Raw genomic sequence first — 226,599 nt, forward strand, 5'->3', positions numbered from 1 at the left:
CCCCGCCGACGCTGCTGGTCTGCGTCAACCAGGCCAGCTACACCCACGACATCTTCCGCACCAACCGCCGGGTCGCGATCAACGTCCTCGGTCGCCGGCACGAGGAGCTCGCCCTGCACTTCGCTGGCGCGACCCGGTTGCCGATGGAGGAGCGGTTCGCGCTGCCGGTGTGGGACCACGACCGCCACGGCGTACCCGTGCTCGACGACGCCGCCGCGGTGCTCGTCGGCCAGGTCGGCGCGGAGTTCACCCAGGGCACCCACACGGTGCTGTTCGTCGAGGTCGACCACGTCAGCGTCCGCGACGAGGCCGGCGCCCTGCTCTACTTCCAGCGCGGCTTCCACCAGATCGCGCCCGCGGACCGGGTCGCGGCGAGCGCTTGAGGCGGCTGAGCGGGATGACCGAGCGCACGACCCTGATGTGTTACAACGACACCCACGGCTACGGCTGGCGGCACGTGGACCTGTTCGTCCACGACAGTGAGGGCCGCGAGCTCAACTGGGTGCACTGGCAGGTCCCCGCCGACGGCCCGGAGGCCGCCGACGACGTCACCTCCCGGGTCGAGCCCTCCCTGCGTCGTACGTCGGACTGGCGGCACGCCGTCAGCGCCGGCGGGATGGACTACTGGGAGGCCGACGCCGTGTGGGAGGACGAGGCATGACCTCGGCCCCGTGGTCCCTGCGCACCTTGGTCGAGGACCTGCGGACCGGGCGGACCACGCCCGCGGACGTGCACACCCGGTTCCGCGAGCGGGTGGCCGCCACGGATCCCGCGCTGCGTGCCTGGGTCGAGCTCGCGCCGCCACCCCCGGACGCCGGGGCGGCCGGCCCGCTCGGTGGTGTGCCGCTCGGCGTCAAGGACATCATCGACGTCGCCGGGCTGCCGACCCGGTGCGGCGCCGCCGTGCGTGCCGACGCGGGCCCGGCCCCGGCCGACGCCGCGATCGTGACGGCGTGGCGGTCCGCCGGCGCCGTACCCGCGGGCAAGACGGTCACCACGGAGTTCGCGTTCTTCGCCCCCGGCCCCACCGCCAACCCCGCGGCCCCCGGACACACGCCGGGCGGCTCGTCGAGCGGCTCGGCCGCCGCCGTCGCCGCCGGTCAGGTCCCGCTGGCGCTCGGCTCCCAGACCGCGGGCTCGGTCACCCGGCCCGCCTCCTACTGCGGCGTCGCCTCGCTCGTGATGAGCCACGGGCGGTACCCGGTGACCGGCGTCACCGGACTCAGCCCGAGCCTCGACAGCCACGGCGTGCTCGCCGCGTCGGCGTCCGACCTCGCCCTGGCCTGGGCGGCGCTGACCGGGACCCACGATGCCGGGGCCGCCCTCGGTCGCGCGCCGCGGGTCCTGGTGTGGACCGGGGCGGCACTGGGCGTCGTCGAGGACGCCATGTCGGCCGCGCTCGAGGCGGCCGTCGACCGGCTGCGTGCGGCCGGTGCCAGGGTCGACCCGTTCCCCGAGGAGCGGCTCGTCGCCGAGCTCACCTGCGCCCACCCCGTCGTGATGGCCTTCGAGGCTGCCCGCGAGCGCGCGGCCGAGCTCGCCCGCGCCGACGAGCTCAGCGAGCCCCTCGCGGCGCTGCTGCGGACCGGTGCGGCCACGTCCCACGCGGACTACCGGGCCGCGTGCGAGGTCGTGGACGCGGGGGAGCGGTCGCTCGCGGCCCACCTGTCGTCGTACGACGTCGTGCTCGGCCCCGCGGCACCCGGTCCGGCGCCTCGCGGCCTCGCCGCGACAGGAGACCCCGTCCTCAGCCGGGCCTGGCAGGCGCTGGGCCTGCCCACCGCAGCGGTCCCCGGCCTCGTCGACGAGGCGGGCCTGCCGCTCGGCGTCCAGCTCGTCGGCCGCCGCCGCGGGGAGACCGAACTGCTCGGCCACGCCACGTGGCTCGAACGACACCTGACCGGAGCGCTTCGGTCCTAGAGTGAGGGTGGTGCCCGATGAACCCGTCCGCCTCCGCAACCCCGCGTGAACCCGTGACCCCTGTGGTCCACATCGTCGACGACGACGAGGACCTCCGGCAGTCGCTGGTGTTCTTGTTCGAGAGCGTCGGGATCACCGCGTACACCTACCCCGACGCGCCGACCTTCCTCGACGAGATGGACCCCGACGAACCGAGCGTGGTGATCGTCGACGTGCGCATGCCCGGCCTGAGCGGCTTCCAGCTGCAGGAGCAGCTGGTGGCCCGCGAGTACCCCGCGCCGGTCATCTTCTGCTCGGCCCACGGCGACATCCCGATGTCCGTGCGCGCCTTGCGCCACGGTGCCGTCGACTTCCTCGAGAAGCCCTACGAGCCGCAGAAGATGCTCGAGGTCGTCCAGGAGCACCTCGAGGTCGCCGCCCAGCGCTTCGCCGACGACCACTGCCGTCGGTCCGTCTCCGCGCGCCTCGACGCCCTCACGCCGCGTGAGCGCGAGGTGCTTCGGCTCGTCATCGCGGGCCTGCCGAGCCAGCACATCGCGCGCGAGCTCGGCACCAGCGTCAAGACCGTCGACGTGCACCGGGCGCGGATCAAGGCCAAGACCGACGCGGAGAGCCTCGGCACGCTGGTGCGCGACGTGCTGCAGTACCGGGTCACGGTCTGAGCCCCGCTGTCTCAGGCCCTCGGATCCATCAGCACCGAGGCGGTCGGGTACGCCGAGGCGAACCCGACCGGCAGCGGTGCGACGAACACGTTCTCGGTGCGCGTGCGAGTGATCAGCCAGCGACCGTCGTCGCGCCGGAACGCGTTGTTGAGCCGGCTCGAGCGGAGCAGGGCGGTGCCGTCGGCGTAGAGCCACGGCTGCATGTGGATCCACTGGCCCTCGGCCCGGTCCCCGTCGACGTGGATCTGCTCCGAGGTCAGGTAGTGGGCGTTCAGCACCAGCGCCGGAGTGCGGTCGGGCGACCAGAAGCGCTCGAAGTGCTCGCGTACGGCGGCCTTGCCGACGGCGCGGCCGAACTGGCCGTCGTACTGCTCGCCGACGCCCTCCCAGACGGCGTCGGCGGCGTAGAGGTCCATGACGAGGTCGATGCGGTGGGCGTCGTCGGACACGCCCGCCTCCGGGCAGGGCGTGTCGCACAGGAACATGTAGCGGGCCTGGAGACGGCGGATCTCCGCCTCCGCCTCCAGGACCGCCACCCGGCGCCGCAGCGCCTCGAGGTCGTCGCTCATCGGCCGGTTCCGGTCCGTGCCGGCGCGGTCTCAGGGAGCAGCAGCAGGCACACCACGGTGACGGCCATGCCGGCGGCGAGGTAATAGCCGACCGACGACGCGTGCCCGGTCCACTCGATCAGCCGGTTGGCGATCGAGGGGGACAGGCCACCCCCGAGGACCGCGCCGACCTGGTAGGCCAGGCCGGCGCCGGACTGGCGCTGCTCGGCGGTGAACAGCTCGGTGAGGAAGGTGATCAGCGGGCCGAACAGGAAGCCGGTGAGGAGGAACCCGCCCGCGGTCGCCACGGCCCACATGGCCAGCGAGCCGTGTTGGGCGAGCGGGAAGAGGATGAGCACGTAGCCGAGCACGGCGACGGCGGCCGTGAGCATCACCGGCTTGCGGCCCAGGCGGTCGGAGAGGCGGGCGCCGGCGACGACGGTGACGGCGTGCACCGCGAGACCGGGCAGGGTGCACCAGAGCACGGACTTGATCTCGAGGCCGAGGCCCTTGGGGGCGGGCGAGGCGGCGTACGACAGCATGAACCCGGCCAGCACGAACATCACCGCGTTCAGGCCCATGTTGGCGCCGGCGGCGAGCAGGAGGCGGCGCCAGTTGTCGCGCAGCACGTTCCACACCGGGATCCGGGCGATCTGCTGCGCGGACCGCTCCGAGGCGAGCTCCTGGAAGACGGGCGACTCCTCGAGCGAGCGCCGGGCCCAGATGCCGAGCAGGAGCACGGCGGCACCGACCAGGAACGGGATCCGCCAGCCCCAGCTCTGCACGGTGGCAGCGGGCAGGTAGAACACGAGGACGAACGAGAGGTTCGCCAGCAGCGCGCCCAATGGTGAGCCGAGCGCCACGAACGCGCCGTACGCCGCGCGCTGGGAGACGGGTGCGTGCTCTACCGCCAGCACCGAGGCACCGCCCAGCTCGCCGCCTCGCGAGAAGCCGTGCACCATCCGCAGCGCGATCAGCAGCACCGGTGCGGCGACGCCGATCGAGGCGTACGACGGCAGCAGGCCCATCAGGACCGTTGCGCCGCCCATCAGGTAGAAGGTGATCAGCATGGCGCGCCGCCGCCCGTGGCGGTCGCCCACCCAGCCCATCACGATCGCGCCGAGCGGCGCGACGACGTACCCGAGGGTGTAGGTCGCGAGGCTCATGAACGACGCGAACCACGGGTCGGTGTCGCCGGAGAAGAACACGGCGGGGAACACCAGCGCCGACGCGACGGTGTAGATCGAGAAGTCGAAGAACTCCAGCGACGTCCCGGCACCGGCGCCGATGGCCAGCCTCCGGGTCTGGGCGGGGCTGATGCGAGGGGGTGCCGTCGTGACGGTCATGCGGTCTCCCTGGGGTGTGGTGCGGACCACAGCACCGTAGGAATCGCGCCACCTGCCCGACCATTGGAGGATCCCGCGCCCCGGTTGAGGGATTCCCCTACGTGACGCTGGCATCGTCACCACCGGCGTGCGAGTCTGGCGCCATGCCGGACACCCCCGAAGCCGCCCTGGAAGCCGATGTCGTCGTGATCGGGCTCGGGCCCGGCGGTGAGCACCTCGCCGCGTCGCTCGCCCGGGCCGGGCTCTCCGTCGTCGGGGTCGACCGCCGCCTGGTCGGCGGCGAGTGCCCGTACTTCGGGTGCATCCCCTCCAAGATGATGATCCGCGCCGCCGACGCGCTCGCCGAGGGCCGGCGGGTGCCGGCGTTGGCGGGGGAGTCCGAGGTCCGGCCCGACTGGACGGCCGTCGCCGACCGGATCCGCGACGAGGCCACCGACGACTGGGACGACAAGGTCGCCGTCGAGCGCCTGGAGAAGGCTGGGGCGCGGTTCCTGCGCGGCACCGGTCGGCTCGACGGGCCGGGCCGCGTGGTCGTCACGACAGCCGACGGCGAGGTCACGGTCGCTGCGAGCCGCGGCGTCGTGCTCAACACCGGGACGGAGCCGGCCGTGCCGCCGATCCTGGGGCTCGCCGGGACGCCGTACTGGACCAACCGCGACATCGTGCGGGTCCGGGACCTGCCGGCGAGCCTGGCCGTCCTCGGCGGCGGAGCCATCGGCTGCGAGCTCGCGCAGGCCTTCGCGCGCTTCGGCGTCGAGGTCACCGTGATCGAGGCGCTGGACCGGATCCTCGGTCCGGAGGAGCCGGAGGCCAGCGCCGTCGTGCACAAGGCCTTCGAAGCCGAGGGCATCACGGTGCGCACCGGCGTCGGCGTCACGGCGGTCTCCCACGAGGGCGCGTTCAGCATCGGCCTCGCCGACGGCACGTCGGTCGGCGCCGACGCGTTGCTGGTGGCGGCGGGGCGTCGTACCAACCTCGGCGACATCGGCCTCGACACCGTCGGTCTGGATCCCGCGGCGCGCACCCTCGCGGTGACCAAGAAGATGCGGGTCAAGGGCGCCAAGCGGCTGTGGGCGATCGGCGACATCACCGGCAAGGGCGCCTTCACGCACATGTCGATGTACCAGGCGAACGTCGCGATCCGGGACCTCACCGGCGAGGACGGACCGTGGGCCGACTACCGCGCCGTCTCCCGCGCGACCTTCACCGACCCCGAGGTCGGTTCGGTCGGGATGACCGAGGACCAGGCCCGGCGTGCGGGGATCCGGGTCGGCGTCGGTACGGCGGCGCTGCCGGAGTCGAGCCGCGGCTGGCTGCACAAGGTCGGCAACGACGGGGTCGTCAAGGTCGTGGTGGACCTCGACCGCGACGTCCTCGTCGGGGCCACCGCGGTCGGACCGTCCGGCGGGGAGATCATCGGGATGCTGGTGACGGCCGTCCACGCCGAGGTCCCGCTCGCGACCCTGCGCGGGATGCACTTCGCGTACCCGACTTTCCACAGGGCGATCGAGACCGCGCTCTCCGCCGTGTCGTGACGGCGGCGCCGAGGGTAGGTTGGCGGACGACCGCTGCCTATCTCGGAGGTACTCGTGAGTCACTCGTCGACCGATCCCTTGACCGCCCACCTGTCCGACCCGCTCAACGACCCGATCGGTGCACCGGCCGGTGAGCCGGTGACGCCTCCGCCCGCCGACGAGCACACCGCCATGCGCGGGATGCTGGCACCGCTCGGCCCGCCGCCGGTGGGCCCGCCGCCGATGAGCCCGCCCCCGAGCGTGGCCCTGCCGCCGGCCGCGCCCGCTCCGGCCGTCGAGCCGCGCCGGTTCATGAGCGCCACCGACTTCCTCGACCGCCGCGACAGCGACTCGACGTCGGGGCCCGCGACGTGGGGCTGGCGCGGTCGGGTACGCCGCTGGAGCGGTGGGCTGATCAAGCCGTCGATGGGTGCCGCCGAGCGGTCCTACGAGGCCGACCGCGCGGCGATCCAGAAGGACTTCGACGGACCGCGGACCATCGCGTTCGTCAACCCGAAGGGCGGTGCGGCGAAGACCACCGGCGTGCTGGCCGCGGGCTACACCTTCGGCACCGTCCGCGGTGGCGGCGTGATCGCGTGGGACAACAACGAGACACGAGGAACGCTGGGCATCCGCGGCACCCGCAGCGCCCACCGCAACACCACCCGCGAGCTGCTCGAGGACCTCGGCCGGTTCTCCGACGTCTACCAGTCCCGGATCGGCGACCTCGGCGCCTTCGTCCGCTCCCAGGGCGACGCCCACTTCGACGTGCTCGCCTCCGACGAGCGTCCCGACGTCACCGGCGTCATCCACGCCGACGACTTCGCTGCCGTCCACGCCCTGCTCGAGCGCTTCTACCGGATCCTCCTCGTCGACACGGGCAACAACCTCAGAGCCGAGAACTGGCTCGCCGCCGCCGGTGCCGCCGACCTCCTCGTCGTGACCAGCACGGTCCGCGAGGACACCGGCTACAGCGGCCTGTGGATGCTCGACGCGCTGCAGGACGCCGGCCACGAGAACCTCAAGTACAAGACGATCACGGTCCTCTCCGACCCCAGCCCCAAGGTCGACGAGGCGCTCGCGCGCGACCTGGTGCAGGTCTACGAGCAGCGCACCCGCGGCGTCTACCGGGTGCCGTACGACCCGGCGCTGGTCTCCGGCTCGGTCGTCCCCTACGCGCAGCTGTCCGCCGAGACGCGGCGGTCCTGGCTGCGGGCGTGCGCGGCGATGGCGACAGCACTCTGACCCGGATCGACGGCTCGATGCCGGGTACCTCCCGCAGGTCAGCAGACCGACGACGAGAGGAGCCCTCGATGGGTCTCGACGACAAGCTGAGCAACAAGACCGAGGAGATGTCCGGCAAGGCCAAGGAGGCGGTGGGCAAGGCCACCGACGACGAGGACCTCGAGAACGAGGGCAAGGTCGACAAGGCCAAGGGCAACCTCAAGCAGGCCGGCGAGAAGGTGAAGGACGCCTTCAAGTAGGGCCCGGCGAGCGTGTGGGGAGGGACCCGGTGTCAGCCGGGTCCCTCCGTCGCGTCGTGGTCAGACCAGTCTTCGATTGGGCACAGACCGCACGTCGCGGCCCCGGAATGTTGCGGTTTGGGACCAAACCGCAATGTCTGCCACGCGGATCCCGGTTGGCCGGGAGCGGCTCCCAGCCGGTAGGGTGGCCCGCAGTTCGACATCCTTTAACGAGCCGTCCAGTGAGGCGGAGAAGGAGGGCCGTTCAGCCTTGCCTGCACAGCAGACCCCCGGGGCACCCGATGGCACCGTCAGCGGTCGCGTCGTCCTCGACGCCGGCGACATCAGCCGGGCGTTGATCCGCATCTCCCACGAGATCCTCGAGCGCAACAAGGGCGCCGAGGATCTTCTTCTTCTCGGGCTCCACACCCGCGGCGTGCCGCTGGCCCGGCGCCTGGCCGACAACATCGCCCAGGTCGAGGGTACGACGGTCGCCACCGGCGAGCTCGACGTCACGATGTACCGCGACGACCTGCGGTCGAACCCGACCCGCGCGCCGCACCGCACCCAGGTGCCGGCCGGCGGGATCGACGGCAAGACCGTCGTCCTGGTCGACGACGTCCTCTACTCCGGGCGCACGATCCGCGCCGCGCTCGACGCGCTCTCGGACCTGGGCCGCCCGGCCGTCGTACGACTGGCGGTGCTGGTCGACCGGGGTCACCGCGAGCTCCCGATCCGTGCCGACCACGTCGGCAAGAACCTGCCGACCGCCCGCAGCGAGCGCGTCAGCCTGCGGCTGGTCGAGACCGACGGCGAGGACGAGGTGCGCATCTCGTGAACAAGCATCTGCTGAGCATCGACGACGTGAGCGCCGACGACATCCGGGAGATCTTCACGACCGCCGCGGAGATGCACGACGTGCAGCGCCGCCAGGTCAAGAAGCTCCCGGCGCTGCGCGGGCGCACCGTCATCAACCTGTTCTTCGAGGACTCCACCCGGACCCGGTCGAGCTTCGAGATCGCCGGCAAGTGGCTCTCCGCCGACGTGATCAACCTGTCCGCGAAGGGCAGCAGCGCGAGCAAGGGCGAGTCGCTGCGCGACACCGTGCTCACGGTCACCGCGATGGGCATCGACGGGCTGGTGGTCCGCCACGGCGCCAGCGGCGCGGCCGAGCAGATCAGCCGCTGGATCGACGTACCGGTCATCAACGCCGGCGACGGCACCCACGAGCACCCCACCCAGGCCCTGCTCGACGGCTACACGCTGACCCGCAAGCTCGGCACGCTGGAGGGCAAGCACGTCGCGATCGTCGGTGACCTGACCCACAGCCGGGTGTTCCGCAGCAACGTCAAGAGCCTCACCAAGCTCGGCGCCACCGTCACGGCCGTCGCGCCGCCGACGCTGATGCCCGCCGGTGTGGGGGACTGGTCCAAGGCGGCGGGCTTCGCGACGGCGTACGACCTCGACGAGGTGCTACCCCAACCCGACGCCGTGATGATGCTGCGCGTCCAGCGCGAGCGGATGAGCGGTGGCTTCTTCCCGACCGCACGCGAGTACACCGTCGGCTACGGCCTGACCCGTGACCGGCTGGCCGTGCTGAAGCCCGGGACGCCGATCCTGCACCCGGGCCCGATGAACCGCGGCTTGGAGATCTCCGCGGACGCCGCCGACGCCCTCGACTCGGTCGTCCTCGACCAGGTGTCCGCGGGTGTCGCGGTCCGCATGTCCGTGCTCTACCACCTGCTCGCCGGTGAGGAGACCAGCGCATGAGCATCCTGATCAAGGGCGCCACCCTGCCCGACGGTACGACGACCGACGTCCTCGTCGAGGACGGCACCGTCGCCGAGCTCGGCTCGGTGAAGACCAAGGCGGACCGGACGACCGACGCCGACGGCCTGCGGCTGCTGCCCGGCCTGGTCGACCTGCACACCCACCTGCGCGAGCCCGGCCGCGAGGACGCCGAGACGGTGCTCACCGGCTCGCGCGCCGCCGCTGTCGGCGGCTACACCGCGGTCCTGGCGATGGCCAACACCAACCCCGTCACCGACACCGCCGAGGCGGCCGAGCGCGTCTACGACCTCGGCCGGCAGGCCGGGCTGGTCGACGTCCAGCCGGTCGGCGCGGTCACCAAGGCCCTGGCGGGCGAGGAGCTCGCCGAGCTCGGCCTGATGGCCCGCAGCCGCGCCAAGGTGCGGGTCTTCTCCGACGACGGCAGGTGCGTCCACGACCCGCGTGTTATGCGCCGGGCGCTGGAGTACGTCAAGGCGTTCGGCGGCGTGGTCAGCCAGCACAGCCAGGACCCGAGCCTCGCCGGGCCGACCGCCTGCTGCCACGAGGGCGAGCTCTCCGGCCGCCTCGGCCTGCCGGGCTGGCCTGGCGTCGCCGAGGAGGTCATCGTCGCGCGCGACGTGATGCTGGCCCGCCACACCGGCAGCCGGGTCCACGTCGCGCACGTCTCGACCGCCGGCAGCGTCGAGGTCATCCGCTGGGCCAAGGCGCAGGGGATCGACGTGACCGCCGAGGTCACGCCCCACCACCTGCTGCTCACCACCGACCTGCTCACCGGCTACGACCCGACGTTCAAGGTCAACCCGCCGCTGCGTCCCGACGAGGACGTGCAGGCGCTGCGCGAGGCCCTGGCCGACGGCACCATCGACGCCGTCGCGACCGACCACGCGCCGCACGCGCGCCACGACAAGGAGCACGCCTTCGTCGACGCGGCGTTCGGCATGCTCGGCCTCGAGACCGCGCTGCCGGTGATCACCACGGTGATGGTCGAGTCCGGCCTGCTCGACTGGGCCGGTGTGGCCCGGGTGATGAGCGCCAACCCGGCCCGGATCGCCGGCCTGGACGACGCCCACGGCCGCCCGATCGCCGTCGGCGAGCCCGCCAACCTCACCCTGGTCGACCCGGCCGCGAAGGTGGTCGTCGACCGAGCCGCCAGCGTCTCGCTGAGCCGCAACAACCCCTGGCACGACCGCAAGCTGACCGGCCGCGTCCTCGCGACGCTGCTGCGCGGCACCCCCACCGTCCTGGAAGGAGCGCTCGCATGAGCACCCCCGCACTGCTCGTCCTCGAGGACGGCCGCACGTTCCACGGCGAGGCCTACGGCGCCGAGGGCGAGACCTTCGGCGAGGCCGTCTTCAACACCGGCATGACCGGCTACCAGGAGACGCTGACCGACCCGTCGTACCACCGTCAGGTCGTCGTGATGACGGCTCCCCACATCGGCAACACCGGCGTCAACGACGAGGACCCGGAGTCGAAGCGGATCTGGGTCGCCGGGTACGTCGTCCGCGAGCCCGCGCGCATCCCCAGCAACTGGCGCTCGCGCCGCAGCCTCGACGACGAGCTCAGGGAGCAGGGCGTCGTCGGCATCTCCGGCATCGACACCCGCGCGCTCACCCGCCACCTGCGCGAGCGCGGCGCGATGCGGGTCGGCATCTCCACCGTCGAGACCGACCCCGAGAAGCTGCTCGCCAAGGTCAAGGACGCCGCCGAGATGTCGGGCGCCAACCTGTCCGAGGCGGTCTCCACCGGCGAGGCGTACGTCGTGCCCGCGCAGGGGGAGAGGCGGTTCACCGTGGCCGCCCTCGACCTCGGCATCAAGGACATGACGCCGCAGCGGATGAGCGAGCGCGGCATCGAGGTCCACGTCCTGCCCGCCACCGCGACGATCGACGACGTCCTGGCCGTGAAGCCCGACGGACTCTTCTTCTCCAACGGCCCCGGCGACCCGGCAGCCACGACCGGCCAGGTCGAGCTGCTCCAGCAGTCGCTGGAGCGCGGCCTGCCGTACTTCGGCATCTGCTTCGGCAACCAGCTCTTCGGCCGCGCGCTCGGCTTCGGCACCTACAAGCTGAAGTACGGCCACCGCGGCATCAACCAGCCGGTGATGGACCTGACCACCCGCAAGGTCGAGGTCACCGCCCACAACCACGGGTTCGCGGTCGACGCCCCGGTCGGCGAGCCCACCGAGACGCCGTACGGCACCGCCACGGTCAGCCACGTGTGCCTCAACGACGACGTCGTGGAGGGACTCGAGCTCCGCGACGGTGGCGGCAGGCTCAAGGCGTTCTCCGTCCAGTACCACCCCGAGGCCGCCGCCGGCCCGCACGACGCGGCGTACCTCTTCGACCGCTTCACCACGCTCCTGGAGGAGAACGCCTGATGCCGAAGCGCGAAGACATCAAGTCCGTCCTGGTCATCGGCTCCGGGCCGATCGTCATCGGCCAGGCCTGCGAGTTCGACTACTCCGGCACCCAGGCGTGCCGGGTGCTCAAGGAGGAGGGCCTGCGGGTCATCCTGATCAACTCCAACCCGGCCACGATCATGACCGACCCGGAGTTCGCCGACGCGACGTACGTCGAGCCGATCACCCCCGAGTTCGTCGAGAAGGTGATCGCCAAGGAGCGCCCCGACGCGATCCTGCCGACCCTCGGCGGCCAGACCGCGCTGAACGCCGCGATCGCGGCCCACGAGAGCGGCGTGCTGGAGAAGTACGGCGTCGAGATGATCGGCGCCAGCTTCGAGGCGATCCACCGCGGCGAGAACCGTGAGCTGTTCAACGCGATCGTGCACAAGGTGGGCGGCGAGGTCGCGCGCTCCTTCGTGTGCCACTCGATGGACGAGGTCGAGAAGGCCGCCGCCGACCTGGGCTTCCCGATCGTGGTCCGCCCGTCCTTCACCATGGGCGGCCTCGGCTCCGGCATCGCCTACGACGAGGCCGACATGCACCGCATCGCCGGCGCCGGCCTCTCCGCGTCGCCGACCACCGAGGTCCTCATCGAGGAGTCGATCATCGGGTGGAAGGAGTACGAGCTGGAGGTGATGCGCGACAAGGCCGACAACGTCGTGATCATCTGCTCGATCGAGAACTTCGACCCGATGGGCGTGCACACCGGCGACTCGATCACGGTCGCGCCGGCGATGACGCTGACCGACCGCGAGTACCAGCACCTGCGCGACCTCGCGATCGGCATCATCCGCGAGGTCGGCGTCGACACGGGCGGCTGCAACATCCAGTACGCCGTCAACCCGGCCGACGGCCGGGTCATCGTGATCGAGATGAACCCCCGCGTGTCGCGCTCGTCCGCGCTGGCGTCGAAGGCCACCGGCTTCCCGATCGCCAAGATCGCCGCGAAGGTCGCCGTCGGCTACACCCTCGACGAGATTCCCAACGACATCACCGAGGAGACCCCGGCCTCCTTCGAGCCGACCCTCGACTACGTCGTGGTGAAGGTGCCGCGGTTCGCGTTCGAGAAGTTCCCGACCGCCGACCCGACGCTGACCACCCACATGAAGTCGGTCGGCGAGGCGATGGCCATCGGGCGCAGCTTCACCGAGGCGCTCAACAAGGCGCTGCGCTCGCTGGAGAACAAGCACGCGCCGTTCGACTGGGCCTCGCCCGTCGGCGACAAGGCCGCGCTGCTCGAGACGATCAAGGTCCCGCACGACGGCCGCCTGCAGGAGGTGATGCAGGCGATCCGCGCCGGCGCCACCCAGGCCGAGATCCACGACGCCACGAAGATCGACCCGTGGTTCGTCGACCAGGTCTTCCTGATCGACGAGGTCGCCCAGCAGGTCGCCGCCACCGAGACTCTCGACGCCGGCGCGCTGCGACTGGCCAAGCGCCACGGCCTCTCCGACGCCCAGATCGCGGCCATCCGCGGCCTGCAGGAGTCCGAGGTCCGCATCGCCCGGCAGACGCTCGGTGTCCGCCCGGTCTTCAAGACCGTCGACACCTGCGCCGCCGAGTTCGCCGCGGCCACGCCGTACTACTACTCGTCCTACGACGAGGAGACCGAGGTCCAGCCGCGCGCCGAGGGCAAGCAGGCCGTGATCATCCTCGGCTCGGGCCCGAACCGGATCGGCCAGGGCATCGAGTTCGACTACTCGTGCGTCCACGCCAGTCTCGCGCTGGCCGAGGCCGGCTACGAGACGATCATGGTCAACTGCAACCCCGAGACAGTCTCGACCGACTACGACACCTCGGACCGGCTCTACTTCGAGCCGCTCACGATGGAGGACGTGCTCGAGATCTACGAGGCCGAGAAGGCCGCCGGACCGATCGCGGGCGTGATCGCGACCCTCGGAGGCCAGACGCCGCTCGGCCTCGCGCAGGGTCTGCAGGACGCCGGGGTCCCGATCGTCGGCACCAGCCCCGAGGCGATCGACCTCGCTGAGGAGCGCGGTGCGTTCGGCCGGGTGCTCGCCGACGCAGGCCTGGTCGCGCCCAAGCACGGCACCGCGGTGTCGTACGACGACGCGCGGGCCATCGCCCACTCGATCGGGTACCCGGTGCTCGTGCGGCCGTCGTACGTCCTCGGCGGGCGTGGCATGCAGATCGTCTACAGCGACCAGGCGCTCGAGGCCTACATCAACGCCGCGACCGAGATCAGCCCGGACCGGCCGGTGCTGGTCGACCGGTTCATCGACGACGCGGTCGAGATCGACGTCGACGCGCTGTACGACGGCACCGACCTGTTCCTCGGCGGCGTGATGGAGCACATCGAGGAGGCCGGCATCCACTCCGGCGACTCGTCGTGCGCGCTGCCGCCGATCACTCTCGGCAACGCCGAGATCGCCCGGATCCGCGAGGCCACGACGGCCATCGCGAAGGGTGTCGGCGTGCGTGGCCTGATCAACATCCAGTTCGCGCTGGGCGCCGACGTGCTCTACGTCATCGAGGCCAACCCGCGCGCGTCGCGCACCGTGCCGTTCGTCTCCAAGGCGACCGGGACCCAGCTCGCCAAGGCCGCGGCCCGGCTGATGCTGGGGGAGTCGATCGCCGAGCTGCGTGCCTCCGGGGTGCTCCCGGCCGAGGGCGACGGCGGCACCCTGCCCGCCGACTCGCCGATCGCGGTCAAGGAGGCGGTGCTGCCGTTCAACCGGTTCCGCACCAAGGAGGGCCAGTTCGTCGACACCGTGCTCGGCCCGGAGATGAAGTCGACCGGCGAGGTGATGGGCTTCGACGCCGACTTCGGCACGGCGTTCAGCAAGTCGCAGGCCGCGGCGTACGGCCCGCTGCCGACGTCCGGCAAGGTGTTCATCTCCATCGCCGACCGCGACAAGCGCACGATGATCTTCCCGACCCGGGTGCTCGTCGACTACGGCTTCGAGATCCTCGCGACCCAGGGCACCGCCGAGGTGCTGCGCCGCAACGGCATCCAGGCCACCGTGGTGCGCAAGCACTTCGAGGGCAAGGGCCCCGACGGCGAGCCGACCGTCGTCGACATGATCCTGGCCGGCGACATCGACCTGATCGTCAACACTCCGCACGGCTCGACCACGTCGTCGGGTGGTGGTGGCGACTCGCGCATCGACGGCTACGAGATCCGCTCGTCGGCCGTCCTCACCGGCACGCCGTGCATCACCACCGTGCAGGGCCTCGCGGCCGCCGTGCAGGGCATCGCGGCGGTGCGGGCCGGGTCGGTCGGCGTGCGCTCGCTGCAGGAGTGGAACGCGTGAGTCTCTACGACAGGCTGTTCGAGCACGTCCTGGTCAGGATGGACGCCGAGAAGGCGCACCACCTGACCTACGACGCCCTGCGGGCCGGCGGACCGGTGCTCACCCGGGCGCCGATCCCCGGCGTCGCGCCGGTGCGCGCGATGGGCTTGACCTTCCCCAACCGGCTCGGCCTCGCGCCCGGCTTCGACAAGAACGCCCAGGTCTACGACCGGATGGGAGCCTTCGGGTTCGGGCACGTCGAGATCGGCACGGTCACCGCGCTGGCACAGCCGGGCAACCCGAAGCCGCGGCTGTTCCGGCTGCCCGAGGACCGGGCGATCGTCAACCGGATGGGCTTCAACAACGACGGCGCCACCGCCGTGGCGGCCCGGCTGGCGAAGCGGCGGCGCAAGCCCGGCGGCCTCGTGCTCGGCGTCAACATCGGCAAGTCCAAGGTCGTCCCCGACGACGACCAGGCCGCCGTCGAGGCCGACTACGAGACCTCGACCCGGCTGCTCGCGCCGCACGCCGACTACCTCGTGGTCAACGTGAGCTCGCCCAACACGCCGGGCCTGCGCAACCTGCAGGCGGTCGAGAAGCTCGCGCCGCTGTTGGCCCACGTACGCCGTACCGCCGACGAGGTGACGTCCGCGCCACTGCCGCTGCTGGTCAAGATCGCGCCGGACCTGTCCGACGAGGACGTGCTCGCCGTCGCCGACATGGCGCTCGACCTCGGCCTCGCCGGGATCATCGCGACCAACACGACGATCTCCCGCGAGGGCCTGCGCACGCCGTCGGCCAAGGTCGCCGAGATCGGTGCGGGTGGCCTCTCCGGTGCGCCGCTCACCGAACGATCGACCGAGGTGCTGCGGCTGCTGCGTGGCCGGGTCGGGCCCGACCTGACCCTGATCGGCGTCGGCGGGATCAGCACCCCGGAGCAGGCCCGGGAACGGGTGGCTGCGGGGGCGGACCTCGTGCAGGCCTACAGCGCCCTCATCTACGGTGGCCCGAGCTGGCCCCGCAGGATCCTCGAGGGCCTGTGAGAGAGGACGTGCGATGAGCTTCGGGGACTACCAGATCGAGTTGTACCTCGGTGCTCTCGGCGGGGTGCTCCCCGCGCACCCGTTCGACTACGCCGAGCTCGAGCGCGACGCCCTCGCCGCGCTGCCGCCCGAGCTGCGCACCTACGTCGCCGGCGGAGCCGGCGACGAGACGACCCAGCGTGCCAACGTGGCGGCCTTCGAGCGGTACGCCGTGGTGCCGCGGATGCTGCGGGCGCCGGCCGAGCGGGACCTGTCGGTCGAGCTGTTCGGCCGCACGCTCGCGAGCCCGCTGCTGCTCGCGCCCGTCGGCGTCGTCGGGATCTGCACGCCCGACCAGCACGGTGACGTGCACGCCGCCGAGGTGGCGGCGGCGACCGGCGTACCCCTCATCGGCTCCACACTGATGAGCGACCCGCTCGAGGACGTCGCGGCCGCGGCGGGCGAGGCCGGCAAGTGGTTCCAGCTCTACACGCCCAAGAACCGCGAGCTCGCGGCCAGCCTGGTGCAGCGCGCCGAGAAGGCCGGCTACGAGGCGATCGTGATCACCCTCGACACGTGGGTGCCCGGGTGGCGGCCGCGTGACCTCGCCAGCGGCAACTTCCCGCAGCTGCGGGGCAAGGCGCTGGCCAACTACACCTCCGACCCGGTCTTCTGCGAGATGACCGGCCCGGACCCCGACCCCGGCACGGTCGTGATGACCTGGGTCGGCACCTTCGGGCACCCGGTCACCTGGGAGGACCTGCCCTGGCTGCGGTCGCTGACCGACCTGCCGATCGTGCTCAAGGGCATCTGCCACCCCGACGACGCCCGGCGTGCGCTCGACGAGGGCGCCGACGGGATCTACTGCTCCAACCACGGCGGCCGGCAGGCCAACGGCGGGGGAGCGGCGCTCGACTGGCTGCCCGACGTCGTCACCGCCGTCGACGGCCGCGCGCCGGTCGTCTTCGACTCCGGGATCCGCACCGGCGCCGACGTGGTCAAGGCGCTCGCTCTCGGCGCCGACGCGGTCGCGATCGGCCGGCCCTACGTCTACGGCCTCGCGCTGGGCGGCGTACCCGGTGCCGTCCACCAGGTCCGGGCCCTGCAGGCCGAGGCCGACCTGATTATGGCCGTCGACGGCTATCCGTCGCTGGCCGACCTGACCCCTGATGCCCTGAGGAGGCTCTCGTGACGTTCGGTGCCCGCCTGCACGCCGCGGTCGCGGACCGCGGTCCGTTCTGCGTCGGGATCGACCCGCACGCCGCGCTCCTGCACGCCTGGGGGTACGACGACGTCGCCGGGCTCGAGCGGTTCGCGCTCGGCGCGGTCGAGGCGGTCGCGCCCCACTGCAGCATCGTCAAGCCACAGTCGGCGTTCTACGAGCGCTTCGGCAGCCGCGGCGTCGCCGTCCTGGAGCGCGTCATCGCCGACTCGCGGGCCGCCGGGGCGCTGGTGCTCCTCGACATCAAGCGCGGCGACATCGGCTCCACGTCGCAGGCCTACGCCGACGCGTACCTCGACCCCGCCTCCCCGCTGGCCTCCGACGCGGTCACCGTGAGCCCGTTCCTCGGCTTCGGCTCGCTGCAGCCGTTCGTCGACACCGCGGTCAAGCACGACGCCGGCCTGTTCGTGCTCGCCGCGACCTCCAACAAGGAGGGCCCCGAAGTGCAGGAGGCCGTCACCGACGGCCGCAGCGTCTCCGGCACGATGCTCGACCACCTGCGCCGGCTCAACGCCGGCGCGACCCCGCTCGGCTCCTTCGGTGCCGTCGTCGGCGCCACCCTCGAGGACGACCGCGGCCTGGACCTGGCCTTCAACGGCCCGATCCTCGCCCCCGGGTACGGCGAGCAGGGCGGCACCACCGCCGACCTGCGCCGGATCTTCGGGGCGAGCGCGGGCCACGTGCTCGCGAGCTCCTCGCGCGGTGTGCTGCGGCTCGGTCCGGACGCGGCGGCCATGCGCGAGGCCGTGCTGCGCACCAACGACGAGCTGCGCGCCCTTCAGGCCTGAGCGTGCGCCGCAACCTGGTGTTCGCGGTCGCCCTGGCCGCCGTGCTCGTCGTGGGCTTCCTGTTGCTGCGCGGCGGCGGCGAGGACGACCCGTTCGCGTCATACTGCGACGCGGTCACCGACCACCGCGAGGACGTCGGCGCCGCGCTCGGCGCCGGTCCGACCACCGGACTGCTGCGTGCGCTGCCCAGCTTCGAGGACCTCGCGGACAAGTCGCCGGAGGACATCCGGGCCGACTGGACGCTCGTCGTCGAGCGGATCACCGCGCTGAAGGACGCGCTCGACGCTGCCGGGGTCGACGCGGCGACGTACAGCTTCGACCAGCCGCCCGCCGACCTCCCGCCGGGCGACAAGAGGGCGATCGACGCGGCCGCGGCGCGTCTCGGTGCGCCCGAGACCGCCACCGCGCTGGCGCACGTCGAGCAGCAGGCACGCGACGTGTGCAAGACGCCGCTGAGCATGTAGGGGTGGCTGACCCCGCATTGCCCGCTGCGTCGGGCAATGGCTAGATTGACCAACGGCGGCTCCGCCCGCTTGCTGCCCCGTTGACCGAAGGACATCTCACCCGTGGCTCTGCCCCCGCTCACCCCCGAACAGCGCCAGGCTGCCCTCGAGAAGGCAGCCGCCGCCCGCCGGGAGCGGGCCGAGGTCAAGAACCGGCTCAAGAACTCCGGAGCCTCCATCCAGGACGTGCTCCAGCAGGGCCAGGTCAACGAGGTCATCGGCAAGATGAAGGTGCTCGACCTGCTGCAGTCCGTGCCCGGCCTCGGCAAGGTGCGCGCCCGCCAGGTCATGGAGCGACTCGGCATCGCCGAGTCGCGCCGGGTGCGCGGGCTCGGCGCCAAGCAGGTCGCCGCGCTCGAGCGCGAGTTCGCCCCCGAGGCATGAGGATCCTGTGACGGCGAAGCTCTTCGTCCTCGCCGGACCCACCGCGGTCGGCAAGGGCACGGTCGCTGCTGCGATGCGCGAGCAGCACCCCGAGATCTACCTGTCCGTCTCGGCCACCACGCGCGCGCCGCGACCCGGCGAGGTCGACGGCGTCCACTACCACTTCGTGTCGGCCGACGAGTTCGACCGGCTCGTCGCCACGGGCCAGATGCTGGAGTGGGCCGTAGTCCACGGCGTCAACCGCTACGGCACCCCGCGCGGTCCCGTCGACGAGGCGCTGGCCGCCGGTCGCCCCGCGCTGCTCGAGATCGACCTCCAGGGCGCCCGTCAGGTGCGGGAGTCCGCACCCGACGCCGTCTTCGTGTTCCTCAAGCCCCCGTCGTGGGAGGAGCTGGTCCGCCGGCTGGTCGGCCGCGGCACCGAGGACGAGGAGGAGCGGGAGCGCCGGCTGGCCACCGCGCGCGAGGAGCTCGCCGCCGAGGCGGAGTTCGACGTGACCATCGTCAACCGTGAAGTTCACGCTGCCGTCGAGGAGTTGGTAGCCTTGATGGTTGGTCCGCGCTGATCGCCCGGCCCGGCTTGTCTTCTGCCCGCCCATCATCTGTGAGGCTTCTCCACGTGTCTGCCCCGAACATCGCCGCCGAGGGTGTCACCAACCCTCCCATCGACGACCTGCTGTCCAAGACCGACAGCAAGTACAAGCTGGTGCTCTACAGCGCCAAGCGCGCGCGGCAGATCAACGCCTACTACTCGCAGCTCGGCGAGGGCCTGCTCGAGTACGTCGGCCCGCTCGTGGAGACCCACGTGCAGGAGAAGCCGCTCTCGATCGCGCTGCGCGAGATCAACGAGGACCTGCTGACCTGCGAGGACATCGACCCCGCCGAGCTCGCCGCCGAGCAGGCTGCCGCCGCGGCCGCCGCCGAGGCGCCGGTCTCCGACGCCGAGTGATCTGACGGTCCCCGTGTCCCGGCCCCGGGTGGTGCTCGGCGTCTCGGGCGGCATCGCCGCCTACAAGGCGTGTGAGCTGCTGCGCCGGTTCACCGAGTCCGGCCACGACGTGACCGTCGTACCGACCGCGGCGGCACTGGAGTTCGTCGGCGCGCCCACCTGGGCCGCGCTGTCGGGCAAGCCGGTGTCCGCCGAGGTCTGGGACGGCGTCCACGAGGTGCCTCACGTCCGGCTCGGGCAGACGGCGGACCTGGTCGTGGTCGCGCCGGCGACGGCCGACCTGCTGGCCAAGGCCGCCCACGGGCTGGCCGACGACCTGCTCACCAACACCCTGCTCACCGCACGGTGCCCGGTCGTGCTCGCCCCGGCGATGCACACCGAGATGTGGGAGCACCCGGCGACCACGGCCAACGTCGCCACCCTGCGCTCACGCGGCCTGCTCGTCATCGAGCCCGCCGAGGGCCGGCTCACCGGCGCCGACACCGGCAAGGGCCGGCTGCCGGAGCCTGCGGAGATCTTCGAGGTCGCCCGGGACGTGCTGGCCCGCTCGCAGGCCGGATCGTCGACCGCTGCGGCGGCCCTCGACCTCGCCGGGCGCCACGTCGTCGTGTCCGCCGGCGGCACCCGCGAGCGTCTCGACCCGGTGCGCTTCCTCGGCAACCGGTCCTCGGGCCGCCAGGGCTACGCCCTGGCTCGCGCCGCCGCCGCGCGCGGCGCCGAGGTCACCCTGGTCGCCGCCAACGTCGACCTGCCCGACCCCGCCGGCGTGAAGGTGGTCCGGGTCGAGTCGACCGCCGAGCTGCGCGACGCCGTCCTCACCGCGACCGCCGGGGCCGACGCGGTCGTGATGGCCGCCGCGCCCGCCGACTTCCGCCCGACCGTGCTGTCGGACGTGAAGATCAAGAAGGCAGACGACGGATCGGCTCCGTCGATCACGCTGCAGCAGAATCCCGACATCCTCAAGGAGATCTCGACCCATCGGGCCCGCCCGGAGGCCGTGATCGTCGGGTTCGCCGCCGAGACCGGCGACGCCACCGGCAGCGTGCTCGACCTGGCCCGCGCCAAGCTGGCCCGCAAGGGCTGCGACCTGCTCGTCGTCAACGACGTGAGCGGGGGAGCGGTCTTCGGGAGCACCGACAACGAAGCGGTGATCCTCGGGTCCGACGGCTCCGCGGTCGACGTACCGCACGGATCGAAGGCGGCGCTCGCCCACCAGATCTGGGACCAGGTCGTCTCGCGACTTTCCTGAGACTCCCCGGCATCACCTCAGCCGGTCCGTATCGTTGGACCACAGCCCATCAGCCCCCCAACCAGGAGTTCCCACCACCATGACCGGACGTCTGTTCACGTCGGAGTCGGTGACCGAGGGTCACCCGGACAAGATCGCCGACCAGATCAGCGACACCGTGCTCGACTACCTGCTCGAGCACGACCCGAAGAGCCGGGTCGCTGTCGAGACGCTGCTGACCACCGGCCTGGTCGTCGTCGCCGGCGAGGTGACCACCGAGGCGTACGCCCCGGTCGCCCAGCTGGTCCGCGAGAAGGTCCTCGAGATCGGCTACGACTCCTCCGACAAGGGCTTCGACGGCAACTCCTGCGGCGTCCAGGTCGCGATCGGCGCGCAGTCGCCCGACATCGCGCAGGGCGTCGACACCGCCGAGGACGTCCGCCTCGGCGGCTCGTCCGACGAGCTCGACCAGCAGGGCGCGGGCGACCAGGGCCTGATGTTCGGCTACGCCTGCGACGACACCCCCGAGCTCTTCCCGCTGCCGATCAAGATCGCGCAGACGCTGGCCGAGAAGCTCACCGAGGTCCGCAAGGACGGCACGCTGGCCTACCTGCGCCCCGACGGCAAGACCCAGGTCACCATCGAGTACGACGAGGACGACCGCGCGGTCCGCGTCGACACCGTCGTGCTGTCGACCCAGCACGCCGAGGACGTCAGCCAGGAGCAGATCGCCGCCGACATCAAGGCGAAGGTCATCGAGCCCGTACTCGAGCAGTTCAAGACCAGCGTCCCGTTCGACGGCTACAAGCTGCACATCAACCCCACCGGCAAGTTCGTCGTCGGTGGCCCGATGGGCGACGCCGGCCTGACCGGTCGCAAGATCATCGTCGACACCTACGGCGGCATGGCCCGCCACGGAGGCGGCGCGTTCTCCGGCAAGGACCCGTCCAAGGTCGACCGCTCGGCCGCCTACGCGATGCGCTGGGTCGCCAAGAACATCGTCGCCGCGGGCCTGGCCCGCCGTGCCGAGGTCCAGGTCGCCTACGCGATCGGTGTCGCCAAGCCCGTCGGCGTCTTCGTGGAGACCTTCGGCACCGGCGTCGTCCCGGACGAGAAGATCCAGGAGGCGGTCCTCGAGGTGTTCGACCTGCGTCCCGCCGCGATCCTGCGCGACCTCGACCTGCGCCGCCCGATCTACGCCAAGACGGCCGCCTACGGCCACTTCGGTCGCGAGCTGCCCGAGTTCACCTGGGAGCGGACCGACCGCGCCGAGGCCCTGAAGGCCGCCGCGGGCATCTGATCGCCGACCCGGCGCGAACTGTCCCGGGATTTCGGTCGACCCGGCAGAAAGTGTCCTCTCGCGAGGACTCCTTCTGCCGGGTCGGCCCGTTTTGCGTGCCACTTTCTGCCGGGTCGGTCCGTTTTGCGAGCCACTTCGTGCCGGGTCGGCGATGGGTCGGGGGCCGCTGGTAGAACTGCCGCCATGACCCCCACTCCCGACGAGCCGGCGCTGGAGCTGCCCGGCCTCGTCCGGGACCGGGCGGCCGAGGGGCGGGCCAAGGCGGCGGCGACGCGAGCGCGGAAGGTCGCCGAGGCCGAGATCGCCTCGGTCGACCCGGTCGCCCAGGTGGTGCTCGACCTGCCGCTGGCCCACCTCGACCGCACCTTCGACTACGCGGTGCCGGCCGCGATGGCCGACGGCGCGGTGGCCGGGACCCGGGTCAAGGTGCGCTTCGGCGGCCAGGACGTCGACGGCTTCGTCGTCGCCCGGGCCGCCGCCTCCGAGCACGACGGCCGGCTGGCGCCGCTGCGGCGCCTGGTCAGCCCCGAGCCGGTGCTCAGCCCCGCGGTGGCGGCGCTGTGCGCGAAGGTCGCGGAGCGGTACGCCGGCGTCAGCGCCGACGTCCGCCGCCTCGCCGTCCCCCCACGGCACGCCACCACCGAGAAGGAGCCGACGGCGCCCTCACCGGCGCTGTCCTACGACGGCGCGGCCGCCGACCGGGCCTGGGCGGCGTACCCGGCGGCGGCTCCCTTCCTCGCCCACCTGCGCGAGGGCCACCCGCCGCGAGCCGTCTGGTCGGCCGGCCCGGGCGAGGACTGGCCGGTGCTGCTCGCGCACCTCGCCGGCGCCGCGCTGGCGGCCGGGCGCGGGAGCATCGTGTGCCTGCCCGACCACCGCGACGTCGCCCGCCTCGACGCCGCCCTCACCACGCTGCTCGGCGAAGGACACCACGTCGCCCTGCACGCCGACCCCGGCCCGGCCGCCCGCTACCGCGAGTTCCTCGCCGTGGCCCGCGGCCGGCGGCGGATCGTGGTCGGCACCCGCTCGGCCGCCTTTGCGCCGGTCCGCGACCTCGGCCTGGTCGTGGTGTGGGACGACGGCGACGACCTGCACGCGGAGCCGCGGGCGCCCTACCCCCACGTACGGGAGGTCCTGCTGCTCCGCGCCGAGCAGGAGCGCACCGCCGCCCTGGTCGGCGGCTTCTCCCGCACGGTCGAGGCCCAGCACCTGCTCCACACCGGCTGGGCGCGCGAGATCGCGCTCCCGCGCGCGACCCTCCGCGAGCGCGCCCTGATCGGCGTCAGCGGCGCCAGCGACGTCGCGCTGGACCGCGACCCCACGGCCGGTGCGGCCCGGGTGCCGAAGGAGGCCCACGACGCGCTGAGGTGGGGGCTGGAGCGCGGCCCGGTGCTGGTGCAGACGCCACGAGCGGGCTACGCGCTGCGGCTGGCCTGCGAGCGCTGTCGCACGCCGGCCCGCTGCAAGGCCTGCTCCGGACCGCTCGAGCTCACCGGCCCCACCACGCCACCTCGCTGTCGCTGGTGCGCCACCGAGGCGCCCGGCTGGTCCTGCCCGGAGTGCGGCGCGACCGGGCTGCGGGCACCGGTCGTGGGCGACGCCCGGACCGCCGACGAGCTCGGCCGCAGCTTCCCCAAGGTCGCCGTGGTGTCCTCGTCGGGTGACAAGATCCGCTCCAGGGTCGGGCCCGAGCCGCGGATCGTGGTCGCGACACCGGGCGCGGAGCCGGTCGCCGAGGGTGGGTACGCCGTCGTGGTGCTGCTCGACACCTGGTGGGCGCTGGGCCGCGACAGCCTGCGCGCGCCGGAGGAGGCCCTGCGGCGCTGGTCCAACGCGGTCGGCCTGGTCGGTCCGGGCGGTCGCGCGCTGGCGGTGGGGGACCCGGCGGTCCCCGCGCTCCAGGCGCTGGTGCGCTGGGACGCCGCCGGATTCGCCGTGCGCGAGGCCGAGGAGCGGCGCGAGGCCCGGCTCCCTCCGGCGGCGCGGATCGCGACGGTCACCGGCCCACCGGGCGCCCTCGACGACCTGCGGGCCCTGCTCGAGCTGCCCGCGGCCGCCGAGGTGCTCGGCCCGGTCCCGACCCGCGACGCCGACGTGGAGCGGCTGGTGCTGCGGGTGCCGCGTGCCGACGGAGTCGCGCTGGCCCGGGCGCTGGGGGAGGCGCAGCGGCTGCGCTCGGCACGCAAGCTGGAGCCGGTGCGGATCCAGGTGGACCCGTGGGAACTCTGAGTCCGGGACGACCGACCACTAGGCTGACGCGGTGGCGATCCGACCCATCCGACTCTTCGGCGACCCCGTCCTGCGCAAGCCCGCGATCGAGGTCGTCCACTTCGACGCCGAGCTGCGCCAGCTGGTCACCGACCTGACCGACACCATGCTGGACGCCCCCGGTGCCGGCCTGGCCGCGCCCCAGATCGGCGTGGGCCTGCGGGTCTTCACCTGGTACGTCGACGGCGAGGTCGGGCACCTCGTCAACCCGAGCCTGCGGCTCTCCGACGAGACCCAGGACGGCCCCGAGGGCTGCCTGTCGCTGCCCGAGCTGACCTACGACTGCCTGCGCGCTCTGTCCGTGGTCGCGAGCGGCTTCAACATGCACGGCGACCCCGTCACCATCGAGGGCTCCGACCTGCTCGCGCGGGCGATCCAGCACGAGACCGACCACCTCGACGGGATCCTCTTCATCGACCGGCTCGACGAGGCCGGCCGCAAGGCGGCGATGCGCGAGATCCGCGAGTCCGAGTGGTTCGGCCTCGACAAGCCGACGATCAAGGTCTCGCCGCACGCAACCGGAGGCTTCGGCCGATGAGGGTGGTCTTCGCCGGCACCCCCGAGGTCGCCGTCCCGGCCCTCGACGCGATCGCCGCCTCCGGTCACGAGCTGGTCGGCGTGGTCACCCGCCCCGATGCTCCCGCCGGTCGCGGCCGCAAGCTCACACCGAGCCCCGTGGCCCAGCGCGCCGAGGAGCTCGGCGTACCCGTCCTCAAGCCGGCGCACCCGCGTGACCCGGACTTCCAGGAGGCCCTCAAGGCGCTGGAGCCCGACTGCTGCCCGGTGGTGGCGTACGGCGCCCTCATCCCGCGCGCCGCGCTCGACATCCCGGTCCACGGCTGGGTCAACCTGCACTTCTCGGTGCTGCCCGCCTGGCGCGGCGCGGCGCCGGTGCAGCACTCGATCTGGGGCGGCGACGAGTACACCGGCGCCACCACCTTCCGGATCGTCGAGGCGCTCGACGCCGGTCCGACCTTCGGCGTGATGACCGAGCGGATCCGGCCCACCGACACCGCCGGCGACCTGCTCGGCCGGCTCGCCGAGGGCGGCGCGAGCCTGCTCGTCGCGACCCTCGACGGCATCGCCGACGGCTCTCTCGAGGCCCGCGAGCAGCCGGCCGACGGGATCAGCCTGGCGCCCAAGATCAGCGTCGACGACGCCCGGGTGGACTGGACGGAGCCCGCGGTCGGCGTCGACCGGCGGATCCGCGCCTGCACGCCCGGCCCCGGCGCCTGGACCACCCTCGACGACGAGCGGGTCAAGCTCGGCCGGGTCGAGATCGTCACCGACGGTCCCTCGCTCGCGCCGGGTGCGATCCAGGTGGGCAAGAACGAGGTCCTCGTCGGTACGGCGAGCGACCCGGTCCGGCTCACCGAGGTCAAGGCGTTCGGCAAGAGGCAGATGGGCGCGGCCGACTGGGCCCGCGGCGTACGACTCCCGGAGACCGCGGCCTTTGAGTAGGCGACGGGCGGTCGACCCGGCCCGGCTGGCGGCCTTCGAGGTGCTGAAGGCGGTCCGGGTCGACGACGGCTACACCAACCTGCTGCTACCGGCTGCCCTCGCCCGCCACGGGCTGAGCGGCCGCGACGCCGCGTTCGCGACCGAGCTCGCGTCGGGGACGATCCGCCGGCAGGGCACCTACGACGCGGTCCTGGCCGCCTGCATCGACCGGCCGCTGCGCAAGGTCGAGGCCAAGGTGCTCGACGCGCTGCGCCTCGGTGCCCACCAGCTGCTCGCGATGCGGGTCCCCACCCACGCCGCGATCGACACGACCGTCACCCTGGTCCGCGACCAGGTCAACCAGGGCGCCGCGGGCTTCAGCAACGCGGTGCTCCGCAAGGTCGCCGCCCGCGACCTCGAGGGCTGGCTGGCCGACGTCGCACCTGACGATCCGGCTGTCGCGCACAGCCACCCTGCCTGGGTGGTCGACGAGCTGCGCCGCGCGCTCGGCGAGCGTGCCGACGAGCTGCCCGCTCTGCTGGCCGCCGACAACGACCCGCCCCGGGTGACGCTGGTGGCGCGACCGGGGCTGGCGACGCGCGAGGAGCTGCCCGGTACGCCGACCCCGTACTCGCCGTACGGCGTCGTGCTCGACGGCGGCGACCCGGCGGGGATCGCCGCGGTGGCCGAGGGCCGCGCGGGCGTGCAGGACGAGGGCTCCCAGCTGGTCGCGCTCGCCCTGGCGGCGGCACCGGTCGAGGGCCGTGACGAGCGCTGGGTCGACCTGTGTGCCGGCCCCGGCGGCAAGGCATCCCTGCTGGCCGCGCTGGCCGCGGCGCAGGGCGCCGCGCTGACCGGTGTGGAGCTGCACCACCACCGCGCCCGGCTGGTCGCCCGGGCCGCGTCCTCCAGCGGCGGGCTCGCGGGCGTGGTCCAGGCCGACGCCACCCGCGCGCCCTTCGCCGACGCGGGCGCCGACCGGATCCTGCTCGACGCGCCCTGCACCGGTCTGGGCGCCCTACGCCGCCGGCCCGAGGCCCGCTGGCGGCGCCGACCCGCCGACGTGACCGAGCTGGCCGGACTGCAGCGGGCGCTGCTGGCCGAGGCGGTGCGGGTGCTGCGGCCCGGGGGAGCGCTGCTGTACGCGACCTGCTCGCCGGTGATCGCCGAGACGGCCGACGTCGTCACCGCCACCCTCGCGGACCACCCGGAGGCCCGGCTCGACGACGTGCGTGCGCACCTTCCGGTCGTACCGGACGCCGAGGGGCCGCTGCCCGGCACGGTGCAGCTCTGGCCGCACCGGCACGGCACCGACGCGATGTTCCTCGCGTTGCTGCGCAAGGCTTGAGTCGCGGAATGAACCGGGAAAGTTGACGGTTCAACCAGTCATGAAGAAGATCGGGTTCCTCTCGTTCGGCCACTGGACGCCGAGCCCGCACTCCCAGACCCGGACCGCCGCCGACACGCTGCTGCAGTCCATCGACCTCGCGGTCGCGGCGGAGGAGCTGGGGGCGGACGGCGCGTACTTCCGGGTGCACCACTTCGCCCGCCAGCTCGCCAGCCCGTTCCCGTTGCTCGCCGCGATCGGCGCGCGCACCAGCCGGATCGAGATCGGCACCGGTGTCATCGACATGCGCTACGAGAACCCGATGTACATGGTCGAGGACGCGAGTGCCGCCGACCTGATCTCGGGCGGGCGACTGCAGCTCGGCATCTCGCGCGGGTCACCGGAGCAGGTCGTCGACGGCTGGCGGTACTTCGGGTACGCGCCCGCCGAGGGCGAGACCGAGGCCGACATGGCGCGCCGGCACACCGAGGTGTTCCTGGAGGCGCTGAAGGGTGAGGGGTTCGCGCAGCCGAGTCCGCGCCCGATGTTCGCCAACCCGCCGGGCCTGCTGCGCATCGAGCCGCACTCCGAGGGCCTGCGCGAGCGGATCTGGTGGGGCGCCGCCTCCAACGGAACCGCCCGTTGGGCCGCCGAGCTCGGCATGAACCTGATGAGCTCCACACTCAAGGAGGACGAGAGCGGCCAGCCGTTCCACGTCCAGCAGGCCGACCAGATCCGCGTCTTCCGCGACGCCTGGGCCTCAGCCGGCCACGCCGGCACACCGCGGGTGTCGGTGAGCCGGTCGATCTTCCCGCTGGTGTCCGAGGAGGACCGGACGTACTTCGGCGGCCGCCCTGACGACGACCAGGTCGGCCAGATCGACAACATGCGCGCGATCTTCGGTCGCTCGTACGCAGCCGAGCCGGACCGTCTCGTCGAGCAGCTGCGCGAGGACGAGGCGATCGCCGAGGCCGACACACTCCTGTTGACCGTCCCCAACCAGCTCGGCGTCGACTACAACGCCCATGTGCTCGAGTCGATCCTCACGCACGTGGCGCCGGAGCTGGGCTGGCGCTGACCTGCGCCAGGAACTGGCGGATCGTGTCCCGGCTGCGGCTGAGGCAGGCGATCCGCTTCTCGAGGCCGACCAGCTCCTCGGCGAGGAGGGAGGCGACCTCGGCCGAGCAGGTCGGCTGCTCGAGGGCGCAGGCGGCCTCGGCCTCGAGCAGGACCTTGACGAGACGGGTGGGGACGCCGGCCTGGACCAGGCCGGCGACCCGCTCGATCCGCTCGACGTGGGCCTCGGAGTAGGTCCGGTAGCCGTTGGGGAGGCGGTCCGCGCTGAGCAGGCCCTGCTGCTCGTAGTAGCGGATCAGCCGGGTCGCGACCCCGGTTCGCTCGGCGAGCTCTCCGATCCTCATGTCTGCTGCCTCACATCCTCGTCGCCGGACCTTGACATTGACATCAGTGTGAAACTCTAGCGTCGAAGGCATGACGCTCACCAGCCCCAGCCCATCCACCCGCACGGACACCGGCACCGACCGCCTGCCATGGCCCGTCCTGCTCACCCTCGGCGGTGCCACCCTCGTCATGGTCACCGGCGAGATGCTGCCGACCGCGGTCCTCGGCCCGATGAGCCGGGGCCTCGCCGTCTCGGAGTCCGCCGCGGGGCTCCTGGTCAGCATCTGGGCCGCCGTCGTGGTCGTCGCCAGCATCCCGCTCGTCCGCCTCACCCGCGGCCTGCCCCGACAGCACGTGATCGCCGGCAGCCTGGTCGCATTCGCGCTGGCGGCCGCAGCGACGGCCCTGGCGCCGTCGTACGCCGTCGTGCTGGTGGCCCGCACGCTCGGCGCCGCCGCCGTCGGGCTGCTGTGGTCGACGGTCAACGCGCACGTCGCCGACCTGGTGCCCGACCGGCTGCTCGGGCGGGCGACGTCCGTGGTCCTGGGTGGGGCGACCCTCGGCATGGTGCTCGGTACGCCGATCGGCCGGGTCATCGCCGACCTGGCCGGCTGGCGCGCCTCCTTCGTGGTGCTGGCCGGCGCGAGCCTGGTCGCGGCCGCGCTGGTGCTCCGGGTGGTCCCGGCCGCCGCAGCCGCCGGGACCACCCCGGAACCGGGCGAGCGTGGCGGGGCGCTGCGCCCCATGCTCGTCGTGACGGTGCTCGTCGCGCTGGCGCTGGTGGGTCACTACGGCGCGTACACCTTCGTCACCCGCCTCGCCGGCCCGCCGGCCGTCGCGCTGCTGGTGTTCGGCCTCGCCTCCGCCGTCGGCGTGGTGCTGGCAGGGCGGGTCGAGCGCACCGCGCTCGGCCTGGTCGTGGCCACCGTGCTCACCGCGGTCGCGGTGGTCGCGGTCGGCGCCGCGGGCAGTCTGCCTCTCGTCGCGCTGTGGGGCGTGGCGTCCGGCGCGCTGCCCCCGTTCGCGCAGACGCTGGTGCTGCGGTTGGCCGGCCCGGGACACCGGGCGCTGGCGGGCGCGCTGATCCCCGTGCTGTTCAACGGCGGGATCGCGGTCGGTGCGGCGCTGGCCTCCGGCGTCGTCGCGGCGTACGGCGTGGGTGCGCTCGGGCTGCCGGCCGCGGCCCTGGTCCTGGTGGCCGCGGCCGGGCTCGCCCGGGCCACTCGGTGAGCCTCAGTCCACCCAGGCCAGGCCCTCGCCGAGCGCGGTGATCTCGGCGTCGGTGGCGCCCTGGCCGCCCTGGACGCTGATGAAGATCCCGTCGTGCGCCTCAGTCGTGTAGACGCCGGGGTCGTCGCCCTTGTCGGGCGAGGAGAGCCACGCGTCCCGCTCGGCGGCGTCGCGGATGACGAGGCTCGCCACGCCACCGTCGGTGGAGGTGCAGGCGGCCTTGTCGTCGTTGAGGAACCACTCACAGGTCCAGCCGGCGGGGGTGGTGACCGGCGCCTGGTCGACCTTGCCGAGCATCCCGAGGGCGTCCGCGTCGGCCAGGGAGACGGCGACGGTGATGCCGGGCCAGTCCTCCAGCAGGGTGCCGAACCCGTCGGACCACCACGTGTCGATCCGGGCGGTGGGCCCGGAGACGACGGCGACGAAGCCCTCGCCGCCACCGGGCAGGGTGCTGGAGCCCAGCTCGTAGAGGCCGGCCGCATCGGTGCGGATGGTCGCGGTGAGGCCGCCGCCCAGGTCGAGCACCTGCCCAGCCCGCAGCCCGGCGGCGGGGGCGGAGGTCGGAGCCGTTGCGACCGAGCGGTCACGGGCCGCCGTACCGTCGCCGGTCACGATGTTCGCCGCCACCGAGACCGCGGCGACCGCGGCCACCCCGGCGACCGTGCCGGACACCGCGAGGCGACGCCGCCGGCGCAGCCGCCGGCCGGAGGCGAGGGAGGTCGCGGCGAGGTGCTCGAGGTCGGGGCGCTCGTCGCGCAGCCGCTCGCGTAGGGCAGGGCCGACGAGCGGATCGAGCGGATCGAGGTGGTCGAGGTCGGTCATGGGTGGGTCCTCTCGGAGATCGGGTCGATCAGCGGGCGCAGCCGCAGCAGGGCGCGGCGGGCGCGGGTGCGCACCGCCGACTCGCTGATCCCGAGGTCGGCGGCGGTGTCGGCGACGCTGCGGTCCTCCCAGTAGCGGAGGACCACGACGGCGCGGTCGAGCGAGGCGAGGCCGGCCAGGGCGGCCAGCAGGTCGACCCGGAGCGCCGGATCGACCCCGGGCGCCGGTGGGCCGACATCGGCGTCGGTGAGGTCAGCGGGCCGCTCCCCGTTGCGGCGCAGCCGGCGGTGCGACAGGAAGGTGTTGAGCAGCATCGTGCGGGCGTAGGCGACCGGGCTCTCCGCGGTCCGCACCCGACCCCAGCGCACGAACACCTTGGCGTACGTCGCCTGGGTCAGGTCCTCGGCGAGGTGGTGGTCTCCGGTCAGCAGCATCGCCGCGTGGTGGAGCTGGGTGCCGGTCTCGCGCACGAAGGCGGAGAACTCCTCGGCCTGCCGGTCTGCCTTCACACCCACCTGACGCTCCGGACCCCGGGTCGCGTGACAGGTCAGTCCAGGACGTGGCGCAGGTAGCGCCGCGGGTCGTCGAGGTAGCGGCGCCAATGCTGGACCAGCTCCAGCTCCTCCCACGTCGTACGACGCACGCCCCACTCTCCGACCTCGAGGATGGTCGCGCCCGGCATCGCCGCCAGCACGGGGGAGTGCGTCGCGCACAGCACCTGCCCGCCCTCGCCCACCACCCGGTCGAGCACCGAGATCAGTCCGAGCGAGGAGGAGAACGACAGCGCGGCCTCGGGCTCGTCGAGGCAGTAGAACCCGGGGGAGTCGAAGCGGGTGCGCAGCACCTCGAGGAAGGACTCGCCGTGGCTCATCTCGTGGTAGCTCGAGTCCGGCTGCCTGGCCCACGGGTTCTGGTGCTGCTCGACGAAGGTGTACCAGCCGTGCATGGTCTCCGCGCGCAGGAAGAACCCCCACCGCGCGGCGCCCAGCCCGCGCTGGATCCGCAGCGCCCGGTGCAGCGGCGACTCCGACTCCCGTGTCGTGTGCCGGCCCTGGTTGGTGCCGCCCTCCGGCGAGAGCCCGAACGCCACGGCGACCGCCTCGACCAGCGTGGACTTCCCCGAGCCGTTCTCGCCGACCAGGAAGGTGACCCCCTTCGCCAGGTCGAGGCCCTCGCGCACGACCTGCGCCACGGCCGGGACGGTCATCGGCCACTCCTGCGGGTCGAGCCGGTCGTCGGCACTGACCCGGACCACGGGCGGCTGGTCGAAGTCCACGCGCCCAACGCTACGGCCATCTTGGCTAGGTTGACGGGATGCAGCCCTGGCAGCGTCGGACCACCCGGATCGCCTACGAGAACCCGTGGATCCGGGTCCGCGAGGACGAGGTGGTCCGCCCGGACGGCAGCGAGGGGATCTACGGGGTCGTCGAGCTGCGCCAGCCGGCCGTGTTCGTCGTACCGCTGACCGAGGACGACGAGGTCGTGCTCGTCGAGGTCGACCGCTACACGACGGGCGAGCGGGCCTCGCTCGAGCTGCCGGCCGGCGGTGCCGACGGGCAGGACCCGCTCGTCGCGGCCCAGCGCGAGCTGCGCGAGGAGACCGGCCTGGCGGCGGCGGAATGGCAGGAGATCGGACGGATGAACGCGCTCATCGGCGTCGCCCACGCGCCGGAGGTGGTCTATCTCGCCCGCGGCCTGACGTACGTCGGCGACGACGCCATGCTCGAGGACGGCATCCGCGCCGTGCACCGGGTGCCGCTGGCCGACCTGCTGGCCCGGGTCGGGCGCGGCGAGATCGTCGACGGCGAGAGCCTCGCCTGCCTGCTGCTCGCGCTGGTCGCGCTCGGCCGCGTCGGCTGACCGGTACCCTCAGCAGCCATGGCGTCCCCCGCGGTGGAGATCGAGGTCGAGAACCGAGTCGTGCGGGTGACCAACCCGGAGCGCGTCTACTTCCCGCAGATCGGCGCCACCAAGCTCGACCTCGTGGAGTACTACCTCGCCGTCGGCGACGGCATCGTCAACGCGCTGTGGGAGCGCCCGTGCATGCTGCACCGCTTCCCCAAAGGCCTCGACGGCGACAAGGTGCACCAGAAGCGGCTCCCCGCGGGTGCGCCCGCCTGGGTCGAGACCGTGCAGCTGTACTTCCCGCGCTGGAAGCGCACCGCCGACGAGCTGTGCGTGACCGAGCTGGCCTCCGTGATCTGGGCGGTGCAGATGTCGACCGTCGAGTTCCACCCGTGGAACAGCCGCCGCGGCGCGACAGAGATGCCCGACGAGTGGCGCATCGACCTCGATCCCGGCCCCGCGTCGTCGTACGACGACATCCGCAGGGTCGCCCACGTCGCCCACGAGGTGCTCGACGAGCTCGGCGCCGTCGGCTACCCCAAGACCAGCGGCAGCAAGGGCATCCACGTCTACGTGCGGATCGAGCCCGAGCACGACCACAAGGGTGTACGGCGGGCAGCGCTCGCCTTCGCCCGCGAGGTCGAGCGGCGCGCGCCCGAGCTGGTCACCACGACCTGGTGGAAGAAGGACCGCGACCCGGCGGCGGTGTTCGTCGACTACAACCAGAACGCCCGCGACCACACCATCGCCGCGGCGTACTCGGTGCGAGGCCTGCCCGACGCCCGGGTCTCCACCCCGATCCGTTGGGACGAGATCGACGACGCCGACCCGCGCGACTTCACGATCCGCACGGTGCCGGCGCGCTTCGCCGAGCTCGGCGACCTGCACCATGACATCGACGACCACGTCTTCGACATCACGCCGTTGCTGGAGTGGGCCGAGCGGGACGACCTGCCGGCCGAGGAGCAACCGCCCGCGGAGTAGCGCCTGTCTCAGGCGCTGAGCGGCTGAGCCGGGTCCTCCAGGGCGGCCCGCAGGTCGCGGGCGTGCGCGTGCAGGATCACCGCGGCGAACCCGTTGCCGCGGGCGTCCTCGTGGTCGGCCTCCCGGTCCCACTCGTCGGCCAGCCGACGGGCCTCGGCCCGCGGGTCGGCCAGCAGCTCGCGTGCAGCGGCCCGCTTCCGGGCCTCACTGTTCATCATCGGCATCGGGTGCCTCCCCCCAAAGAGGTGCTGGTCCTTCCATGATCGGCCGATCGCGGCCGGTGCGGAGGGAATCGCCCGAACTGGTGGGACTCAGAGGTCGTCCCACACCACCGCGCTGATCCGCCATCCGCCCGTCGTCCGCACCAGCTGCAGCGACTTGGCCCCGGACCCGTGCCGCGGCTCGCCGTCCTGGTGCCAGGACTTCGCGTAGCCGCACCACACCTGCGCGATGTCGCCGAACCGGTCCACCCGCGCGGTCTCGACCCACTCGCGGAACCCGGTCATCGTGTCGCCGCCGAGGAGCGTCACCCGGGGTGCGATGAACGACTCGACGTCGTACGAGGTGGGTGCGGCTCCGGCGGCGCTGACGAGCAGCGCCTCCGGCAGCAGCACGGTGCGCAGGTCGTCGGCGCGGACGGCCGCGTCGGGGCCACTGACGAAGGCGGCGAAGAAGCGGTCCACGACCGCGCGGATCTGCAGGTCGTCGCTCTCGTCGGCAGGCACGTCCACGATCATGCCCGAACGACCCACACCTCCTAGACTGGCCGCCCGTGGGCCACATCCAGATCACCCCGTCGATCCTCAACTCCGACTTCGCGCGGCTCGGTGAGGAGGTCGCCCGGATCCCCGGCGCCGACTGGGTGCACGTCGACGTCATGGACAACCACTTCGTCCCGAACCTGACCTTCGGCCCGGCCATGGTCGAGGCGCTGGCCCGGGTCAGCCCGATCCCGCTCGACGCGCACCTGATGATCGAGAACGCCGACCGCAACGCCCCGGCGTACGTCGAGGCGGGCTGCGGCTCGGTCACCTTCCACGTCGAGGCGGCCAAGGCCCCCGTGCGGCTGGCCCGAGAGATCCGCTCGGCCGGTGCCCGGGCGTCGATGGCACTCAAGCCCGCGACGCCGATCGAGCCGTACGAGGACCTGCTGCCCGAGCTCGACATGGTGCTGATCATGACGGTCGAGCCGGGCTTCGGTGGACAGAGGTTCCTGGACCTGTGCCTGCCCAAGATCCGCCGGGCCCGCGCGATGATGGACAAGCACGGCGTCGAGACCTGGCTCCAGGTCGACGGCGGTGTCTCGCTGGAGACCATCGAGCGCTGCGCCGAGGCGGGCGCGGACGTCTTCGTCGCCGGCTCGGCGGTCTACTCGGCCGAGGACCCCGACGCGATGGTCGCTGCACTGCGGGCGAAGGCCGACGCCGCGCGCCCGGCGTAGCTCACAGGTCCGGCGGCGCCCCGACCTCGACGGGTACGTCGGGCCGGTTCTCGCCCATCCAGGCCAGCACCTGCTGCAGGGGCCCCAGCCCCTCCCTGCCGACCACGGCGCTCAGCGCCGCCGCGGGCGTCGAGATCGCGAACGCCTGCGCGAGATCGGCAGTGAGCACGGACGAGCCCTGCAGCGCCACGTCGCTGTCGTCGCGGGCGACGAAGCGCAGCACCGGCAGGTGGATCGCCTCCTCGACGTACGGCGGGACGATCTGCCACCAGCGCACCTCGACGAGCGCCACGTCGCGCCACGTGAGCAGGGCTGCGACGTCGACGCCGCGTACGGTGACGCCGACGCCGTCGAGCTCGACGTGGGTGGCGTGCTGCAGTCGCGGTCGCCTTCCGACCAGCCGGTAGCCGCCCCAGCCGAGGATCACCAGGCCGGCGAGGGCGAGCATCAGAGCGTCCAGCCGGTCCTCGGACCCGAGACCCTGGCTGGCGATCGCGGCCAGGGGTGCGACCAACAAGATGGCGCCGACGGCGGCGGCGACCACGGCGCTGAGCGGGCGGCCACCGGCGGGTGCGGGCAACCGGACGTCCATGACCGGCACCCTAGACGCATCTAGCCTTGGCGGCATGGACCACCCGCCCGTCGTCTCCGCGATCCACCTCGCCAAGGCGACCCGGCTGCCGATGCAGCCGAAGGACGAGGTCGAGGTGGAGGCCGGCCGCGGCATCGTGGGGGACCGCTACCACGGGACCAGGCACCGCCACGTCACCGTGCAGAGCCGGGAGACCCTCGACGAGGCGGCCGCGGTCTACGGGCGGCCGGTGCCCAGCGAGCTGACCCGCCGCAATCTGACGATCAGCCACGGCGTCGTACCGCGCGATCCGGGGACCCGGATCCGCGTCGGCGAGGTGCTGCTCGAGGTGGTCCGGGTCGCCGCACCCTGCAAGCTGCTCGACGACACGATCGGCGCCGGAGCGCAGGAAGCGCTCCGGCGCCGGGCCGGGACCGTGTTCCGGGTGCTCGAGGGCGGCCGGATCCGGGTCGGTGACAGCGTCGACCTGGTGCTCAGCCCTCCAGCGCCGCGTCCAGCGTGATCGGTACGGCGCTCAGCGCCTTGCTCACCGGGCAGCCGACCTTGGCCGCACCCGCGGCGGCATCGAAGCCGGCCGCGTCCAGCCCCTCGACCTCGGCCCGCACCGTCAGCGCGATCCCGGCGATCTGGAAGCCGCCCGCCGGGTCCGGGCCGAGGGTGACGTCCGCGGACACGTCGAGGGCGATCGGCGTACCGCCGGCCTTGGCGATCTCGTTCGACAGCGACATCGCGTAGCAGGCGGAGTGGGCTGCGCCGATCAGCTCCTCCGGGCTGGTGGTGCCGTCGGCGTCGTCGGCCGCCCGCTTCGGGAACGAGACATCGAAGGTGCCGGCGCCCGAGGAGGTCAGCTCGACCTGTCCGGTGCCGTCCTGGAGACCGCCGTTCCAGGCGGTGCGTCCGGTACGAGTGGGCATGCGAATCCTCCGTAGAACAGGTTTCGATTGGGCAGAGACTGCACGGTTCTGGCCCTAATTGTTGCGGTTTGGGACCAAACCGCAACGCCCGCACCCACCTCAGGCCAGCGTGAGCACGCAGTCCGCGAGGACGGGGGAGCCGTCGCGCTCGCCGCCCTCGATGCTCGCCGAGCCGATGACCGAGGAGCCCTCGCGCCAGCCGGTGACCCGGATCGTCTCGCCGGGGAACACGACGCCGGCGAACCGGCCGGTGAACCCGCCGACCCGGGTGGCGTCGCCGCCGAGCAGGCCGTCGGTGAGCTCGCGCAGCACGATGCCGTAGGAGCACAGCCCGTGCAGGATCGGCGCCGGGAAGCCCGCGGCCTTGGCGAAGCCGGGGTCGGCGTGCAGGGGGTTGCGGTCGCCGCACAGCCGGTAGAGCAGGGCCTGCTGCGGGGTGACGGTGTACGACGAGACATGGTCGGCCTCGCGCTCGGGCACCGCCACGGGAGCCGCCGATCCGCGGTCGCCGCCCCAGCCGCCCTCGCCCTTGACGAAGATCGACGAGCGGACCCGCCACAGCTCCTCGCCCGCCGGAGACGTCGCCACGCCCTCCTGCCAGATCACCGCCGCCTTGCCCTTGTCCCAGATGTCGGTGAGCGTGGTGCGCACGGTCGCCGTACCGGAGGTCGGGAGGGGACCGGAGACGGAGATCGCCTGCGAGCCGTGGACCACCTGGGCGAGGTTGATGTCGCACCCGGGCAGGTCAAGCGGCGGCGGGTCGGTCTCGTGGAAGGTCGGGGCGACGACGCCGAACGACGGCAGCACCTGCAGCGCCGCGTCGTCGAGCGTGTAGCGCAGCGCGGCAGGGGAGAGGTTGTCGCCGGCACGCGCTCCGGCGCCGATGCCGAGGTGGTAGAGCAGCACGTCGGACTCGGTCCACGAGAACGTGCGGGAGCCGAGGTCGGCCCCGATCGCGATCGATGGGTCAATCGGCATGGGCGATGTCCTCCGCAGCGAGATATCCGAACACGATGGCGGGACCGATCGTGCCACCCGGGCCCGGGTAGGTGTTGCCCATGACGGCCGACGAGACGTTGCCGGCGGCGTACAGGCCGGGGATGACCGCGCCGTCCTCGCGCAACACCCGGGCGCGCTCGTCGGTGACCAGGCCGCCCTTGGTGCCGAGGTCACCGGGCACGATCTTGACCGCGTAGAACGGGCCCTTCTCGATCGGCGCGAGGGAGCAGTTCGGCTTCACGGTCGGGTCGGAGTAGTACTTGTCGTACGCCGACTCGCCGCGGTGGAAGTCCTCGTCGACGCCCGAACGGGCGAACCCGTTGAACCGGTCCACGGTGGCGTCGAGCGAGCCCGACGGCAGGCCGACCTTCGCGGCCAGCTCCTCGAGCGTGTCGGCCCGCACGACGACGCCCTCCTTGTACCAACGCCCCGGGAACGGCTGCCGGCCGGCGACGCCGGCGAACAGGTAGCGGTTGCGGTAGGTCTGGTCGAAGACCATGTACGACGGAACGTGGTCCACGCCGGTGGCCTGGCCCTTGTAGATCTCGTGGGTGGCCTCGACGTAGGGGAGCGCCTCGTTCATGTACCGCTCGCCGGCCGAGTTAACGATGATCGAGCCGGGCAGGTTGCGCTCGGCGAGGCAGAACCAGGCCCGGCCCGGGAGCGGGATGGTCGGACCCCACCAGGCGTCGTCGAGCAGGTCGGTGGCGGCACCGGCCGCCGTACCGGCGAGCAGTCCGGCGCCGGTGTTGGACGCGGCACCCGTCGACCAGGCCGACGAGGTCGGCTGGGGCAGGAACTTCTCGCGCAGCTCCTGGCTGTGCTCGAAGCCGCCCGAGCCGAGGATCACGCCGCGCCGGGCGCGGATCTCGCGGCGCTGGCCATCCTTCTCGACCACCACGCCCACCACGCGGCCGTCCTCGACGAGCAGGTCGAGCAGCGCGGTGTCGTACTCGACGGGCACGCCCGCGTCGACCAGGCCCTTGCGCAGGCCGATCGCGATCGCGTTGCCCATCGCGAACATCCGCTTGCCGGTGAGGACCGCGAGCAGCCGCTTGACCATCACCTTGACCATGGTGAGCGGACCACGGATCGTGCGCAGGCCCAGGCTCAGCTTGCGGAAGTCGGCCTGGGTGACGATCAGGTTGGCCGGCGCCTTGGTGTATGGCGGGTGCAGCCGGTCGAGCTCGTCGCCGAGGAAGCGCGCGTCCATCGGGACCGGCTCGACGCTGCGCCCGCGCGGACGGCCGCCGGGCTGCTCGGGAAGGTAGTCGGCGTACTCGGGCACCCACGTGAACCGCAGCGGCGTCCTCTCGCGCAGGAAGTCGAGCACCTCCGGGCCGCGGTCGAGGTAGGTGTCGCGGCGCACCTTCGGCACGACGTCGCCGACGATCGAGTCGAGATAGGTCTTCGCGGCGTCGAGGTCGCCCTCGTCGACCTGTCCGGCCGCCTGCAGCGCGTAGTTGCCGGGGATCCACACCCCGCCGCCCGAGCGCGCGGTGGAGCCGCCGAAGTGGCCGCTCTTCTCGACCAGGACGGTGTCGAGGCCTTGGTGGGCCGCGGCGAGCGCGGCCGACATGCCAGCACCGCCGGCGCCGACCACGACGACGTCGTAGGAGTCGTTCATGGCGAAAACTGTAACAGGTTCTAGTTCGAGTTTGCCCGCGCCGTTGGCGGGCAGTTCCCGAGTGCAACATCCGTCACACTCCGTCATTGGGGGATCACATGAAGAAGACCAATGCAGTCGGCTGCGCGCTCGCGGCCGCTCTCGCGCTGGGTACGGCCGCTCCGGCGCTCGCGCAGGACTATGTGGGCACGCCGAAGAAGGACAAGATCATCGGCACGCCCGGCGACGACCGGATCATGGGCCTGGCCGGCAAGGACAAGCTCTGGGGCGGCGACGGCAACGACCGGATCGAGGGTGCCGACGGCAACGACAAGATCTACGGCGGCAACGGCAACGACTACCCGTTGATCGGCGGCGAGGGCAAGGACAAGATCTTCGGTGAGGCCGGCGACGACGGCATCAGCGGTGGCAACGGCAACGACAAGATCAACACCGGCGACGGTGAGGACAGCGCCTCCGGCGGTGCGGGCAACGACAAGATGAGGTCGGGCAACGGCGACCCCACCCACGCCGAGACGCGGTGGGACGAGGCGACCCAGACGTCCGTTCCCGACGGCTATGCCGGCTCCAATCTCAGCGGCGACGACGGCAGGGACAAGCTGTGGGGCGGTGCGGGCAACGACAGGCTCGACGGCGGTGACGACCGGGACAAGCTCAAGGGTGGCGACGGGTCGGACGGCCTCCTCGGCGGTGCCGACAACGACCAGCTCAAGGCCGGCAACGGTCACGACTCCCTCGACGGCGGTCCCGGTGAGGACAAGCTCGTCGGTGGCCCGGGCGACGACTACCTGTCCGGCGGCGCGGGCAAGGACAAGCTGAAGGGTGGCGCCGGGAACGACACCTTCCAGGAGTACGACTACTACAGCTACACCAACGCCGAGGACCACCTCCCGGGCGAGGGCGACCTCTACAAGGGTGGCGCCGGCAACGACTCCTTCGGCACCAAGTGGAGCCTGCTCACCGGCCTGGTCAAGGCCATCGGCGGCGCCGGTGACGACACCTACTACATCGGCGACATCGACCAGGACTCGGTGCTCAAGCCGGGCGCCGGCAACGACAAGCTCTACATCAAGAACCCCGTGAAGGGCATGAAGATCAAGTGCGGCGCTGGCGCCGACACGGTCTACTTCAACATCGCGGTCAAGAAGGTCAAGACCAAGGGCTGCGAGACCGTGCTCTACGGCAAGGACGCCTTCCACTGGGACCCGGACGGCACGCAGGTCGTGAACTGGCGCTCGCTGTTCGAGTGAGCATCGCTCCCGCACGGAGGCGATGAGTCGGTGCAACGGGGCGTCGGGCCGTCGGGCCCGGCGCCCCGTCTGCCTGCTGGGCCGGCCCGGATCCTCGGCGCCCGGCTGGGTAGGTTGACGGGACGCCGGCGCGCCTCGTCGTACCGGCCCGATCCAACACCCGCTACGTCTTGGGAGTACAGATGAAGAAGATGAAGGCGGCCAGCTGCGCGCTCGCCGCTGCCCTGGCACTCGGTACGGCCGCTCCGGCCCTGGCCCAGGACTACCTGGGCACGCCGAAGAAGGACAAGATCACCGGGACCCCCGGCGACGACCAGATCATGGGTCTGGCCGGCAAGGACAAGCTCTGGGGCGGCGACGGCAACGACCGTGTCGAGGGCGGCGCGGGCAATGACAAGGTCTTCGGCGGCAATGGCAACGACTACCCGCTCCTCGGCGGCGAGGGCAACGACAAGATCTTCGGCGAGGCCGGCAACGACGGCATCGAGGGCGGTCTCGGCAACGACAAGATCAACACCGGTGACGGCGCCGACTACGCCACCGGCGACCAGGGCAACGACAAGATGCGGGCCGGCAACGGCGACCCGACGCAGCCCGACCCCAACAAGGGCGGCTACGACGGCACCAGCCTCGAGGGCGGGGTGGGCAAGGACAAGCTGTGGGGCGGGTCCGGCAACGACTACCTCTACGGCGGCGCGGACAACGACAAGCTCAACGGCGGTGCGGGCGCCGACGTGACCTACGGCGACGACGGCGACGACAAGGTCAAGGGCGGCGACGGCGACGACTCCGCGGCCGGCGGCGCCGGAGACGACAACGTCAAGGGCGGTCCCGGCAACGACTACGTGACGGGCGAGGCCGGTCGCGACAAGGTGATCGGTGGCCCGGGCGACGACCAGTTCTGGGAGCCGGCCGGCGAGGGCGACGTGCTCAAGGGCGGTGCCGGCAACGACACCTTCGGCGGCCTGTACGGCCTGCTGTCGGGCACCTTCAAGGCCATCGGTGGCGCGGGTGACGACATCATCATGGTCGGCGACGTCGACGAGGACACGGTGATCAAGCCGGGTGCGGGCAACGACAAGGTCTACGTCAAGAACCCCTACAAGGGCATGAAGATCAAGTGCGGTGCGGGCCTCGACACGATCTACTTCAACATCAAGGTGAAGAAGGTCAAGGCCAAGGGCTGCGAGACCGTCGTCTACGGCAAGGACCCCTACCACTGGGACGCCGAGGGCGCCCAGCCGGTGTGGTGGCGCTCGCTGGTCGGCTGACTCCGACCGACTGCGTCCACGGGGCGTCGGGCCTTCGGGTCCGGCGCCCCGTGTCGTGTTGGGGCACCCCGCTTGTGCCAAAAGTAGAACCTGTTCTAATCTGGTGCAGCACACACTGTCGCAGACACAGGAGCTCCCATGAACCAGGACTTCGCCCCCGAGGTGACCGCCGTCCTCGACGGCGTGCGTGACCTCCTCCCGACCATCCGCGAGCGGGCCGAGGAGGGCGAGCGTCTGCGCGTCATCCCGGACGCCTCGATCAAGGAGCTCGAGGAGACCGGCTTCTTCCGGCTGCTCCAGCCGAAGCGGTACGGCGGCATCGAGGCCGACCCGGTTGCCTTCTACACCGCCGTGCGCGACATCGCCACCGCCGACGGCGCCACCGGCTGGGTCTCCAGCGTGGTCGGTGTCCACCCCTGGCAGGTCGCGCTGTTCGCCGACGAGGCGCAGCAGGCTGTGTGGGGGGACGACCAGACGGTGCGGCTGTCGTCGTCGTACGCCCCCACCGGCAAGGCCGTCATCACCGAGGGCGGGTTCAAGCTCTCCGGCAAGTGGAGCTTCTCCTCCGGCTCCGACCACTGCAGCTGGGTGCTGCTCGGCGGCCTCGTGTTCAACGAGGATGGTCAGGTCGTCGACTTCCGCACCTTCATGGTGCCCCGCGAGAAGTACCAGATCGTCGACGTCTGGAACGTCGTCGGCCTGCGTGGCACAGGCTCCAACGACATCGTCGTGGAGGAGACCTTCATCCCCGAGGCGTTCACGCTGTCGATGGGGGAGACCGGCGCCTGCCGCGGTCCGGGCCAGGAGGTCAACACCAGCGACCTCTACAAGCTGCCCTTCCACTCGATCTTCACCAGCACCATCGCCACCCCGATCATCGGCATGGCGAAGGGTGCGTACGCCGAGCACGTCGAGATGCAGCAGAAGCGCGTGCGTGCGGCGTACCTCGGCGAGAAGGCCTCGCTCGACCCGTTCGCCGCGGTCCGCATCGCCCGTGCCTCCTCGGAGATCGACGCCGCCTGGGCACTGCTGATCAACAACATCCGCGAGGAGCAGGCCCACGTCGCGAAGGGTGAGCAGATCCCGCTCGAGCTGCGGCTGCGGGTGCGCCGTGACCAGGTGCTCGGCACCGCCCGCTCGATCGAGGCGATCGATGCGCTGTTCGAGGCGTCGGGCGGTCGTGCGCTCGCCGAGGGCACCTACCTCCAGCGTGCCTGGCGCGACTCGCACGCCGGTCGCGTGCACGCCGCCAACGACCCCGAGCGCGCGCTGCAGATGTACGGCGCCCAGCAGTTCGGCCACAAGGTCGACCCGGGGATGTACTGATGCCCGACTTCTCCAAGGAGGGGACCCGTCGCTCGGCGAAGGCCGGCGACATCACCCTGAACTACTACGAGGCCGGCGAGTCGTCCGACGTCGGGGGAGGGCTGCCGTTCGTGCTCCTGCACGGCGGTGGGCCCGGCGCCTCGGCGTGGAGCAACTTCGGCCCGGCACTGCCGCGCTTCGCGGAGAGCTTCCGCACCCTGCTGGTCGACCAGCCCGGCTTCGGTGCCTCCGACAAGCCCGAGGTGCAGGCCAACTACTTCCGCCACTCCGCGTCGTACCTCGTCAAGCTGCTCGACGAGCTGCAGATCGAGCGGGTCCACCTGCTCGGCAACTCCCTCGGTGGAGGTACGGCGACCCGGTTCGCGCTGGAATACCCCGACCGCGTCGGCCGGCTGGTGCTGATGGGCCCCGGCGGACTGTCGACCAACCTGTTCCACGCCGACCCGACCGAGGGCGTCCAGCGGCTGATGGACTTCAGCATGAACCCCAGCCGCGAGGCACTGCGGGCGTTCATCTCCACGATGGTCGTCAACCAGGCCCTGGTCACCGACGAGCTCGTCGAGGAGCGCTTCGCCGACGCCACCGCGCCGGGCTCGCTCGAGGCCATGCGCTCGATGGGCGCGTCGTTCTGGAACCCGGAGTGGGCCGAGGACGGCATGCTCTGGCGCGAGGCGCACCGGCTGCGCAAGCACACCCTGCTGACGTGGGGCCGCGAGGACCGGGTGAACCCGCTCGACGGCGCGCTGGTCGCGCTCAAGCAGATCCCCAAGGCCCAGCTCCACGTCTTCCCCAACTGCGGCCACTGGGCACAGATCGAGGCGGCCGAGGAGTTCGCCGAGATCTGCACCGCCTTCCTGGCCCGCCACAAGGAGCGTTCGTGACGATCGACATCAAGTCCATGGGCTACATCCGGGTCGCGAGCACCGACCTGGGGGCCTGGAAGACCTTCGCCGGCAAGGTGCTCGGCCTCGCCGAGGGCCGCGGCCCCGACCCGGACCACCAGTACTGGCGCATCGACGAGGTCTCCGCGCGGGTGGTGGTGTTCCCCTCCGACGTCGACCAGCTCGACTGCACCGGTTGGGAACTCGCCGACCACCAGGCCCTGCAGGCCGCCCGTGAGCACCTGCAGAAGGCCGGCGTGGAGTTCGAGGAAGGCACCAAGGACGAGCTCGACGAGCGCCGGGTCCAGGAGCTGATCCGGTTCCGCGACCCGTGGGACAACGTGTTCGAGCTGTTCCACGGCATCACCTACGAGGCGCGACCCGTCGTGACGCCGTACGCCGCCACCTTCGTCACCGGCGACCAGGGCATGGGTCACATCGTCGTCCCGGTGCTCGACGACGTCGAGGCGCTGCGGTTCTACACCGAGGTCCTCGGCTTCCGGCTGCGTGACTCGATGAGCATGCCCGGCGAGTTCGTCGGCAAGGAGCCGGGCAGCAAGGTCTGGCTGCGCTTCCTCGGCGTCAACCCGCGCCACCACTCGCTGGCCTTCCTGCCGATGCCCAACCCGAGCAAGTGCGTCCACGTGATGCTCGAGGTCGACAAGCTCGACCACGTCGGTCGAGCGCTCGAGCGCGTCCGCAAGCACGGTGCGCCGCTGTCGGCCACCCTGGGCCGCCACATGAACGACGAGATGATCTCGTTCTACGTCAAGTCGCCCGGCGGCTTCGACGTCGAGTTCGGCACCGAGGGCATGACCGTCGACGACGCCCGCTGGGTGGCGCGCGAGTCGACCGCCGTCTCGTACTGGGGCCACGTGTTCGGCGGCCAGTGAGTGGCCACTAACGTGAGTGACGTGAGCGAGATCCCGGAGGGCATCAGCCCCGACGCGCGGGAGACCTGGCCGCACCCCGAGCTGATCCAGTCGTGGCTCGGGGACGCCGAGGTCGACTTCGAGCTGCGTCCCGGTGAGGAGGTCGCGGTCCACGACGACCCGGCGGCCCAGGCCGCCGCGCGCCGGTTCCGCGACACCCTGGGCTGCTTCGCTTCCGGGATCACCGTGATCACCACGATGAGCGGCGACGAGCCGGTCGGCATGACCTGCCAGTCCTTCGCCAGCGTCTCGCTCGACCCGCCGCTGATCACCTTCGTCCCGGCGCGCAGCTCGCGCGCCTGGCCGGCGATCCAGCGCTCGGGCCGGTTCTGCGTCAACGTCCTGGCCGCCGACCAGGAGCACGTCTCCGGGCAGATGGCGACCAAGGGGATCGACAAGTTCGCCGGGATCTCCTGGCAGCCCGCGGCGGCGACCGGGTCGCCCGTCATCGAGGGCACGCTCGCGCACCTCGACTGCACCATCCACGCGGTCTACGAGGGTGGCGACCACTTCATCGTCGTCGGCAAGGTCGAGCACCTCGAGGCGCACTCCGAGGACGCCGCAGTCGCCGAGCCACTCCTCTACTTCAAGGGCCGCTACCGCACCACCGACTCGTGACCCGGGCCCCGTCCGGGCGTTGAGCCCCTGATCGAGTACGACGAACCGGTCGGGGGGATCGATGAGGATGCGCAGGGCGCTCGGGGCGGTGGCCGTCGCAGTCCTGCTGCCCGGGCTGCCGGGGATGTCAGGACTGTCCGGGCTCGGCGCCGGCGCCGCGGCCGATCCGTCCATGCCGTCCGATCCCGGCCCGGCGACCACCCGACCCGACGTACGACTGCTGCCCCACGCCGGGGTGCGGGACTACTGGACCGCGAAGCGGATGCGCACCGCGGTCCCTCTCGACCTCGACCCGGCGGGCAATGCCACGACCGCCCCGGCGTCGACATCCGGCGTCCAGGGCCGGACCTCGGGCCGGGTGGGCGAGGGCCTGCGCAGCACGGGGAAGCTGTTCTTCTCCGACGGCGGCACCAACTACGTGTGCTCGGCGTCGTCGGTCAACACGCCGGAGAAGGACCTCGTGGTCACCGCCGGGCACTGCGTGAACTCCGGCGGCACCCGGGTGCTGCTCGGCGGCTGCCGCGCCGGCACCTATTACAGCAACTTCATGTTCGTCCCCGGCTACGACCACAACGCCCGGCCCTACGGCACCTGGGTCGGCACCGCCGCGATCGCGCAGGGCGACTGGGTCTCGCGGTGCGACGAGGTCGCGCACGACCAGGCGATGATCCGGGTCGCACCCCAGGGCGGCCTCGATCTGGTCGACGTCGTCGGCGGCAACGGACTGGCCTGGAACTACCCGGTGCGCGAGGACGGCGTCCGCGTCGTCGGCTGGCCGGCCGAGGCGCCGTACGACGGCCAGAGCCGCCAGGAGTGCACCGGATCGACCACGGTGCTCGACCAGACCGGCGACGCGCAGATCTCGTGCCCGCTGACGGGCGGGGCCAGTGGCGGGCCGTGGTTCCTGCGGATGGCCAGCGCCGACACCGGCTTCATCTTCGCGGTCACCTCCCGCCGGACGACGTCCGGGCCACCGCTGCTGCTCGCGACCCCGTTCGACGCCACCATCGAGGGCCTGCTGGCCGCGGCACGGGTCGCGGGCCGCCCGGCCGCGCGCCCCGTCGTGGGCCCGGCGTCGGGCCCCGGGGTGGGACGGCCGAAGCGGCAGCGGCTGCGCCTGTTCGCGACCAGCCCCTCGGTCGGCTTCGGTGAGGCCTACCAGCTGGTCGCCGAGACCCGCCGCGTGCGCCGGATGGTGCTCCAGGTCCGCACCGCGCCCGGCGCCCCGTGGGCCCGGGTCGCGAAGGCGCGGGTGCACCAGGGCGTCACGGTCTTCACCCAGGCGGCAGCACCGGGGACCTGGTGGTACCGGGTGAAGGTCCGCAAGGCGAGGAAGCACAGCGCGCCGGTGGCGGTGAGCGTCAGCCCCTGCCCGATGCCGCTCGACCGCACCCCCAGTGTGGTGAGCAACACGCGCTGCACCAGCCCCGTCGGCTGACCTCACTGCCCCTTGTAACTACGTGTTACGTCACCAATTTGGGGCGGAAGTGGCCCATGTGGTGGAACTGTGCTGTAACACGTAGTTACAAGTCCGGCCGCGCACGCGGCGGCGTGCTGCACCCGCGGTTCCAGCCGGTCGTCGAGCGGCGGGCGATGCCGGCGATGAAGGCCGAGCTGGTCCCCTCGCAGCTGATCGGGCTGGCGATGACCCGCTACGTGCTGAAGATCGAGCCGCTCGCCTCCGCGCCGGTCGACGACGTGGTCGCGATGGTCGCGCCGGCGGTCGCCGCGGTCCTGCAGGGGCCGGACACCTACCTGGGGTCCGGTGGCCCCGCGCGGCTCAGAGGTCCACGGCTGCCCGGTGCCGGTGCGGTGCGCCGTACAGCTGCCCGAGTGCGTGGGCGCGCTTGAACACCAGGTGGGCGTCGTGCTCCCAGGTGATCGCGATGCCGCCGTGCAGCTGGACGCACTCGCTGGCGGCCAGGGCCGCCGTCTCGAGGGCGTACGACGCCGCGGCGTGGGTCAGGAAGGCCGCCTCCGCGGCGTCGGTGTCCGTGTCGGCGAGGGCGTAGGAGGCCGCCCAGCTCGCCGAGCGGGACATCTCGACCCGCGCCAGCAGGTCGGCCATCCGGTGCTTGAGCGCCTGGAAGGACCCGATCGGGCGGCCGAACTGCACCCGCTCCTTGAGGTAGCCGACCGTCATCCGCAGCGCCCGGTCCGACAGGCCGACCGCGAGGGCGGCCACGGCCGCCGCACCGACGAGCTCGGCCCGCGCGCGGGCGGCGTTGCCGTCGCCGATCACGGTCAGCTCCGCAGCGGACAGATCGAGCCGGGCGAGCCGGACGCTCTGGTCCATCGACTCGGCCCAGGTCGCGGTCGCGCCGCTCACCTCGACCAGGTCGTCGCCGCGGACCGCGAGGAGGATCTCGGCGCGGTCGGCGTCGAGGACCGGGCCGTCGTCGAGGGCGATCGTGGCGATCTCGCCCGCGGCGATGCGGGGGAGCAGCCGCTTCCTCGCGTCGTCGGTCGCGCCCGCCAGCAGCGCCTCGGTGGCGACCGTGGTGGCCAGCAGCGGGCTCGGCGCGATGGTGCGGCCGAGCTCCTCGAGCACCACGGCGGTCTCGAAGAAGGACACCCCGACGCCGTCGTACTCCTCGGGAACGCCGAGCGCCGCCACGCCGATCTGCTCGCACAGGGTCGCCCAGAGCGCCTCGTCGTACCCCGTCTCCGAGGTCGACGCCGCGCGGACGGCGGCCGAGTCGGCACGCTTCTCCAGCAGGCCGCGGACGGTCGCCGCCAGCTCGGCCTGCTCCTCGCTGAGCTCGAACTGCATCACGCGCTCCGGAGGGTCTCGAGGATGCGGGCGCGGTGCGCGGCCGGCGTTCCCCAGGCGGTGACCAGCGCGCGGATCTTGGTGATCCACACGCTGAGGTCGAACTCCTGGGTGTAGCCGATCGCCCCGTGCACCTGCAGGCCGGTGCGGGAGGCGAGGTACGCCGCGTCCGCGCAGGCGACCTTGGCGGCCGAGACCGCGCGGGGCGTCGGGTCGAGAGCAGCGCCGAGGACCAGCGGCCGGGCGAAGTCGAGCGCGATGCGCACGTCGGCGAGCTTGTGCTTGATCGCCTGGTAGGAGCCGATCTCGCGGCCGAACTGCTTGCGCTGCTTGACGTAGGTCACCGCGTCGGCGAGCACCCTCTCGCCGGCACCCAGCAGCTGGGCGGCGGTCGCGAGCACGGCCAGGTCGTACGCCGCCGCGAGGTCGCCGTGCTCGACGGCGTCGCCGGGCGTGACGTCGAACAGGTGGCGGCTGCGGTCGACCGAGGTGTGGGCCTTCCCGGCGGTGGCGGTGTGCAGGGTGTCGCCGACGACGGCGTACACCGCGTCGGCGACGTCCGCGTCCAGCGCCCGCGGCATCGCGACGGTGGCGACGCCCTCCACCTCGGCGCCGAGCGCCACGGGCAGGTAGGCGGCAGCCTCGACCCACGGGCCGGGGACGGCGTGGCGGCCGAGCGCCTCGAACGCGACGCAGACCTCGACGGGGGAGGCCTCGGTGGCGAGCATGGTCAGGCCCTGCTCGGCCAGCCGCTCCCACAGCTTGAGGCCGGCGGCATGGTCGCCTGCCGCCCAGCCGCGGGCCGCGGCGACGGTGTCGGCTGCGGCCAGCAGGGAGTCGAGGGAGGCGGCGAAGTCCTGCTGGTCGGTGGTGAGCTCGAACTTCATTTCTGCACTCCCTTGGGCTCACGCGGCAGACCGAGAATTCTCTCCGCAACAATATTTCGTTGAATCTCGTTGGTGCCGGCGTAGATCGGGCCGGACAGCGAGAAGGTGTAGCCGTCGAGCCAGCGGGACTCGAGCTCGGCGTCGGGGCCGAGCAGGTCGAGGGCGGTCTCGTGGAGGGCGACGTCGAGCTCGCTCCACCACACCTTGTTGACCGAGCCCGCGGCTCCGATGTCGCCGCCGTCCTTGAGCTTCGTCACGGTGCCCCAGGTGTAGAGGCGGTAGGCCTCGGCCTTGAGCCACGCGTCGACGACGCGGTCGGCGACGCGCGGGTCGGGCCTCTCGTCGTACAGCGCGAGCAGGCGGTCGGCGGCGGCGGTGAACCGGCCGGGGGAGCGCAGTGAGAGGCCGCGCTCGTTCCCGGCGGTGCTCATCGCGACCCGCCAGCCGTCACCCGGCGCGCCGAGCACATCGGTGTCGGGCACGAAGACGTCGTCGAAGAAGACCTCCGCGAAGCCCTCCTCGCCGTCGAGCTGCGCGATCGGGCGCACGGTCACGCCCTCGGCGTCGAGCGGGAAGAGGAAGTAGGTGAGCCCGGCGTGCTTCTGCGCCTCCGGGTCGCTGCGGAACAGGCCGAAGCCCCACTGGGCCAGGGCCGCGCGCGAGCACCAGATCTTCTGGCCGTTGAGCACCCAGCCGCTCTCCCCGGTGGTTGAGCTTGTCGAAACCCGGCGGGCGCTCGACTTGAGGGAGGCGAGGTCGGAGCCGGCCTCGGGCTCGCTCCAGCACTGCGCCCAGACCCGCTCGCCGGTCGCCATCGAGGGCAGGAAGCGGTCCTGCTGCTCGGGGGTGCCGTGCTCGAAGATGATCGGGGCCAGCAGGAAGATCCCGTTCTGCGAGACACGCAGGGGAGCGCCGGCGCGGTAGTACTCCTCCTCGAAGATGATCCACTCCACGAGGGACGCCTCGCGACCGTGGTACTCCTTCGGCCAGGACACGACCGACCAGCGCTCGGCGGCGAGCTTCGCCTCCCAGGCCTGGTGCAGGACGAAGCCCTCGGCGGTGTCGAGGGACGGCAGCGGTTCGGCCGGCACGTTGGCCGCCAGCCAGGCGCGAGCCTCGGCCTGGAAGGCCAGCTCGGACTCGCTCAGTTCGAGATCCATGTCAGTAGGTGTTCCTCATCGGCGTGGAGGTCGTCACAGTCGAAATGTAGGCCCCGGCGCTGCCCGAACCAAGCATTTGCTTGGTAGAGTAGCAGCCATGAACCTGACCGAGGGGCCTGAGGACCGCGCATTCCGCGCAGAGGTCCGGGAATGGCTCGGCGACCACCTGACCGGCGAGTGGGCCGCGCTGCGCGGGCTCGGCGGACCCGGTCGCGAGCACGAGGCCCACGACGAGCGGCTGGCCTGGAACCGTCATCTCGCCGAGCACGGCTGGACCGCGGTCGGCTGGCCGACCGAGCACGGTGGGCGCGGCCTGTCGCTGTGGCAGCAGGTGATCTTCCACGAGGAGTACGCGCGGGCCGAGGCGCCGGCCGGTGTCAACCACCTCGGCGAGCAGCTGCTCGGTCCGACGCTGATCGCGTTCGGCACCCCCGAGCAGCAGCAGCGCTTCCTGCCGGAGATCATCGCCGTGCGCGAGCTGTGGGCGCAGGGCTACTCCGAGCCCGGCGCCGGCTCCGACCTCGCCAACGTGCAGACGCGGGCCCGCCTCGACGAGTCCACCGGCGAGTGGGTGATCGACGGCCAGAAGGTGTGGACGTCGCTGGCCCACCTCTCCGACTGGTGCTTCGTGGTCGCGCGCACCGAGGCGGGCTCGCAGCGCCACCAGGGGCTCTCCTTCCTGCTCGTGCCGCTGCGCCAGGACGGCGTCGAGGTGCGCCCGATCGAGCAGCTCACCAGCGGCTCGGAGTTCAACGAGGTCTTCTTCACCGGCGCCCGCACCTCCGCCGACCTCGTCGTCGGCGAGCGGGGCTCGGGCTGGGGTGTGGCGATGGGCCTGCTCGGCTTCGAGCGTGGCGTCTCCACGCTCGGCCAGACCGTCGGCTTCGCCCGCGAGCTCGAGACCGTCGTGGCCCGGGCCAAGGAGAACGGCTCGATCGACGACCCGGTCGTCCGCGACCGGCTTGCTGCCCTGAAGGCCGAGCTGGCCGTGATCCGCAGCTTCGCGCTGCGCGCGCTCGCCCTCGTCGAGGGCGGCCAGGACTCGGCCGCCGGTGGTGGCGCGGGGTCGATCTTCAAGCTGGCCTGGGCGACCTGGCACCGCACCCTCGGTGAGGTCGCCATGGACGTCGCCGGGCGCGGCGGCCTGGTGACCCGGGGCGGGTCGTCGTACGACCTCGACGACCACCAGCGCCTCTTCCTCTTCTCGCGTGCCGACACGATCTACGGCGGCAGCGACGAGATCCAGCGAAACATCCTCGCCGAGCGCGTGCTCGGCCTTCCGCGTGAACCGAAGGGATCCTGATGTCTGAGCTCCGTCCCGAGCAGCCCACCCCCGAGTACGTCCCCGGGCACGACCTGCTCGCCGGCAAGGTGGTCGTCGTGACCGCCGCCGCAGGTGCCGGGATCGGTGCGGCCGTCGTACGCCGGGCGCTGGAGGAGGGCGCCAAGGCGGTCGTCTTCAGCGACACCCACGAGCGTCGCCTCGCCGAGGCCGAGGAGGCCCTGGCCGCCGAGTTCGGCGCCGACCGGGTCCGCCAGCTGGTGTGCAATGTGACCAAGGAGGAGGACATCACCGCCCTCCTCGACGCGGCCGAGGAGTTCGGCGGCGTCGACGTCATGATCAACAACGCCGGCCTCGGCGGCACCGACTCGATCCTCGAGGTCACCGACGAGACCTGGAACCGGGTCATCGACATCACCCTCACCGGCACCATGCGCGCCACCCGCGCGGTCGGCCAGCGCTTCGTGGCTCGCGGCAAGAAGGGCGTCATCGTCAACAACGCCTCGGTCATCGGCTGGCGCGCGCAGGAGGGCCAGGCCCACTACGCCGCCGCCAAGGCCGGCGTGATGGCGCTGACCCGCTGCTCGGCGCTCGACCTCGCGCCCCACGGCATCCGGGTCAACGCGGTCTCGCCGTCGCTGGCCATGCACCCCTTCCTGGAGAAGGTGACCTCGCCCGAGCTGCTCGTCGAGCTCAAGCAGCGTGAGGCCTTCGGCCGCGCCGCCGCCCCGTGGGAGGTCGCCAACGTGATGGTCTTCCTCGCGAGCGACTACTCGTCGTACCTCACGGGCGAGGTTATCTCCGTCAGCAGCCAGCACGCCTGAGCTCTTCCACCCTCTACGCAAGGAGTCCTGTCATGGCTGAGGCCTATATCGTCGACGCGGTCCGCACCGCCGTGGGCAAGCGCGGCGGCGCACTCGCCGGCGTCCACTCCGCCGACCTCGGCGCCCACTCACTCGCCGCGCTCGTCGAGCGCACCGGCATCGACGCGGGTGCCGTCGACGACGTGATCCTGGGCTGCTGCGACACCATCGGCTCGCAGGCCGGCGACATCGCCCGCACCGCGTGGCTGGTCGCGGGGCTGCCCGACCACGTTCCCGGCGTCACCATCGACCGCCAGTGCGGCTCGTCCCAGCAGGCCGTGCACTTCGCGGCCCAGGGCGTCATGTCCGGCACCCAGGACCTCGTCGTTGCTGGCGGCGTGCAGAACATGAGCGCCATCCCGATCTCCGCCGCGATGATGGTCGGCCAGCAGTATGGCTTCACCACGCCGTTCGCCGAGTCGCCCGGCTGGATCAAGCGGTACGGCGGCCAGGAGGTCAGCCAGTTCCGGTCGGCCGAGATGATCGCGGAGAAGTGGGACGTGTCCCGCGAGGACATGGAGAGGTTCGCGCTGGCCTCCCACGAACGGGCCAAGGCCGCCATCGCCGAGGGCCGCTTCGCGAGCGAGATCGCGCCGTACGTACTCGAGGACGGCAGCGTCTTCGCCACCGACCAGTGCCCGCGTGACACCTCCTTGGAGAAGATGGCCGGCCTCGAGCCGCTCGCCCCCGGCGGCCGGATCACCGCCGGTGTCGCCTCACAGATCTGCGACGGCTCCGCCGCGGTGCTCGTCGCCTCCGAGCAGGCGGTCAAGGACCACGGGCTGACCCCGCGGGCGCGGATCGTGCACCTCTCGGTGCGCGGCGACGACCCGGTCTGGATGCTCACCGGGCCGATCCCCGCGACCAAGCACGCGCTTGCCAAGGCCGGTATGACGATCGACGACATCGACCTGTTCGAGTGCAACGAGGCCTTCGCGTCCGTCGTGCTGGCCTGGATGAAGGAGACCGGGGCGCCGCACGAGAAGGTCAACGTCAACGGCGGCGGCATCGCGTTGGGCCACCCCATCGGCGCCACCGGCGCCCGGCTGATGACCACCCTGCTCAACGAGCTCGAGCGCACCGGTGGCCGCTACGGCCTGCAGACCATGTGCGAGGGCGGCGGCCAGGCCAACGTCACCATCATCGAGCGTCTCTGACCCTCACGGGTGGCGCGGACCCATAACGGTTGAGTTGCCCCTTCCTCACCGTTGAGTTGCCCCTTCCTCACAGTTGAGTTGCCGGTACGGCAAGGGCGGTCGACCCGGCACTGGAAGCTCAATGGGTAGAAAGTGGCAACTCAACGATGAGAAGACGGCAACTCAACGCCTCACCCGGCGCCGGCGGCGCTCGGTCTCGAACACCAGCCGCCGGAGCCGGTCGCCGTGGAGACTCGGGTCCACGAAGGCGATCGCGACCCCGATCCCGCCGTTGGCGAACCGCACGTGGCGCACGATCCGGGCTGCCTGGACCAAGTTGTCGCCGTCGACCCGGGTGGTCGCCTCGACGCTGGTGCCGACCGGCGGGGGCTCGGTGCGCACGCTCGCCATCAGGCCGCCCTCGCTCACGTCGACGACCACGCCGAGGATCTCGACGTGTTCGGGCTGCTCGGGCTGCTCGGGCTGCTCGGGCTGCTCGGGCTGCTCGTCGACGGTGTCGTCGGCGTCCTCGGCCGCGGGCGTCCAGCGCAGCAGCACCGGCATCGAGATCCGGGCCCGGAAGTAGGCCCGCTGCTGCAGGCGCGCGGCGGGTGAGCTCGGGCGGAGCAGCCACACCTCGCCGTACGCCCGCCGACCGGGGCGGGTGCTCACCGGGCACTCCATCCGGCCGAGCGGGTAGGTCCAGGAGAGGGTGACGTCGAAGTGGTGCTCGTGCGGGTCCATCCCGTTCGGGCAGGCGACGACCAGCGTGGTCGAGCCGTCGGACTGGGGCTCGAGGTCGAGCACCCTCGTCTCGAGTGCCACCGGCTCGCCGGCGGTCGGGCGCAGCGTGAGCGCCACGGTCTGCAGCACGCCCGGATGTACGTCGGGCGGGACGTCCCTGTGCTGCATGCCGACTTGATCGGCCGCGGATCGCCGTACCTGAGGACGAGTGTCGGCGCAGGCTGGTTCGATGGGCGCATGATCGATCACCTCGGCATCAACTGCGCCGATCTCGCTGCGTCCAAGACCTTCTACGACCAGGTGCTCGCTCCGCTGGGCTACGGCCGGGTCCTCGACTACGACGTGGCCGTCGGCTACGGCCCCGAGGGCGATCCCGCCTTCTGGCTGAGCAGCTACGCCGACATGCCGCCCCAGCGCGAGGTCCACGTCGCGTTCAAGGCTGCCGACGTCGCAGCCGTCCACGCCTTCCACGAGGCCGCGGTGGCCGCGGGCGTCGAGGTGCTCCACGAGCCGCGGCCGTGGCCGGAGTACCACCCGGGCTACTACGGCGTCTTCGTGCGCGACCTCGACGGCAACAACGTCGAGGCCGTCTTCCACGGCTACGTCGCCGAGGGGTGAGCCCGGGGGTGGGCGGTGCTCAGAGCACCGTCCACCAGATGCCGACGATCGCCGGGACCAGCCCGAGCGCCAGCCACGGCGAGCGCCACGAGCGCCCGTTGATGACGAGCGTGGCCGCGATACCGCCGACCATGAAGGTGGCGGCGATGATGTTGAGGCCGATTCGGGCGTCGGTCCGGTCGGCGGCGACGTGGTCGGCCGCGATCACGAAGCCCGCCGAGAGGTGGAGGATCGTGGTGATGACCAGCACCGAGACCACCCGGCGCTGCACGCGCTGGAGTCGCTCGATGTCCTTCGGGTCCGGCGCCTTGCGGGGCGCGTTCGGGTCCATCAGGTGACGGCGGCGGGGGGCGGCTGCGCTCGGGCTCGACCCCTGCGGCGACGTCTGGTTCACCTCCTCAGGATATCCAGTGGCATCGCCGGGAGCCGCATCGGAGGCTGGGGTCATGGACATCCACCCGTTCGGTCCCGACGACCACGACGACCTCGTCGCCTGGACCGGCCTGGCCAACGCGATCAGTGCTTCCGATGCTCCGTGGACGATGCGGGACACGGTGGCGCGGGCCGGCGCCCGGTTCCGGCACGGGTGGGACGGCGAGCCCGAGTCGCCGTACCTGCTGCGAGTGGGCGGCGCGGTCGTGGCGTGGGGCTCGATCGCGACGAGTGAGTACGACAATCTCGATCTCGCGTTCCTCACCCTCGGCGTCCACCCCGAGCACCGGCGGCGTGGCCACGGCACCGCCCTGCTCGACCGGCTGCGCGCGGAGGCGCGACGGCGGGGACGCACCCTGTTGATGACCGAGGCGTGGGAGAGCGTGGCCGGCGACGCGTTCGCCGTACGGCACGGGTTCGAGCGCCGCTTGGCCGGCATCAACCGCCGCCAGCTGCTCGCCGAGCTCGACCCGTCCGACCTCGACAAGAGGTACGACGACGCGCTGCCGCACGCCGCCGACTACGCCCTCGAGCGCTGGCCGACGCCGACGCCCGAGGACCGGCTCGACGACCTCGTCGCGATGGCCAGCTCGATCAACGACGCCCCGACCGACGACCTCGACTACGAGGACGAGGTGTTCACGCCCGGGCGGATGCGTGCCTACGAGGTGGGCTGGGTGGCCCGCGGCTTCCGCCAGTACCGCCTCGTCGCCCGCCACCTGCCGACCGGCGAGCTCGCCGGCCAGACCTGCGTCGGCGTCCTCGCCGCCGACCCGACCTGGGGCGAGCAGGACGACACCACCGTCACCCGGCCGCACCGCGGTCACCGCCTGGGCCTGTTGCTCAAGATCGGCATGCTGCGCTGGCTCGCCGAGGCCGAGCCCGACCTGGTGCGGATCGACACCTGGAACGCCGAGTCGAACGCCCACATGATCGGTGTGAACGAGGTGCTCGGCTACCGCGTGATGGGCCGGGAGTGGGCCTACCAGCGCTCGCTGTGAGCGGTCAGGAGTAGCGGTGCGACTTCGCCGCGTGCCCGCGCTCGCGCGTGCAGGTGCGTCCGCTGATGTTGCGGTGACCGCACAGCGCGCTGTCGTCCGTCTCCGCTGCCGGCGCGGCCGCGGCCTTCGCAGCCTTCACGGGTGCCGCCTTGGCCGGCGCTGCCGGGGCAGGCTTCGCGGCCCGCGGGGTCGGGGCGGGGCGGCCCGCGCGGGCCTGGGCTTCCGCGTAGCGCGCCTCGCGCATCGCTCGTACTGCGTCCATCTTGCTCATCGGCGACTCACCTGATCGACCCTAGGGGAGTGGTCCGACACTTCACCGAGCGGGTCGCAAGTGGTGCGTCGCGGACGTGGCTCACCACTTCGCGCGCTCAGTGCACGCACCTCGCTACGTTGGCGATCGCTCGGAATACGCCCGGTATGCCGTCGCGACGCCGCCTTGCGATGCACGCACCCTGAGCACGCGAAGTGGCAAGCCACCTCCCCGCCACACCACTAGGCTCGGTGATCGGACGAGGCGAGGTGGTGAGATGGTCGCGAGTCGATCGGCGCGGGAGCGCAAGGCCGCGACGCAGGCCGGCCCGCTGGCGCGGGTACGGATCGAGATCGGGGCCGACGAGCAGTTCGTCTACAAGATCAGCTGCTCGGAGTGCACGGCCAAGGGGCACCGACCCTGGTCGACGTACCGTCCGGGTGCCGACAACGGGTTCATGGCGGCGATGGACCGCTGGGTCTTCCACCTCAAGGAGCAGCACCCGACCAGCGACGCGCCCTGCCTCGCGTTCCTGCCCGAGGCCGAGCAGCGCCTCCACGAGCGACGGATGGAGCGGGAAGCAGCGAGGACGCGACCGGACTGACCGGCCGCGTCCTCGGCATCACGACATCTGCACTACGTCAGCACGACGTCACACGACGTACGACGACGCCCGCTTCAGTTCCGCGGCGGCCTCGACGACGATCCGCTCGATGAGCTCCTCGCACGACGGCAGGTCGTCGATCACGCCGACGACCTGGCCGCTGGCAAGTACGCCGGCGGAGGTGTCGCCCTCGACCAGGCCCGCGCGGAGCATGGTCGGGGTGTTGGCGGCCAGCGCCATCTGGCCCAGGGTGCGGCCCTGCGCCTTCTTCATCGAGCGACCGTCCTTGAGCAGCTGGGACCACGACATCCCGGAGGACTTCTTGAACTCCAGCGTGCGCCGGGCCGTGGGGCCGAGGCGACGTACGGCGGACGTCTCCTCCAGCGACTCGACGAAGTCGGTGCGCAGGATCCGGTGCGGCATGCCGTCGACCTTGGTGGTGACGACCGTGTCGGCGAGTCCCTTGCCCAGGTACAGCTCCTTGACCGCCTGCGGGACCGCTGAGTCGCGGGTCAGCAGGAAGCGGGTGCCCATGCCGACACCCGCCGCGCCGTACGACAGCGCGGCGGCAAGGCCACGGCCGTCGAAGAAGCCACCGGCGGCGATGACCGGGATGTCGACGGCGTCGAGCACGGTCGGCAGCAGCAGCGTGGTGGGTACGGCGCCCGTGTGGCCGCCGCCCTCGCCGCCCTGGACCATGACGGCGTCGGCGCCCCAGGAGGCGACCTTGACCGCGTGCTTGGCCGCGCCGATCGAGGGCATCACGACGATGCCGTGCTCCTTGAGCTTCGCGATCAGCTCCGGCTTCGGGGCCAGCGCGAAGGACGCGACCTTCACGCCGTGGTCGATGAGCAGCTGGCAGCGGTCGGCCGCGTCACCGGCGTCGGCGCGCAGGTTGACGCCGAACGGCTTGTCGGTGCGCCCCTTGACCTCGATGATCGCGGCCTCGAGCTCGGCGAAGGTCATCGTCGCCGAGGCGAGGATGCCCAGGCCGCCGGCGTTGGCGGTGCCGGACACCAGGCGCGGGCCGGAGACCCAGCCCATCCCGGTCTGCACGACCGGATGGGGAACGCCGACCAGGTCGGTGAACGGGGTGCGGATCTGCTGATCGATCACTGTGCTGCCTCTTCCTGGGGAACCTCCTTGAAGCGAAGACCCTTCGGGTCCAGCATCTCGCGGATGAGGAGCAGCTCCTCGTACGACGGCTCGCGGGTCACCGGCACCTCGGCCGGCACCTCGAGGGCGAACCCGGTGGCGGCGACGACCTCGTCGACGCTCACGCCCGGGTGGACCGAGACGAGCCGCATCGTGTGGTCGGCGCCGCCCATGTCGAAGACGCCGAGGTTGCTGACGATCCGGTGGATGTCGTTGAACCGCGAGGCACCGGTGCCGGCGGCCTCGGCGCGAGCCGGTCCGACGCCGGAGACGATGTCGACGTTCTCGACGAAGACGCGGGTGGAGTGCTTCGGGACCCAGTACGACGTCCGGTTGTTCACCGTGTTGCCGGGGGCGCCGCGCGAGCCGAGCAGCTGGCGCTTGGGCTGGGCGAACGGGCCGATCGCGGAGATGTTCTGGTTGCCCTGGCGGTCGACCTGGGTGGCGCCCATCATCACGTGGCGCCTGCCGTAGGCGACGACGTCGAACACGCGGCGGAACGGGATCCAGCCCTCGACGACGTCCTTGCCACCCAGCGGCGGGGTGCCGCCCAGGAACACCGACTCGCCGTCGCTGATCACGAGGTCGGGGTTGGAGGTCAGGCGGGCCAGCCGGACGCCGAGCGTCGGCAGCAGACCCATCGGGCTGGCGAAGATCTCGCCGTCCTCGCTGAAGGCGTCCGCGATCGCCGCGGCGCACACGTCGGCACGGGTGCTCTGCTCATGGGTGGGGGCACTCACTTGGCGTTCTCCTCGGTGAAGGCCTGGACGGCCGCCTGGTAGGACGCCTCGTCGCCGGCAAGGAAGCGGTCGTGGAACGCCTGCCAGTCCTCGTCGGAGCCCGACGCGGCAGCGGCGTACGCGCGCTGGAACCTCTCGTCGCGCTCGTAGTCGGGCGTGCAGGTGGTGAAGTGCGCGCCGTTGGGGGTCTCGACGACGCCGCTGACCATCATCCGGCTCAGCAGCAGTCGCTGGACGGGTGTGTCGACGGTGAGACCGGCGGTGTCGACGACCTCCTCGACGCTCAGGTACGTCTTGTCGGCGGCCATGGCGAACAGGTCGTCGAAGTACGGGTCCGGCCCGAGGTACGACGCGTTGCCGTGCTGGTCGGCGCGGTTGAGGTGCACGAGCGCGGCGTCCAGCCTGAGAGCGGGGACGGCGACGAGCTCCTCGTGACCGTGGCCCTCGTCGTACGGGCTGGTGACGGTCTTGATCCACGGGTTGTTGACCAGGACGTCGGAGCCGAGGCCGGCGCGCATCGGGAGGAACGGCAGGCGCTCCGCCGCGGCCTTGAGGCCGGTCTGGAACATGCCCTCGTCGAGCTCGACGACCTCCGGGATGGACGCGGCCTGGCGGGCGCGCTGGAAGTTCGGCTCGAGCGGGACCGAGTCGAGGGAGACGAACGCGTAGACCAGCTTGCGGATCTTGCCCGCGCGAGCCAGCAGGCCCACGTCGGCGCCGCCCCAGCTGACGATGGTCAGGTCGGTGAGGTCGGAGTTGTAGATCGCGCGGACCAGCGCCATCGGCTTGCGCCGCGGGCCCCAGCCGCCGATGCCGATGGTCATGCCGCTCTCGAGGCTGCCGACGACGTCGTCGATCGACATCCGCTTGTCGCGCGGCTTGCGGTTGCTGCTCATCAGGCCCCCTTCGCCTTGCTGTCGGCCTTGTCGGTGCCGGCGAAGTCGTCGCGCAGCTCGTCGCTGACGCCCATCAGGTTGAGCTCGAAGGTGAAGCCCTGCTCCCAGCGGTACGACTTGTTGACGTCGATCGGGTCGATCCCGTTGAGCGCCTCCTTGGCGGCCCGGATGACCTTGGTGTTCTTGGCGGCGATCTCGCCCGCGACCGCGAGGGCGGCGTCGAGGAGGTCCTCGCGTGCGACGACCTCGAGCACGGAGCCGAACTGGACCAGGTCCTTGGCCGGGATCGTGCGCGCGGTGAAGTAGAGGGTGCGCATCATGTGCTGGGGGACCAGGCGCGCCATGTGGGTCGCGGCGCCGAGGGCGCCCTGGTTGACCTCGGGCACGCCGAAGAAGGCGTCGTCGCTCGCGACCACGATGTCGGCGTTGCCGACCAGGCCGACACCGCCGCCGACGCAGAAGCCGTTGACGGCCGCGACGACGGGGACCGAGCACTCGTAGACAGCCTTGAAGGCGGCGAAGCAGCCCTTGTTGGCGCCGAGCAGGGCGTCGAACCCGGTGGTGTTCTGCATCTCCTTGATGTCGACGCCCGCGTTGAAGCCCTTGCCCTCCGCGCGGAGCACGACGACCTTGGTCGCCATGTCGGCGCTGGCCTCGTCGAGGGCTGCTGCCACGTCGAACCAGCCCTGGACGGTGAGGGCGTTGACCGGGGGAGCGTTCATCGTGACGACGCGGATCCCGTCGGGCCGCAACTCGCTGGTGACTGTCATGCCGTCATGCTACCAAGCATTTGCTTGGTATTGTGCGTCCTGTCCCGAGTCCGAGTGGACGAGGAGTGGACGAACCGACGTCGTAGAGGAGACCGAAGTGAGCAGGTTGCTGGAGGGCCGGGTCGCGATCGTGACCGGTGCGGGACGAGGCATCGGACGCGCCCACGCGCTGGAGCTGGCGCGCCACGGCGCCAAGGTGGTCGTCAACGACTTCGGCGTGTCGGCCGCGGGTGAGGGCACCGACGAGTCGCCCGCCCACCAGGTCGTCGCCGAGATCGAGGCGATGGGTGGCGAGGCTGTGGTCAACGGCGCCGACGTCGCCGACTTCGCCGCTGCCGAGGCCATGGTCCGGCAGGCGATCGACACCTTCGGTGGCCTCGACATCCTGGTCAACAACGCGGGCTTCCTGCGCGACCGGATGCTGGTCAACACGAGCGAGGAGGAGTGGGACGCCGTCGTACGCGTGCACCTCAAGGGCCACTTCGCCCCGCTGCGCCACGCGGGCGCCTACTGGCGGGCCGAGGCGAAGGAGGGCCGTCAGCGCGCCGCCCGGGTGATCAACACCTCGTCGGGCGCCGGCCTCCAGGGCTCCCTCGGCCAGACGACGTACTCCGCCGCGAAGGCCGGCATCGCCGGCATGACCCTGGTCGCCGCTGTCGAGATGGGCCGGTACGGCGTCACCGTCAACGCGATCGCCCCGGTCGCCAAGACCCGGATGACCGAGGGTGCCTTCGACACCTCCGCGATGGCGCTGCCCGAGGACAACTCGCCCGTCGTGGCGTGGCTCGCCTCCGAGGAGGCCGGCGACGTGACCGGTCGCGTCATCGAGATCGACGGCTCCGTCATCACCGTCGAGAACGGCTGGACCCACGGTCCCTCGCGCGACGCCGGCGCTCGCTGGGAGGCCGAGAAGGTCGGTCCCGCTCTGCGGGACCTGCTCGGTGAGGCGCCCACGCCGGAGCCGGTGTACGGCACTGCCTGAGGTGCCAGTTTCACCGGTCGACCGGTGAAACTCGCGCCTGGACGAGGAAACTTCCTCGTCCAGGCGCGAGTTTTCTCGTCCAAGTGGGGCGGACGGGACTGGAGGGGCACTCAGGCGGCCAGCCGCATTGCGCGGAGAATGCGTGCGGCGGTGGCCTCAGGGCGGTCGAGGTCGGCCCAGGTGATCCTGATCATGACCCAGCCGGTGAGCTCGCGGAGCATGTCCTCGCGCTGCTTCTCCCGGATCACCATCTCCTCGACGGTCTCGCCGGGGCGGCGGAATCGGTGGTACTTGACCAGGCCGTCGAACTCCAGCATCACCTTGAACTCGGGCCAGGCGAAGTCGACCCGTCCTGCCAGGAGTCCACTCGGATGCTTGATCTCGTACTGGGCGATCGGTGCGGGCACGCGGGCGACGCGGAGCACGAGCCGAGTCCGCGTCTCGCCGACAGACTCGGCTCTTCCGTCCGTCAGTCCGAGGATGTGACGGAGTCGGAGTGAGTCCGGCCAGACTCGCATCCGCTGGTCGTAGAGATCGAACAGTGCGGTCAACGTGGTGAGGCCGGCTTGGACGTACCAGTCGAGAACGGCAACCGCTGGCTCGAGATCGGCCAGCGTGGCGGTGTCCAGGGCCGTGCGAGCCGGCGCTGTCAGCCAGCCGCGCTCGTCGCGCGTGAGGTCGTTGACGAGCAGCTCCCCGCGGTGATGGATGACGCGAGCCGCAGACCGCTCGCCCTTGCCGTACAGGCTCGTGAAGTGGACTGACGTGAGGTCGAGTCGCCAGTTCGGCCCGCCCTGCTCGATGCAGGCGCTGACGTGGGAAGCGGCCACGTTGTCGTCGTACAACTGGCGAGTTCCCTCGAGGAGGAGTCGGTGCCGAGCTACGGGGTCTGAGTTCTCCCAGATGCCGCGGAGCACGTAGACCCCTTGGCGGATTCGCACCAGGAAACCAGCGCGCACAGCACGCTTCAGTGCATTGTCCGTTGAGCCGGCGGCGATGGCGTCGCGACGTAGCAGGATCCCGTGAGCGTCGACGAGGTGCTCGAGCATGTCGAGGAGCCTGCCCCTTTTCCGGGCACGGTGCTGGGGTCGGTCCTCGGGCTGTGGATAGCGAGGTACGCCGCTGTGGACCTGTGAGTGACTTGTCGGCTTGGACGACGAAACTGGCGCATGGACGAGAATGCTTCCTCGTCCCGGCACCAGTTTCACCGGTCAGCCGGTGAAACTCCCGGCCTGCTTGCGGGCAGAGAGCCCACTTGCTTTGTTCGAATATCTGTTCGAACATGGACGGGTGAGTGTTCGCCCCCTCGAGATCGACGACCCGCGTGCAGTGGTCGACCAGCTGCGCGGGCGGATCGCTGCGCTCGAGGGCGGCCCGACCCGGCTGCTGGTCCCGGTGCTTCCCGTGCTCGACGGCCTGGTCCAGCTGCGCACCGGCGGGGTCTACGGCGTCGACTCGGCGACCCTCGGCATGGCCCTGGCGGCCGGCGCCTCGCAGGCCGGGGAGTGGGTCGGGTTCGCGGGCTGGGACGACTTCGGCGCCGAGGCCGCCCAGCAGCAGGGGATCGTGCTCGGGCGCACCGTCCTCGTCCCCGCGCCGGGGGAGCACTGGCTCGAGGTGACCGCGGCCCTGGTCGACGTGCTCAAGGTGGTGGTGCTGCGACCACCCGGCGGCGTCGACCCGAAGTCCGCCTCGCTCATCGAGGCCCGGCTGCGGGCCAGGTCGGCGGTGCTCGTCGTGCAGGGCGAGTGGCCGCGCTGCGAGGCCAGGATCAACGCGGAGCAGGTGGCCTGGGACGGCATCGGCCACGGCCGCGGCCGGCTCCGCGAGCGCCGGGCCACGCTCGTCGCTCGCGGTGGCGGGCGGATGCCGGTGCGGGCGGACGTGGTGCTCTGATGCGGACCATGGTGCTCTGGTGCCCGGACTGGTCGGTGACCGCGGCGCTGCTCGAGCGCGTCGACACACTGCCTGATGACGCCCCACGCCCCGAGGTCGTGGCACCGGCCGTCGTCCTGGCCAACAACGTGGTGGCGGTGTGCAACGCCGCCGCCCGCGCCGAGGGCGTACGCCGCGGCCACCGGCGCCGCGACGCCCAGGCGCGCTGCCCCGAGGTGGTGCTGCTCGACGCCAACCCCGACCGCGACGCCCGGTGGTTCGAGCCGGTGCTGGCGGCGGTCGAGGCGGTACGCCCCGGGGTGGCGCCGCTGCGGCCCGGGCTGCTCGCCGTCCCCGCTCCGGGGCGGTACTTCGCCCGCGGTGGCGCCCGCGGGCAGATCGACGGCGAGGAGGCCGCAGCGGCCGTCCTCGCCGAGCACCTCGTCCAGGCGGGGGTGTGGGACAGCCGGTTCGGTGCGGCCGACGACCTCTACACCGCCGAGCGCGCCGCCCGGGAGGCGCCCCCGCAGGCCTGTCTCTCGATCCCCTCGGGCTCCTCGGCGGAGTTCCTGCGCGGCCTGCCCGTCACCGTCCTCGCCGACGACGGCCCGGAGGGCGCCGAGCTCGCCGACCTGCTGCGCCGGCTCGGGCTGGTGCTCCTCGCCGACTTCGCCCGGCTGGGCGCGGGGGAGGTCGCCAACCGGTTCGGCGGCTACGGCACCGACGTGTGGCGGCGGGTGCAGGGCCGCGAGGTGACCCGGCTCGCCTCGCGCACCCCACCGCCCGAGCTGACCTGCGAGGTCGCCTTCGAGCCGCCGCTCGACTCCGCGGAGGCGGTCACCTTCAGCGTCCGCACCACCGCCGAGCGGTTCGTCGCCGGACTGGCCGACCGGCAGCTGGTGGCGACCTCGGTCCGGATCGAGGCCGAGTTCGAGGAGGGCGTCTCCGCCCGGACCTGGGTGCACCCGCGCTGCTTCACCTCCCGCGACCTCGTCGACCGGGTGCACTGGCAGCTCCAGGCGGGCATGGCGTCCTCCGGGCTGCGCAGCCGCAAGTCCACCGGCGAGACCATCACCTCCGCGGTCGCCCTCGTCCGCTTCCTGCCCGACGTCGTCGAGCCCGCCGGCGACCACGCCGACGGGCTGTGGGGCGGGGGAGCCGAGGAGCAGGTGGTCCGCGGCGTCGCCCGGGTGCAGGCGATGGTCGGGTACGACGCGGTCCGGGTCCCCGTGCTCCAGGGCGGACGCGGCGCCGCCGACCGCCAGGCCCTGGTGCCGTGGGGAGAGCGGCCGGTCGGGCTGCGCCCGGTCGAACGACCTTGGCCCGGGCGGATCCCCGGCCCCGCGCCGAGCCGGGTCTTCGCCACACCACTCGAGGCCGAGGTCGTCGACGAGGCCTCGGTCCCTGTCGCGGTCACCGCGCGCGGGCAGGTGACCGGCGCGCCGTGGCGGATCCGGCTCGGTCGGCACTGGTGCCCCGTCGCCTCCTGGGCCGGGCCGTGGCCGGTCGACGAGGGGTGGTGGCTCTCGGGTGCGGCGGGATCGGGGCGGGCGGCCCGGTTCCAGGTGGTCGGCGTGGACGGGCGGGCCTGGTTGCTGTGCTGGCGTGCGCCCGGCAGCTGGGAGGTGGAGGCCGCCTATGACTGACTGACGACCGGACGGCTCACAGGTAGTCCCCGGCCGCCGGGGCCGTCGGCCGCCACCCACCCTCGGCCGCCTGTGCGAGCAGCGCCTGCGTGGTCACGGCGTCCTGCGTCTCGAGCACCGTGGACCGGACCAGCTCCTTGAGGTCCGCGCCGGTCGCGCCTTCGGTGGCCCGCGCCACCGCCGGCAGGTCGAGCGGCGTGGTGCACCAGGCGAGGTAGCGCCCGAGGATCGCGAGCCGGCCCTCGACGCCCGGCGCCTCCATCCGGATGACCGTGTCGAACCGAGACGAGCGGCGGGCGGCCTTGTCGATCTTGCGATGGTCGTTCGTGGACGCGATGACCACGACGCCGCTGCGGTCGGCGAGCCCACCGTCCATCACGTTGAGGAACTCGCGCAGCCGATGCGGGTTGGTCTGCCCGCGCTCGCCCGCGATCAGGTCGAGGTCGTCCATCAGGATCAGGCACGGCGAGAGGTCCGCGGCCAGGTCGAAGAGCTCGCTCAGGTAGTGCTCGGTGACGTAGGTGCCGGGGACCAGGACGGTCGTCGTACCGTGCAGCTCGCGGGCCACGACCGTGCCGAGCTGGGTCTTGCCGGTGCCCGGTGGGCCGACGAGCAGCAGCCCGGTGCTGGTGCCGAGACCGCGCGCCGCCAGGTCGGGAGCGAGGTCGAGCACGCGGTGCACACCGCGGTCGACGGTGTGCCACACCGACGCGTCGAGCTTGAGCAGGTCGCGCGACGCGTCCGGCGGAGTCCACCGCTTGAGCACGAGGCCCCGGTTGCCGGTGGTGAGCCGGTAGGTGCCCTGGCGGTACGGCGAGTCCGAGGTGCGGCAGCGGCGCAGGAAGCCGTCGAGCACGTCGGGGAGCGCGTCGGCGTCCTGCGCGCGCCCGATCAGCTCGAACTCGCGACCGAACCGGTCCGGGACGAGCCGGACGACCAGGGGCGCGCCGGACAGCGTGCCGGCGGGCAGCGTCATCGTGACCGCGTTGAACGCGCGGACGTCACCGCGTGCGCCGGGGACGGTCTCCGTCGTCGCGGGGAGAGAGGGGTACGCGCCGACGTGCTCGGTGCTCCAGCGCAGCTGCGCCTCGAAGAGCCAGTGGCCGACGGAGTGCGCGACCGGCGCCTCGAGCACCTCGGTGAGCACGACCAGGTCGGTGACGTGGACGCCGAGCTGTCCGGCGGCGTGGTCGTAGGGCGAGGGCACGCTCTCCTCGCGGCGCTCGAACTCGCGGTCGATCGCGGTGGCGAGCAGTCGCAGGGCAGGGGCGGGCGCCTCGGCGAGGAGGTCGAGGGCGTCGATGTCGGTCATGGTCACCACCTTCGGTTCGGTCGCGGACGGGCACGGGGCACAGTCGGCCAGTGTGCGGCGGCGTACGTCCGCGACGCCACTGGATATCGAGGTGGGCGCCCGCCTACCCTGAGCGAGGGAGGCGTTCACACTGGAGGCAAGCATGGGACGCACCGGGAAGCCGGCCGACCTCGTCGGACGCAACCTGCGGGCGCTGCACGGTGCGCTCGAGCACAGCGTCACGATCCAGATGACCCGGTTGCAGGGCCTGATGGACGACCTCGTCGCCCGCGGATCGCTGACCCGAGCCGAGGCCGACAACCTGCTCGGCCAGCTGGTCAGCACCGGCAAGGCTTACTCCCAGGCGCTGCTGCAGGTGCTCGACACCGTGCGCCAGGTCCCGAAGCTGCCGACACCCAAGCTGCCGACACCCAAGCTTCCGCTGCCGACGCAGCTGGTGCCGACGCAGCTGGTGCCGACCCAGCTGATCGCGGGACGCCGTAGGTCTGATCCCGCTCCCTCGGCCGCGGGCGAGCCGGAGGTGCCGGACAACGTCGAGTCCCTCGTCCTCCCCGACCTCCAGGCCCTCACCGTCGCGCAGGTGAAGACCCGCCTCGGCGGCATCGGCCCCGACGAGCTGCGGCGGCTGCGCGAGCGGGAGGTCGCCGGCAAGAACCGCAAGGGTGTCCTCGTCGAGATCGACCGGTTGCTGAAGGACTGACCGACCAGCTCGACGGATCGACCCGTGTCCCGCGCGAAAGCGGCCTGCCTGTAACGAATCCGGGCCGCCCGCCGCTGTGAGGGAGGAAGAGCTCGGGACACCGGAGAGAGTGGGAATCGTGCGGTTCGTGTGGGACAGGTCGACGGTCGGTACGACGCGGGGACTGGTGGCGATGGCGGTGGCGGTGCTGCTCGGGGCGGCGCTGTTGGTGGCCGCGCCGGGCCGGGTGGACGCGGCGGGCGCCGACACCGTCGGCAGGACCGCGGCGAAGCGGGCGCCGGACCCGGCGTACGTCGTGGCGCCGGGGATCGTGTTCAACCACCCGTTCCGCGGCACCAAGAAGAAGACGAAGATCCAGCGCAAGATCATCAAGACCGTCAAGAACGTCCCCGCGGGGGAGTCGATCCGGCTGATGACGTGGAACTTCGACTCGCCGAGGCTGGCGAAGGTCTTCATCAACGCCCACAAGCGCGGCGTCTCGGTGCAGATCATCATGTCCCGCGGCCTGGCGAAGGGGCAGGGGCCGGGGCGGTCGTACCCGACCCTGCGCAAGGCGCTGGCCAAGGGCAGCCCGGACCGGCCCAAGGAGCTGCGCAGCTGGATCCGGACCTGCTCCTCGACCTGTCGCGGCAAGGGCGGCGCGATGCACGACAAGCTGATGCTGGTGAGCCGGTCCGGCGCGACGAGCTGGATCGCGATGCAGGGCTCGGGCAACTTCACGGGCGCCGCCGCGGTGCAGCAGTTCAACGACTGGACCACGATCACCGAGAACCAGCCGCTCTACGACGGCTGGATGACGATGTGGAAGCAGGCCAAGAAGGACAAGCCGGCGAAGGTGCTGCGGTTCACCGTGCCGAGCACCACCACCCCGGGCTCGACCATCACCTCGATGTTCGCGCCCCACAAGAAGAAGGTCGACCCGGCGCTCAAGGTCCTCAACCAGGTCCAGTGCGCGGGTGCGACGAACGTCCCGGGCGGACGGACCAAGGTGCGGATCGCGAACGCCGTGTGGGGTGACCAGCGTGGCGTCAAGGTCGCCCGCAAGGTGCGCGCGCTGGCCAACGAGGGCTGCGACGTACGCATCGTGTTCATGATGATGCCGCTGAAGATCCGCAACATCCTGCGCGGCCTGCCGGCGAAGCAGATGGTCTACATCACCGGCGCGACGGCCAACAAGTTCAAGGACCGCTACGTCCACCTGAAGGGCCTGTCGGTGCAGGGCAACGTCGCCGGGCGCACCGACGGCAACGCGGTGCTGTCCAGCAGCGAGAACTGGACCAAGCTCGGCTGGCACTCCGACGAGCAGAACGTGATCTTCTGGGACGACGCCGCGATGGCGGAGAAGTACGCCGGCTGGGTGGACCTGATCTACCGCCAGGCGCCGCGCAGCCTCAACAACTACGTCCCCTCCGCCGACCCGAACGGCCGGGTCGTGCCCGGCACCGAGTTCCTCGGTCCGAAGGACTACCCGTTCGAGGAGCTGGAGCTCTACTGACGAGCCTCACCCGCCCGGCGTCTGGCTGCTGTTGCGGCGGGTGCCGTCGGGGTCGTCGGTGCGCTCCTCGGACTCCTCGAGGATCGCCGCGGCCTGGTCGACGGGATCATCGGATCCGGCCTCCTGCTCCTCGGGCAGGAGCTCGGCGCGCTCGCTCACGCGCTCGTCGTCCCGGCGCTGGTCGTGCTGGTCGTCCTGGTCGTCGGCTGTGCCACCCATGGTGGCGACGTACCCTGTACTCCTGGGCGCACACGTCCACCTCGGTGCCGCGAGAGGCTGCTCAGTGCTCGAGCGAGTCGTCCCAGCGGTTGGCGATCAGCTTGAAGCTGGGGGTGTCGTCGAGCGAGGTCATCGCCTCGTAGATGCGCTCGTACTGCGTCGACGCGATCCGCCAGGTGCCGTCGTCGTCGCGGCGGTAGGAGTCGACGTAGTACCCGCCACCGCGGATCTGGACCTTGAAGTCGGGCACGATCACGGTGTCCTCGAACGCCCACGAGGCGGTGGCGGTGTCGCCGTCGACGTCGATCTCGGGGTGGTTGGCGATGTGGATGGTGATGATCCCCGGGCCGAGGTTCTTGGCCATGTAGTCCACGACCGCGTCGCGGCTGTCGAAGTGCAACGGCTCGCCCATCGCCTGGGTGCCGTACCTCGCATCCACGTCCTCGGCCAGGCAGTCGGCGTACTCGTCCCACTTCTTCAGGTCGAGGGTGCGGAAGTAGCGGTGCTTGAGGCGCTTGATCTCCTCGATCGCGGCAAGGTCCATGCCCGCACTGTAGAACGTGTTCTAGAAATGGTCGAGGGTGTCGGAGGGCGATGGCAACATCGGCGGGGTGGACGATGTGCGGGAGCTGCTGGTGGCCGAGCGGGACGAGGCCCGGCGGCGCCTGGCCGACCTGACCGGCAGCTTCGACGAGGTCGTCGCCGCGTCCCGTGACACCAACGCCGACGACGAGCACGACCCCGAGGGCGCCACGATCGCCTTCGAGCGCTCGCAGCTGGCGACCCTGGTGGCGCAGGTACGACGGCACCTCGCCGAGGTGGACGCCGCCCTGGTGCGGCTGGAAGCCGGCACGTACGGCGCGTGCGAGACGTGCGGCCGGCCGATCGCCGCAGGCCGGCTCGAGGTGCGCCCCACCGCCCGCACCTGCGTCGGCTGCTGATCAGCCGGACAGCTCGAACAGGGACACGACGATCCCCTCCGGCCCGCGCACGTAGGCCATCCGCACGCTGCCCTGGTAGTCCCCGATCCCGCCGACCAGGCCGTACCCGTCGGCGGCGACCGCGTCGACGGCGGCCTCGAGGTCCTCGACCTCGAAGGACACGTTGCGCAGGCCGACCTCGTTGGCCAGCGCGTCGGGCGAGCCGGGCAGGTGCTCGGGCGTCACGAAGCTCGACAGCTCCAGACGCGGCCCGCCGCCGGGCACGCGGAGCATCGCGATCCGGCAGTGTGCGCCCGGGAGGGCGCACACGGTCTCCACGAACTCACCCGCCACCTCCCCGGTGCCCTCGACCTCGAGCCCGAGGCGGACGAAGAACGCGGTGGCTGCGTCGAGGTCGGCGACGGTGATGCCGACGTGGTCGAAGCGTCGTACGTGCGTCATGGGCTACATCCTGCCGCCTACTCTGGCCCGGTGAGTGACACGCTTGACGACGGACCGTTCTTCCACGGCACGAAGGCCGACCTGCAGGTCGGCGACCTGCTCACCGCGGGCTTCCGGTCCAACTACCGGCCCGAGGTCGTGATGAACCACGTGTACTTCACCGCCCTGCCCGACGGGGCCGGCCTGGCCGCCGAGCTCGCACCCGGCCCTGCCGAGCCGCGCGTCTACGCCGTCGAACCGACCGGCGACTTCGAGAACGACCCGAACGTCACCGACAAGAAGTTCCCCGGCAACCCCACCCGGTCCTACCGCAGCCGGGAGCCGCTGCGCGTCGTCGGCGAGGTCCACGACTGGACGCGGCTGACCCCCGAGGCGCTCGCCACCTGGCGCGAGCGGTTGGCGGAGCTGCGGGACAGTGAGCGGGGCGAGATCATCAACTGAGTGGGCGACCCGTGGAGCCGCCGCGGACTCACTCCCCGTCGTACGCCGTCTGCAGTTGGGCGACGTCGATCTTGCTCATCGTCAGCATCGCCCGGCACACCCGCTGGTTCGCCTCGCTCGTGTAGTCACCGCTGAGCTCCTCGAGCTCGACGGGGACGACCTGCCAGGAGACGCCGAACTTGTCCTTGCACCAGCCGCACGGGCCGGGCTCGCCGCCGTCGGCGGTGAGCAGGTCCCAGTAGTGGTCGACCTCCTCCTGGCCCTGGACGCGCAGGTAGAACGAGAACGCCTCGTTGAGGTGGAACTCCGGGCCGGCGTTGAGGCCGATCACGTCGTGGCCGGCGACGGTGAACTCGACGACCTCGGCGACGGAGGTGCCAGGCTCGGTCCATGCCGTGACGACATCGCCGACCGACGAGCCCGGGATGTGCTCGGCGTAGAACTTCGCGGCCTCGACCGCCTTGTCGTTGCCGAACCACAGGTGGGTGCGTACCGAAACCATGGGGATCTCCTCGAGTCCGTGGGCCCCTCGGTCGAGGGCCGCTGTCAGGAACGACCCGGGCTCGGCGCAGGACTCATCGCGGTGGCTCAGTCGAGACAGAACTCGTTGCCCTCGATGTCGAGCATGTTCTGGCACGACTCGTTCTCGTCGTCGGCGAGGAGGAGCGTGCCCCGGCGGGCACCGAGGGCCTCCAGGCGGGTCGCCTCGGCTTCGAGGGCAGCCAAGCGCTCGGCGCCGGTCAGGCCGGTCCCGACGCGGACGTCGAGGTGGACCCGGTTCTTGACGACCTTGTCCTCGGGGACCCGCTGGAAGTACAGCCGCGGCCCGGCGCCGGTGGGGTCCTGGCAGGCGGCCCAGGCGTCCTCGGGGTCGGGCGGGTGAGGCGGGTCGACGTACCCGAGCGTGGCCTTCCAGAAGTCGGCGACGGCCCGCGGGCTCGCGCAGTCGAAGGTCACCTGTACCTGACGCACCGAGGTCATGCGGGCAGCCTAGGCAGGCGGCCCAGGCACGTGGCCTCGACGGCGTGCGCCGGGGCCACGTGCTGCATCGGTCACCAGGAGAACGGGCCGTAGTAGTCGGCGTGCTGGTCGCGCGACTCGTCGCCCCAGCGGTCGGCGTCGTGGTCCGGCGCCGCCTTGATCTGGTCCTTGGTCATGTTCACCATGACCGACTCGTCGTCATGGTTGACGCCGGTGATGGCGCCGGCCGGGATCAGCCGCTTCTTGCCGAAGATCCACGGGCCGGTGTCGACGACGACGTGCGCGTCGTCGACCTCGTTGGTCGCGTCGTCGATCTTGCCGATCGATCCGTCGGTCGCCTCGACGCTGTAGCCGACCAGGTCGCCACCCTCCAGCCACGAGGTCTCCCGGTAGTTCCACACATTGCTCATCTGAACTCTCCCCCCTTGTAGTCGAGTCCTGCGCGGTACCCGGACGTGCCCGCCGGAAACAGAAGGACGGGGTACGGCAGGGGAGGTCTTGAGATCGAACATGTGTTCGATTAGCCTCACTCCATGGGCTGGAACAACCCCCCGGTCCCGTGGAGCGAGCTCGAGCGGCGGCTGTCCGGGCGCGCACCCGCGCTCGAGGCGCCGGTCTCGCGCCGCAAGCGGCCGCGCGTCGAGCCGGACGAGGTGGTCCGGCCGACCGCGTCGACGCCGTACGCCGAGCTCCACTGCCACAGCCACTTCAGCTTCCTCGACGGCGCCAGCTCTCCCGGCGACCTGGTCAAGGAGGCCGTCCGGCTCGGGCTCGACGCGCTCGCGTTGACCGACCACGACGGGTTCGCGGGGGCACCACTGTTCGCGGAGGCGGGGGCGGACTACGAGCTGCGGACGGTCTACGGCGCTGAGCTGACCCTCGACGTGCACCGCTCCCAGAACGGCATCCCCGACCCCGAGGGCAGCCACCTGCTGGTGCTCGCGCGCGGGGTGGAGGGCTACCACCGGTTGTCGGGGGCGATCACCGAGGCCGGACTGCGCGCGCCGGAGAAGGGCAGTCCGGCCCACGACCTCGACGAGCTCGCCGAGCGGGGCCGCGGGCACTGGGTGGTGCTGACCGGGTGCCGCAAGGGCACGGTCCGCCAGGCGCTGGCGGCCGGGGGACCGGCCGCGGCCGCAGGAGCCCTCGACCACCTCGTCGACCGGTTCGGTCGCGAGCACGTCGTGGTCGAGCTGACCGCCAGCGACCACCCCGGCGGGGAGGAGGACAACGACCTGCTGGCCCGGATCGCCGATGACCGCGGCCTGCCGGTGCTGGCGACGGGCAACGTCCACTTCGCGGTGCCGGAGAAGCGGCGGCTGGCGGCGGCGGTGGCGGCGGTGCGTGCCCGGCGCAGCATCGCCGAGCTCGACGGCTGGCTCGACCTGTCCGGTGGGGCGCACCTGCGCAGCGGGGAGGAGATGCTGCGCCGGTTCGCGCACCGCCCCGACGCCGTACGTCGATCGGTCGCCCTCGCCGGCGAGCTCGCCTTCGACCTGCGCAAGGCCTCGCCCCGGCTGCCGAAGCAGGGCATCCCCGAGGGGCGTACGCCGGGCGAGCACCTGCGCGACCTGCTGGAGCGGGGCTTCGCGGAGAGGTACGCGCACGAGCCGCACGCCGAGGCGGCCAGGCAGCGGGTCGAGGCCGAGATGAAGGTGATCTTGGAGAAGGACTTCGCCGGCTACTTCATCATCGTGCACGACATCGTCGCGTTCGCCCGCGAGCAGAGGATCCTGTGCCAGGGCAGGGGATCGGCGGCGAGCAGCGCGGTCTGCTACGCGCTCGGGATCACCGCCATCGACTCGGTCTTCTACAACCTGCCGTTCGAGCGGTTCATCTCCCAGCACCGCGAGGAGGAGCCCGACATCGACGTCGACTTCGACTCCGACCGGCGCGAGGAGGTGATCCAGTGGGTCTACGACACCTACGGCCGCCGCAACGCCGCGCAGGTGTGCAACGTGATCAGCTATCGCCCGCGGATGGCGGTGCGCGACGCCGCGAAGGCGCTCGGCCACTCGACGGGGCAGCAGGACGCCTGGTCCAAGCAGGTCGACAGCTGGGGGAGCGACATCGAGAAGGACCTCGGCATCCCCGACCCCGTCGTCGCCCTGGCCGAGGAGCTGATCGGCGCCCCCCGCCACCTCGGCATCCACTCCGGCGGCATGGTCCTCACCGAGCGCCCGATCGGGGAGGTCTGCCCGATCGAGAAGGCGCGGATGGACAAGCGGACCGTGCTGCAGTGGGACAAGGACGGCTGCGAGTCGATGGGGCTGGTGAAGTTCGACCTGCTCGGCCTCGGCATGCTCGGCGCGCTCGACCACATGATCCGCCTCGTCGCCGAGCACCTCGGCCAGGAGTGGACGCTCGCGACGCTGCCCAAGGAGGAGCCCGAGGTCTACGAGATGCTCGGCCGCGCCGACTCGATCGGCGTCTTCCAGGTCGAGTCCCGCGCCCAGATCGGCACCCTGCCACGGCTCAAGCCGGAGAGGTTCTACGAGCTCGCCATCGAGATCGCGCTGATCCGCCCCGGCCCGATCCAGGGCGGTGCGGTCCACCCCTACATCCGCCGCAAGACCGGGCGGGAGAAGGTGACCTACCCGCACCCGCTGCTCGAGCCGATCCTGGACCGCACGCTCGGCGTCCCCCTGTTCCAGGAGCAGCTCATGCAGATGGCGGTCGCGCTGGGCGACTGCAGCCCCGACGACGCCGATCTGCTGCGCCGGGCGATGGGCTCCAAGCGGGGCATCGAGCGGATCGAGAAGGTCAAGGACAAGCTGTACTCCGGCATGGCACGCAAGGGCATCACCGGCGATGCCGCCGACGCGATCTACGTCCAGGTGCTGTCCTTCGCGGGCTTCGGGTTCGCCGAGTCCCACGCGCTCAGCTTCGCGCTGCTCGTCTACGCCTCGTCCTGGTTCAAGCTGCACTACCCGGCGGCCTTCCTGGCCGGGCTGCTGCGCAACCAGCCGATGGGCTTCTACTCCCCGCAGTCCCTGGTCGCCGACGCGCGCCGCCACGGTGTCGTCGTACTCCCGCCCGACCTGGCCACATCCGAGGTCCAGGCCGGGCTCGAGCCCAGTGGCGGCGAGTGCGACGACCCGCTGCGCTACGACGGCACGCTGGCCGTGCGTCTGGGGCTCGACGCGGTCAAGGGGATCGGCAGTGAGGTCGCGACCCGGATCGTGACGGCCCGCGCGGAGGCGCCGTACGCCGACATCCGCGACCTCTCCCGCCGCGCCGGGCTGACCCAGGCCCAGCTCGAGGCGCTCGCCACCGCCGGCGCGCTCGACGGGTTCGGGCTCGACCGACGCCAGGCGCTGTGGATGGCCGGGTACGCCGAGGACAGTGGCCAGCTGCCCGGCAGCACCCCCGCCCCCGCACCACCGACGCTGCCGGACATGACGCCGCTGGAGGTGACCCTCGCCGACCTGTGGGCGACCCGGATCTCGACCGACGTCCATCCGATCCAGCACTTCCGCGAGACCCTGGCCGCCGCCGGCATCAAGGCGGTCGGCGAGCTGCCGACCACCGAGGCGGGACGCCGCGTGCACGTCGCCGGCCTGGTCACCCACCGCCAGCGGCCGGGCACCGCCGGCGGGATCACCTTCCTCAACCTCGAGGACGAGACCGGGATGCTCAACGTGGTCTGCTCACAGGGCGTGATGCGCGCCCACCGGCAGGCCGCCCGCAACCGGGTCGCCGTCGTGATCCGCGGGATGGTCGAGCGCCAGGACGGCGTCACCAACCTCGTCGCCGACCGGGTCGAGCCGCTCGACGCCGTCCTGCCCGGTGCGGGCGACGCGCTGCAGGCGCGGCAGTCCTCACGGGACTTCCGGTGAGGCCGATTCGGGACAGGCCGAGGGCCTGCGGTAGTGTTCCGTTCGCTTCGGACGGTGATCCCGAACGGGGCTTCGGGCTGTAGCGCAGCTTGGTAGCGCACCTGACTGGGGGTCAGGGGGTCGCAGGTTCAAATCCTGTCAGCCCGACCGAGAAAAACCGGCTCCGACCTGCATCGCCGTGGGTCGGAGCCGGTTTCGCATCTCCATGCACGGATCAGCTCGCAGTCGGCCTGATGCTCGCGGGCGCCGGGTGCGGCTCGGGTGCGTGTCCGGGCACCACGAGTCCGTCGGTCGAATGCCCGGTCCGGACCGGCAGGACCGGCACGACCTGAGTGTCTGTCATGGTGGACGCGGCCTGGGTCTCGCGACGCAGGAACTCGCCGAGGTCCGCGACGGTGCTCATCAGGGGCGCGGGGAACACGACCGTGGTGTTCTTGTCGACACCGATCTCGACCAGGCTCTGAAGGTTGCGCAGCTGCAGCGCCAGGGGGTGGTCCATCATCGTGTCGGACGCGTCGCCCAGAGCGGCCGCGGCGGCAGCCTCTCCCTCGGCCGCGATGATCTTCGCCCGCTTCTCGCGCTCGGCCTCGGCCTGCCGGGCCATCGCACGCTTCATGCTGTCCGGCAGCTGGATGTCCTTGAGCTCGACGAGGGTGACCAGGACGCCCCACTCGTTGGTGGTGCGGTCCAGGATCTCGCGGATGCTCGCGTTGATCGCGTCCGTCTCCGACAGTGCCTGGTCCAAGGTGTGCTGGCCGACCACGTTGCGCAGGGTGGTCTGGGCGATCTGGTTGATCGCGGCCGCGACGTTCTCGATCGCCACCACCGACTTCACGGCGTCGACGACGCGGAAGTAGGCGACTCCAGCCACGTCGATGCTCACGTTGTCCTTGGTGATGATCCCCTGGGACTGGATCGGCATGGTGACGATGCGGAGCGAGACCTTTCGCAGCCGGTCGACGACGGGAATGATGAGACGGAGCCCGGGCTCGCGCACGTGTTGCACCCGGCCGAGCCGGAACACGACGCCCTTCTCGTACTGGTTGACGATGCGCAACGCAGCGCCGAGCACGACCGCGAGCACGGCCAGGACGGCGATGACCGTCGTGAGGAAGGCATTCATCTGGAGTCTCCTTGACTGGGGAACACCTTCCACGGTGCTCCGTCCGGCCGAGGCCGCCCAGAGGCGAAGGGCACGGCGACCGGGACCTTGTGCTCGCGCGCGGACGGGTCGACGTCGGGTACTTTGGCCCTGTGGCTCGGGCGCCGCGCGCGTCAGGGTCGGACCATGGATCTGGGGATTGTGAGCGCCGAAGGGGCGTCGATGACCACCACGACCGGGGGAACCGACCAGGGCAGTCGTGTGCCGAGCACCGGCGCCACGCGATGGCTGATGCTGGGGGTGGCCACCCTCGGGTTCGTCGTGAACTTCTGGGCGTGGGCATTGCTGAGTCCACTCGGCCCGCTGTTCCGCGACACCGGGACGCTGGGCACGCTCAGTGAGTCCGACGTGTCGCTGCTGGTGGCGGTGCCGGTGGTGGTGGGCTCGCTCGGGCGGATCGTCGTCGGAGCGCTGACCGACCGGTTCGGTGGGCGGGTGATGTTCCCGCTGGTGTCGCTGGCGACCGTCGTGCCGGTGCTGTTCGTGGCCTTCGTGGCGCTCGACTCCTACGCCCTGCTGCTCGTCGGCGGCTTCTTCCTCGGCATCGGCGGCACCGCGTTCGCGGTCGGCGTGCCGTTCGTCAACGCGTGGTTCCCGCCGGAGAAGCGGGGGCTGGCGGTCGGCATCTTCGGCGCGGGCATGGGCGGTACGGCGATCAGCGCGCTCACCACGGTGAAGCTGTACGACGGCCTCGGGCACCGCGCGCCCTTCCTGATCACCGCCGCGGCCCTGGCGGCGTACGGGATCCTGGCCTGGCTGGTGCTGCGCGACGCGCCCGGCCGGAGCATCCCCACCACCCCGCTCGGCCAGCGACTGGCGGCCACCGCCCGGCTGCCGATCACCTGGCAGGCCTGCGTCCTCTACGCCGTCGCGTTCGGCGGGTACGTCGCGTTCTCGGTCTACCTGCCGGCGTACCTCAAGACCGCGCACGGCCTCACGCCTGCCGATGCTGCCAACCGGATGGCGGGCTTCGTCGTCGTGGCCGTGGTGATGCGGCCGGTCGGGGGCTGGCTGGCGGACCGGATCGGCGCGATCCAGGTGCTCGGCGTGGGCTTCGCGGTGGTCACCGTGTGCGCGGCGATCGCGGCAGGCACCCCGCCGCTCGAGGCCGGCGGCACGGTGGCCTTCCTCGCGATGGCGGCCGCACTCGGCATGGGCAGCGGTGCCACCTTCGCTCTGGTCGCCCAGGTCACCGAGCCCAGCCGGGTCGGTGGCGTCACCGGCCTGGTCGGCGCCGCGGGCGGGCTCGGCGGCTTCGTCCCCCCGCTCGTCATGGGCTACGTCTACGGCCGCACCGACTCCTACGCCATCGGCCTGTGGCTGCTCGCCGCGGCCGCGGCCGCCACTCTCGTGCTCACCTTCACCGTCGTCAGCCGGACCGTCGCCCAGCACAAGGAGAACGCCGTATGACCGACCTCGAGTCCCGCCTGCAGCAGGTCGCGATCGGCTCCCGACGGTTCTTCACGAAGGCCGAGGTGAGTGACGACGACCGGGCCCTGTTCAAGCAAGGCGGACGCGAGGGCGACGTCTTCTACCGGGACCGCTGGAGCCACGACAAGGTCGTGCGCAGCACCCACGGCGTCAACTGCACCGGCTCGTGCTCGTGGAAGGTCTACGTCAAGGACGGGATCATCACCTGGGAGGCGCAGCAGACCGACTACCCGAGCGCCGGCCCGGACCGTCCCGAGTACGAGCCCCGCGGCTGCCCCCGGGGCGCCGCGTTCTCCTGGTACACCTACAGTCCCACGCGCGTGCGCTACCCGTACGTCCGCGGGGTGCTGCTGGAGATGTTCCGCGCCGCCAAGCAGCAGTACGGCGACCCTGTGGTCGCGTGGGGATCGATCGTCCAGGACCCCGAGAAGGCCCGTGCCTACAAGCGCGCCCGCGGCAAGGGCGGGCTGGTCCGGGCCACGTGGGAGGAGGCCGCCGAGATCGTCGCGGCCGCCCACGTCTACACGGTCAAGCGCTGGGGACCGGACCGGATCGCCGGCTTCTCGCCGATCCCCGCGATGTCGCCGGTGTCCTACACCTCGGGCGCCCGGTTCCTCGAGCTCATCGGCGCGCCGATGCTCTCCTTCTACGACTGGTACGCCGACCTGCCCAACGCCTCGCCCCAGATGTTCGGCGACCAGACCGACGTACCGGAGTCGGGGGACTGGTGGGACGCGGGCTACCTGATCATGTGGGGCTCCAACGTCCCGCTGACCCGCACGCCCGACGCGCACTGGATGACCGAGGCGCGCTACCGCGGGCAGAAGGTGCTCGCGGTGGCCCCGGACTACGCCGAGAACGTGAAGTTCGCCGACGAGTGGGTCAGCCCCGCGCCCGGCACCGACGGCGCGCTGGCGATGGCGATGGGACACGTGGTGCTCAAGGAGTACTTCGTCGAGCAGCAGGTGCCCTTCTTCACCGACTACAACAAGCGCTACACCGACCTGCCCCACCTGGTCTGCCTGGACCCGGTTCCGACAAGCTCGACCACCGGTCAGGCGGCCTACCGCCCCGGCAAGTTCCTCGTCGCCGGCGACATCGACCACCCCGAGGGCGGCACCGAGAACACGCTGTGGAAGCCGGCGGTCCTCGACGCCACCACCGGCGAGGTGCGGATCCCACGGGGCTCGATCGGCCACCGCTACGGCGAGGAGGGGTTGGGGCACTGGAACCTCGAGCTCGGCGACCTCGACCCCGCCCTGAGCCTGTACGACGTCCGCGAGGAGGTCGTCGAGGTCGAGCTGCCACGCTTCGACGCCCCCGACGGCAAGGTCCGCCACCACCGCCGTGGCGTCCCGGTCAAGCGCATCGGCGACCGGCTGGTGACCACGGTCCTCGACCTGATGCTCGCCCAGTACGGCGTCGCCCGCGACGGTCTGCCCGGCCAGTGGCCGGCGAGCGGCGACGATCCCGACGGCGTCGCCACGCCGGCGTGGCAGGAGCAGCACACCGGCGTGCCCGCGGCCCAGGTGCGCCGACTGGCACGCGAGTGGGCGCAGAACGCGATCGACACCCAGGGCCGCGGGATGATCCTGATGGGTGCGGGTGTCAACCACTGGTTCCACTCCGACCAGATCTACCGCGCGATGCTGGTCCTGACCACGATCACCGGATGCCAGGGCCGCAACGGCGGCGGCTGGGCGCACTACGTCGGGCAGGAGAAGGTGCGCCCGATCATGGGCTTCCAGCACCTCGCGTTCGCCCTCGACTGGCACCGCCCGCCGCGGCACATGAACCAGACCGCGTACTGGTACGTGAACACCAGCCAGTACCGCTACGACACGTTCAGCGCCGACGACCTCGACGCCGGCACCGGCATCTTCGAGGGCAAGACCGTGATGGACCTGCTTGCCCAGTCGGTCCGGCTGGGCTGGAGCCCGAGCTACCCGACCTTCGACCGCAGCTCACTGGCCCTGGCCGACGACGCGGCGGGTGCCGGCATGGAGGTGCCGGCGTACGTCGCCCGCGAGCTCAAGGAGGGCCGGCTGCGGTTCGCCGTCGAGGACCCCGAGCACGAGGACAACCACCCGCGGATCCTGTCGCTGTGGCGCTCCAACCTGCTGGGCTCCTCGGCCAAGGGCAACGAGTACTTCCTGCGCCACCTGCTCGGCACCGACAGCGCCGCCACCGCGAAGGAGGCGCCACCCGAGCTGCGGCCGAAGGACGTCGTGTGGGCCGAGCAGGCGGCCGAGGGCCGGCTCGACCTGCTCACCACGATCGACTTCCGGATGACGAGCAGCACGGTGCTCAGCGACGTCGTGCTGCCGGCGGCGACCTGGTACGAGAAGCACGACCTGTCGACGACCGACATGCACCCCTTCGTCCACTCGTTCAACCCGGCGATCCCGCCGCCGTGGCAGACCAAGTCGGACTGGGACACCTGGAAGCTGATCGCCCAGCGGTTCTCCGAGATGGCGGTCGACCACCTCGGCACCCGGCGTGACGTGGTCGCCAAGCCGCTGTGGCACGACACCCCCGAGGCGATGGCCAGCGAGCACGGCGTCGTCCAGGACTGGAGGGCGGGGGAGTGCGAGCCCGTGCCCGGCAAGACGATGCCGGTCATCGTGGTCGCCGAGCGCGACTACACCGCCATCCACGAGAAGATGACGACGATCGGGCCGCTGCTCGAGAAGGTCGGCATGACGACCAAGGGCGTCCTGTACGACGTACGGCGCGAGGTCGACCTGTTGCGTCAACGGCACGGCACCGCGCAGACGGGTGCGGGTGCCGGCCAGCCGAGGGTCGAGACCGACGTGCAGATGGCCGACTCGATCCTGCACCTGGCGGGCGTCTCCAACGGACACCTGGCCACCCAGGGATTCCGGTTCCTGGAGAAGCGCACCGGCACGAAGCTCGCCGACCTCGCCGCCGAGCACGAGGGCAAGCAGATCACCTTCCGCGACACCCAGGCCGCACCGGTGCCGGTGATCACCTCGCCGGAGTGGTCGGGCTCGGAGTCGGGCGGGCGGCGCTACAGCCCGTTCACCATCAACATCGAGCGGCACAAGCCGTTCCACACGCTCACCGGACGCCAGCAGTTCTACGTCGACCACGACTGGTTCCTCGGGATGGGCGAGATGCTGCCCGTCTACCGACCACCGCTCAACATGACGACGCTGTTCGGGGAGGCGCCGATCGGCGAGCGGAACGAGCTGGGCGTCTCGGTGCGCTACCTGACGCCCCACAACAAGTGGTCGATCCACAGCGAGTACCAGGACAACCTGTTCATGCTCTCCCTGTCGCGCGGCGGCCAGTCGGTGTGGGTCTCCGACCGGGACGCCGCGAAGATCGGGATCCGCGACAACGACTGGATCGAGATGGTCAACCGCAACGGCGTCGTCGCGGCCCGCGCGATCGTCAGCCACCGGATGCCGGAGGGCACGGTCTACATGCACCACGCCCAGGACCGGCTGATCGACGTACCGCTGACCGAGCGCGACCGCAAGCGCGGCGGCATCCACAACAGCCTCACCCGGATCCTGATGAAGCCCAACCACATCGTCGGGGGCTATGCCCAGCTGGCGTACTTCTTCAACTACATCGGCCCGATCGGCAACAACCGCGACGAGGTCACGATGATCCGCAAGCGGACCGCGGAGGTGGAGTACTGACATGCGCGTCATGGCTCAGATGGCGATGGTGATGAACCTCGACAAGTGCATCGGCTGCCACACCTGCTCGGTCACCTGCAAGCAGGCGTGGACCAACCGCACCGGCACGGATTACGTCTGGTTCAACAACGTGGAGACCCGCCCCGGGCTGGGCTATCCGCGCACCTACGAGGACCAGGGGGAATGGCGCGGCGGCTGGATCCGCAAGCCCAACGGGCGGCTCGCGCTGCGCGCGGGCGGCCGGTTCAAGAAGCTGCTCACCATCTTCTCCAACCCGAAGCTGCCCTCCATCGAGGACTACTACGAACCCTGGACCTACGACTACGACAACCTGCTCAGCTCGCCGCAGAGCGACAACTTCCCTGTGGCGCGGCCCAAGAGCCTGCTGTCCGGCAAGAACATGAACGTCGAGTGGTCGGCCAACTGGGATGACGACCTCGGCGGCTCCCAGGAGCACGCCGCGCGCGATGTCATGATCCGGGGCATCGAGGACAAGGTGAAGATGGAGTTCGAGCAGACCTTCATGTTCTACCTGCCCCGCATCTGCGAGCACTGCCTCAACCCGTCGTGTGCGGCGTCCTGCCCGTCCGGAGCGATCTACAAGCGCTCCGAGGACGGCATCGTGCTCGTCGACCAGGACCGCTGCCGCGGCTGGCGCATGTGCGTGTCGGGCTGTCCCTACAAGAAGGTCTACTTCAACCACAAGACCGGCAAGGCCGAGAAGTGCACCTTCTGCTACCCGCGCGTCGAGGTCGGCATCCCGACCGTCTGCTCCGAGACCTGCGTGGGCCGGCTGCGCTATCTCGGCCTGGTCCTCTACGACGCCGACAAGGTGCTCGAGGCGGCCAGCATCGAGGACGAGCACGCGCTCTACGACGCGCAGCGGGCCTGCTTCCTCGACCCGCACGACCCGGCGGTCCGCGCGGCTGCGGAGAAGGCCGGCATCCCCGGCGACTGGATCGAGGCGGCCGCCAAGTCGCCGGTGTGGCGGCTGATCAACGACTACGAGGTCGCCCTCCCGCTGCATCCGGAGTACCGCACCATGCCGATGGTCTGGTACATCCCGCCGCTCTCGCCGGTCGTCGACGCGGTCAAGGAGACCGGCGAGGACGCAGAGGACCGGGGCAACCTGTTCGCCGCGATCGACACCCTGCGCATCCCGGTCGAGTATCTCGCCAACCTGTTCACCGCCGGTGACACGGCCCCCGTCGACCGGGTGCTGCGCAAGCTCGCGGCGATGCGCTCCTACATGCGGGACATCAACCTGGGCCGCGATCCCGACGACGCGATCCCGGCCGCGGTCGGGATGACCGGGGAGCAGATCTACGAGATGTTCCGGCTGCTCGCGATCGCGAAGTACGACGAGCGCTATGTCATCCCGCCCGCGCACGCCGAGCAGGCGCACGCGCTGGAGGAGCTGGCCACCGACTGCCCGGTGTCGGAGTACGGCGGTGGGCAGCGGGACCTGTTCGGCGAGGGCTCCGGCTATCCGACGCCGGTCGCGGTGGAGAACTTCCGGATGCTCCAGGAGCGCCAGACCAGCGACACCTTCGCCGCGCCCGACGACAAGGGGGCACGGGTCAACCTGCTCAACTGGGACGGCAAGGGCGTGCCCGACGGGCTGTTCCCGCCCCGTGCCGACGGCTCCGAGGAGGAGGCCTCGTGAGGCGCCGCCACCGTGTCGACGTACGCCCGGTGTGGGCGGCCTGCGCGGCCCTGCTCGACTACCCGACCCCCGCGCTGCTGGCGACGCTGGACGACATCGAGGCGCTGGTCCCAGCCGATCCCGATCTCGCCGGGCTGTTCGCCCACCTGCGCGGCAGCGGGCTCGGAGAGCTGCAGGCCGAGTACGTCGCGACCTTCGACCACACCCGCAAGTGCGCGCTGCACCTGACCTACTTCGCCTACGGCGACACCCGTCGTCGGGGGCAGGCCCTGCTGCGGTTCAAGGAGGCCTACCGTGCCGCGGGGGTGCGCTGGGACGAGGCGACCGGCGAGCTGCCCGACCACCTGTGCGCCGTGCTCCAGCTCGGCGCGACCGTCGACGTCGCGACCGCGACAGGGCTGCTCACCGACCATCGGGCCGGCCTGGAGATGCTGCGACTCGCGCTCGCCGGGTGGCGCAACGACGACGGTTCGACCGGGTCGCCGTGGGCCGGCGCCCTGGCCGCGGTGTGCCGCACGCTGCCGGAGCTGCGCGGGGACGAGGCGGACGCCGTACGTCGCCTGGTGGAGCAGGGGCCGCCGGCCGAGGAGGTCGGCCTCGACGGGTACGGCGCCGGCCCGGCGCTGATCGCGCCCGCGACTCTCGCGGTGAGGAGCTGAGGTGGACGTCTTCCTCTGGGTGATCGTGCCCTACCTGTGCCTGGCGACCTTCGTGGTCGGCCACGTGTGGCGCTACCGCTACGACAAGTTCGGCTGGACGACCCGCTCCTCACAGCTCTACGAGAACCGGCTGCTGCGCCTCGGCTCGCCCCTGTTCCACTTCGGGATGCTGGGCGTGGTCGGCGGACACGTGATCGGGCTGCTGGTGCCGCGTGCCTGGACCGACGCGATCGGGATCGGCGACCACACCTACCACCTGGTCGCCGTCGCCGGTGGCCTCGTTGCCGGCGTGATGGCGCTGGCCGGCATGGCGATCCTGGTCTACCGCCGCCGTACCGTCGGTCCGGTCTTCTCGGCGACCACGCCGATGGACAAGGTGATGTACGCCTTCCTCGCCGCCGTGATCGTGCTGGGGATGTGGAACACGATCGCCGGGTCGATCTTCACCCTCGGCGGTGAGTACAACTACCGGGAGGGCGTCTCGGTCTGGTACCGATCGTTCCTCGCCTTCACCCCGGACGCCTCGCTCATGGCGCAGGCGCCGATCGGCTTCAAGCTGCACGCCCTCGTGGCGTTCGGCCTGTTCGCGCTGTGGCCGTTCACCCGGCTGGTGCACGTGTTCAGCGCGCCTCTCGGCTACCTCACCCGGCCCTACATCGTCTACCGCAGCCGCGACGCGCACGCCGGTCGGGCGACCCAGTGGAGCCCGCGGGCCTGACGGATCAGGCTGCGTGGTCGAGCTCGGCGACGCAGGCGGCACCGATCATCTGCCCCCAGCGCTCGGCGCGGGCGTCCTCACCAGGGCACAGTGGTCCGCGGGTTCCGTCGACGAGGAAGGCGACGGGCTTGCGGAGCAGGTGGAAGCCGCGGCGCCGCAGCAGCCGGGCCGCGGTGACGCCGGCCGCCACGGGGAGCCTGCGGACCTTCGCGACCCGGGTGTCGAAGACCGCGACCAGGCTGGTCCCGAACCGGTCCGGTACGGCGTGCGCGATCCACTCGCGGGCTCCGATCTTCGCCCGCTCGGCCGGTGCGCCCTGACGGACGGCGTCCTGACGGCTGCTCGGCCGGCTCAGCGAGAAGGCGTGGGTCGGCGCGCCGACCACGAGCAGGTCGACGTCGACGGGGCCGGTGGAGGCCAGCGAGGTGACGGGGACGTGGTGCGCCTCGAAGCCGGAGCGCTGCAGGCCCCGCACGATCGCTTGCGCCACCTGGGCCGTGTTGTCGAACAGCGACTCGTAGACCACGAGCGCGCTGGGTGCCTCGCGGCTCATGACGGCAGGACGACCGTCGGCTCGGGCACGACCGCGACGGTCGTGTGCGCCCGTTCCACGACGGCCGTCGCGATCGATCCGGTGACCAGGCGGCCGACGGTGTCGAGCGGGTGCCGGCCGACCACGACGAGGTCCCAGGCCGCGGTGCGGCCGCCGAGGACGTCGTCGACGAGCCCGTGGGTGACGCGCATGGTCACCGGGACGTCGGGGTACTTCTCGGCGAAGCCGGCGACGGTCTCGGCGAGCAGCAGGTGTGCCTCGTCCTCGGGTCCGAGGTCGACGTCCTCGACACGCACGTTGCGCAGGCCCGCCACGGCGGTGACCACGTCCCACACGACGTGGACCACCGTCAGGGCATGACCGCGCAGCGAGGCCTGCGTGAAGGCGAAGTCGAGGACGGTGAGGGAGGACTCGGTGCCGTCGACGCCGACGAGCACACCCTTGCCGCGGTGCTCCTCGGCTCGAGGACGGCACACGACGACCGGGCAGTACGAGAGCCGGCTGACCGCGGCGCTGACGGAGCCGAGCAGCATGCTGCGGACCGTGCCGCGGCCCCGGGACCCGACGACCAGGAGGTGCGCGTCGTGGGAGAGCTCGACCAGGGTGCCTCGGGGGTCGTCAGCAGCGGTCAGGCCGGTCACGTCGACGTCGGGCGCGGCCTCGCGCGCCAGCCGGACAGCCTCGGCGTTGATGCGGTGGACGGCGCCCTCGTCGGCGCTGAGGACGACGAGGGGCCGGCGCTCGAGGGCGGCCTGCTCCGCGGCCCAGGCGATGGCGCGGGCGGCGTGCTTCGAGCCGTCGGCGCCCACGACGATGCTGCCGGGCCGGATGGTGGTGGTGCTCATCGCTATCCCTCAGCTCTCGGCCGGGGCGTCGGCCTGCGGTACGACGACCACGGTGGTGTGCGAGCGTTCGACGACGGAGGTGGCGACCGCTCCGGTCACCAGACGCAGCAGGGAGTCGACCGGGTGCCGGCCGACGACGATGAGGTTCCACAGGGCACCGGTGTCGCTCAGGCAGTCCTCGGCCATCCCGCGGGCGAGGCGGAGATCCACCGACACCTCGGGGAACTTCGAGGCGATCCCGGCGACGCTCTCGCCGAGCAGGACCCGGTACTGGTCGAGGCCGGTCTCGCGCGGCGAGACCATGACAGGACCGTGCATGGCCCCGACCTCGTCCCACACGGCGTGGACGACGGTGAGGGGGAGGCCCATCAGCGACGCCTGCTGGAAGGCGAACTCGATGACGGGCAGGGACTCAGCGGTGCCGTCGGCACCGACGAGGATGCCCTGCCGGGTCCGGTCCTCGTGCCGCTCGGGGCGGCACACGACCACCGGGCAGCCGGCGTCGCGGCTGACCGCGGCGCTGACCGATCCGAGCAGCTTGCTGCGCAGGACGCCGCGGCCCCGGGAGCCGAGGACGAGCAGGGGCACATCCCGGGAGATCTCGACGAGCACGTGGCGCGGATCGCCGATCCGGGCCGCGGTCGTCACGTCCAGGCCGGGGTGCAGGTGCAGGGCGACCTCGGCGGCCTCCTGCGCCAGCGCACGGGCGCTGACGAGGGCCTGGTGGGGATCCCAGGAGTAGACGGCGCCCATGCCGCTCCAGGCCGCGGTGGGGACCTCGGGCCCGTTCACGGCGGTGACGACGGTCAATGGGCGTCGCTCGAGGAAGGCCTGCTCGGCGGCCCAGCGGACGGCGCGGTCGGCGTCGTCGGAGCCGTCGGTGGCGACGACGATGCTGTTCGCGGCGACGGGGTCGAGAGAGTCAGTGGTCATGCGTCCAGCGTGGTGCGGGCCCGCTCGCGCCGGTACGGGCCGATGCCCCGGACCGGCCGGGACCTTCGACCCGCGGCTCCATCCGGACCGTCCGGTCGACCAGGTCGAGACCCACCGCACCGTGGGTGATCCACAGCACCGATCGGTCGCGGGGCCCGGCGAGCAGCTCGCGGGCCACGGCCTCGGCCGTGGGGTGGTCGAGGTGCGCTGTCGGCTCGTCGAGCACCAGCACGGGGTGATCAGCGAGCAGCGAGCGGGCGACGCCGAGACGGGCTCGCTCGCCGCCGGAGAGACTTCCGTGCCCGGCGCCCAGCCAGGTGCCCAGGCCGTCCGGCAGGCCGTCCAGCCAGGCGCCGAGGTGAGCGCGCCGCAGTGCTTGGTCGACCTCGGCGTCGCTCGCGCCGGGCCGCGCCAGACGGACGTTCTCGGCCAGCGTGGTGGCGAAGACGTGGGGGGCGTCGTCGACGAGGCCGACCTGCCGTCGTACGTCGTCCGGGGCCAGGTGCTCCAGGCGCGCGCCGCCGAGGCGAGCGTCTCCGGACATGGGGTCGAGGAAGCGCAGCAGGACGGCGGCCAGGGTGCTCTTGCCGCAGCCGGAGGGCCCGACCACGGCGATGCGCCGGCCGGGAGCCAGATCGAGGGAGACCGGCGGGGCGAGGGGAGCGCGCAGGTCCCACCGCGCCGTGACCGCGTCGAGCGCGACCGCGTCGCCCTGCGAGGCGGTGCGGCTCGGGAAGTCGGAGACTGCCGGCGGGCTCGTCTCGAGGGCCTGCAGCCGGTCGTCGGCGGCGGCGGTGCGCGCTGCCAGGACGCCGGCGTCGGCACAGGGCAGGGTGACGTCGGCGAGGGCCAGCGGGAGGAGGACGAGAAGCGCCATGACCGGACCGGAGATGCGCCCGTCCGCGAGGGGGCCGGAGCTCACGACCGCCATGGTCGCGACGGCTGCACCGCTGCCCGTGAGGATCAGGGCGCGGGCTGCCGCCAGCCACCGTGCGGCGGAGCTCGACACGGCCCCGATCTGTGCGCTGGTGCCGGCGGCGCGTCCGGCCGCCGGGAGCGATCGCTGCCACATGCGCAGCTCACTGCCGACCTGCACCGCCTCGACCACCGTGTCGGACAGGGCGGCGCGGAGCCCGACGAGACGGCGTTCGGCTGCGCGTGCCCCGTGGCGTGCCACCACGAACGCAAGGCCCCCCAGGAGCGGGAGCGACGCCACGACGGCGCCCGCGGCGGGCAGCAGGAGTGCTGCGACCAGGGCTGCCGACAGGCCGACCAGCCCGAGCTGGGTCATCGGCATCCGGACCCGCAGCTGGCGGTCGACGACGCTGTCGACGTCGTCGACCACGCTGCTGAGGACGTCACCCCGTCGCCGGCCGATACGGCCGGGCACCAGCGGGACCAGCGCGTCGTACACCTCGACCCGGCGGCGCGCCAACAGGCGCAGCGCCGCATCGTGGGACCACAGGCGCTCGACGTAGCGCAGCACGGGCCGGGCGAGGCCGAAGGCCCGGACTCCCACGACGGCGACGAGCAGGGTCAGCACTGCAGGTCGCGTGGAGGCCTGCACGATCAGCCAGCCGGCCGTCGCGGTGAGCGCCACGCCGGAGGCCGAAGCGAGGGCACCCAGCACCGTGGCTCCCACGAGTCGGCGATTCTCGGCTCCGCCCGGCTCGGCGGAGCGTTGCGCCGCTGGGCCGATCGGTGCCGCCGGGACCACAGCCGGCCGCAGCAGAGGCGGGGCAGCGGTCGGCGGCGGTGGCAGCTCGATGCGCCGGTCGGCCAGGTCGACCAGCCTCGGGCGGTGGGCGACCACCACGACGCCGCGGTTCCGGGCGAGGGTGACGATGGTGTCGGCGATGACCTGCTCGGTGAGCTCGTCGAGGTGGGCGGTCGGCTCGTCGAGGAACACCCAGGGACGCTCGGCCAGCACGATCCGCGCCAGGGCCAGGCGCGCCCGCTCGCCCGCCGAGAGCGTCAGGCCGTCCTCGCCGAGGTCGCTGTCGAGTCCGTCGGGCAGGGCGCGGACGCGCTCCTCGAGAGCGACCTCCCGCAGCACCGCCCACAGGTGGTCGTCGGTCGCGGCGCTGGACGCGATGCGGAGGTTGTCGGCGATGCTGCCGGAGACGAACAGGGGCTGTTGCGGGAGCCATGCGACCTGGGCCTGCCAGGCGCGGCCGCCGACCTCCTGGCCGCCGGCACTGATCGTGCCGCTGTCGAGGGACACCAGTCCGGCCGCCGCAGCGAGCAGGGTGGACTTGCCGCAACCGGACGGTCCGGTGAGAGCAGTGATGCCGCGCGCCGGGATGACCGCGGAGACGTCGCGCACGGCGGGCGTCGTACGTCCGCGCCAGGTGACGGTGACGTGGTCGAGGACGAGGGGGCAACCCGTCGGCGCCGCCCGGTCGAGACCGTCGTCCGGCGTTGCCGCCAGGGCGTCGTGCGCAGCGGCGAAGGTCGCGGCGCCCTCGGCGGCGGCATGGAACTCCGCACCGACCCGGCGCAGCGGCCAGTACGCCTCGGGCGCGAGGAGCAGGACCACGAGCGCGGTGTGCAGGCCGAGCCCGCCCGAGGCGAGGCGGACCCCGACGGTCACCGCGACCAGCGCGACCGACAGTGTCGCGACCAGCTCGAGGACCGCGGACGACGCGAAGGCGATGCGCAGGGTGCCCAGCGAGGCGCGTCGGTAGCGGTCGGTGACCTCGGCGATCCGCGCGGACTGGGCCCGGGCGCGGCGGTGCGCGACCAGCGTGGGAAGGCCGCGCACCACGTCGAGGAAGTGACCCGAGAGTGAGGCCATCGCGCGCCACTGCTCCTCGGCGCGATCGCGGGTCGCGAGCCCGACCAGGGCCCCGAACACGGGCACGAGCGGAAGGGTGGCGAGCACGATCACCGCGCTGAGCAGGTCCTGGGTCGCGATCGCGACGACCGTGAGCGGCGGCAGCACGGCGGCGACCACGAGGGCGGGGACGTAGCGCGTGACGTAGGGCTCCACGGCGGCGACGCCGCGCGTCGCGAGCACGACCTCCTCGCCGGTGCCGGTCGTGGGCCCGGCCCGGTCGACGTACGCCCCGACGAGGCGGTGGCGCAGCACGGTGCCGATCACCGAGGCGGCCCGCGCGGCGCACAGGTCCGCGCTCGCGCCGCTCGCCGCCCGCAGCGCGAGGACGCCGACGACGCCCCACGCCCAGCCCGACAGGTCCTGGCCGCGCAGCACGGCGACGAGGAGGCCCGACACGACCCACGCCTGCGCGAGGACCACCAGGCCGCCGGCCACGCCGGCCACGACGACACCGGTCAGCTCGGCCCGGGCCGGCGCCAGGAGGGCACGCAGCCGCGGGTCCGACGGCCTCATCGGATGCTCGCGCTCTCGGCGGGCGCGGGGATGTGGTGGGTGGCGATCCGCTTGCGGAACACCCAGTAGGTCCAGCCCTGGTAGGCGAGCACCAGCGGGGTGAACACCACGGCGGTCACCGTCATGATCTTCAGCGTGTAGGCCGTCGCGGCCGCGTTGGTCGTGGTCAGGCTCGCGCCGCCGGCCAACGTGCTCGGCATGACGTCGGGGAACAGGGCGAGGAACATCCCGGCGACCGCCAGCGCGATCGTCACGAACGTGCCGAGGAAGGCCCAGCCCTCACGGCCTGCGCGGGCGGCGAGGCCCGCACCGACCAACGCGAGAGCGGCGAGCACGAAGGCGACCGCCGACCCGGTCGTTCCGGTCTGCTGCTGGGTCCACGCCAGGAACGCGACCGCCAGCACGGCGGTGACGGCGACCGAAGGCAGGGCGAGGCCGCGTGCGCGGTGCCGGATCTCGCCGTCGGTCTTGAGCGCGATGAACAGGGCGCCGTGGGTGACGAACAGGGCCAGCGTGGTCAGCCCGCCGAGCAGTGCGTAGGGGTTGAGCAGGTCGAAGAAGCCACCGGCGTACTCGAGGTCGGCGTCGATCGGCACGCCGCGCAGGATGTTGGCGAACGCCACGCCCCACAGCAGGGCCGGCACGAACGAGCCGACGACGATCGCGAGGTCCCAGCGGGCCTTCCAGCGGGCGTCGGGCCGCTTGGCGCGGTACTCGAACGCCAGCCCGCGCACGATCAGGGCGACGAGGATCAGCAACAGCGGGAGGTAGAAGCCGCTGAACAAGGTCGCGTACCACTCGGGGAAGGCGGCGAAGGTGGCGCCGCCCGCGACCAGCAGCCAGACCTCGTTGCCGTCCCAGACCGGGCCGATCGTGTTGATCATGACGCGACGCTCGGTGTCGTCGCGAGCCAGGACCGGTAGCAGCAGGCCGACCCCGAAGTCGAAGCCCTCGAGGGTGAAGTAGCCGATCCACAGGACGGCGATCAGGACGAACCAGACGGTGGTGAGCTCCATGGTGGGTCTCCTCGCGGGCGCTCAGTAGGCGAAGGCGAGGGGACGGTCCTCGCCACTGTCGGTCGGTACGTCGGGCGGCAGCTCCTCGGCGCCCTTGCGGATCCAGGTGAGCAGCAACCGCACCTCGACCACCGCGAGCACGCCGTACACCGCCGTCAGGGAGAGCAACGAGATCCAGGCCTCGGTGGTGGACAGCCCCGGGGACACCGAGTGCTCGGTCGTCATCAGGCCGAACACGGCCCAGGGCTGGCGTCCCATCTCGGTGAAGATCCAGCCGAAGGAGTTGGCGAACAGCGGCAGGAACGGGAGCGCGACGGCGGCGGCCAGGACGGCGCGCCCCTGCGGGCTCCGGCCCTTCCGGGTCGCCCAGAGCACCCACGCGGCAACGGCTGCGCCGGCGATGCCCAGGCCCATCATCAGCCGGAACGTCCAGTAAGTCAGCGGGATCACCGGCGTGTAGTCGCCGGGGGAGTAGTACGCCGCGCCGGGGTCGGCGCCGTAGGCCTCCTCGTACTTGGCGCGCAGGTCGTTGATCCCCTCGACCTCACCGTCGGGCGTACCGGTGGCGAGGAAGGACAGCAGCCCGGGAATCTTGATGGAGAAGGTCTCCTTCTCGCCGTCGAGGCTGCCGAGCTGGAAGACCGAGAAGTCCGCCGGCTGCTCGGTCTCGTAGAGCCCCTCGGCCGCGGCCATCTTCATCGGCTGGACCTCGGTCATGATCTTGCCCTGGACGTCGCCGCTGACGAAGACCCCCAGAGCGGCCACCAGCACGATCCAGGCACCGGTGCGCACCGCGGGGCGGTAGACGCCACGGTCCTCCTCGGACCGGGCCCGGCGCAGGTGCCACAGGGCGATGCCGAGCACGAAGGCGGCTCCGGTCATGTAGGCGGACAGCACGACGTGCGGGAACGTGACGAGCTGGACCTTGTTGAACAGGACCGCAGCGAAGTCGTCCATCTCTGCCCGGCCCGTCTCGGGGTTGAAGGCGTAGCCGACCGGGTGCTGCATCCACGAGTTGGCGGCGAGGATGAAGTACGCCGAGAACAGCGTCCCGACGTGGACGAGCACGATGCAGGCCGCGTGCAGCTTGGGCGAGAGCCGGTCCCAGCCGAAGATCCACAGGCCGAGGAAGGTCGACTCGAGGAAGAAGGCGAGCAGCCCCTCGATCGCCAGCGGGGCGCCGAAGACGTCGCCGACGAAGCGGGAGTAGTCGCTCCAGTTCATGCCGAACTGGAACTCCTGCACGATGCCGGTCACCACGCCGATCGCGAAGTTGATGAGGAACAGCTTGCCGAAGAACTTCGTCAGGCGCAGCCAGCGCTCGTCCCGGGTGCGCAGCCAGGTGATCTCGTAACCGGCGATGATCGCCGAGAGGCCGATCGTGATGGGGACGAACAGGAAGTGGTAGACGGTCGTGATGGCGAACTGCCACCGTGCGATGTCGGTCGGGTCCACGGGTGCTCCTGGCAGGTGTCGGGAGGGGCGCGCTGGGGCAGGCGCCCGGTGACGACCACGCTAGGAAGCCGCGGGGGTCGAGCCCTACGGCCGGACTTCCTGCGGTGACGGGACCTTTGGCCCGCGGCGCCGGTCCGCGATCAGGAACGCGTCCGCGGCGTGCCGGGTCGTGCCTCCGAGCACGGCACCGGCGAGGGTCCCGGTCGCCGTGCCGAGGAGGACCACGGTGAGCCACGACCAGTCCGCACCTGCGACTCCGGCGCCGAGGAAGATCACCGGCATCGCGGCCGTCCAGCCGATCGTGCTGGCCCGGACCCAGGACCACGGGTGCTCGACACGGCGCCGGACGACGACGGCCTGGGCCGCGCCGAGCAGCGCGCCGGCCATGGTGCCGAGCGCCGCGGCGCCGAGGAGCACCAACGGCAACGCAGGCGGGCGGCCGCCGTCGTCGGTCGAGAGGGTCGCAGGCGCGGAACCGGCCGCCCAGGCCAGCCCCGCGACGAGGACGGTGGCGCCGGCCCAGCGACGTGCGGCGGCCGGGCCGAGCGCGGTCCGCAGGACGCGCGCTTGCAGCACGCCGAGGGCGGTGCCCTCGACCAGACCACCGGCGACGACCACCCCGAGCGCGACGGCCGGCGGAGCCTCCCGGACGTCGGTGACCCAGGTCGCGAGGCGGGCAGCGCCGGCGGCGGCGGTGATGCCGATCGCCTCGGCCAGCGTGCAGGCGCCCAGCCAGGTGAGCCTCATCGCTGCAGGACGTCGTCCAGCGGCCGCCGCGGGGTGCGGGGAAGGTCGCGGCGACCGATCGCCTGCCAGCCCACCCGGAGCAGCAGGTGGGGCTCGAACCGGGAGGCGAGCACCGTCTGCGCGATCTCGTGACGCGTGCTCTCGACCTCGATGGGCTGCGTCATCGGGATGACCGACATCCCAGCGCGAGTCGCCTCGAGCCAGAGGTCGCTCATGGCCTCGCCGGTGCGTAGCCAGCTCCCCACGTCGTCGGCGTCACCGCCGAGGGCGATCACTCGCTCCCCGCCGTGGATGACCAGTCGGGTGTCCTCGAGCACGCCCGGCCGGAAGCGGGAACGGGCCTGCAGCGGGTCCGGGTCGTCGGGCAGCAGCTCGAGCGGAATGCCGTCCGGACCGTCGCGGTCGATCCAGCGGTCCTGCTCGAGCAGGCGGCGGCCCTCGACCTCGAGGAAGCTGATGGCGCGGTTGGCGAGCAGTTCGAGCCGGAACCGGGCGGCGTCGGTCGTCACGGCCTCCGCACGTGCTCCCCACAGGCCGGCGCGTCGGCACAGCTGGTCCAGCCGGTCGGGCGGGACTGGCCAGGCGGTGAACCGGCGCCGGTCCGTGCACCGGGCCCGAAGCAGGTCGATGTCGCCGCGGGCGACAGCGTGGTGGACCGAGCGTGAGACCACGATCCGGGCGAGGACGGCGTCGGGCGCGCCCGTGGGCAGCCGGTCGACGATCGTCTCCCACCCCAGGGCGCGCGCGGCGAACTGGAGGTGGTGCAGCGCAGCGCCGCAGCTGATGGTGAGGTTGCGACCGCGGGGGTCCTCCGCCGGCAGCCGGCGGCGTAGGTCGGCCTGCAGCTCGAGCGTGCCGTCGTGATGGCGCCACAACCAGGGCTGGGTGTTGTGGACGCTCGGAGCCAGGCACGCCAGCGAGACCAGGCGCTCGATCACGGCGACCGGCGCCCGCTCCGTGCGCGTCCCGAGTCGGTTCGACATACCCACGTCCCCCTCATTCTTCCGTGGAGTCTCACGGTGCCGGACGGGGCGCGGTAGCAGCAGGGCACAAGGTCCCCAAGTCGTGGGAGCGCGGTCCTGCCCCCAAGAGCGCCCGAACGGGACTACCGTGGGTGGGGTGAACGACGAAGGTGCCCGCGAGGGCGACCAGCAGATCCGTGTCTACCTGCTCGACGACCACGAGATGATCCGGCGCGGCATCCGGGACCTCCTCGAGAGCGAGGGCGACATCGTGGTCGTCGGGGAGTCGGATTCCGCTGCCGAGGCCGCGCGCCGCATTCCCGCGCTGCGTCCCGACGTGGCGATCCTCGACGGGCGCCTGCCGGACGGCTCCGGCATCGACGTGTGCCGTGACGTCCGCTCCCAGGACCCCTCGATCAAGGCCCTCATCCTGACGTCCTACGACGACGATGACGCCCTGTTCTCCGCGATCATGGCCGGCGCGGCCGGATACGTCCTCAAGCAGGTCCGCGGCACCGACCTGCTCGACATCGTGCGGCGAGTGGCCGCCGGGCAGTCCACCCTCGACCCGTCGGTGACCGCGCAGGTGCTCGACCGCATCCGGTCCGGTCCGCCGGTCAACAAGGAGCTCGAGTCGCTCACCGACCAGGAGGGTCGGATCCTCGACCTGATCGGACAGGGGCTCACCAACCGGCAGATCGCGCGCGAGCTGCACCTCGCCGAGAAGACCGTGAAGAACTACGTCTCCTCGCTGCTCGCCAAGCTCGGCATGTCGAGTCGCACGCAGGCCGCGATCTTCGCTGTCAAGCACCCGCCGCGCTCGGAGGGCTGAGGATCCGGCGTCCGGACACCGACGCGACGTCGATCCGCAGGCTCAGCACCCGAGGACCGGTCGCCCAGGGTGTGGGACCTGGCGACGGCTGGCGCTCGCGCGTGCAACGGCCGCGGACGAGCACGCTCCACCCCGTGTGGACCTCCTCGTCGAGCTCGTCGACCTCGAAGGCGACCTCGCTGCCCTCGCAGTCACGGGCCAGGTGTGAGTAGGGCGTGGTCCGCAGCAGCACCGTGTTGTCCACCACCGCGAAGTTGAGCGGCAGGACCGTCACGCCATCGTCCCCCGACCAGGCGAGCCGGCCCACGGGTCGGGACCGGAGGAGGCTCCAGCACTCGTCGTCGGACAGCACCACCAGCCGGCCCGGCCGGACATCGGACGTCGGCATCGGGACCACCTCCTTCTCGGGGACGTCTCCATCGTCGTACCGCCCCAGACGGGTGCACAGGTGCGCGGGTCCCGGAGAAGTGGGGTCCTTCGACCCGGTGCGGGAGTAGTCTCAGCGTCGTGGAGGGAGTCGAGCCCGGGAGCACGATCGACCTGGGGCAGGTGGAGTTCGAGGAGCTCGTCCGCGAGGTCCTGGACCGGATGCACGGCGCCCTCGACCAGCAGGCGCGGCTACAGCTCCTCCTCGACGCCGTCGTCACCATCTCCGCCGACCTGAGCCTCGACGGCGTGCTGTCGCGCATCGTGGCGATCGCCAGTCGCCTCGTCGACGCACGGTACGCCGCGCTCGGCGTGCTCAGTGCCGGCCGGCAGCGGCGGCTGCGGACCTTCATCCACCACGGCATCTCCGGGGACCTCGCTGCCGAGATCGGCGACCTCCCGACGGGACATGGCCTCCTCGGCCTGATCATCGACCGGCCCGAGCCGCTGCGCCTGCACGACATCGCCGAGCACCCCGCGTCGTACGGGTTCCCCGATCACCACCCGCCGATGAGCTCCTTCCTCGGCGTGCCCGTCCGGATCCGGGACCGCGTCTTCGGCAACCTCTACCTGACCGAGAAGGCCGGCGGAGGCGACTTCACCTCACAGGACGAGGAGATCGTCGTCGCCCTCGCCGCCGCCGCCGGCGTCGCGATCGAGAACGCCCGACTCTACGAGGAGACCACGACCCGGGAGACCTGGGCGCTGGCGACGGCCGCCCTCGGGCCGGCCCTGGCCGACCCGGACCCGGCGGAGGACCCGGTCGCCGACCTGGTGGCGCAGGTGCGCGACCTGGCCGGCGCCGACGCGGCCTGGGCAGAGATCACCTCCGAGGAAGGGCAGCAACAGCGACTCGCCCACAGCGGGACGGAGTCACGAGACCGTGACGATCCCGTGCTCACGGTTCCGTTCAGCCCCTCGGCGGGATCGTCGGGGACCTTGTCGCTGGCCTGGTCGCCCGAGCAGGAGGACCGCTACTACGCCCTCGACACCAAGCTCGTCGCCGCGTTCGCGGAGCAGGCGGCGCTCTCGCTGCAGCTGGCCGAAGCCCGGGAGGACCAGCGCCGACTGGCGGTGTTCGAGGACCGCGACCGGATCGGCCGCGACCTGCACGACCTGGTCATCCAGCGGCTCTTCGCGGTCGGCCTCGGCCTGCAGGGCGCGACCCGTCTCGTGCAGCGCCCGGAGGTCGCCGCACGCATAGAGCAGGCTGTCGACGACCTCGACGCGACGATCAAGGACATCCGGCGTGCCATCTTCGGGCTCAGCTCGCTGGAGTCGGCCGGCGACGTGCAGGCCGAGGTCACCCGATTGGTCGACCGCGCCGCGGCCACGCTCAAGTTCCGGCCGTCGCTCACCTTCGAAGGCCCGGTGCGCACCCTGGTCCCCGACGACGTCGTCCCCGACCTGCTGGCGGTGCTGGCCGAGGGCCTCTCGAACGCGAGCCGGCACGCCGAGGCCACCGCGATCCAGGTGGTGCTCGAGGCCGGCGACCAGGTGGTGCTGACGGTCCGGGACAACGGAAGGGGGATGTCCGAGGCCGTGGCCGAGAGCGGGCTCGCCAACATCCGGACCCGTGCAGAGCGGCGCGGGGGGAGCCTGAGCGTCGAGTCCGGCGCGGGAGGCGGAACGGCGCTGATCTGGTCCGTGCCGACTCGCGGGAGCACTACTCGACCGTGACCGTGCGGGTGTCGGTCATGGGCGTGCCGCCCTGCCCGCCGGACGGGTCGTCCTCCTCCACCTGGACCACGTAGCGTCCGCGGTCCAGCGGCAGCGTGAACGAGTAGGGTGCGAACCGCTGCCCCTCACTCGTCATGGCTGTGCCCTGCCGCACGACCGCGCCGTCCGCCGACAGCACGCGCCAGGACAACTGGGCCTCGAAGACCGCCGCCGTGCCCTCGACCGTCACCGGTGAGGAGACGACGGCACCGTCGCCGGGACTGTCGATCTGGACGAGCATCCGCACGTCGAGCGGTGGCTCCCGGCGCACCGCCCGGTCCCAGACCAGCACGCCCCACAGCTCGCCCGCCGGCCGGCCCTCGATGAGCAGCTGGACGGGATCCGTGCGCCCGAGGACCTCGGTGACGGTGTAGACGAGCTGCTGGACCATCCGCGCTGCGGCCTCCGACCCGGCGTTGGCCCGCCGGGCGTCGGCGGAGACGTCGACCTCGATGACGCCCGCCGCCCGGCGGACCGACAGGACCCGCGTCTGCGGGTCCCAGGTCGTGGTGTAGTCCGGGTCGGTCGGCCCCGCGATCATGGCCTCGACCGCAGCCTTCGCCGCATCGGTACCGGCCAGCCGGCGTCGCTCCCGAGCGAGGCGCACTCCTGCGCGCGTGTCGACCAGGAAGTACACGAAGGAGGCGATGCCCGGGGCGGTGCCGGTCGTCGGGCCGCCGGTGGCTCCCGGCGTGGCGGGCCCGGTCGGCTCGTTCGCGCACCCACCGAGCACGACGAGGACGAGGACCAGCCCGACCAGGCCCCGCCACCGCGGCCCCGCAACGGAGTGCCCACTCATGGCACGCCCCTCAGGAGAGCACTGCTCCGAGAGCGAGTGCCGCGGTACCCAGGACGAGCAGGATCCCGACCAGCGGCAGCACGAACCGCAGGTACTGGTCGTAGCGCACCTTGGCCAGGGCGAGCCCGCCCATCACCACCGCCGAGGTCGGAGTGATCAGGTTGACCACGCCCGAGGCCGACTGGAAGGCCGTCACGACGATCGAGCGCTGGACGTTCGCGAAGTCCGCCAGGGGCGCCAGGATCGGCATGGCCAGCGCGGCGTGCCCGGACGTGGACGGCACCAGGAAGGCCAGCGGCACGTTGATGAGGAACATGACGGCGCCGAAGACGCCCGAGGATGTGCCGCTCACGGTGTTCTCCATCGCGTGCAGCACCGTGCCCGTGATCTCGGTGTTGTTCATGATCACGGTGACGCCACGGGCGAGGACGATGATCAGCCCGACCCCGACGAAGTCGCCGGCGCCACGAGTGAGGGCTTCGCTGACGCCGTGCTCGCCGAGACCGCCGACGATTCCGACGACCAGCGACATGACGAGGAACAGGGCCGCGAGCTCGGGGAAGTACCAGTCGAGCTGCCACGAGAAGCTCGAGGCGTCGGGACCGTGGATCACCTGGGCCCAGGGGACGATCGCGAAGATCATGAACGCGAAGGTCGCGGCGACGATGGCGAGCACCGCCTTCTGGCGACCGGACAGCGCCGCGACGTCCCGCAGGCCGTGCCCGCGCAGCTCGTCGTCGCCGTCGACCGGACCGACCAGGGAGCGGGAGGGGTCGGCCTTGACCCGGCGCGCGTAGCGGGTCACCCACCACACCGCCACGGGCACGAGCACGAGGTACATCACGAACCGCAGCGCGATGCCGTCGCCGATCGAGATGCCGGCCGAGTCGGAGGCGACGCCGGTGGCGAACGGGTTCACGGTGGAGGCGAGCACGCCGATGCCGGCACCGACGAGGATGGTGGCGGCCGCGACCATCCGGTCGTAGCCGAGCGCCAGCATCAACGGGATCAGGAGCGCGTAGAACCCGAGGGTCTCCTCGGCCATCCCCTCGGTGGTGCCGCCGATGGAGAACAGGATCATCAGCACGGCGATGAGCGCTGTGCCCCGTCCGCTCATGCGCTGGGCGACCCGCGCCACGCCGTCGTCGATCGCGCCGGTCCGCATGGCCATGGTGATGAACACGCCGATCGCCAGGACGAACAGGAAGACCCCCGCGGCGCCGTACAGCTCACCGGACTCGTAGGGCCCGATCTTCCCGTCGGAGTTGAGGATGCCGTACAGCCCGTTGACCGGAGCCATGAAGAGGTCCATGAGCCGGTCGCCGAACGACAGGCCGCTGTCCGAGGCGGCATAGCTGCCCGGGATCGGCCGGCCGCTGTCGGCGTCGGTCTGGTAGGTCCCGGAGGGGATCACGAAGGCGAGCAGCCAGACCGCGATCGTGACGCCGAAGAGCACGGCGAAGGCGCTGGGGAAGTGGAAGCTGCGACGAGCCCGTGCCTCGCTCGCCGGTGGTGGGGCGCTCGGTCGCTCCGCTCGGTGGATCGTGCTCATGGTGGGTACCTCCTGTGAATGGCGTGTCCGCACCACGGAAGCACCGCCGCCACGGCACCGAGATCGGTCGATGTGCCCCAAGCGTCGGGACCTAGGACCCCTCCGCCGGGGCGCCGCGCCGCGCAGGATCGGCCCCAGGAAACCAGAGAGGAAGTCCCATGAACCTGCACGTCGACTCCGAGGTGGGCACGCTGCGCCAGGCGATCCTGCACCGGCCCGGGCTGGAGCTGATGCGCCTGACGCCCACCAACAAGGACGCCTACCTGTTCGACGACGTGCTGTGGGTCAAGCGCGCCAAGCAGGAGCACGACGCGTTCGCCGAGGTGCTGCGCGACCAGGGCGTCACGGTCCACCTGCTCGACCGGCTGCTCGCCGAGACGATGGAGATCCCCGAAGCCCGGCGTCACGTGCTGGACAGCACGTTCGACGAGCGCGTCTACGGGCCGCTCGCGGCTGACGCGCTGCACAACCTCGGTGCCGGGCTCCCGGCCGAGGAGCTGGCGACGATGCTCATCGGCGGTCTCACCAAGCGCGAGCTGCTCGAGCACATCGACGAACCGCGGTCGGTCGCGGTGCAGACCATGGACGCCGACGACTTCGTCATCGCACCGTTGCCCAACCATCTCTTCACCCGCGACACCTCCGCGTGGGTGTACGACGGAGTCTCGGTCAATGCGATGCGCAAGCGGGCCCGCACCCGCGAGACGGTCCACTACGAGGCCATCTACCGTTGGCACCCGGCCTTCGCCGACGCGGGCTTCCGGTGGTGGGCCGACGGCTCCATCGGTGCTCCGGCCACCACCGAAGGTGGGGACATCCTCGTCCTGGGGCGTGGCTCGGTCCTGGTCGGCATGAGCGAGCGGACCACGCCGCAGGGGGTCGAGCGGATGGCCCGGCGGATCTTCGACGCCGGTCGGGCCCAGCGGATCGTGGCCCTCGCGATGCCGCAGAAGCGCGCCTTCATGCACCTCGACACCGTGATGACGATGGTCGACGAGGACACCTTCACCCAGTACGCCGGGCTCGGCCCGCTGCCGTCGTACACCATCGAGCCGGGGGACACCGAGAAGGAGCTCGCGATCACCGCGCACGCTCCCCAGGAGATGCACGCCGCGATCGCCGCCGCCCTCGGCCTCGAGCGGATCCGGGTCCTCACGCCCACCCAGGACGTGCGCTCGGCCGAGCGGGAGCAGTGGGACGACGGCTGCAACGTGCTGGCCGTGCGCCCCGGCGTGGTGGTCGCCTACGAGCGCAACGTCACCACGAACACCCACCTGCGCAAGAACGGCATCGAGGTGATCACCATCGAGGGCAGCGAGCTCGGACGGGGCCGCGGCGGCCCGCGGTGCATGACCTGCCCCATCGAGCGCGAGGGGATCTGAACGCGATGGCCTCGCCCCTGCGCAACCGCTCCTTCCTCAAGGAGCTGGACCTCACCCCGGAGGAGTGGCGCTACCTCCTCGACCTCGCCGCCGCCCTCAAGACGGCCAAGCGGGCCGGCACCGAGCAGCCCCGGTTGGCCGGCAAGAACATCGCGCTGATCTTCGAGAAGACCTCGACCCGGACCCGGTGCGCCTTCGAGGCGGCCGCCCACGACCAGGGCGCCCACGTCACCTACCTCGACCCGACCGGTTCGCAGATCGGCCACAAGGAGTCGATGGCCGACACCGCCCGCGTCCTCGGCAGGATGTACGACGGCATCGAGTTCCGCGGCTCCCGCCAGGCAGACGTCGAGGTGCTCGCGCAGCGCTCCGGGGTGCCGGTGTGGAACGGGCTCACCGACGAGTGGCACCCGACGCAGGCGCTGTGCGACATGCTGACGATGCGCGAGCACGCGGCCAAGCCGGACCAGGCGATCTCGTTCGCCTACCTCGGCGACGCCCGCAACAACGTGGGCAACTCGCTGCTGGTCGCCGGCGCGATGATGGGCATGGACGTGCGTGTCGTCGCTCCGCGTGCGCTGTGGCCCGCCGACGGCGTCGTGGCCCGGGCCCGGCAGCTCGCAGAGCAGACGGCCGCACAGCTGTTGTTGACCGACGACGTGGGCGAGGGCGTCGCCGGCGTCGACTTCCTCTACACCGACGTCTGGCTCTCGATGGGGGAGCCGAAGGAGCGCTGGCCCGAGCGGATCGCGCTGCTGCGCGACTACCAGGTCGACATGGCCGTCGTGAAGGCGACCGGCAACCCGGACGTGCGGTTCCTGCACTGCCTGCCGGCATTCCACGACCGGCACACGACGGTCGGCGAGGAGATCTTCCAGCAGACCGGGCTCACGGCGCTCGAGGTGACCGACGAGGTGTTCGAGTCGCGGCATTCCATCGTGTTCGACCAGGCCGAGAACCGGATGCACACGATCAAGGCCGTCCTCGTCGCGACCTTGGGGGACTGAGATGCGGATCGTGGTGGCGCTCGGCGGCAACGCGCTGCTGGCCCGCGGCGAGCACCCGGACGCCGACGTCCAGGAGGCCAACGTACGACGTGCCGTGGCCGCACTCGCCCCGCTGGCCGCTCGGCACGAGCTGGTCATCACGCACGGGAACGGGCCCCAGGTCGGTGTGCTGGCGCTGCAGAGCGCCTCCGACCCGCGGCTGACGACGCCGTACCCCTTCGACGTCCTCGGCGCCCAGACCCAGGGCATGATCGGCTACTGGCTGCTCCAGGCCCTCCAGAACCGTTTGCCCGGCCGACAGGTCGCCGCGATCGTCAACCAGACGCTGGTCTCGGCCACGGACCCGGCGTTCGACCGGCCGACGAAGTTCGTCGGCGAGGTGTACGCCGAGGCCGAGGCCCACCGTCTCGCCGCCGAGCGTGGCTGGACCGTGCGCGCCGACGGCGACGGCTGGCGCCGGGTGGTCGGGTCACCCCGCCCCGAGCGGGTCGTGGAGACACCGCTCATCCGCGCCCTGCTGGGCCTCGGGGCGGTGGTGGTGTGCGCCGGCGGCGGCGGGGTGCCCGTCGTGCGCGACGAGCTCGGCGAGCTCTGCGGGGTGGAGGCTGTGGTCGACAAGGACCTGACGAGCGCCGTCCTGGCCGAGTCGCTCGACGCCGACGCGCTGCTGGTCCTCACCGACGTCCCCGCCGTCATGCGCGGCTTCGGTACGCCGGACCAGGCGGCGATCCACCGCGAGACGCCGGCCGGCCTGCGCCAGCTCGACCTTCCGGCAGGCTCGATGGGTCCCAAGGTCGACGCCGTGTGCCGGTTCGTGGAGCGCACCGGGGGAGTCGCGGCGATCGGCGCGCTGGAGAACGCCGTTGCGGTCCTGGCCGGGACCTCGGGCACCGTTGTCACCGCGACCGGCCGCTACGAGGGACCGGTCCGTGCGCCGGAGGGCTCGCCGTGACCGGGCTCGCCCCCGAGGCGCCGGTCGACGCGGCAGCCGCAGCGGGACTGACCGAGGAGCAGGTCGAGCAGAGTCGGCGCACGCACGGCGCCAACGTCGTGGCCTCGGTCCGCCGCAAGCCCGCCTGGCGACTGCTCCTCGACCAGATGACCCACCTGCTCGCCGTCCTGCTGTGGGTCGCGGCCGGCCTGGCAGTGGTCGCGGGGATGCCTGAGCTGGGCATCGCGATCTCACTGATCGTCGTGCTGAACGCGCTGTTCGCGTTCTGGCAGGAGTTCCACGCCGACCGGTCCACGGAGCGGCTGCGGGCCCTGCTGCCCGCCCGGGCGCTGGTCGTCCGCTCGGGACACCAGGTTCTCGTCGAGGTGGCCGATCTCGTGGTCGACGACGTCGTCCTGGTCGAGGCCGGTGACCGGGTCGGCGCCGATCTCGAGGTGGTCTCCGCGGAAGCGCTGGCCCTCGACGAATCGCTGCTCACGGGGGAGAGCGCAGCGGTCCCGCACGACGCCGGGGACAGGCTGATGTCCGGCACCTTCGTCACGCAGGGACGGGCCCGGACCCGGGTGGTGGCCGTGGGTCCCGACACCACTCTCGCCGGGATCTCGCGGCTCTCCGAGACGGCCCACCGTCCGCCGAGTCCGCTCACCGTGCAGCTGCGCAAGGTCGTGCGCGTGGTGGCGGTCGTGGCGTTCACCGTCGGCATCGGCCTCGGTCTGGGCTCGCTCGCGCTCGGCCTCGACCCGACCGAGGCGTTCCTCTTCGGCGTCGGAGTCTCGGTGGCTCTCGTGCCGGAGGGACTGCTGCCGACCGTCACCCTCTCGCTCGCCCGCGGCGCCCAGCGGATGGCCGGCGAGAAGGCACTGGTGCGACGCCTCGACGCTGTCGAGACGCTCGGCGCCACCACCTTCATCTGCACGGACAAGACCGGGACCATCACGCAGAACCGGATGAACGTGGTCACGGTCATCACCTCCTCCGGCAGGCACGACATCGCCGGCGACGGGTACGCGCCGACCGCGACGGTGACGGGGACCGGTGACCCGAGCGCACTGCAGCGGGCCGCCCGGTCCGCCCTGCGTTGTGTGACGGGCCGCGTCCGGGAGAAGGACAGCGGCTGGTCTCCTGTCGGGGATCCGATGGAGGCCGCGCTGCACGCGCTGGCGCTGCGGGTGGGTGCCGCGGCCGAGGAGGTCGTCGTCCGGCGTCCCTACACGGCCGAGCGGATGGTGAGCTCGGCGTGGTACGACGGAGAGGTCGCCGTCCTCGGTGCGCCGGAGGCGGTGCTCGCGCGGTGCCTGGCCGTGCCCGAACACATCCGCACGGCGCTCGCCGAGCTCACCGATGTCGGTCTGCGCGTCCTCGCCGTCGCCGGCCGCTCCGGCGGCGAGGACGCGGGTGAGGCCGGCGAGCGCGACCTGAGCTTCCTCGGGTTGCTCGGCCTCCAGGATCCGCCACGCCCCGACGTCGCACAGGCCCTCGGCGAGTGCCGTCGCGCCGGGATCCGGGTCGCCATGTTGACCGGGGACCACCCGCGCACCGCGCAGGCGATCGCGCGCCAGGTCGGACTGCTGCATGACGGGGGAGTGGTCATCGAGGGGAAGGACCTGCCCGCGGACGACCGTGACCTCGCGACGCTGCTCGATGCGGAGCAGGGGGCGGTCGTTGCCCGGGTGGCGCCCGCCGACAAGCTCCGCATCGCTCGCGCGCTGCGAGGCAACGGACACGTGGTCGCGATGACCGGCGACGGCGTCAACGACGCCCCCGCGCTGCGTACGGCGGACGTCGGCGTCGCGATGGGAGCCAGTGGCAGCGACGTGGCGCGGGAGGCGTCCGACCTCGTGCTCCTCGACGACCACTTCGCGACCATCGTCACCGCCGTCGAGCTCGGCCGGGCCACGACGCAGAACGTCCGCCGCTTCCTCACCTTCCACCTCACCGACAATGTCGCCGAGCTGGCCCCCTTCGCCGCCTGGGCGCTGAGCGGGGGCAGCTTCCCCCTCGCCATCGGTGTGCTCCAGGTGCTGGCGCTCGACATCGGTACCGACATGCTGCCCGCCCTGGCGCTGGGCGCCGAACCGGGTCGTTCCGACGTGATGCGCGGACGACGCCGGCGCACGCTGATCGACCGGGCCCTCGCCGTCCGGGCGTTCCTGGTGCTCGGCCTGACCGAGGCGGTCCTGGCGCTGGCGGCGTTCACCACGGTGCTGGTGGGACACGGCTGGCGGTGGGGCGCCACCCCGCAGGACTCGACCCTGGCGCTCGCCTCGGGCACGGCCTTCGCCGTGATCGCGGGCACCCAGGTGGCCAACGCCTTCGCCTGCCGCAGCACCCGCCTGCCCGTGTGGCGGCTCGACCTGCTCAGCAACCGGCTGGTCCTGGTGGCGGTCGCCGCCGAGGTCCTCCTGCTCATGGTCTTCCTCGGCGTCCCGCCGGTCGCCGAGCTGCTCGGTGGCAGCTTCCCCGACGTCGGCGGCTGGCTCGTCGTCGTCGCGTCGGCCATGGCCCTGCTCCTGGTCGACGGCCTGGCCAAGACGCTGCGCAGGACCAAGGTCCCCGCAGGCACGGGCGCGGCGACCCTGCCCGCGATCCGGCTCGGCGGCGAGGCTCGGAGCGACCCCGAGGAGGAACCATGACCACCACCCCGCCCCGCCCGGTCGTCGTCGGGCACGACGGCACCTACGCCAGCAGCGGCGCGCTGCGCTTCGCGATCGGAGAGGCCCGGCGCAGCGAGGCTCCGTTGCGGGTCGTGCACGCGATGCCCTTGCAGACCTCGGCGTTCCTGGACCTCCCCGTCCTCGCCGAGGAGCTGGACGCCGAGCGTCAGCAGGTCGAGGCGACGCTGGGTGCCGAGGTCGCCCGCCTGGCCGACGACGTCGAGGTGCAGGTCGTCACCTGCCACGGCGCGCCGGCCCCCGTGCTCCTGGGGGCAGCCGACGACGCCCGTCTGCTGGTGATCGGACGTGAGAACCGAACGGGTCTGCGCAGGTTCCTCGGAGGCGCCACCACGCAGGACGTGGCCGCGCACGCCCACGCACCACTGGCCGTCGTACCCGAGGGCTGGCGTGACGGTCACACCTCCCGGCAGCGGGTCGTGGTCGCTCTGAAGGCACCCGCACACAGCACGGAGCTGCTCGGGGCCGCCTTCCGCCGCGCCGAACAGTCCGGCGGGGCGCTGCGAGTGGTCCACGCGTGGGAGCCGGACGACCGGGTCGACGGCCACCGCCCGGACGGATGGACTCCTCAGGCCCTGCTGGTCGAGCGGGCCGCGGCGTCGATCGACGACCTGCTCCGGCCCTGGCGGCGCGCCTACCCCGGAGTGGTCGTCAACGTCGAGGTCCACCTGGGCGACCCACGCGCCGATCTTCTCGAGGAGTCCGCCGCGGCGGACCTGCTGGTCCTGCTGCGGGGCGAGGCTCCGCTCCTCGGCCCTCACCTCGGCGGCGTGCTGCGTCCCCTGCTCCACGCCGCGGACTGCCCGGTCCTGGTGGTGCCTGCCACGCACGCAGAGCTCCCGCCCCTCGACCTCGAGCTGGAGCGCGAGGGCACGCTGCTGCGATGACCGGGTCGGTCGACGAGTTCTTCGACGGCGACCCGACCGCACGGCAGATCCACGACCGGCTGGTGGGCGAGCTCACGGCGGTCGAGGGCGTCGAGGTGCACGTCAGCCGCTCCCAGGTCGCCTACCGGCTCGGACGCACCTTCGCGATCGAGTGGAGACCCGGACGCTACCTGCGCTCCGAGGTACCACTCGTCCTGTCGCTCCCGTTGCGCCAGCGGCTGGAGTCCACCCGCTTCAAGCAGGTAGTGCAGGTCGCCCGCGGCACGTGGATGCACCACCTCGAGCTCCGCTCGGCGGCCGAGGTCGACGACGAGGTCCGGCGCTGGATCCGGCTCGCCCGGGGCCAGGCTCAGGAGCCTCGGACCTGAGGCGATGAGAGGTCCCGCCACGCCAGTGGCACCAGTAGCCCCAGCGCCGGCACGACCCAGAACAGGAATCCCCAGCCGAACAGCACCAGCAGCAGGTGGAAGGCGATCACGCCGACCCACCCGACGCGGGCTGCGCGCCCGCCCACGAGCAGGCATCCGCCGAGCGCGATCTCGCCGGCCATCAGGAGCAGTCCGTAGATCTCGGGACGGGCCATGACGACCTCCGCCCATGCGTCACGCACGAACGGGAACAGGGCCTCGTCGGCGAACGGCCGGTAGAACTCAGGATCGGCAACGACGATGCCGAGATGGACGCCTCCGGTCACCAGGAAGAAGGCGCCCACGACGCGGCGTGCGAGCGGACCGGGCGGCGGGCGGCGCGGTGCCGTCATCATGACGCCGCCATGGCTCGACGCAGCACCGACCGACCGGCGCGCAGGGCGGGGACGGCGCAGGCGAGGCTGGCCGCCGTGGTGATGACCAGGGTCGTCACCGACGCGTGCGGGTCGTCGCGGATGACCATCACCGCGGCCATCGCCGCGACGGAGGGCGGGACGAGTGCGAACCAGGACACCACCGCGAACCAGGCTGCCTCGGCGGCCGGGCGGTCGCGACCGACGGCCACGGCCGCCGCCACGGCGAGCGGTACGACGACACCCAGGTCGAGCAGCACGATCGACCAGTAGAACGCGGGAGCCTCGGCGTACTCGGCCGGGATCGGGCTCGCGGTCACCGATCCTGCGAGCACCGGCAGGTAGCGCGCCACGACGAACGTCACGAGGAGGACCAACCAGGCGACGCGTGCGTGCCGGGTGCGATCGGAGATCCGGCGCCCAGGAGCGGCGACGGCCCGGCACCAGCACCACACGCCCGCGACACCCGCGAGCGTCGCGATCGCGAGGTGGAGGACGACGGTGGGCGAGTACGCGAGGCGCTCGGGTCCGACGACGTACTGCACGAACATGTAGGCCGTGTAGCCCGTCGGTCCCAGGGCGAGGACGGCCGCTCCCGGGCGGTCGTGGAGCGCGAGCACGGCGGCCGTGACCAGCGTCGGCACCACGAGGGCCAGCGTGACCAGCTCGAGACCGAGCAGCTGGTTGAGGAGCGAGTCCGGCAGGGGGTAGGCGAGCACGTCCGCCCCCAACGGCCCGAGCGCGCTGTTCAGGACCAGCGCGGCGGCGATCACCAGGAGTACCGGGCCCAGGGCCCGGCCGGAGTGCCGCGTCGGGGCGTGGGGTGGTGTGGTCGCAGCCGCGGCGGGTCGCACGTCGGTCATGCCTCGAGTCCCTCCGAACGCCTCGCCTCGGGATCGACCAGCCGCCGGTGCAGCTCCTGGGTCAGCACGTGGATCTGACGGGTGAGCTCGGTGTTGGTCTTCAGCTCGAGCTCCTGCTCGACGAAGTCGTGGTCGGCCTTCGCGCGCTGGACCTCCGCCTGGCGGTTCTGGCCGATCATGACGAAGGTCGACAAGAAGATGGCCTCGAGCGAGACCACCAGCGTGAGCGTCGGCCAGGGACTGCGCTCCGCGGCGAGCATCCAGAGCGCGAACACCGCCGTGTGGATCCACACGAACGGCATCGACCCCGCGAACGCGGTGATCGCGTCGGCCAGGCGGGACTGCCAGTCCTCGGCGCGGCGCTGGAAGTAGCGCTCGATGCCCGGGTGGCGGGCGGCACCGGAGCCTCGGTGACCCGGGGAGGTAGGTCGATGCATGCCTCCGACGCTAGGAGTGGGGCGCCGTGGCGGGCAGGGAGTTGCGTCCCCGGCCGGGCGGGCACTTGGTCCCGGCGGGCGAGGCGGTTCGCCCCTGACGTGCGCCTGCTGGGGGCGGGACCGTCGGAGTACGGGACCGCGACGACGCGAAGGAGCAAGGCGATGATGTGGAACGACGGGCACTACTACTTCGGCTGGCCGGGGATGCTCCTGGTGATGGTGGCGACCTGGGGCCTGGTGGGCGTCGCCGTCTACTACGGCGCCCGGTGGCTCGGCCGCGACAGGGCGTCGGATCCGCTCGAGATCCTCGACGAGCGACTCGCCCGTGGCGAGATCGACGTCGAGGAGTACACCCGGCTGTGGCAGGCCATCACCGACCGGCGCCCGGTGGCGCGGACCCGATGACCCGCCTGCCTGAGGACCTTCGGCCCTGCCCCGCGTCGACCCGGTCCGACGACGATCCTCGCGTGACCAGCTACGTCCACTCCTTCGACGCTCCCGGTACGCCGGACCGCGACCTGCTCGGCGGCAAGGGCGCCGAGCTCGCCCGTATGGTGCAGCTCGGCCTGCCGGTCCCGCCGGGTTTCACCATCACCACCGCGGCCTGCCGCCACGCGCTCGAGCGGGGCGGCCGCCCGGCCGGGATGGCCGGCGACGTCGAGCACCATCTCGCGCTCCTCGAGGAGCGGACCGGACTCCGCCTCGGCGACCGTGAGCGGCCGCTGCTGCTCGCGGTGCGTTCCGGCGCGGCGGTCTCGATGCCGGGCATGATGGACACGATCCTCGACATCGGCCTCAACGACGAGACCGTCGTCGCGCTGGCGCGGGCCTCCGGCGACGAGCGGTTCGCCTGGGACTGCTACCGGCGACTCGTGCAGATGTTCGGGGAGACCGTCCTGGGGGTCCCCGCGGAGCGGTTCGGCGAGCTGTACGCGGACGTCGTCGCCGCCCAGGGCGTCGAGGCCCTCGCAGCTGTCGGTGCCGACGGACTCCGCGACCTGGTCGAGCGCGGCAAGGCGCTGTGCCGGGAGGTCTCGGGACGGACGCTGCCCCAGGACCCCCGCGAGCAGCTCGACCTCGCCATCGATGCCGTGTTCGCGTCCTGGCAGGGCGAACGTGCTCGCGTCTACCGCGGCAGGTTCGACATCCCGGAGCATCTCGGCACCGCTGTCAACGTCCAGGCCATGGTCTTCGGCAACCGGGGAGCGTCCTCGGGCAGCGGCGTCGCCTTCACCCGCGATCCGGCCACCGGCGAGCGCGGCGACTACGGCGAGTACCTCGCCGACGCCCAGGGCGAGGACGTGGTCTCCGGAACCCGCACCGCAGTCCCGCTGGCGAGACTGAGGGAGCTCGACCTGCCCTCGTACCGAGGGCTCCGCTCCATCCTGAGCACGCTGGAGCACCACTACCGCGACCTGTGCGACGTCGAGTTCACCATCGAGGACGGCCGGCTCTGGATCTTGCAGACCAGAGTCGGCAAGCGCAGCCCCGCCGCGGCCTTCCGGATCGCGGCCGACCTCGTGGAGGAGGGGATGATCACCGAGGACGAGGCACTCGTGCGCGTGACCGGTGACCAGCTCACGCAGCTGATGTTCCCGCAGCTCGACGCGGGTGCGGCCGGGCGGCCGGCGGCGGCGGGGCTCGCCGCCTCGCCGGGGGCCGCCGTCGGCAGGATCGTCCTCGACAGCGCCACCGCCGTCGCCCTCGCCGCTCGTGGCGAGGACGTCGTCCTCGTGCGCCCCGAGACCCGGGCCGACGACCTTCCCGGCATGGTGGCCGCCCGTGCGGTCGTCACCGCGCGGGGCGGGCGGACCTCCCACGCCGCCGTCGTCGCGCGGGGCATGGGCCTGCCGGCCGTGTGCGGCGTGGAGGGCCTCGAGATCGACCTTGCCCACCGCCGGGTGAGCCTGGGCGGACAGCACCTGTTCGCCGAGGGTGACGTGGTCTCGGTGGACGGTGGGACCGGCAGGGTCTATCACGGACACCACCGCACCGTGCCCTCGGAGGTGACCCGGTGGCTCGACGGCGACGAGGTCGAGTCCCCGCTGGTGTCCGCCGTCGCCCGCGTGCTCGCCCACGCCGACCGCACCCGTCGGGTCGGCGTGCGAGCCAACGCCGACTCCGGGAAGGACATCGCGCGTGCCGTGCGCTTCGGTGCCGAGGGCGTCGGCCTGGTCCGCACCGAGCACATGTTCCTCGGCGACCGCCGGACCTACGTCGAGCGCGTGCTCATCGGCGACGAGGCCGAGCAGGTGGCAGCGCTGCGCGAGCTGGGCGCCCTCCAGCGCGAGAGCTTCGCCGTCCTGCTCGCCGCGGCCGACGGCCGCCCCGTGACGATCCGCCTGCTGGACGCACCGGCCCACGAGTTCCTGCCGGACCTCACCGACCTGGCGGTGCGGGTGGCGACGGCGGCCGTCCGCGGCTGCCCGGACGACGCGCTCCAGGCCAGGCTGGCCGCCGTACGACGGCATCACGAGGCGAACCCGATGACCGGGTTGCGCGGCGTCCGGCTGGCGATCGTGCGGCCCGAGCTGGTGGTCGCCCAGGCGACGGCGGCGTTCGAGGCCGCAGCGGACCTGCGCGAGCGCGGACGCCCCTTCGACCTCGAGCTGATGGTGCCGCTGGTGAGCTCCGTGGGGGAGCTCGCCGCGGTCGCCCGCTCTGTCGCTCGCGCCGCGGAGGACGTCGGTGCCCGCCGCGGTCGGGTGCCGTACCGCATCGGTGCCATGGTCGAGACACCGCGGGCCGCGGTGACGGCCGCGCGGATCGCCGAGGTGGCGGGCTTCTTGTCGTTGGGCACCAACGACCTGACCCAGCTGACCTGGGGACTGTCGCGTGACGACGCCGAGCGCTCCTTCCTGCCGCGCTACCTCGACGAGGGACTGCTGCGGGTCTCACCGTTCGCCACCCTCGACGAGGAGGGGGTCGGCGAGCTGGCAGCGCGCGCGGTCGACGCGGCCAGGCGCACGCGGCCGGGCATCCCGGTCGGCGTGTGCGGTGAGCACGCCGGAGACCCCGCCTCGATCGGGTTCCTGGCCGGCATCGGCGTCACCTACCTGTCGTGCTCGCCGTTCCGCGTTCCCGTCGCGCGCCTGGAGGCCGGCCGCGCCGCGGTCCTGGCCGAGGGATGCCCACCGGACCGGTTCGACGAGCTGGACGTGCCGCTCCTGGTGACGGCGGGGTGATCGCGGTGCTGGTGGAGGACATCATGAACGCGCGGCCGCTGACGGTCCGGGCCGACCAGCCGATCGGCGCTGCCGCACGTGCCCTGGCCCGTCACGCCGTCACGGCCCTGCCGGTGGTCGACGAGAACGCTCGGATCGTCGGTGTGATCAGCGAGGCCGACGTGATCGCCCGGAGCTCTCTCACCGACCCGGTCGGGGAGGCGATGAGCCGGGTCGTCGCGCTCGTGCACCCTGAGACGGACGTCATCGAGCTGCGTGCCGTCCTGACCCGCACGGCGGTCAAGAGCCTGCCGGTCGTGGACGCCTCCGACCAGGTCGTCGGCGTCGTCAGCCGCAGCGACCTGGTCCGCGCGTTCTCCCACGACGACGAGAGGCTCGAGGAGGACGTCGCCGACGTCCTCGCGCATGCCCGGGTGTCGGGATGCCAGGTGCGCGTGCGCAACGGGATCGTGCAGCTCACCGGCTTGGACGCGATCGACGGCTCACGGCTGGCCGCCATCCTCGATGCGGTCGTCGCCACGCCGGGCGTGGTGGCCGTGCGGAGAGGGTGACGGCGATGACGACGGCCGAGGTGCTCCTGAGCGACGGTGGCCTGGCGCAGATCCGCCCGCTGGAGCGCCGCGACGGCCCGGGCCTGCATGCGCTGCACGAGAGTGCCTCCAGCGACGCGCTGCGGCTGAGGTTCTTCAGCGGTGGCCCTCGCGCGGCGCGGATGTACGTCGACCGGGTGCTCGGCTCCTCCGACACGATGGCCCTGGTCGCACTCGTGGGCGAGAGAGTCGTGGCCCTCGCCACCGCGGAACCCGTCGATGCCCTGACCTACGAGGTGGCCTTCCTCGTGGCCGACGACCTCGCCGGTCACGGCCTCGGCACCCTCCTCCTCGAGCACCTGGCCGCACGGGCCCGGGACCGGGGGATCCGGCGAGTCGTCGCCCTGGTGCTCTCGGAGAACCACCGGATGCTCGACGTGTTCGCCCGCGCGGGCTTCACGCTCGCCCGGACGAGCAGTCACGGCGAGTGCGAGCTGACCATGGACACCGCGGTCACCCCGGCGGTCCAGGAGGCCGCGGACCTGCGCGAGTTCGCGTCGGAGGCCCGGTCCCTGCGCCCGCTCCTGGCGCCGCGCTCGGTGGCCGTCTACGGCGCCCGCCGGGACGGCACCGGGATCGGCGCGGCGGTCCTGAGCGCCGTACGCCGGGACGGGTTCACCGGTGAGGTGGTGGCGATACACCCCCGCGCGGACGTGGTCGGCGACGTGCCGGCCCGTGGCGCCCTGTCGGAGGGGGCGCCGGTCGACCTGGCGATCATCGCGGTGCCGGTGGCCGGCGTCCTCGACGCGCTCGAGGACGCGATCGCCGGGGGAGCGCGCGGCGCCGTGGTGATCTCGTCCGGCTTCGGCGAGATGGGCGCGGACGGGACGCGGCTGCAGCAGGAGCTCGGTCGCACCGCTCGTCGCCACGGGCTCCGGCTCGTCGGTCCCAACTGCCTCGGCGTGCTCGACAATGCTCCCGACGTGCGGCTCAACGCCACCTTCGGCCTGCGGGCGCCCGGTCCCGGCGGCCTGGCCGTCGCCAGCCAGTCCGGTGGCGTCGGCATCGCCCTGATGGACCTGCTCGCCCACGACGGGGTCGGCGTTCGCACGTTCGTCTCGCTCGGCAACAAGGTCGACGTGTCCGGCAACGACCTCCTCGCTGCCTGGTACGACGACCCCGAGGTGAGCTGTGCGGCGCTCTACCTCGAGTCCTTCGGGAACGCCCGCAAGTTCGCTCGCTTCGCCCGACGCTTCTCCCAGCGCAAGCCGCTGGTCGCCGTCGTCGGCGGCCGGTCCGCCGGCGGGCGGCGAGCCGGCAGCTCGCACACGGCCGCGGCCGCGAGTCCGGTGGTCGGTGTGACGGCCCTCCTCGCGCAGAGCGGGGTGATCGCGTGCCGCGACGCCGAGGAGCTGGCGGACACGGTGACCGTCCTGACCCGTGAGCCGCTCCCGGCCGGGACCCGGCTCGGCGTGCTGAGCAACGCGGGCGGACTGGGCGTCCTGGCGGCCGACGCGGCGCAGGACGCCGGTCTCGACGTCGCCGCGTTCTCCGCGTCGCTGCGGGCCGAGGTCGGTGCCCTCGTGTCGCAGACCACCGGCTCGGCGAACCCGGTGGACGCCGGTGCGGGCGCGGACGCCGGCCGGCTGGCCGCGATCGCCGACGTGGTCCTCGCCTCGGACGAGGTGGACGCCCTGCTCGTGGTCCTGGTCGCCACGGACACGAACGACGTCGCGGGTGCGCTGGATGCGCTGGCCGGCGTGCGGCACAGGTACCCCCACCATCCCGTGGTCGCGGTCGGGCTGGGCGTGGACGGGGACGGGCCCCACGCGGGAGTCACGACATTGCGATCGAGCGCGGCCGCGCTGGCCGCGCTCGGGCGGGCGTCGGTGTACGCCGCATGGCGTCGCGACGTGCTCCCGCCCGGTCCGGCTCCGGACCCGGCGCGGGCGCGGGCGGCCCGCGACGAGGCGATCGACCTGCTCGCTCGCAGCGGCGTCGACGGCTGGGTCGTGCCCGGCGATGCCGCAGGGCTGCTGCACCGCTACGGACTCGAGTCCGCCGGCGTCGTCGTGCTCGCCGCGGACGCACCGCAGGCGGCTGCGCAGATGGGCTTCCCGGTGGCGGTCAAGGTCGCGAGCGCCGACGTGGTCCACCGCACCGAGCGGCGGCTGGTCGCGACGGGCCTGATGTCCGCGGAGGAGGTGGCTCTGGCCGCCGACGACATCGAGCGCCGGATGGGCCGGGCGTGCCCGGTGCTGGTGCAGCCGATGGTCAGCGGCGTCGAGATGGCGCTCGGCATGGTGCGCGACCCCGTCCTGGGCCCACTCGTGATGGTGGCGCCAGGCGGTGTCGGAACCGACCTCGCCGACGATCGCGCGTTCCTGCTCCCGCCGTTCGTGCCGGGGGAGATCCTGCGGGTGCTGCGCACCTTGCGCACCTGGCCGATGCTCGACGGCTTCCGGGGCGCGGCGCGGGTGGACGTCGACTCGTTCGCGCGCGCGGCCTCAGGGCTCGGGCAGCTCGCGGTCGACGTACCCGAGATAGCCGAGCTGGACCTCAACCCGGTGATCGTCACCCCGGACGGGATCCACCTCGTCGACGTCAAGGTGCGCCTCGCCGCAGGAGAGTCGCTGGACGAGCCGCGACAGCTCCGCCGGACCTGACGGCATCACGGCCCTCGGGCCGGGGACCTAGGACCCTGTCGCGGCGCCGACGCCGCTCCTAGCGTCGGTGAGTGAGACCACCGCACCGCTGAGCAGGAAGGTCGTTGCGATGCCGACCACACCGACGTTGTCCTCACCCCTCCACGACGGCGAGCCGCGCGGCGGGGAGGCCCGCCACGTCGGGGCCCGCTCGTCGCTGGTCCCCGAGGCCCTGGGCTACCTGGGCGGCGTGGTGGTCGTCGTGGGCGCGGCCCTGCTGGCCGACCAGTTCTGGAGCGACCTGGCCACCTCCTGGCGCCTGGTCGTCGTCGGCCTGGTCGCGGCGAGCCTGACCGCGGCGGGCGCTCTGGTGCCTCCTGCTGCCGGACCCGCCGGGGTTCGGCTCCGCGCGGTGCTCTGGGCCGCCTCGGTCGCCCTGACCGCGGTCTTCCTCGCCGTGCTGGCCCGCCAGGCGCTGGACCTCGCCGAGCGTCCGACCGCCGTGCTCACCGCAGCGGGCGCGGCGGCCTCCGCCGTCGTCCTGTGGCGCATCCGACCCACGATCCTCCAACAGGCCGCCGCTCTGGCGGCTCTGGCCGCCACGGCGGCGTCGGTCGTGTTCCTCGCCGACCCGGACAGCAGGGTAGGTGGTTTCGGTCCGTGGGCGGTCGGAGTGGTGTGGCTGTTGCTGGCCCGCGGCGGTCTGCTCCGTCCGCCCCGCACGGCGTTCTCGCTGGGCGCCGTAGCCGCGGTCGTGGGCGGGGTCTTCGCGGCGGAGACCGATGCAGGCACCGTGCTGGCCCTGGTCACCGCCGGCGCGCTGGTGCTGCTCGCGCTGCGTCTGAGGGACGTGCCGGTGCTCGGCGTGGGTGCGGCCGGAGTGCTTCTCGTGCTGCCGATGGCCGTCCAGGACTGGTTCGGTGGATCGCTCGCCGCTGCACTCGTGCTCATCGTCTCCGGCGTCGGGCTCATCGGTGCGGGCGTGTGGATCGCGAACACGGGTCGCGACGCGGGAGCCCGGCGCCGCAGGTACGACGAGGGCGACCCGCGCGTCGCGGTCGCCGTGTCCGTCGTGGTCCTCGTGGCCGTGGCCCTCGTCGTCGGAGCGACCCGATGAGCGCGCCGACGACCGACCGGACCACGGCCACGCCGGGCGCCGGCGCGACCGTGGGGCCGGCCAGTCCGATCCTGACCTTCCTGGGAGCGGCCGGGACGGTCACGGGCAGCTGCTTCCTGCTCGAGCACGACACCAGCCGGGTGCTCGTCGATGCCGGCCTCTACCAGGGCCCGTCCGAGCTGCGGCGCAGGAACTGGGAGCCGCTGCCGATCGACCCGGCGACCGTGGACGCCGTGCTGCTCACCCACGCCCACCTGGACCACTGCGGCCAGCTGCCGCGGTTGGTGAAGGACGGCTTCGCCGGTCCGATCCACTGCAGCAAGGAGACGGCCGCGCTGGCCGCGATCGTGCTGAGGGACAGCGCCCATCTCCTCGAGGAGGAGGCGCGCTACGCGAACGAGTCGGGCTGGTCGAGGCACCGGCCGGCGCTGCCGCTGTACACCGCGGAGGACGTCGAGAGGACGCTGCTCCGGTTCGCGCCGCTGCCGTACGACGAGCACCACGCGGTGACGGCATCCGTCGGGGTCCGTCTCCACCCGGCCGGCCACATCCTCGGCTCGGCGACCCTCGAGGTGGACATCGCCGGCGACGTCGTCGTCTTCAGCGGTGACCTCGGCCGCGACGGGCACCCACTGCTCGAGCCGCCTCCCGCTCCCGCGGCCGCCACTGCACTGGTGCTCGAGTCCACCTACGGCGACCGCGTCCACCCCACGGCGGAGCCCGGCGTCCTCGCCGGCGCGGTACGGCGCACCATCGGCCGCGGTGGCACGGTTCTCATCCCCGCCTTCGCCGTCGACCGGACCGAGCTGGTGCTGCTCGAGCTCGAACGGCTCGAGAGCGCCGGGCTGATCCCGCGGGTGCCGGTGCACGTCGACAGCCCGATGGCGCTCGAGGCCCTGGGGGTGTACCTCCGGGCCCTGCACGAGGGCTCGGCACAGCTGAGGGCCGATCGGGCGGAGGCCCTGGAGAGGTTGCGCGCGCTCGACCTCCACGCCGTGCGGGATGCTGTCGAGTCGCGCCGCCTCAACGACCCGGACCAGCCGTGCATCATCGTCTCGGCATCCGGCATGGCCACCGGCGGGAGGGTCGTCCACCACCTCGCCCACCAGCTGCCCGACCCGCGCAACTGCGTGGTCCTCACGGGCTACCAGGCACCCGGCACCCGCGGACGTCAGCTGCAGGACGGAGCTCGGCACCTGAAGATCCACGGCCACTACGTCCCGGTGCGCGCCGAGGTCGTCGACGTACCGGACTTCTCGGTGCACGCCGACGCCGACGACCTGGTGACCTGGGTGGCCTCAGCGGCTGCGCCCCCGACCACGGTGTACGTCGTGCACGGGGAGCCGCACTCGTCCGCGGCTCTCGCCGAGCGCATCGAGGACGAGCTGGGCATCTGCGCCGTCGTCCCCCTGCTCGGCGAGCGGGTGCGCGTCGACTGAGAGGGCTCGGCGAAAGGTCCGTCGTGGCGGGGACCTTGGACCGTTCCAGCGCACCGGCGCCCGGGACAGGCTGGTGGCAGCCGGGCATCGGGGCGCGGCGGGACCTTCGAACGGCGTACCACGACGCCCTGACCCCGGAACGGAGCAATGATGACTCCTTCACCCCTCACGACCTCCTCCACGCCCCGCATCCCCCTCCTGTTGGGGCTGTGCGGGCTCGTCTCCCTGTTGGCCGCGGCCGTCCTGCTGATGACGGGAGGCCCGGCCACATCCGACCCGGCCGGCGCGCCGGCAGCGAGTGCGGTCGGCAACCAGGGCTCGATCGACGTGGGTGACACGCCCTACGCCGGGAACCCCCGCAACGACCCCAAGGTGAGCTGCTCGGTCACGGTCCGGTTCTTCGACTTCGCCGCCGGCACCGAGGTGACCAGCGTCGTGTTCGAGCGCCCCGGGTCCGGCACTCCGATCCTCACCGGCGCCGCCTTCACCCTCGGTGCACCGGCCGGTGGCAGCGACGGCCTGAACGCGGAGAGACGCTACGACCTCGACCTGGCCGTGACCCAGGACGACGCCGGCAGGAGCATCCCGGTCAAGGTGACAGCGTTCGTCACCCACGACGACAAGGACGGGTGGAAGGAGAAGGTCTTCAAGTGCCTCCCGCCGGACCAGCCGACGGAGCCCACGACCGAGCCGACCGAGCCGACCACCGAGCCGACCGAGCCGACCACCGAGGTGACCACCGTTCCGACCGACGCCGGCTCGTCCGACGTGGGCGGCGTGGCGACCACCCAGCCCTCCTCATCCGGTGACGGCGGCGAGGTGGCCGGTGTCCACGAGGGCAGCGCCGGCAACGACGTGCCGAAGGTCATCGACGCCGGGGCGACCGGCTGGACCACCCGCGACCTGTGGGGCTCGGGACTCGCCGGTGCGGGCATCGCGTTGGTGGCGGCAGCCCTCGTGATGTCGGCGACCGTCGGTCGTCGCGTGGGGTGAGCGTGCCCCGAGCGCGCCGGACGGCGGCGGCGCTGGCCCTGGTGGGGCTGGTGCTGGCCGCCGCCGGCATGTCCGTGGCGCGCCCGTGGCGAGACGAGCCAGACACTGCGGTCCCGCCGCACAGGTCAGGCGCCCGACCCGCGGAGGCCTCGCCACCGCCTGCAGCGCCGGCCAGCCCGGTGCGGGGCCGTCCGATCCGGGTCGAGATCCCGGCCATCGACGTGTCCGCCCGGATCCAGCCGGTCGCGGTCGCCGGGGACGTGCTCACCCCGCCGGACGACGTACGCGTCGTCGGGTGGTGGGAGGGCGGCGCCGAACCCGGGGACCAACGCGGAGCGGTGCTGATGACCGGGCACACCTACAGTCGTGGTGACGGTGTCTTCGACCGCCTGGCGCAGCTCGTCCCCGGTGACCGGGTGCGGGTGGTCACCGACCACGGCGTCGTTCGCTACCGGGTCGAGGCCGTCGCCGCATACCCGCGGGACCGGATCGCGGAGCTCGCCCCGCAGCTCTTCTCGGCGACGGGCGGACCGCGGCTCGTGCTCACCACCTGCAGCGGCTACGACGGGGAGCACTACCGGACGACGACCGTCGTCCGTGCGGCTCCCGCCGGGTAGGTCGGGCGTGGACGCGGACGGCCCGGTCAGGACGCGATGACGAGCCGGGGTGCGCGGCGGCGGGTCAGGCTCTCGGCGAGCCGGTGCCGGACGAGCTCCTCGCACAGCGCCATCCGCCGGCCCTCGTCCGGGTGGTAGGCCTGCAGCAGCTGCTCGGCCCGCAGGACCGCGGCCAGCACCTGGCCGGCCGGGACCGCACCGGCGTACTCGAGGATCAACCGGTCAGCGAGGTGCTGGCGGGCCTGGCGGCGCGCTCGTGGGTCCGACATGGGCATCTCCTTGTACTCGACGACCAGCCTGCACCGTGTCGCGGGTCCGGGGCAGGGCCGAAGGTCCCGAGTCCGTCAGGGCCCCAACGTCGCGGGACCGGGGCGGGGAACGACGGCCACGGGACACGATCCGCGTGCGAGGAGGCTGCGCGCGACCGAGCCGAGCACGAGGTCGGTGAGCAACCCGTGCCTCGTCTCGCCGACCACGACCAGTGCGGCGTCGTGGGCCAGGTCGCCGAGGACGTCCTCGGGCAGGCCGCGCTCGAGGCGGACCCCGACCGCGACCTCGGGATAGCCCGGACGCAGGCCGGCCAGTGTCTCGGCGACGAGCAGGCGCTCCTCGGCGAGGTCGGAGTGGGGAGGCGACACGAGCGCACGCCCCGACATGCGCTCGGCCTCCTGGTAGCAGTGGACGACGATCAGAGGCTCGCCCAGCAACGAGGCGGTGTGGAAGGCGAACTCGACGGTGCCGAGCGAACCCGGGACGCCGCCGATCCCGACGACCACACCGTGGCCGTGCCCCACGTCGTCGGGCACGACGACCACCGGGCACCGGCTCCTTCGGACGAGAGCGGAGTCCGAGCCGCGCTGTCCGGCGCCGACGACCACGAGGTGGGCGCGCTCGGACAGGCTGCCCAGCACTCGGGCCGGGTGTGGTGCACGTGTCACGACGAGCGGGCGTCGTTCCTTGGTCGCCACGGTGTTCGCCCAGGCCCGGGCCGCGCAGCCCGAGCGACGCTCGTCGATGCCGACCACGACCGCGCCGTGCGGCACCGTCGCCGGTCTCACGACGGCGGGCGCGCACCGAACGGCAGCGCCGAGGGCAGGGGATGGGGGCGGACCAGGCGGCATGCCTGGTCGGTCGAGGTGACCAGGTCGGTCCCGGTGTCGATCGGGTGGCTGGTCGGCCAGTGGTCGGCGTCGACCCGCATCCGGGCCGCGACCTCCTGGTCGGCGTCGGAGATCGAGTCGCGGGTGACGAACCTGCGCCGGGCGGTCGCCTCGTCGATCTCGCAGCGCAGCTCGACCAGGTCGGCCGTGGCCCGCGCGGCCAGCTCGGCGGCTCGTGCGCGGTCGTCCGCGTGGCTCCAGGTTCCGTCGAGCACGACGGACTCGCCGCGGGCGAGGAGGCGCTGGGCCCGGTCGAGCAGGGCGGCGTACGTCGCCCGTGTGTGCTCAGGCGTGTAGATCCCCGCGCCGTAGGGCGCCGGCGCGTGGCTGGTCGGGTCGATCCCGGCGATCTCCTTGCGGACGCGGTCCGTCGAGAGCACGACCATGCCGAGCCGGTCGGCGACGGACCCGGCCAGGGTCGACTTCCCGGACGCCGGGGGACCGCCGAGGAGGACGAGCTTCACCGCGCCGGCACGCAGGTGGGTCAGCGAGGTGGCGAGGTAGGACGTGACGTCGGCCTCGTGCTGGGCCCCGTGCAGCGCGCCGACCTCGGCCCGGACGAAGGCGCGGTAGGCGATGAAGTGGTGCACCAGTGACGGTGGTGCGGGATCGTCGAGGGCCGCTGCCCACGTGTCCACGAGCAGGCGGGCGGAGTCGGGTGCGCCGAGCTGGTCCAGCCCCATCGCGAGGAAGGCGATGTCGTCGAGCCGGTCGACGTAGCGCAGGCGGTCGTCGAACTCGAGACAGTCGAGGAGGCGCGGGCCGTCGTCGAGGCAGAAGACGTCGTCTGCCGTCAGGTCCCCGTGGCCGTCGACGACCGCTCCTCGCCGCAAGCGGTCGGCGAAGAGGTCCTCGCGGCCCGCGAGGAAGCGGCTGACCAGGAGCGACACCTCTGCCAGCGCCGTCGACCGGAGGCCGGGGTGTCCGGTGGCACGGGCCCGGGCGATGTTGGCCTCCCACCGCGATCGCAGGGCCTGGCGGGTCCCTTCGCGGGCGATCTCGGGGCCGGTCCGGGCCCGGGTGTGGAAGGCCGCGACCTGGTGGGCGATCGCCCGCACCTCGTCGCTCACGTCCTGGCCGCTGCGCACCAGGTGGCTGAGCCGGCGCTCCTCCGGCAGCCGGCGCATGACCACGGCCGGCTCGGCGTCCTGGCCGGGCGCGGAGAGAGCACCCACGCCGAGGTACACATCGGGGGCCAGGCGGCGGTTCAGCTCGACCTCGCGCTCGCAGACCCGTTGCCTCGTCGCCCGGTCGCTGAAGTCGAGGAAGCCGAGTCGCACGGGCTTCTTGACCTTGTACGCGAGCTCGCCGAGGAGGATCACGGTGCCGGAATGGGTCTCCTGCGCGGCGCACCACGGCTCGCGGAGCTCGCTCGGACCCGTGGGCCGGGCTGTGTCCGCGGCGATGGCTGCCTCCGCGTCGTGGACGATCTGGAGCATCGGCACCAGGCTGTCGGGACTGAGGCTGATCGAGTCGATCCCGGCGCGCACCAGACGCTGCGCGAGATCGGGATGGTCGGATGGCGCCTGGCCGCAGATGCCGGAGTGGATGCCGTTGCGGCGACAGCCGTCGATGGCGAGCTCGATCATCCGCAGCACGCCGGGATCCCGCTCGTCGTAGTCGAAGGCGACGACGTCGCTGTCCCGGTCGACCCCGAGCGTGAGCTGGGTCAGGTCGTTGGAGCCGATCGACAGACCGTCGAAGCGACGGGCGAAGTCGTCGACCAGCACGACGTTGTTGGGGATCTCGCACATCGCGTAGACCTCGAGGCCGTTGCGTCCCCGCGCGAGCCCGAGCTCGGACATCCGGGTGAGGACGAGGTCCGCCTCGGGGAGGCGTCGTACGAACGGGAGCATCAGGACGACGTTCGTCAGGCCCATCTCGTCACGGACCCTGCGCATCGCCTCGCACTCGAGCGCGAAGCCCTCGGCGTAGGAGGGATGGGCGTAGCGGGAGGCCCCGCGGAACCCGAGCATGGGGTTCTCCTCGCGGGGTTCGAAGTCCGCACCGCCGAGCAGGTCGGCGTACTCGTTGGTCTTGAAGTCGGAGAGGCGGACGACGACCGGGCGGGGGTGGAACGCGGCGGCGATCATGCCCACCCCTTCGGCGAGCCGCCGGACGACGTACGACGCTCCGTCCGGTCCCACCAGCGCCTCCACCCGAGCCCGCTCGGCCGGGTCGGTCACGCGTTCGGGGTGCAGCGCGGCGAGCGGGTGCACGCGCACCGACGCGCTGAAGATGAACTCGGTCCGGGCCAGGCCGACGCCGTCGGACGGCAGCAGCGAGGTGGCGAGGGCGAGCGAGGGGTTGCCCAGGTTGACCATCAGCCGGGTGCGGGGGCGCGGCAGCTCGTCGAGCCGCACCTGCTCGACGCTGATCTCGGCGCGGCCCTGGTGCACGTGTCCGGTCTCGCCTGTTGCGCAGGAGACGGTGACGTCGTCCCCGTCGTGCAGCAGCGTGGTCGCCTCGCCGCACCCGACCACGGCCGGCAGGCCCAGCTCGCGGGCGATGATGGCAGCGTGGCAGGTCCGTCCGCCTCGGTCGGTGACCACGGCGGCGGCTGTCTTCATCACCGGCTCCCAGTCCGGGGTGGTCGTGGCGGCGACCAGCACCTCGCCCGGCCGGAAGGCTGCCAGGTCCGCGGTGGAGCGGACGACCCGGACCCGCCCCGTCGCGGCCCGGCTCCCGACCGCCCTGCCGGTGACGAGGACGGGACCGGGGGAGAGCACGGCGAAGCGCTCCAGGACGCTGGTGTCGCGGGTGGCCGTGCCCGTGGCCGGGCGAGCCTGGACGACGTACAGGTGCTCGTCCGCCTCGTCCCTGGCCCACTCGACGTCCATCGGGCGACCGACGTGCCGCTCGATCGCCAGTGCGGCGCCGGCGAGGTCCAGGACGTCGTCGTCGGCCAGGCTGAACCGCCGGCGGTCGGGCTCCGGGGTGGGCTCGTCGACCAGGCCGGTGGGGCCGATCACGGTGCGTACCTCCTTGCCGCCGAGGCGGCGGTGCAGCACCGACCGGAATCCGGCCTCGTAGGTGGTCTTGTGCACGTGGAACTCGTCGGGGTCGACCCTTCCCTGGACGATGGTCTCGCCCACTCCCCAGGAGGAGGTGACCAGCACGACTCCGCGGTGGCCGGACTCGGGATCGAGCGTGAAGGCGACGCCCGAGGACGCGGAGCGCACCATGGTCATGACTCCCACCGAGAGCGCGACGTCGAGCTGGCCGAAGCCGTGCCGGGCGCGGTAGTGCACGCCGCGCGCGGTGAACGCGCTGGCGAAGCAGCGCCGCACCGCGTCGAGAAGATCGTCGAGGCCGCTCACCTGGAGGTACGAGTCGTGCTGGCCCGCGAAGCTCGCCTCGGGCAGGTCCTCCGCGGTCGCGCTGCTCCGGACCGCGACCGCGACTCCGGGGCCGTGGACCTGCTCCAGGGCGCGGTAGGAGCGGCGCACCTGCGCAGCGAGGTCGCCGGGAAGGCCGGCGCCCTCGACGAGGCCGCGCGCCCGGTCCGCGCGGCGCGCGAGGTCGTCGGGAGCGTCGAGGTCGAGATCCGTGAAGACCTCGGCCAAGGGCCGCCACAGGCCGGCCGCGGTGAGGGTGTGACGGTAGGCGTCGGCCGTGACGGCGAATCCGTCCGGGACCCGCACCGTGGTGTCGACCAGGATCCGGTGCAGCTCGCCGATGCCGGCGTTCTTGCCACCGACCTGCGCGATGTCGGCCAGGCCGATGTCGGTGAAGGAACGGACGAACGCGCGGTCCGTGGACGTCGTGAGGGGCTGGGAGGGGGCGGGGGTGGTCATCGTCGTCACCGCCGCCCGGCGGTGTCGATCTGGGCCCACTCCGTCTCCCAGGCACGCAGGCGCCGGCGGTCGAGCAGCCGGCGCAGCACGGCGAGGAGCACCAGGCTCAGGGCGACCGCGCCGAGAACCAGGCCGGCTCCGGTCAGGACCGCGAGCGCCAGCACGTCGCGACCGGACAGGGGCGGGGCGGTGACGACGCCGTCCGGCGTGCTCCAGACCGTCATCCGATCACCGCCCCGGGTGCCGGGCGGTGCGAGGACCGTCGCCCTCCTGGTCTCGCCCGACGTACCGGTCCACGCGACGCGGGCCGTCGTCACGAGCACGGACCGTGCCGCGCTCACGTGGGGCTCGTCCACGACGACGGCCGTGTGGCGCTGTCGCGTCGCCACCTCGTGCGCGGCGGCGGCCGACAGGTGGTGGTGGGCCAGGACACCGGCCTCGACCGCGACGGGAACCGCGACCGCGCAGAGCAGCAGGGCGGCGATGCGGGCGCGGGTCTCGAGACGGTCGCTGCGCCGGCGCAGGGGGTTGCGCTCGATCCCGAGCCTGCGTGCCAGTCCTTGCGCCGTCCTTCGCTCGTGCATCGCCCTCGCACCTCTCCTTCGTCTCGCTGTCGACTGCCTCCTCGATCCCACTCCTGTGGGCGTCAGCCCGGCAGGGGCGAGGGACGGGATCCGACGGGACCAAGGTCACGAGGGACGGCAGGCAGCCGGCCTTTCGACGTCGTCCGCACAGCTCGGGCCGTTCGTCCGCGCTGACGGGGACCAATGGCCGCTCTGCGGCGCCGTGCCGCGTCACACGATGGAGGCACGCCCCGCCTCCCGAGTGCGGGGGATCCCGAGAAAGGACATGGAGACCATGACGCAACTGGTTCGCAGGGGTGGCTTCACCCCGCTCACCGACGTGTTCGACTGGCTGGAGACGACAGGACCGTTCCGGGCGGTCCTGAACGACGGCTACATCCCCGTGGAGGAGTACGTCGACGACGGGCACTACGTCGTGCGTGCCGACCTGCCCGGGATCGACCCCGACAAGGACGTCGAGGTGAGCATCGCGGACGACGCTCTGACGATCCACGGGGAGCGACGCGGAGAGGAGCACGACAAGTACCGCTCCGAGATGCACTACGGCTCGTTCACGCGCCGCCTGCGGCTGCCGCACGGCTGCCGCGCGGAGGACGTCACGGCGACCTACGACGCCGGTGTGCTGACCGTGTCGATGCCCGTGGCCGAGCCCGAGGCGGCGCCGGTCCAGGTCCCGATCGCCCATGGGACCCAGGACGCGGCGGGCGCATCCTGACGTGGAGACCGACAGCGGCTCCCTCCTGCCCGGGCAGGAGGGAGCCGCTGTCGCGTGTCGCAGGGTCAGCGGCGCAGGCGTGTGGCCAGGACCGCCGCCTGCGTGCGGCGCTCGAGGCCGAGCTTGGCCAGGAGTGTCGAGACGTAGTTCTTGACGGTCTTCTCGGCCAGGCACAGTCGTTCGCCGATCTGCCGGTTGGTCAGTCCGTCCGCGATCAGGTCGAGGATCTCCTGTTCACGGTCGGTGATGCCGACCAGCGTGTCGCTCTCGGGCTCGGGGCTGCGCAGCCGGTCGAGGACGCGGGCGGTCAGAGCGGGGTCGATGAGTGAGCGGCCGCCGGCGACGACGCGTACGGCGTCGACGAGGTCCTCGCTCGACGCCTGCTTGAGGACGTAGCCGGCCGCGCCGGCGAGGATGGCGGTGAAGAGGGCGTCATCGTCGTCGTAGGACGTCAGGATCAGTGCCTGGATGGTGGGATCGACGGAGCGGACGTCGCGGCAGACCTCCATGCCGGTGCCGTCGGGGAGTCGCCCGTCGAGGACGGCGACGTGCGGTCGTAGTGCCGGGATGATCGCCCGGGCCCGGACGGCACTTCCGCTCTCGCCGACCACCTCGAACTCCCCGGTGCCCTCCAGCAGGTCGCGCAGGCCCCGCCGGACGACCTCGTGATCGTCGAGCAGGAACACCCGCAGCCGTGCAGGGCCGTCGTCGAGCCGCCTGACCTCGGGATCGGGCACCACCGACAGCCTCGCGGGCTGTGCGCGGAAGCTGGCGCACACCGCGTCGACGGCCCCCTCCCAGGGACTCGCCGCCGCCTCGAGGCGGGCTTGCAGCGCCTCGATCCGTTCGCGACGCTCACGCAGGACCAGCCCGCCTCCGAGGGGGTCGGAGGTCGTGGCGGTGTCGAGGATGTTGCACAGGTCGGCCACATCCGCGTCGCATGAGGCTGGCGAGGGTTCGGACATCGTGGTGCCCACCGGGTCCGTGAGCGCGCGACGGCGCGGCGCAGCGGAGCAGCGAGGTGGGACGGCAGGTCGTCGAGGACCGCGTCGACCTCCCGGAGCCGCGCCGCGCGCTCGACGGGGCCGCTGGTGAGGAGGGCGAGCGCACACCTCCACGCGCCGATCTCAGGAGCCTGCATGAGGCTCAGCATCCCTCGGCGGGATCCGCACGGGCAGGGTCAAAGGTCCCGGGGCGCGGCACGTCACGTCCCGAGCCTGCTCAGCGATGCGCGCCGATGTCGCGCCGCGCCCACACAGGCAGGGCGAGCGCGACCAGACCGGCCGACACCAGCAGCAGGGTGAGGAACGAGACCGGGAAGTCGGTGGCGAGCGGACCCGCGTGCAGGGCCTGGTGGAACGGGGAGATGCCCCGGACGTCCGAGAGCCGGTCGACGAAGAGACCGCCCACGTAGAGGACGTAGGCCGCGAGCGCGGCCGCGGTCGCCACGCCGATGGCCGGACCGCGCCGGCCCAGGACGGCGCCGGCCGTCAGCGCCAGGACGCCGTGGACCAGCCCCAGCAGGGTGCACGCACTCGCGCCCGCCGCGGCCGAGCGGACCGGGATCCCGAGGTCGAAGAGCGCGCTGCCGGCCAGGGTGCCGCCGAGTGTCGCGACGCCCAGCACCGTGATCGCCACGGTCAGCGCGAGGGCCTCACCGAGGAGCAGTCGAGTGGTGGACAGGGGTGTCACCAGCAGCAGGTCGAGCGTTCCGGCCTCCTCCTCCCCGGCGAGTGCTCGCGCTCCGCGCAGGATGCCGAAGATCACGAAGAGCAGGGGCAGCATCAAGGAGAACAGCTCGGCGTTGAGGAAGCCGGTGCCTGTCGACATCTGGTCGATCGAGAACATGTCCTTGAGCGCCTCGGGGAAGTCGGTCAGGTAGGAGTCGAGCGAGGACATCGACGAGATCGACGGCCACATCGCCGCCTCGAGAACGACGGAGAGGACGATGCCGCTAGCCCAGGCGGGCAGGGTGCGGCGCTGATCCCACAGTGCCTTGCGGCAGATCGTGAGCACGGGGGGCCTCCTGGGTGTAGTAGCCGAGGAAGACATCGGCCAGCTCGGTGTCGTGGATCTGTACGTCGCGCAGGTCGTAGGGGAGGACCGCCCGCAGCAGCTCGGCTGCCTCGCCGGTCAGATCGAGCCGGGCCGTCAGGCCGAGGACCTCCAGGTTGTGCACGCCGGCGACCTGGCGGATCGCGGCTGCGGGGACATCGTCCCCGAACCGGAGCTCGACGCGACGGGAGAGGCCGCAGCGCAGGTCGGCCATCGAGCGCAGGTCGAGCAGCGAGCCCTCGCGCAGGATGGCCACGTCGTCAGCGACCTCGGCGACCTCCGAGAGCACGTGCGAGCTCAGCAGCACGGTCTGGCCGCGGTCCCTCGCCTCGTGGAGCATCAGGTGGAACTCTCGCTGCATGAGGGGGTCGAGGCCGCTGGTGGGCTCGTCGAGCAGGAGGAGCGGGGCCTGGTTCATGAACGCCTGGATGATGCCGATCTTCTGTCGGTTCCCCCGCGACAGCGTCCCGATCCGGCGCTCGAGGTCGACCTCGAGTCGCTCGGCCAGGTGCGCGACGAAGGAGTCGTCCACGCCGCCACGAAGCTGCGCGAGGAGTCGCAGGAAGCGGCGACCCGACTGGTCGGCGTACCCGGTGAAGTCGCCCGGCAGGTAGCCGATCGATGCCTGCACGCGGTCGCGCGCGCTGGCCACGTCGTGCCCGAGGACCTCGACGCTCCCGGCCGTGGGGCGGTACAGGCCGGCGAGCAGCTTGATGGCGGTCGTCTTGCCGGCCCCGTTGGGGCCCAGGAACCCGCAGATCGTGCCCGGCGCGACGACCAGGTCCAGATGCGTGAGGGCCACGCTCTTGCCGAACCGCTTGCTCAGTCCGGTGGTCCGGACGGCAGGACTTCGCGCTCCCATGGCGTGGGTCTCCTTCCTCGCGCCGACAGTCGTCCATCGTGGCCACGCTGACAGGCACCGGTCAGAGGCGAACTGCCGCCCGCAGCAGGACCTTGGGCCCCTGTCGGCGGCCCGGCACCACGAGACGATCGAGCCGGAGAGCACTTCGGACGGAGGAAGCATGAGCGTCGACACGCACGTCTTGGAGATCGAGTCGAAGTTCGAGGTGCCTGTCGACGCCACGCTCCCCGACCTCACCGGTCTGCCTCGTGCGGGCGCCGTCGGCGCGCCCAGGGAGGTCGATCTCGAGGCCAGCTACTACGACACCGCCGCCCTCGACCTGATGAGCCTGGGCATCACGCTGCGTCGTCGCCGTGGCGGCGAGGACGCAGGCTGGCACCTGAAGCTGCCGAGCGACAAGGGCCGTCACGAGGTCCGGGTCCCGCTGGGTGACGACGAGCGGGTCCCGCAGCGGCTGGAGGAGCTGTTGCGGGGCACGACGCGAGGCGCACGCCTGAGGAAGGTCGGCACGGTCAGCACCCGACGCACGGTGTTGCCCGTCGTCGATGCTGCCGGGAACCTCGTCGCCGAGGTCTGCGACGACCGGGTCGTCGGCGAACGCCGGCGCGGCGAGCGGGAGGCTCGACTGGTCTGGCGCGAGTGGGAGGTCGAGCTCACCGAGGACGACGCCGAGCTGGCCCGCGCGACGACCGCCCGTCTCCGGGAGGCGGGGGCATCGCCGTCGAGGTATGCCTCCAAGCTGGCCCACGTGCTGGATGTCGTGCCTCCGCAGGACGTGACCGGGGCGAGCCCGGGCGCCGCGAGTGCCCGTGACGTGTTGGCGCCCTACCTCGATGCGCAGGTGCGCCGGTTGCGTCAGCTCGATCCGCAGGTGCGTGCCGATCTGCCCGACGCGGTACACCAGATGCGCGTCGCGTGCCGCCGGATCCGGGCGGTCCTGGCCTGCTACCGCCGTGACTTCGACCGCCGGGCAGCCTCGCACCTGCGCGCCGAGCTGGGCTGGCTGGTCGACGTCCTGGGACGCGAGCGTGACCTGGAGGTGCTCCGCGACCATCTCGGTGCGCTGGTGGCCCAGCACGAATCCACCGACGCGGCGCAGGAGGCCTGGATCGACGAGGCCCTGGCCCGCGACCTGGCGGCGGCTCGCGAGACCGCACGTCGTGCCCTGGACGGCGGGCGGTACGACGCCCTGGTCCTGGCCCTCACGGATCCGGCCGCGTGGCCGCCTTGGTCGCCGAACGCCCGGCGCCCCGCACGTCGTGAGCTCCGCCGTGGCCTGCGCGCCGAGTGGACGCGGCTCGAGGCCGCGGCGAAGGCGGCCGAGCATGCCCCTTCCGCTCGACGGGACGAGTCGCTGCACGAGGTGCGGAAGGTGGCGAAGCGCCTGCGCTACGCGGCCGAGGCCGCGCAGCCGCGGTTCGGCGAGCGCGCGAGCGCCCTCGCCCACGCGATGTCAGCCCTGCAGGACACCCTCGGGCAGCATCACGACGAGACCGTCGCCCGGACGACGGTCGCCGGGCTCGGGCAGCAGCGGTCCCGAGCCGACGGCGGCGGAGATGTCCGGCGCGTTCTCGACGATCTCAGGGCGGAGCAGTCCGACGACCTCACGGCCTACCGCGACCAATGGGCACAGGCCCCGCTCGCGGCCGGGCGACGTTGGTTGGGGTGAGCCCGTGGCACTCGGTCGCCGGCACCGCACGTTCGGCGCAGTCCTGATCGACTGGGACGCCGCAGTCACGGATGCGAACTGCCAGGAGCTCGTGGCGCAGATCGCGGAGCTGGCCACCCACGGGGTGCACGTGGGGGTGCTCGGCGCCGCCGCGCTGCCGCTCGTCTCCAACCTGCCGCCGAGTGCGGGGCGCATCTGGGTCACGCGGGGCACGGGCCCCGAACAGCGGGCCGAGAACCTCCGGCGGATGGCGGACCTGGGAGTGGGAGCAGCCTTGGTGCTCGTCGTCGACGACGCTGCCACGGCTGTGCACCTGCTCGGCGAGCAGCTGTCTCGCCTGAAGCACCGTCGCGTTCCCGACGTGGACACCGACCGGCGTTGGACGGTGGAGCGGGGCGGGCCGGTCGAGCAGCGTCGCCGCGTCGACGAGGCCGTGTTCACGGTGTGCTCCGGCGGAGTCGGTACCCGTGGGTCGGTGGAGGAGGAGGTCAGCGGCAGCCAGCCGATGGTGCTCGCTGCCGGCGTCTACCGCGGGGATCAGTGCGAGGACGGCCTGCTCGCCGCTCCGAGCTGGACCGAGGTGCGGATGACGACTCCGCTGCTGCGCGACGTACGGTGGCTCGATCTTCGCTCGGGGGTCCTGCTGCGCGAGGAGGTCGCCCCGACCGGTCGTCCGGTGCGGACCGCGCGCTTCGCCTGCCTCGCCGTGCCCGGGGTCGGTGCGATGAGGGTGGAAGCTCCGACGGATCGTCTGGCGCCCTCGGATGTCCGCGACGGCACCGACACGTGGTCCTGCACGCGCACGACGACGGGCGATGCCATCGCGATGTTGACCCGGCAGTGGCGCGGGATCGAGGAGGGCTTCGAGACGCTGGAGCGGATCAGTGCTGTCGTGACGGGGACCGGCGGTGGGCCACGCAGGCGTCGTGCCGAGTCTCGGCTCGATGCCGCAGCCGGGTACGGGTTCGACGTGCTGCTCTCCACCCAGCGGGCCTCGTGGGCTGTGCGGTGGGCGACGGCAGGTGTCAGCCTGCCCGACGATCCCGAGGTCGAGCTCGGTCTCCGGTTCGCGCTGTTCCACCTCTGGTCGCTCGACTCCGGAGCGGAGGAGTTGGCTGTCGGCGCGCGCGGACTCGCCGGGAGCGGGTACGCGGGTCACGTCTTCTGGGACGCCGACGTGTTCGTCCTGCCGGCGCTGATGACGATGGCCCCGTCGGCGGCTCGCGGGATGGTCGAGTACCGCCTCCGGCGCCTCCCGGCCGCGCGCGCCCATGCCGCCGAGCTCGGGTACCGCGGCGCGCGCTTTCCTTGGGAGTCCGCTCGGACGGGGCGCGACGTCACCCCACGCTCCGGGCTGCTCGGGGGCGAGGAGGTGCCGATCCTCACCGGGTTGCGGGAGGAGCACGTCACCGCGGACGTGGCGTGGGCGGCCTTGCGTCAGGCACGGTGGGCGGGGCGCGACCTCTCCGCCCGCGAGCTCGACCTGGTGGCGGAGACTGCCGACTACTGGCTGTCCCGCGTGTCGGTGGGTCCGGACGGCCGGGCGCACCTGCGTGGGGTGATCGGTCCCGACGAGTACCACGAGGACGTGGATGACAACGCCTTCACCAACGTCCTCGTCCGGTGGCACCTGCGCGCAGCCGCGACACTCGTGACCCGGGCGCCTCGCGAGCGGAGAGACGCCTGGCTGGAGCTCGCCGACTCGATCGTTGACGGACACGATCCGGGCACCGGTCGCTACGAGCAGTTCGACGGATACTCCCGACTGGCTCCGGCGCCTCTCATCGGTCTGGGCCGCAGCCCGGTGGCCGCGGACGTCCTGGTCGGCAGCCGGCGTGTGGCCCGCTCACAGCTGATCAAGCAGGCCGACGTCCTGATGCTGCACATGATGGTCCCCGACGAGGTCGCGCCCGGCTCGCTCGAGCCGAACCTCGACCACTACCTTCCGAGGACGGCCCACGGGTCGTCACTGTCGCCTGCGGCCCACGCCTTCGTGCTGGCGCGGGCCGGGCGCAGCGAGGAGGCCCGAGACCTGCTCGCGACGGCACTGCGCGTGGACCTCGACGACCAGGCCGGGACGACGGCCGGAGGCCTCCACGTCGGCGCGATGGGTGGGGCCTGGCAGGCCTTCCTGTTCGGGTTCGTCGGGGCTCAGGTGGTCGGGGACGTGCTCGAGCTGGATCCCCGGCTGCCTCCGCGGTGGAGACATGTCGAGGTGCGCTTTCGCTGTCTGTCCTCCGACATCCGGCTCTGGATCAGGGACGACATCGTGACCCTGTCGACCCGAGTACCGATCCGGGCGCGCCGCCGCGGGGGGCCGACGGTGGACGTCCCGGCAGGACACCGGGCCCGCACCCTGCCTGGAGGTGGAGCATGAACGACGTGGTCGCACTCGTCGACGATCCTGGCCCCGAGCACCCGGCACGCGTCGTGGCCGAGGCAGGGGCCCGGTTGCTGGCGTGCCGGGCGCGGTCCGTGTCGGTGCACGAGGCCTCGTCGGTCGAGCAGGTCCTGTCGCTGGCTCGTACGACACTGTCCGAGCCCGGGGTGGAGGCGCTGGTCGTGGCAGGCACGGACAGCGCGGCACCCGCATGGCGGATCATCACCGATGCGACGAAGCCGGTCTTCGTGGTGCCGACCGGTGCACGACTGCCGCGTGGACGGTTCTCCCGCGTCCTGCTGCCACTCGACGGCGGCTCGACGGCGGCCGACGCGGTGGCGGTCCTGGCCAGCCGGATGGCGTCGTCGGCCACGCTCCTGGCAGCACACGTGTTCGAGCCGGACACCGTCCCGGCGTACTGGGACCAGGCCGCCCATGCGGGCCCCTCCTGGGAACAGGAGTTCCTCGCTCGCAGCGTTCCCGAGGTGGTCGGGCTCCGGTTGTGTCACGGGGACCCGGCGACGGAGGTCGTCGCGCAGGTCGAGGCATGCGGCGCTGACCTGCTGGTCCTCGGCTGGGGCAGGCGGCTCGCCGGGAGCAGGGCGAGGATCGTGCGTCGTGCGCTCGCCGGCCCGGTGCCCGTGCTGCTGATCGGAACCGGCTACGAGGCCGCGTCGGCCAGAGGTTCCAGGACCCCGACGAGGTGACCCTCGGGGTCACGGAACATCGCGAACCGCCCGACGCCGGGAACGGGAGTCGGCGCAACGACCTCCTCGCCTCCGAGGGCGGTGCTCCGAGTCAGCGCGTCGGCAGCGTCCTCGACCTCGACGTAGAAGGTGAGGTACGTCGGCATCGGCTCCGGCGCCTGCATGATGCCACCGCCGATGCCGCCGCCCTCGGCCGCCGCGATGGTGTACTCCGGTCCGGCGGGGGTGAACTTCCACCCGAACAGGTCCGCGTAGAACGCCTGGAGCCGTTCCGCATGCCGGGCGCCGATCTCCCAGTGGATCACTCCGTGTGCCATGACTGCCTGCCTCGCTTCCTGCCCCGCTCGGGGGCGCTTCGTGTCCGGTGACCAGTGGACTTCCCCCGGGCCCGGCGGCAGCAGTGCCGTCGGGCCTCTCGGAGGGGACCTTCGGCCCGGCGCGGGCGTGCGATGGTCACCTCGCCCTCACCGCTGGTGTCCCTGCCCTGGTGCTCCTCAGTGGTCTCCGCCCGCTGGCCGGCGGTGCCGCCAGCAGCGCGTGGTAGAGATCCTCGTGGTCGGCGGCCATCCGCTGAAGGGAGAACCGGAGGGACACCTCGGAGCGACAGGTGGCTCTGTCGATGGTGCGCAGGCGGCCGACCGCGGCCACGGCCTCCGCCTCGCGGTCGGCGAGGAAGCCGGTCCGGCCCTGCGTGACGATCTCGGGGGCCGCGCCCATCGGCCTGGTCACGACGGGCGTGCCGGTCGCGAGTGCTTCGATCATGACCAGCCCGAACGGCTCGGGCCAGGCGATGGGGTTCACCAGCCCCGCCGAGCGACCGACCAGGTCGACGCGCTCGGCCGTCGCGAGCTCGGCCACGTCGTCCTCGGTGGCGGAGAGCAGCGGACGCACGCAGGTGCGGAAGTACTCGACCTCGTCCGGCTCGCGCATCTTGGACACGATCCGCAGCGGGCGGCCGGCGGCGTGCGCGATGCGCACGGCCGCATCGACCCCCTTGTCGGGCGACATACGGCCCACGAAGACCAGGTCGTCCCGGGTTCCGGCCCCGAGCCGGTAGGTCTCCAGGTCGACGCCATGGTGGATCACCGCGGTGATCGGCACGTCGCCGGCGCGGCTGGCATGGTCGTGGGAGATGGCGACGACCGCGGCCCCTCGCGCGATCTCCTTGAAGATCGGGCGGGTGAGCGGGGTGAAGGGGCCGTGGTTCGTGGTGACGACCGGCGGTCCGCCGCGAAGAGTGTGCGGGGCGAGGAGCGGCCCCAGCACCGTGTGGTCGTGGATGATGTCGACGTGGCGCAGCGCGTCGTAGGCCGCCAGCACGTGGGCGGCCTCGGGAACGCTCTGGCCGAAGGGCTCGACCGGCGTGTCGAAGAGGTGTCCGCGCGGGACGGGGCACGAGGACGTGCCGACGGTGAAGAGCTCGACGTGGTGGCCGCGTTCGGTCAGCCCGCGTGCGAGGTTGGCGATGACGGCCTCGGTGCCGCCATATGCGGGAGGAGGCACGGGGATCCACGGTGGGGCGATCAGTCCGATCCGCAGTGGCCTTCGGCTCCCCACCGGCGTCGCGTAGGTCGTCATCCGGATTCCCCTCACTCCTGGCTCGCCCGAGAGGGCTGACGCTGCCGGGGTCCGGGGCGGTCGCTGTTCCTCCATCCTCGACGCGGACGCGGGTCGCACACAGGGACTTGGGACCCTACGCGGCCCGACATCGGGCCCCGGTCACTGCGCAGACCGCGCTCGTCGACGGCGAGCAGGTCGGCGATGATCCGGGCCATCTGGAGCTCGCCGGGGGTGTGGTCCTGCGGGGTGGTCCCGTACAGCACCAGGACCCCGATCAGCGCCGGGCCCTCGAGCAACGGGACCCCGAGCGCGGAGGAGATGCCGGCCACTCGAGCGGCCCGCGCGTAGTCGGGCCAGGCCTCGGCCCGGACGGCGACGTCAGGAATCGCGACGACCTGCCCGGATGTGATCACGGCAGGGACAGGGCCACGCCCTCGGCGCAGCTGGAGCTGTTCCAGCGGTTCCCGCTCCGGTGGGGTGCACACGACCAGCGGTGGGCCGTCACTCGAGAGCAGGCTCACGCTTGCTGCTGCGGCCCCGAACGCGGCGCGGAGGCCGGCCGCGAGGTCGCTCAGCAGGTCGCGGTCGGCGACGGTCATCGCGAGACGAGGCGGACCAGGTCGGCGAGCCGGCAGGTGTAGCCCCACTCGTTGTCGTACCAGCCGAAGACCTTCACCAGCCGTCCAGAGACCTGGGTGAGCGTGCTGTCGAACACGCACGACGCCGGGTCGCGCACGACGTCGGAGGAGACCAGCGGGTCTTCCTCGTAGGTGAGCAGCCCGGCCAGCGGCCCCGTCCTCGCCGCCGTTGCGAACGCGGCGTTGACGTCGGCGGCGCTGACGTTGCGATCCAGCAGGACACTGAGGTCGACGATCGAGCCGTCGACCACGGGAACGCGCAGAGCCCGGCCGTCGAGGCGGCCCGCGACCGCGGGGATCACCTCGCCGACCGCACGGGCCGCACCCGTCGAGGTGGGGATGATGTTGACCGCCCCGGCGCGAGCGCGCCGGGGATCCTTGTGCGGGGCGTCGAGCAGGTTCTGGTCGTTGGTGTAGGCGTGGACCGTCGTCATCAGGCCGTGCTGGATCCCGAAGGCCTCCTGGAGCACCTTCACCATGGGCGCGGCGCAGTTGGTGGTGCACGACGCGTTCGAGACGACGTGATGACGACCGGGGTCGTACGTCGCGTCGTTGACCCCCATCACGATCGTCGCGTCGACGTCCTTGCCGGGTGAGGACAGCACCACCTTCCGTGCCCCTCCCGCGAGGTGGACCTGGGCGAGCTCCCTGCTGCGGAACCGGCCGGTGCTCTCGAGCACCACGTCCACGTCGTACGCCGTCCAGTCGAGGTCGCCGGGATCCGCGCTGCGGGTCACCGCGACCTTGCGTTCGCCCACCAGAAGGAGGTCGTCGCCACCGACCTCGACCCGGGTGGGGAACGCGCCGAAGGTGCTGTCGCGACGCAGGAGGTGGCGCAGCGTCGCGACGTCGGTGAGGTCGTTGACGGCCACGACCTCGAGGTCGGGCTCCGTGGCCGCGAGCCTCAGGAAGGCCCGCCCGATCCGACCTGCTCCGTTGATGCCGATGCGAACCATGCTCGTCTCCTGACCGTCGTTGCTGTCGTGGCGCGGCTGCGCTCGGTGGTCAGCGTGCTTCCTGGACGGCCGGTCGTGCCGGGGGCGTCAGGCACGAGTCGTCGGGACCAAAGGCCTCCGGCCTGCCGACGCCGGACCCTGCAGTAGCGGCCCCGGTGACCGACACGATCGCGGTGAGTCACTCGACAACCGGAGGTTCCGTCATGCAGGTCGACAACCACGCGCCCATCGTCGTTGCGACGGACGGGACCGAGCGCAGCGCCGGAGCGCTGCGGTACGCGGTCCACGAGGCCCGGCGTCGCGCCGTCGCGCTCAGGATCGTTCACGTGGCGCCGCCGGCGGCACTCTCCGAGCCGATGTTCGGATTCGCGCCGGAGATCGCCGAGGACCTGCGGGCCCACGGACGCACGGTCCTGGCCGATGCCGAGGCGACTGCCCGCTCGCTCGGGACCGATCTCAGCATCGAGACGGTCCTCGCAGCCGGAGCGCAGGCGGACGAGCTGGTGGCGGCTGCGGGCGACGGGCAGATGGTGGTCCTTGGCCGGGAGACGAGGAGTGCAGTCCGGCGGCTGCTGACCGGCGCGACGACGGCCACGGTCGCGGGGCGCACCTCGGTGCCGACGGTCGTCGTACCCGCCGACTGGCAGCTGGTGGAGCACGGACGGATGGTGGTCGGCATCGAGTCCGAGGACTGCGCCCGCCCCCTGCTGGGTCGTGCCTTCGAGCGCGCCGCGCAACGCGGCGCCGAGCTGGTCGTCATCCACGCGTGGGACCTGCCGGTCCCGTACAGCGACGTGATCGACCCGCACCGCTACGTCCGCGAGTGGCGCGCCGCCGGCGCGAAGCTGCTGTCCACCGTCCTGGAGGAGTGGCGGCGTGCCTACCCCGGCGTCGCGGTGGAGACCGTGGTCGTGCACGGCCAGGCCGCCCAGGCCCTGGTCGAGGGCTCGGAGGCCAGCGACCTCCTGCTGATCGGCCGCCGCCCGCACGGACCGTTGCACTGGGCCCATCTCGGTGCGACGGCGCGCTCGGTGCTGCGCGCCTCGCACGTGCCGGTGGAGGTCGTCGCGCCGGACACGAGCGCGGACGGATGACGGCGCTCGGGCCACGACTGGTGGAGGGCCGCGGCCTGACCTCGGCGGAGGCCACCCGGCGCCTCGAACGCGACGGTGAGAACGTCGTCCCGCGGGCCGCACCCCGCAGCCTGATCGCCAGGGTGGCCCGGCAGCTCGCCGACCCGATGATCGTGCTGCTCTGCGCGGCACTGGTGGTCGTGCTGGTCCTGGGCGATCGGGTCGATGCGGCCATCATCGGCGCGGTCGTGGTCCTCAACACGGTCATCGGCGTCGTTCAGGAGGTGCGCGCCGAGCATGCGGTCGCGGTGCTGGACGAGCTCGCCTCGCCCCAGGCCAGGGTGCGGCGCGACGGGCGGTTCGTGGAGCTGCCGGCTGCTCAGCTGGTCGTCGGGGACGAAGTGCGGCTCGAGGCCGGCGACGTCGTGCCCGCCGACCTGTCGCTCGGCGAGGCCGTCGCGTTGGAGGTCGACGAGGCTGCGATGACGGGGGAGTCGGTACCGGTGCGGCGCGGGACCGGTGAGGAGGTGCTCTCCGGCACGGTCGTGACCCGTGGCCGGGCCGTGGCAGCGGTGGTGCGGACCGGGGCGCAGAGCGGCCTGGGCCGGATCGCGGTGCTGATCGCGGCGACGGGACTGCGTCCCACGCCGCTGCAGCGTCGTCTCTCCCGCCTGTCGCGACAGCTGGTGTGGATCACGGCCGGCCTCGCCGCCGTGGTGCTCCTGCTGGCGGTGCTGCGAGGCGAGCCCCTGGCCGACTCCCTGATCCTCGCCGTGAGCCTCGCGGTCGCGGCGATCCCCGAGTCGCTCCCGGCCGTCGTCTCGGTCGCGCTCGCGCTCGGTGCGCTCCGGATGGCACGGCGATCGGCGATCGTGCGGTGGTTGCCGGCTGTCGAGACGCTGGGCTCGGTGTCCGTGCTCGCCTCCGACAAGACCGGCACCCTCACCGAGGGACGGATGACGGTACGCCGGACGTGGACGGCCGAGGGCGCCTGCGACGTGGACGGTCCGGCGTACGGCCGCGCCGGTGCGGTGCGGGGCGCGAGCGCCGACGGGAGCGCGGTCGAGCGGCTCCTGCGTGACGTGGTGCTGTGCAACGACGCGCGGCTCACTCCGGCCGGAGACGGCTGGTCCGGGATCGGGGACCCGCTGGAGGTGGCGCTGCTGGTCGCCGCGGCTCGGCTGGACGAGAGGCTGTTGCACGCTCCTCGGGAGTGGCGCCGGGTCGACGAGACCCCGTTCGACAGCGAGAGCCGGTCGATGACGACCGTGCACGAGGACGCCACGGGAGGACGTCTGGTGGTGGTCAAGGGCGCACCCGAGACGGTGCTGGACGGGCTCGCGGACCGTGCGGTGGCCGACCGGGCGCGGGCAGAGGCGCACGCGATGGCCCGTGCTGGCTTCCGCGTTCTCGCGGTCGCCGACGGCGCGCCCGACCGGGCACCCGAGCTGGTCGGGCTGGTCGGCATGATCGACCCGCCGCGCGACGACGCTGCGGCAGTGGTGAGCGCCTGTCGGGCCGCCGGGATCCGTCCGCTCCTCGTCACGGGCGACCACGCCGAGACGGCGCTGGCCGTCGCCCGCGAGGTCGGCATCGCGCGCCCCGACGGGGAGGTCGTCGACGGAGACGTGGTCGCGCGGGGCGAGCACGTGGCGCGGGTCGAGCGGATCGACGTGTACGCGCGGACCCACCCTGAGCAGAAGGTCGACATCATCGACGCCTGGCAGGCACGCGGACACGTGGTGGCGATGACCGGGGACGGCGTGAACGACGCACCGGCACTGCGGCGTGCGGACATCGGGGTCGCCATGGGAAGGCACGGCACCGAGGTCGCCCGGCAGGCGGCGGACCTGGTGCTGGCCGACGACGACCTGCGGACCGTCGTGACCGCGGTGGCCGAGGGCCGCCGGATCTACGCCAACATCCGCACGTTCCTGCGCTACGGCCTCTCCGGAGGACTGGCCGAGGTGCTGGTGATCCTGGTCGCACCGTTCGTCGGGATCGCGACGCCACTCCTTCCGGGGCAGATCCTGTGGATCAACATGCTGACGCACGGCATCCCCGGCGTGGCCTTCGGCGGTGAGCCCCTGGACCCCCGGCTCATGCAGCGACCGTCGCCATCGCCGGAGCGGTCCGTGCTCGGTGAGGGCCTGGTACGGCGGATCCTCGTCGGAGGGCTCCTGATCGCCGGAGTCAGCATCGCGGCGGGCCTGCTGGCGACCGCCCACTCCTGGCCCACCACGACGGTGGTGTTCCTGACGCTCGGCCTCGCCCAGCTGGCACTCGCCCTGGCGCTGCGCGCACCACGCTCGACGCGTGGGCTCGGGGAGCGGGGGCTCGAGGTGTCGGTCGCCGCTGCGGTCGGGCTCCAGGTCCTGGCCGCCACCTGGACGCCGTTGCAGGAGCTGCTCGGGACCCGATCCGTCGAACCGGCGGCCTGGGCCACGGTGCTCGCCCTGGCGGTGCTTCCGGGCGCGGTCGTCAAGGTGAGCGCGGGCCGCCGTCCGGCGGCTCAGCCCGCGTCGTCGCCGGGATCGGGCGCGAGGCCGTCCTGGAAGTGATGGACCTCGGCATCGGGCCCGGGGAAGAACACGGACTCGTGACCGTTGTCCGACCAGCGCACGACGTACGGCGGGCTGCCGTCGGGGTGCCGGACCTGGAGGATCTCGCCGTCCCGGACCGGGCCGCCGACCCGGTTGCTGCGGACGATCAGGCGGTCACCGACGGATGCGTACATGTCGTTCTCCTCAGGTCGGGACGCGGGTGCGCCGTTCAGGTCGACTCTCGGACGTGGTGCGGCGTGCCGGCAGAGCCGTAGGTCCTCGGGCGCGGGTGCCGTGGGTCCCTCCTGCGCCCCGACGGACGGGCGCACGATGGGGGGATGCGAGCATGGGAGGTGTCGGGGATGCCCGGCCGAGCGGGGCGGCTGCAGCCGGTGGAACGCTCGGTGCCGGTCCCCGGCGACGACGAGCTGCTCGTACGGGTCACGGCATGCGGCGTGTGCCGGACCGACCTGCACCTCGCCGACCTCGAGCTGCCACCCCACCGCCCCGGCGTCGTACCGGGGCACGAGGTGGTCGGGGTCGTGGTGGGTGCGGGTCGGTCCACGACCCGTCTCGACGTCGGCACCAGGGTCGGGATCGCCTGGCTGCGGTCGACGTGCGGACGTTGCGAGGCGTGCCGCGTCGGAGCGGAGAACCTGTGCATCCACGCGGCGTTCACCGGCTGGGACGCGGACGGAGGCTTCGCCGAGTACGCCGTGGTACCTGAGGGGTTCGCCTACGAGCTGCCAGCGGCCTTCTCCGACGAGGAGGCGGCGCCCCTGCTCTGCTCGGGCATCATCGGCTATCGAGCGCTGCGGCGAGCCCACCTGCCGCCGGGCGGCCGGCTCGGGATCTACGGCTTCGGCTCGAGCGCACACCTGACCGCTCAGATCGCGATCCGGCAGGGAGCCCAGGTGCACGTGCTCACCCGGGAGGCCGCGGCGCGGGACCTCGCGCTCGAGCTGGGCGCGGCGTCGGCCGGCCCTGCCGACGGGCGGCCGCCGTGCCCTCTCGACAGCGCGATCCTGTTCGCGCCGGTGGGGGAGCTGGTCCCCGTCGCACTCGAGGCGCTCGCCCAGGGCGGCACCCTTGCCATCGCGGGGATCCATCTCAGTGACGTCCCGGCTCTCGACTACGCCCGACACCTCTTCCGCGAGCGCACGCTCACCTCGGTCACCGCCAACACCCGTGCCGACGGCGAGGAGCTGCTACGGCTCGCCGCGGCGCTCGACGTGCGGCCCTCGGTCACGACCTACCCGTTCACCGCCGTGGACCAGGCACTGGACGACCTGGCCCGGGGCAGGTTCGCCGGTGCGGCGGTGGTCCGGGTGTCCGGGACAGGAGCGGGACCTTCGGGCAGGTCTCCGGTGACCTTCGGTCCTGCCACGGGCGCTCGCGCAGGAGCATGATCGGAGATGCGGCAGACCCCGGTCCTACGGCCGGTCGAACCCGCAAGTGCCGGCCCGCCGGCAGCCGCGAAGCACTGGTGGTCACCGACCACAGACCCGCCGTCGTCATGACGGATGCAGCGGCAGCGACGGCGGGCCGGCCACTGTCCGCGCGGAAGGTCGCCCACGGACGGTCACGAGGAGGGGAGCACCATGGCAGCGCTGGTGGATCAGGTGGTAGCAGGACCGGGCCCGCACCCATGGCCCCAGGCGGGCCCTGCCGGAGAGCACCCCTGGCAGGAGGACGGCGCCGACATCGCCCTCGACGACGAGGCCGACGAGGCAGTTCCGCTCGCCCTCGCGCTCATCCCGGCCAAGGGTGTCGAGTGAGGGGCCGACCTCACGGCTCGGACAGGAAGGCGACGCAGCTCGCCACCGTCGTCAGGCGAGGATAGTCCGCCTCGTCGATGCGTACTCCCGTCCTCGCGCAGACGGTCTCGACGAACGTGAGGAAGTCGAGACTGTCGAGGTCGAGCTCGCCGCGGAACGGAGTGTCGTCGCCGAGCGACTCCACGTCGGCGTCGGGAACGATGGCGAGCAGCGCACCGGCGACAGCAGCGCGGGCTTCGGCGGGGTCGACCCGTCGCATGGGTCTCGGTGAGGTGCTCACAGGTCCTCCGGGTGCTGGAGATGGTGGTCGACGAGAGCCAGGAACCGGCTCCCGGTGAAGCCGTCGGTGGCGCGGTGGTCGGCGGCGAGAGTGACGGTCGTGCTCGGACGGACCCCGAGCAGGCCCTCGACGGCCCACGGTCGATCCGCCACGCGCCCGAAGCCCACGAGCGCCACCTGGGGTGGGTAGATCACGCCGTGGACGCTGTCGGCACCCTGGTCGCCCAGGTTCGTGACGGTGAGGGTGGGGTCGCTGAGCTCGGCGGCGCGCAGCCTACCGGTGCGGGCGCGGGTGACGAGGTCCCGCAGGGCTGCCATCAGCGCGTCGACGCTCAGGTGGTCTGCGTCGTGGAGCACAGGTGCGAGCAGCCCGCCGCCCCGTAGCGAGGTGGCGACAGCGAGGTGCACCCCATCGCCGGGTACGAATCCGTCGTCGACCCAGAAGCCGTTGAGCTCCGGGGTCGCGGCCGCCGCCAGTGCGCTCGCCCTGAGCAGCAGCGCTGCCGGTACGACGCGCTCGGCGACCGGCAGCGGGAGGTTGTGCTCGCGCAGCCAGCGCATCGCGGGACCCAGGTCCACGTCCGACGACAGGAAGTAGTGGGGGATGTCCCGGTTCGCCCGGCTCATCCGCGCCGCGATCGTGGCCCGCATGCTGTCGTGACGCGTTGCGACCGCAGACGGCGGCTCGGTCGGCCGCTGCTCGACCGCGGGCTGGTCGGACGGAGGCCGCTGGGCGGCCGCTCGCACGTCCTCGGCACGCACGGGCAGGCCGCCGGGGCGACCCAGCCGGTCGATGTCCACACCGAGCTCGTCGGCGAGGCGGCGGGCCAGCGGCGTTGCCCTGACCGAGGATCGTGGCGGCCGGGGGACGGCAACTGATGGCGCCGGCGCCGCCGGGCTCGCTGCCGGCGTCGACATGCCGGAGCCCGTGGCATCGATCCGGGCGAGCGGTGTCCCGACCTGCACTGTCGTGCCGGGCGGCACCAGCAGCTCGCCGACGACGCCGTCCTCGAACACCTCGACCTCGATCGCCGCCTTGGAGGTGTCGACCACGGCCACGGGGTCGCCCTTGTGGACGCGGTCGCCGGGCGACACCAGCCACTCCAGGAGGGTTCCCTGGTCCATGTCGGCGCCCAGCGAGGGCATGGTGAAGTCGCTCATCGTTCACTCCAGGAGACGTCGTGCGGCGGCGACGATGCGGTCCGGTCGAGGCAGTGCGGCCTCCTCGAGGTGCTGGGCGTACGGGAGGGGCACCTCGGCCGAGCAGACCCGCTCCACGGGTCCGTCGAGGTCGTACATGGCCTGCTCGGTGATGCGGGCGCTGACCTCCGCCGACAGGCTGCCCGAGCGCCAGCCCTCGTCGACCACGACGACGCGGTGCGTACGACGTACCGAGTCCATGATCGTCGCGTCGTCCAACGGGCGGAGCGTGCGCAGGTCGATGACCTCGGCGTCCACGCCGCCGGCAGCGAGGTGATCGGCGGCCTCCAGGGTGGGGGGCAAGGAGCCGCCGTAGGTGACCAGGGTGACGTCGCCCCCCGGCCGACGGACGGCAGCATGGTCGAGATCGACCGGTGCCGGATCCTCCTCCAGGGGGCCGGAGGTGTTGTACAGCGATCCGTGCTCGAAGAAGAGCACCGGGTCGGGATCATCCAGCGCCGGACGCAGCATGCCGCGTGCGTCCGCAACGGTCGCCGGGGCGACCACGCGCAGGCCCGGGATGTGGGCGTACCAGCCCTCGAGGCTGTGCGAGTGCTGGGCAGCGAGCTGACGGCCGGCTCCAGTGGTCATCCGGATCACCAGGGGGACATTGAACTGGCCACCCGACATGTGCAGCAGTGACGCTGCGTTGTTGAGGATCTGGTCGAGCGCGAGCAGGCTGAAGTTGACGGTCATGATCTCGACGATCGGGCGCAGGCCGGCGACGGCGGCGCCGATGCCGGCGCCCACGAACGCCGACTCGGAGAGCGGCGTGTCCCGGATCCGCTCAGGTCCGAACTCCTCGAGAAGACCCAGGCTCACCGCGAAGCACCCACCGTACGCGCCGACGTCCTCGCCCATCAGGAACACGCGCTCGTCCTCGCGGAGGGCCTCGCGCAGTGCGGCGCGAAGAGCCTCGCGGTAGGTCATGGTCGGCCGGCCCGCGGAGCTCATGGCGTCCCACCCCGCTCGCTCGTGGTGAATCGCGTGAGATCGGCGACCGGTTCGAGAGGAGCGGCCTCCGCCGTCGTCACGGCAGCCTCCAGCAAGGTGTCGATCTCCGACTCGATGCGGGCCAGGACGTCGTCGGTGAGCCGGTCCTCGGCGCGCAGCAGCCCGATCAGGTGGTCGATCGGGTCGCGCGTCTTCCAGGCGGCGATCTCGGCCTTGTCGCGATAGCGGTCGGGGTCGTACATGGAGTGCGCCCGGAACCGGTAGGTCCGCATCTCCAGGAAGTGTGGGCCGGCACCGCCATGGATCTGCTCGATCGCCAGGCGGGCGGCCCCCTCGACCGCCAGGACGTCCATGCCGTCCACCGCCCAGGCGGCCACGCCGTAGGAGGAGGCGCGCAGGGCGAGGTCCGTGCGTGCGTGTTCGTGACGCAAGGCGGTACCCATGGCGTACTGGTTGTTCTCGCAGACCACCAGGAGGGGCAGGTGCCACAGCGCCGCGAGGTTGAGGGACTCGTGGAACTCGCCCTCCGCGACCGCCCCGTCGCCGATGAAGCACGTCGTGATGCGGCGGTCCCCACGCAGGTGGTCGGCCAGAGCCACACCCAGCGCAAGGGGGAGACCACCGGCCACGATGGCGTTGCCGCCGAGGAAGTTGGTGGCACGGTCGAACAGGTGCATCGACCCGCCCCGACCGCGGCTGCACCCGGTCACCCGCCCGAACATCTCTGCCATCAGGGAATCGAGTGGTACGCCGCGTGCGATGGCGTGCCCGTGGTCGCGGTAGGTCGACACGACCGTGTCGTCGGCGCCGAGGCAGCCGAGCACTCCCGCGGCGACCGCCTCCTCGCCGACGCACAGGTGCAGGAAGCCACGGATCCGGGTGGCGCTGTAGAGCTCGGCGCAGCGCTCCTCGAAGCGGCGTACGAGGATCATCGTGCGCAGGAGGCCGAGGCGGTGGTCGTGCGCCGCCGCCGGAGCGCTGGCAGGTGCGCTGCGCCGCGCCCGGGTCACGGCGTCGGCTCCAGGGTCGAGAGGTCTCCCAGCGCCAGCCCGAGCTCGCGGGCACGCAGGAGTCGGCGCATCACCTTGCCGCTGCTCGTGTGCGGCAGGTGGGCGTCGAAGGCGATCTCCCTGGGCGCCAGGCCGCCGAGACGGCGTCGGGAGAACGCGAGGAGGTCGGCACGGAGCGCGTCGGACTCCTCGAAGCCCGGCCGCAGCGTGACGAAGGCCTTGACGACCTCGCCCGCGAGCGGGTCCGGCTTACCGATGACACCGGCCTCCAGCACGGAAGGGTGCTCCATCAGGGCCGTCTCCACCTCGAAGGGCCCGATCAGGTGGCCCGCGGACTTGATCACGTCGTCGGCGCGACCCACGAACCAGAAGTAGCCGTCGTCGTCGACCTCGGCGAGGTCGCCGCTCAGGTACCAGCCGTCGGCGAAGCACCGGGTGTAGCGCCGCTCGTCGCCGACGTATCCACGAAACATCGACGGCCAGCCGGCACGCAGCGCCAGCTCGCCGACCTCGCCCGGCGGGGCTGTCTTCATGCCGTCAGGGTGCTGCGCGGCGCGACCGTCCTCGCCGCGGGCGAGCACCGCCGCCTCGATGCCGGGCACCGGTCGTCCCATCGAGCCCGGGCGCAGCTCCATGCCCCGGTAGTTGCTGATCATGATCGCGCCGGTCTCGGTCTGCCACCAGTTGTCGTGTACCGGCAGCCCGTAGGCGGCCAGGCCCCATTCGACCACCTCCGGATTGAGTGCTTCGCCCACGCTCGCGATGTGGCGCAGCGCCGCCAGGTCGTAGGAGTGGGGCAGGTCGGTGCCGTACTTCATCAACATGCGCAGCGCGGTCGGCGCTGTGTACCAGACGTTCACGGCCTGTTCGGCCAGGATCCGGTACCACGCGGGCGCGTCGAACTCGCCGGCGAAGCTGAGCAGGGTGGCGCCGTGGGTGAGCGGCGCGATGATGCCGTACGAGGTCCCCGTGACCCAACCCGGATCGGCCGTGCACCAGAAGACGTCGTCCGGACGTAGATCGAGAGCGTGGGCAGCCGTGGCATGGTGGGCGACGACGGCCTCGTGCACGTGGACGGCACCCTTCGGTCGTCCGGTGGTGCCGCTCGTGAAGTGCAGCAGAGCGCGCGTCTGGGGATCGGTCGGCGCGATGACGTGGTCCGCGGGAGCGTCGTCCAGGGCGGGGCCGAGCGCGATGGTTCCGGGGTCGGCCTCGTCACCGACCACCAGGACGTGCCGCAGATGGGGCAGGTCGGGCCGGATGGGAGCGACCTTGCGCTGGTACAGGGCCCGCGTGGTGACGAGGACCTCGGCATCGCACAACCTCATCCGTTCGCGGATCGGCTCGGGGCCGAAGGACGAGAACAGCGGAGCGAAGACCGCGCCTGCCTTGAGTGTGCCGAGGGCAGTGACGTACTGCTCCGGCTGGCGGCCGAGCAAGGAGACGACCACGGCGTCCGGACGGACGCCGAGCGCTGCCAGCACGCCTGCGAACCGGTTGGTGGCCTCCCGCAGCGCGGCGTACGTCAGGTCGGTGATGCTGCCGTCGGCGGCGATGCTGCGGACGGCGACCCGGTCTCCTCGTCCTGCGGCACAGTGTCTGTCCACCGCTTCGTGGGCGATGTTGAGGCCGGTCCCGCCAGGAAGTCCCGAGAGCTCCGCGCGAGCCGCGGCCCACGTGAACTCGTCACGCAGCTGCTCGTAGCGTGGAGCCGTCGTGGCCGCCGCGGGGATGCTGGACGTTCGTGAGGACACCTCGACACCACCGTGCCGTGGTCACATCGTGAACGACGACGAGGCGCCGGTATTGGTCTCCACGTCGAGCACGGAGGCCTCGAACAGCGCGTGCGCCAGCCCACTGAGCGCCCGGCACACGGCGAGCTCGTCGCCGATCTCCGGGGCGTCCCGGTCCTCCGGGCTGCGTCGTGCGACTCCGCTGCTGCGCACCTCGGTGCCGGCGGTGGTGCGCAGCACCGCCTCCGCCCGCGTTCGGGGCCCGTCCTCGGACAGGTGGATCTCGACGTGCCAGGTCGTCGCGTGCATCTCGCTCTCCTTCGTTGGTCCAGGTGACGGGACCCGGCGGCTCACCGGACGATGGCCACCGGGCACTGGGCATGGGTCAGGACGTGCTGGCTCACCGAGCCGAGCAGCATCTCCGAGAACGCGTCGCGGCCGCGTGACCCGACGACGACCAGCGACGCGGCCCGACTCGCGTCGACGAGCACCGGCCCGGCCCGTACGGGGATCGCCTCCGGGACGATCTCGACGTCGGGGAACTGGGCGGCGCACTCGCGACACAGGTCCTTGACCAGCTCCTCCGCGGCGGCCAGCTGGCGGTCGGCGACCTCCGACTCGGCCCCGTCGAAGGTCAGCACGTGGGCGAGCACCGAGAAGTAGCCGTGGATGGCGGTGACGCCCTCGCCGGTACGCCGGGCTCGCTCGCAGGCGAACCGCAACGCGCGTGCGGACGGCGCAGATTGATCGACGCCGACCACGATCCGGTCGACGACCTTCGAGTGCCGGGGGCGCACGACGACGACGGGACACGGTGCGTGACGGGCTACGTGCTGGCTGACCGATCCCGTCAACGTGCCCGCTGTCAGCCCGTGCCCGGTGCTCCCGACGACCATCAGGTCGGCCCTCTCGGCGGCACGGAGCAGCTCGGGGACGACTGGTCCTGGGCGGACCTCCACGATGGCTTCCGGGAGTCCGAGCGCCTGCAACTGCTCCTCGGCCGCTTCGCGCCAGCCCTGGACCGCCCTGTCCATCTCGTCGCGGTAGTGGCCGACGACCGGGTCCATCGCGGTGCCGACGAGCACCACGTGGACGTCGGACCGTGGGGCGGCGTTCTCAGCGGCCCAGGTGAGGGCGGCGGCCGCGCCGGACGATCCGTCGTACCCGACGACGATGCGGGGAGGGCTCTCGGTCATGGCGTCAGCGTGCGCCGGTGCGGGGGCGACCAGTAGGGCCAAAGGGCACTACCGGTGAGTGCCGGAAGGCCGTGGAGCGGGTCGCGCGGCGGCTCTTGACTGGATGGAGGTCAACCGACGGAAAGGACGGACGATGGTCACGTTGAGCATCATCAAGGCCGACACCGGGGGCTGGGTGGGACACAGCGCCGTGCACGGCGAGCAGATGGAGGAGGCGCGAAGGCGCGTCGTCCGGGCCCGCGAGACGGGTCTGTTGATCGACGGCTACGTCGGCGCCTGCGGCGACGACCTGGCCCTGATCATGACCCACGACTGTGGCGTCGAGGACCAGCGCATCCATGGCTTCGCATGGGAGGTCTTCGAGGCCACCACCCAGGTCGCCAACCGGCTCGGGCTCTATGGAGCGGGTCAGGACCTGCTGAAGGACGCGTTCTCCGGGAACCTGCGGGGGATGGGCCCGGGCTATGCCGAGCTCGAGATGGACGAGCGGCGCAGCGAGCCCGTGCTGTGCTTCCTGGCGGACAAGACCGAGCCCGGCGCCTGGAACCTGCCGCTGTACAAGATGTTCGCCGACCCGTTCAACACGGCCGGCCTGGTGATCGACGCGACGATGCACGCCGGGTTCGTCTTCGAGGTCTACGACCTCTACGCCGAGAAGTACCTCGAGTTCAGCTGCCCCGACGAGATCTATGACCTGCTGATGTACATCGGCGCGCCGGCCCGCTACGTGGTCCACTCCGTACGCTCCCGGGCGACCGGAGCCGTGGCCGCGGCCACGAGCACCCAGCGACTCTCGCTGATCGCGGGCAAGTACGTCGGCAAGGACGACCCCGTGATGATCGTGCGTTGCCAGTCGGGCTTCCCGGCGGTCGGCGAGGCCGTCGAGCCGTTCGCCCAGGCCTTCAGTGTCGCGGGCTGCATGCGCGGCTCGCACCATGCCCCGCTGATGCCGGTCGGCGTCGAGGACGCCCACCCGACCCGGTTCGACGGCCCGCCACGGGTCGTCGCCCTGGGCTTCCAGCTCCACGCGGGGCAGCTCGGACTGCCCCGCGACCTGTTCGCCGACCCCAGCTTCGACCGGGCCCGCAGCACCGCCAACGAGGTGATGGACTACCTGCGGCGGCACGGACCCTTCGAGCCGCACCGGCTCCCGCTGTCGGAGCTCGAGTACACGACGATGCACGACTCGGAGGCGCGGCTGGCTGAGCGCTGGCAGCCCATCCCGGCGCCGCCGGAGCCGCGCGAGACCGTATCCGCGTCCCACACCGAGGGGCCGGGAGCTGAGCGGCAGGGATGAGCCCGCCGGGCCCCCTCCGCGGCACTCCACACGGCGGACCTGGCTGACCCGCTGCGGACTTCTGGTCCTCACCGCGGCAGCCGTCGCGTACGTCGTGCCGAGGCTGCTGGTCGAGACTCGCCGGTCCTGGTCGTCGGCTGGTGCGGCCGTCGAGGTGCTGCTGGTGCTCGCCCTGGTCGCGGAGCTGGCGTCATCCGGGTGCTTCAGCGCGCTCAGCCGCGTGCTGCTGCCGAGCGCCGCGCGCCCGCCGTACCCCGTGATGCTGGCCATCGACGTGACGGGGAACGGCTTCAGCCACGTCGTCCCCGGCGGCGGCGCGGCGGCGGCAGCACTCCGGTTCCGGCTCCTTGCCCGAGTCGGTGTGCCGCCGTCCGACGCCGTCGGCGCGGCGGCGGCAGCACTCCGGTTCCGGCTCCTTGCCCGAGTCGGTGTGCCGCCGTCCGACGCCGTCGGCGCGGCGGCCCTGGAGTCGGCGATCTCCGTCCTGTGGCTGGCCGCGGCCCTCGTGATCGGCCTGGTCGCCGCAGTCCCGGCTCCGGAGACGCACCCCTTCCTCAAGACGGCGCTGGTGCTGGCCGTGGTGTCCATGACGACGTTCGGCGGCCTGGTCGCGGTGCTGGCCGTGCGTCCGGACCTGGTGGTGACGGTCACCGCGGCCATCGCCGACCGCCTGCCGCTGGTGCAGCAGGCCGGGCTCGAACGGCTGGTGCGGGCCGTGCTGCTCCAGGTGCGGCTGGTCGTGGGCAACCGCTCCCGCAGGACCCGGGCCGTGCTGTGGGGCCTGGGGAACTGGACCTGTGACGCCCTCGCCCTGTACCTGTGCGTGTGGGCGTTCGGGGACCCGCCGAGCGTCGGCGCCCTGCTGACGACCTATGCCCTGGTGTCGCTGATCGCATTGTTGCCTCTCACACCCGGTGGCCTCGGCCTTGTCGAGGGCGTCGCTGTCCCCGTGCTGTTGTCCTTCGGGACGGGCCAGGAAGCCGCCCTGCTGGGCGTCCTGGCGTGGCGCCTTTTCGCGTTCTGGCTTCCGATCCCGCTCGCCGGCGGTGCCTACCTGTGGTTGCGCCGCGGGACCGCGGGGGCACCGGCCGGCGGTCCGTCGTGAACGGACTCTTGGCCCCTGCGGCCAGGGACACTCGGCCCTGTCCGGCGGTCGGGGGCCGTCCCATGCTGGGGAGGTGCGCGGACACCTGCGACTGGGACGCCCCCTGGGGTTCCCGGTGGAGATCAGCTGGTCCACCCTGGTCGTGGTGGGCATCTTGACCTGGGCACTCGCTGACGGCGTGCTGCCGGTCGCAGCACCGGGATACGCGAGGCTGTCGTACTACCTCGCCGGACTCGTGGGCGCGCTGACCCTGATCGGATCGCTGCTCGCCCACGAGCTCGCCCACGCCGTGGCGGCCAGGCGGTCGGGAGTACAGGTGGAACGGCTGACCCTGTGGCTGTTCGGAGGTGTCGCGACGCTGCGGGGAGATCCGCGCAACCCTCGGGCGGAGCTCCGGATCGCGGCTGTGGGGCCGGTGACCAGCCTCGCGATCGCGGTCGCCATGGCCGCGGTGTGGGCCGCGCTCGGGCAGGCCGGCGCCGACGAGCTGGTCGTGTCCGTGGCCGGGTGGCTGGCCCTCACCAACGGGATGCTCGCCGTGTTCAACCTGCTGCCCGGAGCACCGCTCGACGGTGGACGGATCCTGCGTGCCGTGCTCTGGTGGCGCCGGGGTGACCGGGTCAGCGCCGCCAGCACAGCTGCAGCAGCCGGACAGGTGCTGGGCTGGTGCCTCATCGCGACCGCGACCATGGCCGTGCTGCTCGGTGATGTCGTCGACGGGCTGTGGCTCACGATGATCGGGTGGTTCGTGCTGACCGCGGCCCGCACCGAGCAGGTGGCTACCCAGGCGGAGCGAGCGCTGGGAGGCATCGTCGTCCGTGACGTGATGAGCACCGGGGTGCGTACCGGTTCGGCTGACACGACGGTGGACGAGTTCATCTCACGCTACGTCGTGAGCGGTCACCACTCGTGCTACCCGGTGGTCGAGGCCGGGGGAGCGGTCGTCGGCCTGATGACCCTCGGGTGCCTGCGAGCCGTCCCCGCCGCGGCCCGGTCGACCACCTCGGCCCGAGACGCGTGCCTGCGGATGGAGGAGATCGCCCGCTGCGGACCCGACGAGCCGTTGGTCCAAGTCCTGTCGCGGGTCACCCGGCAGTCCGGACTACGTGCGCTCGTCTTCCAGGACGGCCTGCTCGTCGGCATCGTGACGCCGTCCGACGTCGCGCGCACCCTGGAGTCGCGGGCCCTGGCGGCGACCCGATGACGGAGCCGTGGCTCTTCGCCGAGACGCCGGCCACGTTGGCGGCGACCAGCGTCACCGTCATGGAGGGCACGACCTTCTGTATCGGCGACGGAGCGGGCGACCTCGGTGGCGTGGACCCGGGAGGCTTGTTCGTGCGCGACACCCGGGTGCTGCTGGTCTGGGATCTCGTTGTCGCCGGGCGCAGGGCGGCGCCCCTGAACGTCCACCACGAGTCGCCGTACTCCGTGGTGCACGTCGGACACCTCCGCCTCCCCTCCGCGGAGGGGGCGCAGGAGGTCTTGGTGACCCGGCACCGGGTGGTGGGCGACGGCATGCGGGAGGAGATCGGTCTCGTGAACTGCTCCGGGCGAGCGTGCCGCGTCGACCTGCGACTGCTCGTCGGGGCCGACCTGGCCGACCTGTTCGAAGTCAAGGACGGGCGCGTGCCCGGACGTCCGCTACCGACGACAGTCGAGCGTCACAACCACCTGCGGGTGGACGGGGATCGTGCGTCCGGATCCGGTGTCGTGATCGTCCCGGACGACGCGGCGGTCGCCGACGCAGGCAGCCTCTTGTGGAGCGTCGAGCTCGAGCCCCACCAGGCGTGGACCACGGATGTCGAGGTCCTGGTGAGGGTGGGCGGCGAGCTGCTGGCCGCGCTGCATCCACGTGGTCTCCCGGCGAGCGAGGCGCTGCCCTTCCAGCGGCGGGCCGACTGGTGGGCTGCCGCACCGACGCTGGAAACCCCGGACCGACGGACCCGGGAGGTGCTGCGGACCAGCGTCGAGGACCTCGGCAGCCTCCGGATCATGGACCCGGCGCATCCTGATCAGCAGGCCGTCGCGGCAGGGGCTCCGTGGTTCATGGCCCTGTTCGGACGTGACTCGCTGATCTCGTCGCTGATGCTCCTGCCGCTCGCGCCCGATCTGGCGCTGGGCACCTGCCGCGCGCTAGCCGCGCATCAGGGACGCGAACGGGTCGACGTGACGGAGGAGGAGGCCGGCCGGATCCTGCACGAGCTGCGCCTGGGCCCGGCCGGCACCTTGGCGCTCGGCGGTGGCAGCGCGTACTTCGGCAGCGTCGACGCCACGCCACTCTTCGTGATGACGATGGGCGAGATAGTGCGTTGGTGCGGGCCGGAGGCCGTGACGCCCGACCTGATGGGTGCGGTGGACCGGGCCCTGGACTGGATCGCGAGGTCCAGCGACCACGAAGGCTTCCTGTCCTACGCCCGAATGACCCCGCAGGGGCTGCGGAACCAGGGCTGGAAGGACTCGTGGGACGGCGTCAACTTCGCTGACGGTCGGCTGGCCGAGGCGCCGATAGCCCTGGCCGAGGTCCAGGGATATGTCTACGCGGCCCTGTTGGCTCGCGCCACGCTGGCGGAGGCGCTCGAGGGAGGTCGCGGCGCCGACACCTGGCGTCGTCGCGCGGACGACCTCAAGGAACGCTTCGACGAGCGGTTCTGGCTTCCGGAGCTCGGCTGGTTCGCTTCCGCGCTCGACCGTGACGAGCGACCTGTCGACGCACTGACGTCGGCACTCGGCCATCTGCTGTGGACGGGCATCGTCGACTCGTCGCGAGCCGATCGGGTGGCAGAGCTACTGCTGTCACCCGAGCTCTTCTCAGGATGGGGCGTCCGGACGCTCGCGACATCGATGGCGCGCTACGACCCGCTGAGCTACCACAACGGGTCGGTCTGGCCACACGACACCGCCATCGCTGTCTCCGGGCTGGCTCGCTACGGCTACCACGACGGGGCCGCTCAGGTGGCTGACGGTCTGCTCGACGCCTCCCTGTGCTTCGAGCATCGCCTGCCGGAGCTGTTCGGCGGGTTCGCCCGCGGTACACCCACGGTCCCCGTCCCCTACCCGGCAGCGTGTGCGCCCCAGGCGTGGGCCGCCGCAGCGCCGGTGGAGCTGCTGCGTGCCCTGATCGGCCTCACGCCGGCGGACGACGGACTGGCGTGCACGCCCTTCGTCCCACACGGGTTGCTCCCTCTCCGGTTGGACGGGGTGCGCAGCCGCGGTGCGTCCTACCTGGTCGAGGTGGCGTCCGACGGGCGGCACCGGGTACGGCGTCGCACCTGAGCAGCAGGTCGCTGGTCCTACGGTCGGGGACTTCCGGCCCTGACCATCTGGTGGGCGCCGGGCGCAGGATCGCTGCACGGCCGACCGCACGAGACGAGGATCGAGGACCGGCGATGAGCACTGGAACCGACATGACGTTCGCCGACCGCGTGGATGCCGGACGCCAGCTGGCACAGCGGCTCCAGCACCTGCGTGGCCAGGACGTGGTGGTGCTGGGACTTCCCCGAGGCGGGGTGCCTGTCGCCTACGAGGTGGCGCGCGGGTTGCGAGCTCCGCTCGACGTGATCGTGGTGCGCAAGCTCGGCCTGCCCTTCCAGCCCGAGCTGGCCATGGGGGCGATCGGCGAGGGCGGCTACGAGGTACTCGACAGGGGCCTCATCGCGCGCACCGGTGTGACACCTCGGCAGGTCGAGTCCGTCCGGGCCCACGAGCGAGCCGAGCTCGAGGACCGGGTACGACGATTCCGCCGTGGAAGAGAACCCGTCGATCTGTCGGGACGCACCGCGGTCATCGTCGACGACGGAGTCGCGACCGGTGCCACGGCGGTCGTGGCCTGCCGGGCCGCGCGACACCTGGGAGCAGCGCGGGTGCTGGTCGCCGCGCCGGTGGGGCCGCGGGGGCTGCGCCGGCAGGACCTCGGCGCGGACGACGTCGTCCTGGTCCGGGCCCCCGAGCCGTTCTGGGCGGTCGGCCGGCACTACCGCGACTTCAGGCCCACCACCGACGACGAGGTCGTCGCCCTGCTCGACGCGGCGTACACCGACCGGGCGCCGACCGGGCCGAGCGGGACCGGCCACGATGCCGACGTCGAGATCCCGATGGGGGACGTCGTCCTGCATGGCCACCTGCACCTGCCGGCGCAGCCACGGGGCGTCGTGGTCTTCGCCCACGGCACCGGGAGCAGCCGCCACAGCAGCCGCAACCAGTACGTCGCCCACGTGCTGCGCGAGGCGGGCCTCGGCACGCTCCTGCTGGACCTGCTCACCCCCGAGGAGGAGCCGGACCGCGCAAACGTCTTCGACATCGCCCTGCTGGCCGGCCGGGTGGCGACCGCCGTCAGGTGGCTGCGCACGCGGCCGGATGTCGGCGTGGCCCGGATCGGCCTGTTCGGGGCGAGCACCGGCGCGGGCGCCGCTTTGTGGGCTGCGGCGGACACCGAGCTCGACATCGCCGCGGTGGTCTCCCGCGGTGGACGTCCGGACCTGGCCGGTCCGCACCTGGGCAACGTGACGGCGCCGACCCTCCTGATCGTCGGCGGCGCGGATCCGCAGGTGCTGCGACTGAACCAGCTGGCCGCCGACCGGCTGGGTGGCGTGAGCCGGCTGCGGGTCGTGCCGCGCGCGACGCACCTGTTCGAGGAGCCCGGGACGCTGCGTGAGGTCGCGCACCTCGCTCGGGAGTGGTTCAGCCACTACCTGCTGGCCGCGACGCACCGGTCGGGGACCGGGCCGGTGGTCACCAGATGAGTACTCGCCTTGACGCCCTCGACCGGGCGGCAGCGTCCCAGGCCCAGCGCTTGGCGCGCCCTCTCGTCACCGCGGCGGACCTCGATCCACTGGTGGCGCGCCTGGGCCCGGTCCGGTTGGCCTGCCTCGGTGAGGCGTCGCACGGCACCCGCGAGTTCTACCGGTGGCGGGCCGAGCTGAGTCGGCGCCTCATCGAGGAGAGGGGATTCACCTGGATCGGGGTCGAGGGGGACTGGCCCGACTGCTGGCGGGTCAACCGCTGGCTGCGCGCTCCAGAGGAGGATCGGCGCACGGCACGCGACGTGCTCGCGGACTTCGGGCGCTGGCCGACCTGGATGTGGGCCAACACCGACGTCGCCGACTTCCTCGACTGGCTCCGCGCCCTCAACCTCGCCCGGCCGCTCGACCGCCGTGTCGGCTTCTACGGCCTCGACGTCTACTCCCTGTGGGACTCACTTCGCGAGATCCACGACTGGCTCGCCGAGCACGCCCCGGACGCCCTGCCGGACGCCCGTCGTGCGTGGCAGTGCTTCGTTCCCTATCGCGAGGACCCCCATCGCTACGCATGGGCGACCCGCTTGGTGCCCACCTCCTGCGAGGACGAGGTCGTCGCCCTGCTCGCCGAGGTCCGGCGCCGGCACGGGCAGGTCGCCGAGGGGGACGAGGATGCGTTCGCCGTCGTGCAGAACGCAGAGGTGGCCGCCAACGCCGAGCTGTACTACCGCACCATGGTGCGTGGCGATCGGGCCTCCTGGAACATCAGGGACCAGCACATGGTGCTCACGGTCGAGCGGATCGCGCGCCACCTCGGGCCCGAGGCGAAGGGTCTGGTCTGGGAGCACAACACGCACATCGGCGACGCGCGAGCGACCGACATGGCTGTGTCCGGGATGGTCAACGTCGGCCAGCTCCTGCGCGAACGGCACCGCGCCGCGGATGTCGCGCTGGTGGGGTTCGCGGGCCATCGCGGCACAGTTCTCGCCGCCTCGGGGTGGGGCGAGCCGGAACGCGTCCTCCCCGTGCCGGAGGCGCGCCGGGGAAGCCACGAGGACCTCCTGCACCATGCCCTCGCCCGTCCCGCTGTGATCGCCTTCCCCGAGGATCGGACCGGTCCCTGGCTCGCCGACCGGCGCGGGCACCGCGCCATCGGCGTCGTCTACGAGCCCTCCCAGGAGAGCGGCAACTACGTTCCGACGGTCATCGGGCAGCGCTACGACGCCCTGATCTGGCTCGAGCGGACGCAGGCGCTCGTTCCGCTGCACCACGAGGCGCCCCCCGTCGAGCCCGAGCTCGAGACGGAGCCCTCAGGGTTCTGAGTCGTCGTGGCCTCATCCGTGGAGGGCGCGCAGGGCGTCGTACACCATGTAGGCCGGCCAGAACACGCCCTGGACCACGGCCCACACGTGTTCTCCGAAGCCGTTGGCGCCCTGCCAGAACCAGACCCAGGCGCCGATGATCCCGAGCCCGTACAGGGCCTGCGGAGGGCTGGGCATGCGGCTGTCGATGCGCGTGGCAGAAGTCGTGGTGTCGTCGTTGTCGTCCATGCCTCATGGAACAGAGCCTGGCCGGTGTCAGCACAGAGGCCGAAGGTCCTCCTCCGGGGGCACCACGGCCCTGGGCGCGGCGCTCGGAGCGCCCGATGCTGGCGGAGGGAGGAGGCATGATGGTGGCGGATGTTCCGGGATGGGCGGTCGCAGCTGTGCTGCCTGCCGCCGTCGCGATGGTCACGGTCCTGGGCGTGGCGGCGGGCGTGCTGGTCTATGCCGCGTACTCGGCTCGCGGCCGCGCCGTACCGGGTCCGTTGCGGTGGATGCTGCCGGCACTCAAGCTCGCCGCGTCGGCCCGGAACCACACGCTCATGGTTGCGTCGTCTCGTCGACCAGCGACGAGAGCCGGGTCCGCAGGTCGAGCATCGGGGCGATCCGGGTCGCGCACGCCAGGACGAGTGCCTCGTCCTGGTCGGTGAACGGCCTGTCGACGGAGAACCGGACCACCGACGCGCCACCCACGACGCGCTCGTCGACCAACAGGGGCACGCCCAGCACGGCCCGGATCGGGAAGCGCTGCAGGGTGGCGATGGCGAGATGTTCGGCAACGAACTCGATGACCCTCTCGACCGCCTCGGCGCACCTTCTGTCCACCCGCGGCAGCAGCCAGGCTCGCCTGGCGTCCTCCGTCGCCTCCACAGCCCCCTCCCGGGAACAAGTCAAGCCGGGCACTGGTCGTGTCCGCAAGGAAGCCGGTGAGACGGTGCAGTCCGGTCCAGCGCCCCGGAGCGTCACGGCAGCTGCACGTAGCCGTGCTCCATCTTCCACAGGAAGTACTTCTCGAACGCCAGCTTCATCAGGTGGGCCTGCGGGCCCGGGACGAGCACCCCGTGCTTGCGGGGCGGAAGCATCTTGTCCGCGAGGATCACGACGCCGTTGTTCCCGGCGTCCATGACACATACCGCCTTGATGTCGCCGAACGGCCGCTCGTCCGTGGGCGCCTCGCCGCGAACCTGGTGCGCGATGTTGCGTGCCGCGACGTGGGCCTGCTGCTCGGTCGGGAACCCGGTCTTGGGCACCCCGACGGGTACCGACGTCGTCCACGGCACCTCGACCGCGGCCGCCACGCCCACGGCGTAGACATCGTCGTGCTTCTCGCTCTGGTACGTCGGACGCACCGGTACGAAGCCCTTGGCGTCGGCCAGGCCCGAGTCGCGCAGGAAGTCCTGCCCGAGGAAGGGGGGCACGACCATGCTGAACGAGAAGGGGAGCCGTTCCCCGTTCGCGAGGATGATCGCATCCTCCTCGGCCCGCTCGAGCGCGATCCCGACGCGGGACTCGATGCCCTGCTTCTTCAGGAACATGCCGAGGAGCTGCTCGCCGTGGGGCAGGCCGCCGATGCCGAAGTGGCCGAGGAAGGGCTCCGACGTGACGTAGGTCAGCCGGGTCCGCTTGTGCAGGCCGGCCTTCTTGAGCTGGTGGGCGGTGTTGAAGAGGAACTCATAGGCCGCGCCGAAGCATCCCGCCCCCTGCGTCGCCGCGATGACGACGTCTCCCGGCTGCTCCAGGAACCGTCGCCAGGCCGCGCCTGTCTCGATCGCCCGGTCCAGCGTGGTGATGGTGGAGGTGTTCTCCAGGCCGGGGACGACGCCCTCGTCGTTGCGGTAGCCGGTGGCGACCACGAGGTAGTCGTAGACACGGACCGCGCCGTCGTCGGTGGTGACGGTGCGTGCAGCGGGGTCGACGGCGGTGGCGGCCGCGTGCACGAACTCGATGCCCGCATGCTCCAGCGTCGGTGCCACCGGGAAGGTGATGTCCGACGGCATCCGCTTGCCGAAGGGCAGCCAGATCAGGCTCGGGGTGAACAGGAACCGGTCGCTCGCGGAGACGACCATGACGTCGACGTCCCCCGCGAGCTCGTGCTGCACGGCCAGTGCGGCGGTCAGGCCGCCGAAGTTCGATCCCAGGACGACGACTCGTGGACGCATCTCGTTCTCCTCCGCGTTGGCTGGATGGTTCGATGCCTCCATTCAGCCGCGTCCGGTCCGCCGCGGGTGGAGGCCTACGGCCCGCCCGGTCGGGCCGTAGGTCCTCCCGGGCTTCAGGAGGCGTCGGCGACGGCGTCGAGGGTGAGGTTCCGTACGGCGTCGATCAGCTGCTCGAGGCCCGCCGCAGGTAGGGCGCCGGCCTGGCGGAAGACCAGCTGACCGTCCTTGAAGGCCATCAGGGTCGGGATCGAGGTGATCTGGGCCGCCGCGGCGAGGTCGCGCTCGGCCTCGGTGTCGACCTTGGCGAAGACGACGTCGGGATGGGCGGCGGCCGCGCGCTCGAAGATGGGGGCGAACATCCGGCACGGGCCGCACCAGGATGCCCAGAAGTCCACGAGGAGGATCGGGTTGTCCTGCACGGCGGTCTCGAAGGTGGCGGCGGTGAGGTCGACGGTGGTCATGGGTGGTTCCTCCCTGGGGGTGTGCGTACGACCGCCATAACCCCCCGGGGGGATATTTGATTCCCGGCCAGAAGTCCTCGGGTGACGGGACATTGCGCCCTGCGACGGACGGGCACGCAGTGCGAGCGTGGGGTCCCCACCCCTTCCAGGAGGTCTCATGTCCCCGTCCGAGGTGCTCGCGTCCGAGCTGATGTCGTGGCCGGTCGTGACCGTCGACCACTCCTGCACGCTGCAGGAGGCGATCGAGGTCCTCGGCGCCGAGGAGGTCGGCGCGCTGGTCGTCACCCGGCACGGCCGTCCGGCTGGAGTGCTGTCTGAGCGCGATGTCGTCGCCCACCTCGCACGCGCCGCCGATCCGACCCACGTCACAGCGGGGGAGGCGATGACCGACGAGGTGGTGACGGCACCGGAGACGATCACCCTCCGTGACGCCGCCCGGCTGCTGGCCACGGCCGACGTCCGGCACCTGCCGCTGACCAGGGGTGACGAGATCGTCGGGATGCTCTCGTGCCGGGACGTGGTCGATGTGCTTGCCGACGTCCGGCGTACCGGATCGGCGTGAGCAACCCATGACGCGCTGACCGCACCGACCGGAGGGCCTGATGCCGTCGGCGGTGCCGCGGACCGACGCCATGACCATCTGGCCGACTGTTCGGTCATCAGTGCGGAGCCGGACCGCCCGCCGCCCGCCAGAAGTCCTCGACTGCCGGGACGTTGCGCCCTGCGGCCGTCGAGCATGCGGTGCGAGCGTGGAGGTCTCATCCCGCACCAGGAGGTGTCATGTCCCCATCCCCATCCCCGGATGCCGCACCCCGCGGCGATCGTGACGTGCGGCGCGCCTGGTGGTGTCTCGGGCTCTTCATCCCGTCGTTCCTCGGCGCGTTCGTGACGGGTGAGGGCCTTCTGGCGGTCCTCGGCTACGACGGAGAGGAGAGCGCGCCCGTGGGTGTCGCTCTCGTGGCCGGCGTGCCGGCGATGACCGTGTTCGCGTTGCCGGCCCTGCTGATCGGGCACTTCGGGCGGCGGGCTATGCGCAACGGACACGTGCAGGGCCGTGAGCCGACCGTCGTGGCGTTCGTGATCGCGGGTGTCTTCGTCGTGGTCAACGTCTTCCAGCTCGCCCTGCTGGCGGCACTGGGCTGAGCCGGGGCGAGAGCCGGAGCGGTGAGTGCGGCGACGTCTCCTGGACCAGTTGGTCGATCGCGCCGGGCTCGGTGACGTTTCGGCGGGTCGCACTGGCGCCGGACGCTACCCCCCGGTGCAGACTCAGTCGTCCACGAGCCGGCGGCCGCTGATCTGCGTCGGGCTGACCCGGACGTACACCGGCCGGAAACCCCGCGCCCAGGGCACCGGGCGGGTCGACTCCATCGCGGGCAGGTCCTCGCTCTCGACGTACGACGAGGTGCCGCGTACCAGCACGCTCCACCCGGTCTGGTGGAAGTCGTCGAGCCGGTCGACCTGGAAGGAGACCGTCGCGTCGTTGAGCCTCAGGCACATTTGGCTGGCCGGCGAGACGCGGAACAGGACCGTCTCGCCGTCCATCCGGAAGTTGACCGGGAGCGCGACCGGCCCGTCGTCGTCGGTGTACACGATGCGGCCGACCCGGGCCAGGCCGAGGAGCTGCAGGCACTCCGAGCGCGGGATGTCGTGCAGCGTCGCCTGCTGCAGGTCCTCGTAGGCGTCCATGTCCGTCATCCCTTCGTTCAGGCCAGCAGGCGTCCGCCGTCGACCACGATCTGGGCGCCGGTGACGTAGGAGGCCAGGTCGCTGGCAAGGAAGAGGGCAGCACGGGCGATGTCGTCGGGTGCGCCCATCCGGCGCATCGGGACCTGGGCGAGGAACGCCTCGAGGACCGCCTTGGGGTCGGTCCCGGAGCCTCCTGCCGCCTGCATGGTGGCCACGCCGGGTGTGGCGATGGCGCCCGGGGCGATGGCGTTGACCCAGATGCCGTGGGGGGCGAGCTCGAGGGCGAGGTTCTTGGTGAAGCCCCAGACGCCGTGCTTGGACGCGTCGTAGTGCGCCAGGCCCACGCTCGAGGGGTGCAGTGCGTCGATGGAGGTCACGTTGATGATCCGGCCGCCGCTCTCCTGGTGGCGCATCCGCAGCGCGGCCTCCCGTGAGCACAGGTAGACGCCGCGCAGGTTGGTGCGGATCACCCGGTCGAAGTCGTCGGGCGTCATGTCGAGCACCGGCACACTGGGGAAGATCCCGGCGTCGTTGACCAGGATGTCGACCCGGCCGCGCCAGCCGATGGTGTCAGCGACGAGGCGGTGGACGTCGTCGGCGTCACCGACGTCGGCGTACATCGCCATCGCGGAGCGACCGTGCTCGACGAGCTCCTTGGCGGTCGTCTCCGCGGCCTCGAGGTCGGCGTCAGCGACGACGACGGAGGCCCCGGCCTCGGCCAGCCGCTCGACGATGCCCCGCCCGATGCCCATGGCACCGCCAGTGACGATCGCCGTGCGCCCGGTCAGGCTGATGAGGTCGGTGATGCTGGGTGAGCTGATGCTCATGGCTGGTCCTCTCGTTGTCCGTGCGACACGACCAGCCTGTGCGAGGGTGACGGTGGCGGACAGGGTCCAAAGACCCGTCGAGCCCCGGCCTCTTGGCTCACTCGGCGGAGGAGGACGTGACCTGGTCGCCCCAGGCGGCACGGGCACCGGAGTCGCCCACGCGGTAGACCTGTACGCCGGCGGCCAGCGCGGCCACGACGGCACCGGCGGCCAGGACCCGCGCCGCGTTGCGGGCTCCGGGACCACGGCGGTCGACCCAGACGAGTCCGGCCACCAGCAGCAGCAACGGGAGGGCGAACCAGATCAGCTGGTCACCCAGCTGGGCGTGGGAGCCCGGGTCACCGACGTGCTTCTCCAGCGCCTCGCCGCTCGAGGTCGCCACCGGAACGAGCGCCGTCGCGACAAGGGCGACACCCAGCACCAGGAGGCCGTAGCGCTGGCGCCACGCGGGCCGGGCCACGATCGCCAGGGTGCCGAGGATCGCCAACGGCAACAGGACGACGACCGCGTGGACGACGAGGGGGTGGAGGGGAAGGCCGTTGACCAGGTCGAACATGCGGACTCTCCGTCAGCTGGGGAACGAGGCGGTGCGATCCTTTCGCCCCGGCCGTCATGGCCACCCCAAGAGAACCTCAAATCCACGTCAAGGACCGCCAACGGCGACGTGCTCCCGCGTACGGTTCACCCCATGGCGCGGGTCTTGCTGGTGGAGGACGACGAGGCCATTCGCGCCGGGCTGGTCCGCGGACTGCGCGCGCTCGGGCACGCGGTGACGAGCGTCGCGACCGGCGGCGCCGCGATGACCGAGCTCAGCTCGGGGCCGCCGGACGTCGTCGTCCTCGACCTCGGCCTGCCCGACGTGGACGGTGCCCGGGTGCTCGAGGTCAGTCTCGCCCTCAAGGCGGCACCGGTCATCGTCGCGACCGCACGCGACGACGAGGCCGAGGTCGTCCGGCTCCTCAACGCCGGAGCGGACGACTACCTGGTGAAGCCGTTCTCGGCCGCGCAGATGGACGCACGCATCCGCGCCGTGCTCCGGCGCACCCGCCCGGCCCCCGATCAGGAGCCCGAGCTGCGCGTCGGTGACCTCGTCCTGGACCCGGTGGGGCGAGAGGTGACGCTCGATGGTCGCGCGCTGGAGCTCACCCGCAAGGAGTTCGACCTCCTGCAGGCGTTGATGCAACGGCCCGGTGAGGTCGTGAGCAGGCGTCAGCTGCTCGCCGACGTGTGGCAGCAGCCGTGGGGCGGCGCGGACCGGACCGTCGACGTGCATCTCTCGTGGCTGCGGCGCAAGCTCGGCGAGTCGGCGGCACAGCCTCGCTACCTGGTGAGCGTGCGTGGTGTCGGCGTCAAGATCGTGGAGCCGGAGGCGTGAGGGTCACCTTGCGCAGCAGGGTGATCGCGCTGGCCGTCGGTACGGCGACGCTCGTCATCGTGCTCGCCGGCATTCCTCTCGCCCTCATGCTGCGCAGCGATGCTCGTGCGAGCACGGACCAGGAGGCGACCTACGCCGCGCAGGGAACTGCCGACTACCTCAGCGCACGCACCGCCGACGAGTCCGTTCTCGAGGCCTACCTGACCCGGCTGAACCGCCGTGAGGGCACCTCGGTCTCGGTCCGCCTGCCCGACGGGACCGTGATCGGTGCCCCGCGCGACCTCAGCGCCATTCCTCGCAACGCGGTCGCGGGCAGCGGCGACCGCGACAGCGACGACCTGGGTGTCGTCTCGGTGCCACGGATCGTCTCGGCCGGCGGACGCCGGTTCGTCGTCGTGGACTGCCGCACCAGCACCGGGGAGGCACAGGTCGTGGCGCTGGTCTCGAGTGAGCGGGTCGCGGAGCGCACCCGCAACCGCTACCTGGTCGCCGGCGCGACGGCATCGCTGTTGCTGGGGCTGGCCTGGCTGGCGGCCGAGGTGACCGGACGCAGGATCGTGCGGCCGTTGCGTCGCACGGCGGAGACGGCGATCGCGCTGGGCTCGGGAGACCTCACAGCGCGCGCGCCGACCGGCGGGCCGGCCGAGGTCGCCCGGGTGGCCACGGAGCTCAACGCGCTCGCGGACCGGATCGACGAGCTCCTGACCGGTGAGCGCGAGGCGGCGGCCGACCTGTCGCACCGGCTGCGCACCCCACTGACCGCGGTGCGGTTGAGCGTCGAGGGTCTGCCGGCCGGCCCGGCGCGTGACGAGCTCGAGGCCGCCGTCGGCGGCCTGGAGCGGAGCCTGACCCACCTCATCCGGGCGGCCAGGAGCGGGGTTCGCGGGGGAGTCCATCTGCGTTGCGACGCCGCCGCGGTGGTCGCGGAGCGGACAGCCTTCTGGGCACCACTGACCGAGGACCAGGGCCGAATGACGCAGATCGAGCTGGCCGCCGGGCCGGTCTGGGCGAAGGCCGGCGCCGACGACCTCGCCGCGGCGGTCGACGCCCTGATCGAGAACGTCGTCGCCCACACTCCCGAGGGCACCGCCTTCAGCGTGCGGCTCGACGAGACCTCGGAAGGGGTGGTGCTCGAGATCGTCGACGACGGCCCCGGCATCGCGGTGTCGGCCCTCGACCGCGGGACGGCGGGTGGCGGGTCGACCGGGCTCGGACTCGACATCGCGCGGAGGGCCGCCGAGTCCGGCGGTGGGCGGCTCGAGGTCGTCGAGCTCGGGGGCCGCCACGGCATCCGGCTGGTGCTCCGACCGGCGGAGGCGCCGCTCGCCTGACGCGACGCCTCGCGCTGGGTCAGCGCAGGACCGGGAACCGGCGTACGACGGGCAGCTGCGCCCAGCTGTGGCCCAGGCCCCAGGTGGCCCCGGCGCCGGCCAGGCCGAGCACGACCATGCTGACCGCGCCGAGCAGGTGCTCGTCGAGGACCGGGTTGTTGGCCGGGGGCAGCACGACGCTCCACATCAGGACGTACATCACGAAGCCGGCGAGGGTTCCCAGGCGCATCCCGATGCCGAAGGTCAGCGCGATGCCGATGCCGAGCAGGCCGAGCATGAAGGCCCAGTCTGCGAACGCGGTGCCGGCGAGGCTGTTCCAGAAGCCCTGGAACGGGCCGTCGGCGGCGAAGCCGAGGAAGCCCTGGGTCGGACTGCCGCCGTGGATCCAGGCATCCGGCCCGAAGCGGTCGACGGTGCCATCCTGCGCCGCGCCGGTGGCGTACCCCAGCGCGAGCAGCTTGTCGGCGAAGGCCCACAGGAAGGTCAGGCCGAAGCCGATGCGGAGCACCGCCAGGGCCCGGCGGGCGGCGGTGTCGGCCACCGCTGCCTCCTCGTCGTGCCCGACGGTGTGGTCGACGAGGTGGTGGAGGTGGGTGGTGAAGGTGGTCATGGTGATCAGCTCCTCGATCGTTGGTACGTCGAGTCGACCAGCGGACGGGGGTGCTCTGGCAGAGACCGAGGTCGCCCGTCCGCAGGTCGAAGGTCCCCCGACCGCTCGTCGGGGGGACCCCTGTCGCAGCCTGCTCGAAGCCCCTACCTTGTGGGGGCAGCCCGAGCTGCGCCGAGCACTGGGCGATCTGGCCCGAGGACAGGAGCTGGTGACCACCGTGGTGCGATTCACGGACATCGTCGACTGGTACGAGGGCCGCCTCGACCCGGCCGCCGCGGACGAGGTCCAGCGCGCGATCGACGCCGGGGACGAGCGGACCTGGAGCGCCGTGCGCTGGCTGCAGAGGTTCAACGCCACCGCGGCCTCGCTCCAGCTCTCCGCGCCGCCGCCGATCGTGCGCCAGAACCTCCGCCAGGCGTTCCGCGACTGGGCCGCGATCCGCCCGGTCGACAGCAGCGCGCCGCGAAGCGTCGTCGCCGCGCTGATCTTCGACAGCCGGCAGGGCCCGACGCGGACCGGTACCCGCTCCGGCGCCGGTGACGACGGGACCGTCCACCTCGCGTTCGGCAGCGACGACGTCGACGTGATGCTCGACGTGACCCCGCTCGGCGAGCACCGGGTCCGGATCGAGGGACAGGTGCTGCCGGTCGACGCCGACACCTCGCCGGTGTTCCGGGCCTCGGTGGTCGCCGGCGGCGAGACCTTCCGGACGATGGAGGGCGACCGGCTGGGCCGGTTCGCCTTCGACTCGGTCCCCGACGACGTCTGCGAGGTGGTCGCCGAGAACCGCGACCTGCGGGTGAGCGTCAGGCTCGAACACCTGCCCTGACCTGCTGAGAAGTCCTTCCGACGATTTCCGAGGGCAGCGGATCTTTTCGCGCGCCTCCGCGCACTGGTGCATCGAGGGCTGCGACAGGCGCAGTCCCGAGGCGAGGCACGAGGTGACTGGTGGGCGCTGCGCAGATCCGGTGGGGCGGGTCCGACATCCTGGGTGAGGTTGCTGCCGAGGCGACCCACGGGCTGCGGGACGCGCTGCACGCCGCCGTGCTGCCGCTGGGGCTGCCCGGGAGCGGTCCGGTGCGCGAGCGGCGCGAGATCCTGCTGCACCAGATCGACGACTATTTGGTCCCGCGCTTGGCCGAGCCCGATCGGCCGCTCCTGATCGTCGTCGGCGGACCCACCGGCGTGGGCAAGTCCACGATCGTCAACACGCTGGTCGGCCAGGGGGTCACCCAGTCCGGGCTGATCCGCCCCACGACGCGCTCGCCCGTCCTGATCCACCACCCCGCCGACAGCGCGTGGTTCGCGCGCGACGGCATCCTCACCGCGTTCGACCGCGTCGACCACACCACCGACGACCCGCAGGTCCTCCAGCTCGTGCCGACGACGGCCGTGCCCCGGGGGACCGCGCTCCTCGACGCGCCCGACTTCGACTCCATCGACGATGCCAACCGGCGCCTCGCCACCCGCCTGCTCGCTGCCGCCGACATGTGGCTCTTCGTGACCTCGGCCAACCGCTACGCCGACCAGGTGCCGTGGCACCAGCTCGACGTCGCCCGCCAGCGCGACACCCCGCTGATGGTGGTCCTCAACAGGATCCAGCCCGAGGACCTCGAGGTCGTCTCCACCGACCTGGTGCGCCAGCTGAACCGGCGGGGGATCGGACGCGGCAAGGTCGTCGTCGTCGAGCACGGGCAGGTCAGCGACGGACTGCTGCAGACCACCCAGGTCGACGCGATCCGCGGGGCGATCGAGGACCTCTCCGCCGCCCCCTCGATCCGTCGCGAGATCGCCGCTCAGTGCGTGGCCGGTGCCCTCCGCGAGGCGGGCAAGGTCGCCGACGAGGTGGCGGCCGCGGCCGGCGATCAGGTGCAGGCGGTGGGCGAGCTGCTCCGCATCGCCGACACGACCTACGACACCGCCCAGGCACGGTTGACCCGCGCCGCCGGGGACGGCTCCGTGCTGCGCGGCGCCCTCCTGGCCCGCTGGCACGAGCTGGTCGGCACCGACGCGCAGCTCACCACGGCCGAGCTGATGCAGCGGGTCCGTGACCGTGGCGCAGCGCTCGCCCCCGGCCAGCGGCGCGAGCAGCTCGACGCCATCGAGCTCGCCCTCGACCTGGCGCTGGAGGCGCTCGTGCTCGAGCACGCCGAGCAGGCTGCCGCCGCGACGAGCGACGCGTTGCGCACCACGCCGTACGGCGCCGCGCTGCTCGACTGGTCCGACGACGACCTCGCCCGCCCCGGACGGACTCTCGCCGCCCGGTGCCGCTCAGCCGTCGCCGCTTGGCGTCGGGAGCTGGGTGCGGGCGCGGCCGGGGTCGACGAGTCCGGCACCGCCGCGCGGCTGCTGTCGCTCGCCCTCGCGGTCGGAGCGCTGACGGGGCCGGGGGCGGTCGCCAACGCACGGCACAGCCTGGACGCGATGCTGCGCGACCTGCTCGCGCTCGAGCGCGACCGCTACCTGCAGCCGGTCATGACCTGGGGGCTCACCCCCGACGCCCCGCACCGCGTCCGTGGAGCGCGGCGGGCGATCGATCACGTCGTCGGAGGTCCGGCGGAGAGGAAGGTGCCGGCATGACCGGTGGACTCGGGGCCGTGTTCCGGGACGCGCCCGCGTCGTTGGTGCGCAGGCAGTCGTCGCTCGAGCGCCGTATCGACGGCCTGCGCACCGCGGTGAAGGAGGCGCGCGGACGCGTCGACGACACGGTGCTCGACGACATCGAGGCGACGACCGCCCGCGCCGACGGCCGGCTCAGCCTGTCGGGCCGGCACACCGTGGTCGCGATCGCCGGAGCGACCGGCTCGGGCAAGTCGACGACCTTCAACGCGCTGGCCGGCGTCCCGCTGTCCGAGTCGAGCGCCCAGCGCCCCACGACCGCGGTGGCCAAGGCCCTGGTCTGGGGCGAGCCCGACGACGAGACCCGCGACCTGCTCGCGTGGCTCGGCGTCCCCGCCGCGAACCAGTTCTACCGATCGACGCTGCCCGACGCCCCGCCCCGCGGCACCCTCCCGGACGGGCTGATCCTCCTCGACCTGCCCGACCACGACTCCGTCGAGACGGCCCACCACCGCGAGGCGGAGCGGGTCGTCCAGCTGGCCGACGCGATGATCTGGGTCGTCGACCCGCAGAAGTACGCCGACGCGGCCATCCACCAGCGCTTCCTACGTCCCCTCGCGGGCCACCGGGCCGTGACCATGGTCGTGATGAACCAGGTCGACACGGTCGCCGAGGAGGAGCGGCCGGGCCTGCTGCGCGACCTGCGCAAGGTGTTGGTCGGCGACGGGATGCGCGACCCGCGCGTGCTCGGGATCAGCGCCCGCCGCGGTCTCGGCGTCGACGACCTGCGCGCCGCCGTCCGTCGCCGGGTCGAGGACAACAGGCACGCCGAGGAGCGGATGGCGGCCGACATCACGGCCGCCGCGACGACTCTCGCCCGCGCAGCCGGCGACGGGCCGCGCTCGGTGCCCGATGTGTGGGTCGACGACCTGGTCCGCCGGGTCGCCGACGCGGGCGGCGTCCCGGGAGCGGCCTCCCGTGTCGAGCGCGCCGAGCGCCGCGTCCGGACCGAGGTCCGGGTGGGCCCGGTCGACGGTGCCGCCGTGAGCGCGGCGGTTCGCTCCTTCGCCGACCAGGCCACGCGCGACCTCACCGACGTCTGGGGGGCGCCGGTGCGGTCGGCGGCGACCGGGCGGTTGCCGCTGCTCATCGAACGGCTCGACGCCGAGCTCGGGGCGCTCCGCCCCGGACCTGGTACGCCGGCCGGCCGGGGCACCCTGGTCGCGGCCGCTGCGGCCGGGCTCGTCGCCCTCGTCGGCGCAGGCGTCCTCGCGACGTCCGGCCGGGCGCTGGCGGCCCTCGCGCTGGCGGTGCTGGCCGTCCTGCTCGGGGCCGGTGGTGGGGCCGCGGTCCGGGCCGCGGTCCGGCGGTCCGCGGCCGAGGACGGCAGGGCCCTCGCCGACGAGTGCGAGCGCGTGATCGGTCGGGTCGTGGGCGCCCAGGTCGTCGACCCGGTGCAGGCCGAGCTGTCGTCGTACCACCGCTTCCGGTCCGGCCTGGACGCCGCCGATGTGACGCGCGCGACACGCTGAGCGGCGATTCCGGACCAGACGTATCAGGTCTGAGAACGCCGATGGGCAACACCGTGACCGGGGCCTTCGAGAGCGCGTTTGATGCATGTCGGAGTGGGGGCTCGCGGCCCTGGTTCCGGGCACGACCACCGGCGATCGACGTGTGACCCACGCTACGAACGCCACGACCACAGTGAAGGACCATGGCCATCCCCTCCCACGGCATCCACGCCGCTTCCGAGACCGACGACCCGCACGCCCCCGTGGCGAAGGTGATCCCGCTGCGGTCGCTGTCCCGCACCGAGGCCGAGCCGACGGACGCCGAGCTGCTCGAGCGCTGCCGGCAGCGTGACCCGCGGGCCTGGGACCTGCTCGTGGGCCGCTACGAGCGGCTCGTCTACTCCGTCGCGCGCCGCAACGGCCTCTCTGCCGACGACGCCGCCGACGTCACGCAGGGCACCTTCGTGACCCTCATCGACTCCCTCGACCGGATCAAGGACGAGGAGCGCCTCGCGTCCTGGCTGATGACGGTCACCCGACGCCAGTCCTGGCGGGTGCGCAACCTCAGCCGTCGCGACGTCCAGCTCGAGGTCGTGCCCGAGGAGGTCGACCAGTCCCAGGACGACTGGGCCTCGATCCTTGCCCTCCACGACGCCCTCGCCGAGCTCGGCGGCACCTGCAAGGACCTGCTGGAGGCGCTCTACCTCGACCCCGAGTCGCCCAGCTATGCAGAGATCGCGCAGCGGTTCGGGCGGTCCATCGGCGGCATCGGACCGCTGCGTGGCCGCTGCCTGGAGAAGCTGCGCGGGATCCTCACCGAGGAAGGTGCTTGGTGACTCCGCGCACGACCTTCACCGAGATCGTCGACTGGATCGAGGGGCGCCTGCCCGCCGACCGGGCGAGCCACGTCGCCGACGCGGTCCGTGACGACCAGGAGGCGGCCGACGCCGCGGCCTGGGTGGCCGACTTCCTCGCCACCGCCGAGCGGCTCCAGCTCGAGGCACCGCCCGCCGACCTGCGCGGCCGGCTGCGCGCGCTGTTCGAGGGCCCCGGCAACGTCGCGGCCGACCGTGGCTGGAGCCGCGCCCGGCTGCTGTACGACACGCGGGGCGCACGGGTCGCCGGCGTGCGCGAGGCGGACGGCACCGGGCAGTCGCACCTCGCGTTCGAGAGCGAGGCCGGCCGGTTCGTGCTCGAGGCCGGACCGGTGTCGGACGGTCACCTCGAGCTGCGCGGCCTCCTGCTCGCCGAGCGGGCACCGATCGCCGCGGAGGTCACCCTGCTCGAGGAAGGTGTCGTGCGCCGCCGCGGCCACTCCACGGCCGACGGCCGCTTCGGGTTCGACGAGGTGCCGGTCTCGGTCGACGAGCTGCGCATCGCGGTCGACGGCATCCGGGTGACCGCTCCGCTCGAGCTGGCCAGGTCCTGACCGAGCCGACGTGAGCTGAGATGAATCGCACCGACGACCGGACCGAGAAGGTCGCCCGCCTGCTCGCCGAGGCCGAGCGGGTCCAGCACCAGGACCTGCGCCGGTGCACGGCGCTGCTCGACACGATCACCGGCCTGCTCGACGCCAACGACGACCCGTCGTACCGCGCCCGGCTGGGCTTCCTGCGCGGCGAGATCGAGCTGGACCGCGGGAGCCTCACCGGCGCGATGAGCGCCTTCCAGCTCGCCCGGATGGACTGGCTCGCGGCGGGCCGAACGCTCGAGGCCCGCGGCGCCATGCTCGGGCGCACCGCCGTGATGCTGGCCGCGGGGGAGTATGCCGACGTCGTGCTCGTCGTCGGCCGGATCCTCACCGGCATCGAGCGGGGCAGCGCCGGGGACGAGGAGCTCGCGACCCGGCTGCACGTGCGCGCCCACCAGCAGCTCGGCTCCGCCCACGCCGCGGTCGGTGACCTGGCCGCCGCGGTGCGGCACTTCGACCTCGCCGACGACCTCGCCCGTCGTACCGGCGACCGGCGCTCGGTCGCCAAGATCGGCCTCCAGCGCGGCCGGGTCCTGGTCGCCGACGGCCTCGTCCACCGCGCCCTCGACGTGCTGAGCGAGGCGCGGCGCGAGCTGACCCGCGAAGGCGCCACCCTCGACGCCGCCAAGGCGGTGATCCCCATCGCCGAGGCACTGGCGGCGGCCGGCACCCCCGTCTCGGCCATGGAGCTGCTCGAGCGGATCGCCCCCGTCCTGGAGTCCCAGGGCGTCGGCCTCGCCGAGCGCGACCGGGTGCTCGCGGAGGCGCTGCTCAGCGCGGGCCTCGCCGAGGAGGCGCTGAGCAAGGGGGCCGCGGCACGCGACGCGTTCCGGGCGTTCGGGCGGATCGCCGACCTCGGGCGCACCGAGCTCGTCTGCGCAGCGGCGGCGCTGCGCCTGGGGCGCACCGACGCGGCCGAGCGGTCCCTGGACGCCGCCGAGCGGCTCAGCGAGGAGTGCGGCGACGTGGTCACCCGCGACGAGGCGCGCCTGCTGCTCACCCGGCTCGCCCACCTGGAGGGCAACCAGACGGCGGTCAGCACCCGTCTGGCCCGGGTACAGGGCGACGAGACCACCCTGGAGGTCAACCGGGTGCGCGCGATGGTGCTCGCAGCCTGGGTCGCCACGGACCCGTACGACGCCGAGGTGCGGATCGCGCGTGCGTCCGCCGAGGTCGACCGGCTGGCCCGTCCCGAGCTGCGCATGGAGCTGCGGCTCGCGCGCGCCCGGTTCCTGCGCCGGGCCGGACGGGTGAGCGACGCCGCCGACGAGCTGCGTGCAGCGTGCGCGATGCAGCCGCTGCTGGCCCAGCGGCCCCGGGCCACCTCGACCCGCGGCGGCCTGCTCGCCGAGGCCAGCGACGAGCTGATCGACCTGCTCGTCGCGGACGGACGGCACTCGACGGTCATCGAGGCCTGGCAGCGGGTCCGCGCGTCGAAGGCCTCCGCCTTCTCGACCCTGCGTGAGCACACCGCCGGCTGGCACGTCGACGACGCCGCCGCGGCTGTCGCCGACACTGACGACCTCATCGACGCCGCCCGCAACCGGACCACCGACCCCGGACGGGCAGAGGCACCCGACCTGCCGCCGGTGCCCGAGGGCCCGGCCGTCGACTACTACGTCATCGGCGGCGACGTGATCGCCTTCGTCATCCGTGAGGCCCAGGTCTTCGTGCGCCGGCTGACCGGGATCAGCTCCGAGACCGCGCGACTGGTCGACGGCTGGCGGCACGAGTGCCACATGGTCGCCGCGCTCGGCGCCACCGGCCCCACCTCCTCACGCCTCGACGCGCTGTACGAGGTGCTGGTCGCGCCGCTCGCCGACCTGCTCAGCGACATCGAGCTCGAGCCGCTCTCGGTCGCCGGGCACCGGCACCTGCTCGGCGTCCCGTTCGACGCGATGCTCGACGTCGGCGCGCCCTGGCGCGAGCGCTTCGCCCCCGCGCCGGACGTGGTCGAGGAGCCGTACGACGTCCAGGTCGCCGCCACGTCCGTGCTGGTGCTCGCCCTGCCCGACGACGACGCACCCGAGATCGGCGCCGAGGCGGACATGATCGCGACGCTCCTCCCCGACGCCGAGGTGCACCGCGGAGAGGCGGCGACCTCCAAGGTGCTCGCCGCGCGGATGGTCGACGCGGACCTCGTCCACCTCGCGACCCACGGCCGCTTCCATGCCGGCAACCCGCTCTTCTCCGCGCTCCGGCTCGCCGACGGCTGGCTGACCGCGGCCGACCTGGTCGACGGCAGCTTCGCCATGCACGACCGGGTGGTCGTGCTCAGCGCCTGCGGCTCGGGTCGCGCGGCCGGCAACCTGGTGCGGCCGATCGGCCTGGCCTGGGCCTGCCTGAATGCCGGGGCCGTCGGCGTCGTCGCCTCCCTGTGGGTGGTCGACGACGCCGTCACCGTCGAGCTGATGACCGAGTTCTACCGTCACCTCGCGGCCGGCGAGGCGCCACGGCGCGCCCTCGGCCTGGCCCGGCGCCGGGTCGCGGCGTCGTACCCGCACCCCTACTACTGGGCGGCCTTCCGCTACTTCACGCCGGCGTCGTGACCTGGCGCGTGCACGCCCAGGTCGTGGTAGCAGGGGTGGCAGCGGCAGGTCGGCTCGGTGGCCGGGGGAGTGGGCCTCATGCTCCACCAGTGCGCGGCGGAGCCCGGAATGATCCGTGACCTGGGCCACCCGCGAGCGAAAATCCCCGGCCGTCGGGATCACCGCGACCGGACGGGCGCACCAGTTGACCGTGAGCATGCCGCAGACGAACCTCCGTGCCGACCTCCTCCAGGACTGGCGGGCCAACCGGCCCGATCTCCGCGGACGCCTGGTCATGGTCGCCTTCCGGCTGGCCCACCGCGCCAGCCGGAACAGGTACGGCGCCCGCCGGGTCCCCGCGACGGCGTACGGCCTGGTCTACCGGGTGGTCGTCGAGTGGGTGCTCAGCATCGAGATCCCGTGGAAGACGTCGATCGGCCCGGGAGCGCGGCTGCGCCACGGCGTCGGGCTGGTGATCAACGACCGGTCGGTGATCGGCGCCCGGGTCCTGCTGCGGCACGGCGTGACCATCGGCAACGCCGTCGCGGCCGGTCCCTGCCCCGTGATCGGTGACGACGTCGAGATCGGCGCGGGCGCCGTGGTGATCGGCGGCATCACCGTCGGCGACGGGGCACGCATCGGCGCCAACGCGGTCGTCACCAAGGACGTGCCGGCCGGCGCGGTCGCCGTCGGCAACCCGATGCGGCTGCGGTGAAAGTTTTCCGCGATCACCGGATCACGGAGCGGTCGGCGACGCACTGGTGAGGCGACACCAGCCCCCAGCAGAAGGCCCGACCCACCGATGAACGTGCGCGAGCACCCCGCCAGCCAGGCTCCCGGCCGGGCCGGTGTGCGGGTGCGCGTGGCCACGCAGCTGCCCACGTGGCCGATCGGCGTGATGTTCGCCGGACTGCCGCTGTGGTGGGCGAGCGGGCTGCTCGACGTGGTGACGATCCCGTTCGCCCTGCTCATGGCCTGGCTGCTGACCCGGGCCCACGGGGTCCGGGTGCCGCGCGGCTTCGGCTGGTGGCTGCTCTACTGCGCGTGGGCGCTCGCGTCGGTCGTCATGCTCGACCGCGCCGTGGGCGTCGTGCTCTTCGGCTACCGGTGGCTGCTCTGCGTGGCCGCCGGCGTGATCTTCGCCTACGTCTTCAACGCCCGCGCGACGCTCACCTCGCGCTACCTGTCGGGCACGCTGACCCTCTGGTTCCTCTACGTCGCGCTCGGCGGCTGCCTGGGTCTCCTGGCCCCCACCGGCTCGCTGCGCACGCCGCTGCACCACCTGCTGCCGGCGGCCGCCCGCGGCAACGAGCTCGTCGGGCAGATGACGATCCGGCCGTTCGCGCAGTACAACCCCGGCGGCTTCCTCGAGGTGTCGCCGCGCCCGACCGCGCCCTTCCTGTACACCAACAACTGGGGCAGCGTGTACTCGCTGCTCGCGCCGTTCGTCGTCGTCTACCTGCTGCACACCTGGCGCACCCGCCGCGGCGCGGCCGTCGCCGTGCTCCTCGTCGCCTCGACGATCCCGGCGTTCCTCACCCTCAACCGCGGCATGTTCGTCAGCCTCGGCATCGCCGTCGCCTACCTCGTCGGGCGCGCCGTGCTGGCCCGCAACCTGCGCATCGTCGCCGTCGTCGCGCTGGCGGCGACGCTGGGTGTGGTGCTGTTCAACCTGCTGCCCATCAGCGAGCGGCTGGGGATGCGCCTGAACGAGGACGCCCAGGGGACCAGCAACACCACCCGGATCTCGCTCTACGAGCAGTCGCTGTCGGCCGTCGCCTCCTCGCCACTGCTCGGCCACGCCACACCGATCCCGCCGGCGAACCCGCTGGAGCCGAGCGTCGGCACCCAGGGCCAGCTGTGGATGCTGCTGGTCTCGCACGGCCCGGTCGCGGCATTCGCCTGGATCACGTTCTTCCTCGCGATGTACGCGCGAGGCCGCAGGCGAGGCGACCCGATCGGCGTGGCGGCCTGCACGACGCTCCTCGTCGGGACCGTCCAGCTGCTGTTCTACGGCATGTTGCCCTACGGCCTGCCGCTCCTCATGATCGCTGCGGCCGTCGCGGCCCGCGGTCCCGAGCTTCCCACCACCGAAGGAGACCTGCCATGACCGCGACGGCCTGGCCACGCGTCGGCGTGGTGATCCCCACCCGCAACCGTCCCGACCTGCTGCGCCGCGCCATCGCGTCGGTCGCCGCGCAGGACTACCCGGGCGTCGTCGAGACCGTCGTGGTCTTCGACGGTACGACGCCCGACCCCAGCCTGGTGGCGTCGTACGACAGCGCTCGGCCGGTCCGCGTCGTCAGCAACACACGCGTCGCCGGCCTCTCCGGCGCCCGCAACACGGGGATCCTGGCCCTCGACACCGAGTACGTCGCGTTCTGCGACGACGACGACCACTGGCTCCCGTCGAAGGTACGCCGCCAGGTCATCCGTGCCGAGGCCGCGGACCGCCCCGAGATGGTGACCTGCTCGATCACCGTCGACTACGACGGCACCCGTACCGACCGCTTCGCCGGGACCGACACGGTCAGCCACGCCGACCTGACCCGCTCCATCTACGCGATGCTGCACTCGTCGTGCTTCTTCTTCGACCGCCGCGCGCTGGTCGAGGGGATCGGCCTGGTCAACGAGGAGCTGCCGCAGAGCCAGCTCGAGGACTGGGACATCAAGCTGCGGGCCGCCCAGCGCCGCCCGATCGCCCACCTCGACGAGCCGCTCACCGTGGTCCAGTGGGGCCGGACCTCGATGTTCGCCCGCCGCTGGGACTCCAAGAACGCCGCCCTGCGGGCGATCCTGCAGCTGCACCCGGCGATCGCTGCAGACGCCCGGGGCGCCGCCCGGGTCTACGGCCAGCTGGCCTTCGGTACGGCGGCCGCCGGTGACCGCGCCGAGTCGTGGCAGTGGATCCGGCGCACTGTGCGCACCGATCCGCGGCAGTGGCGGGCCGCGGTCGCTCTCGCCGTCCTGCCCCATCCGCCCAACGCCGAGCGCGTGCTCAACACGCTGCACCGCTTCGGGAGGGGCGTGTGAACGCGCCTAACCGGCCGCCCATCACCCCGACCGTCACCCCGACCGTCACCCCGACCGCGACGACGCCCAGCAGACAAGGAACCCGGACAGTGAGCGCAGACCTGCAGTCCACGGTCGAGATCGGACGATTCGTCCTGGTCCTCCGCCGCCGCTGGAAGGTGGTGGCCCTGGTGAGCGCCGCCCTGGTCGCCGCGGCCTGCGTGTGGACGGTGCTCGCCCCGAGCTCGGCGACCGCGACGACCCAGGTCAACGTCAACGTGATCGCGACCGACCCGTTCGCAGCTCAGCGCACGTCCTCCGACCTGCTGGACCCGGCCACCGAGCGGCAGATCGTGCTCTCCTCCGAGGTGATCGACCGCGCCGCGGCCGACCTCGGCAAGGGCACCGCGCCCCGCTCGGTGCGCGCCGGCCTCGACGCCCAGATGGTCGCCGGCTCCACCGTGATGCGGATCAGCTGGACCGGGGCCGAACCGCGCCGGGCCCAGGCGGTCGCGGACGCGGTCGCCACCGAGTACCTCGCCTACCGCGGCGAGCAGGCCGCCGCCCGCCAGCAGGACGCGCTCGAGCCGCTCGTCGCGCGCCGCGACGCGCTCAACGCCCAGCTGCAGCAGACCGATGCCGGCCGGAGTGCGCTGCTCAGCGAGCTCAACCTGGTCCTCACCCAGATCACCAAGGTCTCCGGCCTCGCGACCTCGGGCGGCACCGTGCTCGTCAAGGCCGCGGACACGCCGCCGGCGACCGGGACGAAGGCATCCACCGTGCTGCTCGCCGCCGGTGTGCTCGGCCTGCTCCTCGGCGCCTTCGCGGTCATCCTCGACGACATGGTCCGGCGCCGGGTGTACGACGCCGCCGACGTGGTCGACGGCAACGGCGGCCCGCTGCTGGCCCGGTTGCAGGCCCGCACCATGACCGAGCTCGACCAGCCGGTCGACGCCGACGCGCTGCAGTCGGTCTGGCACCGGCTCCGCATCCAGATCGCCGACGACATCCCGGTCATCCTCGTCATCGGTGCCACCATCGGCGCGCCGGTCGCCGCGGTCGCCCGCGCGCTCGAGCTGGCCGCGGCCGCGGTCGACGACGCGAGCCCCCAGGTGTCGCGGCGGGTCCGCGCGCTCGCCGTACCAGCGGAGGAGGGCTATGCGGTCGCGCTCTCGCTCGCCCCGCGCGCCACCGTCGTCGTGCTGGTCGCCGAGGACGGCCGGACCACGGTCCGCAGGCTGGCCACCCTGGCCGACCACCTCCGCGCGGTCGGCGTCGAGCCGGCCGGCACCGTGGTCGCGCACCGGTTCACCGAGGCCGCCGGCAACGCACCTGCGCCGGCCCCGGCGGCGGCGTCGCCGGCGGCGGCCCCGGCCGCCGAGCTGCAGACGGGAGAGGCCCGATGAGCCTGCTCGCCGAGCGCCGCGAGTCCGCGCCCCGCTGGATGAAGGACGTCGCCAACCTGACCACCCGCGGCTATGCCCTGGGGACCTCCGCGTCACGACCGGGCCCGGACTTCCTCGTGGTCGGCACGAAGCGCGGCGGCACGACCTCCCTGTACAACTACCTCCAGCAGCACCCCTCGCTGCTCGGGCTGTTCCCGCAGCCCCGCGGCCGCAAGAGCACCGACCACTTCTTCGCCTCGGGCGGGCGCAGCGAGCGCTGGTACCGCTCGCACTTCCACACCGAGGCCTACCGGGCCCGGGTGGCCCGCCGGGAGGGGGAGCGGCCGCTGGGTGGTGAGGCGTCGCCCTACTACCTGTGGGACCCGCGGATCGTGCACCGGGTGCACGCGGCCTACCCGCAGGTGAAGGCGATCGCGTTGGTCCGTGACCCGGTCGAGCGGGCCTGGTCGCACTACCAGGAGCGCACCGAGAACGGCGTCGAGCCGCTCGGCTTCGCCGAGGCCCTGGCCGCCGAGGAGGCACGCACCGCCGGCGAGCTCGAGCGGATGCTCGCCGATCCGGGCTACCACAGCACCGCGCACGACTGGTACACCTACCGCGCCCGCGGCATCTACCTGCCCCAGCTGCGGAACTGGCTCTCGGTGTTTCCGGCCGAGCAGCTGCTCGTGCTGCGCAGCGAGGACATGTACGACGACGTGCAGGCCGTCTTCGACCGGATCTGCGCCTTCCTCGGGGTCCGCGAGTACGCGCTGCCCGACGTACGACCGCGCAACGCCAGCCGGACCAAGTCGTCGGTGCCGCAGCCCTGCCGCCGCGAGCTCGCCGAGTTCTTCGAGCCCCACAACCGCGCGCTGGAGGAGTTCCTCGGCCGCGACCTGGGCTGGACCACGCCGGGATCGCTGCGGTGACCGGGCCCGACCTCGGCGCGGTCGCGCACCTCGTCGAGCAGCTGTGGGGGCCCGCGCTCGCCACGGGCGACCTGCGCCTCGACCTCGGCCGCGGCGCCACGCCGGGCTGGACCGACGTCGAGACCTACCAGGCGCTGCCGTCGATCGCCTCGGCCACGATGCTGCTGCCCACCGCCGAGCGCCGCGTTCTCGCGGGATCGCTCCTCAACTTCCGCCGGCTGCGCGACCCAGGCACCCGGGTCCAGCGTCGCCTGCTCGGGTCGCTGGCCGCCCGCGGCGTACCACTGCCCTTCCCACAGGTCCGGGTCCAGGCGCGCGTCGGCGCAGGACGGCGCGTGCCGCTGCCGACCGAGCAGGTCGCGGCCGACCTCGGCCTGCCGCGGGTCCACGCCTCGATCGGGGTGCGCACCGGCTCCAACCGGAAGGCGACCCTGCAGCTGGTCGACGACGCCGGTGTCGCCGTGGGCTTCGCGAAGTTCGCCTGGGACCCGGCGAGCACCGGCGCGGTCGCCCGGGAGGCCGCCGCGCTGCGGGCCCTCGCCGGCGGCACCGACGCCGTGCGGGCGCCGCGGCTGCTGGCCGAGGGCAGCTGGCTCGGCCGGCCCTACCTCGTGACCGAGCCGCTGCCCGCCGCCAGCCGACGCCCCGATCCGAACCTGCTCCCGACCGCAGAGGAGGTCTTCGCACCGGCCCCGGTCGGGCGCCGCGACGTACTCGCCCGGACCGGACAGCTCCAGGACCTGCGACTGCGCCTGGACGTGCTGCGCGCCGGCGGTGCCGACCCCGAGCTGGTCGACGCGCTCGACGACCTCCTCGCCCTGGTCGCGGACGTGGAGGTCCCCGTCGCGGCGCGCTGGCACGGCGACTTCACCGCGTGGAACTCCGCCCGCGACGAGCAGGACCGGCTGTGGTGCTGGGACTGGGAGTCCTCCGAGCTCGACGCCGTGGCCGGGCTGGACGCGATCCACTGGGTCGCCGGCGGCGCGACCCTGGCCGGCACGCGCTACGACGGCGCCCTCATCGCCACCGCCCTCGACCGGGCCGCGCCCGTGCTCACCGCCGCCGGGCACTCCCGCGCCGGCGCCGTCGTCGTACCGGTGGTGTATGTCGCCACGCTGGTCGAGCGTGCCCTGTCCCTCGCGGTCGGCAACGGGCGCTGGGACGACGCCTGGCTGCGCCGCGACGAGGCGGCCGCGCTCCTCGCCCACGCCCGCACGCTCGCTCCTGCGCGGGTCGGCGCCGATGTCCACCGCTGAGGCCACCCGCGCCTCGGGTCCGCCCGAGGTCGGGGCCGAGCTCCGCTCGGCGGCCCGCGGCGGCGTGGTCACCGTGGCCGGCGCGGCCACCAGCACCGCGATGGGCTTCGTCCTGACCATGGTCCTCGCCCGGCAGTTCGGTGCCACGGGGGCCGGCGTGGTCCAGCAGGTGATCGCAGTGGCCACGCTCGCCCTCGCGCTGGGGCGGGTCGGCACCGACACCACGGCCGTGTGGCTGCTGCCCCGGCTGCGCACCCAGGACCCCGGCCACCTGCGCGCGGCCTGCACCACGCTGCTGGCGGTCGCCGCCCTCGGCGGCACCGCCGTGGCGCTCGCCTGGTCGGCGGTCGACGCGTTCGGCGACGGCGCCGTGCTCGGCGACGCCCGGGTCGACGACGCGTTCTCGGCCGTCGCCTGGGCGCTCCCGTTCGGGGCCGTGATGATGACGGCGCTGGCTGCGACCCGCGGCTTCGGCGGGGTGCTCCCGTTCAACCTGATCGGCAACATCGCCGTACCCGCCCTGCGGCCCGTGCTCGTCGTGCTGATCGGCGTCCTCGGTGGCTCGGCGGTCGCGGCGGCCACCGGGTGGGCGGTGGTGCTGGTCCCCGGCGCCTGCCTCGCCGTGCTGGTGCTCGCCCGGCGGCTGCGCGGCGCCGAGCGTGCGCTCGGCGGACCCGGCACCGCTCGCCCGACCCGTGCCCTGGTCCGCCAGATCTTCGGCTTCGGCCTGCCCCGCACCGTCTCGACACTGCTCGAGCAGGCCCTGGGCTGGCTCGACGTGGTCCTCGTCGGCGTGCTGCTCGGCCCCGCCGCCGCCGGCGTCTACGGCGTCGCCTCCCGCTTCGTGGCCGGCGGCCTGGTCATGATGACCGCGCTGCGGATCGTGGTCGCCCCGCAGTTCAGCGCCAGGCTCGCCGCCGGGGAGAACGCCGAGGCCGGCCGGCTCTACGCGATCACCTCGACCTGGATCGTCTTCTTCGGCGTCCCGGTCTACGTGCTGCTGGCCTGTTTCGCGCCGTTCGTCCTCTCGATCCCGGGCCCGGAGTTCGGCAGCGGCCGCACCGCGATGGTCCTGCTCTGCGTGGGCGGCGTCGCGTTGCTGGCCGCCGGCAACCTCCAGTCGCTGCTGCTGATGACCGGCCGCAGCGGTCGCGCCCTGGCCAACAAGGTCGTCGTGGTCGCCACCAGCGTCACCTGCAACCTGGTCCTGATCCCCGTCTGGGGCATCGCCGGCGCGGCCACCACCTGGGCGCTGTGCTGGACCCTCGACGGTCTGCTCTCGGCCGTCCAGGTCAGCCGGCTCACGGGTATCCGCCCGTCCGTCGGCCGGATCGGTGCCGGCATCGGCGTCGGCGTGCTCGTCGCCGGCCCGGCGTCAGCGATCGGGATCGTCGTGGGCGGGCAGAGCCTGGCTGGCTTCGTGGTCGCGCTCGTGATCACCGGCCTGGGTGTCGTCGTCGCGGCGCGGCTCTGTCGGCGGTTCCTTCACCTCGACCAGTTCGCGGGAATCGTCAGGCGGCGAGGTCGAACCTGAGCGAGTGCTCGGCGTGGAGCTGGTACTCGGCTCGGGTGATCGCGGTGGTGCCGCCGCCGGTGACGAGGCGGTAGAGGCCGTGGGGTGTGCCCCAGATCCACTTGTCGGGGCCGAGCTGCATCACGGTGTAGCCGTGGTGGGTCTTCGCGCGGTGGTGGTGCCGGGTGAGGGGTGTGTCGTTGTGATCACCGGTCTGGCCGGGTGGTCCGTGCTTGTCGTACGGCGTGGTGTGGTCGTGGTCGGGGGCTCGGCCGTTCTTGTTGAAGAGGCTCGTGGCGTGGGGGAACACGTCCCCGATCGTGCGTAGCTGGGTGCGGTGTTTGACGTCGGTGGGGTGCTCGTAGCCGTTGACCGACCGGCCGGTGTGCAGATCGATGACGGGCTGCACTCTGATGGTCGTGTGGCGACCCAGGAGGTCGCTCACCTGGGTGAGGAGCCGAGGGCCGAGGCCCTCGACCCGCGCAACGGGTCCGAGGGCGCCGGTGTCGGTCAGGGAGACGTGCACGACGACCTCCGCGGACCGGCGGGGGTCTCGTGACGGTTGCTGCGCAACCTCCTCGACCTCCGAGGTGCCCGGGGTGTCGTTGATGCCGTTCAGGAACGCGAGGACGGCGGCCGGGTCGGCGAGCATCGCGAACGCTTCGGCCCGCCAGTGATCCATGCCCAGCGGCTCCGCACCCTCGGGGACGTCGGCGTGCTCGGCGAGGGCAGCAGCGAGGTCGTCGACCGTGTGTTGGTGGGCGAGGGCGTCGGCTTCGTCGAGCCGGGCGAACACCGTCCCGATACCGGCAGTGTTGACCGCATCGTTGTCGTCGACCTGGGAGCCGGGCCGGGGCTTGGGGTACCAGACACCCTTCTGGGCCTGGTTCTTGTCGATCCGGGCCTGGTGAGCGGCGGGGTCGGCCTCGATCACCTTGGCCTCGGCGATCGTCAGGATCCTGGACGGTGCCTGGTCCAACGCAGCAGCCACCGCGGTGTCGACGAGCGAAACTTGGTGGCGGTCGAGGGTGCGGGACATCCGTGCGACCCGCCGCACCACCCACACCTCGCACCGTCCCTCGCGGATCCCGGCCCAGGTCTGCGGGAGGCGGTGGCGCAGGTCGAACGCGTCGGCCAGGGCGCCACGGGTCGCGAGCACGTGCTCGTGCCGGGCGATCGCCATCTCCACCAGTGCGAGGTCGGCGACCTCCGGAGTCCCGTCCCCACCCAGGGTGATGAGCCGCGGACCGCCGTACCGGACCAGTACCGCACCGGGCTCGGCCTGCGGGTCACCCGAGTGCAGGTCGGCCCAGGCGAGCAGCAGCTCCAGCTTGCGGACCTCGAGAAGCCTGGCCTCCCGGACACTGTCCTCGGCCGCGTGGAGCAGCTGCTCCGGCGTGGCGTTGGAGAGGTCCGAGATCATGCTTCGATTCTATCGCACATATGTTCGAATGGCGAGCCTTGTTGCGGACTTTTCCCTTGTTTCTAGGGGTTTCGGCCGCGCGCGCGGACCGAAGGCCGACCGCGGAACCGGGCCACCTCCCGACCTTCCTCGTCGCTGCCTTTCGGAACGCAACCGGCTACGTACCCGAAGCCCGCGGACAGTTCGCGCGACCAGCCCAGTGGTTTCGAGGCTCGTCGCTGGCGCTCCTCGCACCTCAACCATCGCGCGAGTCGGTTGTGGTGGTCTCGTGACGGTCGCTGCACGACTTCGTCGTCCTCCGGCCGTGAACTGTCGCCCGACCGCGGAACCCAGCCACCCCGGCGACCGTCCTCGTCGCCGCTTTCGGAACGCAACCGGCGATGCGACCGAAGCCCACAGACAGTCCGCGCGACCAGCCGGGTGGTTTCGAGGCTCGTCGCTGGCGCTCCTCGCACCTCAACCATCGGGCGAGGTCGGTTGTGGTGGTCTCGTGACGGTCGCTGCGCGACCTCCTCGTCCTCCGGCCGTGAACTGTCGCCCGACCGCGGAACCCAGCCACCCCGGCGACCGTCCTCGTCGCCGCTTTCGGAACGCAACCGGCGATGCGACCGAAGCCCACAGACAGTCCGCGCGACCAGCCCAGTGGCTTCGAGGCTCGTCGCTGGCGCTCCTCGCGCCTCAACCACCGAGATCATGGGCGTCGGTCAGCCCCGCGCCCGCACCCACGTCCGCACCGAGTCGACGAGGAGCGTCGACCGCCCGCCCGACCAGTCGTCGCCGATGCGAGGTGTGCCGCCCCAGCCGCCGACCTGCAGGTTGATCCGCAGGCTCCACCGCTTGCCGGCGTCGTAGTAGTCCTCGTACCAGGCGGGAGACCCGGCGCAGAAGGCCGAGGAGACGCGCCCGTCGATCCACATCACGATCAGACCGGGCGTCTTGCGCACGACGTAGTCGTGCCAGGCGGTTCCGGTGCGGTCGCCGAGGCCCGCGAGCTCGAAGCGCCGGGCGGCGACGCGGTGCCCGGCGCCGTAGGCGCTGTGGATGCTCTGGCTGACGCGGGCGGGCTCGCCGGGCCGGCGGGTCGTCTCGGCGAGGTCGATCTCACCGCCACTGCGGTCGGTGGGGCGCAGCCACAGCGGCGCAGCCCACAGGCCCTGGCGCGACGGTGCCTTCGCACGTACGGCGACCTGGAAGGTCGGGGGGAGCGAGTAGCGACCGTCGGTGTCGACGAACCCGGAGGTGAAGCTGCGCCCGCCGGCCGCCTCCTGGCGGGCCGTGATCGCGAGCCGGCCCCGCCGGGTGGCGACATTGCGACCCAGGAGGTAGGCCACGTCGTGGTCGAGCCGGGTCTCGTCGCGGGTGTTCCAGATCCGCGGCCGGAGCCGGTCGAAGTCCTCGTCGAGGTCCTCGCGCCAGCGTGCCGAGGTCGGCGGCAGGTCGGCCCGGATCGCCGCCCGGGGGCGGCCGAGGAGGCAGCCGCGGCTGGCCGCGGGCACCTCCCGCAGGTCGGCGAGGGTGAGCGGACCCGAGGGGGTCGGGCCGGCGGAACCGGTCGACGGCGTAGCGGCGCCGCCTTCCTCGAGGGCACTCACGGGGGCGGCGGTCTCGTCGAGACGCAGCGCCACCAGGACCGCGGCCACGGCGGCGAGCAGGCACAGTCCGACCGCCACCCGGCGACGACGGGAAGCGACGGGCATCGGCCGGAGACCCTCCCATGTCCGCGCCGGGAGCAGCGAGGTCATCCTGCGCTCGTCGCGAGTGCCTGGAGTCGGAACGTGACGTCCGGTGTGGCCCGGTAGTTGAGGTGCGTCTCGACGGCGATCTCGTTCGCGCCGGGCCGCAGGAGCGCCAACGGTACCTCCACCACCAGCGGGTCGGCCTGCGCCGCCGCGTCGCGGATCGCGGCGCTGGCGTAGGTGGTCGAGGTCAGCGGTCCGGCGGGCAGCCCCTTGCGGGCGACCTCGACCCCGTTGACGTAGACGGCCGCGCCGTCGTTGGCTAGCACGATCAGCTTGAGCGAGGACAGCTGTGCGGGCTCGGCCACCTCGACGGTACGCCGGAAGTAGGCCGTCAGCGGGCGGTCCTTGGTGGTGGGGAAGGTGTCGATCGGGGTGGCGATCGAGGCGGTGCCCCAGCCCAGCACGGCCGAGCCCGTGGGCCATGCGCTGTCGTCGTAGGCCGGCTGCGCCCAGGTGTCGGCCGGAGGGGTGCTCTGGTACCACCAGGACCAGGTCGCATCGGTCGCGACGAGCTCGCTCACCCGGGCCACCGTGAGGACGGGTGTGCTGGCCGAGACGTTGCCGGCCGCGTCGGCAGCGCGGACGAAGTAGCGTGCGGTGCCGTCGAAGGGCACCGTGATGCTGGTGGCGGTCGTGGTGGCGACCGGCCGGTCGCCGCGCAGCACCTGGTAGCGCACCTTCCCGGCGTCGCTGCTGGCGTTCCAGCCGAGGGTCACCGCGCCGCTGGTCTGGTTGACGACCCGGAGGTCGCCGGGCCGCGACGGCGCGCTGACGTCGCGCGGACTGAACCGGGCGAACCCGCCGGACGGGTCCTTCGCGCTGCGCGCGGAGGAGGCGGTGACGATGTCGCCGCCCATCCAGACCCGGCCGTTGGTGTCGGTCGTGATCGCCCAGATGCCGCTGCCGAGGCGGGACTTGAAGGTCGGCGTGAAGCCGGGGATCCGCTCGCCGGTGCTGGCGTCGAAGGCGCCGGCCCAGTGGATGGCGTCGGCCTGGCTCCAGGGGGTGGAGTCGAGCGGCCAGGTGACGGCGTCGGTGTAGGTGTTGGCGTTGCAGTGGCACCCGGCGTACATGACGTCCCCGTCGCGGGCGAGGGCCTGGAGGTCGCCGTGCGGGTCGAAGATCGTGGTCCGCTTGCGGGCGAAGGTGGCCGGCGAGAAGCCGAACATGCTGTGCTCCGAGCCGCCGACCCACACCTGGCCGGGGCCGGTCGCCACGGTGCGCTGGTAGTCGTTGGTGTTGCTCCAGGTCGGGTTCCACGCGGGCGTGGCCAGCGCGCCGTCGCCGGCCATCATCACGGCGGCCGCCCGCTTCGCGGCGACCGCGCCCCGTGCCTGGGAGAAGAAGCCGACCGCGTAGACCTGCGCGTCGTCGTCCGAGCCCGCGACGCTGGCGACGGTGCCGTTCAGCTCCGGGTTCCAGCCCGACCACGCCGAGCCGTCGGAGACCCGCACCCGGGCCAGGTTGCGCATGTAGCTCCAGCCGGACTGGGCGGCGTTCTTCACGTGGGTGAAGCTGCCGCCGATCACCAGGTCGTCGCCGACCACGGCGAGGGACCGCACGGAGGTGACGCCACCGGTGATGCGGTTCTCGATCTGGGTCGAGAAGCCGGTCGAGGTGGCCCCGGTCCGGGGGTCGAGCGCGACGATGGCCGATGCGGACTGCCCGTTGACCTGGCTGAACAGGCCGCCGGCCACGATCCGGCCGTCGGGCAGGGTTGCCAGGGTGCGGACCTGTTGGTCGAAGGTCGGGCGGAACGACGAGATCCAGGCGCCGGTGGCGACGTCGAAGGCCGCGAGGTAGGGCTGCTCCCACTGGCTGCCGTCGTCGGAGGTCACGTAGCGGAAGTTGCCGGCGACGAACATCCGGTCGCCTGACTGGGTGAAGGCCTGGACCTCGACGTCGCCCTCGGCGGAGGGGGTGGACGCCGTTCCGGTGACGCCCCAGGTCAGGGAGTCCGCGAGCGACGAGGCCTGCGCGCGCTGCTCGAGGGTCGTCGTACCGCCGTCGGGGATCGCGGTGAAGCCGGTCGAGGTGACCCGCGGCCGCAGGTAGACCTGGGTCACCGGCAGCGCGCTGCCACCGTTGGTGGGGGAGTAGAGGTACGACGAGTCCGAGCTGGATCCGATCGCCTTGGTGCCGTAGCTGAAGCCGTAGCTCCAGCCGGTCACCTCGCGGCTGCGGGTGTCGACCCACTTCCAGGTGCTGTCGGAGCCGAAGGACGTCGTGATGCCGCCGGTCCTGGTCGTGCCGGCGATGGTGGACGACGACAGTGGGTGCCGGGCGTCGAAGGTCCAGACCCAGCGGTCGCGGCTGGCCAGCTTGAAGCGCGTCTCCTGCCAGCTCGAGCCGTCGGACTTGGCGGCGCGGCGCAGCCGGATGCCGTCGGCGAGGGCATCGACCCGGCCGCCGTCGAGCAGCTGGTCGATGGTCGCGCTGGACAGCTGGTGCGCGTCCGCGCCGCCTGCGTAGCCGGGGTCGAGCAGGCCGGTGTCGGCGTCGCGGCCGTCGTAGTCGGTCGTCCACCCGTTGCGGCCCTTGCCGACCAGCACCCAGCCGCCCCCGTCGGTCGTCTGGTCGCAGTAGACCTGGAGCGGCTCGGACATCGCAGGCGTCACCAGCCAATAGGCGCCGTTCGGCGCACTGGGCCGCTGCTGCTTGATCTCCCAGCAGGAGCCGGCCGCGGTCTCGGGCGCGGTGCCCAGCTGGGCCGCCGGGATCGTCTGGCTCGCGACGGCCGCGCGTGCCGGCGTCGGGGCGCCGAGGGTGACCAGGCCGGCCCCGAGAGCGAGGCTGCTGAGGAGCGCGACAGGGACGCGAAGGTTGGGCAACGGGGGGATCCTGACGTGTCGGGCATGGGAAGGTGTGCCCCATGCGGGCACGAGTCTGGCCGGATCAGGCGCTCCGCGTCGTCCACAACGTTGTTGAAGAAGGAGCGGTGCGAGGGTGAGGCAGGTCACGTCCTGGGTGGGATGGGTGCTGGCGACCGCGGTCGTCGCCGCGGGCTGCTCGGGCGGGGACGAGCCGGACCAGAAGGAGCCGGCGTCGGGTGGCGCGGACGCGACGGCCACCGCGAGTGCGGGTGTGACCGGCACCGCGACCGGCACCCCCAGCGGCACGACCGCCGCCACGCCCGGCGCGCCCCAGGTCCAGCGCAAGGGCGTCCCGGCGGCCAGGGCGTCGGCCGCCACCGACGCGGTCGGCAAGGCGCTCACCTCGCTGAACGACGCCCTGGCCACGCCGGCCGAGGCGCCTTCCATCCTCGACGACGCCGTGGTCGGCGCGGCCCGGGAGGCGCTGCTGGCGCAGGCAGCGGAGTACGAGGAGAATGGCTGGGCGGTGACCGGCGAACCCACGATCCTGCGCACCGTCGTGCGGGGGAAGGGCTCCCGGGTCCGGGTCCGGGCCTGTGTCGACCAGTCCGCGGTCGTGGTCACCGACAGTGCCGGCAACCGGCTGCCGACCGGCACCGGGGCGCCCCGGACCTGGCTGATCTTCACCCTCGAGCAGGCGCCCTCGGGCTGGCAGGTCGTCGAGCAGACCTTCCCGGCGGACCCTGACTGCTGATCGCGCGCCGGTCAGGCCACGTCCGGCATGGCCGGGCGCAGGCCCGGCCGCGCCTGCTGGCCGCGCCGGCTCACGGTCAGCGCGGCCGCCTCGAGCAGGTGCTCGAACGACAGGTCCTCCAGTTGGGGGACCGCGACGACCAGACCGCGCTCCGCAAGTCCCTGGACCATCCGGACCTGGTGGTCGTCGACGTGCTCACCGTGAGCGGCACGCCGCGGCAGCACCACGGGGACCTTGCCCGCGGTGAGTGCGGTGAGGATCGACCCCGCCCCGCCGTGGGTGATCACGACGTCCGCCGTGCTCATCGCGGAGGACATCTCCCTGCCCGTCAGCCAGCGGTTGCGGTCGGCGCCGTCGCTGCCGACGGTGTCGCCGACCTGCCAGGTGACGTCCACTCCCGCGGGGACCGTGCCGAGGACCGCGTCGACCGCCCGCGGGAACGGGAAGTGCTCACTGCCGAGGGCGACCATGACCCGGCGGACCTGGGCATCGTCCGGGTCGGAGACGACCTCGAAGGTGCTGAACGTGTCGAGGCCGTGCTCCCAGGGTTCGGGCCAGCCCGGCTGCGGGGCGAGCAGCCGGGTCCGCGGCAGCAGCGCGGCCAGCCGGCCGGTGACCGACGGGCTGTCCAGCCTGGCCACCGACTCGACGTACAGGATCGGGGTGCGCAGCAGCGCGGCCGCGACCAGGTGCGGCGTCGCCTGCGCCGCACCCGTCGACACGACGAGTCGCGGGCGCAGCCGCCGGTGCAGCCGTACGGCGAAGCGCAGGTTGCGCAGCGCCTTGCGGTACTCACCGGACTGCACCAGCGGTGACCAGGTCACGCTCTCGCGGGCCAGCCGGTCATCGGTCTGGATGTGTCGCGGCACCACCCAGTGCCGCTCGTGGCGCGGGATCTCGAGGGCCTCGACGACCAGCTCCAGCTCGTTGAAGTGACCGCCGACCGACGACGTCAGCAGGACGGGGTCGGGTGCGGTGGCCATGGGCCGACGCAACCTCAGCGCGTCGCCCGGGTGGTGGCCGATCGGAAAGCTTCAACAATCTTGGCCAAAGCGATGGATCACGCACGGCCCATTCCTGCACTGGAGAGGGGAGCACCGGGTCTCCGGAGCTCCGGTGAGACCGCTCGACAGTGAGGACGCCCGATGACGACACTCCAGGCCAGGCCGCGGCCGGCTCAGCACCCGAGGTCCGCCCGTCGTCCCGCCGACATCTCCGCCGAGGCGCAGGTACGCCGCTACCAGGCCCAGCTGCACGAGATCAACGCGACCGTCGCCGGCCTCGCCTCGGCCGCCGAGCTGCTGTCCGTGCTGCCCCCCGGCGAGCGTGGCCGCTTCGAGGCGATGATGCTCAGCGAGCTGCGCCGCCTCCAGCGGGTCGTCGTCGGCGCGCCCGAAACCACCTGGGGCGTCGTCACCGTCGACGACGTCGTGGCGCCTCTCGTCGCCGCCCACATCGCACGCGGGAGCCGGGTCGGCTGGCAGGGTTCGGGCCTGCACGCGCTCGGCTGCGCCGACGTGGTGAGCGAGGCGGTCAACGTGCTCCTCGACAACGCCGCCCGGCACGGCGCGGGCGACGACATCCGGGTCGAGGCCCATCGGTACGCCGCCCGGGTCGAGGTCCGCGTCACCGACGGCGGCGCCGGGATCCCCGCCGACCTGCGGCCCGAGGTCTTCGGCTGGGGACGCCAGCGGACCGGCTCGGCCGGGCAGGGCATCGGCCTGGCCGTGGCGCGCGGCCGGCTGCGCGAGTGGAACGCCGACCTCCGGCTCGAGGACGCCGTCCGCACCACGTTCGTCATCGACCTGCCGGCGCCGGGGGACGCCCGGTGAGCACGGTCGAGCGCCGGGTCGCGATCCTCGACGACCACGAGCTGCTGGCCGAGTCCCTGGAGATCGCCCTGTCCGTGCACGGCTACGACGTACGGCGGGTTCCGGTACCCGTCGACGGCGGCGCACCTCGCAGCCTCGTCGACGCCCTGGTGCGGCTGCGCCCACGGGTCCTGCTCCTCGACCTCGACCTCGGCGCCTTCGGTGACGGGACCACGCTGATCGCGCCGCTGCAGCGCGCGGGAGTGCGGGTCGTCGTCCTCACCGGCGCGACCGACAGAGCGCGTTGGGGGCGCGCGCTCTCCGAGGGCGCGCACACCGTGCTGTCCAAGGCGAGCGCGCTGATCGAGGTCATCTCGACCGTGCGGCGCGTCGACGACGGCCACGCCGTCCTCGGCCCGGAGGAGCGCGCCGAGCTCGTCGCGGCGTGGCGCGGCCGGGTGGCGGAGCGCGGCGCCGACGACCTCCGGCTCGCCCGGCTCAGCCCCCGGGAGGCCCGGGTCCTGGGCCTGCTGATGACGGGCATGCACGTGCGCGACATCGCGGTCGACCGGGTGGTCTCCGAGGCCACCATCCGCTCCCAGGTGCACGCGATCCTCACCAAGCTCGACGTGTCCTCGCAGCTGGCCGCCGTCTCCCTCGCCCACCGCAGCAACTGGCAGCCACCGGCGTACGCCTAGGCGGCAGGACCAGAGCCCGTCCGAGATTTCTGCGCAGCCCGTGGATCAACCCGCACCACCGCCCGCACTGGAGAGGAGTCAGGTCGTCCGGCCCCACATCCCGTCCGACCTGACACCCCGATCCCTGACCGACACAGGAGCAACTCCGTTGGCCGACCCGACCGATGACGCCGCCGCCGAGCCGAGCTGGCCGTCGTTCATCCCGCACCGCGAGATCGACGGGCTGCTCGAGCGCGTCGAGAACGCCGCCAGCCTGGAGCCCGCCGAGGCCGCACGCCTGCTGCGCATGATCTCCAAGGAGGCGCAACGGCTGCGGGCGATGGCGCTGCGGATGACGACGGAGAAGCTCGCGGAGGCCGACCGGGAGGCCAGCGGGATCCTCAGCGAGGCGCTGACCCACGCGGACTCCATGCGCAGCATCGGCCTCGCGACGCTCAACTCCCGGCTCGACGAGGCGGACCGGCTGATGGCCACGGTCCGCGAGGCCTTCCGCCTGGAGCTGCGGGCCGCCGACCTTCGCGACGCCTGACCCCGACGACACCCACGACGACCCCGTTCCCTGGAGGAATCCGATGTTCAACCGCCAGCGCAACCAGAGCGGACAGCAGTCCGCGATCGCCTCGGCCTTCGACGACGTCCTCGCCGAGCTCGGCTCCAAGGCCGCCGACGCGCCCGCCGGGACCGAGGAGGGCGAGGCGCCCGAGGCAGCCACCGGTGCCGCCGCGGCCGAGCCGGGCGAGCCGGCCGAGCCGGCCGTACCGAACGGAGCAGCCCCCGCACCGTCGGTGACCGACCGGATCACCGAGCACGCCGAGACCCTGCGTGCCACCCGCGACGCACAGCACAAGGCCGAGGAGATGCTCGCCTTGGCCGCCACCGCCCGCAGCGAGGCCACCGACCAGGCCGAGCAGATCGTGCTCGAGGCCAAGTCGGCCGCCGAGCAGGTCCGCGCGGACGCCGACGAGGAGGCCGAGCGCACCCGTCGCGAGGCGGTCGAGTGGGTCAAGGAGCAGCGGGACCGGGTCGAGAGCGCCACCGCGCTGCTCACCCGCAACGCCGAGCGCGACGCCGAGAACATCCGGACCGAGGCGATGCGCTCGGCCATGATCGAGGCCGAGCAGACCGCACGCCTCTACGTCGGCGAGGCCGCCGCCCGCGGGGCCCGCGACGCGGAGGAGATCCGCGGGACCGCGCGCGAGGTGCTGCACCGCGCCGCCGAGCTCGGGGCCGACCTGCAGACCTCGCTCGGCGAGCTGGTGCAGGTGCTCCAGCTGGCCACGGGCGCCGTCAGCGACCAGCTCAGCGCGATCGACCAGCTCCTCGACGAGGTGCGCCGCGACTCCGCGGCCGCCCCGGCGCCGGAGCCCCAGGACGCACCGAGCGACGAGTCGGGCGAGAGCACCGACACCGACGAGACGCCGGAGGACGCCGGGACGCCGGAGAAGGACGAGAAGGACGACCGGTCCGACGCCGGCGACGGCTCCCGCAAGCTCGGCGCGCTGTTCCGCGACCAGGCGAACTGACTCCTCGCCGCGCGCCTCCCCACCCCGCACGACCCGTACATCCAGTGAGGACCAGCAGATGACCACCACACACCTTGACCCCACCGACCAGCCGTCGGTGTCGTCGGTGGCCCGAGGGGGCTTCCGGGCACTCGGCGCCCTGATCTGGCGCCGGCGCTGGGTCGTCCTGCTGGTGTTCGCGCTCGTGGTCAACGCGGTGGCGGCCGGTCTGGTGATCGCCCCGCGGGAGTACACCGCCTCGGCCCGGGTCGCCGCGACCCCGCCGGCGGGCGTGACCACCACCTCGCCGGCCAGCTACACCGACCTGCTGGGGACGGTGGCCGACGTCGCCCGGTCCCGCCCGCTCCTCGAGGACGTCGCGGCCAAGGTGCCGCACCGCTCGGTCGCACAGCTGCGTGACGAGGTCGAGGGCAAGGTCATCCCGGGCACCGTCATCATCCAGGTCTCGGTGCACGACACCGACCCCGACCGGGCCGCCGAGATCGCCAACCTCGTGGTCGCGGCCCTGCCGCTGCACGACCCCAGCAGCGGCTCCTTCGAGTTCAAGGTGACCGAGGACGCCGTCGCCCCGGACCGGTTCAGCTCGCCGAACGTCCCCGTGACCGCGCTCGCCGGCCTCCTGCTCTCGCTCCTGCTCGCCGTGCTCGCCGCCGCGGTCGTCGACCGACTGTTCCGCACGGTCGGCGACGCCGAGGAGATGGGGGAGATCACCCAGACCTCGGTGCTCGGCGTGATCCCGAAGCCCGACGACCTCGACAGCGTCCCGGCGATCGAGCCCCGCGCCGACGAGTTCCAGGCACTGCGCGCCCTGCGGATCGCCATCGAGTTCGCCAGCGTCGAGGACCCGAGCCGCCTGCTCGTCGTGTCGTCCGCCAGCACCTCCGAGCCGGCCGCCGGCTGGCTCGAGGTCAACGTGGCCGCGGCCCTCGCCGACGTCGGACACCGGGTCCTGGTGATCAACGCCGACCGAGACGCCAAGGTCCACCCGGCCCTCGAGAACCCCGGCGAGCCGGGCCTGTACGACGTGCTCGCCGGCTCCTGCGACCTGCGCGACGTCGTCGTCGCGGGTCCCGCCCCGCGCATCGACGTGCTGCCGCTCGGCCAGGCGCACCTGGCCGCCCCGAGCCTGCTCGAGATGCGCTTCCGCGGCCTGCTCGACGACACCGAGGGCCTCTACGACGTCGTCATCGTCCACGCCGCCTCGGTCGCCAGCTCCGAGGACGCCCGGATCATGGCGATCCACGGCGCCATGGTGCTCACCGTGCCGTCCGGCCGCGTGCACCCGCGCTCGGTCCAGCGCGCCGCCGAGCACCTGCGCACCATCCGCCTGCGCGTCCTCGGCACCGTCCTCGTCGGTGCCCGGCCGGGACGCCGCAAGCGGCTGCCCCGCTCGTCCTGACGTCACGGACCGACCCCACCACAAGGAGTGGCATCGATGATCAGCACTCACGCCGGGACGTTCGAGGACATCGACGGCTTCCTGGCCCACCTCGAGTACGCGGTCACCGTGGACCAGGCCGAGGCGCCACGCGTCCTGCGCTCGCTGGCCGACCACGCCCGCAGGGTGCGCGGCAGCACCTTCCGGCGTACGACCGAGATGCTCGACGAGGGCAGTCGCGAGGCGGACCGGATCGTGGCCCGGTCCACCGCCCAGGCCGAGCAGATCCTGCAAGCGGCCCTGGTCGCCCTCGACCGCCGCGTAGACGAGGCTGGTCAGCTCGGTGCGAGCACCCGCGCCGCGCTCGAGGTCGAGCTGCGGGGCCGGCCGTGAGCGCCCAGCAGGCGACGCCCGACGTGGTCGCGGTGGCCGCGACGGTCGACCCGGCGCCGGTGGTGGTGCCCTTCTTCGAGGTGCACGCCCACGGCCGGACCCGCGACCTGGGCGAGGCCGTGGTCGCGCTCGCGCTCCTCGTCGTGCTGCTCCCCGCGGTGATCCTGATCGCCCTCCTCGTCGTCGGCACCAGCCGGGGACCGGTGCTGTTCCGCCAGCAGCGGGTCGGGCACGGCGGCCGGCTGTTCGAGGTGCTGAAGTTCCGGACCATGTACGCCGACGCCGAGGCCCGCGCTGCCGAGGTCTTCGCCCGCGGCCACGACGGATCGGGTCCGCTCACCAAGCTCCACGTCGATCCCCGCGTGACGCCGGTCGGGCACTGGCTGCGCCGGCTCTCCCTCGACGAGCTGCCCCAGCTGTGGAACGTCGTCAACGGCACCATGTCGCTGGTCGGCCCTCGACCCAACACACCGACCGAGGTGGCGCGGTTCGCGCCCGCCGAGCACCGCCGGCACGCCGTCCGGCCCGGGATGACCGGCCTGGCCCAGATCAACGGCCGCAGCGACCTCGAGTGGGACCAGGCGATCAACCTCGACCTCGAGTACGTCGACCACCACTCACTCCGGATGGACCTGCGGATCCTGCTCCGGACGCTGCCGGCCGTCTTCGGCGGCCGGGGAGCGTACTGACATGCGGGTCCTGCACGTCGTCGAGTCGTTCGGCGGGGGAGTGCTGAGCGCGGTGCTCAGCATGGTCGACGCGACGCCAGACATCGAGCACCAACTCGCGATCTGGCACCGACGCGACCATGCCGACACCGGCGACGAGCGCGCGGCCTTCGCCGCGGTGCACGTCCTCCCGGGCCCGCCGCGCCGGGCGGCGCGGGGGCTGCGCAACCTGGTGCGTCGGGTCGGAGCAGACCTGGTCCACGCCCACTCGTCGTACGCCGGCGTGCTGGCGCGCTCCTGCGACCTCGGCGCCCCGGTGGCCTACAGCCCGCACTGCTTCGCGTTCGAGCGCACCGACCTCAGTGCGGTGAGCCGCACGGCGATCCGCGAGGTCGAGCGGTCGCTGGTCCGTCGTACCGACGTGCTCGTGGCCTGCTCCCCCCACGAGGGGAGCCTCGGGGCCGAGCTGGGCTTCCGCCGCGTCGTCACCGTGCCGAACCGGGCCCTGCACCCGCCGCAGGTCCGGGTCCGCCGCGGCGAGCCGTTCCGGGTGGTCACGGTGGGACGGGTCACCGAGCAGAAGGACTGGCGCCACCTGGTCGAGGTCAAGCGCGAGGCCGACCGCCAGGCTGCGGCCCGCGGCGCGGCCGGCCTGCACTGGGAGTGGCTCGGCAGCGGCGACACCGAGGGCGAGGACGCGCTGCGCACCGCGGGCGTCGAGGTCTCCGGCTGGCTGCCCCGAACCGAGGTCGTCGCCCGGCTCGGCGCCGCGCAGGCCTACGTGCACACGGCCGCGTGGGAGGGCGCCCCGGTGAGCATCCTCGAGGCGGCGGCCGTCGGACTGCCGATCGTGGCCCGGGCGATCCCGACGCTGGTCAGCGACGACGTCCCCGGGCTGGAGCCCACGGTGGAGGGCCAGGCGGAGCGGCTGCTGGACCTGCACGAGCCCCTCGCCTGGGCCCGCGCCCACCGCCGCTCGCTGGCGTTCTCGACCGACCACTCGGTCTCGCTCCAGCGCTACCGGCTCACCACGGCGTACCGCCACGTGCCGGCCTCCGTGAGGAACCCTCGCGAAATTCCCCGCGCCCGGATGGATCACAGCAGCTACTCCGACGCACTGGTGCGGTGAAGGGAGGCCCGCCCGGGCCACCGCACTGACCAGAGCGGAGTACGACGATGACGCAGGTTCTCGATCCCGCGGCCGTCTCCCGGACCGGCCAGCAGGACCGGCTGCGGATCACCGTGGTCCAGCAGGGCGGCGTCCTCGGCGGGGCCGAGCGCTGGCAGCTGCAGCTCGCCGAGGCCACCGACCGCGCCGACCTCGACGTCGTCGCCCTCGGCGGCGGACCCACCGCAGCGACCTGGAGCCGTCGCGGCGTCCCGGTCGCCACCGTCCGCTCGGAGCGGCGCGCCTCGCGGATCCCGCTCCTCGCGGCCCGGGTCGGCGCTGCGCTGCGCTCCTCGCGGCCCGACGTCGTCGTCGCCCACGGCGTCAAGGCGGCGCTCGCGGCAGCCCCGACCGCCCGCGCCCTCGGCATCCCCTTCGTGTGGGTGCGCCACGACGGCTCCTTCGAGGGCTGGCCCACGGCCCTCCTCGACCGGGTCAGCGACGGCCAGGTGGCCACCGGTGCGTGGCTCCTCGAGGGCCGCCGCCTGCGCAGCTCGCTGCTCCTGAACCCGCCCCGCACCACCGACCACCTCACCCGCGTGGAGGCGCGCGGCGCCCTCGGCCTGGAGGTCCCGAGCGGTCGACTGGTCGCCGGCATGGGCACCCGGATCGTCCACGGCAAGGGCATCGACGACGCCATCCGCGCGCTGGCCGATCCCGCCGCGGCCGCCTGGGACCTGGTCGTCGCCGGCATCCACGATCCCGACGACCCCGGCGAGCAGCTGCGCCTGGTCGCGCTCGCCACCGAGCTCGGGGTCGCGCACCGGGTCCGCTTCCTCGGCGAGGTGCCGGGCTTCGCCCGGCTGGCCGGCGCCTTCGACGCCGTCCTCGTGCTCACCAAGCCCACCGAGTCGATGCCCTGGCACCGCGAGGCCTTCGGCATGACGGCCTTCGAGGCCCTCACCGCCGGCGTACCCGTCGTCGTCACCCCACCGCTCGGCGCGATGGCCCGGGAGGGCGGCGTCGAGGTCCGAGCGGGAGCGCCGGGCGATGTCGCCGCGGCCCTGCTCGCGCTCGAGGACCCCGACACCCGCACCCGATGCGGTACGGCGGGCGCCCGGGTCGCGGCGTCGTACCCGGATGCCCGGGCCGCGGCGGACGTCCTCGTCGACTTCCTCGCCACCCTGGCCCATCGTCCCGGCGTCGGCCTGCCGCCCACCGGTCCCGCGATCAGCGTCGTGACCACCGTGCTGGACGACGAGGCTGCCGCCAAGGAGCTGCTGTCGGCGCTGGTGCCCCAGCTCGGCCCCCACGACGAGGTCGTCGTCGTCGACGGCGGGTCGAGCGACGACACCGCCGGCGTCGTGCGGGCCTTCGCGGCCTTCGACGAGCGGGTGCGCCTGCTGCTCGAGCCCGGCGCCGGGATCTCGCAGGGCCGCAACATCGGGATCCGGGCCGCCAGCCACGACCGGATCGCCTGCACCGACGCGGGCTGCGTCCCCTCGCCCGGTTGGCTGGCCGCGTTCCGGCGCGCCTTCGCCCGCCACCCCGAGGTCGACCTGTGGACCGGGACCTACCGGGTCGGGGCCGCCCAGCCCTGGGAGCACGCCCTGGCCGCGGTCGGGTACCCGAGCGTCGAGGAGCTGGCCCGCCCGACGCCACTGGCCCGCGCCTACGGCCGCCTCTTCGGGCGGGCGTTCGACGCCTCGATGCCGACCGGGCGCTCGGTCGCCTTCGCCCGGGTCGCCTGGGCGAGCGTCGGCGGCTTCCCCGAGAACCTCCAGACCGGCGAGGACGTCCTCTTCGGCCGCCGCATCGTCGCCGCCGGTGGCACCGCCCGGATGGTGCGCGACGCCGAGGTCAGCTGGGCCCAGCGCCCGACCTTCCGGGCCAACCTGACCATGTACCGCCGCTACGGCGAGGGCAGCGGCAACTCGCTCGACCGCCGCCTGCTGGGCCGTGACCTGGCCAGGGTCGCCGCCTACACCGCGGCGGCCGGCATCGCGCTGCGCGGTTCGACGGGTGCCCGGGCAGCCGCGAGCGCCGGCCTGGCGGCGTACCTCTCGCTCCCCGTCGGCCGGGCCCTGCAGGCACCGGATCCGCTGCGCACAGTGCCGCTCGTCGCGCCCGTCGCCGCCGCCCGCGACCTCGTCAAGGCGTACGGCGCGCTCTCCGCGGCCGTGCGCCGCCGGGGCCGTCCGCGATGACGGTTCCCGCCCGTCTGCCGGCGTCGGCCCTCGCGGTCGTCGTCGCCCTCGTGGTGCTCCCGTTCGGCGGTGCCTTCTCGATCGGGCTCAGCGTCGCGTTCGTGGCGATGAGCGTGCCCGCCGCGATCGCCGCCTGGCTGCTCGTCAAGGACGAGCGGCCGGTGCCGGCCTCCCTGCTGCTCCTCGGCCTGGCCCTCGGGATCGTCACGAGCGTGGTCTCGGCCGCCGGCGGGGTGAACCCCGGCGACGCCGTCACCCGCGTCCTCATCGCGTGCATCGCGCTCGGCTACGCCGTCGGGGTGGCCATGGCGCACCGGCCCGGCCACGAGCGCGGCGGGCCGGACCTGCTCGTCGTGGTCGGTGGCTGCATCGGCGCCTACGCGCTCTCCGGCGCGGGCGGTCTGCGGGCCGCGGCCGGTGGCTGGGTCGTCGACGGCCGGCTCACCGGTCCGTTCGCCCAGCCCAACGAGCTCGGCATCTTCTGCGCGGGGGTGCTCCCCGTCGCCGTCGCGTGCCTGGTCACGGCGCGCTCGCGGGCTCGCGCCGCGGTCCTCGCCGCCGCGACGCTGTGCATCGCGCTGGCCTGGACCCTGAGCATGTCGCGCGGGGCCTGGATCGGCGGCACCGTCGCGCTGGCCTGCCTGGCCGTCGGTGTCCCGCGGACCCGGCGGCTGCTGCGCCGCGCCGGCGCCGCGGTGCTCGCCACCTGCGTGCTCGCCCTGGTCCTGCCGGCCGACGTCCCGCTGCTCGGCATCCTCGGCACCCGGCTGCGCTCGCTGGGCGACACCGGTGCCAACGAGTACGACGCCCGCCCGCTGATCTGGGGCGAGGCCTGGCGCCAGATCTCGGACCGCCCGTGGTTCGGCGTCGGACCCGACGGCTACCGGGTGGCCGCCACCAGCTCGGTGAGCACCGTGTCGGCCTACGGCGCCGAGCACGCCCACGACCTCTACCTCACCGTGCTCGTCGAGCGCGGTGTCATCGGCCTGACCGCCGGCGTGATCGTGCTGGCCGGCTGTGTGCTGGCGGTCCGGAGGCAGCTGGCCGCGCAGGCCGTGGCGGCGCGGGTCGGCGACGAGGACGGCGCCGTGCTCTCGGTGCGTGCCCTGGCCGTGCTCGCCGGCCTGCTGGCCATCGCGATCCACGGCGTCTTCGACATGCCCCTGTGGAACCCCATCGTCTACGGCTTCACCTGGACCCTCCTCGGCATGGCCATCGTCGCCGAGACCGTCCATGTCCCGACCCCCCGGCCCACTCCCCAGCCAGAAGCGAGGACCTCCCCATGACCACCGCAGGACAGGCCCAACGACAGCGCGACCGGTGGCGGTACATCGGCATCCTGGTGGGTGGGCTGGCGCTGGCGGTCGCCTTCGGGATCCAGCTGATCCTGCTGATCCCCACCACCTACACCGCGACCAGCGCGGTCGCGCTGCGGCCGCTGTCGGCCGATGTGCCGGCCGACTCGGTCGAGATGCTCGCCCACGAGTACGGCGTCTCGCTCAGCTCCGCCGAGACGGCCGAGCTTGCCCGCGCCGATGGCTCCGGCGCGGGCTCCGGCGCGGCCGACAACGACGCCGACGTCTCGGTGAGCACCGTGCAGGACCCCGGCACCGCGACCCTGCGGATCGTGGTCGAGTCGACCAGCCGCACCGCGGCGATCGATGCGGCCAACCAGCTCGCGGCCTACGCCGTCGCCGAGGGCGAGGACGACACCACGACCCGGGTGGTGCCCGTGGTCGAGGCCGGGGCCGCCGGCGTGACCGCCGTACCCCCGCGCCAGCTCTACGTCGCGACGCTGCTCTGCCTCGCGGCGCTGGTGCTGGCCGGCGGCCTGTACCGGATCAGGGAGCGGACATGACCCCCCGCGTGCTGATGTACCACGGCGTCGACCACGTCGCGCGCGAGCGGGACCCGCACGGCATGTTCGTGACCCCCGCGAACTTCCGCGCCCAGATGGAGCACCTCGTCGCCGCCGGGTTCGTGCCCGTCACCGAGCAGGCCTACCTGGCCGCGCGCGACGGAGCCCGGCTGCCGCGCAAGGCGGTGCTGATCACCTTCGACGACGGCTACCAGGGCGTGGGGGAGCATGCCGCTCCGATCCTGGAGTCGCTGGGGATCCCGAGCGTGCTCTACGTCCCGGTCGACCTGCTGGGGGGCCGCGCCACCTGGCTGGGCGACCGCCTCCGCTATCCGCTCCTGTCCGCCGGGGAGGTGCAGGGGCTCCGTGCGCAGGGGATGGCGATCGGGGCCCACGGCTCCGACCACGCGGACCTGACCCGGGCCGGTGACACCGACCTGCGCCGCCAGACCGTCGAGGCCCGCGCCGCGCTCACCGAGCTGGTCGGCGAGGAGGTCGCCACCTTCGCGTTCCCCTACGGCCTCCACGACCGGCGGGTGCGGGCCGCGGTCGAGGCCGCGGGCTACCGGGCCGCGTTCTCCGTGCACGACCCCGCCGGCCGGTTCGGCATCCAGCGCGTGGACGTCAACGCCACCGACACGCTGCGCACGCTGCGGGTCAAGCTGCACGGCCTCTACCCGGCCGCTCGTCGTACCTCCCGCCACGTGCCTCGCACCCGGCGGCTGGTCCACGACCTGCTCGGCAGCGCGTACGACGGCCCGGGCGCCGTTGCCGGCCCCGCCGTGCCGGTGGAGGTGGTGAGGTCATGAGACGCCTGCTGCGCCGCGGCCTGGTCGCGCTGGCCGTCATCGTCCTGTGGGCCACCGGCACCCTGGTGATGCAGTGGACCACCGCACAGTCGGCCGACCGCACGCCGTCCGGACGGCCGGACCCGGTCGCGTCCGTGCCCGCTCCCGAGACACCGGCCCCCGCGACGCCCACCGGCCCGCCGGTCGCCGACCTGGACCTCGGGGTCCAGCTCTCCGCCCACCACCGCACCGGCCCGGGCTATGCCCGCAAGGTGCTCGCCCGCCTGCAGCGGGCCGGCGCCGGTTGGGTGCGGGTCGACGTCGGCTGGGCCACCCTCCAGCCGACCCGGCGCGGCCCGTTCGAGCGGTGGTACGCCGAGCTGATCGACGACGTGCTCGACGCCGCGCAGGACCACGGCCTCAAGGTGATCCTCGAGTTCTGGCTGACCCCGAGCTGGGCCGGCGCCAACGGCAGCCTCTACGCGCCGCCGACCGACCCGGCCGACTACGCCCGCGCCATCGGCCGCGCCGCCCAGCGCTGGAGCGACCGGGTGGACGCCTGGGAGATCTGGAACGAGCCGAACTTCGAGGGCTTCTTCGAGGGCGCCGACCCGCAGACCTATGTCGACCTGCTCTGCGCCGCCTACCCGGCGGTCAAGGAGCAGGACGACGCGCCGGTGCTGTTCGGCGGCATCATGTACAACGACGCGCCCTGGCTCACCCGGGCCTACGAGGCCGGTGCCGCCGGCTGCTTCGACGCGCTGGCGGTGCACCCCTACATCGGGCCGAGCGACGCGGAGCCCGAGACCGCGTCGGTCGGCGCGGTGTGGCGGCTGACCAGCACCCCGATGGTGCACGACGTGATGCAGCAGTGGGGCGACGGCGGCAAGCAGATCTGGATCACGGAGCTCGGCTGGTCCACCGGCACCGAGAACGACGGGAACGCCTGGGACCGGCCGGTCACCGTGCCACAGCAGGCCGACTACCTGCGCCGGGCGGTGCGGCTGATCCGGGCCGAGTACCCCTACGTCGGCCCGATCATCTGGTACCGCGACGTCGACGGACCCAGCAGGCGCTACCAGGACGGCTTCGGCCTGATGCGCGGCGACCTGCGGGCCAAGCCCGCTCTCGAGGCCTTCGAGGCCGCCGTGCGCGGCGAGTGAGCGCCGGGCGCACCCGATCGTTCTGGCCCTGCTGACGCCCCATCGTCGGCAGGGCCAGAACTTTTCCAGGTCGATGGATCACCAGCAGGCGTGGCGTGCACTGGTGAGGTGCCATGCTCGAGTCCAGTCGCCAGCGCGCACCCTCCCCGGGGGAGGGTGCGGCCGGCGTGCCCACCCGGCCCCGGGCCGTGCCGTACGTGGCCGGCTCGGGCTGGCTCGGCCTCGGGGCCGTGGCCGCCAAGACCTGCCAGACCGCCGTCCTGCTGGTCTTCGCCGCGGTCCTCGCGCCCGACGAGTTCGGCATCATCTCGCTCGCGGCCGTGCTGCTCAACGTGTGCGTCGTGGTCGCCGACCTCGGCACCAGCACGGCGCTGGTCCCGTTCCGCGGCGACGCCGAGCGCGCCGCCCGCAGTGCCCTCACCCTCGCCCTGGGCCTGTCCCTCGCCCTGGTCGCGGTGGTGTGGACGACGGCGCCCCGGCTCGCCACCACCCTGCAGATCGGCCCCGAGGGCGCGGCGGTGCTGCGCGGGGTCGTGCTCTGCGTGCCGTTCGCCGCCGCGTCGGGCGTCAGCGGCGAGCTGCTGCGCCGGTCCCTCGACTTCCGGCGCCGGGTGCTGCCCGACCTCGGCGGCAACCTCGTCGGCGCCGCCGTCACCGTGACCGCCCTCGCGGCAGGCCGCGGCGTGTCCGCGCTCGTCATCGGCCAGCTCGCCCAGGCGGTGCTGGTCCTGGTCCTGTTCTGGGTGTTGCGCCGTCCCGTGCTGCCCGGCTGGTCGCGCGCCGACGTGCGCTCGCTACTCGCGTTCGGCGGCGGCTGGGCCGGCAGCGGCCTGCTGACGCTGCTCATCCTCAACCTGGACTTCGTCCTCGTCGCCAACCGGCTGGGCGCCCACGACGTCGGCACCTATTCGATGGCCTTCCGCCTGGCCTACATGCCCTACCTGCTGATCGCGATGGTGATCGGCGGCAGCCTGTTCGCCCACCTCGCCCGGTTGCGCGGAGCCGCCGTCGGCCGGGCCGCCGTCGACGCCGCCGTCCTGGTCCACGTCCTCGTGGTGCCGCTGTACGCCGGCCTGCTGGTCCTCGCTCCCGCGCTGACCCTGCTCGGCGACGCGTGGGCGCCCGCCGTGCCCGCGCTGCGCTGGCTGGCGGTCTACGGACTCGCGCTGAGTGCGCTCGAGGTGCTGGTCGTGGTGCTCAAGGCCGCCGGCCGCACCACCGACGTGCTCGTGCTGACCGGTCTCCACTTCGTGCTGCTGCTCGTCCTGCTCCTGCTCGTCGTGGACCGTGGCATCACCGCCGTCGCCGCCGCCCAGGTCGCCGCCGGCGGCCTCACCGTCCTCGCCGCCGGCGTCCTCGTCGCCCACCGGGTCCCCGGGATCCCGTGGCACGGCCTGCGCCGCGGCCTGCTCCCCGTGGCCGCCGCCGGGCTGGTCCTCGGGCTGACCGCCCTCGGTGTCGGCGCGCTGCTGCCCGTCGACCGGGGGTCGCTGTCCGGGTTGCTCGGCGCCGGCTCGGCCTCCCTGGCCGCCTACCTGGTCACCCTTGCAGTCCTCGGGCGGCTGCCACGCCCCGGTCGCCGCGCCGGCACCGTCGCGCTCCTCGTCGTGGCCGTCGCGCTCTGCCTGGGCACCGCCGTCCTGGCCGTGCTGGCCCCCCTCCCCGTGCTCGCGGCGCTCGGCGGGGGAGCGGTCGTGGCCGCCGCGGCGTACCGCCTCGAGTGGGCCGCGGTCCTCCTCGTCGTGGTCGAGCCCTTCGGCGACCTGCTGCGCGAGGTCCACCCGGCTGCCGTCAAGGTCGCGGGGCTGCTGCTGTTCGTGTCCTGGCTGCTGCGCCTGGTCTCCGGTGCCCGGCCGTCCCTGCCCCGGCACCCGGCCGGGGGCGCGCTGGGCGTCGTGGTGCTCGTGCTGCTCGCCTCGTTCGTGGTCCGCGGGATGGACCTCGCGGTCGGACTGGACCACGCGGTCAGCTACGCGTCGTACGCGCTGGTGGTGGTCGCTCTCGTCGATGCCGTACGCCGCGGCCGCCCCGGCGCCGAGGCCGTGGCCGCCCGGATCGCCACCGCCTTCCTCCTCTCCTGCACCGCCGCCGGCGTGGTCGCCACCGTCCGCTTCCTCACCACGGGCGGCCGCGCGGCCGGCCCGCTGGAGGACCCCAACGACCTGGCCTTCTTCCTGGTGGCTGCGCTGCCGTTCGCGCTCGTCGCCGCCCACCGGCGCTCGCCCCTCGGCGTCGCCGCGGTCGCCGGCTGTGCCGCGGTCCTGGTCGTCGCGACCTGCGCGACCTTCTCCCGCGGCGCACTGCTCGCGATGGGGGTCATGCTGCTCACCGCGCTCCTGCTCCGCACGCTGCGCCCGGCCACCGTCGTCACCGTCGCGCTCGCCGCCCTGGCCGCTCTCGGCCTGCTGTGGGCGACCCATGCCGAGGTCGTCGAGCGCAGCCTGCTCGAGAAGGAGCACATCGCCGCCGCCAACGTCGAGTCCCGCTACACCACCTGGACCATGGCCGCCGAGATGACGGCCGACAGCCCATTCCTCGGCCAGGGGCCGGGCGGGTTCGCCGCCGCCACACAGGCGTACCTGCCCGGTGACGTCGGCGCGGTCCCGCAGACGGTCGTGCACAACATGTACCTCGACGTCGCCTCCGAGGTCGGCCTGCTCGGCCTGGCCGGCTTCCTCGCGCTGATCGGGTACGCCGTGCGCGGCGCCCTGCGCGCCCGGCGCCGCACCGTCCCGGGGTCCGCCGAGCAGCGGCCGCTGGCCGACGCCGTCCTCGTGGCCTTCGCCGGCACCCTCACCGCGGCCGCCTTCCTGAGCGAGCAGTTCTACCTCCCGATCTGGCTGCTCGTCGCCCTCGGCGTCGCCCTCGACCCGGGACCGCCCGTCCGCGAGAGGCAGACCTGACGATGCGTGTCCTCCAGCTGATCACCCAGGACCGCGGCGGCCCGGTCGACCACGCCGTCGAGGTGGCGGTCGAGCTCGCCCGCCAGGGCCACCACAGCCACCTGGCCGGACCACCGGGCCCGCACCTGGCCGCGGCCGCGGAGCAGGGCGTGAGCGTGCACGTCGCCGGCATCGACCGGGTCCGCGACCTGCGCGGTGCGCGCGCGGTGGCACGGGTGCTCGCCGAGGTGCGCCCGGACGTGCTGCACCTCCAGGACCGGCGCGCCGGCCTGGTGGGCCGCGCCCTCGCCCGGTCCCGCTCGCTGCCGTCGGTCTACACGCTGCACGGCGTGCCCGACCAGCTCGCCGGCCTGGTGCCCGGCAACCTGCCGGTCGCGCCGGCCCACCGGCGCGACCGGCTGCGCTACCTCCGGCTCGAGGCCCTGCTGGCCCGCACCCCCCGCTCCGCGGTCGTCACGCCGTGCCGGGCGCTCGCGGACTACGCCCATCAGCACGTCGGCATCCCCGCGGACCTGGTGCACGCCGTACCCAACGGGGTCGGGCGGTCCTGGCTCGCGCACGACCCGGCCGGTGCGGATCCGGACCGGCCGGGTCCGGTCCGGGTCACCTGGCTCGGCCTGATGCAGCCCGTCAAGCGGGTCCCCGACCTGGTCGCCGCCGTCGACCGCGTGCCCGGAGTCCACCTGAGGCTCGTCGGCGACGGCCCCGAGCGGCCCCGGATCGAGGCGGCCGTCGCGGCGTCCGCCGAGCCAGGCCGGGTCTCGTTCGCCGGCTTCCGGGCCGACCCCGCCGGCATCCTGCGCGACGCCGACGTCGTGGCCCTCACCTCCGCGGCGGAGGCCTGCCCGATGGCGCTGCTGCAGGCGATGGCGCTGGGCGTCCCCGTCCTCGCCACCCGGGTCGGCGGCGTGCCCGAGCTGGTCCGCGACGGCATCGACGGGATCCTGGTCGACCCCGGCGACATCGACCAGCTCACCCGCGCCCTCGCCGACCTTGCGGCCGACGCGGGGCTGCGTCGACGGATGGGCGCGAGCGGGCGCCGGCGGGTCCAGGACCACTACCGCATCGACCGCACCACCCGGGCGCTGGTCGAAGTCTACGCGGCGGTGGCCGGATGAGGATCCTCACCGTCATCCCCGAGCTCGGGGCAGGCGGCGCCGAGGTCGTCGCGGTGACCCTCGCCCGGGCCGCCGCCGGCGACGGCCACGAGGCGCGGATCGCCAGCGCCCCCGGATTCAGGGTCGCCGAGATCCTGGCCGCGGGCATCGCCCACACCACCCTCCCGGCCGTGGGCCGACGCCCCCGCGACCTCGCCCGCTCGGTGGCGCGGCTGCGCCGCGTCCCGGCGCCGGACCTCGTCCACGCCCACAACCCCAAGGCCGCGCTGCTGTCCCGGCTCGCCTACGGGCACCGGGTCCCGCTCCTCGTCACCCTGCACGGCGTCGCCGGCCACGAGCTCGGCGCCGCCGTCCGGATCCTGCGGTGGGCCGCCGACCAGGTCGTGGTCGTCTCGCCACACCTGCGCGAGCAGCTCACCGGCCGTGGCTTCCCGGCCGACCGGGTCACGGTGATCCCCAACGGTGTGGCCCGGCTGCCGTCGTACCCACGCCGGCGGGCGCGCGCCGAGCTCGGCATCGCGCCCGGTGAGGTCGTCGCCCTGTGCCCGGCCCGGCTCGTCGACCAGAAGCGGCACGACCTGCTCGTCGAGGCCTGGGCGGCGTTGGCGACGCACGACCGGCCGCCCCTGCTGCTGCTCGCCGGCGACGGACCGAACCGGGCGCGCATCGCCGCCGCGGTCGCCCGGCACGACCTCGACGACCGGGTGCGGCTGCTGGGCGAGCGCGCCGACATGCCACGGCTCGTGGCGGCCAGCGACCTGCTGACCCTGGCCACCGACTGGGAGGGCCTGCCGATCGCCGTGCTCGAGGCCCTCGGCGCCGGGCTCCCGGTCGTGATCTCCGAGGTCCCCGGCATCGCGCACCAGTTCGGCGACGCGGTCCACGCCGTGCGCCCAGGGTCCGCCGCGGACCTCGCCACCGGGCTGCGGGCGGTGCTCGGCGACGCCGGGCGCCGCGACCGGCTCTCCGCGCGCGCCTCCGCGGCCTTCGACCAGCGCTTCGGCGCCGCTCCGATGATCGCGCGCTATCGCGCCCTCCACTCCGCCATGACCGGAAGCTCGGTCCGGATCCCCACTACGACGGGAGTTTCACCATGAGTGCCAACAAGTTGAGCCAGAGCCGCTGGCTGCTGTACGTCGGCGCCGGATGCATCGCGACCGGCCTCGTCGCCGGGCCGCTGCTCATGTCGGGCATGATCGGCGGCGACGACGGCTCCGACAGCGACGACCCGGTCCCGACCGCCGCGCCCGTCCCGGCGACACCGACCGACGGCGGCGCGACCGCGGGTACAGCGGGCGTCGGCCCCGAGGTCGTCTCCTGGGGCCAGAAGGGCCGTCAGCTGGCCGTGGTGCTGCGCAACGACTCCGACCAGGTCCTCGACGAGGCCCGGGTGCGGATCACCGGCCGCAACGCCGCCGGCCGGCCCGTCGTGTCGACCACCGGACCCGAGAACGACGTGTGCTGCACGGTCTTCGGCCTGCCGCCGGGCGAGGAGTTCGCCGTCTACGCACCCCTCGGCCCGGCCGCGGCCGAGGTCACCGACGTCGCCGTCGAGTACGTCTCGACGGACTTCCGGCCGGTGCGCGAGGAGGAGCCCCGGGTCGTGGCTCGCAAGGGCAAGCTGAAGCGGACCGCCGACAACGCCGTCGTGACCGCCACCCTGAGCGCGGCCGGCCCGGTCGGCGACTACGTCGCGGCCCAGGCGATCCTGGTCGACGCCGACGGTGACGTCGCCCAGGTCATCTCCGGGCGCTACTGGTGTTACGAGCCCGGCACCCGCCGCCGGATTCGCCTCGAGCTCTACCGCTCCGTGCCGGCCGACCTGCGGCTGGACCGGGTGATCGCCCATTCGATCCCCGACGGCGTGCCGGCCGGCCCGAAGGGCCGGTGCTGAGGCGATGAAGGTCCTCGTCACCGGCGGCGCCGGCTACATCGGGAGCACCGTCGTCTCCGCGCTCCTCGACGCCGGGCACGAGCCGATCATCCTCGACGACCTGTCGGCCGGACGGGTCGAGTTCGTCCGCGACCTGCCGTTCCACCGCGGTGACATCGCGGACCGCGCCCTGGTGCGCAGCATCCTGTCCGCCCACCCGGACCTGCGCTCCGCCGTGCACTGCGCGGCTCGCGTCGTCGTCCCCGAGTCCGTGAGCGACCCGGTGGGCTACTACCGCACCAACGTCTCCGGCACCCTCGAGCTGGTGGCCGCGCTCGCCGACGGGGGCGTCACCGACCTCGTCTTCAGCAGCTCGGCCGCGGTCTACGCCACAGGCGAGGACCCCGGCGTCGACGAGACCGCCCCGCTCGGCCCCAGCAGCCCCTACGCCCGCACCAAGGCGATGACGGAGGCGATCCTCGCCGACGTCAGCGCCGTCACCGGACTGCGCTCGCTCGCCCTGCGCTACTTCAACCCGATGGGTGCCGACCCCGCCCTGCGCACCGGCCCGCAACAGCCGGTGCCCCAGCACGTTCTCGGCCGCCTGGTCGAGGCCCGCCGGCGGGACGAGCCGTTCCTGATCACCGGCGTCGACTACCCGACGCCTGACGGCACCGGCATCCGCGACTACGTCCACGTGTGGGACCTCGCCCGCGCCCATGTCGCCGCCGTCGAGCAGTTCGACCGTGCGCTCGACGGGCGCCGGCACCGCGTGATCAACCTGGGCACCGGCCGCGGGACCAGCGTGCGCGAGCTCGTCGACGTGTTCACCGCGGTGTCCCGCCGCGCCGTCGAGGTCGTCGCGGCGCCCCGCCGCCCGGGTGACGCCGTCGGTGCCTTCGCCCGCTGCGAGCGGGCAGCCGAGCTTCTCGACTGGAAGGCCGAGCTCGACCTCGAGGCCGGCGTCCGCGACGCCCTGGCCTGGTCCGCTCGGCGCGGCGACGTCCTGCCCGACCTCGCCGAGGCGACCCCGTGAGAGCGCCGACGGTGCCGCAGGACTACCTGCTCGATCCGTCGTTCATCGTCTTCGCTGCGACCGAGCCCGGCGACGTCCGGCGGATCCGTCGCGAGGTCGAGGGGCGCACCTGGGCTGCCGCGCACGGGCTGCCGACGGCCCGGACGGTCGCCGTCGGGCCAGACGACCGCTGGATGGCGACCCGGCGGGTCCCCGACGAACCGGGGGAGTCGCAGGACTACCTGGAGGCCGCTCTCGACGTTGCCCGACGCATCGAGAGGATCCCCGCCCCGCGCTTCCGCACCGCCGGCGCCAGCTGGGCAGCGCCCCGGTCGGCGACGGTGGGCAACGCCCTCCGGCTGGCGGCCGCGGGCGTGAGCCCGTGGCTGTTCGCCTCGACCCGTACCGCCGCTGCCCGGGTTCCGTGCACTGTCACCGTCCACAACGACTTCCACCGCGCCAACGTGCTTCGCGCCGGGCCCGGCGAGGTCGTCGTGATCGACTGGGAGTACACCTCCACCGGGCCCCGGCACCACGACTTCCTGCGGCTGCTCGTCGACGTCGTGGACGCCGATCTCGCCCGCGGCGGCCTCGAGAGCGTGCTGCGGTCCACGACGCGTGCCGAGCACGCCGCGATCGCCCACCAGCTGCGGTGGCTGGCGCTGCGCACCTACGGCTCGGAGGTCTGCATCCCCGCGGCCGATCTCCGCCCCGACCTCGTCGAGCGTCGCCGGCGCCGTTGGCGGGAGGTGTTCGCGTGGACCGCGGGGCTGTGAGCGCGCCGCGGACGTGGTCGACCCGGGTCGCCACGGGCGGCCCGGCCCGGGAGCGGCTCCTCGAGCTGGCGGACTACGTCGACGCCCGCAGCACGGCGTACTGCACCCGCGCGGCCTGGCTCTGCGCGGCCGCCGCGCACCTGCCCGGCGAGGCCGTCGCCCTCACGATCGGCACGGCCGACCGCTCCGTCGCCGGGCTGGCCGCCCTCACCCGCTCGCGCCGGCGCGGCGTGTGGCACATCGAGCTGCTCGGCGGACCGTTCAACGACTACGGCCAGCTCCACCACGACGAGGACACCGGCGATGCCCTCGCCGCGGCACTCGTCGACTGGGTCGAGCGAGAGCACGCCGCCTGGTCCCTCGACCTCGCCCAGCTGCCGGGCGAGAGCCCCGTCGTCGCGGGCCTGCTGCGCAGGCTGGGCCGCGTGCGGCTCGAGCCCGGTGCGCCGATCCCGCAGATCCTCGGCATCGGCACCGACTACGTCGTCAGCCGCAACCGGCGACGCAAGGCCAACAACGCCCTCAACCGGATCGCCGCGGACGGTCGCCGCGCGGAGCAGCTCGCCGTCCGGGAGCCCGCCGAGGTGGCCCGCTGGCTGCCCCGCGTCGTCGACGTACGCCGCCGTCGGGACCACGCCTGCGGCCGCCGGAGCCACCTCGACGACCCCGCCGCGCGGGGCTTCTACGAGACCAATGTGTCCGACCTTGCCACCGCCGGAGCCCTCACCCTCGACCTGCTGCTCGTCGACGGCGAGATCGCGGGCTACGGCATGGTGGTGGAGGAGCCCGGCGTCCACCGGGTCTTCGACGGTCGTGTCGCCGACGGCCTCGAGCACTACCGGGGTGCGGTCGTGTGCGACCTCGCGGCCACGGCCCGCGCCTCCGCCGACCCCGGCGTGACCACCTTCGACTGGCTGCGAGGCCGCACCGACGGCAAGTTCGGCAATCACGAGGTGCACCGCGTCCACCTCCTCGCCTCCTCCGGTGCTGCCGTCGACCGGCTCGACCGGTGGGAGCGGTCGGCCCGGGACCGGCTCAAGGCTGCCCTGCCGGCCGGCGTGCTGCAGAGGATCGCAGAGCGGTGACGGCCACGACGGAGCCGACCACGGCGACCCCGCCACGCCCCGCGGACGGCACCCTGCGTCGTACCGGCTCGACGGTCGCCGCCCTGGCTGCCTCCGAGCTGCTCGGCAAGGTCGCCACGTTCGTCATGTTCCTGCTGCTGGCGCGCCTGCTCGGGCTGGCGGAGTTCGGCGTGCTGTCGCTCGGCTTCGGCCTGGGCCTGTTGCTCGCCGTGCTCTCGTCCTCGGGCCTCGACGCCCGGCTGATCCAGCTCGGCAGCGCGCAGCCGGACCTCCTCGACCGCTGCTACGGCGCACTGGTGGGCATCCGGGCGGTGCTGAGCGGGGCGATCTGTGCCGTCGCCGGTCCCGTCCTGCTGGCCACGATGTCGTCGGCCGACGCGGTGACCGTGTGGCTGGTGGTGCTCGCGTGCCTCGTCGACACCTTCTCCGACGCCTCTCGCGCCTGCTGCGGCGCCCGCCAGGAGCAGCACCGCTCGGCGTTGGTGCTCGTGATCCAGCGGTTCCTCACCCTCGCCCTGGTCGCCGGCTCCCTCGTCCTCGCCCCCCGGGCCGAGAGCGCGGCACTCGCCTACCTCGCCGGCACAGTCGGGGGAGTGCTCGCCATGCACCTCGCCGCGCGCCGCGCCGGGGTCCGGCTCCGGTTCCGGGGCAGCCGGCCGCAGGCGCGGCTGCTGCTCCAGGCGCTGCCCGTGCTCGGCCTCAACGCCTTCGCCTCCATGGGCCTGTTCCGCATCGACACCGCGCTGGTCGGGGTCATGCTCGGCACCACGGCGGTCGGCGTCTACGCCGCCAACTACCGGATCTTCGAGACCGTCACCTTCGTGACCTGGACGCTCACCCGCGGCATCGTGCCCGTGGTGGCCAGCCGGCCCGACGACCTCGAGCACGTACGCCGGTGGGCACAGATCTCGATGGCCGCCATGCTGGCGGCCTACCTGCCCTATGGCGTGCTCATGGCGCTGCGCGGGGACGACATCGTCACGGCCCTGCTCGGAGCCGAGTACGCCGATCCCGGCCTCCTCGTCGCCCTGGCGCTGGCCCCGGCACTGTTCGGGATCGGCCACCAGTGCGCCTCACTCCTGCTGGCGCTGCGCCCCGACCCGGTGGTCCTCGTCGCCAGCGTGCTGGCGCTCGTGGTCAACATCGGGCTCAACCTCGTGCTCATCCCGTGGTGCGGCCTGCTCGGGGCCGCCGTCGCCACGACCGTGTCCTTCGCGGCGCAGGCCGTCGTGCTGCTCGTCGTGGTGCACCGCCGGATCGGGCCGGTCGTCGCTCCCCGGCACCTGCTCGGCCTCGGCGCGGGCTGCGCTGCGGCCGCCGCATGGTGTGCGGCGCTCCCGCCGCTCCTGCCCGCGGTGCTGGCCGCGGGCGCGGCGTACGTCGTCGCGACGACCGTCGTGACCCTGGCCGCCGATCCGCGGCTGGTCGGGCAGGCTCAGAGGTTGCGCCGCCACTGACGCACGCACCACGCCATGCACAGTGCCCACGCGGCAACGACCAGCAGGTCGTCGAGGTGGACTCCGTGGGACGCGGTGAGGGTCACGATGATCGGGCCCGAGAGCCGCGAGCTGCCGGCCAGGGCCTGGACGCTGATCCCGCTGATCAGAAGGGCGAGGACGGCCAGCTGGATCCGGTGCGACATGGTCGGGACATCGTAGTTCGCGGCGCCTGCGCGACGGCGTGGGTCCCGGTGGCCGGCCGGATCTTGCGCAGGTGATGTCAGATCCGATATCGCGCCGCCCGAAATGCGAGGTTCGGGTTGGCGTGGCAGGGCAATGTTGTCCCGCACGGTTCGGTGACGGGGCCGGCTGGAGGGGGCGCACGGCATGTGGGGGATCGTCGCGTCGTTCGAGCAACGGGCGGACGGCGACGCGGAGCTGACCGCGACGTGGGAGCGCGCCGTCGACCGGTTGACCGTACGCCGAGGGGCACCGGCACCGCTGGTCCGGACCGTGCTCGCCAACGCCCTGTCGATCGTGAGCTTCGGCGAGGTCACCGACATCGAGTTCCTCGCCCAGCTGGTGGCCCAGCTCGGCGGCCGGCAGGTCGCCGAGTTCCAGGACCAGGCGCTGGTGAGCGTCGAAGGGGAGGACCGCGAGCTCACCACGGCCCTGGCCCGCGCCCTCGGCGAACGGGCCTGGGGACTCCAGGGCGGCGCCGCCGGGACGCTCGACCTCCGCGAGCGTCCCGACCTGGTCGCGGTCTGCGCGGAGGCGGTCACGTGGCTGATGACCGTGGGCGACGCCGCGGCGCAGGTGCCCGCGATCACCGACCTCGACGCGCTGCTCGCGGTCTTCCGCGACGGCGGTGTGCTCGAGTGGCGCGCACTCACCGGCGCGACGCGGGCCGAGCCGTGGTCGGGCATCATCGACAAGCACCTCGCGATGCTGGACCCTGAGGTCCACGTCGCGGAGGCCCGGAGCCTGCAGGCGGTCAGCGAGATGATCCGCCGCATCGTCGAGGACGACGAGCGCGCCGCGATCGCGGCCCACATCCGCAACGCCATCGCCGAGACCGGGCTCACCCAGCGGGAGTTCGCGGCCCTGGTCGGGACCTCGTCGTCGCGGCTGTCGACGTACGTCACCGGCTCGGTGACGCCCTCGGCAGCCATGCTGCTGCGCATCAACCGGGCCGCGCGCCGGGCCCGCCGCGGCGGAGCCGGCGACTAGCTGAGCAACCTTTTACTTTCGAGGTCCCGAAATCGCGTCATGAACCGAGGGCTCGCGCGTCCAGGTACTGCCGGCCTGCGTCGGCGGCCCCGTACCTCCCCCCGAAGGTGACCCAGCGATGATGCGCAACCCCGCAGTCCTGACCGACCTCCCGACCCCCGTGCTCCTCGAGGAGACGGTGCTCGCACTCCGGGCACGCGAGGCCGAGCTGTCGGCGAGGTGCCCGGAGGCGAGCGAGCGCTGGCGGCGTTGGGAGGAGGAGCACGGCGGCACCGGTACGGCCGCGTTCTGTGCGGTCCTGGCCGGCTTCCTGGCGCTCGCCGTCCTCGACGACCCGGTGGACCTGGCCCGGGCGGCGGCCCTCACCCAGGCGCTGGGGGAGGAGCGGGTCGCGCAACGCCTGCAGCGGGCCGCGCGGCTGGTCGACCTCGACCCCGACCTACCGCTGACCACGGTGGTCGTGCACCGCCTGCTCGCCGAGGAGACCACGGCCGGCGTGGGCCGCGCACTGCTCTTCCAGGACCTCGACGTCCAGGTCGCGCCCGAGGACCGGGTCACCGTGCGGGCGGCCCGCGCCGACCTGGTCGCCTTCGGCCGCGGCGGTTCGGTCGCCGCCGGGCGGCGCGGCCTGGGCATGCTCGCGGCCTCGCCCTGGGGCCCGGCCGCCGAGGAGCTGGTCGAGGAGGCCGACGACGCGGACCTCGAGGTCGTGGCCACCCTGCTCGGCTGGTGCCGGTCGTGGCGCACCGACCGCGACCGGGTGCTGGTCGGACGTCAGGTGCAGCGCCTGGTCGCCGTCAGCGGGGTGAGCCAGCGCCGGTTCGCCGCCCGGATCGGTACGTCGCCCTCGCGCCTGTCGAGCTACGTCGGCGGCTCGGTGACCCCGTCGGCCACGATGCTGCTCCGGATCCAGCGCTCCGCGCGGGCCTTCCAGGCCGAGCTGTCCGGCGCCGCCGGTAGCTCGGCGAACGTGGCCTCGCCCGTCCGGGCCTGAGGCGCGACGAGCCGGTGGTGGCGGCCGGGACGCGTCCGCAGCGCCCGCCTGGTGTTCACCCGGGCACCTTGTCGAGGAAACCGTGCACGTCGCGGATCCGTCCGTCCTCGGCGAGTACGACGACGTCGAACCCGACGACGACCGGATCGGCGCCCTCGGGCCCCAGGCCCCACTGGAACCGGATCCGGTCGTGGTGGCCGTCGACGGCGCCGACGGGCGTGAACACGAAGCCCGGGAACTGTGCCTGGACGCCGTCGACCAGAGCGTGCAGGCCGGCGTGCCCGCTGACCTGTGCCAGCGGGTCGGTGTAGCTGACGTCGGGGGCGAAGTGCTCGGCGAGCAACCGGTCGCGATCGGCGGGCCCGGCGTTCCAGGTGGCGAGGTAGGCGTCGACGAGGTGGTTCATGGTCTGCTCCGTTCGGTGGGTGTTCCGTGGTGGTGGACGGGCACCACCGTCGCCCGAACGGGGGAGCGTGGCCATGACCTGCGAGGTCATGGGACCTGCGCCAGGCGCTGCCTAGGGTGGGGCCATGACCACGCTCGTGGAGAGCCTGCAGGTGGGCCCGATGCTTCGCTCGTGGCGCGAGCGGCGCCGGTTCAGCCAGCAGGAGCTGTCGAACCTCTCGACCGTGTCGACCCGTCACCTCAGCCGGGTCGAGACCGGGCGGGCGCACCCGACACCGGAGATGATCCTGCACCTGGCCGACAACCTGGAGGTGCCGCTGCGCGAGCGCAACCGGCTGCTGCTGGCGGCGGGCTACGCCCCGCGCTACTCGGAGCAGTCGCTCGACGACGGGTCGCTCGCCGTCGTGATGGACGTGCTGCGCAGCCTGCTCGACGCCCACCTGCCGTACCCCGCGGTGCTCCTCGACGACCACTGGGACGTGGTCGACGCGAACGCCGCGATCGGTGTCCTGCTGGCCGACTGCGCGCCGGAGCTGCTGGAGCCGCCGGTCAACGTGGTCCGGCTGTGCCTGCACCCGGGTGGTCTCGCCCCGCGGATCGAGAACCTCGACGAGTGGGCCGGCCACCTGCACCACCAGGCGCTCAGCCGCGCAGCGCGCACCCACGACCCGCGCCACCACGAGCTGGTCGCCGAGATCGTCCGGCTGCACGGCGGCACGCCTCGCCTCGACCCGACGCTCGGGCCGGTGCTGAGCCTGCGGCTGCGCACCGGCGACGGCGTGCTGCGGCTGTTCAGCACCTCCGCCCAGCTGACCACCGCCACCGACGTCGCCCTCGAGGGGCTGCGACTCGAGACCTTCCTGCCCGCCGACGAGACGACCCGCGCGCTCTTCGGGAGATAGGTTCGGTCCGTGCAGACCACCCAGATCCGGCTCGCCGCGCGCCCCGTGGGCGAGCCCACCGACGACGACTTCGCCTTCGTCACCGAGGACCTCCCCGCACTCGCCGACGGACAGGTCCTGCTGCGGACGATCTACCTCTCGCTGGACCCCTACATGCGGGGCCGGATGAGCGCGGCGAAGTCGTACGCCGAGCCGGTGCCGGTCGGCGGCGTCATGGTCGGCCAGACCGTCTGCGAGGTCGTCGAGAGCCGTTCCGAGCGTCGGGCCGTCGGCGACATCGTGCTGGCCTACACCGGCTGGCAGACGTACGCCGTCGCCGACGCCCGCCACACGCGCCGGCTCGACCCGGAGGCCGCCCCGGTGTCCACGGCACTGGGCGTGCTCGGGATGCCCGGCTTCACGGCCTACGCCGGACTGCTGGAGATCGGCCGCCCGCAGCCGGGCGAGACCGTGGTCGTGGCGGCCGCGACCGGGCCGGTCGGCTCGGCCGTCGGCCAGATCGCCCAGCTCAAGGGCGCCCGCTCCGTCGGTATCGCCGGGGGAGCGGAGAAGGTCCGCGCGCTCACCGAGGAGTTCGGCTTCGACGTCGCCCTGGACCACCGCTCGCCGACCTTCCGCGAGGACCTGGCCGCGGCCACGCCGGACGGCATCGACGTCTACTTCGAGAACGTCGGCGGCATGGTCGCCGACGAGGTCGCCCGGAGGCTCAACCTCTACGCCCGGATCCCGGTCTGCGGGCTGGTCGCCAACTACAACGCGACCGAGGCGCCGGCCGGTCCGGACCGGCTGCCGGGGTTCATGGCCCGGGTGCTCACCTTGAGCCTGACGATCCGCGGCTTCATCCAGAGCGAGTTCGAGCCGACCCTGACCGAGGCCTTCCAGCGCGACATGACCGCGTGGGTCCGCGACGGGAGGGTCCGCTACCGCGAGGACATCGTCGAAGGCCTGGAGAGCACGCCCGAGGCGTTCCGCGGACTGCTCGTCGGGCGCAACTTCGGCAAGCTGCTGGTGAAGGTCGGAGAATGACCTCCATGGGGGGCAGCACCCACGACAGCACGGACTTCGAGTCGGAGGCGGACCGGGTCGCCTCCGCGATCCGCGACCAGATCCTCGACGGCACCCGCTCGCCGGGCAGCAAGCTGGTCGAGCGCGACCTCGCCGACGAGCTCGGCGTGAGCCGCGTGCCGGTGCGCGACGCGCTCAAGACCCTGGTGGGCGAGGGCCTGGTGACGCCCCGGCCCCGCACCTGGGCGATCGTGCGCGAGTTCTCGCCCGCCGACGTCGCCGACCTCAACGAGGTTCGCTCGGCCCTCGAGGTGCTGACCTTCCGCCTGGCCGCCAACCGACGTACCCGCGACGGCCTGGCCCGGCTGCGCGAGGTGCTCGACACCGAGCACGAGGCCGTACGCCGCAACGACGCGGCCCTGGCCCGGCGGGCGGCGGCGGACTTCCACGAGCAGGTCACCATGCTCGCCGGCAACGACCTGCTCCACGAGATCGGCGGCTTGCTCAAGAGCCGGATCCGCTGGCTGCTGCTCCAGCACGAGGACGTCGACGGCGTCGCCGAGGAGCACCAGGCGCTCTACGACGCGATCGCGGAACGCGACGTCGCGCGGGTGAGCACGCTGATCCTGGCCCACATGGGCAACATCCGCTACCTCGACGACCCGACCTGGCGCGACGACGACCCGCTCCTCGGCGGTGCGGTAGGGGTCGAGTCGACCGGCTGAGCGCTGCTCGACCCGCTGGGCGGACAGGGGTTCCATCGGCGCCGCTCGTAATGGTATACCAATCGCGAGCAATTGCGACCGCGCGCGTCGTGGTACGCCGCTCGATGGCATACCAACCTCCGGGTGCTCGCTGCCCGGCCCAGCAGAGAGCCCTGCCGATGACGACCTCCACGGGAACCCCGTCCGGAACCGACCGGGACCAGACGCCCGGGCGCGAGCTCGAGTCCGAGTTCGAGCACAGCCCGGTCCCCGCGACGCACCGCAAGTCGCTCCTGACGGTCTCGGCCGTGTGGTTCGGCTTCCCGATGATCCTGACCAACGCCATCCCCGGCGGACTCGTCGTCGCGCTCCTCGGCTTCTGGCAGGGCGTGGCCGCGATCCTGGTCGCCAACGCGATCATGTTCGTCTACGTCAGCCTGCTCAGCTACCGCGCCGGCCAGACCGGCAAGAGCTTCGCGCTGCAGGCCACCGAGACCTTCGGCACCCTCGGGTACGCCATCGCCTCCGGCTTCCTCGCGACCGTGGTCGTCGGCTGGTTCGCGTTCAACACCGGCGCGACCGGCGCGAGCCTCAACCAGGCCTTCGGCTGGAACGAGACCCTCGTCGTCCTCGTCGCCGGCACCGCCTTCATCGCCGTGACGTACGTCGGCATCAAGGCGCTCTCGTGGCTCGGCGCGATCGCGGCCCCGTTGTTCATCGTCGCGGTCGTCATCGCGATCGTGGTGGCCGCCAGCACCGCCGACTTCTCGCAGGTCACCAGCTATGCCGGGGTCGGCGGGGGAGCGATGACCTTCGGCGTCGCGGTCACCTCGATCATGGCGACCTTCGCCGACTCGGGCACGATGACCGCCGACTTCACCCGCTGGTCGCGCAACGGCCGCGAGGCGGTGCTCGCCACCGTCACCGCGTTCCCGATCGCCAGCCTGGTCGCCCAGCTCAGCGGCGGCGTCCTGGTCGCCGCCGGCGCGATCGCCAACGCCGGCGCGGTCGGCGGCGACTTCACCCCGATCCTCACCGGCGAGGACAACGTCCTGCTCAACGCATTCGTCGTCGTGTTCGTGCTGATCAACCTCGGTTCGGTCTGCACCCACTGCCTCTACAACGGAGCCCTCGGCTGGTCGCACCTGACCCGCTCGACCATGAGGCTGCTCACCCTCGTGCTCGGCGTGCTCGGCGTCGTCGTCGCACTGGCCGGCGCCTGGCACCACTTCGTCAGCTGGCTGGCGTTCCTCGGCGTCCTGGTGCCGCCTCTCGGCGCCGTCCTCATCGCCGACCAGGTCCTGCTCCGGGGCCGCCTCGACGGCCGCGCGGAGTCGCCGGTGCGGATCACCGCGTTCCTGGCCTGGGCCATCGGCGCCGGTGCTGCTGTCATCGTCCACTACTCCGCGGACTTCCTGTCCGACGCCGTCGTGGGCCTGGTCGTCGGCCTGGTCGCCTACCTGGTGATCGAGCGGGTCCTCGACGTCAGGACGCCAGCCCGCGCGTGAGCGCGCGCAGGCACCGGACGGCCAGCTCGACCGGTGCCTCAGGGCTCTGGCCCCGCGCCCAATGCTCCAGGGACACCCGGATCGCGTCCGTCGCCGCCGCCGCCACGAGCCTCAGCTCGAGCGGGTCGGCGGTGGGCGCGATCGTCGCCAGCACGGGCAGCAGCCGGGCCTCGGAGTCCCGGTTGACCCGGTACCAGACCGCCGCCAGGTCGGGGTCGTCCGCGGCCGCACGCAGCAGCCCGCGCACCGATGGCAGGTCGGCTACGGTCGCGTCGTCGCTCGCGCCGAGGGAGTCCCGGATCGCCGCCTCGACGGCCGGGATCAGCGGCGCCCCCGGCTCGGTCGCGGCCAGCCGGGCCCGCCAGGCGTCACCGCCGACGGTGAGCAGCGGCGCGACCGCGTCCTCCTTGGTCCGGCTGTAGCGGTAGAACGTGCGCAGCCCGATCCCGGCAGCGGCGGCGATCGCCTCGGCCGTCGTACCGGCGGCGCCGTGCTCGGTGAACAGGCGGGCTGCGACGCGGGCGATCTCGAGCCGGGTCGCCGCCCGGCGACGCTCGGTCAGGCCCGCTGTCTCGCTCACGGGGACGAGCGTACCGATCTTCGTGCCGATCCGGGCATATTGTGCCGCTGTGGCACGTTGTGCCAACAGATCGCGATGACACCGAAGCCATCGCGACGATCGAGAGGACATCGAGATGAACCGTTACGAGGGACGCCGGGCGCTGGTCACCGGCGGCGGCTCGGGCATCGGGCAGGCCACCGTGCTGCGCATGCTGGCCGAGGGCGGCAGTGTCATGGCCGCCGACGTGAGCGAGGCCGGTCTCGCCGACACCGTCACCAGGGCGGGCGCGCTGGACGGCGACGCGGCCGGCCGGCTGGCCACCGTCGTCATGGACATCGCCGACGAGGAGTCGGTCAAGGCGGGTGTCGCGGGCGCCGTCGCGGCCCTCGGCGGCCTGGATGTGGTCGTCAACGCCGCCGGCATCCTGCGCTCGGGCCACACCCACGAGACCACGCTCGAGTCGTTCGAGCAGGTGCTCCGGATCAACCTGGTCGGCACCTTCCTCGTCATCCGCGAGACGATCCCCGCGCTGCGCGAGGGCAATGGCGCCGCCGTGGTGAACTTCAGCTCCACCTCGGCGATGTTCGCCCACCCCTACATGGCGGCGTACGCCGCCAGCAAGGGCGGCATCCAGTCGATGACCCACGCGCTCGCCGCCGAGTACGCCGGCGCCGGCATCCGCTTCAACTCCGTCCAGCCCGGCTCGATCTCCTCGGGCATGACCGACGGCAGCGGCGCCAGCAAGCAGAGCGCCGGCCCCGGCCTCCCGGCGGACGCCGACATGAGCCTGTTCATGAAGCTCGCCCCCGCCCTCGGCCACGGCTTCGCCGGCCCGGAGACGGTCGCCGGAGTCGTGGCGATGCTCGCCAGCGACGACGGCGCCTTCGTCACCGGCACCGAGGTGCGCGTCGACGGCGGCACCCACTTCTGAGCGCACCGGGGCGGGAGTTTCACCGGCCGACCGGTGAAACTCCCGCCAGGACGAGGAAGCATCCTCGTCCAGGCGCCAGTTTCGTCGTCCCGGTCCGCCAGTTTCACCGGTCGACCGGTGAAACTGGCGGGGCTCCCTTGCGGTAGGTGTTACCGCGAGTAGCATGTAGGTATGGCTACGGGCGTGGACACGATCAGCTACCAGGACCAGCTCCGGACCTTGTCCGAGGCGTCGGTCGAGCATCATTTCGACGCCTTCGTCGACATCGCGTGGGACGACCCGGCGTACGTCATCGACCCGCAGGACCCGCGCTGGATCCTGCCCGACGTCGACCCCTTGGGGCGGACCTCCTGGTACCGCGGGCTGCCGCGCGAACGGCAGATCGAGGTCGGGTTCTACCGCCAGACGAACGTGGTCAAGGTCGGGCTGCAGTTCGAGCAGGTGCTCATCGCCGGGCTGATGATGTACTGCCTCGACCTGCCCAACGGCCGCGCCGAGTTCCGCTACTCCACGCACGAGGCGACCGAGGAGTGCCACCACACCCAGATGTTCCAGGAGTTCGTGAACCGGACCGGCCTGGACGTCCCCGGCGCGCACAGCCTGTTCCGCGCCCTCGGTCCCTTCCTCCCGCTGGCCGCCAAGCACCTGCCGTTCATCTTCTTCGTCGGCGTGCTCGGTGGTGAGGAGCCGATCGACCACGTGCAGAAGGTGATGCTGCGCTCCGGTGCCCCGATGCACCCCCTCCTCGAGCGGATCAGCCAGATCCACGTCGCCGAGGAGGCCCGCCACATCGGCTTCGCCCACCAGTTCCTCGAGCACCGCGCACCCCGCCTCAACGTCGTTCAGCGCGGGGTCGCCTCGGTGCTGACCCCGATCCTGATGCGTGTGCTGTGCGACGCGATCGTCGTACCGGGCCCGAAGGCGATCCGCGACATGGGCATCCCGCGCGAGGTCGCCCGCGAGGTCTGGTGGGAGAGCCCGGAGTCGCGGAAGTTCCTGCGCGACATGTTCGGCGACGTGCGGATGCTCGCCGAGGCGACCGGCCTGATGAACCCGGTCTCGCGCCGGGTCTGGCGCGCGCTCGGCATCGCCGGTCGCCCCAACCGGTTCCGGAGTGAGCCGGCGCCCGTCGCCGACTAGCTCCGGTACCAGTCCGGCAGCGAGCCGGGACGCAGGTCCGTGTCGTCGCCGGGCCGGGTGAGCGTGAGCACCGCGCGCACGATCTCGGGGCGGTCGTGCAGGGCGTCGGCGATGGCGCCGAGCCGCTCGGCCACGTCGGACTCGGGGGCGTCGCCGACCAGGTCGACGGCGGCGACCAGGAAGATCCGGTCGGCGCCGACCCACTCCATGTGCAGGTAGCTGATCCGGGCGATCTCGGGGTGCTCGAGCAGCGCGCGCAGTGCGACATTGCGGGCGAGCGGGGTGACGGCCTCTCCGGTCAGGAAGTCCATGTTGCGCCGGATCAGGAAGAGCGCGACCGCGCCGAGCAGGACGCCGACCAGGATCGATCCGATCGCGTCCCAGAGCGGGTCGCCGGTGACCTGGTGGAGCAGGATGCCGACGAACGCGATCGCCAGGCCCACCAGGGCGGCGAAGTCCTCGGCGAAGACCGCGCGCAGCATCGGGTTCGAGGTGATGTGCAGGTAGCGCAGCGGGTGCAGCCGACGCGGTACGGCGGCGTCGCGGGCCTGGCGCAGCGCCTGCAGGAACGAGGTGCCCTCGAGCAGGAAGGCCAGGGCGAGCACGGCATAGGCCCAGCCGTACGACGGCGCCTCCTCCTCGGCGTGCAGCGACTGGACACCGTGCCAGATCGACACCGCGGAGCCGACGGTGAACAGCCCGAACGCGGCGAACATCGACCAGATGTAGCCGACCCGGCCGTAGCCGAGGGAGTGCTCGGCGTCGGGTGGCCGGGCGGCCTTGCGCTCCCCGACGAGCAGGAACACCTCGTTGCCCGTGTCGGCCCACGAGTGCGCGGCCTCGGCGGTCATCGAGGCGGAGCCGGTCACGCCGGCGGCCACGGACTTCGCGACCGCGATGAGGGCGTTCGCGGCGAGGGCGACGAGCACGGTCACCAGGCTCTCGCTGCGCTCGCCGCTCTCGGGCGGCGGTGGGGCCGACTGCGGGGCGGACGTCACCCGGCCATTGTGCTGGCTCAGCCCGCGCCGTCGGTGAGGCTGTGCCGCATGTCGACGACCCACTGCTTGTAGGCGACGTGGGAGGCGCGCAGGGCGTCGCCGGGCCAGTCGTCCGGAAGGAGTGCGGGCGGCAGGACCGGGTCGGTGAGCAGGTGGCGTCCCGAGGTGGCGCACGCGGTGAACCGAAGGACCGGGTCCTCGGTGTCGGTGGCGTCGAGCAGCCGTCGCGCCGTCGCGGCCCACGCGGAGAGGTCCCACAGCCGCGCCGAGAGCGAGGCGGCGTCCGCGGCGGGCGTCGCGGCGGTGAACCGCTCGCACACCTCGTCCACCGGCTCCGGCCAGGCCAGGGCGAGGTTGGCCGGGCGGGTCCACACGCCCTCGCGGAGCTCGGCGAGCCGCAGCTCGGCGAGTGCCGCGCGCAGCTCGGCCCGCTCACTCGCCGTACGACCGACCGTGGTGACGGCCACCAGCTCCCACGTCCCGTCCCACTCCCGCAGTGACGGGTGGGTGGCCTCCTCCTGCCGCCGCTGCCGTACGACGAGCCGCTCCGAGAGGCGGTAGGCGCCCTCGTCGTCGCGGACCACGTCACCGGCGGTGGCCATCCGCGAGAGCGCGACCCGCACCGTCGGCTCCGCGAAGCCGACCACCGAGGCGGCGGCGACCAGCTCGCGGGTGGTCAGCCGCGGCACCTCGGCGCCGAGCAGCAACGTGAGCAGCGCGGACCGGGTCGAGACGGGCTTCAGGTCGGGCATGACGACAGGGATGTTACAGAACTCCGACGGCTGGCGGCGCTATGTTGTGACCTATGTCTAACACTATTGGCGCGGCTGTCAGATCTGTGTAACGGTGCCGCCATGACGGAGACAACGGGCAAGCGACTTGCAGGACGGACCCTGATGATGTCGGGCGGCAGCCGGGGGATCGGGCTGGCGATCGGGCTGGCGGCCGCGCGCGAGGGCGCCAACGTCGTCCTCCTCGCGAAGACCGACGTCCCCGACCCACGGCTGCCCGGCACCGTGCACACCGCGGCGGCCGAGATCGAGGCCGCCGGCGGGCAGGCGCTGGCCGTCGTCGGCGACGTCCGTGACGAGGCCTCGGTCGAGGACGCCGTGGCCCGCGCCGTCGAGCGCTTCGGCGGCATCGACATCTGCCTCAACAACGCCTCTGCCATCGCGCTCGACAGCACCGAAGAGCTCCCGGTCAAGCGCTTCGACCTGATGACCCAGATCCAGCTGCGCGGCACCTACCTGCTCACCCGCGCCTGCCTGCCGCACCTGCGCAAGGGCACCAACCCGCACGTGCTCTCGCTCAGCCCGCCGTTGAACATGTCGCCGGAGTGGCTCGGCAAGCACCCGGCGTACACGCTCGCGAAGTACGGCATGTCGCTGCTGACCCTCGGTTGGGCCGCGGAGTACGCCGAGGCGGGCGTCGCCGCCAACTGCTTGTGGCCCGAGACCCTGATCGCCACCTCCGCCGTGCAGAACCTGCTCGGCGGCGACGCCGCGATGCAGAGGGCGCGGACGCCCGAGATCATGGCCGATGCCGCGATCGAGGTGCTGACCCGCCCGTCGCGCGAGTTCACAGGCAACGCGGTGCTCGACGTCGACGTGCTGCGCGAGGCAGGCGTGCGCGACCTGTCGTCGTACGGTGGCACCGGCGAGCTGGAGTACGACATCTTCGTGGACGGGCCCTCGGGGCAGGGCCGATGAGTGGCCCGCGCGACTCGTTCGCGGCGACCCTCGGCGTCGACGTCCTCGGGTACGGCGGCGGCCGGGCCGAGGCGCGCGTGAGTGTCACCGACGACCACCTCAACCCCCACGGCACCGCGCATGGCGCGTTCCTCTTCTCCCTGGCCGGCATCGCGCTGGCCGCGGCGGCCAACGACGCCGAGCACTCGGGCGTCGTCAGCGCGGTCCACGTCGACTACGTGCGCCCGGCACGGGTGGGGGACGCACTGGTCGCGACCGCCGAGGTCGCCGAGCGGCTGGCGAAGGAGGACCTCTTCGTCGTCCGGGTCACGCACGGCGACGAGCTCGTCGCGCGTGCCACCGGACGCGCGAACCGCCGCACCCGCTAACGATCCAGCGCGAGCCGCAGCCGCGAGTGCCGGCGCACGAAGATGCTCGGCACCCACGCGGCAGCCTCGTCCTCCGGGCTGTCGAGCCGGAACGACGAGGTCCGGGTGAGCAGCGCGTGGATCGCGACGGTGGCCTCCAGCCGGGCCAGCGCGGAGCCGACGCAGAAGTGGATGCCGCGACCGAACGCCAGGTGCTGGCGCACACCGTCGCGGCCGAGGTCGAGGACGTCGGGGTCCTCGAAGTGCGCCGGGTCGCGGTTGGCCGCACCCCAGAGCAGCAGCAGGGTGCTTCCGGCCGGCAGGTCGACGCCGCCGAGCGCGGTGTCGGCACCCACGTGCCGGTAGTGCCCGCGGAAGGGCGACTCTAGCCGCAGGCACTCGTCGAGGAACGGGTCGATCAGGTCGGGCTCCGCGCGCAGCCGGTTCTGCAGGCAGCGGTCCGTCGCGAGCCGGTGCGCCGCCGTACCGAGCAGTCCGGCGGTGGACTCGCCACCGGCGCCCACCAGCTGCAGCAGGACCAGGACCGCCGTCCCCACCTCCAGCTCGTCGAGCTGGACCGCCAGCGCGAGCTCGCCCATCAGGTCGTCGCCCGGCCGGTCGAGGGCGGCGTCGAAACGGTCGGCGAGGTACGCGTGCAGCGCGAAGGACGCGCCGATCGTCGCGTCCAGGCGGGTCTCGTCGACCCAGCCGCCGAGCATCTCGGTGCTGTCGTAGGCCCACCGCAGCAGGTCCGGCACGTCCTCCGGCGCGAGCCCGATCAGCTCCGCGACCAGTGCCAACGGCAGTCGGTCGGCCAGGTCGACGGCCCAGTCCCCGCCCTCCCCGGAGAAGTACGCCGACCAGAGTCGGTCCACCTGCCCGACGACCGACGACTCCAGGGCCCGGATCCGCCGCCCGATGGTGCCGAGCACGGCCGTGCGGTGGATCCGGTGGGTCGGGTCGTCGGCGGTCGCGAGGACCTGCTCGACGGTGCCGCCGCCGTCCATCGGCAGCACCGAGGCGGACCCGTCGGGACGGCGCAGCAGCACCGAGCACAGGTGCGAGGAGTAGGTCTGCGGGGCCGCGAGCACCTCCTGGACCAGCTCCCACGACGAGACCAGGTGCACGTCGGTGCCGGGGACGCGGTACACGGGCGAGCAGGACCGCAACCGGGCCAGGGCCGGGTACGGGTCGGCGACCAGCGCCGGGTCGAACACGTCGAACATGGAGCCAGTGTCAGCCCGCCGGACCCCCGCGTCAGCAGAAGCGGTCACGCCGTCGAGACGTCAACCGCCGCCGGTGATCGCCCGTTCGGTGCCCAGGCTGGCCCGCGCGGCGGCCCGGGTGCCGGCGTCGCGGGACCCGGGGGCGGCGTGGCCGGCCTGCGCGGCGCCCTTCCAGGTGCCGCGGATCCCGTGGTCGCGCTGCATCCGGCCGAAGTAGTCGACGATCTCGATCTCGCGCGCCCGCAGGGCGAGCTCGGTGGACGTCGGCCCGTCGGCCACCGGAGCGTCGGTGGCGACCGCTGCGGCCCGCGCCGAGGCCCGCGCCGTCTCCAGGCGATCGCCGATGTGGTCGGCCCAGGCCTCGTAGAACGCCGCCCGGGCGGTCGAGCCGTGCACTGGCTTCAGCTCCCAGCGCCGGCGCCGGGCGTTCCAGACCTCGCGCTGGTCGGCCTTGTGGGCGCCCGAGCGCAGGTGGGCGTCGCCGTCGGCGACCATCTGGGTGACCAGCGTGGCGTAGAGCGCCTGGACGACCGCGATGTCGGACGGGAAGCCGTAGAGGGTGACCCGGGTGTTGCTCGTGTAGATCGCCACCCGGACATCGTTGGCGCGGGCGATCTCCAGCACCAGCCGGACGTAGCGGGCCAACGACCGCTTGCCGGACTCGCCGATCAGCACCGTCTCCCAGGTCGGCTCCTCGCGCCGCTCCTCCGCGCCTGCGGTGGCGCGGGCGACCGCGAGCGCGATCTGGTGCCGGGTGGCCAGCGACTGCGCCTTGGCGAAGAACGCCTCGCGCTCGGCGGTGTTGGAGGTCCGCTCGGCCTGGCGCAGCAGCC

At 72.7% G+C, this 226,599-nt stretch carries 220 protein-coding genes and 1 tRNA gene (2 of these 221 cut by a window edge); 138 read left to right on the forward strand and 83 right to left on the reverse strand.

The window, feature by feature from the left end; translation table 11 throughout:
- The 4 genes in view from QI633_RS11670 to QI633_RS11685 are tightly spaced (at most 53 nt apart) and all read left to right on the forward strand, a layout consistent with a single transcriptional unit that may run on beyond the window.
- Positions 1–383, forward strand: partial view of a flavin reductase gene (locus QI633_RS11670; RefSeq protein ID WP_141799046.1) — the 3' portion only. Its footprint begins 142 nt before the window's first position; the window shows 383 of its 525 coding nt (coding positions 143–525); the start codon falls outside the window, past its left edge; the stop codon is at positions 381–383.
- 14 nt (positions 384–397) lie between these two features.
- Positions 398–661 carry a hypothetical protein gene (locus tag QI633_RS11675; RefSeq protein WP_141799045.1) on the forward strand — a complete coding sequence of 88 codons (264 nt, stop codon included), beginning with the start codon at positions 398–400 and terminating at the stop codon, positions 659–661.
- Positions 658–1,920: an amidase gene (locus tag QI633_RS11680; RefSeq protein ID WP_282429066.1), complete on the forward strand. Its 1,263-nt coding sequence runs from the start codon at positions 658–660 to the stop codon at positions 1,918–1,920. The genes QI633_RS11675 and QI633_RS11680 overlap by 4 nt, the downstream gene beginning before the upstream one ends.
- Before the next feature lie 53 nt (positions 1,921–1,973).
- Complete coding sequence (locus tag QI633_RS11685) at positions 1,974–2,582, forward strand: response regulator (protein WP_282429067.1); 609 nt, start codon at positions 1,974–1,976, stop codon at positions 2,580–2,582.
- Positions 2,583–2,593: 11 nt separating this feature from the next.
- On the opposite strand, the gene QI633_RS11690 is transcribed toward QI633_RS11685, so the two are convergent.
- A complete protein-coding gene (locus QI633_RS11690; protein ID WP_282429068.1) occupies positions 2,594–3,151 on the reverse strand; it encodes a nuclear transport factor 2 family protein in 558 nt (185 codons plus the stop codon).
- The gene (locus tag QI633_RS11695) at positions 3,148–4,476 is read right to left on the reverse strand and encodes an MFS transporter (protein WP_282429069.1); all 1,329 of its coding nucleotides are present in this window, start codon (positions 4,474–4,476) and stop codon (positions 3,148–3,150) included. Before QI633_RS11695 ends, QI633_RS11690 begins: the two co-directional genes overlap by 4 nt.
- Before the next feature lie 143 nt (positions 4,477–4,619).
- On the opposite strand from QI633_RS11695, the gene QI633_RS11700 reads away from it, so the two are divergent.
- The 22 genes from QI633_RS11700 (at position 4,620) to QI633_RS11805 (ending at position 28,410) form a co-directional block, all read left to right on the forward strand.
- Positions 4,620–6,011 (forward strand): NAD(P)/FAD-dependent oxidoreductase, encoded by a 1,392-nt coding sequence (locus QI633_RS11700; protein ID WP_282429070.1) that lies wholly within the window; start codon positions 4,620–4,622, stop codon positions 6,009–6,011.
- Positions 6,012–6,065: 54 nt separating this feature from the next.
- Positions 6,066–7,235 carry a hypothetical protein gene (locus QI633_RS11705; RefSeq protein ID WP_282429071.1) on the forward strand — a complete coding sequence of 390 codons (1,170 nt, stop codon included), beginning with the start codon at positions 6,066–6,068 and terminating at the stop codon, positions 7,233–7,235.
- Between the two features lie 68 nt (positions 7,236–7,303).
- Complete coding sequence (locus tag QI633_RS11710) at positions 7,304–7,474, forward strand: CsbD family protein (protein WP_141799038.1); 171 nt, start codon at positions 7,304–7,306, stop codon at positions 7,472–7,474.
- 250 nt (positions 7,475–7,724) lie between these two features.
- A complete protein-coding gene (pyrR, locus tag QI633_RS11715; protein ID WP_141799037.1) occupies positions 7,725–8,291 on the forward strand; it encodes a bifunctional pyr operon transcriptional regulator/uracil phosphoribosyltransferase PyrR in 567 nt (188 codons plus the stop codon).
- The gene (locus tag QI633_RS11720; RefSeq protein WP_282429072.1) at positions 8,288–9,223 is read left to right on the forward strand and encodes an aspartate carbamoyltransferase catalytic subunit; all 936 of its coding nucleotides are present in this window, start codon (positions 8,288–8,290) and stop codon (positions 9,221–9,223) included. Before pyrR ends, QI633_RS11720 begins: the two co-directional genes overlap by 4 nt.
- Complete coding sequence (locus QI633_RS11725; RefSeq protein ID WP_282429073.1) at positions 9,220–10,506, forward strand: dihydroorotase; 1,287 nt, start codon at positions 9,220–9,222, stop codon at positions 10,504–10,506. The genes QI633_RS11720 and QI633_RS11725 overlap by 4 nt, the downstream gene beginning before the upstream one ends.
- Positions 10,503–11,624, forward strand: coding sequence for a glutamine-hydrolyzing carbamoyl-phosphate synthase small subunit (carA, locus tag QI633_RS11730; protein ID WP_282429074.1), 1,122 nt, complete (start codon positions 10,503–10,505; stop codon positions 11,622–11,624). The genes QI633_RS11725 and carA overlap by 4 nt, the downstream gene beginning before the upstream one ends.
- Positions 11,624–14,923, forward strand: a complete 3,300-nt coding sequence (carB, locus tag QI633_RS11735; protein ID WP_282429075.1) for a carbamoyl-phosphate synthase large subunit — start codon at positions 11,624–11,626, stop codon at positions 14,921–14,923. Before carA ends, carB begins: the two co-directional genes overlap by 1 nt.
- Positions 14,920–15,945: a quinone-dependent dihydroorotate dehydrogenase gene (locus QI633_RS11740; protein WP_282429076.1), complete on the forward strand. Its 1,026-nt coding sequence runs from the start codon at positions 14,920–14,922 to the stop codon at positions 15,943–15,945. Before carB ends, QI633_RS11740 begins: the two co-directional genes overlap by 4 nt.
- A gap of 13 nt (positions 15,946–15,958) precedes the next feature.
- The gene (locus QI633_RS11745) at positions 15,959–17,116 is read left to right on the forward strand and encodes an alpha-hydroxy-acid oxidizing protein (protein ID WP_282429077.1); all 1,158 of its coding nucleotides are present in this window, start codon (positions 15,959–15,961) and stop codon (positions 17,114–17,116) included.
- Complete coding sequence (pyrF, locus tag QI633_RS11750; RefSeq protein WP_282429078.1) at positions 17,113–17,934, forward strand: orotidine-5'-phosphate decarboxylase; 822 nt, start codon at positions 17,113–17,115, stop codon at positions 17,932–17,934. The genes QI633_RS11745 and pyrF overlap by 4 nt, the downstream gene beginning before the upstream one ends.
- 2 nt (positions 17,935–17,936) lie before the next feature.
- The gene (locus QI633_RS11755) at positions 17,937–18,398 is read left to right on the forward strand and encodes a hypothetical protein (protein WP_141799029.1); all 462 of its coding nucleotides are present in this window, start codon (positions 17,937–17,939) and stop codon (positions 18,396–18,398) included.
- A 102-nt stretch (positions 18,399–18,500) separates the two neighbouring features.
- Positions 18,501–18,821, forward strand: coding sequence for an integration host factor, actinobacterial type (gene mihF, locus QI633_RS11760; protein WP_141799028.1), 321 nt, complete (start codon positions 18,501–18,503; stop codon positions 18,819–18,821).
- 7 nt (positions 18,822–18,828) lie between these two features.
- Entirely contained in the window at positions 18,829–19,386 is a 558-nt protein-coding gene (gene gmk / locus QI633_RS11765) for a guanylate kinase (protein ID WP_141799027.1), read from the forward strand.
- Between the two features lie 53 nt (positions 19,387–19,439).
- Entirely contained in the window at positions 19,440–19,769 is a 330-nt protein-coding gene (gene rpoZ / locus QI633_RS11770; protein ID WP_141799026.1) for a DNA-directed RNA polymerase subunit omega, read from the forward strand.
- Positions 19,770–19,782: 13 nt separating this feature from the next.
- A complete protein-coding gene (coaBC, locus tag QI633_RS11775; RefSeq protein ID WP_141799025.1) occupies positions 19,783–21,018 on the forward strand; it encodes a bifunctional phosphopantothenoylcysteine decarboxylase/phosphopantothenate--cysteine ligase CoaBC in 1,236 nt (411 codons plus the stop codon).
- Between the two features lie 79 nt (positions 21,019–21,097).
- The gene (gene metK / locus QI633_RS11780) at positions 21,098–22,297 is read left to right on the forward strand and encodes a methionine adenosyltransferase (protein ID WP_141799024.1); all 1,200 of its coding nucleotides are present in this window, start codon (positions 21,098–21,100) and stop codon (positions 22,295–22,297) included.
- Positions 22,298–22,480: 183 nt separating this feature from the next.
- Positions 22,481–24,526, forward strand: a complete 2,046-nt coding sequence (locus QI633_RS11785; RefSeq protein ID WP_282429079.1) for a primosomal protein N' — start codon at positions 22,481–22,483, stop codon at positions 24,524–24,526.
- Between the two features lie 31 nt (positions 24,527–24,557).
- Positions 24,558–25,103: a peptide deformylase gene (gene def, locus QI633_RS11790; RefSeq protein ID WP_282429080.1), complete on the forward strand. Its 546-nt coding sequence runs from the start codon at positions 24,558–24,560 to the stop codon at positions 25,101–25,103.
- Positions 25,100–26,026, forward strand: coding sequence for a methionyl-tRNA formyltransferase (fmt, locus tag QI633_RS11795; RefSeq protein ID WP_282429081.1), 927 nt, complete (start codon positions 25,100–25,102; stop codon positions 26,024–26,026). Before def ends, fmt begins: the two co-directional genes overlap by 4 nt.
- The gene (locus tag QI633_RS11800; RefSeq protein ID WP_141799020.1) at positions 26,019–27,353 is read left to right on the forward strand and encodes a transcription antitermination factor NusB; all 1,335 of its coding nucleotides are present in this window, start codon (positions 26,019–26,021) and stop codon (positions 27,351–27,353) included. The genes fmt and QI633_RS11800 overlap by 8 nt, the downstream gene beginning before the upstream one ends.
- 40 nt (positions 27,354–27,393) lie before the next feature.
- Entirely contained in the window at positions 27,394–28,410 is a 1,017-nt protein-coding gene (locus QI633_RS11805; protein WP_141799019.1) for an LLM class flavin-dependent oxidoreductase, read from the forward strand.
- On the opposite strand, the gene QI633_RS11810 is transcribed toward QI633_RS11805, so the two are convergent.
- A complete protein-coding gene (locus QI633_RS11810) occupies positions 28,376–28,753 on the reverse strand; it encodes a MerR family transcriptional regulator (protein WP_141799018.1) in 378 nt (125 codons plus the stop codon). The two genes, QI633_RS11805 and QI633_RS11810, sit on opposite strands and share 35 nt — an antisense overlap.
- Before the next feature lie 70 nt (positions 28,754–28,823).
- Here QI633_RS11810 and QI633_RS11815 point away from each other — a divergent pair, with 70 nt between their 5' ends.
- On the forward strand, positions 28,824–29,963 hold the full coding sequence (locus QI633_RS11815; protein WP_282429082.1) for an MFS transporter: 1,140 nt from the start codon (positions 28,824–28,826) through the stop codon (positions 29,961–29,963).
- Positions 29,964–29,966: 3 nt separating this feature from the next.
- On the opposite strand, the gene QI633_RS11820 is transcribed toward QI633_RS11815, so the two are convergent.
- Genes QI633_RS11820 through QI633_RS11830 form a run of 3 tightly spaced genes read right to left on the reverse strand, consistent with a single transcriptional unit; the run spans position 29,967 to position 32,061 of the window.
- Complete coding sequence (locus tag QI633_RS11820) at positions 29,967–30,785, reverse strand: hypothetical protein (protein WP_282429083.1); 819 nt, start codon at positions 30,783–30,785, stop codon at positions 29,967–29,969.
- Entirely contained in the window at positions 30,782–31,300 is a 519-nt protein-coding gene (locus QI633_RS11825; RefSeq protein WP_282429084.1) for a SigE family RNA polymerase sigma factor, read from the reverse strand. Before QI633_RS11825 ends, QI633_RS11820 begins: the two co-directional genes overlap by 4 nt.
- 32 nt (positions 31,301–31,332) lie before the next feature.
- A complete protein-coding gene (locus tag QI633_RS11830; RefSeq protein ID WP_282429085.1) occupies positions 31,333–32,061 on the reverse strand; it encodes an AAA family ATPase in 729 nt (242 codons plus the stop codon).
- 38 nt (positions 32,062–32,099) lie between these two features.
- Between QI633_RS11830 and QI633_RS11835 the strand changes: the two genes are divergently transcribed.
- On the forward strand, positions 32,100–32,645 hold the full coding sequence (locus QI633_RS11835; RefSeq protein WP_282429086.1) for an NUDIX hydrolase: 546 nt from the start codon (positions 32,100–32,102) through the stop codon (positions 32,643–32,645).
- 18 nt (positions 32,646–32,663) lie between these two features.
- The gene (ligD, locus tag QI633_RS11840; RefSeq protein ID WP_282429087.1) at positions 32,664–33,614 is read left to right on the forward strand and encodes a non-homologous end-joining DNA ligase; all 951 of its coding nucleotides are present in this window, start codon (positions 32,664–32,666) and stop codon (positions 33,612–33,614) included.
- Positions 33,615–33,622: 8 nt separating this feature from the next.
- Here the strand turns inward: ligD and QI633_RS11845 are convergent, their stop codons facing one another.
- Both QI633_RS11845 and QI633_RS11850 read right to left on the reverse strand, forming a co-directional pair.
- Complete coding sequence (locus QI633_RS11845) at positions 33,623–33,838, reverse strand: hypothetical protein (RefSeq protein ID WP_141799010.1); 216 nt, start codon at positions 33,836–33,838, stop codon at positions 33,623–33,625.
- Between the two features lie 87 nt (positions 33,839–33,925).
- Complete coding sequence (locus QI633_RS11850; protein WP_282429088.1) at positions 33,926–34,339, reverse strand: nuclear transport factor 2 family protein; 414 nt, start codon at positions 34,337–34,339, stop codon at positions 33,926–33,928.
- 47 nt (positions 34,340–34,386) lie between these two features.
- On the opposite strand from QI633_RS11850, the gene rpe reads away from it, so the two are divergent.
- Positions 34,387–35,055, forward strand: a complete 669-nt coding sequence (gene rpe, locus QI633_RS11855) for a ribulose-phosphate 3-epimerase (protein WP_282429089.1) — start codon at positions 34,387–34,389, stop codon at positions 35,053–35,055.
- A gap of 1 nt (position 35,056) precedes the next feature.
- Here rpe and QI633_RS11860 read toward each other — a convergent pair whose 3' ends face one another.
- Positions 35,057–35,647: a hypothetical protein gene (locus QI633_RS11860; RefSeq protein WP_282429090.1), complete on the reverse strand. Its 591-nt coding sequence runs from the start codon at positions 35,645–35,647 to the stop codon at positions 35,057–35,059.
- A 34-nt stretch (positions 35,648–35,681) separates the two neighbouring features.
- Here QI633_RS11860 and QI633_RS11865 point away from each other — a divergent pair, with 34 nt between their 5' ends.
- Entirely contained in the window at positions 35,682–36,149 is a 468-nt protein-coding gene (locus QI633_RS11865) for an MOSC domain-containing protein (RefSeq protein WP_282429091.1), read from the forward strand.
- Here QI633_RS11865 and QI633_RS11870 read toward each other — a convergent pair.
- The 3 genes from QI633_RS11870 to kstD all read right to left on the reverse strand — a co-directional run bounded on the left by QI633_RS11870 (position 36,121) and on the right by kstD (position 39,187).
- Complete coding sequence (locus QI633_RS11870; protein ID WP_141799005.1) at positions 36,121–36,561, reverse strand: OsmC family peroxiredoxin; 441 nt, start codon at positions 36,559–36,561, stop codon at positions 36,121–36,123. The genes QI633_RS11865 and QI633_RS11870 overlap by 29 nt on opposite strands.
- Before the next feature lie 99 nt (positions 36,562–36,660).
- A complete protein-coding gene (locus QI633_RS11875; RefSeq protein ID WP_282429092.1) occupies positions 36,661–37,539 on the reverse strand; it encodes a MaoC/PaaZ C-terminal domain-containing protein in 879 nt (292 codons plus the stop codon).
- Positions 37,529–39,187: a 3-oxosteroid 1-dehydrogenase gene (gene kstD, locus QI633_RS11880; protein ID WP_282429093.1), complete on the reverse strand. Its 1,659-nt coding sequence runs from the start codon at positions 39,185–39,187 to the stop codon at positions 37,529–37,531. The genes QI633_RS11875 and kstD overlap by 11 nt, the downstream gene beginning before the upstream one ends.
- Positions 39,188–39,285: 98 nt before the next feature.
- Between kstD and QI633_RS11885 the strand changes: the two genes are divergently transcribed.
- The 8 genes from QI633_RS11885 to QI633_RS11920 all read left to right on the forward strand — a co-directional run bounded on the left by QI633_RS11885 (position 39,286) and on the right by QI633_RS11920 (position 47,316).
- A complete protein-coding gene (locus QI633_RS11885; RefSeq protein ID WP_282429094.1) occupies positions 39,286–40,437 on the forward strand; it encodes a calcium-binding protein in 1,152 nt (383 codons plus the stop codon).
- Positions 40,438–40,619: 182 nt separating this feature from the next.
- Complete coding sequence (locus tag QI633_RS11890; protein ID WP_282429095.1) at positions 40,620–41,708, forward strand: calcium-binding protein; 1,089 nt, start codon at positions 40,620–40,622, stop codon at positions 41,706–41,708.
- Positions 41,709–41,846: 138 nt separating this feature from the next.
- Complete coding sequence (gene hsaA / locus QI633_RS11895; RefSeq protein WP_282429096.1) at positions 41,847–43,034, forward strand: 3-hydroxy-9,10-secoandrosta-1,3,5(10)-triene-9,17-dione monooxygenase oxygenase subunit; 1,188 nt, start codon at positions 41,847–41,849, stop codon at positions 43,032–43,034.
- Entirely contained in the window at positions 43,034–43,915 is an 882-nt protein-coding gene (hsaD, locus tag QI633_RS11900) for a 4,5:9,10-diseco-3-hydroxy-5,9,17-trioxoandrosta-1(10),2-diene-4-oate hydrolase (protein WP_141798999.1), read from the forward strand. Before hsaA ends, hsaD begins: the two co-directional genes overlap by 1 nt.
- Complete coding sequence (hsaC, locus tag QI633_RS11905) at positions 43,912–44,808, forward strand: iron-dependent extradiol dioxygenase HsaC (protein ID WP_141798998.1); 897 nt, start codon at positions 43,912–43,914, stop codon at positions 44,806–44,808. The genes hsaD and hsaC overlap by 4 nt, the downstream gene beginning before the upstream one ends.
- A 21-nt stretch (positions 44,809–44,829) precedes the next feature.
- Entirely contained in the window at positions 44,830–45,465 is a 636-nt protein-coding gene (locus tag QI633_RS11910) for a flavin reductase family protein (protein WP_260806003.1), read from the forward strand.
- A 61-nt stretch (positions 45,466–45,526) separates the two neighbouring features.
- Complete coding sequence (locus QI633_RS11915; RefSeq protein ID WP_282429097.1) at positions 45,527–46,903, forward strand: hypothetical protein; 1,377 nt, start codon at positions 45,527–45,529, stop codon at positions 46,901–46,903.
- Between the two features lie 56 nt (positions 46,904–46,959).
- Positions 46,960–47,316 (forward strand): hypothetical protein, encoded by a 357-nt coding sequence (locus tag QI633_RS11920; protein WP_282429098.1) that lies wholly within the window; start codon positions 46,960–46,962, stop codon positions 47,314–47,316.
- Here QI633_RS11920 and QI633_RS11925 read toward each other — a convergent pair.
- The 3 genes from QI633_RS11925 to QI633_RS11935 are packed head-to-tail and all read right to left on the reverse strand — an operon-like array spanning position 47,246 to position 50,285.
- Entirely contained in the window at positions 47,246–48,238 is a 993-nt protein-coding gene (locus tag QI633_RS11925) for an acyl-CoA dehydrogenase family protein (protein ID WP_282429099.1), read from the reverse strand. The two genes, QI633_RS11920 and QI633_RS11925, sit on opposite strands and share 71 nt — an antisense overlap.
- Entirely contained in the window at positions 48,238–49,125 is an 888-nt protein-coding gene (locus QI633_RS11930; RefSeq protein WP_282429100.1) for an acyl-CoA dehydrogenase family protein, read from the reverse strand. The genes QI633_RS11925 and QI633_RS11930 overlap by 1 nt, the downstream gene beginning before the upstream one ends.
- A complete protein-coding gene (locus tag QI633_RS11935; RefSeq protein WP_282429101.1) occupies positions 49,122–50,285 on the reverse strand; it encodes an acyl-CoA dehydrogenase family protein in 1,164 nt (387 codons plus the stop codon). Before QI633_RS11935 ends, QI633_RS11930 begins: the two co-directional genes overlap by 4 nt.
- 97 nt (positions 50,286–50,382) lie before the next feature.
- On the opposite strand from QI633_RS11935, the gene QI633_RS11940 reads away from it, so the two are divergent.
- From QI633_RS11940 to QI633_RS11950, 3 genes are read left to right on the forward strand one after another with little or no spacing between them, the layout of a single operon-like run.
- Positions 50,383–51,588, forward strand: a complete 1,206-nt coding sequence (locus tag QI633_RS11940) for an acyl-CoA dehydrogenase family protein (RefSeq protein WP_282429102.1) — start codon at positions 50,383–50,385, stop codon at positions 51,586–51,588.
- The gene (locus tag QI633_RS11945) at positions 51,588–52,391 is read left to right on the forward strand and encodes an SDR family oxidoreductase (RefSeq protein WP_282429103.1); all 804 of its coding nucleotides are present in this window, start codon (positions 51,588–51,590) and stop codon (positions 52,389–52,391) included. Before QI633_RS11940 ends, QI633_RS11945 begins: the two co-directional genes overlap by 1 nt.
- Before the next feature lie 32 nt (positions 52,392–52,423).
- Entirely contained in the window at positions 52,424–53,587 is a 1,164-nt protein-coding gene (locus tag QI633_RS11950; protein WP_282429104.1) for an acetyl-CoA C-acetyltransferase, read from the forward strand.
- Positions 53,588–53,749: 162 nt separating this feature from the next.
- Here QI633_RS11950 and QI633_RS11955 read toward each other — a convergent pair whose 3' ends face one another.
- Positions 53,750–54,478, reverse strand: a complete 729-nt coding sequence (locus QI633_RS11955; protein WP_282429105.1) for a PilZ domain-containing protein — start codon at positions 54,476–54,478, stop codon at positions 53,750–53,752.
- Between the two features lie 69 nt (positions 54,479–54,547).
- On the opposite strand from QI633_RS11955, the gene QI633_RS11960 reads away from it, so the two are divergent.
- Positions 54,548–54,928, forward strand: a complete 381-nt coding sequence (locus QI633_RS11960) for a VOC family protein (protein WP_141798988.1) — start codon at positions 54,548–54,550, stop codon at positions 54,926–54,928.
- 19 nt (positions 54,929–54,947) lie between these two features.
- Here QI633_RS11960 and QI633_RS11965 read toward each other — a convergent pair whose 3' ends face one another.
- Positions 54,948–55,322: a hypothetical protein gene (locus QI633_RS11965; RefSeq protein WP_282429106.1), complete on the reverse strand. Its 375-nt coding sequence runs from the start codon at positions 55,320–55,322 to the stop codon at positions 54,948–54,950.
- Positions 55,323–55,374: 52 nt separating this feature from the next.
- Between QI633_RS11965 and QI633_RS11970 the strand changes: the two genes are divergently transcribed.
- A complete protein-coding gene (locus tag QI633_RS11970; RefSeq protein ID WP_282429107.1) occupies positions 55,375–56,361 on the forward strand; it encodes a GNAT family N-acetyltransferase in 987 nt (328 codons plus the stop codon).
- A gap of 4 nt (positions 56,362–56,365) precedes the next feature.
- On the opposite strand, the gene QI633_RS11975 is transcribed toward QI633_RS11970, so the two are convergent.
- Positions 56,366–56,632 (reverse strand): hypothetical protein, encoded by a 267-nt coding sequence (locus QI633_RS11975; protein WP_282429108.1) that lies wholly within the window; start codon positions 56,630–56,632, stop codon positions 56,366–56,368.
- Between the two features lie 256 nt (positions 56,633–56,888).
- Here QI633_RS11975 and QI633_RS11980 point away from each other — a divergent pair, with 256 nt between their 5' ends.
- On the forward strand, positions 56,889–57,215 hold the full coding sequence (locus tag QI633_RS11980; protein ID WP_141798985.1) for a hypothetical protein: 327 nt from the start codon (positions 56,889–56,891) through the stop codon (positions 57,213–57,215).
- A 48-nt stretch (positions 57,216–57,263) separates the two neighbouring features.
- Here QI633_RS11980 and QI633_RS11985 read toward each other — a convergent pair whose 3' ends face one another.
- The 4 genes from QI633_RS11985 to QI633_RS12000 are packed head-to-tail and all read right to left on the reverse strand — an operon-like array spanning position 57,264 to position 60,776.
- Positions 57,264–58,331: a nitronate monooxygenase gene (locus QI633_RS11985; RefSeq protein ID WP_141798984.1), complete on the reverse strand. Its 1,068-nt coding sequence runs from the start codon at positions 58,329–58,331 to the stop codon at positions 57,264–57,266.
- Positions 58,328–59,110 (reverse strand): CoA-transferase, encoded by a 783-nt coding sequence (locus QI633_RS11990; protein ID WP_282429109.1) that lies wholly within the window; start codon positions 59,108–59,110, stop codon positions 58,328–58,330. The genes QI633_RS11985 and QI633_RS11990 overlap by 4 nt, the downstream gene beginning before the upstream one ends.
- The gene (locus tag QI633_RS11995; protein ID WP_282429110.1) at positions 59,107–60,006 is read right to left on the reverse strand and encodes a CoA-transferase; all 900 of its coding nucleotides are present in this window, start codon (positions 60,004–60,006) and stop codon (positions 59,107–59,109) included. Before QI633_RS11995 ends, QI633_RS11990 begins: the two co-directional genes overlap by 4 nt.
- Positions 60,006–60,776 (reverse strand): enoyl-CoA hydratase family protein, encoded by a 771-nt coding sequence (locus tag QI633_RS12000; protein WP_141798982.1) that lies wholly within the window; start codon positions 60,774–60,776, stop codon positions 60,006–60,008. Before QI633_RS12000 ends, QI633_RS11995 begins: the two co-directional genes overlap by 1 nt.
- Positions 60,777–60,873: 97 nt before the next feature.
- Here QI633_RS12000 and QI633_RS12005 point away from each other — a divergent pair, with 97 nt between their 5' ends.
- Positions 60,874–61,758, forward strand: coding sequence for an SDR family oxidoreductase (locus QI633_RS12005; protein ID WP_141798981.1), 885 nt, complete (start codon positions 60,874–60,876; stop codon positions 61,756–61,758).
- A gap of 110 nt (positions 61,759–61,868) precedes the next feature.
- Here the strand turns inward: QI633_RS12005 and QI633_RS12010 are convergent, their stop codons facing one another.
- Positions 61,869–62,807, reverse strand: a complete 939-nt coding sequence (locus QI633_RS12010) for a type IV toxin-antitoxin system AbiEi family antitoxin domain-containing protein (RefSeq protein ID WP_282429111.1) — start codon at positions 62,805–62,807, stop codon at positions 61,869–61,871.
- A gap of 241 nt (positions 62,808–63,048) precedes the next feature.
- Here QI633_RS12010 and QI633_RS12015 point away from each other — a divergent pair, with 241 nt between their 5' ends.
- Complete coding sequence (locus QI633_RS12015; RefSeq protein ID WP_141798979.1) at positions 63,049–63,654, forward strand: hypothetical protein; 606 nt, start codon at positions 63,049–63,051, stop codon at positions 63,652–63,654.
- Positions 63,655–63,662: 8 nt separating this feature from the next.
- Positions 63,663–65,279 carry a DNA polymerase Y family protein gene (locus tag QI633_RS12020; protein WP_260805996.1) on the forward strand — a complete coding sequence of 539 codons (1,617 nt, stop codon included), beginning with the start codon at positions 63,663–63,665 and terminating at the stop codon, positions 65,277–65,279.
- Positions 65,280–65,295: 16 nt separating this feature from the next.
- Here the strand turns inward: QI633_RS12020 and QI633_RS12025 are convergent, their stop codons facing one another.
- Positions 65,296–66,591, reverse strand: a complete 1,296-nt coding sequence (locus QI633_RS12025) for an ATP-binding protein (protein WP_282429112.1) — start codon at positions 66,589–66,591, stop codon at positions 65,296–65,298.
- 142 nt (positions 66,592–66,733) lie between these two features.
- Here QI633_RS12025 and QI633_RS12030 point away from each other — a divergent pair, with 142 nt between their 5' ends.
- Positions 66,734–67,291, forward strand: coding sequence for a hypothetical protein (locus QI633_RS12030; RefSeq protein ID WP_282429113.1), 558 nt, complete (start codon positions 66,734–66,736; stop codon positions 67,289–67,291).
- 118 nt (positions 67,292–67,409) lie between these two features.
- Positions 67,410–68,786, forward strand: coding sequence for a phospholipase D-like domain-containing protein (locus QI633_RS12035; RefSeq protein WP_282429114.1), 1,377 nt, complete (start codon positions 67,410–67,412; stop codon positions 68,784–68,786).
- 6 nt (positions 68,787–68,792) lie between these two features.
- On the opposite strand, the gene QI633_RS12040 is transcribed toward QI633_RS12035, so the two are convergent.
- Both QI633_RS12040 and QI633_RS12045 read right to left on the reverse strand, forming a co-directional pair.
- Positions 68,793–69,005: a hypothetical protein gene (locus tag QI633_RS12040; RefSeq protein ID WP_282429115.1), complete on the reverse strand. Its 213-nt coding sequence runs from the start codon at positions 69,003–69,005 to the stop codon at positions 68,793–68,795.
- A 61-nt stretch (positions 69,006–69,066) separates the two neighbouring features.
- Positions 69,067–69,549: a nuclear transport factor 2 family protein gene (locus QI633_RS12045; RefSeq protein WP_282429116.1), complete on the reverse strand. Its 483-nt coding sequence runs from the start codon at positions 69,547–69,549 to the stop codon at positions 69,067–69,069.
- 67 nt (positions 69,550–69,616) lie between these two features.
- On the opposite strand from QI633_RS12045, the gene QI633_RS12050 reads away from it, so the two are divergent.
- Positions 69,617–69,946 carry a TraR/DksA C4-type zinc finger protein gene (locus QI633_RS12050; RefSeq protein WP_141798972.1) on the forward strand — a complete coding sequence of 110 codons (330 nt, stop codon included), beginning with the start codon at positions 69,617–69,619 and terminating at the stop codon, positions 69,944–69,946.
- On the opposite strand, the gene QI633_RS12055 is transcribed toward QI633_RS12050, so the two are convergent.
- Entirely contained in the window at positions 69,947–70,387 is a 441-nt protein-coding gene (locus QI633_RS12055) for a VOC family protein (protein ID WP_282429117.1), read from the reverse strand.
- A gap of 30 nt (positions 70,388–70,417) precedes the next feature.
- Between QI633_RS12055 and arr the strand changes: the two genes are divergently transcribed.
- Positions 70,418–70,828, forward strand: a complete 411-nt coding sequence (gene arr / locus QI633_RS12060) for an NAD(+)--rifampin ADP-ribosyltransferase (protein ID WP_141798970.1) — start codon at positions 70,418–70,420, stop codon at positions 70,826–70,828.
- Between the two features lie 28 nt (positions 70,829–70,856).
- On the opposite strand, the gene QI633_RS12065 is transcribed toward arr, so the two are convergent.
- From QI633_RS12065 to QI633_RS12075, 3 genes are all read right to left on the reverse strand, one after another.
- Positions 70,857–71,330 carry a VOC family protein gene (locus QI633_RS12065; protein ID WP_282429118.1) on the reverse strand — a complete coding sequence of 158 codons (474 nt, stop codon included), beginning with the start codon at positions 71,328–71,330 and terminating at the stop codon, positions 70,857–70,859.
- An 86-nt stretch (positions 71,331–71,416) separates the two neighbouring features.
- Positions 71,417–71,809: a VOC family protein gene (locus QI633_RS12070; protein WP_141798968.1), complete on the reverse strand. Its 393-nt coding sequence runs from the start codon at positions 71,807–71,809 to the stop codon at positions 71,417–71,419.
- A gap of 71 nt (positions 71,810–71,880) precedes the next feature.
- Positions 71,881–72,219: a PRC-barrel domain-containing protein gene (locus tag QI633_RS12075; protein ID WP_282429119.1), complete on the reverse strand. Its 339-nt coding sequence runs from the start codon at positions 72,217–72,219 to the stop codon at positions 71,881–71,883.
- 123 nt (positions 72,220–72,342) lie between these two features.
- Between QI633_RS12075 and QI633_RS12080 the strand changes: the two genes are divergently transcribed.
- Entirely contained in the window at positions 72,343–75,648 is a 3,306-nt protein-coding gene (locus QI633_RS12080) for an error-prone DNA polymerase (protein WP_282429120.1), read from the forward strand.
- 73 nt (positions 75,649–75,721) lie between these two features.
- Positions 75,722–75,795: transfer RNA gene (locus QI633_RS12085), tRNA-Pro, on the forward strand.
- 67 nt (positions 75,796–75,862) lie between these two features.
- On the opposite strand, the gene QI633_RS12090 is transcribed toward QI633_RS12085, so the two are convergent.
- Positions 75,863–76,771, reverse strand: coding sequence for a slipin family protein (locus QI633_RS12090; protein WP_141798965.1), 909 nt, complete (start codon positions 76,769–76,771; stop codon positions 75,863–75,865).
- A 201-nt stretch (positions 76,772–76,972) separates the two neighbouring features.
- Here QI633_RS12090 and QI633_RS12095 point away from each other — a divergent pair, with 201 nt between their 5' ends.
- The 5 genes from QI633_RS12095 to narI are packed head-to-tail and all read left to right on the forward strand — an operon-like array spanning position 76,973 to position 84,955.
- Positions 76,973–78,220 (forward strand): NarK/NasA family nitrate transporter, encoded by a 1,248-nt coding sequence (locus QI633_RS12095; RefSeq protein WP_282429121.1) that lies wholly within the window; start codon positions 76,973–76,975, stop codon positions 78,218–78,220.
- Entirely contained in the window at positions 78,217–81,912 is a 3,696-nt protein-coding gene (locus QI633_RS12100; protein ID WP_282429122.1) for a nitrate reductase subunit alpha, read from the forward strand. Before QI633_RS12095 ends, QI633_RS12100 begins: the two co-directional genes overlap by 4 nt.
- 1 nt (position 81,913) lies before the next feature.
- The gene (gene narH / locus QI633_RS12105; protein WP_349016726.1) at positions 81,914–83,578 is read left to right on the forward strand and encodes a nitrate reductase subunit beta; all 1,665 of its coding nucleotides are present in this window, start codon (positions 81,914–81,916) and stop codon (positions 83,576–83,578) included.
- A complete protein-coding gene (narJ, locus tag QI633_RS12110; RefSeq protein ID WP_141798962.1) occupies positions 83,575–84,237 on the forward strand; it encodes a nitrate reductase molybdenum cofactor assembly chaperone in 663 nt (220 codons plus the stop codon). Before narH ends, narJ begins: the two co-directional genes overlap by 4 nt.
- Before the next feature lies 1 nt (position 84,238).
- On the forward strand, positions 84,239–84,955 hold the full coding sequence (gene narI, locus QI633_RS12115; protein ID WP_282429123.1) for a respiratory nitrate reductase subunit gamma: 717 nt from the start codon (positions 84,239–84,241) through the stop codon (positions 84,953–84,955).
- A gap of 4 nt (positions 84,956–84,959) precedes the next feature.
- Here the strand turns inward: narI and QI633_RS12120 are convergent, their stop codons facing one another.
- From QI633_RS12120 to QI633_RS12155, 8 genes are all read right to left on the reverse strand, one after another.
- Positions 84,960–85,508 carry a flavodoxin family protein gene (locus QI633_RS12120; RefSeq protein WP_141798960.1) on the reverse strand — a complete coding sequence of 183 codons (549 nt, stop codon included), beginning with the start codon at positions 85,506–85,508 and terminating at the stop codon, positions 84,960–84,962.
- Entirely contained in the window at positions 85,505–86,353 is an 849-nt protein-coding gene (locus tag QI633_RS12125; protein ID WP_141798959.1) for a universal stress protein, read from the reverse strand. The genes QI633_RS12120 and QI633_RS12125 overlap by 4 nt, the downstream gene beginning before the upstream one ends.
- A 9-nt stretch (positions 86,354–86,362) precedes the next feature.
- On the reverse strand, positions 86,363–87,286 hold the full coding sequence (locus tag QI633_RS12130; RefSeq protein WP_141798958.1) for a universal stress protein: 924 nt from the start codon (positions 87,284–87,286) through the stop codon (positions 86,363–86,365).
- On the reverse strand, positions 87,276–90,638 hold the full coding sequence (gene cydD, locus QI633_RS12135) for a thiol reductant ABC exporter subunit CydD (protein ID WP_282429124.1): 3,363 nt from the start codon (positions 90,636–90,638) through the stop codon (positions 87,276–87,278). Before cydD ends, QI633_RS12130 begins: the two co-directional genes overlap by 11 nt.
- Positions 90,635–91,654, reverse strand: coding sequence for a cytochrome d ubiquinol oxidase subunit II (gene cydB / locus QI633_RS12140; RefSeq protein WP_282429125.1), 1,020 nt, complete (start codon positions 91,652–91,654; stop codon positions 90,635–90,637). Before cydB ends, cydD begins: the two co-directional genes overlap by 4 nt.
- Before the next feature lie 21 nt (positions 91,655–91,675).
- The gene (locus QI633_RS12145) at positions 91,676–93,109 is read right to left on the reverse strand and encodes a cytochrome ubiquinol oxidase subunit I (protein WP_282429126.1); all 1,434 of its coding nucleotides are present in this window, start codon (positions 93,107–93,109) and stop codon (positions 91,676–91,678) included.
- An 84-nt stretch (positions 93,110–93,193) separates the two neighbouring features.
- Positions 93,194–93,856 (reverse strand): hypothetical protein, encoded by a 663-nt coding sequence (locus tag QI633_RS12150; RefSeq protein WP_282429127.1) that lies wholly within the window; start codon positions 93,854–93,856, stop codon positions 93,194–93,196.
- Complete coding sequence (locus QI633_RS12155) at positions 93,853–94,839, reverse strand: hypothetical protein (protein WP_282429128.1); 987 nt, start codon at positions 94,837–94,839, stop codon at positions 93,853–93,855. Before QI633_RS12155 ends, QI633_RS12150 begins: the two co-directional genes overlap by 4 nt.
- Positions 94,840–94,975: 136 nt before the next feature.
- Here QI633_RS12155 and QI633_RS12160 point away from each other — a divergent pair, with 136 nt between their 5' ends.
- Entirely contained in the window at positions 94,976–95,650 is a 675-nt protein-coding gene (locus QI633_RS12160) for a response regulator transcription factor (protein ID WP_282429129.1), read from the forward strand.
- Here QI633_RS12160 and QI633_RS12165 read toward each other — a convergent pair.
- Entirely contained in the window at positions 95,622–96,038 is a 417-nt protein-coding gene (locus QI633_RS12165; RefSeq protein ID WP_282429130.1) for a pyridoxamine 5'-phosphate oxidase family protein, read from the reverse strand. The two genes, QI633_RS12160 and QI633_RS12165, sit on opposite strands and share 29 nt — an antisense overlap.
- A 119-nt stretch (positions 96,039–96,157) precedes the next feature.
- On the opposite strand from QI633_RS12165, the gene QI633_RS12170 reads away from it, so the two are divergent.
- The gene (locus tag QI633_RS12170) at positions 96,158–97,756 is read left to right on the forward strand and encodes a GAF domain-containing sensor histidine kinase (protein WP_282429131.1); all 1,599 of its coding nucleotides are present in this window, start codon (positions 96,158–96,160) and stop codon (positions 97,754–97,756) included.
- Here the strand turns inward: QI633_RS12170 and QI633_RS12175 are convergent.
- Both QI633_RS12175 and QI633_RS12180 read right to left on the reverse strand, forming a co-directional pair.
- Positions 97,743–98,594 (reverse strand): Gmad2 immunoglobulin-like domain-containing protein, encoded by an 852-nt coding sequence (locus tag QI633_RS12175; RefSeq protein ID WP_282429132.1) that lies wholly within the window; start codon positions 98,592–98,594, stop codon positions 97,743–97,745. The two genes, QI633_RS12170 and QI633_RS12175, sit on opposite strands and share 14 nt — an antisense overlap.
- Before the next feature lie 10 nt (positions 98,595–98,604).
- Complete coding sequence (locus QI633_RS12180) at positions 98,605–100,146, reverse strand: YfcC family protein (RefSeq protein WP_282429133.1); 1,542 nt, start codon at positions 100,144–100,146, stop codon at positions 98,605–98,607.
- A gap of 158 nt (positions 100,147–100,304) precedes the next feature.
- On the opposite strand from QI633_RS12180, the gene QI633_RS12185 reads away from it, so the two are divergent.
- The 6 genes from QI633_RS12185 to QI633_RS12210 are packed head-to-tail and all read left to right on the forward strand — an operon-like array spanning position 100,305 to position 107,414.
- Entirely contained in the window at positions 100,305–101,528 is a 1,224-nt protein-coding gene (locus QI633_RS12185; RefSeq protein ID WP_282429134.1) for an arginine deiminase, read from the forward strand.
- 5 nt (positions 101,529–101,533) lie between these two features.
- Complete coding sequence (gene argF / locus QI633_RS12190) at positions 101,534–102,535, forward strand: ornithine carbamoyltransferase (RefSeq protein ID WP_282429135.1); 1,002 nt, start codon at positions 101,534–101,536, stop codon at positions 102,533–102,535.
- A gap of 1 nt (position 102,536) precedes the next feature.
- The gene (locus QI633_RS12195; protein ID WP_282429136.1) at positions 102,537–103,487 is read left to right on the forward strand and encodes a carbamate kinase; all 951 of its coding nucleotides are present in this window, start codon (positions 102,537–102,539) and stop codon (positions 103,485–103,487) included.
- Positions 103,484–106,120: a cation-transporting P-type ATPase gene (locus QI633_RS12200; protein WP_282429137.1), complete on the forward strand. Its 2,637-nt coding sequence runs from the start codon at positions 103,484–103,486 to the stop codon at positions 106,118–106,120. The genes QI633_RS12195 and QI633_RS12200 overlap by 4 nt, the downstream gene beginning before the upstream one ends.
- Entirely contained in the window at positions 106,117–107,046 is a 930-nt protein-coding gene (locus QI633_RS12205; RefSeq protein ID WP_282429138.1) for a universal stress protein, read from the forward strand. The genes QI633_RS12200 and QI633_RS12205 overlap by 4 nt, the downstream gene beginning before the upstream one ends.
- Positions 107,043–107,414, forward strand: coding sequence for a DUF5655 domain-containing protein (locus QI633_RS12210; protein ID WP_282429139.1), 372 nt, complete (start codon positions 107,043–107,045; stop codon positions 107,412–107,414). The genes QI633_RS12205 and QI633_RS12210 overlap by 4 nt, the downstream gene beginning before the upstream one ends.
- Here QI633_RS12210 and QI633_RS12215 read toward each other — a convergent pair.
- Genes QI633_RS12215 through QI633_RS12225 form a run of 3 tightly spaced genes read right to left on the reverse strand, consistent with a single transcriptional unit; the run spans position 107,396 to position 109,127 of the window.
- Complete coding sequence (locus QI633_RS12215) at positions 107,396–107,809, reverse strand: hypothetical protein (RefSeq protein ID WP_282429140.1); 414 nt, start codon at positions 107,807–107,809, stop codon at positions 107,396–107,398. The two genes, QI633_RS12210 and QI633_RS12215, sit on opposite strands and share 19 nt — an antisense overlap.
- Entirely contained in the window at positions 107,806–108,690 is an 885-nt protein-coding gene (locus QI633_RS12220; protein ID WP_141798946.1) for a hypothetical protein, read from the reverse strand. Before QI633_RS12220 ends, QI633_RS12215 begins: the two co-directional genes overlap by 4 nt.
- Positions 108,687–109,127, reverse strand: a complete 441-nt coding sequence (locus QI633_RS12225; RefSeq protein ID WP_141798945.1) for a DUF1003 domain-containing protein — start codon at positions 109,125–109,127, stop codon at positions 108,687–108,689. The genes QI633_RS12220 and QI633_RS12225 overlap by 4 nt, the downstream gene beginning before the upstream one ends.
- A gap of 162 nt (positions 109,128–109,289) precedes the next feature.
- On the opposite strand from QI633_RS12225, the gene QI633_RS12230 reads away from it, so the two are divergent.
- From QI633_RS12230 to QI633_RS12265, 8 genes are all read left to right on the forward strand, one after another.
- Positions 109,290–109,532 (forward strand): SHOCT domain-containing protein, encoded by a 243-nt coding sequence (locus tag QI633_RS12230; RefSeq protein WP_141798944.1) that lies wholly within the window; start codon positions 109,290–109,292, stop codon positions 109,530–109,532.
- A 62-nt stretch (positions 109,533–109,594) separates the two neighbouring features.
- Complete coding sequence (gene ppdK, locus QI633_RS12235; RefSeq protein WP_282429141.1) at positions 109,595–112,312, forward strand: pyruvate, phosphate dikinase; 2,718 nt, start codon at positions 109,595–109,597, stop codon at positions 112,310–112,312.
- Positions 112,313–112,335: 23 nt separating this feature from the next.
- Complete coding sequence (locus QI633_RS12240; RefSeq protein ID WP_282429142.1) at positions 112,336–112,863, forward strand: CBS domain-containing protein; 528 nt, start codon at positions 112,336–112,338, stop codon at positions 112,861–112,863.
- A gap of 5 nt (positions 112,864–112,868) precedes the next feature.
- A complete protein-coding gene (locus QI633_RS12245) occupies positions 112,869–115,508 on the forward strand; it encodes a bifunctional GNAT family N-acetyltransferase/acetate--CoA ligase family protein (protein ID WP_282429143.1) in 2,640 nt (879 codons plus the stop codon).
- Between the two features lie 109 nt (positions 115,509–115,617).
- Positions 115,618–116,604 (forward strand): hypothetical protein, encoded by a 987-nt coding sequence (locus QI633_RS12250; protein WP_282429144.1) that lies wholly within the window; start codon positions 115,618–115,620, stop codon positions 116,602–116,604.
- Positions 116,601–118,043, forward strand: coding sequence for an MBL fold metallo-hydrolase (locus QI633_RS12255; protein ID WP_141798939.1), 1,443 nt, complete (start codon positions 116,601–116,603; stop codon positions 118,041–118,043). The genes QI633_RS12250 and QI633_RS12255 overlap by 4 nt, the downstream gene beginning before the upstream one ends.
- A 150-nt stretch (positions 118,044–118,193) precedes the next feature.
- A complete protein-coding gene (locus QI633_RS12260) occupies positions 118,194–119,036 on the forward strand; it encodes a hypothetical protein (RefSeq protein ID WP_282429145.1) in 843 nt (280 codons plus the stop codon).
- A gap of 2 nt (positions 119,037–119,038) precedes the next feature.
- A complete protein-coding gene (locus QI633_RS12265; RefSeq protein ID WP_141798937.1) occupies positions 119,039–119,653 on the forward strand; it encodes a class F sortase in 615 nt (204 codons plus the stop codon).
- Between the two features lie 26 nt (positions 119,654–119,679).
- On the opposite strand, the gene QI633_RS12270 is transcribed toward QI633_RS12265, so the two are convergent.
- The 4 genes from QI633_RS12270 to QI633_RS12285 form a co-directional block, all read right to left on the reverse strand.
- On the reverse strand, positions 119,680–119,922 hold the full coding sequence (locus QI633_RS12270) for a hypothetical protein (protein WP_141798936.1): 243 nt from the start codon (positions 119,920–119,922) through the stop codon (positions 119,680–119,682).
- Positions 119,923–119,997: 75 nt separating this feature from the next.
- Positions 119,998–120,711: a universal stress protein gene (locus QI633_RS12275; protein WP_160158263.1), complete on the reverse strand. Its 714-nt coding sequence runs from the start codon at positions 120,709–120,711 to the stop codon at positions 119,998–120,000.
- Positions 120,708–124,610, reverse strand: coding sequence for a phosphoenolpyruvate synthase (gene ppsA / locus QI633_RS12280; RefSeq protein WP_282429146.1), 3,903 nt, complete (start codon positions 124,608–124,610; stop codon positions 120,708–120,710). The genes QI633_RS12275 and ppsA overlap by 4 nt, the downstream gene beginning before the upstream one ends.
- A 5-nt stretch (positions 124,611–124,615) precedes the next feature.
- Positions 124,616–125,194: a hypothetical protein gene (locus tag QI633_RS12285; RefSeq protein WP_160158262.1), complete on the reverse strand. Its 579-nt coding sequence runs from the start codon at positions 125,192–125,194 to the stop codon at positions 124,616–124,618.
- A 274-nt stretch (positions 125,195–125,468) separates the two neighbouring features.
- Here QI633_RS12285 and QI633_RS12290 point away from each other — a divergent pair, with 274 nt between their 5' ends.
- Positions 125,469–125,909 (forward strand): HSP20 family small heat-shock protein, encoded by a 441-nt coding sequence (locus tag QI633_RS12290; protein WP_282429147.1) that lies wholly within the window; start codon positions 125,469–125,471, stop codon positions 125,907–125,909.
- A gap of 65 nt (positions 125,910–125,974) precedes the next feature.
- On the opposite strand, the gene QI633_RS12295 is transcribed toward QI633_RS12290, so the two are convergent.
- From QI633_RS12295 to QI633_RS12305, 3 genes are all read right to left on the reverse strand, one after another.
- A complete protein-coding gene (locus QI633_RS12295) occupies positions 125,975–126,838 on the reverse strand; it encodes a response regulator transcription factor (RefSeq protein WP_349016727.1) in 864 nt (287 codons plus the stop codon).
- A gap of 292 nt (positions 126,839–127,130) precedes the next feature.
- On the reverse strand, positions 127,131–127,925 hold the full coding sequence (locus tag QI633_RS12300; protein WP_282429148.1) for an ABC transporter permease subunit: 795 nt from the start codon (positions 127,923–127,925) through the stop codon (positions 127,131–127,133).
- Positions 127,864–128,826, reverse strand: a complete 963-nt coding sequence (locus tag QI633_RS12305) for an ABC transporter ATP-binding protein (protein WP_141798930.1) — start codon at positions 128,824–128,826, stop codon at positions 127,864–127,866. The genes QI633_RS12300 and QI633_RS12305 overlap by 62 nt, the downstream gene beginning before the upstream one ends.
- Before the next feature lie 160 nt (positions 128,827–128,986).
- Here QI633_RS12305 and QI633_RS12310 point away from each other — a divergent pair, with 160 nt between their 5' ends.
- Genes QI633_RS12310 through QI633_RS12320 form a run of 3 tightly spaced genes read left to right on the forward strand, consistent with a single transcriptional unit; the run spans position 128,987 to position 133,582 of the window.
- Entirely contained in the window at positions 128,987–130,495 is a 1,509-nt protein-coding gene (locus QI633_RS12310) for a CYTH and CHAD domain-containing protein (protein ID WP_282429149.1), read from the forward strand.
- A gap of 4 nt (positions 130,496–130,499) precedes the next feature.
- Entirely contained in the window at positions 130,500–132,872 is a 2,373-nt protein-coding gene (locus QI633_RS12315) for a hypothetical protein (RefSeq protein ID WP_282429150.1), read from the forward strand.
- Complete coding sequence (locus QI633_RS12320) at positions 132,869–133,582, forward strand: universal stress protein (RefSeq protein WP_282429151.1); 714 nt, start codon at positions 132,869–132,871, stop codon at positions 133,580–133,582. Before QI633_RS12315 ends, QI633_RS12320 begins: the two co-directional genes overlap by 4 nt.
- Here the strand turns inward: QI633_RS12320 and QI633_RS12325 are convergent.
- The 4 genes from QI633_RS12325 to gap form a co-directional block, all read right to left on the reverse strand.
- Positions 133,537–133,899 carry a VOC family protein gene (locus QI633_RS12325; RefSeq protein WP_282429152.1) on the reverse strand — a complete coding sequence of 121 codons (363 nt, stop codon included), beginning with the start codon at positions 133,897–133,899 and terminating at the stop codon, positions 133,537–133,539. The two genes, QI633_RS12320 and QI633_RS12325, sit on opposite strands and share 46 nt — an antisense overlap.
- 136 nt (positions 133,900–134,035) lie before the next feature.
- On the reverse strand, positions 134,036–135,160 hold the full coding sequence (locus QI633_RS12330; RefSeq protein ID WP_282429153.1) for a glycosyltransferase family 4 protein: 1,125 nt from the start codon (positions 135,158–135,160) through the stop codon (positions 134,036–134,038).
- Positions 135,161–135,171: 11 nt separating this feature from the next.
- The gene (locus QI633_RS12335) at positions 135,172–135,741 is read right to left on the reverse strand and encodes a GAF domain-containing protein (RefSeq protein ID WP_282429154.1); all 570 of its coding nucleotides are present in this window, start codon (positions 135,739–135,741) and stop codon (positions 135,172–135,174) included.
- Positions 135,738–136,736, reverse strand: a complete 999-nt coding sequence (gap, locus tag QI633_RS12340) for a type I glyceraldehyde-3-phosphate dehydrogenase (protein ID WP_282429155.1) — start codon at positions 136,734–136,736, stop codon at positions 135,738–135,740. The genes QI633_RS12335 and gap overlap by 4 nt, the downstream gene beginning before the upstream one ends.
- Positions 136,737–136,939: 203 nt before the next feature.
- Here gap and QI633_RS12345 point away from each other — a divergent pair, with 203 nt between their 5' ends.
- Both QI633_RS12345 and QI633_RS12350 read left to right on the forward strand, forming a co-directional pair.
- Complete coding sequence (locus tag QI633_RS12345; RefSeq protein WP_282429156.1) at positions 136,940–137,830, forward strand: universal stress protein; 891 nt, start codon at positions 136,940–136,942, stop codon at positions 137,828–137,830.
- Positions 137,827–140,370, forward strand: coding sequence for a cation-translocating P-type ATPase (locus QI633_RS12350; RefSeq protein ID WP_282429157.1), 2,544 nt, complete (start codon positions 137,827–137,829; stop codon positions 140,368–140,370). Before QI633_RS12345 ends, QI633_RS12350 begins: the two co-directional genes overlap by 4 nt.
- Here the strand turns inward: QI633_RS12350 and QI633_RS12355 are convergent.
- The gene (locus QI633_RS12355; protein WP_141798924.1) at positions 140,322–140,546 is read right to left on the reverse strand and encodes a DUF1918 domain-containing protein; all 225 of its coding nucleotides are present in this window, start codon (positions 140,544–140,546) and stop codon (positions 140,322–140,324) included. The genes QI633_RS12350 and QI633_RS12355 overlap by 49 nt on opposite strands.
- Positions 140,547–140,690: 144 nt before the next feature.
- Here QI633_RS12355 and QI633_RS12360 point away from each other — a divergent pair, with 144 nt between their 5' ends.
- Positions 140,691–141,761, forward strand: a complete 1,071-nt coding sequence (locus QI633_RS12360; protein ID WP_282429158.1) for a zinc-binding alcohol dehydrogenase family protein — start codon at positions 140,691–140,693, stop codon at positions 141,759–141,761.
- Between the two features lie 192 nt (positions 141,762–141,953).
- Positions 141,954–142,130: a hypothetical protein gene (locus tag QI633_RS12365; RefSeq protein ID WP_282429159.1), complete on the forward strand. Its 177-nt coding sequence runs from the start codon at positions 141,954–141,956 to the stop codon at positions 142,128–142,130.
- A 10-nt stretch (positions 142,131–142,140) separates the two neighbouring features.
- On the opposite strand, the gene QI633_RS12370 is transcribed toward QI633_RS12365, so the two are convergent.
- Genes QI633_RS12370 through QI633_RS12400 form a run of 7 tightly spaced genes read right to left on the reverse strand, consistent with a single transcriptional unit; the run spans position 142,141 to position 148,502 of the window.
- Positions 142,141–142,389, reverse strand: a complete 249-nt coding sequence (locus QI633_RS12370; protein WP_282429160.1) for an acyl carrier protein — start codon at positions 142,387–142,389, stop codon at positions 142,141–142,143.
- Positions 142,390–142,406: 17 nt separating this feature from the next.
- Entirely contained in the window at positions 142,407–143,570 is a 1,164-nt protein-coding gene (locus tag QI633_RS12375; RefSeq protein ID WP_282429161.1) for a dihydrolipoamide acetyltransferase family protein, read from the reverse strand.
- A gap of 3 nt (positions 143,571–143,573) precedes the next feature.
- The gene (locus QI633_RS12380) at positions 143,574–144,563 is read right to left on the reverse strand and encodes an alpha-ketoacid dehydrogenase subunit beta (RefSeq protein WP_282429162.1); all 990 of its coding nucleotides are present in this window, start codon (positions 144,561–144,563) and stop codon (positions 143,574–143,576) included.
- A complete protein-coding gene (pdhA, locus tag QI633_RS12385) occupies positions 144,560–145,573 on the reverse strand; it encodes a pyruvate dehydrogenase (acetyl-transferring) E1 component subunit alpha (RefSeq protein WP_282429163.1) in 1,014 nt (337 codons plus the stop codon). The genes QI633_RS12380 and pdhA overlap by 4 nt, the downstream gene beginning before the upstream one ends.
- Positions 145,570–147,327: an acetate--CoA ligase gene (gene acsA / locus QI633_RS12390; protein ID WP_282429164.1), complete on the reverse strand. Its 1,758-nt coding sequence runs from the start codon at positions 147,325–147,327 to the stop codon at positions 145,570–145,572. The genes pdhA and acsA overlap by 4 nt, the downstream gene beginning before the upstream one ends.
- A gap of 21 nt (positions 147,328–147,348) precedes the next feature.
- Complete coding sequence (locus QI633_RS12395; RefSeq protein WP_282429165.1) at positions 147,349–147,615, reverse strand: DUF1876 domain-containing protein; 267 nt, start codon at positions 147,613–147,615, stop codon at positions 147,349–147,351.
- 41 nt (positions 147,616–147,656) lie between these two features.
- On the reverse strand, positions 147,657–148,502 hold the full coding sequence (locus QI633_RS12400) for a universal stress protein (protein ID WP_282429166.1): 846 nt from the start codon (positions 148,500–148,502) through the stop codon (positions 147,657–147,659).
- A 133-nt stretch (positions 148,503–148,635) separates the two neighbouring features.
- On the opposite strand from QI633_RS12400, the gene fbp reads away from it, so the two are divergent.
- The 6 genes from fbp (at position 148,636) to QI633_RS12430 (ending at position 156,959) form a co-directional block, all read left to right on the forward strand.
- Positions 148,636–149,799 carry a fructose-1,6-bisphosphate aldolase/phosphatase gene (gene fbp / locus QI633_RS12405; protein WP_282429167.1) on the forward strand — a complete coding sequence of 388 codons (1,164 nt, stop codon included), beginning with the start codon at positions 148,636–148,638 and terminating at the stop codon, positions 149,797–149,799.
- Positions 149,800–149,893: 94 nt separating this feature from the next.
- Positions 149,894–150,904, forward strand: coding sequence for a YbhN family protein (locus QI633_RS12410; RefSeq protein WP_349016728.1), 1,011 nt, complete (start codon positions 149,894–149,896; stop codon positions 150,902–150,904).
- A gap of 73 nt (positions 150,905–150,977) precedes the next feature.
- On the forward strand, positions 150,978–152,108 hold the full coding sequence (locus QI633_RS12415) for a site-2 protease family protein (RefSeq protein ID WP_282429168.1): 1,131 nt from the start codon (positions 150,978–150,980) through the stop codon (positions 152,106–152,108).
- Complete coding sequence (locus tag QI633_RS12420) at positions 152,105–154,177, forward strand: glycogen debranching N-terminal domain-containing protein (protein ID WP_282429169.1); 2,073 nt, start codon at positions 152,105–152,107, stop codon at positions 154,175–154,177. The genes QI633_RS12415 and QI633_RS12420 overlap by 4 nt, the downstream gene beginning before the upstream one ends.
- A 113-nt stretch (positions 154,178–154,290) precedes the next feature.
- Entirely contained in the window at positions 154,291–155,643 is a 1,353-nt protein-coding gene (locus QI633_RS12425) for a phosphoribosyltransferase (RefSeq protein WP_282429170.1), read from the forward strand.
- Positions 155,640–156,959, forward strand: coding sequence for an erythromycin esterase family protein (locus tag QI633_RS12430; RefSeq protein WP_282429171.1), 1,320 nt, complete (start codon positions 155,640–155,642; stop codon positions 156,957–156,959). Before QI633_RS12425 ends, QI633_RS12430 begins: the two co-directional genes overlap by 4 nt.
- Before the next feature lie 12 nt (positions 156,960–156,971).
- On the opposite strand, the gene QI633_RS12435 is transcribed toward QI633_RS12430, so the two are convergent.
- The 4 genes from QI633_RS12435 to trxA all read right to left on the reverse strand — a co-directional run bounded on the left by QI633_RS12435 (position 156,972) and on the right by trxA (position 159,579).
- Positions 156,972–157,187, reverse strand: coding sequence for a hypothetical protein (locus QI633_RS12435; RefSeq protein ID WP_141798915.1), 216 nt, complete (start codon positions 157,185–157,187; stop codon positions 156,972–156,974).
- A gap of 312 nt (positions 157,188–157,499) precedes the next feature.
- Positions 157,500–157,958, reverse strand: a complete 459-nt coding sequence (locus QI633_RS12440) for a GAF domain-containing protein (RefSeq protein WP_282429172.1) — start codon at positions 157,956–157,958, stop codon at positions 157,500–157,502.
- Positions 157,922–159,118, reverse strand: a complete 1,197-nt coding sequence (locus QI633_RS12445) for an FAD-dependent oxidoreductase (RefSeq protein ID WP_282429173.1) — start codon at positions 159,116–159,118, stop codon at positions 157,922–157,924. Before QI633_RS12445 ends, QI633_RS12440 begins: the two co-directional genes overlap by 37 nt.
- A gap of 113 nt (positions 159,119–159,231) precedes the next feature.
- Positions 159,232–159,579: a thioredoxin gene (gene trxA, locus QI633_RS12450; protein WP_282429174.1), complete on the reverse strand. Its 348-nt coding sequence runs from the start codon at positions 159,577–159,579 to the stop codon at positions 159,232–159,234.
- A gap of 157 nt (positions 159,580–159,736) precedes the next feature.
- Here trxA and QI633_RS12455 point away from each other — a divergent pair, with 157 nt between their 5' ends.
- Complete coding sequence (locus QI633_RS12455; RefSeq protein WP_141798911.1) at positions 159,737–160,141, forward strand: CBS domain-containing protein; 405 nt, start codon at positions 159,737–159,739, stop codon at positions 160,139–160,141.
- A 218-nt stretch (positions 160,142–160,359) separates the two neighbouring features.
- The gene (locus QI633_RS12460) at positions 160,360–160,722 is read left to right on the forward strand and encodes a hypothetical protein (RefSeq protein ID WP_141798910.1); all 363 of its coding nucleotides are present in this window, start codon (positions 160,360–160,362) and stop codon (positions 160,720–160,722) included.
- 123 nt (positions 160,723–160,845) lie between these two features.
- Here QI633_RS12460 and QI633_RS12465 read toward each other — a convergent pair whose 3' ends face one another.
- From QI633_RS12465 to QI633_RS12475, 3 genes are all read right to left on the reverse strand, one after another.
- Positions 160,846–161,265 carry a pyridoxamine 5'-phosphate oxidase family protein gene (locus tag QI633_RS12465; RefSeq protein ID WP_160158255.1) on the reverse strand — a complete coding sequence of 140 codons (420 nt, stop codon included), beginning with the start codon at positions 161,263–161,265 and terminating at the stop codon, positions 160,846–160,848.
- Positions 161,266–161,282: 17 nt separating this feature from the next.
- Positions 161,283–162,092: an SDR family NAD(P)-dependent oxidoreductase gene (locus tag QI633_RS12470; protein ID WP_141798908.1), complete on the reverse strand. Its 810-nt coding sequence runs from the start codon at positions 162,090–162,092 to the stop codon at positions 161,283–161,285.
- A 97-nt stretch (positions 162,093–162,189) separates the two neighbouring features.
- Positions 162,190–162,648 carry a DUF2231 domain-containing protein gene (locus tag QI633_RS12475; protein WP_141798907.1) on the reverse strand — a complete coding sequence of 153 codons (459 nt, stop codon included), beginning with the start codon at positions 162,646–162,648 and terminating at the stop codon, positions 162,190–162,192.
- Positions 162,649–162,780: 132 nt separating this feature from the next.
- Between QI633_RS12475 and QI633_RS12480 the strand changes: the two genes are divergently transcribed.
- Together QI633_RS12480 and QI633_RS12485 are read left to right on the forward strand one after the other, a co-directional pair.
- Positions 162,781–163,467 (forward strand): response regulator transcription factor, encoded by a 687-nt coding sequence (locus QI633_RS12480; protein ID WP_141798906.1) that lies wholly within the window; start codon positions 162,781–162,783, stop codon positions 163,465–163,467.
- Positions 163,464–164,798 carry a HAMP domain-containing sensor histidine kinase gene (locus tag QI633_RS12485; RefSeq protein ID WP_141798905.1) on the forward strand — a complete coding sequence of 445 codons (1,335 nt, stop codon included), beginning with the start codon at positions 163,464–163,466 and terminating at the stop codon, positions 164,796–164,798. Before QI633_RS12480 ends, QI633_RS12485 begins: the two co-directional genes overlap by 4 nt.
- Positions 164,799–164,817: 19 nt before the next feature.
- Here QI633_RS12485 and QI633_RS12490 read toward each other — a convergent pair whose 3' ends face one another.
- Entirely contained in the window at positions 164,818–165,408 is a 591-nt protein-coding gene (locus tag QI633_RS12490) for a hypothetical protein (protein ID WP_222117836.1), read from the reverse strand.
- A 208-nt stretch (positions 165,409–165,616) separates the two neighbouring features.
- Here QI633_RS12490 and QI633_RS12495 point away from each other — a divergent pair, with 208 nt between their 5' ends.
- The 13 genes from QI633_RS12495 to QI633_RS12555 all read left to right on the forward strand — a co-directional run bounded on the left by QI633_RS12495 (position 165,617) and on the right by QI633_RS12555 (position 181,593).
- Positions 165,617–166,237: a hypothetical protein gene (locus QI633_RS12495; RefSeq protein WP_282429175.1), complete on the forward strand. Its 621-nt coding sequence runs from the start codon at positions 165,617–165,619 to the stop codon at positions 166,235–166,237.
- Positions 166,238–166,356: 119 nt separating this feature from the next.
- A complete protein-coding gene (locus tag QI633_RS12500) occupies positions 166,357–167,988 on the forward strand; it encodes a GTPase (RefSeq protein WP_282429176.1) in 1,632 nt (543 codons plus the stop codon).
- Positions 167,985–169,499 carry a GTPase gene (locus tag QI633_RS12505; protein ID WP_282429177.1) on the forward strand — a complete coding sequence of 505 codons (1,515 nt, stop codon included), beginning with the start codon at positions 167,985–167,987 and terminating at the stop codon, positions 169,497–169,499. Before QI633_RS12500 ends, QI633_RS12505 begins: the two co-directional genes overlap by 4 nt.
- 182 nt (positions 169,500–169,681) lie before the next feature.
- Positions 169,682–170,314, forward strand: a complete 633-nt coding sequence (locus tag QI633_RS12510; protein ID WP_141798901.1) for a sigma-70 family RNA polymerase sigma factor — start codon at positions 169,682–169,684, stop codon at positions 170,312–170,314.
- Positions 170,311–170,907 (forward strand): hypothetical protein, encoded by a 597-nt coding sequence (locus QI633_RS12515; protein ID WP_282429178.1) that lies wholly within the window; start codon positions 170,311–170,313, stop codon positions 170,905–170,907. The genes QI633_RS12510 and QI633_RS12515 overlap by 4 nt, the downstream gene beginning before the upstream one ends.
- Positions 170,908–170,927: 20 nt before the next feature.
- Positions 170,928–173,498, forward strand: a complete 2,571-nt coding sequence (locus QI633_RS12520) for a CHAT domain-containing protein (protein WP_282429179.1) — start codon at positions 170,928–170,930, stop codon at positions 173,496–173,498.
- Between the two features lie 115 nt (positions 173,499–173,613).
- On the forward strand, positions 173,614–174,192 hold the full coding sequence (locus QI633_RS12525) for a serine acetyltransferase (RefSeq protein ID WP_282429180.1): 579 nt from the start codon (positions 173,614–173,616) through the stop codon (positions 174,190–174,192).
- Between the two features lie 87 nt (positions 174,193–174,279).
- On the forward strand, positions 174,280–175,587 hold the full coding sequence (locus tag QI633_RS12530; protein ID WP_282429181.1) for an O-antigen ligase family protein: 1,308 nt from the start codon (positions 174,280–174,282) through the stop codon (positions 175,585–175,587).
- Positions 175,584–176,510, forward strand: coding sequence for a glycosyltransferase family A protein (locus QI633_RS12535; protein WP_282429182.1), 927 nt, complete (start codon positions 175,584–175,586; stop codon positions 176,508–176,510). The genes QI633_RS12530 and QI633_RS12535 overlap by 4 nt, the downstream gene beginning before the upstream one ends.
- Before the next feature lie 89 nt (positions 176,511–176,599).
- Positions 176,600–177,895, forward strand: coding sequence for a Wzz/FepE/Etk N-terminal domain-containing protein (locus tag QI633_RS12540; RefSeq protein WP_282429183.1), 1,296 nt, complete (start codon positions 176,600–176,602; stop codon positions 177,893–177,895).
- The gene (locus QI633_RS12545; RefSeq protein WP_141798895.1) at positions 177,892–178,803 is read left to right on the forward strand and encodes a sulfotransferase; all 912 of its coding nucleotides are present in this window, start codon (positions 177,892–177,894) and stop codon (positions 178,801–178,803) included. The genes QI633_RS12540 and QI633_RS12545 overlap by 4 nt, the downstream gene beginning before the upstream one ends.
- Positions 178,800–180,059: a hypothetical protein gene (locus QI633_RS12550; protein WP_282429184.1), complete on the forward strand. Its 1,260-nt coding sequence runs from the start codon at positions 178,800–178,802 to the stop codon at positions 180,057–180,059. The genes QI633_RS12545 and QI633_RS12550 overlap by 4 nt, the downstream gene beginning before the upstream one ends.
- The gene (locus tag QI633_RS12555) at positions 180,046–181,593 is read left to right on the forward strand and encodes an oligosaccharide flippase family protein (RefSeq protein ID WP_160158252.1); all 1,548 of its coding nucleotides are present in this window, start codon (positions 180,046–180,048) and stop codon (positions 181,591–181,593) included. Before QI633_RS12550 ends, QI633_RS12555 begins: the two co-directional genes overlap by 14 nt.
- Here QI633_RS12555 and QI633_RS12560 read toward each other — a convergent pair.
- The 3 genes from QI633_RS12560 to QI633_RS12570 all read right to left on the reverse strand — a co-directional run bounded on the left by QI633_RS12560 (position 181,571) and on the right by QI633_RS12570 (position 187,565).
- Positions 181,571–182,995, reverse strand: a complete 1,425-nt coding sequence (locus QI633_RS12560; protein WP_282429185.1) for a DUF222 domain-containing protein — start codon at positions 182,993–182,995, stop codon at positions 181,571–181,573. The genes QI633_RS12555 and QI633_RS12560 overlap by 23 nt on opposite strands.
- 704 nt (positions 182,996–183,699) lie before the next feature.
- Positions 183,700–184,692: a family 16 glycosylhydrolase gene (locus QI633_RS12565; protein WP_282429186.1), complete on the reverse strand. Its 993-nt coding sequence runs from the start codon at positions 184,690–184,692 to the stop codon at positions 183,700–183,702.
- A 41-nt stretch (positions 184,693–184,733) separates the two neighbouring features.
- On the reverse strand, positions 184,734–187,565 hold the full coding sequence (locus QI633_RS12570) for a fibrinogen-like YCDxxxxGGGW domain-containing protein (RefSeq protein ID WP_282429187.1): 2,832 nt from the start codon (positions 187,563–187,565) through the stop codon (positions 184,734–184,736).
- 115 nt (positions 187,566–187,680) lie between these two features.
- Here QI633_RS12570 and QI633_RS12575 point away from each other — a divergent pair, with 115 nt between their 5' ends.
- The gene (locus tag QI633_RS12575; protein ID WP_282429188.1) at positions 187,681–188,301 is read left to right on the forward strand and encodes a hypothetical protein; all 621 of its coding nucleotides are present in this window, start codon (positions 187,681–187,683) and stop codon (positions 188,299–188,301) included.
- An 11-nt stretch (positions 188,302–188,312) separates the two neighbouring features.
- Here QI633_RS12575 and QI633_RS12580 read toward each other — a convergent pair whose 3' ends face one another.
- Entirely contained in the window at positions 188,313–189,284 is a 972-nt protein-coding gene (locus QI633_RS12580; RefSeq protein ID WP_282429189.1) for a glycosyltransferase, read from the reverse strand.
- A gap of 162 nt (positions 189,285–189,446) precedes the next feature.
- Here QI633_RS12580 and QI633_RS12585 point away from each other — a divergent pair, with 162 nt between their 5' ends.
- The 21 genes from QI633_RS12585 to QI633_RS12685 all read left to right on the forward strand — a co-directional run bounded on the left by QI633_RS12585 (position 189,447) and on the right by QI633_RS12685 (position 212,123).
- The gene (locus QI633_RS12585) at positions 189,447–190,133 is read left to right on the forward strand and encodes a sensor histidine kinase (RefSeq protein WP_282429190.1); all 687 of its coding nucleotides are present in this window, start codon (positions 189,447–189,449) and stop codon (positions 190,131–190,133) included.
- Positions 190,130–190,810 carry a response regulator transcription factor gene (locus QI633_RS12590; protein ID WP_282429191.1) on the forward strand — a complete coding sequence of 227 codons (681 nt, stop codon included), beginning with the start codon at positions 190,130–190,132 and terminating at the stop codon, positions 190,808–190,810. The genes QI633_RS12585 and QI633_RS12590 overlap by 4 nt, the downstream gene beginning before the upstream one ends.
- A 148-nt stretch (positions 190,811–190,958) precedes the next feature.
- The gene (locus tag QI633_RS12595) at positions 190,959–191,339 is read left to right on the forward strand and encodes a hypothetical protein (RefSeq protein WP_141798889.1); all 381 of its coding nucleotides are present in this window, start codon (positions 190,959–190,961) and stop codon (positions 191,337–191,339) included.
- Positions 191,340–191,382: 43 nt separating this feature from the next.
- A complete protein-coding gene (locus QI633_RS12600; protein WP_141798888.1) occupies positions 191,383–192,333 on the forward strand; it encodes a hypothetical protein in 951 nt (316 codons plus the stop codon).
- Positions 192,334–192,391: 58 nt separating this feature from the next.
- Positions 192,392–193,732, forward strand: coding sequence for a polysaccharide biosynthesis tyrosine autokinase (locus tag QI633_RS12605; protein ID WP_141798887.1), 1,341 nt, complete (start codon positions 192,392–192,394; stop codon positions 193,730–193,732).
- Between the two features lie 36 nt (positions 193,733–193,768).
- Entirely contained in the window at positions 193,769–194,104 is a 336-nt protein-coding gene (locus QI633_RS12610) for a hypothetical protein (protein ID WP_174245216.1), read from the forward strand.
- Positions 194,101–194,793 (forward strand): sugar transferase, encoded by a 693-nt coding sequence (locus tag QI633_RS12615; RefSeq protein WP_174245215.1) that lies wholly within the window; start codon positions 194,101–194,103, stop codon positions 194,791–194,793. Before QI633_RS12610 ends, QI633_RS12615 begins: the two co-directional genes overlap by 4 nt.
- 1 nt (position 194,794) lies before the next feature.
- Complete coding sequence (locus tag QI633_RS12620) at positions 194,795–195,901, forward strand: glycosyltransferase (protein ID WP_282429192.1); 1,107 nt, start codon at positions 194,795–194,797, stop codon at positions 195,899–195,901.
- 47 nt (positions 195,902–195,948) lie between these two features.
- Entirely contained in the window at positions 195,949–198,087 is a 2,139-nt protein-coding gene (locus QI633_RS12625) for a glycosyltransferase (protein WP_282429193.1), read from the forward strand.
- On the forward strand, positions 198,084–199,373 hold the full coding sequence (locus QI633_RS12630) for an O-antigen ligase family protein (RefSeq protein ID WP_282429194.1): 1,290 nt from the start codon (positions 198,084–198,086) through the stop codon (positions 199,371–199,373). Before QI633_RS12625 ends, QI633_RS12630 begins: the two co-directional genes overlap by 4 nt.
- Positions 199,370–199,945: a hypothetical protein gene (locus QI633_RS12635; RefSeq protein ID WP_282429195.1), complete on the forward strand. Its 576-nt coding sequence runs from the start codon at positions 199,370–199,372 to the stop codon at positions 199,943–199,945. The genes QI633_RS12630 and QI633_RS12635 overlap by 4 nt, the downstream gene beginning before the upstream one ends.
- On the forward strand, positions 199,942–200,754 hold the full coding sequence (locus QI633_RS12640) for a polysaccharide deacetylase family protein (protein WP_282429196.1): 813 nt from the start codon (positions 199,942–199,944) through the stop codon (positions 200,752–200,754). The genes QI633_RS12635 and QI633_RS12640 overlap by 4 nt, the downstream gene beginning before the upstream one ends.
- Complete coding sequence (locus tag QI633_RS12645; RefSeq protein ID WP_282429197.1) at positions 200,751–201,896, forward strand: cellulase family glycosylhydrolase; 1,146 nt, start codon at positions 200,751–200,753, stop codon at positions 201,894–201,896. Before QI633_RS12640 ends, QI633_RS12645 begins: the two co-directional genes overlap by 4 nt.
- A 113-nt stretch (positions 201,897–202,009) precedes the next feature.
- On the forward strand, positions 202,010–204,799 hold the full coding sequence (locus QI633_RS12650) for an oligosaccharide flippase family protein (RefSeq protein WP_282429198.1): 2,790 nt from the start codon (positions 202,010–202,012) through the stop codon (positions 204,797–204,799).
- A gap of 2 nt (positions 204,800–204,801) precedes the next feature.
- On the forward strand, positions 204,802–205,917 hold the full coding sequence (locus tag QI633_RS12655) for a glycosyltransferase family 4 protein (RefSeq protein ID WP_282429199.1): 1,116 nt from the start codon (positions 204,802–204,804) through the stop codon (positions 205,915–205,917).
- Positions 205,914–207,014 (forward strand): glycosyltransferase family 4 protein, encoded by a 1,101-nt coding sequence (locus QI633_RS12660; protein ID WP_282429200.1) that lies wholly within the window; start codon positions 205,914–205,916, stop codon positions 207,012–207,014. Before QI633_RS12655 ends, QI633_RS12660 begins: the two co-directional genes overlap by 4 nt.
- Positions 207,011–207,811, forward strand: coding sequence for a hypothetical protein (locus QI633_RS12665; RefSeq protein ID WP_282429201.1), 801 nt, complete (start codon positions 207,011–207,013; stop codon positions 207,809–207,811). Before QI633_RS12660 ends, QI633_RS12665 begins: the two co-directional genes overlap by 4 nt.
- A 4-nt stretch (positions 207,812–207,815) precedes the next feature.
- On the forward strand, positions 207,816–208,826 hold the full coding sequence (gene galE / locus QI633_RS12670; protein WP_282429202.1) for a UDP-glucose 4-epimerase GalE: 1,011 nt from the start codon (positions 207,816–207,818) through the stop codon (positions 208,824–208,826).
- Entirely contained in the window at positions 208,823–209,581 is a 759-nt protein-coding gene (locus QI633_RS12675; protein WP_282429203.1) for an aminoglycoside phosphotransferase family protein, read from the forward strand. Before galE ends, QI633_RS12675 begins: the two co-directional genes overlap by 4 nt.
- Positions 209,563–210,666 (forward strand): GNAT family N-acetyltransferase, encoded by a 1,104-nt coding sequence (locus tag QI633_RS12680; protein ID WP_282429204.1) that lies wholly within the window; start codon positions 209,563–209,565, stop codon positions 210,664–210,666. Before QI633_RS12675 ends, QI633_RS12680 begins: the two co-directional genes overlap by 19 nt.
- Positions 210,663–212,123, forward strand: coding sequence for an oligosaccharide flippase family protein (locus QI633_RS12685; RefSeq protein WP_282429205.1), 1,461 nt, complete (start codon positions 210,663–210,665; stop codon positions 212,121–212,123). Before QI633_RS12680 ends, QI633_RS12685 begins: the two co-directional genes overlap by 4 nt.
- On the opposite strand, the gene QI633_RS12690 is transcribed toward QI633_RS12685, so the two are convergent.
- Positions 212,102–212,308 (reverse strand): hypothetical protein, encoded by a 207-nt coding sequence (locus QI633_RS12690; RefSeq protein WP_141798872.1) that lies wholly within the window; start codon positions 212,306–212,308, stop codon positions 212,102–212,104. The genes QI633_RS12685 and QI633_RS12690 overlap by 22 nt on opposite strands.
- A 184-nt stretch (positions 212,309–212,492) precedes the next feature.
- On the opposite strand from QI633_RS12690, the gene QI633_RS12695 reads away from it, so the two are divergent.
- Positions 212,493–213,335 carry a helix-turn-helix transcriptional regulator gene (locus QI633_RS12695; protein ID WP_222117834.1) on the forward strand — a complete coding sequence of 281 codons (843 nt, stop codon included), beginning with the start codon at positions 212,493–212,495 and terminating at the stop codon, positions 213,333–213,335.
- A gap of 118 nt (positions 213,336–213,453) precedes the next feature.
- Entirely contained in the window at positions 213,454–214,329 is an 876-nt protein-coding gene (locus QI633_RS12700; protein ID WP_141798871.1) for a helix-turn-helix transcriptional regulator, read from the forward strand.
- A gap of 55 nt (positions 214,330–214,384) precedes the next feature.
- Here QI633_RS12700 and QI633_RS12705 read toward each other — a convergent pair whose 3' ends face one another.
- On the reverse strand, positions 214,385–214,735 hold the full coding sequence (locus QI633_RS12705) for a nuclear transport factor 2 family protein (RefSeq protein WP_141798870.1): 351 nt from the start codon (positions 214,733–214,735) through the stop codon (positions 214,385–214,387).
- Between the two features lie 124 nt (positions 214,736–214,859).
- On the opposite strand from QI633_RS12705, the gene QI633_RS12710 reads away from it, so the two are divergent.
- From QI633_RS12710 to QI633_RS12725, 4 genes are all read left to right on the forward strand, one after another.
- Positions 214,860–215,636, forward strand: a complete 777-nt coding sequence (locus QI633_RS12710; RefSeq protein WP_282429206.1) for a helix-turn-helix transcriptional regulator — start codon at positions 214,860–214,862, stop codon at positions 215,634–215,636.
- 9 nt (positions 215,637–215,645) lie between these two features.
- Complete coding sequence (locus QI633_RS12715; RefSeq protein ID WP_282429207.1) at positions 215,646–216,662, forward strand: NADP-dependent oxidoreductase; 1,017 nt, start codon at positions 215,646–215,648, stop codon at positions 216,660–216,662.
- Positions 216,663–216,667: 5 nt separating this feature from the next.
- On the forward strand, positions 216,668–217,366 hold the full coding sequence (locus QI633_RS12720; RefSeq protein ID WP_282429208.1) for a GntR family transcriptional regulator: 699 nt from the start codon (positions 216,668–216,670) through the stop codon (positions 217,364–217,366).
- A gap of 158 nt (positions 217,367–217,524) precedes the next feature.
- On the forward strand, positions 217,525–218,853 hold the full coding sequence (locus QI633_RS12725) for a cytosine permease (RefSeq protein WP_282429209.1): 1,329 nt from the start codon (positions 217,525–217,527) through the stop codon (positions 218,851–218,853).
- Here the strand turns inward: QI633_RS12725 and QI633_RS12730 are convergent.
- Positions 218,831–219,433 carry a TetR family transcriptional regulator gene (locus QI633_RS12730; protein ID WP_222117832.1) on the reverse strand — a complete coding sequence of 201 codons (603 nt, stop codon included), beginning with the start codon at positions 219,431–219,433 and terminating at the stop codon, positions 218,831–218,833. The two genes, QI633_RS12725 and QI633_RS12730, sit on opposite strands and share 23 nt — an antisense overlap.
- 115 nt (positions 219,434–219,548) lie before the next feature.
- Here QI633_RS12730 and QI633_RS12735 point away from each other — a divergent pair, with 115 nt between their 5' ends.
- Together QI633_RS12735 and QI633_RS12740 are read left to right on the forward strand one after the other, a co-directional pair.
- The gene (locus QI633_RS12735; protein ID WP_141798864.1) at positions 219,549–220,346 is read left to right on the forward strand and encodes an SDR family oxidoreductase; all 798 of its coding nucleotides are present in this window, start codon (positions 219,549–219,551) and stop codon (positions 220,344–220,346) included.
- A gap of 171 nt (positions 220,347–220,517) precedes the next feature.
- Positions 220,518–221,486 carry a diiron oxygenase gene (locus QI633_RS12740; RefSeq protein ID WP_282429210.1) on the forward strand — a complete coding sequence of 323 codons (969 nt, stop codon included), beginning with the start codon at positions 220,518–220,520 and terminating at the stop codon, positions 221,484–221,486.
- Here the strand turns inward: QI633_RS12740 and QI633_RS12745 are convergent.
- Together QI633_RS12745 and QI633_RS12750 are read right to left on the reverse strand one after the other, a co-directional pair.
- Entirely contained in the window at positions 221,483–222,484 is a 1,002-nt protein-coding gene (locus tag QI633_RS12745; RefSeq protein ID WP_282429211.1) for a cation diffusion facilitator family transporter, read from the reverse strand. The two genes, QI633_RS12740 and QI633_RS12745, sit on opposite strands and share 4 nt — an antisense overlap.
- A 17-nt stretch (positions 222,485–222,501) precedes the next feature.
- Positions 222,502–223,236 (reverse strand): PaaX family transcriptional regulator C-terminal domain-containing protein, encoded by a 735-nt coding sequence (locus QI633_RS12750; protein WP_141798862.1) that lies wholly within the window; start codon positions 223,234–223,236, stop codon positions 222,502–222,504.
- A gap of 102 nt (positions 223,237–223,338) precedes the next feature.
- Between QI633_RS12750 and QI633_RS12755 the strand changes: the two genes are divergently transcribed.
- Entirely contained in the window at positions 223,339–224,193 is an 855-nt protein-coding gene (locus QI633_RS12755) for an NAD(P)-dependent oxidoreductase (RefSeq protein WP_282429212.1), read from the forward strand.
- The gene (locus tag QI633_RS12760; RefSeq protein ID WP_282429213.1) at positions 224,190–224,561 is read left to right on the forward strand and encodes a hotdog fold thioesterase; all 372 of its coding nucleotides are present in this window, start codon (positions 224,190–224,192) and stop codon (positions 224,559–224,561) included. The genes QI633_RS12755 and QI633_RS12760 overlap by 4 nt, the downstream gene beginning before the upstream one ends.
- Here QI633_RS12760 and QI633_RS12765 read toward each other — a convergent pair.
- Together QI633_RS12765 and QI633_RS12770 are read right to left on the reverse strand one after the other, a co-directional pair.
- Entirely contained in the window at positions 224,558–225,766 is a 1,209-nt protein-coding gene (locus QI633_RS12765) for a cytochrome P450 (protein WP_282429214.1), read from the reverse strand. The two genes, QI633_RS12760 and QI633_RS12765, sit on opposite strands and share 4 nt — an antisense overlap.
- Positions 225,767–225,826: 60 nt before the next feature.
- Positions 225,827–226,599, reverse strand: partial view of a DUF2786 domain-containing protein gene (locus QI633_RS12770; RefSeq protein WP_282429215.1) — the 3' portion only. It continues 568 nt past the right edge of the window; 773 of the gene's 1,341 nt are visible here — the last part of the coding sequence; its start codon lies beyond the right edge, outside the window; it ends in the stop codon at positions 225,827–225,829.

The organism is Nocardioides sp. QY071 (assembly GCF_029961765.1).
Classification (GTDB): Bacteria; Actinomycetota; Actinomycetes; order Propionibacteriales; family Nocardioidaceae; genus Nocardioides.

Coding starts and splice junctions, on each gene's coding strand:
- QI633_RS11675 (WP_141799045.1), top strand. CDS start 398: ATGACCGAGCGCACGACCCTGATGTGTTACAACGACACCCACGGCTAC.
- QI633_RS11680 (WP_282429066.1), top strand. CDS start 658: ATGACCTCGGCCCCGTGGTCCCTGCGCACCTTGGTCGAGGACCTGCGG.
- QI633_RS11690 (WP_282429068.1), bottom strand. CDS start 3,151: ATGAGCGACGACCTCGAGGCGCTGCGGCGCCGGGTGGCGGTCCTGGAG.
- QI633_RS11695 (WP_282429069.1), bottom strand. CDS start 4,476: ATGACCGTCACGACGGCACCCCCTCGCATCAGCCCCGCCCAGACCCGG.
- QI633_RS11700 (WP_282429070.1), top strand. CDS start 4,620: ATGCCGGACACCCCCGAAGCCGCCCTGGAAGCCGATGTCGTCGTGATC.
- QI633_RS11710 (WP_141799038.1), top strand. CDS start 7,304: ATGGGTCTCGACGACAAGCTGAGCAACAAGACCGAGGAGATGTCCGGC.
- QI633_RS11725 (WP_282429073.1), top strand. CDS start 9,220: ATGAGCATCCTGATCAAGGGCGCCACCCTGCCCGACGGTACGACGACC.
- carA (WP_282429074.1), top strand. CDS start 10,503: ATGAGCACCCCCGCACTGCTCGTCCTCGAGGACGGCCGCACGTTCCAC.
- carB (WP_282429075.1), top strand. CDS start 11,624: ATGCCGAAGCGCGAAGACATCAAGTCCGTCCTGGTCATCGGCTCCGGG.
- QI633_RS11745 (WP_282429077.1), top strand. CDS start 15,959: ATGAGCTTCGGGGACTACCAGATCGAGTTGTACCTCGGTGCTCTCGGC.
- metK (WP_141799024.1), top strand. CDS start 21,098: ATGACCGGACGTCTGTTCACGTCGGAGTCGGTGACCGAGGGTCACCCG.
- QI633_RS11785 (WP_282429079.1), top strand. CDS start 22,481: ATGACCCCCACTCCCGACGAGCCGGCGCTGGAGCTGCCCGGCCTCGTC.
- fmt (WP_282429081.1), top strand. CDS start 25,100: ATGAGGGTGGTCTTCGCCGGCACCCCCGAGGTCGCCGTCCCGGCCCTC.
- QI633_RS11805 (WP_141799019.1), top strand. CDS start 27,394: ATGAAGAAGATCGGGTTCCTCTCGTTCGGCCACTGGACGCCGAGCCCG.
- QI633_RS11810 (WP_141799018.1), bottom strand. CDS start 28,753: ATGAGGATCGGAGAGCTCGCCGAGCGAACCGGGGTCGCGACCCGGCTG.
- QI633_RS11815 (WP_282429082.1), top strand. CDS start 28,824: ATGACGCTCACCAGCCCCAGCCCATCCACCCGCACGGACACCGGCACC.
- QI633_RS11820 (WP_282429083.1), bottom strand. CDS start 30,785: ATGACCGACCTCGACCACCTCGATCCGCTCGATCCGCTCGTCGGCCCT.
- QI633_RS11835 (WP_282429086.1), top strand. CDS start 32,100: ATGCAGCCCTGGCAGCGTCGGACCACCCGGATCGCCTACGAGAACCCG.
- ligD (WP_282429087.1), top strand. CDS start 32,664: ATGGCGTCCCCCGCGGTGGAGATCGAGGTCGAGAACCGAGTCGTGCGG.
- QI633_RS11845 (WP_141799010.1), bottom strand. CDS start 33,838: ATGCCGATGATGAACAGTGAGGCCCGGAAGCGGGCCGCTGCACGCGAG.
- QI633_RS11860 (WP_282429090.1), bottom strand. CDS start 35,647: ATGGACGTCCGGTTGCCCGCACCCGCCGGTGGCCGCCCGCTCAGCGCC.
- QI633_RS11865 (WP_282429091.1), top strand. CDS start 35,682: ATGGACCACCCGCCCGTCGTCTCCGCGATCCACCTCGCCAAGGCGACC.
- QI633_RS11870 (WP_141799005.1), bottom strand. CDS start 36,561: ATGCCCACTCGTACCGGACGCACCGCCTGGAACGGCGGTCTCCAGGAC.
- QI633_RS11875 (WP_282429092.1), bottom strand. CDS start 37,539: ATGCCGATTGACCCATCGATCGCGATCGGGGCCGACCTCGGCTCCCGC.
- kstD (WP_282429093.1), bottom strand. CDS start 39,187: ATGAACGACTCCTACGACGTCGTCGTGGTCGGCGCCGGCGGTGCTGGC.
- QI633_RS11885 (WP_282429094.1), top strand. CDS start 39,286: ATGAAGAAGACCAATGCAGTCGGCTGCGCGCTCGCGGCCGCTCTCGCG.
- QI633_RS11890 (WP_282429095.1), top strand. CDS start 40,620: ATGAAGAAGATGAAGGCGGCCAGCTGCGCGCTCGCCGCTGCCCTGGCA.
- hsaA (WP_282429096.1), top strand. CDS start 41,847: ATGAACCAGGACTTCGCCCCCGAGGTGACCGCCGTCCTCGACGGCGTG.
- hsaD (WP_141798999.1), top strand. CDS start 43,034: ATGCCCGACTTCTCCAAGGAGGGGACCCGTCGCTCGGCGAAGGCCGGC.
- QI633_RS11915 (WP_282429097.1), top strand. CDS start 45,527: ATGAGGATGCGCAGGGCGCTCGGGGCGGTGGCCGTCGCAGTCCTGCTG.
- QI633_RS11920 (WP_282429098.1), top strand. CDS start 46,960: ATGTGGTGGAACTGTGCTGTAACACGTAGTTACAAGTCCGGCCGCGCA.
- QI633_RS11925 (WP_282429099.1), bottom strand. CDS start 48,238: ATGCAGTTCGAGCTCAGCGAGGAGCAGGCCGAGCTGGCGGCGACCGTC.
- QI633_RS11930 (WP_282429100.1), bottom strand. CDS start 49,125: ATGAAGTTCGAGCTCACCACCGACCAGCAGGACTTCGCCGCCTCCCTC.
- QI633_RS11935 (WP_282429101.1), bottom strand. CDS start 50,285: ATGGATCTCGAACTGAGCGAGTCCGAGCTGGCCTTCCAGGCCGAGGCT.
- QI633_RS11940 (WP_282429102.1), top strand. CDS start 50,383: ATGAACCTGACCGAGGGGCCTGAGGACCGCGCATTCCGCGCAGAGGTC.
- QI633_RS11945 (WP_282429103.1), top strand. CDS start 51,588: ATGTCTGAGCTCCGTCCCGAGCAGCCCACCCCCGAGTACGTCCCCGGG.
- QI633_RS11950 (WP_282429104.1), top strand. CDS start 52,424: ATGGCTGAGGCCTATATCGTCGACGCGGTCCGCACCGCCGTGGGCAAG.
- QI633_RS11955 (WP_282429105.1), bottom strand. CDS start 54,478: ATGCAGCACAGGGACGTCCCGCCCGACGTACATCCGGGCGTGCTGCAG.
- QI633_RS11960 (WP_141798988.1), top strand. CDS start 54,548: ATGATCGATCACCTCGGCATCAACTGCGCCGATCTCGCTGCGTCCAAG.
- QI633_RS11970 (WP_282429107.1), top strand. CDS start 55,375: ATGGACATCCACCCGTTCGGTCCCGACGACCACGACGACCTCGTCGCC.
- QI633_RS11975 (WP_282429108.1), bottom strand. CDS start 56,632: ATGAGCAAGATGGACGCAGTACGAGCGATGCGCGAGGCGCGCTACGCG.
- QI633_RS11980 (WP_141798985.1), top strand. CDS start 56,889: ATGGTCGCGAGTCGATCGGCGCGGGAGCGCAAGGCCGCGACGCAGGCC.
- QI633_RS11995 (WP_282429110.1), bottom strand. CDS start 60,006: ATGAGCAGCAACCGCAAGCCGCGCGACAAGCGGATGTCGATCGACGAC.
- QI633_RS12000 (WP_141798982.1), bottom strand. CDS start 60,776: ATGACAGTCACCAGCGAGTTGCGGCCCGACGGGATCCGCGTCGTCACG.
- QI633_RS12010 (WP_282429111.1), bottom strand. CDS start 62,807: ATGCTCGAGCACCTCGTCGACGCTCACGGGATCCTGCTACGTCGCGAC.
- QI633_RS12020 (WP_260805996.1), top strand. CDS start 63,663: ATGGTGCTCTGGTGCCCGGACTGGTCGGTGACCGCGGCGCTGCTCGAG.
- QI633_RS12025 (WP_282429112.1), bottom strand. CDS start 66,591: ATGACCGACATCGACGCCCTCGACCTCCTCGCCGAGGCGCCCGCCCCT.
- QI633_RS12030 (WP_282429113.1), top strand. CDS start 66,734: ATGGGACGCACCGGGAAGCCGGCCGACCTCGTCGGACGCAACCTGCGG.
- QI633_RS12040 (WP_282429115.1), bottom strand. CDS start 69,005: ATGGGTGGCACAGCCGACGACCAGGACGACCAGCACGACCAGCGCCGG.
- QI633_RS12045 (WP_282429116.1), bottom strand. CDS start 69,549: ATGGACCTTGCCGCGATCGAGGAGATCAAGCGCCTCAAGCACCGCTAC.
- QI633_RS12055 (WP_282429117.1), bottom strand. CDS start 70,387: ATGACGCACGTACGACGCTTCGACCACGTCGGCATCACCGTCGCCGAC.
- QI633_RS12065 (WP_282429118.1), bottom strand. CDS start 71,330: ATGGTTTCGGTACGCACCCACCTGTGGTTCGGCAACGACAAGGCGGTC.
- QI633_RS12070 (WP_141798968.1), bottom strand. CDS start 71,809: ATGACCTCGGTGCGTCAGGTACAGGTGACCTTCGACTGCGCGAGCCCG.
- QI633_RS12075 (WP_282429119.1), bottom strand. CDS start 72,219: ATGAGCAATGTGTGGAACTACCGGGAGACCTCGTGGCTGGAGGGTGGC.
- QI633_RS12080 (WP_282429120.1), top strand. CDS start 72,343: ATGGGCTGGAACAACCCCCCGGTCCCGTGGAGCGAGCTCGAGCGGCGG.
- QI633_RS12090 (WP_141798965.1), bottom strand. CDS start 76,771: ATGAATGCCTTCCTCACGACGGTCATCGCCGTCCTGGCCGTGCTCGCG.
- QI633_RS12095 (WP_282429121.1), top strand. CDS start 76,973: ATGACCACCACGACCGGGGGAACCGACCAGGGCAGTCGTGTGCCGAGC.
- QI633_RS12100 (WP_282429122.1), top strand. CDS start 78,217: ATGACCGACCTCGAGTCCCGCCTGCAGCAGGTCGCGATCGGCTCCCGA.
- narH (WP_349016726.1), top strand. CDS start 81,914: ATGCGCGTCATGGCTCAGATGGCGATGGTGATGAACCTCGACAAGTGC.
- QI633_RS12120 (WP_141798960.1), bottom strand. CDS start 85,508: ATGAGCCGCGAGGCACCCAGCGCGCTCGTGGTCTACGAGTCGCTGTTC.
- QI633_RS12125 (WP_141798959.1), bottom strand. CDS start 86,353: ATGAGCACCACCACCATCCGGCCCGGCAGCATCGTCGTGGGCGCCGAC.
- QI633_RS12130 (WP_141798958.1), bottom strand. CDS start 87,286: ATGACCACTGACTCTCTCGACCCCGTCGCCGCGAACAGCATCGTCGTC.
- cydD (WP_282429124.1), bottom strand. CDS start 90,638: ATGAGGCCGTCGGACCCGCGGCTGCGTGCCCTCCTGGCGCCGGCCCGG.
- cydB (WP_282429125.1), bottom strand. CDS start 91,654: ATGGAGCTCACCACCGTCTGGTTCGTCCTGATCGCCGTCCTGTGGATC.
- QI633_RS12150 (WP_282429127.1), bottom strand. CDS start 93,856: ATGAGGCTCACCTGGCTGGGCGCCTGCACGCTGGCCGAGGCGATCGGC.
- QI633_RS12155 (WP_282429128.1), bottom strand. CDS start 94,839: ATGTCGAACCGACTCGGGACGCGCACGGAGCGGGCGCCGGTCGCCGTG.
- QI633_RS12165 (WP_282429130.1), bottom strand. CDS start 96,038: ATGCCGACGTCCGATGTCCGGCCGGGCCGGCTGGTGGTGCTGTCCGAC.
- QI633_RS12175 (WP_282429132.1), bottom strand. CDS start 98,594: ATGAGTGGGCACTCCGTTGCGGGGCCGCGGTGGCGGGGCCTGGTCGGG.
- QI633_RS12180 (WP_282429133.1), bottom strand. CDS start 100,146: ATGAGCACGATCCACCGAGCGGAGCGACCGAGCGCCCCACCACCGGCG.
- QI633_RS12185 (WP_282429134.1), top strand. CDS start 100,305: ATGAACCTGCACGTCGACTCCGAGGTGGGCACGCTGCGCCAGGCGATC.
- argF (WP_282429135.1), top strand. CDS start 101,534: ATGGCCTCGCCCCTGCGCAACCGCTCCTTCCTCAAGGAGCTGGACCTC.
- QI633_RS12195 (WP_282429136.1), top strand. CDS start 102,537: ATGCGGATCGTGGTGGCGCTCGGCGGCAACGCGCTGCTGGCCCGCGGC.
- QI633_RS12205 (WP_282429138.1), top strand. CDS start 106,117: ATGACCACCACCCCGCCCCGCCCGGTCGTCGTCGGGCACGACGGCACC.
- QI633_RS12210 (WP_282429139.1), top strand. CDS start 107,043: ATGACCGGGTCGGTCGACGAGTTCTTCGACGGCGACCCGACCGCACGG.
- QI633_RS12215 (WP_282429140.1), bottom strand. CDS start 107,809: ATGATGACGGCACCGCGCCGCCCGCCGCCCGGTCCGCTCGCACGCCGC.
- QI633_RS12220 (WP_141798946.1), bottom strand. CDS start 108,690: ATGACCGACGTGCGACCCGCCGCGGCTGCGACCACACCACCCCACGCC.
- QI633_RS12225 (WP_141798945.1), bottom strand. CDS start 109,127: ATGCATCGACCTACCTCCCCGGGTCACCGAGGCTCCGGTGCCGCCCGC.
- QI633_RS12230 (WP_141798944.1), top strand. CDS start 109,290: ATGATGTGGAACGACGGGCACTACTACTTCGGCTGGCCGGGGATGCTC.
- QI633_RS12240 (WP_282429142.1), top strand. CDS start 112,336: ATGAACGCGCGGCCGCTGACGGTCCGGGCCGACCAGCCGATCGGCGCT.
- QI633_RS12245 (WP_282429143.1), top strand. CDS start 112,869: ATGACGACGGCCGAGGTGCTCCTGAGCGACGGTGGCCTGGCGCAGATC.
- QI633_RS12250 (WP_282429144.1), top strand. CDS start 115,618: ATGCCGACCACACCGACGTTGTCCTCACCCCTCCACGACGGCGAGCCG.
- QI633_RS12255 (WP_141798939.1), top strand. CDS start 116,601: ATGAGCGCGCCGACGACCGACCGGACCACGGCCACGCCGGGCGCCGGC.
- QI633_RS12260 (WP_282429145.1), top strand. CDS start 118,194: ATGACTCCTTCACCCCTCACGACCTCCTCCACGCCCCGCATCCCCCTC.
- QI633_RS12270 (WP_141798936.1), bottom strand. CDS start 119,922: ATGTCGGACCCACGAGCGCGCCGCCAGGCCCGCCAGCACCTCGCTGAC.
- ppsA (WP_282429146.1), bottom strand. CDS start 124,610: ATGACCACCCCCGCCCCCTCCCAGCCCCTCACGACGTCCACGGACCGC.
- QI633_RS12285 (WP_160158262.1), bottom strand. CDS start 125,194: ATGCACGAGCGAAGGACGGCGCAAGGACTGGCACGCAGGCTCGGGATC.
- QI633_RS12290 (WP_282429147.1), top strand. CDS start 125,469: ATGACGCAACTGGTTCGCAGGGGTGGCTTCACCCCGCTCACCGACGTG.
- QI633_RS12305 (WP_141798930.1), bottom strand. CDS start 128,826: ATGGGAGCGCGAAGTCCTGCCGTCCGGACCACCGGACTGAGCAAGCGG.
- QI633_RS12310 (WP_282429149.1), top strand. CDS start 128,987: ATGAGCGTCGACACGCACGTCTTGGAGATCGAGTCGAAGTTCGAGGTG.
- QI633_RS12320 (WP_282429151.1), top strand. CDS start 132,869: ATGAACGACGTGGTCGCACTCGTCGACGATCCTGGCCCCGAGCACCCG.
- QI633_RS12325 (WP_282429152.1), bottom strand. CDS start 133,899: ATGGCACACGGAGTGATCCACTGGGAGATCGGCGCCCGGCATGCGGAA.
- QI633_RS12330 (WP_282429153.1), bottom strand. CDS start 135,160: ATGACGACCTACGCGACGCCGGTGGGGAGCCGAAGGCCACTGCGGATC.
- QI633_RS12335 (WP_282429154.1), bottom strand. CDS start 135,741: ATGACCGTCGCCGACCGCGACCTGCTGAGCGACCTCGCGGCCGGCCTC.
- gap (WP_282429155.1), bottom strand. CDS start 136,736: ATGGTTCGCATCGGCATCAACGGAGCAGGTCGGATCGGGCGGGCCTTC.
- QI633_RS12345 (WP_282429156.1), top strand. CDS start 136,940: ATGCAGGTCGACAACCACGCGCCCATCGTCGTTGCGACGGACGGGACC.
- QI633_RS12350 (WP_282429157.1), top strand. CDS start 137,827: ATGACGGCGCTCGGGCCACGACTGGTGGAGGGCCGCGGCCTGACCTCG.
- QI633_RS12355 (WP_141798924.1), bottom strand. CDS start 140,546: ATGTACGCATCCGTCGGTGACCGCCTGATCGTCCGCAGCAACCGGGTC.
- QI633_RS12360 (WP_282429158.1), top strand. CDS start 140,691: ATGCGAGCATGGGAGGTGTCGGGGATGCCCGGCCGAGCGGGGCGGCTG.
- QI633_RS12365 (WP_282429159.1), top strand. CDS start 141,954: ATGGCAGCGCTGGTGGATCAGGTGGTAGCAGGACCGGGCCCGCACCCA.
- QI633_RS12370 (WP_282429160.1), bottom strand. CDS start 142,389: ATGCGACGGGTCGACCCCGCCGAAGCCCGCGCTGCTGTCGCCGGTGCG.
- QI633_RS12375 (WP_282429161.1), bottom strand. CDS start 143,570: ATGAGCGACTTCACCATGCCCTCGCTGGGCGCCGACATGGACCAGGGA.
- QI633_RS12380 (WP_282429162.1), bottom strand. CDS start 144,563: ATGAGCTCCGCGGGCCGGCCGACCATGACCTACCGCGAGGCTCTTCGC.
- QI633_RS12395 (WP_282429165.1), bottom strand. CDS start 147,615: ATGCACGCGACGACCTGGCACGTCGAGATCCACCTGTCCGAGGACGGG.
- QI633_RS12400 (WP_282429166.1), bottom strand. CDS start 148,502: ATGACCGAGAGCCCTCCCCGCATCGTCGTCGGGTACGACGGATCGTCC.
- fbp (WP_282429167.1), top strand. CDS start 148,636: ATGGTCACGTTGAGCATCATCAAGGCCGACACCGGGGGCTGGGTGGGA.
- QI633_RS12420 (WP_282429169.1), top strand. CDS start 152,105: ATGACGGAGCCGTGGCTCTTCGCCGAGACGCCGGCCACGTTGGCGGCG.
- QI633_RS12425 (WP_282429170.1), top strand. CDS start 154,291: ATGAGCACTGGAACCGACATGACGTTCGCCGACCGCGTGGATGCCGGA.
- QI633_RS12430 (WP_282429171.1), top strand. CDS start 155,640: ATGAGTACTCGCCTTGACGCCCTCGACCGGGCGGCAGCGTCCCAGGCC.
- QI633_RS12435 (WP_141798915.1), bottom strand. CDS start 157,187: ATGGACGACAACGACGACACCACGACTTCTGCCACGCGCATCGACAGC.
- QI633_RS12445 (WP_282429173.1), bottom strand. CDS start 159,118: ATGCGTCCACGAGTCGTCGTCCTGGGATCGAACTTCGGCGGCCTGACC.
- trxA (WP_282429174.1), bottom strand. CDS start 159,579: ATGACCACCGTCGACCTCACCGCCGCCACCTTCGAGACCGCCGTGCAG.
- QI633_RS12455 (WP_141798911.1), top strand. CDS start 159,737: ATGTCCCCGTCCGAGGTGCTCGCGTCCGAGCTGATGTCGTGGCCGGTC.
- QI633_RS12460 (WP_141798910.1), top strand. CDS start 160,360: ATGTCCCCATCCCCATCCCCGGATGCCGCACCCCGCGGCGATCGTGAC.
- QI633_RS12465 (WP_160158255.1), bottom strand. CDS start 161,265: ATGGACGCCTACGAGGACCTGCAGCAGGCGACGCTGCACGACATCCCG.
- QI633_RS12470 (WP_141798908.1), bottom strand. CDS start 162,092: ATGAGCATCAGCTCACCCAGCATCACCGACCTCATCAGCCTGACCGGG.
- QI633_RS12475 (WP_141798907.1), bottom strand. CDS start 162,648: ATGTTCGACCTGGTCAACGGCCTTCCCCTCCACCCCCTCGTCGTCCAC.
- QI633_RS12480 (WP_141798906.1), top strand. CDS start 162,781: ATGGCGCGGGTCTTGCTGGTGGAGGACGACGAGGCCATTCGCGCCGGG.
- QI633_RS12490 (WP_222117836.1), bottom strand. CDS start 165,408: ATGACCACCTTCACCACCCACCTCCACCACCTCGTCGACCACACCGTC.
- QI633_RS12505 (WP_282429177.1), top strand. CDS start 167,985: ATGACCGGTGGACTCGGGGCCGTGTTCCGGGACGCGCCCGCGTCGTTG.
- QI633_RS12510 (WP_141798901.1), top strand. CDS start 169,682: ATGGCCATCCCCTCCCACGGCATCCACGCCGCTTCCGAGACCGACGAC.
- QI633_RS12520 (WP_282429179.1), top strand. CDS start 170,928: ATGAATCGCACCGACGACCGGACCGAGAAGGTCGCCCGCCTGCTCGCC.
- QI633_RS12530 (WP_282429181.1), top strand. CDS start 174,280: ATGAACGTGCGCGAGCACCCCGCCAGCCAGGCTCCCGGCCGGGCCGGT.
- QI633_RS12535 (WP_282429182.1), top strand. CDS start 175,584: ATGACCGCGACGGCCTGGCCACGCGTCGGCGTGGTGATCCCCACCCGC.
- QI633_RS12545 (WP_141798895.1), top strand. CDS start 177,892: ATGAGCCTGCTCGCCGAGCGCCGCGAGTCCGCGCCCCGCTGGATGAAG.
- QI633_RS12555 (WP_160158252.1), top strand. CDS start 180,046: ATGTCCACCGCTGAGGCCACCCGCGCCTCGGGTCCGCCCGAGGTCGGG.
- QI633_RS12560 (WP_282429185.1), bottom strand. CDS start 182,995: ATGATCTCGGACCTCTCCAACGCCACGCCGGAGCAGCTGCTCCACGCG.
- QI633_RS12565 (WP_282429186.1), bottom strand. CDS start 184,692: ATGCCCGTCGCTTCCCGTCGTCGCCGGGTGGCGGTCGGACTGTGCCTG.
- QI633_RS12580 (WP_282429189.1), bottom strand. CDS start 189,284: ATGGCCACCGCACCCGACCCCGTCCTGCTGACGTCGTCGGTCGGCGGT.
- QI633_RS12585 (WP_282429190.1), top strand. CDS start 189,447: ATGACGACACTCCAGGCCAGGCCGCGGCCGGCTCAGCACCCGAGGTCC.
- QI633_RS12600 (WP_141798888.1), top strand. CDS start 191,383: ATGTTCAACCGCCAGCGCAACCAGAGCGGACAGCAGTCCGCGATCGCC.
- QI633_RS12605 (WP_141798887.1), top strand. CDS start 192,392: ATGACCACCACACACCTTGACCCCACCGACCAGCCGTCGGTGTCGTCG.
- QI633_RS12610 (WP_174245216.1), top strand. CDS start 193,769: ATGATCAGCACTCACGCCGGGACGTTCGAGGACATCGACGGCTTCCTG.
- QI633_RS12620 (WP_282429192.1), top strand. CDS start 194,795: ATGCGGGTCCTGCACGTCGTCGAGTCGTTCGGCGGGGGAGTGCTGAGC.
- QI633_RS12625 (WP_282429193.1), top strand. CDS start 195,949: ATGACGCAGGTTCTCGATCCCGCGGCCGTCTCCCGGACCGGCCAGCAG.
- QI633_RS12630 (WP_282429194.1), top strand. CDS start 198,084: ATGACGGTTCCCGCCCGTCTGCCGGCGTCGGCCCTCGCGGTCGTCGTC.
- QI633_RS12635 (WP_282429195.1), top strand. CDS start 199,370: ATGACCACCGCAGGACAGGCCCAACGACAGCGCGACCGGTGGCGGTAC.
- QI633_RS12640 (WP_282429196.1), top strand. CDS start 199,942: ATGACCCCCCGCGTGCTGATGTACCACGGCGTCGACCACGTCGCGCGC.
- QI633_RS12645 (WP_282429197.1), top strand. CDS start 200,751: ATGAGACGCCTGCTGCGCCGCGGCCTGGTCGCGCTGGCCGTCATCGTC.
- QI633_RS12650 (WP_282429198.1), top strand. CDS start 202,010: ATGCTCGAGTCCAGTCGCCAGCGCGCACCCTCCCCGGGGGAGGGTGCG.
- QI633_RS12655 (WP_282429199.1), top strand. CDS start 204,802: ATGCGTGTCCTCCAGCTGATCACCCAGGACCGCGGCGGCCCGGTCGAC.
- QI633_RS12660 (WP_282429200.1), top strand. CDS start 205,914: ATGAGGATCCTCACCGTCATCCCCGAGCTCGGGGCAGGCGGCGCCGAG.
- QI633_RS12665 (WP_282429201.1), top strand. CDS start 207,011: ATGAGTGCCAACAAGTTGAGCCAGAGCCGCTGGCTGCTGTACGTCGGC.
- galE (WP_282429202.1), top strand. CDS start 207,816: ATGAAGGTCCTCGTCACCGGCGGCGCCGGCTACATCGGGAGCACCGTC.
- QI633_RS12690 (WP_141798872.1), bottom strand. CDS start 212,308: ATGTCGCACCGGATCCAGCTGGCCGTCCTCGCCCTTCTGATCAGCGGG.
- QI633_RS12695 (WP_222117834.1), top strand. CDS start 212,493: ATGTGGGGGATCGTCGCGTCGTTCGAGCAACGGGCGGACGGCGACGCG.
- QI633_RS12700 (WP_141798871.1), top strand. CDS start 213,454: ATGATGCGCAACCCCGCAGTCCTGACCGACCTCCCGACCCCCGTGCTC.
- QI633_RS12705 (WP_141798870.1), bottom strand. CDS start 214,735: ATGAACCACCTCGTCGACGCCTACCTCGCCACCTGGAACGCCGGGCCC.
- QI633_RS12710 (WP_282429206.1), top strand. CDS start 214,860: ATGACCACGCTCGTGGAGAGCCTGCAGGTGGGCCCGATGCTTCGCTCG.
- QI633_RS12720 (WP_282429208.1), top strand. CDS start 216,668: ATGGGGGGCAGCACCCACGACAGCACGGACTTCGAGTCGGAGGCGGAC.
- QI633_RS12725 (WP_282429209.1), top strand. CDS start 217,525: ATGACGACCTCCACGGGAACCCCGTCCGGAACCGACCGGGACCAGACG.
- QI633_RS12735 (WP_141798864.1), top strand. CDS start 219,549: ATGAACCGTTACGAGGGACGCCGGGCGCTGGTCACCGGCGGCGGCTCG.
- QI633_RS12740 (WP_282429210.1), top strand. CDS start 220,518: ATGGCTACGGGCGTGGACACGATCAGCTACCAGGACCAGCTCCGGACC.
- QI633_RS12750 (WP_141798862.1), bottom strand. CDS start 223,236: ATGCCCGACCTGAAGCCCGTCTCGACCCGGTCCGCGCTGCTCACGTTG.
- QI633_RS12755 (WP_282429212.1), top strand. CDS start 223,339: ATGACGGAGACAACGGGCAAGCGACTTGCAGGACGGACCCTGATGATG.
- QI633_RS12760 (WP_282429213.1), top strand. CDS start 224,190: ATGAGTGGCCCGCGCGACTCGTTCGCGGCGACCCTCGGCGTCGACGTC.
- QI633_RS12765 (WP_282429214.1), bottom strand. CDS start 225,766: ATGTTCGACGTGTTCGACCCGGCGCTGGTCGCCGACCCGTACCCGGCC.